Origin of the sequence: [Zimmermannella] faecalis ATCC 13722 (assembly GCF_000381765.1) — a bacterium.
GTDB classification, from domain to species: domain Bacteria; phylum Actinomycetota; class Actinomycetes; order Actinomycetales; family Microbacteriaceae; genus Gulosibacter; species Gulosibacter faecalis.
This window is the reverse complement of sequence record NZ_KB907076.1, coordinates 114,575-278,773: the sequence shown is the minus strand read 5'-3', so window position 1 is coordinate 278,773 and position 164,199 is coordinate 114,575. Positions and strand designations below refer to the sequence as shown.

General features: G+C 69.5%; 160 protein-coding genes and 7 tRNA genes (1 of these 167 running past the window's edge). 105 read left to right on the top strand and 62 right to left on the bottom strand.

Going from position 1 to position 164,199, the window contains the following annotated elements:
• The first annotated feature begins 407 nt into the window (after positions 1–407).
• The 5 genes from G328_RS16720 (at position 408) to G328_RS0105735 (ending at position 5,757) form a co-directional block, all read left to right on the top strand.
• Positions 408–989: an HNH endonuclease gene (locus G328_RS16720; RefSeq protein ID WP_019618392.1), complete on the top strand. Its 582-nt coding sequence runs from the start codon at positions 408–410 to the stop codon at positions 987–989.
• 54 nt (positions 990–1,043) lie between these two features.
• The gene (locus G328_RS0105750) at positions 1,044–1,844 is read left to right on the top strand and encodes a lytic transglycosylase domain-containing protein (RefSeq protein ID WP_019618391.1); all 801 of its coding nucleotides are present in this window, start codon (positions 1,044–1,046) and stop codon (positions 1,842–1,844) included.
• A 152-nt stretch (positions 1,845–1,996) separates the two neighbouring features.
• Entirely contained in the window at positions 1,997–3,358 is a 1,362-nt protein-coding gene (locus G328_RS0105745) for a gluconate:H+ symporter (RefSeq protein WP_019618390.1), read from the top strand.
• Between the two features lie 65 nt (positions 3,359–3,423).
• Complete coding sequence (locus tag G328_RS0105740; RefSeq protein WP_019618389.1) at positions 3,424–4,749, top strand: enolase C-terminal domain-like protein; 1,326 nt, start codon at positions 3,424–3,426, stop codon at positions 4,747–4,749.
• Between the two features lie 54 nt (positions 4,750–4,803).
• On the top strand, positions 4,804–5,757 hold the full coding sequence (locus tag G328_RS0105735) for an AEC family transporter (protein WP_110463787.1): 954 nt from the start codon (positions 4,804–4,806) through the stop codon (positions 5,755–5,757).
• 21 nt (positions 5,758–5,778) lie between these two features.
• Here G328_RS0105735 and G328_RS0105730 read toward each other — a convergent pair whose 3' ends face one another.
• Positions 5,779–6,783, bottom strand: coding sequence for a LacI family DNA-binding transcriptional regulator (locus G328_RS0105730; RefSeq protein ID WP_019618387.1), 1,005 nt, complete (start codon positions 6,781–6,783; stop codon positions 5,779–5,781).
• 247 nt (positions 6,784–7,030) lie between these two features.
• Here G328_RS0105730 and G328_RS0105725 point away from each other — a divergent pair, with 247 nt between their 5' ends.
• The 9 genes from G328_RS0105725 (at position 7,031) to G328_RS0105685 (ending at position 17,501) form a co-directional block, all read left to right on the top strand.
• Positions 7,031–8,566 carry a sugar ABC transporter ATP-binding protein gene (locus G328_RS0105725; RefSeq protein WP_019618386.1) on the top strand — a complete coding sequence of 512 codons (1,536 nt, stop codon included), beginning with the start codon at positions 7,031–7,033 and terminating at the stop codon, positions 8,564–8,566.
• Positions 8,563–9,612 carry an ABC transporter permease gene (locus G328_RS0105720; protein ID WP_019618385.1) on the top strand — a complete coding sequence of 350 codons (1,050 nt, stop codon included), beginning with the start codon at positions 8,563–8,565 and terminating at the stop codon, positions 9,610–9,612. Before G328_RS0105725 ends, G328_RS0105720 begins: the two co-directional genes overlap by 4 nt.
• The gene (locus G328_RS0105715; protein WP_019618384.1) at positions 9,609–10,655 is read left to right on the top strand and encodes an ABC transporter permease; all 1,047 of its coding nucleotides are present in this window, start codon (positions 9,609–9,611) and stop codon (positions 10,653–10,655) included. Before G328_RS0105720 ends, G328_RS0105715 begins: the two co-directional genes overlap by 4 nt.
• A gap of 103 nt (positions 10,656–10,758) precedes the next feature.
• Positions 10,759–11,799 (top strand): rhamnose ABC transporter substrate-binding protein, encoded by a 1,041-nt coding sequence (gene rhaS, locus G328_RS0105710; protein WP_019618383.1) that lies wholly within the window; start codon positions 10,759–10,761, stop codon positions 11,797–11,799.
• 51 nt (positions 11,800–11,850) lie between these two features.
• Positions 11,851–12,201 (top strand): L-rhamnose mutarotase, encoded by a 351-nt coding sequence (locus tag G328_RS0105705; RefSeq protein ID WP_019618382.1) that lies wholly within the window; start codon positions 11,851–11,853, stop codon positions 12,199–12,201.
• A gap of 2 nt (positions 12,202–12,203) precedes the next feature.
• Positions 12,204–13,373, top strand: coding sequence for an L-rhamnose isomerase (gene rhaI, locus G328_RS0105700; RefSeq protein WP_019618381.1), 1,170 nt, complete (start codon positions 12,204–12,206; stop codon positions 13,371–13,373).
• Between the two features lie 18 nt (positions 13,374–13,391).
• Entirely contained in the window at positions 13,392–15,437 is a 2,046-nt protein-coding gene (locus tag G328_RS0105695) for a bifunctional rhamnulose-1-phosphate aldolase/short-chain dehydrogenase (protein ID WP_019618380.1), read from the top strand.
• Between the two features lie 11 nt (positions 15,438–15,448).
• Positions 15,449–16,879 carry a rhamnulokinase gene (locus G328_RS0105690; protein WP_019618379.1) on the top strand — a complete coding sequence of 477 codons (1,431 nt, stop codon included), beginning with the start codon at positions 15,449–15,451 and terminating at the stop codon, positions 16,877–16,879.
• Between the two features lie 58 nt (positions 16,880–16,937).
• A complete protein-coding gene (locus G328_RS0105685) occupies positions 16,938–17,501 on the top strand; it encodes a DJ-1/PfpI family protein (protein WP_019618378.1) in 564 nt (187 codons plus the stop codon).
• A 194-nt stretch (positions 17,502–17,695) separates the two neighbouring features.
• On the opposite strand, the gene G328_RS0105680 is transcribed toward G328_RS0105685, so the two are convergent.
• The 3 genes from G328_RS0105680 to G328_RS0105670 form a co-directional block, all read right to left on the bottom strand.
• Entirely contained in the window at positions 17,696–18,199 is a 504-nt protein-coding gene (locus tag G328_RS0105680) for a nuclear transport factor 2 family protein (RefSeq protein WP_019618377.1), read from the bottom strand.
• A 15-nt stretch (positions 18,200–18,214) separates the two neighbouring features.
• Positions 18,215–19,009, bottom strand: a complete 795-nt coding sequence (locus tag G328_RS0105675; protein WP_019618376.1) for an SDR family oxidoreductase — start codon at positions 19,007–19,009, stop codon at positions 18,215–18,217.
• An 83-nt stretch (positions 19,010–19,092) separates the two neighbouring features.
• Positions 19,093–19,593 carry a VOC family protein gene (locus tag G328_RS0105670; RefSeq protein ID WP_019618375.1) on the bottom strand — a complete coding sequence of 167 codons (501 nt, stop codon included), beginning with the start codon at positions 19,591–19,593 and terminating at the stop codon, positions 19,093–19,095.
• Between the two features lie 50 nt (positions 19,594–19,643).
• On the opposite strand from G328_RS0105670, the gene G328_RS0105665 reads away from it, so the two are divergent.
• Complete coding sequence (locus tag G328_RS0105665) at positions 19,644–20,453, top strand: helix-turn-helix domain-containing protein (protein ID WP_019618374.1); 810 nt, start codon at positions 19,644–19,646, stop codon at positions 20,451–20,453.
• An 81-nt stretch (positions 20,454–20,534) separates the two neighbouring features.
• On the opposite strand, the gene G328_RS0105660 is transcribed toward G328_RS0105665, so the two are convergent.
• A complete protein-coding gene (locus tag G328_RS0105660; RefSeq protein ID WP_019618373.1) occupies positions 20,535–20,879 on the bottom strand; it encodes a carboxymuconolactone decarboxylase family protein in 345 nt (114 codons plus the stop codon).
• 188 nt (positions 20,880–21,067) lie between these two features.
• Here G328_RS0105660 and otnK point away from each other — a divergent pair, with 188 nt between their 5' ends.
• The 7 genes from otnK (at position 21,068) to G328_RS0105625 (ending at position 28,644) form a co-directional block, all read left to right on the top strand.
• Positions 21,068–22,354 (top strand): 3-oxo-tetronate kinase, encoded by a 1,287-nt coding sequence (otnK, locus tag G328_RS0105655; protein ID WP_019618372.1) that lies wholly within the window; start codon positions 21,068–21,070, stop codon positions 22,352–22,354.
• Positions 22,354–23,145, top strand: coding sequence for a 2-oxo-tetronate isomerase (gene otnI / locus G328_RS0105650; RefSeq protein WP_019618371.1), 792 nt, complete (start codon positions 22,354–22,356; stop codon positions 23,143–23,145). The genes otnK and otnI overlap by 1 nt, the downstream gene beginning before the upstream one ends.
• The gene (locus tag G328_RS0105645) at positions 23,142–23,915 is read left to right on the top strand and encodes a DeoR/GlpR family DNA-binding transcription regulator (protein WP_019618370.1); all 774 of its coding nucleotides are present in this window, start codon (positions 23,142–23,144) and stop codon (positions 23,913–23,915) included. The genes otnI and G328_RS0105645 overlap by 4 nt, the downstream gene beginning before the upstream one ends.
• A 65-nt stretch (positions 23,916–23,980) precedes the next feature.
• Entirely contained in the window at positions 23,981–24,946 is a 966-nt protein-coding gene (gene denD, locus G328_RS0105640) for a D-erythronate dehydrogenase (RefSeq protein ID WP_019618369.1), read from the top strand.
• A 22-nt stretch (positions 24,947–24,968) separates the two neighbouring features.
• Positions 24,969–26,429 (top strand): GntP family permease, encoded by a 1,461-nt coding sequence (locus G328_RS0105635; protein WP_019618368.1) that lies wholly within the window; start codon positions 24,969–24,971, stop codon positions 26,427–26,429.
• A gap of 30 nt (positions 26,430–26,459) precedes the next feature.
• Entirely contained in the window at positions 26,460–27,080 is a 621-nt protein-coding gene (locus G328_RS0105630) for a class II aldolase/adducin family protein (RefSeq protein ID WP_019618367.1), read from the top strand.
• A gap of 118 nt (positions 27,081–27,198) precedes the next feature.
• The gene (locus G328_RS0105625; RefSeq protein ID WP_083919560.1) at positions 27,199–28,644 is read left to right on the top strand and encodes an L-serine ammonia-lyase; all 1,446 of its coding nucleotides are present in this window, start codon (positions 27,199–27,201) and stop codon (positions 28,642–28,644) included.
• A 268-nt stretch (positions 28,645–28,912) separates the two neighbouring features.
• Here the strand turns inward: G328_RS0105625 and G328_RS0105620 are convergent.
• Positions 28,913–28,986, bottom strand: a tRNA-Gly gene (locus G328_RS0105620).
• A 145-nt stretch (positions 28,987–29,131) separates the two neighbouring features.
• On the opposite strand from G328_RS0105620, the gene G328_RS0105615 reads away from it, so the two are divergent.
• The 5 genes from G328_RS0105615 (at position 29,132) to G328_RS0105595 (ending at position 33,058) form a co-directional block, all read left to right on the top strand.
• Positions 29,132–29,638, top strand: a complete 507-nt coding sequence (locus G328_RS0105615) for a ferritin (protein WP_019618365.1) — start codon at positions 29,132–29,134, stop codon at positions 29,636–29,638.
• A gap of 98 nt (positions 29,639–29,736) precedes the next feature.
• Positions 29,737–30,342: a dCTP deaminase gene (dcd, locus tag G328_RS0105610; protein WP_019618364.1), complete on the top strand. Its 606-nt coding sequence runs from the start codon at positions 29,737–29,739 to the stop codon at positions 30,340–30,342.
• A complete protein-coding gene (locus G328_RS0105605; protein WP_019618363.1) occupies positions 30,320–31,444 on the top strand; it encodes a serine hydrolase domain-containing protein in 1,125 nt (374 codons plus the stop codon). The genes dcd and G328_RS0105605 overlap by 23 nt, the downstream gene beginning before the upstream one ends.
• A gap of 53 nt (positions 31,445–31,497) precedes the next feature.
• Positions 31,498–32,655, top strand: coding sequence for a VIT1/CCC1 transporter family protein (locus G328_RS0105600; protein ID WP_019618362.1), 1,158 nt, complete (start codon positions 31,498–31,500; stop codon positions 32,653–32,655).
• A 10-nt stretch (positions 32,656–32,665) separates the two neighbouring features.
• The gene (locus tag G328_RS0105595) at positions 32,666–33,058 is read left to right on the top strand and encodes an RNA-binding S4 domain-containing protein (RefSeq protein WP_019618361.1); all 393 of its coding nucleotides are present in this window, start codon (positions 32,666–32,668) and stop codon (positions 33,056–33,058) included.
• 11 nt (positions 33,059–33,069) lie between these two features.
• Here the strand turns inward: G328_RS0105595 and G328_RS14390 are convergent, their stop codons facing one another.
• The 3 genes from G328_RS14390 to G328_RS15765 are packed head-to-tail and all read right to left on the bottom strand — an operon-like array spanning position 33,070 to position 35,850.
• The gene (locus G328_RS14390; protein ID WP_019618360.1) at positions 33,070–33,804 is read right to left on the bottom strand and encodes a DUF4333 domain-containing protein; all 735 of its coding nucleotides are present in this window, start codon (positions 33,802–33,804) and stop codon (positions 33,070–33,072) included.
• Between the two features lie 19 nt (positions 33,805–33,823).
• Positions 33,824–34,765: a hypothetical protein gene (locus G328_RS0105585; RefSeq protein ID WP_019618359.1), complete on the bottom strand. Its 942-nt coding sequence runs from the start codon at positions 34,763–34,765 to the stop codon at positions 33,824–33,826.
• Positions 34,766–34,770: 5 nt separating this feature from the next.
• Positions 34,771–35,850 carry a trypsin-like serine peptidase gene (locus G328_RS15765; RefSeq protein WP_019618358.1) on the bottom strand — a complete coding sequence of 360 codons (1,080 nt, stop codon included), beginning with the start codon at positions 35,848–35,850 and terminating at the stop codon, positions 34,771–34,773.
• 134 nt (positions 35,851–35,984) lie between these two features.
• On the opposite strand from G328_RS15765, the gene G328_RS16715 reads away from it, so the two are divergent.
• From G328_RS16715 to G328_RS14380, 3 genes are read left to right on the top strand one after another with little or no spacing between them, the layout of a single operon-like run.
• Positions 35,985–37,019, top strand: coding sequence for an LLM class flavin-dependent oxidoreductase (locus tag G328_RS16715; protein WP_019618357.1), 1,035 nt, complete (start codon positions 35,985–35,987; stop codon positions 37,017–37,019).
• Entirely contained in the window at positions 37,016–38,614 is a 1,599-nt protein-coding gene (locus G328_RS0105570) for a DUF7059 domain-containing protein (RefSeq protein WP_019618356.1), read from the top strand. The genes G328_RS16715 and G328_RS0105570 overlap by 4 nt, the downstream gene beginning before the upstream one ends.
• Before the next feature lie 59 nt (positions 38,615–38,673).
• A complete protein-coding gene (locus tag G328_RS14380; RefSeq protein ID WP_019618355.1) occupies positions 38,674–39,294 on the top strand; it encodes a GNAT family N-acetyltransferase in 621 nt (206 codons plus the stop codon).
• Here G328_RS14380 and G328_RS0105560 read toward each other — a convergent pair.
• Genes G328_RS0105560 through G328_RS0105550 form a run of 3 tightly spaced genes read right to left on the bottom strand, consistent with a single transcriptional unit; the run spans position 39,230 to position 41,958 of the window.
• The gene (locus tag G328_RS0105560) at positions 39,230–40,687 is read right to left on the bottom strand and encodes an MFS transporter (protein WP_019618354.1); all 1,458 of its coding nucleotides are present in this window, start codon (positions 40,685–40,687) and stop codon (positions 39,230–39,232) included. The two genes, G328_RS14380 and G328_RS0105560, sit on opposite strands and share 65 nt — an antisense overlap.
• Before the next feature lie 10 nt (positions 40,688–40,697).
• Complete coding sequence (locus G328_RS0105555) at positions 40,698–41,543, bottom strand: M56 family metallopeptidase (RefSeq protein WP_019618353.1); 846 nt, start codon at positions 41,541–41,543, stop codon at positions 40,698–40,700.
• Positions 41,544–41,553: 10 nt separating this feature from the next.
• Entirely contained in the window at positions 41,554–41,958 is a 405-nt protein-coding gene (locus G328_RS0105550; RefSeq protein WP_019618352.1) for a BlaI/MecI/CopY family transcriptional regulator, read from the bottom strand.
• A gap of 227 nt (positions 41,959–42,185) precedes the next feature.
• Here G328_RS0105550 and dnaK point away from each other — a divergent pair, with 227 nt between their 5' ends.
• The 5 genes from dnaK to G328_RS14375 all read left to right on the top strand — a co-directional run bounded on the left by dnaK (position 42,186) and on the right by G328_RS14375 (position 47,380).
• The gene (dnaK, locus tag G328_RS0105545) at positions 42,186–44,057 is read left to right on the top strand and encodes a molecular chaperone DnaK (protein WP_019618351.1); all 1,872 of its coding nucleotides are present in this window, start codon (positions 42,186–42,188) and stop codon (positions 44,055–44,057) included.
• Between the two features lie 2 nt (positions 44,058–44,059).
• The gene (locus tag G328_RS0105540; protein WP_019618350.1) at positions 44,060–44,743 is read left to right on the top strand and encodes a nucleotide exchange factor GrpE; all 684 of its coding nucleotides are present in this window, start codon (positions 44,060–44,062) and stop codon (positions 44,741–44,743) included.
• 111 nt (positions 44,744–44,854) lie between these two features.
• Positions 44,855–45,844, top strand: coding sequence for a DnaJ C-terminal domain-containing protein (locus tag G328_RS0105535; protein WP_019618349.1), 990 nt, complete (start codon positions 44,855–44,857; stop codon positions 45,842–45,844).
• A gap of 60 nt (positions 45,845–45,904) precedes the next feature.
• Complete coding sequence (locus G328_RS0105530) at positions 45,905–46,360, top strand: heat shock protein transcriptional repressor HspR (RefSeq protein WP_019618348.1); 456 nt, start codon at positions 45,905–45,907, stop codon at positions 46,358–46,360.
• Positions 46,361–46,411: 51 nt separating this feature from the next.
• Positions 46,412–47,380 carry a M15 family metallopeptidase gene (locus G328_RS14375; RefSeq protein WP_019618347.1) on the top strand — a complete coding sequence of 323 codons (969 nt, stop codon included), beginning with the start codon at positions 46,412–46,414 and terminating at the stop codon, positions 47,378–47,380.
• Positions 47,381–47,448: 68 nt separating this feature from the next.
• Here the strand turns inward: G328_RS14375 and G328_RS0105520 are convergent, their stop codons facing one another.
• The 6 genes from G328_RS0105520 to G328_RS0105495 form a co-directional block, all read right to left on the bottom strand.
• Complete coding sequence (locus tag G328_RS0105520; RefSeq protein ID WP_019618346.1) at positions 47,449–48,126, bottom strand: DedA family protein; 678 nt, start codon at positions 48,124–48,126, stop codon at positions 47,449–47,451.
• A gap of 63 nt (positions 48,127–48,189) precedes the next feature.
• The gene (locus G328_RS0105515; RefSeq protein WP_019618345.1) at positions 48,190–50,145 is read right to left on the bottom strand and encodes a DUF2207 family protein; all 1,956 of its coding nucleotides are present in this window, start codon (positions 50,143–50,145) and stop codon (positions 48,190–48,192) included.
• Positions 50,146–50,182: 37 nt separating this feature from the next.
• Positions 50,183–50,935 (bottom strand): HAD hydrolase-like protein, encoded by a 753-nt coding sequence (locus tag G328_RS0105510; RefSeq protein WP_019618344.1) that lies wholly within the window; start codon positions 50,933–50,935, stop codon positions 50,183–50,185.
• Between the two features lie 14 nt (positions 50,936–50,949).
• Positions 50,950–52,068, bottom strand: coding sequence for a glycosyltransferase family 4 protein (locus tag G328_RS0105505; RefSeq protein ID WP_019618343.1), 1,119 nt, complete (start codon positions 52,066–52,068; stop codon positions 50,950–50,952).
• 23 nt (positions 52,069–52,091) lie between these two features.
• The gene (gene nucS, locus G328_RS0105500) at positions 52,092–52,787 is read right to left on the bottom strand and encodes an endonuclease NucS (RefSeq protein WP_026339677.1); all 696 of its coding nucleotides are present in this window, start codon (positions 52,785–52,787) and stop codon (positions 52,092–52,094) included.
• 9 nt (positions 52,788–52,796) lie between these two features.
• Entirely contained in the window at positions 52,797–54,119 is a 1,323-nt protein-coding gene (locus G328_RS0105495) for an MATE family efflux transporter (RefSeq protein ID WP_019618341.1), read from the bottom strand.
• A gap of 60 nt (positions 54,120–54,179) precedes the next feature.
• Between G328_RS0105495 and G328_RS0105490 the strand changes: the two genes are divergently transcribed.
• The 14 genes from G328_RS0105490 to G328_RS0105425 all read left to right on the top strand — a co-directional run bounded on the left by G328_RS0105490 (position 54,180) and on the right by G328_RS0105425 (position 71,875).
• On the top strand, positions 54,180–56,168 hold the full coding sequence (locus G328_RS0105490; RefSeq protein ID WP_019618340.1) for a M13 family metallopeptidase: 1,989 nt from the start codon (positions 54,180–54,182) through the stop codon (positions 56,166–56,168).
• A gap of 144 nt (positions 56,169–56,312) precedes the next feature.
• Positions 56,313–56,600: a hypothetical protein gene (locus tag G328_RS14370; protein ID WP_019618339.1), complete on the top strand. Its 288-nt coding sequence runs from the start codon at positions 56,313–56,315 to the stop codon at positions 56,598–56,600.
• 54 nt (positions 56,601–56,654) lie between these two features.
• The gene (locus tag G328_RS0105480; RefSeq protein WP_019618338.1) at positions 56,655–57,134 is read left to right on the top strand and encodes a phage holin family protein; all 480 of its coding nucleotides are present in this window, start codon (positions 56,655–56,657) and stop codon (positions 57,132–57,134) included.
• The gene (locus G328_RS0105475) at positions 57,127–57,375 is read left to right on the top strand and encodes a DUF3618 domain-containing protein (RefSeq protein ID WP_019618337.1); all 249 of its coding nucleotides are present in this window, start codon (positions 57,127–57,129) and stop codon (positions 57,373–57,375) included. Before G328_RS0105480 ends, G328_RS0105475 begins: the two co-directional genes overlap by 8 nt.
• Positions 57,376–57,405: 30 nt before the next feature.
• Positions 57,406–58,134, top strand: a complete 729-nt coding sequence (locus tag G328_RS0105470; protein WP_019618336.1) for a hypothetical protein — start codon at positions 57,406–57,408, stop codon at positions 58,132–58,134.
• Between the two features lie 12 nt (positions 58,135–58,146).
• On the top strand, positions 58,147–59,082 hold the full coding sequence (locus tag G328_RS14365) for a uroporphyrinogen-III synthase (RefSeq protein WP_019618335.1): 936 nt from the start codon (positions 58,147–58,149) through the stop codon (positions 59,080–59,082).
• Between the two features lie 91 nt (positions 59,083–59,173).
• On the top strand, positions 59,174–59,734 hold the full coding sequence (locus tag G328_RS0105460) for an acyl-CoA thioesterase (protein WP_019618334.1): 561 nt from the start codon (positions 59,174–59,176) through the stop codon (positions 59,732–59,734).
• Positions 59,735–59,887: 153 nt separating this feature from the next.
• Positions 59,888–61,789: an FAD-binding monooxygenase gene (locus G328_RS0105455; RefSeq protein ID WP_019618333.1), complete on the top strand. Its 1,902-nt coding sequence runs from the start codon at positions 59,888–59,890 to the stop codon at positions 61,787–61,789.
• A 10-nt stretch (positions 61,790–61,799) separates the two neighbouring features.
• On the top strand, positions 61,800–65,954 hold the full coding sequence (locus tag G328_RS15760) for an aldehyde dehydrogenase family protein (protein WP_019618332.1): 4,155 nt from the start codon (positions 61,800–61,802) through the stop codon (positions 65,952–65,954).
• On the top strand, positions 65,951–67,321 hold the full coding sequence (locus G328_RS0105445) for an FAD-binding oxidoreductase (RefSeq protein ID WP_019618331.1): 1,371 nt from the start codon (positions 65,951–65,953) through the stop codon (positions 67,319–67,321). Before G328_RS15760 ends, G328_RS0105445 begins: the two co-directional genes overlap by 4 nt.
• Positions 67,322–67,428: 107 nt before the next feature.
• Entirely contained in the window at positions 67,429–68,499 is a 1,071-nt protein-coding gene (locus tag G328_RS0105440; RefSeq protein WP_019618330.1) for a 2,3-butanediol dehydrogenase, read from the top strand.
• A gap of 71 nt (positions 68,500–68,570) precedes the next feature.
• Complete coding sequence (rocD, locus tag G328_RS0105435; RefSeq protein ID WP_019618329.1) at positions 68,571–69,830, top strand: ornithine--oxo-acid transaminase; 1,260 nt, start codon at positions 68,571–68,573, stop codon at positions 69,828–69,830.
• Positions 69,830–70,756, top strand: coding sequence for an alpha/beta fold hydrolase (locus tag G328_RS14355; RefSeq protein WP_019618328.1), 927 nt, complete (start codon positions 69,830–69,832; stop codon positions 70,754–70,756). Before rocD ends, G328_RS14355 begins: the two co-directional genes overlap by 1 nt.
• Before the next feature lie 69 nt (positions 70,757–70,825).
• Positions 70,826–71,875, top strand: a complete 1,050-nt coding sequence (locus G328_RS0105425; RefSeq protein ID WP_019618327.1) for a lipoate-protein ligase LplAB — start codon at positions 70,826–70,828, stop codon at positions 71,873–71,875.
• A 213-nt stretch (positions 71,876–72,088) separates the two neighbouring features.
• On the opposite strand, the gene G328_RS0105420 is transcribed toward G328_RS0105425, so the two are convergent.
• From G328_RS0105420 to G328_RS14350, 3 genes are all read right to left on the bottom strand, one after another.
• Complete coding sequence (locus G328_RS0105420; RefSeq protein WP_019618326.1) at positions 72,089–72,712, bottom strand: PepSY domain-containing protein; 624 nt, start codon at positions 72,710–72,712, stop codon at positions 72,089–72,091.
• A 35-nt stretch (positions 72,713–72,747) separates the two neighbouring features.
• Positions 72,748–73,032 carry a GNAT family N-acetyltransferase gene (locus G328_RS0105415; RefSeq protein WP_019618325.1) on the bottom strand — a complete coding sequence of 95 codons (285 nt, stop codon included), beginning with the start codon at positions 73,030–73,032 and terminating at the stop codon, positions 72,748–72,750.
• A gap of 64 nt (positions 73,033–73,096) precedes the next feature.
• Complete coding sequence (locus G328_RS14350) at positions 73,097–74,785, bottom strand: MDR family MFS transporter (protein WP_019618324.1); 1,689 nt, start codon at positions 74,783–74,785, stop codon at positions 73,097–73,099.
• 128 nt (positions 74,786–74,913) lie between these two features.
• Between G328_RS14350 and G328_RS0105405 the strand changes: the two genes are divergently transcribed.
• Positions 74,914–76,926: a zinc ribbon domain-containing protein gene (locus tag G328_RS0105405; protein WP_154651523.1), complete on the top strand. Its 2,013-nt coding sequence runs from the start codon at positions 74,914–74,916 to the stop codon at positions 76,924–76,926.
• A gap of 24 nt (positions 76,927–76,950) precedes the next feature.
• Here the strand turns inward: G328_RS0105405 and pgm are convergent, their stop codons facing one another.
• On the bottom strand, positions 76,951–78,576 hold the full coding sequence (gene pgm / locus G328_RS0105400; RefSeq protein WP_026339673.1) for a phosphoglucomutase (alpha-D-glucose-1,6-bisphosphate-dependent): 1,626 nt from the start codon (positions 78,574–78,576) through the stop codon (positions 76,951–76,953).
• A gap of 87 nt (positions 78,577–78,663) precedes the next feature.
• Here pgm and pheA point away from each other — a divergent pair, with 87 nt between their 5' ends.
• Complete coding sequence (gene pheA / locus G328_RS0105395) at positions 78,664–79,590, top strand: prephenate dehydratase (RefSeq protein WP_019618322.1); 927 nt, start codon at positions 78,664–78,666, stop codon at positions 79,588–79,590.
• 112 nt (positions 79,591–79,702) lie between these two features.
• Here pheA and G328_RS0105390 read toward each other — a convergent pair whose 3' ends face one another.
• Entirely contained in the window at positions 79,703–80,665 is a 963-nt protein-coding gene (locus G328_RS0105390) for a diacylglycerol/lipid kinase family protein (RefSeq protein WP_019618321.1), read from the bottom strand.
• Positions 80,666–80,715: 50 nt separating this feature from the next.
• Between G328_RS0105390 and serS the strand changes: the two genes are divergently transcribed.
• The 5 genes from serS to G328_RS0105365 all read left to right on the top strand — a co-directional run bounded on the left by serS (position 80,716) and on the right by G328_RS0105365 (position 84,395).
• Positions 80,716–81,978, top strand: a complete 1,263-nt coding sequence (gene serS / locus G328_RS0105385; protein WP_026339671.1) for a serine--tRNA ligase — start codon at positions 80,716–80,718, stop codon at positions 81,976–81,978.
• Positions 81,975–82,814: an HAD family hydrolase gene (locus tag G328_RS0105380; RefSeq protein ID WP_019618319.1), complete on the top strand. Its 840-nt coding sequence runs from the start codon at positions 81,975–81,977 to the stop codon at positions 82,812–82,814. The genes serS and G328_RS0105380 overlap by 4 nt, the downstream gene beginning before the upstream one ends.
• 25 nt (positions 82,815–82,839) lie before the next feature.
• Positions 82,840–82,924 (top strand) — tRNA-Ser (locus tag G328_RS0105375).
• Positions 82,925–83,065: 141 nt separating this feature from the next.
• Positions 83,066–84,247, top strand: a complete 1,182-nt coding sequence (locus G328_RS0105370; RefSeq protein ID WP_019618318.1) for an LCP family protein — start codon at positions 83,066–83,068, stop codon at positions 84,245–84,247.
• Positions 84,248–84,304: 57 nt separating this feature from the next.
• A tRNA-Ser gene (locus G328_RS0105365) sits at positions 84,305–84,395 on the top strand.
• A 251-nt stretch (positions 84,396–84,646) separates the two neighbouring features.
• Here the strand turns inward: G328_RS0105365 and G328_RS0105360 are convergent.
• Positions 84,647–85,282 (bottom strand): LysE/ArgO family amino acid transporter, encoded by a 636-nt coding sequence (locus G328_RS0105360; RefSeq protein WP_040904947.1) that lies wholly within the window; start codon positions 85,280–85,282, stop codon positions 84,647–84,649.
• Between the two features lie 74 nt (positions 85,283–85,356).
• On the opposite strand from G328_RS0105360, the gene G328_RS0105355 reads away from it, so the two are divergent.
• Positions 85,357–86,238, top strand: a complete 882-nt coding sequence (locus G328_RS0105355) for a LysR family transcriptional regulator ArgP (RefSeq protein ID WP_019618316.1) — start codon at positions 85,357–85,359, stop codon at positions 86,236–86,238.
• On the opposite strand, the gene G328_RS0105350 is transcribed toward G328_RS0105355, so the two are convergent.
• Positions 86,204–87,457: an MFS transporter gene (locus G328_RS0105350; protein WP_019618315.1), complete on the bottom strand. Its 1,254-nt coding sequence runs from the start codon at positions 87,455–87,457 to the stop codon at positions 86,204–86,206. The two genes, G328_RS0105355 and G328_RS0105350, sit on opposite strands and share 35 nt — an antisense overlap.
• Positions 87,458–87,549: 92 nt before the next feature.
• Here G328_RS0105350 and G328_RS0105345 point away from each other — a divergent pair.
• The 3 genes from G328_RS0105345 (at position 87,550) to G328_RS16460 (ending at position 88,282) form a co-directional block, all read left to right on the top strand.
• Positions 87,550–87,622 (top strand) — tRNA-Arg (locus G328_RS0105345).
• Positions 87,623–87,749: 127 nt separating this feature from the next.
• A complete protein-coding gene (locus tag G328_RS0105340; RefSeq protein ID WP_019618314.1) occupies positions 87,750–88,106 on the top strand; it encodes a DUF488 domain-containing protein in 357 nt (118 codons plus the stop codon).
• Positions 88,106–88,282: a hypothetical protein gene (locus tag G328_RS16460; RefSeq protein WP_019618313.1), complete on the top strand. Its 177-nt coding sequence runs from the start codon at positions 88,106–88,108 to the stop codon at positions 88,280–88,282. The genes G328_RS0105340 and G328_RS16460 overlap by 1 nt, the downstream gene beginning before the upstream one ends.
• Positions 88,283–88,426: 144 nt before the next feature.
• On the opposite strand, the gene G328_RS0105330 is transcribed toward G328_RS16460, so the two are convergent.
• Positions 88,427–88,870 carry a PaaI family thioesterase gene (locus tag G328_RS0105330; RefSeq protein ID WP_019618312.1) on the bottom strand — a complete coding sequence of 148 codons (444 nt, stop codon included), beginning with the start codon at positions 88,868–88,870 and terminating at the stop codon, positions 88,427–88,429.
• A gap of 139 nt (positions 88,871–89,009) precedes the next feature.
• Between G328_RS0105330 and G328_RS15755 the strand changes: the two genes are divergently transcribed.
• Together G328_RS15755 and G328_RS0105320 are read left to right on the top strand one after the other, a co-directional pair.
• Positions 89,010–89,621 (top strand): TetR/AcrR family transcriptional regulator, encoded by a 612-nt coding sequence (locus G328_RS15755; RefSeq protein WP_019618311.1) that lies wholly within the window; start codon positions 89,010–89,012, stop codon positions 89,619–89,621.
• Entirely contained in the window at positions 89,618–91,984 is a 2,367-nt protein-coding gene (locus G328_RS0105320) for a YhgE/Pip domain-containing protein (protein ID WP_019618310.1), read from the top strand. The genes G328_RS15755 and G328_RS0105320 overlap by 4 nt, the downstream gene beginning before the upstream one ends.
• Here the strand turns inward: G328_RS0105320 and G328_RS0105315 are convergent.
• From G328_RS0105315 to G328_RS0105300, 4 genes are all read right to left on the bottom strand, one after another.
• On the bottom strand, positions 91,915–92,616 hold the full coding sequence (locus G328_RS0105315; protein ID WP_019618309.1) for an SDR family oxidoreductase: 702 nt from the start codon (positions 92,614–92,616) through the stop codon (positions 91,915–91,917). The genes G328_RS0105320 and G328_RS0105315 overlap by 70 nt on opposite strands.
• Positions 92,617–92,640: 24 nt before the next feature.
• On the bottom strand, positions 92,641–92,976 hold the full coding sequence (locus tag G328_RS14340; RefSeq protein WP_019618308.1) for an ArsR/SmtB family transcription factor: 336 nt from the start codon (positions 92,974–92,976) through the stop codon (positions 92,641–92,643).
• The gene (locus G328_RS0105305; RefSeq protein WP_051082848.1) at positions 92,973–93,434 is read right to left on the bottom strand and encodes a MarR family winged helix-turn-helix transcriptional regulator; all 462 of its coding nucleotides are present in this window, start codon (positions 93,432–93,434) and stop codon (positions 92,973–92,975) included. The genes G328_RS14340 and G328_RS0105305 overlap by 4 nt, the downstream gene beginning before the upstream one ends.
• Before the next feature lie 74 nt (positions 93,435–93,508).
• Positions 93,509–94,276 (bottom strand): winged helix-turn-helix domain-containing protein, encoded by a 768-nt coding sequence (locus G328_RS0105300; RefSeq protein WP_019618306.1) that lies wholly within the window; start codon positions 94,274–94,276, stop codon positions 93,509–93,511.
• Positions 94,277–94,710: 434 nt separating this feature from the next.
• Here G328_RS0105300 and G328_RS0105295 point away from each other — a divergent pair, with 434 nt between their 5' ends.
• Entirely contained in the window at positions 94,711–95,220 is a 510-nt protein-coding gene (locus tag G328_RS0105295; protein WP_019618305.1) for a hypothetical protein, read from the top strand.
• A gap of 9 nt (positions 95,221–95,229) precedes the next feature.
• Here G328_RS0105295 and upp read toward each other — a convergent pair whose 3' ends face one another.
• A complete protein-coding gene (gene upp / locus G328_RS0105290; RefSeq protein WP_019618304.1) occupies positions 95,230–95,865 on the bottom strand; it encodes a uracil phosphoribosyltransferase in 636 nt (211 codons plus the stop codon).
• A 49-nt stretch (positions 95,866–95,914) separates the two neighbouring features.
• Between upp and G328_RS0105285 the strand changes: the two genes are divergently transcribed.
• Positions 95,915–96,373, top strand: a complete 459-nt coding sequence (locus tag G328_RS0105285) for a nucleoside deaminase (protein WP_019618303.1) — start codon at positions 95,915–95,917, stop codon at positions 96,371–96,373.
• Positions 96,374–96,390: 17 nt separating this feature from the next.
• Here G328_RS0105285 and G328_RS0105280 read toward each other — a convergent pair whose 3' ends face one another.
• Positions 96,391–96,678: a hypothetical protein gene (locus tag G328_RS0105280; RefSeq protein WP_019618302.1), complete on the bottom strand. Its 288-nt coding sequence runs from the start codon at positions 96,676–96,678 to the stop codon at positions 96,391–96,393.
• A gap of 60 nt (positions 96,679–96,738) precedes the next feature.
• On the opposite strand from G328_RS0105280, the gene proC reads away from it, so the two are divergent.
• Both proC and G328_RS0105270 read left to right on the top strand, forming a co-directional pair.
• A complete protein-coding gene (proC, locus tag G328_RS0105275) occupies positions 96,739–97,587 on the top strand; it encodes a pyrroline-5-carboxylate reductase (RefSeq protein WP_026339668.1) in 849 nt (282 codons plus the stop codon).
• Positions 97,587–99,044, top strand: coding sequence for a J domain-containing protein (locus G328_RS0105270; protein WP_019618300.1), 1,458 nt, complete (start codon positions 97,587–97,589; stop codon positions 99,042–99,044). Before proC ends, G328_RS0105270 begins: the two co-directional genes overlap by 1 nt.
• A 12-nt stretch (positions 99,045–99,056) precedes the next feature.
• Here G328_RS0105270 and mtnN read toward each other — a convergent pair whose 3' ends face one another.
• Genes mtnN through G328_RS0105250 form a run of 4 tightly spaced genes read right to left on the bottom strand, consistent with a single transcriptional unit; the run spans position 99,057 to position 102,314 of the window.
• Complete coding sequence (mtnN, locus tag G328_RS0105265; RefSeq protein ID WP_019618299.1) at positions 99,057–99,764, bottom strand: 5'-methylthioadenosine/S-adenosylhomocysteine nucleosidase; 708 nt, start codon at positions 99,762–99,764, stop codon at positions 99,057–99,059.
• On the bottom strand, positions 99,761–100,222 hold the full coding sequence (locus G328_RS0105260; RefSeq protein ID WP_019618298.1) for an S-ribosylhomocysteine lyase: 462 nt from the start codon (positions 100,220–100,222) through the stop codon (positions 99,761–99,763). Before G328_RS0105260 ends, mtnN begins: the two co-directional genes overlap by 4 nt.
• 60 nt (positions 100,223–100,282) lie before the next feature.
• On the bottom strand, positions 100,283–100,954 hold the full coding sequence (locus G328_RS0105255) for a potassium channel family protein (protein WP_019618297.1): 672 nt from the start codon (positions 100,952–100,954) through the stop codon (positions 100,283–100,285).
• Positions 100,947–102,314, bottom strand: a complete 1,368-nt coding sequence (locus tag G328_RS0105250; protein WP_019618296.1) for a TrkH family potassium uptake protein — start codon at positions 102,312–102,314, stop codon at positions 100,947–100,949. Before G328_RS0105250 ends, G328_RS0105255 begins: the two co-directional genes overlap by 8 nt.
• 240 nt (positions 102,315–102,554) lie before the next feature.
• Between G328_RS0105250 and G328_RS0105245 the strand changes: the two genes are divergently transcribed.
• From G328_RS0105245 to G328_RS0105210, 8 genes are all read left to right on the top strand, one after another.
• A complete protein-coding gene (locus G328_RS0105245; RefSeq protein ID WP_026339667.1) occupies positions 102,555–102,752 on the top strand; it encodes a helix-turn-helix domain-containing protein in 198 nt (65 codons plus the stop codon).
• A gap of 85 nt (positions 102,753–102,837) precedes the next feature.
• Positions 102,838–102,936, top strand: coding sequence for a 30S ribosomal protein bS22 (locus G328_RS16150; protein ID WP_005504750.1), 99 nt, complete (start codon positions 102,838–102,840; stop codon positions 102,934–102,936).
• A 171-nt stretch (positions 102,937–103,107) separates the two neighbouring features.
• On the top strand, positions 103,108–104,340 hold the full coding sequence (nhaA, locus tag G328_RS0105235; protein WP_019618294.1) for a Na+/H+ antiporter NhaA: 1,233 nt from the start codon (positions 103,108–103,110) through the stop codon (positions 104,338–104,340).
• A complete protein-coding gene (locus G328_RS0105230) occupies positions 104,337–104,570 on the top strand; it encodes a glutaredoxin family protein (protein WP_019618293.1) in 234 nt (77 codons plus the stop codon). Before nhaA ends, G328_RS0105230 begins: the two co-directional genes overlap by 4 nt.
• Positions 104,571–104,605: 35 nt before the next feature.
• Complete coding sequence (locus G328_RS0105225) at positions 104,606–105,052, top strand: Lrp/AsnC family transcriptional regulator (protein ID WP_019618292.1); 447 nt, start codon at positions 104,606–104,608, stop codon at positions 105,050–105,052.
• Positions 105,053–105,263: 211 nt separating this feature from the next.
• A complete protein-coding gene (locus G328_RS0105220; protein WP_019618291.1) occupies positions 105,264–106,334 on the top strand; it encodes a thiamine pyrophosphate-dependent enzyme in 1,071 nt (356 codons plus the stop codon).
• A complete protein-coding gene (locus G328_RS0105215) occupies positions 106,331–107,365 on the top strand; it encodes an alpha-ketoacid dehydrogenase subunit beta (RefSeq protein WP_019618290.1) in 1,035 nt (344 codons plus the stop codon). Before G328_RS0105220 ends, G328_RS0105215 begins: the two co-directional genes overlap by 4 nt.
• Before the next feature lie 2 nt (positions 107,366–107,367).
• Positions 107,368–108,771: a dihydrolipoamide acetyltransferase family protein gene (locus G328_RS0105210; RefSeq protein WP_019618289.1), complete on the top strand. Its 1,404-nt coding sequence runs from the start codon at positions 107,368–107,370 to the stop codon at positions 108,769–108,771.
• On the opposite strand, the gene G328_RS14335 is transcribed toward G328_RS0105210, so the two are convergent.
• Positions 108,768–109,844 (bottom strand): acyltransferase family protein, encoded by a 1,077-nt coding sequence (locus tag G328_RS14335; RefSeq protein WP_019618288.1) that lies wholly within the window; start codon positions 109,842–109,844, stop codon positions 108,768–108,770. The genes G328_RS0105210 and G328_RS14335 overlap by 4 nt on opposite strands.
• A gap of 114 nt (positions 109,845–109,958) precedes the next feature.
• Between G328_RS14335 and G328_RS0105200 the strand changes: the two genes are divergently transcribed.
• Both G328_RS0105200 and G328_RS14330 read left to right on the top strand, forming a co-directional pair.
• Positions 109,959–110,729: a DUF1345 domain-containing protein gene (locus G328_RS0105200; protein WP_019618287.1), complete on the top strand. Its 771-nt coding sequence runs from the start codon at positions 109,959–109,961 to the stop codon at positions 110,727–110,729.
• Between the two features lie 169 nt (positions 110,730–110,898).
• Positions 110,899–111,666 (top strand): aquaporin, encoded by a 768-nt coding sequence (locus G328_RS14330; RefSeq protein WP_019618286.1) that lies wholly within the window; start codon positions 110,899–110,901, stop codon positions 111,664–111,666.
• Here the strand turns inward: G328_RS14330 and aspS are convergent.
• A complete protein-coding gene (aspS, locus tag G328_RS0105190; protein ID WP_026339665.1) occupies positions 111,656–112,966 on the bottom strand; it encodes an aspartate--tRNA(Asn) ligase in 1,311 nt (436 codons plus the stop codon). The genes G328_RS14330 and aspS overlap by 11 nt on opposite strands.
• A 103-nt stretch (positions 112,967–113,069) precedes the next feature.
• Between aspS and G328_RS0105185 the strand changes: the two genes are divergently transcribed.
• The 5 genes from G328_RS0105185 (at position 113,070) to ccsB (ending at position 117,936) form a co-directional block, all read left to right on the top strand.
• The gene (locus tag G328_RS0105185) at positions 113,070–113,717 is read left to right on the top strand and encodes a histidine phosphatase family protein (RefSeq protein ID WP_019618284.1); all 648 of its coding nucleotides are present in this window, start codon (positions 113,070–113,072) and stop codon (positions 113,715–113,717) included.
• A complete protein-coding gene (locus tag G328_RS0105180) occupies positions 113,714–114,307 on the top strand; it encodes a TlpA family protein disulfide reductase (RefSeq protein ID WP_040904880.1) in 594 nt (197 codons plus the stop codon). Before G328_RS0105185 ends, G328_RS0105180 begins: the two co-directional genes overlap by 4 nt.
• Before the next feature lie 18 nt (positions 114,308–114,325).
• The gene (locus G328_RS0105175; RefSeq protein WP_019618282.1) at positions 114,326–115,123 is read left to right on the top strand and encodes a cytochrome c biogenesis CcdA family protein; all 798 of its coding nucleotides are present in this window, start codon (positions 114,326–114,328) and stop codon (positions 115,121–115,123) included.
• Complete coding sequence (gene resB / locus G328_RS0105170) at positions 115,107–116,801, top strand: cytochrome c biogenesis protein ResB (RefSeq protein ID WP_019618281.1); 1,695 nt, start codon at positions 115,107–115,109, stop codon at positions 116,799–116,801. The genes G328_RS0105175 and resB overlap by 17 nt, the downstream gene beginning before the upstream one ends.
• 64 nt (positions 116,802–116,865) lie before the next feature.
• Positions 116,866–117,936 (top strand): c-type cytochrome biogenesis protein CcsB, encoded by a 1,071-nt coding sequence (gene ccsB, locus G328_RS0105165; RefSeq protein WP_019618280.1) that lies wholly within the window; start codon positions 116,866–116,868, stop codon positions 117,934–117,936.
• 32 nt (positions 117,937–117,968) lie between these two features.
• On the opposite strand, the gene G328_RS0105160 is transcribed toward ccsB, so the two are convergent.
• Complete coding sequence (locus G328_RS0105160; RefSeq protein ID WP_019618279.1) at positions 117,969–119,000, bottom strand: o-succinylbenzoate synthase; 1,032 nt, start codon at positions 118,998–119,000, stop codon at positions 117,969–117,971.
• Positions 119,001–119,122: 122 nt separating this feature from the next.
• Here G328_RS0105160 and G328_RS0105155 point away from each other — a divergent pair, with 122 nt between their 5' ends.
• The 4 genes from G328_RS0105155 to G328_RS0105140 are packed head-to-tail and all read left to right on the top strand — an operon-like array spanning position 119,123 to position 122,734.
• Complete coding sequence (locus G328_RS0105155) at positions 119,123–119,560, top strand: hypothetical protein (RefSeq protein ID WP_019618278.1); 438 nt, start codon at positions 119,123–119,125, stop codon at positions 119,558–119,560.
• A 46-nt stretch (positions 119,561–119,606) separates the two neighbouring features.
• A complete protein-coding gene (locus G328_RS0105150) occupies positions 119,607–120,518 on the top strand; it encodes a 1,4-dihydroxy-2-naphthoyl-CoA synthase (RefSeq protein WP_019618277.1) in 912 nt (303 codons plus the stop codon).
• A 10-nt stretch (positions 120,519–120,528) separates the two neighbouring features.
• Positions 120,529–121,791, top strand: a complete 1,263-nt coding sequence (locus tag G328_RS14325; protein WP_019618276.1) for an AMP-binding protein — start codon at positions 120,529–120,531, stop codon at positions 121,789–121,791.
• Positions 121,769–122,734 carry a 1,4-dihydroxy-2-naphthoate polyprenyltransferase gene (locus tag G328_RS0105140; protein WP_019618275.1) on the top strand — a complete coding sequence of 322 codons (966 nt, stop codon included), beginning with the start codon at positions 121,769–121,771 and terminating at the stop codon, positions 122,732–122,734. The genes G328_RS14325 and G328_RS0105140 overlap by 23 nt, the downstream gene beginning before the upstream one ends.
• Here the strand turns inward: G328_RS0105140 and G328_RS0105135 are convergent.
• Positions 122,731–123,078, bottom strand: a complete 348-nt coding sequence (locus tag G328_RS0105135; protein ID WP_019618274.1) for a DUF4229 domain-containing protein — start codon at positions 123,076–123,078, stop codon at positions 122,731–122,733. The two genes, G328_RS0105140 and G328_RS0105135, sit on opposite strands and share 4 nt — an antisense overlap.
• Positions 123,079–123,143: 65 nt before the next feature.
• Between G328_RS0105135 and G328_RS15750 the strand changes: the two genes are divergently transcribed.
• From G328_RS15750 to G328_RS0105120, 3 genes are read left to right on the top strand one after another with little or no spacing between them, the layout of a single operon-like run.
• Positions 123,144–123,644: a PLDc N-terminal domain-containing protein gene (locus G328_RS15750; RefSeq protein ID WP_019618273.1), complete on the top strand. Its 501-nt coding sequence runs from the start codon at positions 123,144–123,146 to the stop codon at positions 123,642–123,644.
• Positions 123,641–125,524, top strand: a complete 1,884-nt coding sequence (gene menD / locus G328_RS14315) for a 2-succinyl-5-enolpyruvyl-6-hydroxy-3-cyclohexene-1-carboxylic-acid synthase (protein ID WP_019618272.1) — start codon at positions 123,641–123,643, stop codon at positions 125,522–125,524. Before G328_RS15750 ends, menD begins: the two co-directional genes overlap by 4 nt.
• Before the next feature lie 58 nt (positions 125,525–125,582).
• Complete coding sequence (locus G328_RS0105120; RefSeq protein WP_019618271.1) at positions 125,583–126,458, top strand: PPK2 family polyphosphate kinase; 876 nt, start codon at positions 125,583–125,585, stop codon at positions 126,456–126,458.
• Here the strand turns inward: G328_RS0105120 and G328_RS0105115 are convergent.
• A complete protein-coding gene (locus G328_RS0105115) occupies positions 126,455–127,756 on the bottom strand; it encodes an isochorismate synthase (RefSeq protein ID WP_026339664.1) in 1,302 nt (433 codons plus the stop codon). The genes G328_RS0105120 and G328_RS0105115 overlap by 4 nt on opposite strands.
• Before the next feature lie 127 nt (positions 127,757–127,883).
• Between G328_RS0105115 and G328_RS0105110 the strand changes: the two genes are divergently transcribed.
• From G328_RS0105110 to G328_RS0105100, 3 genes are read left to right on the top strand one after another with little or no spacing between them, the layout of a single operon-like run.
• Positions 127,884–128,591, top strand: coding sequence for a class I SAM-dependent methyltransferase (locus G328_RS0105110; protein ID WP_019618269.1), 708 nt, complete (start codon positions 127,884–127,886; stop codon positions 128,589–128,591).
• A 35-nt stretch (positions 128,592–128,626) separates the two neighbouring features.
• Positions 128,627–129,742, top strand: a complete 1,116-nt coding sequence (locus G328_RS0105105; protein WP_019618268.1) for a polyprenyl synthetase family protein — start codon at positions 128,627–128,629, stop codon at positions 129,740–129,742.
• 37 nt (positions 129,743–129,779) lie between these two features.
• Positions 129,780–131,141, top strand: coding sequence for an FAD-dependent oxidoreductase (locus G328_RS0105100; protein WP_019618267.1), 1,362 nt, complete (start codon positions 129,780–129,782; stop codon positions 131,139–131,141).
• 5 nt (positions 131,142–131,146) lie between these two features.
• On the opposite strand, the gene cls is transcribed toward G328_RS0105100, so the two are convergent.
• A complete protein-coding gene (cls, locus tag G328_RS0105095; RefSeq protein WP_019618266.1) occupies positions 131,147–132,697 on the bottom strand; it encodes a cardiolipin synthase in 1,551 nt (516 codons plus the stop codon).
• Between the two features lie 19 nt (positions 132,698–132,716).
• Positions 132,717–133,205: a YajQ family cyclic di-GMP-binding protein gene (locus G328_RS0105090; protein ID WP_026339662.1), complete on the bottom strand. Its 489-nt coding sequence runs from the start codon at positions 133,203–133,205 to the stop codon at positions 132,717–132,719.
• A gap of 90 nt (positions 133,206–133,295) precedes the next feature.
• Here G328_RS0105090 and zupT point away from each other — a divergent pair, with 90 nt between their 5' ends.
• Both zupT and G328_RS0105080 read left to right on the top strand, forming a co-directional pair.
• The gene (zupT, locus tag G328_RS0105085) at positions 133,296–134,084 is read left to right on the top strand and encodes a zinc transporter ZupT (RefSeq protein ID WP_019618264.1); all 789 of its coding nucleotides are present in this window, start codon (positions 133,296–133,298) and stop codon (positions 134,082–134,084) included.
• Positions 134,085–134,202: 118 nt separating this feature from the next.
• Positions 134,203–135,879, top strand: coding sequence for a DUF4261 domain-containing protein (locus G328_RS0105080; RefSeq protein ID WP_154651521.1), 1,677 nt, complete (start codon positions 134,203–134,205; stop codon positions 135,877–135,879).
• Positions 135,880–135,987: 108 nt separating this feature from the next.
• On the opposite strand, the gene G328_RS0105075 is transcribed toward G328_RS0105080, so the two are convergent.
• Positions 135,988–136,069, bottom strand: a tRNA-Tyr gene (locus tag G328_RS0105075).
• A gap of 83 nt (positions 136,070–136,152) precedes the next feature.
• Between G328_RS0105075 and G328_RS0105070 the strand changes: the two genes are divergently transcribed.
• The 4 genes from G328_RS0105070 (at position 136,153) to G328_RS0105055 (ending at position 139,048) form a co-directional block, all read left to right on the top strand.
• On the top strand, positions 136,153–137,001 hold the full coding sequence (locus G328_RS0105070) for an inositol monophosphatase family protein (protein WP_235619845.1): 849 nt from the start codon (positions 136,153–136,155) through the stop codon (positions 136,999–137,001).
• 274 nt (positions 137,002–137,275) lie between these two features.
• Positions 137,276–138,763, top strand: a complete 1,488-nt coding sequence (locus G328_RS15745) for a M23 family metallopeptidase (protein ID WP_019618261.1) — start codon at positions 137,276–137,278, stop codon at positions 138,761–138,763.
• A 104-nt stretch (positions 138,764–138,867) separates the two neighbouring features.
• Positions 138,868–138,942 (top strand) — tRNA-Thr (locus tag G328_RS0105060).
• 29 nt (positions 138,943–138,971) lie between these two features.
• Positions 138,972–139,048, top strand: a tRNA-Met gene (locus G328_RS0105055).
• Positions 139,049–139,105: 57 nt separating this feature from the next.
• Here G328_RS0105055 and G328_RS0105050 read toward each other — a convergent pair.
• The 3 genes from G328_RS0105050 to G328_RS0105040 form a co-directional block, all read right to left on the bottom strand.
• Positions 139,106–139,606, bottom strand: coding sequence for a DUF2087 domain-containing protein (locus tag G328_RS0105050; RefSeq protein WP_019618260.1), 501 nt, complete (start codon positions 139,604–139,606; stop codon positions 139,106–139,108).
• A 102-nt stretch (positions 139,607–139,708) separates the two neighbouring features.
• Positions 139,709–139,981, bottom strand: coding sequence for an HNH endonuclease signature motif containing protein (locus G328_RS16710; RefSeq protein ID WP_019618259.1), 273 nt, complete (start codon positions 139,979–139,981; stop codon positions 139,709–139,711).
• Positions 139,978–140,997, bottom strand: coding sequence for a DUF222 domain-containing protein (locus G328_RS0105040; protein WP_019618258.1), 1,020 nt, complete (start codon positions 140,995–140,997; stop codon positions 139,978–139,980). Before G328_RS0105040 ends, G328_RS16710 begins: the two co-directional genes overlap by 4 nt.
• Positions 140,998–141,221: 224 nt before the next feature.
• On the opposite strand from G328_RS0105040, the gene G328_RS15740 reads away from it, so the two are divergent.
• Positions 141,222–141,773: a hypothetical protein gene (locus G328_RS15740; RefSeq protein WP_019618257.1), complete on the top strand. Its 552-nt coding sequence runs from the start codon at positions 141,222–141,224 to the stop codon at positions 141,771–141,773.
• A 16-nt stretch (positions 141,774–141,789) separates the two neighbouring features.
• Here the strand turns inward: G328_RS15740 and G328_RS0105030 are convergent, their stop codons facing one another.
• The 6 genes from G328_RS0105030 to G328_RS0105005 all read right to left on the bottom strand — a co-directional run bounded on the left by G328_RS0105030 (position 141,790) and on the right by G328_RS0105005 (position 148,397).
• Positions 141,790–143,262, bottom strand: coding sequence for a hypothetical protein (locus G328_RS0105030; RefSeq protein ID WP_187325732.1), 1,473 nt, complete (start codon positions 143,260–143,262; stop codon positions 141,790–141,792).
• Between the two features lie 42 nt (positions 143,263–143,304).
• On the bottom strand, positions 143,305–144,099 hold the full coding sequence (locus G328_RS0105025) for a fructosamine kinase family protein (protein ID WP_019618255.1): 795 nt from the start codon (positions 144,097–144,099) through the stop codon (positions 143,305–143,307).
• Between the two features lie 13 nt (positions 144,100–144,112).
• The gene (locus tag G328_RS14300; protein ID WP_019618254.1) at positions 144,113–144,868 is read right to left on the bottom strand and encodes a PIG-L deacetylase family protein; all 756 of its coding nucleotides are present in this window, start codon (positions 144,866–144,868) and stop codon (positions 144,113–144,115) included.
• The gene (locus G328_RS14295) at positions 144,861–146,114 is read right to left on the bottom strand and encodes a glycosyltransferase (RefSeq protein ID WP_040904879.1); all 1,254 of its coding nucleotides are present in this window, start codon (positions 146,112–146,114) and stop codon (positions 144,861–144,863) included. The genes G328_RS14300 and G328_RS14295 overlap by 8 nt, the downstream gene beginning before the upstream one ends.
• Positions 146,115–146,187: 73 nt before the next feature.
• Positions 146,188–147,201, bottom strand: a complete 1,014-nt coding sequence (locus G328_RS0105010; RefSeq protein ID WP_019618252.1) for a sugar phosphate isomerase/epimerase family protein — start codon at positions 147,199–147,201, stop codon at positions 146,188–146,190.
• A 5-nt stretch (positions 147,202–147,206) separates the two neighbouring features.
• Positions 147,207–148,397 carry a Gfo/Idh/MocA family protein gene (locus G328_RS0105005; protein WP_019618251.1) on the bottom strand — a complete coding sequence of 397 codons (1,191 nt, stop codon included), beginning with the start codon at positions 148,395–148,397 and terminating at the stop codon, positions 147,207–147,209.
• 178 nt (positions 148,398–148,575) lie between these two features.
• On the opposite strand from G328_RS0105005, the gene G328_RS0105000 reads away from it, so the two are divergent.
• From G328_RS0105000 to G328_RS0104990, 3 genes are all read left to right on the top strand, one after another.
• Positions 148,576–148,881: a hypothetical protein gene (locus G328_RS0105000; protein ID WP_019618250.1), complete on the top strand. Its 306-nt coding sequence runs from the start codon at positions 148,576–148,578 to the stop codon at positions 148,879–148,881.
• Positions 148,882–149,141: 260 nt separating this feature from the next.
• Positions 149,142–149,618, top strand: a complete 477-nt coding sequence (locus tag G328_RS0104995; RefSeq protein WP_019618249.1) for an FBP domain-containing protein — start codon at positions 149,142–149,144, stop codon at positions 149,616–149,618.
• Positions 149,619–149,745: 127 nt separating this feature from the next.
• A complete protein-coding gene (locus tag G328_RS0104990; protein WP_019618248.1) occupies positions 149,746–150,786 on the top strand; it encodes an L-idonate 5-dehydrogenase in 1,041 nt (346 codons plus the stop codon).
• Here the strand turns inward: G328_RS0104990 and G328_RS0104985 are convergent.
• Together G328_RS0104985 and G328_RS0104980 are read right to left on the bottom strand one after the other, a co-directional pair.
• Positions 150,783–151,520, bottom strand: coding sequence for an IclR family transcriptional regulator (locus tag G328_RS0104985; protein ID WP_019618247.1), 738 nt, complete (start codon positions 151,518–151,520; stop codon positions 150,783–150,785). The two genes, G328_RS0104990 and G328_RS0104985, sit on opposite strands and share 4 nt — an antisense overlap.
• On the bottom strand, positions 151,513–152,268 hold the full coding sequence (locus G328_RS0104980; RefSeq protein WP_019618246.1) for an IclR family transcriptional regulator: 756 nt from the start codon (positions 152,266–152,268) through the stop codon (positions 151,513–151,515). The genes G328_RS0104985 and G328_RS0104980 overlap by 8 nt, the downstream gene beginning before the upstream one ends.
• A gap of 96 nt (positions 152,269–152,364) precedes the next feature.
• Here G328_RS0104980 and G328_RS0104975 point away from each other — a divergent pair, with 96 nt between their 5' ends.
• Positions 152,365–153,132 (top strand): SDR family NAD(P)-dependent oxidoreductase, encoded by a 768-nt coding sequence (locus G328_RS0104975; protein WP_040904877.1) that lies wholly within the window; start codon positions 152,365–152,367, stop codon positions 153,130–153,132.
• Here G328_RS0104975 and G328_RS0104970 read toward each other — a convergent pair.
• Both G328_RS0104970 and G328_RS0104965 read right to left on the bottom strand, forming a co-directional pair.
• Positions 153,068–153,424, bottom strand: coding sequence for a putative quinol monooxygenase (locus G328_RS0104970; protein WP_026339660.1), 357 nt, complete (start codon positions 153,422–153,424; stop codon positions 153,068–153,070). The two genes, G328_RS0104975 and G328_RS0104970, sit on opposite strands and share 65 nt — an antisense overlap.
• Positions 153,421–154,557: a mandelate racemase/muconate lactonizing enzyme family protein gene (locus tag G328_RS0104965; RefSeq protein ID WP_019618244.1), complete on the bottom strand. Its 1,137-nt coding sequence runs from the start codon at positions 154,555–154,557 to the stop codon at positions 153,421–153,423. The genes G328_RS0104970 and G328_RS0104965 overlap by 4 nt, the downstream gene beginning before the upstream one ends.
• A gap of 185 nt (positions 154,558–154,742) precedes the next feature.
• Between G328_RS0104965 and G328_RS0104960 the strand changes: the two genes are divergently transcribed.
• Together G328_RS0104960 and G328_RS0104955 are read left to right on the top strand one after the other, a co-directional pair.
• Complete coding sequence (locus tag G328_RS0104960; protein ID WP_019618243.1) at positions 154,743–155,540, top strand: SDR family oxidoreductase; 798 nt, start codon at positions 154,743–154,745, stop codon at positions 155,538–155,540.
• Between the two features lie 41 nt (positions 155,541–155,581).
• Positions 155,582–156,931, top strand: a complete 1,350-nt coding sequence (locus G328_RS0104955; RefSeq protein WP_019618242.1) for an MFS transporter — start codon at positions 155,582–155,584, stop codon at positions 156,929–156,931.
• Between the two features lie 60 nt (positions 156,932–156,991).
• Here G328_RS0104955 and G328_RS16610 read toward each other — a convergent pair whose 3' ends face one another.
• A complete protein-coding gene (locus tag G328_RS16610) occupies positions 156,992–157,528 on the bottom strand; it encodes a bile acid:sodium symporter family protein (protein ID WP_338063015.1) in 537 nt (178 codons plus the stop codon).
• Between G328_RS16610 and G328_RS16145 the strand changes: the two genes are divergently transcribed.
• On the top strand, positions 157,463–158,047 hold the full coding sequence (locus G328_RS16145) for an N-acyl homoserine lactonase family protein (protein WP_235619849.1): 585 nt from the start codon (positions 157,463–157,465) through the stop codon (positions 158,045–158,047). The two genes, G328_RS16610 and G328_RS16145, sit on opposite strands and share 66 nt — an antisense overlap.
• Positions 158,048–158,049: 2 nt before the next feature.
• Here the strand turns inward: G328_RS16145 and G328_RS0104940 are convergent, their stop codons facing one another.
• From G328_RS0104940 to G328_RS0104925, 4 genes are all read right to left on the bottom strand, one after another.
• Positions 158,050–159,546: a protein adenylyltransferase SelO gene (locus tag G328_RS0104940; protein WP_019618239.1), complete on the bottom strand. Its 1,497-nt coding sequence runs from the start codon at positions 159,544–159,546 to the stop codon at positions 158,050–158,052.
• A gap of 125 nt (positions 159,547–159,671) precedes the next feature.
• A complete protein-coding gene (locus tag G328_RS0104935) occupies positions 159,672–162,215 on the bottom strand; it encodes a glycoside hydrolase family 65 protein (protein WP_019618238.1) in 2,544 nt (847 codons plus the stop codon).
• A complete protein-coding gene (locus tag G328_RS0104930) occupies positions 162,212–162,976 on the bottom strand; it encodes an HAD-IA family hydrolase (RefSeq protein WP_019618237.1) in 765 nt (254 codons plus the stop codon). The genes G328_RS0104935 and G328_RS0104930 overlap by 4 nt, the downstream gene beginning before the upstream one ends.
• A gap of 93 nt (positions 162,977–163,069) precedes the next feature.
• Positions 163,070–164,199: the 3' portion of a beta-N-acetylhexosaminidase gene (locus G328_RS0104925; RefSeq protein WP_019618236.1), read on the bottom strand. It continues 703 nt past the right edge of the window; 1,130 of the gene's 1,833 nt are visible here — the last part of the coding sequence; its start codon lies beyond the right edge, outside the window — the gene reads right to left on this strand; its stop codon occupies positions 163,070–163,072.

The following is a 164,199-nucleotide window of genomic DNA, read 5'->3' as shown; positions in this document are numbered from 1 at the left end:
GCCGAAGCGTATGCCGGCCGGTACTTCGACATGACGGTGCTGCCAACGGGGCAGGTACGGATCAAGGGACTGTTGGACGCGGCGAGTGCCGCACCGATCCTCGCCGGGGTGAACGCATACGTGACAAACGAACTTCGAAAGTCGCGGGGCGCGAACAACCCCGACGGCAGCGTCACCGGCGTCGTCCGAGACGTCGACCGCGACCGCACGGAAGGCGAGGTCGAGAGCGAGGGCGAGGTTTCGCCGATCGTGGCGGAGACGCGCACGGTCCGGCAGTTGCGGGCAGACGCGTTCATCATGCTCTGCCAGCACGCGATCGGCTGCAACGAGCTCCCCGGCTGCTCGACGCAGGTGGTCGTGCGGATGCAGGACCGCGACCTCATCGACCGCGCCCGCGACGCGCGGGATTGCTCGATGACGTTGACGATGCCGAAGACTCAACCGATGAAGCGACCGGTCTCGACCCGCGCAGCGCGTTCACCAGCGCCGGGCTCGCGACGATCGACGGCCTGCCCGCGGCGATCAGCGCGAGCGCTGCCCGGCGGCTGTGCGCGAAGGCGGGGATCATCCCGGTCGTGCTCGGCGGCGCAGGCGAAGTACTCGATCTCGGGCGCGCATCCCGCCTCGCGACACCCGCCCAGCGCAAAGCCCTGATCGAGCGCGATGGCGGCTGCGCGTTCTGCGGGCTCGAGCCGTCGATGTGCGAGGTGCACCACGTCCGGTACTGGACCCGCGATGCGGGGCCAACGGATCTCTCGAACCTGATCCTGCTGTGCACGACCTGTCACCACCGCATCCATGACGACGAGTGGCAGATCCGCATCGTTCCGCCCGACACGGCCGACCCGTACCAAGGTCCGGCACGCCCGGCCCGGTTCAGCGTGCTCGACGAGGTGTGGTTCATCCCGCCCGCGAGCGTGTATCCCGACCGCACCCCGAGGCTCGGCGGGCGAAGAAGGTACGCACCGAAGGTGCGGCAGCGGTGCTGAGTCCGCGAGACGCCATCTCCGAGACACCATCGCCGAGTCGATACCCTCGAGCGCATGCGCATCCTCGCTGACCGAACCATGATCACGGTGCTGGTTGGCATCCTCGTCGGCGTGCTCGTGCTCACCGGCCTCACGACATGGGCCGTCTTCGCGACCCTCGACCAGCAACAGCAGCAGGTCACCGCACCCGAATACGACCCGAACGCGCAGCCACCCGCGCCGGCCGACGCGCCCGCGGCCGCGGCCGCGGCTGAGCCTGGCGAACAGGGCGCGAGCCAGCAGGGCATCGCGACCCTCGCCGACCCCGACTGGCTGCAGCGGGTATCCGCGGCGACGGGCATCCCCATCCGCGCCCTCGCCGCCTACGCGGGCGCCGACATCGCCGTGCTCGAGTCCACCGGATGCCGAGTCGGGTGGAACACGCTCGCCGGAATCGGCTACGTCGAGTCCCACCACGGCACGCTCCAGGGCGGCGGCATCGGCGACGACGGCACGGCACAGCCGCCGATCATCGGCATCCCGCTCGACGGAACCTCGACCCAGGCAATCCCCGACACCGACGGGGGAGCCCTCGACGGCGACGCCACCTGGGACCGCGCGGTCGGCCCAATGCAGTTCATCCCCTCCACCTGGCAGCTCTACGGCCAAGACGGCAGCGGCGACGGCATCGCCGACCCACAGAACATCGACGACGCCGCCCTCAGCGCCGCCACCTACCTGTGCCAGTCATCGGGCGGGCTCGAAGACGCCGACGCGTGGATCGCCGCCGTGCGCTCCTACAACGACACGAACGACTACCAGGTGCGCGTCGCCTCCGCCGCCCAGCAGTACGCCGACATCGCGGCAACTCAATGATGCGTTCGGGGTATCAATAGATGCGTTGAAAGTCTTGGACGGAAACGATCACGCGAACCTAGAGTTTGTCAGGTTCACGATCCCGGCAACGATTGCCGCCATCGTCGAACACAACAACTCAACACCATTACCCGCCTCGATGGAGATGCGATTTGCCTCTGATCATTGTTGGACTCGCCGTCCTGCTCCTTTTGCTCCTCATGATGAAGTTCAAGCTGAACGGATTCGTTGCCCTCATGATCGTGGCGGTACTCGTCGCGCTCTGGGGCGTCGCCACCGGCAACCTCACGGCTGACGGCGAACAACTCGGTCTCGGGGACATCCCCGGCCTGATCGAGGATGGGCTCGGTAGCCAGCTCGGCGGCACGGCCGTCGTCATCGGCCTCGGCGCAATGATCGGTCGCGTCATGGGTGACGCGGGCGCCGCACAGCGCATCGCGAAGGCGATCCTCAACGCCTTCGGCCCGAAGGGCGTGCAGTGGGCCATGGTCATCTCGTCGATGCTCATCGGCGTCACGATGTTCTACGAGGTGGCGTTCGTCATCGTCGTGCCGGTCGCGTTCACGCTCGCCCGCGCCACCAAGGTCAACCTGCTCTGGGTCGGCCTCCCCATGTCGATCTCGCTCTCGACGATGCACTCGTTCCTGCCCCCGCACCCCGGCCCCACCGCCGTCGCGGGCCTCTACGACGCCTCGGTCGGCCTCACGCTCGCGTACGGCCTGCTCATCGCGGTGCCCGCGGGCATCCTCGTCGCCATGCTCTGGCCGCGCCTCCCGTTCGTGCGCAAGATCAACCCGTCGATCCCCGAAGGCCTCGTCTCTGACAAGGAATTCACCGACGATGAGCTCCCCTCCCGCTGGGCGTCGTTCGCCGTCGCCCTGTTCCCGATCATCCTCATCGCCGGCTCCGAGGTCATCGTCATGACCGAGCCGAGCTCGGAAGCCCTCGTGAGCACCCTGAAGTTCGTCGGCTCAACCCCGATCGCGCTGCTCATCACGCTGCTCCTCGCCGTGATCGTGTTCGGCCCGGCCAACGGCCGCCCGCTCAAGGAGGTCGCGAAGTCGATGGGTGAGGCCGCGAAGGCCATGGCGATGATCCTCCTCGTCATCGGCGCCGGCGGCTCGTTCAAGGAGGTGCTCACCTCGGCGGGCATCGCCGACTACATCGCCGACACCGCCGGCGGCTGGGCGCTCAACCCGCTGATCCTCGCCTGGCTCATCGCGGCCATCCTCCGCATCGCGCTCGGCTCGGCGACCGTCGCCGTCTCGACCGCGGCCGGTATCGCGGCACCGCTCGTCGCCGTGAGCGGCGCCTCGCCCGAACTCATGGTGCTCGCAACCGCGTGCGGTTCGATCGCCTTCAGCCACGTCAACGACCCCGGCTTCTGGATGTTCAAGGAGTACTTCAACCTGAGCGTCGGCGAAGCCATCAAGGTGCGCACGACCTACACGACCACGCTCGCCGTGCTCGGCATCATCGGCGTGCTGCTCCTCAGCCTCTTCATCACCGCCTAACGACCGCCCTCGACACCGCCGCACCGCAACAGCGCGGGCAGGCCACACCCCGAAGGAGAATTCCCATGAGCAACGCAACTATCGCCAAGGTCGAGGTCGTGCCGGTCGCCGGCCACGACTCGATGCTCCTCAACCTCTCGGGCGCGCACGCCCCGTTCTTCACCCGCAACGTCGTGATCATCACCGACTCCGACGGCCGCGAGGGCCTCGGTGAGGTGCCGGGCGGCGAGCCGATCCGGTCGACGATCGAAGAGGCGTCGAGCCTGCTCACCGGCAAGCCCGTCGCCCGCTTCCGCAGCCTGCTGCGCGAGGTCGCCGCCACCTATGGCGACCGCGACAGTGGCGGCCGCGGCCTGCAGACCTTCGACCTGCGCACGACGGTGCACGCGGTCACCGGCATCGAGTCGGCGCTGCTCGACCTTCACTCGCAGGAGCTCGGCGTGCCGCTCGCCGAACTCCTCGGCGACGGCCAGCAGCGCGCGGCGGTGCCGATGCTCGGCTACCTGTTCTACGTCGCCGACCCCGACAAGACCGACCTGCCCTACCTGCGCGAGGGCGACTCGAGCGACGAGTGGTTCCGCCTGCGCCGCGAGGAGGCGATGGATCCCGACTCGATCGTCGCCCTCGCCCGCGCCGCGGCCGACCGCTACGGCTTCAAGGACTTCAAGCTCAAGGGCGGCGTGCTCACGGGCGACCAGGAGGCCGACGCGGTCACCGCGCTCAAGGAGGCATTCCCGGATGCGCGCATCACGCTCGACCCGAACGGCGGCTGGCTGCTCGACGACGCCGTGCGCCTCGCCGACCGCCTGCGCCCCGTGCTCGCCTACGCCGAAGACCCGGTCGGCGCCGAGGGCCGCTTCTCGGGCCGCGAGGTCATGGCGGAGTTCAAGCGCCGCACCGGCCTGCGCACCGCGACGAACATGATCGCAACCGACTGGCGCGAAATGTCGCACGCCGTGCGCACGAACGCGGTCGACATCCCCCTCGCCGACCCGCACTTCTGGACCATGTCGGGCTCGACCCGCGTCGCCCAGCTCTGCCACGACTTCGGCCTCACGTGGGGCTCGCACTCGAACAACCACTTCGACATCTCCCTCGCGATGTTCACGCAGGTCGGCGCCGCCGCACCCGGTGAGATCACGGCGCTCGACACCCACTGGATCTGGCAGGACGGCCAGCGCCTCACGAAGCAGCCGCTCGAGATCCGCGGCGGCGAGATCGCCGTGCCCGAGACCCCGGGCCTCGGCGTCGAGCTCGACCGCGACCGCCTCGCCGAAGCGCACGAGCTCTACGTGCAGCACGGCCTCGGCTCGCGCGACGACGCGATCGGCATGCAGTACCTCGTGGAGGACTGGTCGTTCGACCCGAAGCGCCCCTGCCTGGTTCGATAGCCCTGCCTCGTTCGGTAGCATCCGAACCACGATCGACCACGAAGGGAGCTGCGCTTGGAAGGCGTACTCATGGGCTTCGGGGTCGTACTCATCCTGATCATCGTGGGGCTCATCGCGCGGCTCGCCCTGCCGCGGCAGGTGAGCCGCACGATGCAGGATGGCCTCTCGCCGACGATCTACTACGTCACGAACCCCGTGCTCATGGTCGTGCTCCTCGCCGAGACCGACCTGCGGCAGGTCATTGGCATCTACGTGCCGATCGCCCTCGTGAGCGCCCTCGTCGCGGCCGCGGTGTACTTCCTCCTCTCTCGCTTCGTGCTGCGCCGACGCCTCATTGACGCCCTCCCGGCGTCGATGGCGTCGGCGTACGCGAACGCCGGCAACATCGGCCTCCCGATCGCCCTGTTTTCGGTGTCGAGCGCCGTGCCGGCGATCTCGGTGCTCGTGACGCAGCTGCTCGTCATCGCGCCGCTCTTCCTCACGCTGTTCGCCCTCGCGACGAGCCACGCGCAGCGGCGCGATGGCGAGGAGCGCGCATCCACCCCGAAGCTCATTCTCAAGTCGGTCGCGAACCCCGTCACGATCGCCGCCGTCATCGGCGCGGCGATCTCGCTCACCGGGTTCGAGGTGCCGGCCGTGCTCTGGGAGCCGCTCGACATGCTCGGCCACGCGTCGGTGCCGCTGCTGCTCATGGTGTTCGGCATGAGCCTCGTCGGGCAGACCCCGTTCCGCACGCGGGAGATTTTGCCGGATGTGCTCATCGGGCTCGTCGTGAAGCTCGCGCTGCTGCCGGTCATCGCGTGGCTGCTCGGCGCGTACGTGTTCGGCCTGGGTGGCACGGAGCTCTTCGGCGTCGTGATCATGGCGGCGCTGCCGACGGCGCAGAACGTGTTCCTGTTCTCGACGCAGTTCGGGCTGCCGACGCTCGCGGTGCGCGACATCACGTTCGCGTCGGCGCTGCTCGCGCTCCCGTCGATCCTCGTGATCGGGCTCGTACTCGCGCCGTAGCTGCCCTGAAAGCGGCCGTGACTACGCCGTGCCGCGCACGATGAGCTCGGGCTGAAACACGACCCGATCGTGCTCGCGCTCGGCGCCGTCGCCGGTCGTGAGGTCGACGAGCAGGTCGACGGCGGTCGCGCCAATTTCGGCGGCGGGCTGTCGCACCGACGTGAGGGGAATCACGGTGGATGCGGCGAAGTCGATGTCGTCGTAGCCGACGAGCGCGATGTCGTCGGGCACCCGCAGCTTGCCGATCATGACGAACGCCTGCAGCAGCCCCACGGCGAGCAGGTCGTTCGCCGCGAACACGCCGTCGGGCAGGTCGCCGGGGGAGCGGTCGCAGATGAGCCGCCCGACGTCGCGCCCCGCGTCGACCGTGAGGGCGGGCGTGCCGAGGAACTCGACGGATGCGCCCGGCACCTCGGCCGCGGCCCGCTGCGCTCCCTCGAGGCGGTCGGTCACCTGGCGAATCGAGAGCGGCCCGCCCGTGAACGCGATGCGTCGCCGCCCCGTGTCGAGCAGGTGCTTCGTCGCGAGATACCCGCCCGCGACATCGTCAACCGACACTGACGGGAACGACTTGTCGCGCGACTCACGGTCGACGAGCACGACGGGCGTGCCGTTGTCGCGCACCCGGTGGAGCCGGTCGAGCCCACCCTGCGTGGGGGTAATGAGCAGCCCGCGCACGCGCTGCTCTTCGAAGTGGTCAATGTGCCGACGCTCCCGGTAGAGCCGGTCGTCGCTGTTCGTCACCATGAGCCCGAGCCCGCGTTCCTCGCCGCGGATCTCGGCGCCGCGGGCGACCTCGGTGAAGAAGGGGTTGCGCAGGTCGAGCACGACGAGCCCGATCGTGTCACTGCGCCCGGCCCGCAGCTGGCGCGCGGCGTCGTTGCGCACGTAGCCGAGTCGCTCGATGTGCGCCTGCACCCGCTCGACGAGCTGCGGCGAGACGCGCTCGGGGTGGTTGAGCACGTTCGAGACGGTGCCCATGCTCACGCCCGCGGCGGTCGCGATGTCGCGCATGTTCACTCCCATAGCGGCCTCCTGCACACGCTTGCGGCTCACCCGTCACGGCGCGCCCGCATTCCGCGTTGAATGCAACCGTGAACGGCATTGAACCGAATCATAACGCGCAATTTGCGAATCGGAAATTCTGCGGATGCTTGACACTTCCTGACGGGTGCCATAGATTCTGAGCAACCCCTTGGAACGTTTCATAACGGCAGCGACGCCCGGAAGCGCATCCACCCCCGCCCCAGCCTCAATGACGAGAGGACGGAGTATGTCCCAGGCTCCAGTACTCGAACTGCGCGACGTGAAGAAGACCTTCGGGTCGGTCGTCGCGCTGCGTTCGGGCACGATTCAGGTCGACCACGGGTCGATCCACGCCCTCGTGGGCGAGAACGGCGCCGGCAAGTCGACGCTCGTGAAGATCATCGCCGGCCTCTACCAGCGCGACTCGGGCACGCTCCGACTCGACGGCGAGGACGTCGACTTCAGCTCGACGGCGCAGTCGAAAGACGCCGGCATCGCCGTGATCTACCAGGAACCGACGCTGTTCCCCGACCTCACGGTCACCGAGAACATCTTCATGGGCCGCCAGCCCACGGGCCGCTTCGGCCGCATCGACGCGAAGGCGATGCGCCGCGAGGTCGAGCGCCTGTTCACCCGCCTCGGCGTGAAGATCGACCCCGATCGCCCAGCCGAGGGCCTCTCGATCGCCGACCAACAGGTCATCGAGATCGCGAAGGCCGTGTCGCTCGACGCGCGCCTGCTGATCATGGACGAGCCGACCGCCGCCCTCTCGGGCGTCGAGGTCGAGCGCCTCTTCACGATCGCCCGCGCGCTGCGCGACGAGGGCCGCGGGCTCATCTTCATCTCTCACCGCTTCGAAGAGGTCTTCGCGCTCTGCGACCGCATCACGGTCATGCGCGACGGCGCCTACATCGAGACGGTCACGACCGCCGACGCGACCGTCGACCAGATCGTGAAGCGCATGGTCGGCCGCGACGTGACCGACCTGTTCCCGAAGCAGCCCGCCGAGATCGGCGACACGGTGCTCGAGGTGCGCGGGCTCACGCAGCCGGGCGTCTTCAACGACATCGACTTCGACGTGCGCCGCGGCGAGATCGTCGCGCTCGCCGGCCTTGTCGGCGCGGGCCGCAGCGAGGTCGTGCGCGCCGTGTTCGGCGTCGACGGCTACCAGAGCGGCAGCGTCCGCATCGACGGCAAGCCGCTCGCGAAGGGCCGCCCCGACGCGGCGATGCGCGCGGGCCTCGCGCTCGTGCCCGAAGACCGCCGCCACCAGGGCCTCGTCATCGAAGACACGGTGGGCCGCAACACGACCCTCGCCCTGCGCGGGCGACTCGCGAAGTGGGGCCTCATCACGACCGGCATCGAGAACCGCGCCGCCGAGATCTGGGCGAGCCGCCTCGAGGTGAAGACGAACGCGCTCGACACCGTCGCTGCGACCCTCTCGGGCGGCAACCAGCAGAAGGTCGTGCTCGCGAAGTGGCTCTCGCGCGGGCCGAAGGTGCTCATCATCGACGAGCCGACCCGCGGCATCGACGTCGGCACGAAGTCTGAGGTGCACCGCCTGCTCTCGGAGCTCGCGGGCCAGGGCATGGCCGTGCTCATGATCTCGTCTGAGCTCCCCGAGGTGCTCGGCATGGCCGACCGCGTGCTCGTCATGCGCGAGGGCCGCCTCACCGGCGAGCTGAGCCGGGCGGATGCGACGCAGGAGTCGATCATGCACCTCGCGACCCATGACTCCGACCACCACGACGCCGACACTCAAGATAAGGAGCCGGCCGCGTGAGCAATCTCCCCGGGCTGAAGCCCGTCACTACGAAGGCGATCCCCACCTCGCGGGTGACCCGCCGCCTGTCGGTCATGGGCCGCGTGCGCGAGGCGAGCATCCTGCTGGCCCTCGTGCTCGTCGTCGTCGCCGCGACCGCGAAGAACCCAAACTTCACGTTCTCGCACGACGGCTGGCGCGACCTGCTGCTCACCCCGTCGATCCTCATGCTCGTCGCGATCGGCCAGGCGATCGTGCTCGTCACCCGCAACGTCGACCTCTCGGTCGGCTCGGTCATGGGCCTGTCGGCCTACCTCACGGGCCGCCTGTTCATCGACCTCGAGGGCACCCCGATCATCGCGGTCGTGCTGCTCGTCGTCATCTTCGGCGGCCTGCTCGGGCTCATCAACGGCGCGCTCGTCGCGTTCGCGCGGGTGCCATCGATGGTCATCACGCTCGGCACGCTCTACGCGTACCGCGGCATCAACGTGCTCTGGACGGGCAGCGACCGCATCAACGCCTCGGATATGCCCCGCGAGTTCCTGGGGCTCGGCACCGGCCAGGTGCTCACGATTCCGATTCTCGCGATCGTCGCCTTCGTCGTGCTGTTCGTCGCGGCGTGGTTCATGAAGCACACCCGCGGCGGCCGCGAGTTCTACGCGATCGGCTCCGACCCCGCGGCGGCCGAGCTCTACGGCCTGAAGACGACGAAGCGCATCCTCACCGCGTTCGTCTGCTCGGGCGCGCTCGCGGGCCTCGCCGGCGTCTTCTACGCCGCCCGCTACGGCACCGTGAACTCGCAGGCCGGCGCGAGCTGGGAGCTCGACGCGGTCGGCGCGGCCGTCATCGGTGGCGTCGCGATCACGGGCGGCGTCGGCTCCCTGTGGGGCGCCGCGATCGGCGCAATGCTGCTCGCGACCATCAACCGCGCCCTGCCGGTGCTCGGCATTCCCGACTTCTGGCAGCGCTTCGTCGTCGGCCTGCTCATTCTTGGTGCGATCGTGCTCGACCGGGTCGTCGCCCTGCGCCAGAAACGGCGCCTCATCGAATCGAGGGATCAGTCATGACCGCACCGACTCGGCCCATCGCCTTCCACGGCCGTTCCGCCCTGCGCCGCGTGCTGCTCACGCGCGAGATGGCGATCGTGCTGCTGCTCATCGCCGTCGCCTGCGTCGCCGCAATCTCCATTCGCGGCTTCGCGCAGCCGATCACGCTCACGTACCTGCTCATGGACGTCGCGCCGATCCTCCTCATCGCGCTGCCGATGACGCTCGTGATGATCACGGGCGAAATCGACCTCTCGGTGGGGTCGATGGTCGGCCTCTCCTCGGTCGTCACGGGCGTGCTCGTGCAGGCCGGCGTCGGGTTCGGGCTCGCGGCGATCATCGCGCTCGCGGTCGGCGTGCTCGGCGGCGTCGTGAACGGGTTCCTCGTCACGGTCGTCGGCCTCCCGTCGCTCGCCGTCACGATCGGCACGATGGCGCTCTTCCGCGGCATCGCGGTCGGCCTGCTCGGCACCGCCGCCGTCACGAGCTTCCCGCAGGAGTGGACCGCCCTCGCGCAGGCGAAGATCTCGGGCACCCCGCTGCCGTACATCATGCTGCCGTTCGTGCTGCTGCTCGCCGTATTCGTCGTGCTCCTCCACTTCTCGACCTTCGGCCGCGGCATCTACGCCCTCGGCCTCAGCGCCGACGCGGCCCGGTTCTCGGGCGTGCGCGTCGAGCGCACGAAGTTCTGGCTGTTCATCTTCACGGGCGTCGTCGCGGCGTTCGCCGGCATCTTCTTCACGCTGCGCTACGGCTCGGCCCGCGGCGACAACGCGACCGGGCTCGAGCTGCAGGTGATCGCCGCGGTCGTGCTCGGCGGCGTCTCGGTGTTCGGCGGCCGCGGCAAGCTCTACGGCGTCGTCGCCGCGGCCCTGCTCATCGGCACGCTCTCGAGCGCGCTGCGCCTCGCGAACGTCACGAGCGACGTCATCAACATCATCACCGGCGTGCTGCTCGTCGCCTCGGTCGTCGTCGCGAGCGTCGTCGACTGGGTGCAGCTGCGCCGCAGCCGCTCGGTCGCGGCGCGCGCCGCCCGGGCCGCGACCCCCGCGATGTCTGGCTGATCGCGCGGCTCGACCCGTGTATCCGTACCCGAGCCCCAACCACAACCCCGACCCTCAACCCCCGACCCTCAACCCCACCCGAACCCACACGAAAGGCAAGACAATGAAGTTTGCTGGAAAGCGCCGCCTCGGCGCCCTCATCGCGGCCGCAGCGGCCGCCTCGATCGCCCTCGCGGGCTGCGCCGACACCGGCGGCACCACCGGTTCGTCTGACCCGGCCTCGGGCAGCGGCGACCTTTCGGTGACGTTCGTACCGAAGAACCTCGGAAACCCGTACTTCGACGCCTCGTCGACCGGTGGCAAGGCCGCCGTCGAGGAGTTCGGCGGCACCTTCAACGAGGTCGGCCCCGCCGAGGCGACCCCCGACGGCCAGGTCAGCTACATCAACACGCTCACGCAGCAGCAGGTCGGCTCGATCGTCATCTCGGCGAACGACCCCACCGCCATCTGCTCGGCCCTCAACGAGGCGAAGAGCGCCGGCGTCAAGGTCGTCACCTTCGACTCCGACACCGACCCCGAGTGCCGCGACATCTTCGTGAACCAGGCCGACGCCGAGGGCATCGCGAAGACGCAGATCGACCTCATCGCCGACCAGATCGGCGGCGAGGGCGAGATCGCGATCCTCTCGGCCTCGGCAAACGCGACGAACCAGAACGCCTGGATCGAGCTCATGGAGGCCTACCTCGAGTCGGACTACCCCGACATTGAGCTCGTCGAGGTCGTCTACGGCGACGACGACGACCAGACGTCGTTCGACAAGACCTCGTCGCTGCTGCAGACCTACCCGAACCTCAAGGGCATCGTCTCGCCGACGACGGTCGGTATCGCCGCCGCCGCGCGCTACGTCGACACCTCGGAGTACGCGGGCCAGGTCGCGATCACGGGCCTCGGCACGCCGAACCAGATGCGCGAGTACGTCGAGAGCGGCACCGTTGAGGCGTTCGCCCTCTGGAACCCCGAAGACCTCGGCTACCTCTCGGCGTTCGCCGCGCAGGCGCTCATCGACGGCACCATCACCGGCGCTGAGGGCGACACCTTCGAGGCCGGCCGCCTCGGCGAGTACACCGTCGGCCCCGACGGCACCGTGCTCCTCGGCGACCCCTACGTGTTCGACAAGGACAACATCGGCGACTTCGACTTCTAGTCGAACGCTCGCGGCCGGGTCGGTACCCGGATACGCAGAAAGGCAATACCCATGACTCGCGTGTGCTTCACCCTGCGTATCCGGCCCGACCGCCTCGACGAGTACCTGCGGCGCCACACCCCCGTGCGCGCCGAGATGCTCGAGGAGATCGCGCGCTCGGGCCGCCGCAACTACTCACTCTTTCTCGCGGGCGACGGCCTGCTCGTCGGCTACTACGAAACCGACGATGACGCCGCCGCCCGCGCCTACCTCGCCGCGAGCGAGGTCGCCACCGCCTGGGAGGTCGAGATGGCCGAATTCTTCGACGACGTCGACGGCCGCGCCGACCAGACCCCACCACTCACCGAAATCTTCAACCTCGGGGACCAACTGCAGGCCGCCCGCACGCAGACAGGAAGCTGACCATGACCCGCACCCTCACCCAGCAGCAGCTCGACACGCTCGGGCAGCTCGTGATCGAAATCCCCTCGTGGGCCTTCGGGAACTCGGGCACGCGCTTCAAGGTGTTCGGCACGCCGGGCACCCCGCGCGACCCCTTCGAGAAGCTCACCGACGCCGCCGAGGTGCATCGGTACACCGGCCTCGGGCAGGTCGTGGCGATCCACTACCCGTGGGATCGCGTCGACGACTACGCCGCCCTGCAGCGGCACGCCCGCGACCTCGGCGTCGAACTCGGCACCGTGAACTCGAACACGTTCCAAGACGACGACTTCAAGTTCGGCAGCCTCACGCACGAAGACGACGCGCTGCGCCAGAAGGCGATCGACCACCACTTCGAGTGCATCGACATCATGAACACGATCGGCTCGCGCGACCTGAAGATCTGGCTCGCCGACGGCTCGAACTACCCGGGCCAGGCCGACCTGCGCGGCCGCCAGGACCGCCTGCAGGACTCGCTGCAGCAGATCTACGACCGTCTCGACGACTCGCAGCGACTCGTGCTCGAGTACAAGTTCTTCGAGCCGGCGTTCTATCACACCGACGTTCCCGACTGGGGCACCGCCTACGCGCAGGTGTCGGCGCTCGGCGAGCGGGCAGTGGTCTGCCTCGACACGGGCCACCACGCGCCCGGCACGAACATCGAGTTCATCGTCATGCAGCTGCTGCGCCTCGGCAAGCTCGGCTCGTTCGACTTCAACTCCCGCTTCTACGCCGACGACGACCTCATCGTCGGCGCGGCCGACCCGTACCAGCTGTTCCGCATCCTCGTCGAGGTCATGCGCGGTGGCGGCTGGAACTCGCCCGACCTCGCGTTCATGCTCGACCAGTGCCACAACGTTGAAGACAAGATTCCGGGCCAGATTCGCTCGGTGCTCAACGTGCAAGAGATGGCGGCGCGCGCGCTGCTGCTCGACCGGGATGCGCTCGGCGCGGCCCAGCGCGCGGGCGACGTGCTCACCGCGAACGAGATCTTCATGGACGCCTACCAGACCGACGTGCGCGAGCAGCTCGCCGAATGGCGCGAGTCGCGCGGCCTCGCCGCGAACCCGATGCGGGCGTTCGCCGAGTCGGGCTACCTCTCCAAAATCGCTCAGGAACGCGTCGGCGGCCAGCAGGCCGGCTGGGGCGCGTAGAAAGCAGATGACCCTCGCATGACTACTCCCACGAACCCGGCCGCGGCCGACCTCATCGCCCGCTCGAGGCGGCTCGGGGCGGATGCACGCAACACGAACTTCGCCGGCGGCAACACCTCGGCGAAGGGCCGCGACACCGACCCCGTCACGGGCGACGAGGTCGACCTGCTCTGGGTGAAGGGCTCGGGCGGCGACCTCGGCACGCTCGAGGCCGCAGGCCTCGCCGTGCTCCGACTCGACCGCGTGCGCGGGCTGCGCGACGTGTATCCGGGGGTCGACCGCGAAGACGAGATGGTCGCCGCGTTCGACTACTGCCTGCACGGCCGCGGGGGAGCGGCGCCCTCGATCGACACCGCGATGCACGCGCTCGTCGACGCCGCGCATGTCGACCACCTGCACCCCGACTCGGGCATCGCGATCGCGACCGCCGCCGACGGCGAGGCGCTCACCGCGAAGATCTTCGGCGACCGCGTCGTGTGGGTGCCGTGGCGCCGCCCCGGGTTCCAGCTCGGGCTCGACATCGCGGCGATCAAGGAGGCGAACCCCGAGGCGATCGGCTGCATTCTCGGCGGGCACGGCATCACCGCGTGGGGCGACACCTCTGACGAGGCCGAGGAGCACTCTCTCTGGATCATCCGCACTGCCGAGGAGTACATCGCCGCGAACGGCGCGGCCGAACCCTTCGGCGCCGTCGTGCCCGGCTACGAGCCGCTGCCCGAGGGCGAGCGCCGTGCGCGCGCCGCCGCGCTCGCGGGCGTGATTCGCGGCATCGCCTCGGCCGACAAGCCCATGGTGGGCCACTACACCGACTCCGAGGAGGTGCTCGACTTCCTCCAGCGCGAGAAGCTCGCGCCCCTCGCCGAGCTCGGCACCAGCTGCCCCGACCACTTCCTGCGCACCAAGGTGAAGCCGCTCGTGCTCGACTTGCCGGCCACCGCATCCGTCGAGGAGCAGACCGCGCGCCTGCGCGAGCTGCACGAGGCCTACCGCGCCGACTACGCCGCCTACTACGAGCGCTACGCCGACGAGGCGTCGCCCGCGATGCGCGGGGCCGACCCGCTCATCGTGCTCGTGCCGGGCGTCGGCATGTTCTCGTACGGCGCCGACAAGCAGACGGCGCGCGTCGCGGGCGAGTTCTACGTCAACGCGATCAACGTGATGCGCGGCGCCGAGGCGCTGTCGACGTACCAGCCGATCGACGAGTCCGAGAAGTTCCGCATCGAGTACTGGGCGCTCGAAGAGGCGAAGCTGCAGCGGCGGCCGAAGCCGCGCTCGCACCAGGGGCGCATCGCGCTCGTGACCGGCGCCGCTTCGGGCATTGGCAAGGCGGTTGCGACCCGCCTCGCCCGCGAGGGCGCCTGCGTCGTGATCGCCGACCTCGACCTCGCGAAGGCGCAGGCCGCCGCGGCCGAGCTCGGCTCGACCGACGTCGCGGTCGGCGTCGCGGCCGACGTCTCGAACGAGGCAGCGGTGCAGGCGGCGGTCGACGCCGCAGTGCTCGCGTTCGGCGGGCTCGACCTCATCGTGAACAACGCGGGGCTCTCGCTCTCGAAGCCGCTGCTCGAAACGACCGAGCGCGACTGGGACCTCCAGCACAACGTCATGGCGAAGGGCTCATTCCTCGTCTCGAAGGCGGCCGCGCGCGTGCTCATAGACCAGGGCCTCGGCGGCGACATCGTCTACATCGCCTCGAAGAACTCGGTGTTCGCGGGCCCGAACAACATCGCCTACTCGGCGACGAAGGCCGACCAGGCGCACCAGGTGCGGCTGCTCGCGGTCGAGCTCGGCGAGCACGGCGTGCGCGTGAATGGCATCAACCCCGACGGCGTCGTGCGCGGCTCGGGCATCTTCGCGGGCGGCTGGGGCGCGCAGCGCGCCGCGACCTACGGCGTCGCCGAGGAAGACCTCGGGCAGTTCTACGCGAACCGCACGATCCTCAAGCGCGAGGTCGTGCCCGAGAACATCGCCGACGCCGTCTACGTGCTCACGGGCCCCGAGCTCTCGCGCACGACGGGCGTGCATCTGCCGGTCGACTCGGGCGTCGCCGCCGCGTTCCTGCGATAGGCCGTTTCGTGATGACGTCTGACGCCGTGCGGGTCGCCGCCGTCGACCTCGGGGCGACCTCGGGCCGGGTGATTCTCGGCGAGGTCGGCCAGGGCGAGGTGCGGATGCGGCAGGTCGCGCGGTTCCCGAACGGGCCCGTCGCGCTCGCCGACGGGCTGCACTGGAACGTCGTCGAGCTCTACCGCAGCGTGCTCGCCGGGCTCCGTGAGGTCGACGAGGTCGCCGCGATCGGCATCGACTCGTGGGCCGTCGACTACGCGCTGCTGCGGCGCGGCACGATGCTCGGGGTGCCGTTCCACTACCGCGACGAGCGGAACGCGCGGGCGGCCGAGGCGCTGCACGCGCGCATCCCGTTCGCCGAGCTCTACGCCAGAAACGGCCTGCAGTACCTGCCGTTCAACACCGTCTATCAGTTCGCGGCCGAGGTCGCGGCGGGCGGGGCGATCGAGGTCGCCGACCGGGCCCTGCTCATTCCCGACCTGCTCGCGTTCTGGCTCACGGGCGCCGAGGTCGCCGAGCGCACGAACGCCTCGACGACGGGGCTCCTCGGGCTCGGCGGCGAGTGGGATCTCGAGCTCGCGGGCCGCGTCGGTGTGCCGGCCGGGCTGCTGCCGCCCCTCGTCGACCCCGGCGACGAGATCGGCGTCGTGCGCGGCGAGGCCGCCTCGGCCACGGGGCTCGGCGGGGTGCCCGTGCTTGCCGTCGGGTCGCACGACACCGCGTCGGCCGTGGTCGGTGTGCCGATGACCGACCCCGACGTCGCGTTTATCAGCTGCGGCACGTGGGGGCTCGTCGGCGTCGAGCTCGCCGCGCCGCTCGTCACCGACTCCGCGCGCGAGGCGAACTTCACGAACGAGCGCGGGGTCGACGGGCGCACGCGGTTCCTCAAGAACGTCATGGGGCTCTGGGTGCTCTCCGAAACCGTGCGCGAGTGGGAGCGCGAGGGCGAACCCGTCGACCTCACGACCCTGCTTGCCGCGGCGCGCGACGTGACGGCGCCGCAACCCGTGTTCGACGTCGCCGACCCCGTGTTCGCGGCGCCCGGGGATATGGCGACGCGTATCCGCGCCTGGCTGTCGGAGCGCGCGATGCCCGTGCCTGCCACCCGGGCCGAGCTCGCGCGAAGCATCGTCGAGTCGCTCGCCGCCGCGTTCGCCGAGGCCGTGCGGTTGGCCGCCGAGGTGTCGGGCGTGCGGGTGCGCGCCGTGCACCTCGTCGGGGGCGGCTCGCTCAACGAACTGCTGTGCCAGCTCACCGCCGACCGGGCCGGGCTGCCGGTGATCGCGGGGCCGGTCGAGGCGACCGCGCTCGGCAACGTCGTCGTTCAGGCGCGCGCGCTCGGGGCCGTGTCGGGCTCACTCGAGTCGCTGCGGGCGCTCATCGCCGGGTCGGTCGAGCTGCGGCGGTACGAGCCGCGGGTGGGTGATTCGGCGGCCGTGTAGGTTGCGGGCGCATACTGGCAGGGCTGGGAACTCAGCACCGTCTAGTGAGGAGACTGCAATGTCGAAAGTCCTGATCATCGCCGGCGATTTTTCCGAGACCCTCGAAGTGTTCTACCCCTACGAGCGACTGCGTGAGGAGGGCTACGAGCCCGTCATCGCGTCGCTCGAGAAGAAGCGGCTGCAGTTCGTCGTGCACGACTTCGAGCCCGGCTACTTCTCGTTCACCGAGAAGCCCGGTCACGGTTGGGACGCCGACATCGCCGTCGCTGACGTCGACCCCGCCGACTACGTCGCGCTCGTGATCCCCGGTGGCCGTGCGCCCGAGTACCTGCGCAACAACGCCGACGTGCAGCGCATCGTCAAGCACTTCTTCGGCGAGGATGCGCCGGTCGCCTCGACCTGCCACGGACCGCTCATTCTCGCGAAGTCGGGCGTGCTCTCGGGCCGCACGTCGTCGGGATTCCCCGAGGTCGCGCCCGACATCGAGTCGGGCGGCGCGACGTATCAGGCCGGCGAGGCCGTCGTCGACGGCAACCTCGTCACGTCCCGCGCCTGGAACGACAACGGCCCCTGGTTCGGCGAGTTCATCAAGCTGCTGCGCGAAAAGGCCCCGCTCGCGTAGCGCGCCCGCCTTCCACGGGGCCCGCGCCTCCGCTGGCCCCGCCCCGCGCCTCCGCTGGCCCCGCCTATCCGGAGGCGTCCATCCCACCCGCACCCACTTCCGCGAACTGACGGCAATTTACGTGTTTCGACGCGGATTCCTTGCGAATTGCCGTCAGTTTGCGGGGGTTGGATGAGCGGTTGGGCGGGCGCGCGCTACGCCGTCGTGTACCAGCTCGAGGCGAGGGTGTAGCGGATGTTCTCAACGTCGGCCGCGTCGTAGGGCAGGTACTCGACGACGCGGTTCTTCAGCGCGAGCTCGCGACGGGCGATGCGCCAGCCTGCCCCGGTGCGCACGAGATCATCGACGTAGATGCCGCCGGCACGGATGTGCTTGAACACCTCGGGGTCGTCGGTCGTCTGCAGTGTGACCCAGAGCACCTCGGTGACGGTGTGCGCGGTGTCGCCGTCGATTTCGAAGCGGGTGTTGCCGTTGACGTGCTGCCCCGAGAGGCGGGTCGAGTCGTTCTGCCCGCTCAGCGCATCCTGCAGCGACTGGGGCGTGTAGTGGGTGTCGCGGTCGATGAGCACGATGTCGGCGTCGGGCGTGAACGCATCGGCAAGGATGCCCCACTCGCGCTGGTCGAGCGCGTGCGAGTAGGCGTTGATCGCGTCGAGAATTTCGGCGCGGTCGAGGAGATCCTGGGTGGTGAGCGTCATGGGAGTCCTATCTGCCTAGCCCCACTTAGTGGTGGAGCCGGCGTCGATCGTGAGGTTCGTGCCCGTGATGTAGCGGGCTTCGTCGCTTGCGAGGAAGAGCACGGCGTTCGCGACGTCGACGGGCTCGATCCAGGGCACGTCGAGCAGCTTGCCCGCACTGAATGCCTCGATGACATCGTCGGGGGTCGGATGCTCGAGGTCGGGGCGAAACCGGCGCAGGTTCGCGTCGTTCAAGACCAGGTCGGTGCCGACGGCGGTGGGATGCGTCGTGTTCACGCGGCCGCCGAACGGCCCTAGCTCGTGCGCCCACACCTTCGCGAGCCCCACGAGCGCCGTTTTCGCCGCCGTGTACGCGCTCGTGTTCGCGCCGCCGCGGATGCCCGCGGTCGACGACGCGAGCACGACGCTCGAGCCGCGCGGATTCTGCTTCAGCGCCGGGAACACCGCCTTCGCGGTGCGCCACACGCCCGACAGGTCGATGTCGATGACGGTGTTCCAGGTCGCCTCGTCGAGGTCTTCGGCGGGCGCCTCGGGCAGCAGCACGCCTGCGTTCGCGAACAGCACGTCGATACGGCCGAATCGCTCGAGCGTTGCCGAGACCGCCGCATCCAGCGACGCCTGGTCGCGCACGTCGGCGGTGAGCGGCAGCAGGTGGTCGAATGCTTCGGGTGGCGTCAGGTCGACGGCCGCGACCTCCGCGCCCTCCTCGATGAAGCGCGCCGCTGTGGCCGCGCCGATGCCCGCGCCGGCGCCCGTGATGAATGCGATCTTGCCCTCGAGCCGCCCGGGGCGCGCGTTGTCGTTACTCACGCATCCAGTTCACGCGCTCGCGCGGCCGCACTCAACTTCCGAGTCGCCGCGTGACGCGTGCGCGGGCCGCGGGCGCACGCGGGTTACCCCTGGCTCGCGAGCCACTCCTTGACCCGGGCGTCGGACTCGGCGTCGCTGAGGTCCTCGACCCGCGTCATCACCGACCAGCGGATCCCGAACGGGTCGCGGATGCTCGCAAACCGGTCGCCCGACACGAACTCGGCCACCGGCTCGCGCACCACCGCGCCCGCCGCGACTGCCCGCTCGACCACCGCATCCACGTCGGGGCAGTACAGCGCGAGCGAGAAGGCGACGTCGTCGCTGTCGAGGTTCGGCGCGACGAGGTGATAGTCGGGCACGGCCGCGCCGAGCTGCAGTCGACCGTTGCCGAAGTCGAGCTCGGCGTGCACGATCACATCGCCCGCCGCCGACGAGTTGATGCAGGTCGCCCCGAAGACGCGCTGGTAGAAGTCGAGGGCGTCGCCCGGCCGTTCGAGCGCGAGGAACGGAGTGATGCTTGAGTAGCCGTGGGGCCGTCCGTTGGTGGTGTGGGCGCCCGATGCGGGCTGTGCTGCGTTCGTCATGGGTGCGACATTAGGCGGGGTGGCTCACCCGCGGCTTGTACATTCGTGCCATGAGCGACGACGCGAATCGGGGCACGCTGTATCCGGCGTTACTGCCGGGAGATTTTCGCCGCGTTCCTGCTACCGGCGCCGCGGCCGAGCTTGTGACCTGGTGGTGGCTCACGCGCTGGGACCTCCCGGAGGGCGAGGTGTCGCGGCAGCGCGTCCTTGCGTATCCGACCACGAATCTCGTCGTCGAGGATGCGCTCGTCGGCTTCGCGGGACCGACCACCGAGGCGTCGCATCGCGATCTCACGGGCGCCGGGTGGGCGATCGGTGCGCGGCTGCGGCCCGCCGCCGTCCCCGCGTTCACTGCCGAGCCCGCGGCGCTTCGGGACCGCTATGTCGAGCTGACGGAGCCGGAGCTGCAGGCGGTGGTCGCGGGCCGGGTCGCGGCTGCGGGTGTCGAGGCGGGTGTCGAGGCGGTTGCCTCGTGGCTCGTCGCGCGTGTCGGGGAGGTGCCCGACGAGGCGCGCGTCGCGAACGCCGTCGCCGACCACTTCGAGTCGGCGCTACGCGTGGGCACGCTGGTCGACACTGCAGAGGCCCTCGTGATCTCGGTGCGCACGCTCCACCGCATCACGACGAAGTACATCGGGCTCACGCCGCACGCGATGTTGCGGCGGCGCCGGCTGCAGGATGCCGCGCACCTGCTGCGAACCGACCTCGCCGTGTCGGTCTCGACGGTCGCTGCAGAGTTCGGATTCGCGGACCAGGCGCACCTCGCCCACGAGTTCCGGCGCGTGCTCGGATACTCGCCGAGCGAGTATCGGCGGTCGCTCGCGCATCCGCCCGGCCTGCGCTCGCCTGGCCCGCGCTAACCCCACCCCTCTTCCGCGAACTGACGGCAATTTGCAGGGTTTCGGGGCGAAACCCTGCAAATTGCCGTCAGTTGGCGAAAGCTAGTGCGTGTGGCCGGCGTCGCCCGCGAGCTTGAACGCGAGGCGACCGTGCGCGTATCCGCCGCCCGCGCGGATCGCGGTCGCGACCCAGGCGGCCTCGGCAAGCTCGGCCTCGGAGGCCCCGGCCTTCACGGCGTTCTGCGAGTGGGCGTCGATGCAGTAGACGCACTGCGTCGTGATGCCGACCGCGAGGGCGATGAGCTCGCGGAACTTCAGCGGAATCTCGCGACCCTCCTTCGCGAAGACGGCGGCGTCGAACTCGCCAAACTTCTTGAGGATGTCGGGCGTGTGCTCCTTGTACACCTTCGTGTAGTCGCGGTCGTTGCGGTCAAAATACTCGGTCATGTTGTACCTCCTACTCGCAACGTAACGAGCGCGTCGGGGCGCGACTTCCCCGCGCGTAGCCCAGCGTCACATAGCCGGAGGGGTGACCGGAGCGCGTCCGAGTGCTATCTTGTGAATATATGTGAAATGGTGGTGCATTTTGATGTGCCCTGTGTCAATCAACCTGTGTCAATCAACGAGGAGGGCACGTGGCTCTACAGATCGGAGTCATCGCCGACGACTTCACCGGCGCGACCGACATTGCCGGTTTCCTGGTCGAGGGTGGTTTGCGCACCGCGCAGCTCAACGGCGTTCCCACCAACCCGCTCCCCGACGTCGACGCCATCGTGATCAGCCTGAAGAGTCGCTCGATCGCCCCGGCCGACGCGGTGGCGCAGTCACTCGCCGCACACCGGGCGCTCCACGACGCCGGCGCCGAGCGCATCATCTTCAAGTACTGCTCGACCTTCGACAGCACGCCCGAGGGCAACATCGGCCCCGTGACCGACGCCCTCATGCACGCGACCGGCGCCGACATCACGGTCGTCAGCCCGGCGCTGCCGGTGAACGGCCGCACCGTCTACAACGGCTACCTCTTCGTCAACGGCGTGCCGCTCGACGAGTCGGGCATGCGCAACCACCCCGTGACGCCGATGACCGACGCGAGCCTCGTGCGCCTCATGGAGGGGCAGTCGGAGGGCAAGGCGGCGGTGATCCCCGTCACGGTGATCGACCGCGGTGCCGACGCGATTCGCGCGGCCCTGGCGCAGCTGCGCGAGCAGGGCATCCGTTACGCCGTCACCGACACGCTCACGGCCGAGCACCTCACCGCGATTGGCGAGGCGACGAGCGAGCTGCCGCTCGTGACCGGCGGCTCGGGCATCGGCGGCGGCCTCGCACGGGTACTGACCGGCACGGATGCGGCGGGCACGAGCGCGGCGAACGACTGGGTTCCGCTCGAGGGCCGCGCCGTCGTGTTCTCGGGCTCGGCGAGCGAGATGACGAACAAGCAGGTGGCCGCGTACCGCGAGGTCGCGCCGTCGCTCGCCGTCGACGTCGACCGCCTGCTCACCGAGGCGGCCGCCGACGAGACGGCCTACCGCGACGAGGTACGCACCTGGGTGCTCGAGCAGCCGGCCAGCCCGGCGCCGCTCGTTTACGCGACGGCCGACCCCGACACCGTGCGCGGATTGCAGCAGCGCTACGGCGTGGACACGACCTCAGCAACCATCGAGGGGCTGTTCGCCTGGCTCGCGACCGAGCTGCGCGACGCCGGGGTGACGCGTTTCATCGTCGCCGGCGGCGAGACCTCGGGCATCGTCACGACCTCGCTCGGGGTCGAGGGCTTCCACATCGGCCCGCAGATCGCGCCGGGCGTGCCCTGGGTGCGCTCGCTCGACGGCACGCTCGACCTCGCGCTGAAGAGCGGCAACTTCGGCGACGTCGACTTCTTCTCGCGGGCGCAGGCCACCAAAACAGCAGAGGAGTCCCGCTAATGCCGAAGTTCGCCGCCAACCTCTCGATGATGTTCACCGAGCTCGACTTTCTCGACCGCTTCGCCGCTGCCGCCGAAGCAGGCTTCAAGGCCGTCGAGTACCTCTTCCCCTACGAGTGGCCGGCCGAACAGCTGCGCGCCCGCCTCGACGAGCACGGCCTCACCCAGGCGCTGTTCAACGTGTACGCCGGTGACTGGGATGCGGGGGAGCGGGGACTCGCGGCCCTGCCCGGGCGCGACGACGAGTTCCGCGCATCCATTACCCAGGCGCTCGAGTACGCCGAGGCGCTCGACTGCCCGAAGCTGCACCTGATGTCGGGCCGCGGCGTCGACGTCAACGATTCAGACATCCGGGCCCACTACGTCGAGAACGTGCGCTGGGCGGCCGAGCAGGCGGCGGCTGCGGGGCGCCTGCTCGTGCTCGAGCCGCTGAACGCCTACGACAACCCCGGCTACTACGTGCCGAGCGTCGCGCGCGCCGTCGAACTCATCGACGAGATCGACCGCGACAACGTGCGGCTGCAGTTCGACTTCTATCACGCGCAGCTCACCGACGGCGACATCACCAACCTCCTCGCCCGGGTCGCCGACCGCATCGGGCACGTGCAGCTCGCCTCGGTGCCCGCACGCAACGAGCCCGACCGTGGCGAACTCTGCTACCCGTTCGTGCTCGAGGCGCTCGACCGCACGGGCTACGACGGCTGGGTCGGCTGCGAGTACCGCCCCGCGGCGGGCACGACCGAGGGCCTCGGCTGGCTCGACGCCTACGAGAACTGGCAGGGCGAGCGATGATTCCGGTCGAACGACAGCGCACGATTATGCGGCTGCTCACCGAGCGGGGCAGCCTCACGATCGCCGAGCTCGTCGAGGCACTCGACGTCTCGCACATGACCGTGCGCCGCGACATCGCCGCGCTCGAGTCGGCCGGGCGCGTGAGCTCGGTGGCGCGGGGCGTGACCCTGCCGTCACGGCTCTCGCTCGACCTCGCGCACGCCGACAAGGCGGCGCTTCGCCCCGATGAGAAGGCCGCGATTGGCTCGATCGCCGCGACCCTCGTGGGGCCGGGCGACGTCATCTTCCTCGACGCGGGCACGACGACCCTCGAGATCGCGAGGGCGATCGCCACGCGCGACGGCCTCGTCGTGGTCACGAACGACCTCGTCATCGCCCAGTGGCTCGCCGAGCGTTCGACGAACGAGCTTCACCTCGCCGCGGGGCTGATCGACCGGGCCAACCTCTCGGCCGAGGGGCGGGCGACCGCGGATGCGATCCGCGAGTTCAACTTCGACGTCGCGTTCATCTCGACCCCGGCGTTCGACCTGCGCGGCAGCTCGGTGCACACCGAGGCGAAGAACGTCGTGAAGAACGCGGCGGCCGACAACGCCCGTCGCGTCTTCCTCGTCACCGACAGCACGAAGTACGGCCGCGTCATGCCGCTGAAGTCGATCGCCCTCGAGCGCTTTGACGGGGTCGTGACCGACGCCGAGTTGCCCGAGTCGGCTCACGACGCGCTCGTCGAGGCCGGCCTCGACGTGCTCCAGACCTCACCCACCAGCCGCTAGCGCATCCCGCGCGCCGGCGTATCCCGAATTACCCCGCATCAACCCCGCTGAAAGGCCAGCACAGAATGAAAATCATCGTTACCGGTGGCGCCGGATTCCTCGGCAGCCGCGTGATCCGCGAACTGCTTCGCCGGGCCGACGAGGGCTCGCTGCAGGTCGAATTCGACCGCATCGTGTCGCTCGACCTCGCGGAGTCGAAGATCGACGACGCCCGCGTCGAATCGGTCGTCGGTGACATCGGTGACGTCGACCTCCTGCGCGAAACGGTCGGTACCGACACCGCTGGAGTGTTCCACCTCGCCGCGATCCTCTCCGGCGGTTCCGAGGTCGACTTCGACCTCGCGATGCGCGTCAACGTCGATGCGACCCGCGCCCTGCTCGAGGCAGCACGCGCCGGCGGCACCTGCCCCCGCTTCGTCTTCACCTCGTCGCTCGCCGTGTTCGGCGGCGAGATGCCGGCCGTCGTGCCCGAGACCCTCGCGAGCATGCCCGAGTCGACGTACGGCTCGTTCAAGGCGATCGGCGAGCTGCTCGTGAACGAGTACTCGCGCAAGGGCTTCGTCGACGGCCGAGTCTTCCGCCTCCCGACGATCTCGGTTCGCCCCGGCAAGCCGAACTCTGCCGCATCCTCGTTTGCGAGCGGAATCCTGCGCGAACCGCTCAACGGCGAGGCCTCGGTGCTGCCGGTGCCGCAGGACACCCGCATGTGGCTCTCGTCGCCGAACTCCGCGGTCGCGAACCTCGTGCACGGCTTCGACCTCGCGGGCGAGCAGCTCGGCGCGTGGCGCACCGTGAACGTGCCCGGCATCAGCGTCACGGTCGCCGAAATGTTGGATGCGCTGCGCACCGTCGGGGGCGACGACGCCCGCGCGCTCGTCACCGAAGCGCACGACCCTGCGGTCATGGACATCGTCTGCTCGTGGCCCGGCGACTTCGACGTCGCACGACCGCTCGCCCTCGGGTTCATCAAGGACGAGCAGTTCACCGACGTCGTGCGGCAGTACCGCGACGAATTCGTGACCGGCAACTAGGCAGCAACGGAGCTTCCCCCACATGAACATTGCACTCGTTGACGCCCTCGGCGTCTCGCCTTCGGCCCTGCTCGCCGCCACCGAGGCGGAGGCGGCCGTGACGGTCGGCCCGTGGGCATTTGTCGGCCTGGCGGTCGCCATCGCCGTGCTCATTTTCCTCGTGCTGCGCACGAAGATTCACGCGCTGCTCGCCCTCGTGATCGCCGCCTCGATCGCCGGTCTCTCGGCGGGCATGTCGCCCGAAGACACGGTCGGGTCGATCTCCTCCGGCTTCGGCTCGACGCTCGCCACGATCGGTTTCGTGGTCGGGTTCGGCGTCATGATGGGCGCCATCCTCGAGGCGTCCGGCGCCGCCGAGAAGCTCGCGATCACGCTGCTGCGCTGGCTTGGCAAGCGCAAGGAAGAATGGGCGCTCGCGGTGGCCGGCTACATCGTGTCGATCCCGATCTTCGTCGACAGCGCGTTCGTCATCTTGAACCCGCTCGTGAAGGCGCTCTCGCGCAGCGCGGGCCGCTCGGTGCTCACGCTCGGCATCGCGCTCGCCGGTGGCCTCGTGCTCACCCACCACGCCGTGCCGCCGACGCCCGGCCCCCTGGGCGCGGCCGGCATCTTCGACGTGAACATCGGCGAGATGATCCTCTACGGCGTGATCCTCACGATCCCCGCGATCTTCACCGTGACCCTCTACGCGAAGTACATGGGCCCGAAGATCGAGAAGATGATTGAGGTCGACACCGGCTCGAAGCTCAGCGCGGCCGAGGCCGTCAGCGAGTTCAACAACCTGGCCGACGAGCGCGAGAAGGAACTTCCGTCGCTGTTCATGTCGATGCTGCCGATCCTGCTGCCCATCGTGCTCATCTTCGCGAACACCGGCATCAACGCGGTGGCGACCAGCGCGCCCGGCGTGCTGCCCGAGTGGCTCGTGGGCACCGCATCCTTCGTGGGCAACCCGGTCATCGCCGTTGGCCTCGGCGTCATTGCCGCGATCTACGGCCTCACCGTCGGGCAGCAGCGCCAGACCACCCTCGCGACCATGGAGAAGGGCATCGACCAGGCTGGCATCATCCTGCTCGTCACCGGTGCCGGTGGCGCGCTCGGCCAGGTGCTGCGCGACAGCGGCGTGGGCGACGCACTCGGCGAGTTCGTCTCGCAGCTGCCGCTGCCGGCGATCTTGATTCCGTTCGTCATCGCCTCGGCCGTGCGGCTCGTGCAGGGCAGCGGCACCGTCTCGATCATCACCTCGGCCTCGCTCTCGGCGCCGATTCTCGCGACGATGCCCGACGTGAACCTCGCGCTCGCTGCGCAGGCCGCGTGTCTTGGCGCGATGGTGTTCAGCTACTTCAACGACTCGCTCTTCTGGGTCGTCAACCGCATGCTCGGGGTCAAGGAGGTCAAGCACCAGCTGCTGACCTGGTCGGTGCCGACGACGATCGCCTGGGCGACCTGCCTCGTCGCGCTGCTCGTTGCTGACATCTTTGTGTAACCGCGCTCGCCGCAGATAAGGAAACTTCGATTGCGTAACTACGAAACTCGCCAGCAACTCGTGGAGTATGGCGCGAGCCTTTTTGGGCGCGGGTACTCCGTTGGCACCGCTGGCAACCTCAGCGTGCGAGTCGACGGGGGCCTGCTCATGACCCCGACCAACTCATCGCTCGGGCGCCTCAACGCCGGCGAGCTCTCGGAGCTCGATGGCGAGTTTCGGCATGTCGGCGGGGGCAAGCCGAGCAAGGAGGTGCCGATGCACCGTGCGATGTACGAGGCGCGGCCCGATGCGCGGGCGATCGTGCACCTCCACTCGACCTACGTGACGGCGCTGAGCTGCCTGTGGCGCGAGGGCGAGCCGCTCATCCCGCCGCTGACGCCGTACTTCGTGATGCGCGTCGGCCGCGACGTGCCCGTCGTGCCGTACTTCAAGCCCGGCACGACGGATGCGGTGGGCGAGATTCGCGAGGCGGCCACGCGCGCGCCGGCGGTGATTCTTGCCCACCATGGGTCGCTCGTGGCGGGTGCGACGCTCGCCGCGGCCGTCGCGGCCGCGGAAGAGCTTGAAGAGACGGCGCGGCTCGCGCTGCTGCTGCGCGATCGCGACCCGAACGTGCTCGGCCTCGATGACGTCGAGGCCCTGCTGCCGTAGCGAGCCGCCCCCACCTCTTCGCAAACTGACGGCAATTCACGTGCTTTTCGCTGAGAATCTTGCAAATTGCCGTCAGTGAGCGGGGAGGTTCGCCAGCGGCGCTAGATTGCCAACAGCGATGGATACGCCACCCAGTGTTGTGCAGGCGCCCGCGGGCAAGGATGCCGACCGGGCCACGTTTGTGAGCGTGTTTGACCTGTTCAAGATGGGCATCGGGCCCTCGAGCTCCCACACGGTTGGGCCGATGCGGGCTGCCGCAACGTTCGCGAGCGATTTGGCCGGTCGCGGCCTCGTGCCGACGACCGCGCGCCTCGACGTCGAGCTCTTCGGGTCGCTCGCCGCAACGGGAGCAGGCCACGGCACGTTCACGGCCGTGCTGCTCGGCCTCGAGGGGTACCAGCCCGACGAGATCCTCCCGAGCGAGGTTGAGCGGCGGCTCGTCGCGATCGGCGAGTCCGGTGCCGTCGACCTCGCGGGCGAGCGTCCCGTGCCGTGCCGCGTCGACGAGTTCGTGCTGCGCCCGCTCACGATCCTGCCGCGCCACGCGAACGCCATGACCCTCACCGCTCGTGATGCGACTGGCGCGGTGCTGCACTCGGCGACCTACTACTCGGTCGGCGGCGGGTTCGTCGTCGAAGAGGGTGCCGAGGCGGATACGCGGGCGCCGGTCGGCGTGCCGCATCCGTTCGCCTCGGCGCGGCAGTTGCTCGAACTGTGCGACCGTCACAACCTCACGATTGGCGACCTCGTGTTGCGCAACGAGCTCGCGCTGCGCGACCGCGGTGAGATTCGTCGGGACCTGTTGCACATTTGGCAGGTGATGCGCGAGTGTGCCGAGTCGGCGATTTGGCGTGAGGGCGTCCTGCCAGGCGGGCTCGGCGTGCCGCGGCGCGCGGGTGCGTGGGCGGCCCGGCTCGAGCGGGATGATCCGCACCGGGAGCCAGCGTTTTGGCAGGAACATGTCAACCTCGTCGCGCTCGCGGTGAACGAAGAGAACGCGAGCGGAGGCCGGGTGGTGACGGCGCCGACGAACGGGGCGGCCGGCATCATCCCCGCCGTGCTCTACTTCACGCTCGAGTACACGCCCGCCGGCATCGCCGCTGACGTCGACGACGATGCTCGTGCCGACATCGTCGAGCAGTTTCTGCTGACGGCAACCGCGGTCGGCAACCTCTACAAGGCCAACGCGTCGATCTCGGGCGCCGAAGTCGGCTGCCAGGGCGAGGTGGGGTCGGCATCGTCGATGGCGGCGGCTGGCCTTGCGGCGGTGCTCGGCGGCACGCCACGGCAGGTTGAGAACGCGGCCGAGATCGCGATGGAACACAATCTCGGACTCACCTGCGACCCCATCGCGGGACTCGTGCAGATTCCCTGCATCGAGCGCAACGCGATCGCCGCGGCGAAGGCCATCAACGCCGCGAAGATGGCGATGTGGGGCGACGGCACGCACCGCGTCTCGCTCGACGAGGTCATCGCGACGATGCGCGAGACCGGCGCCGACATGAGTCACAAGTACAAAGAGACGGCAATGGGCGGCCTCGCCGTCAACGTCGTCGAGTGCTGAGCTGCTGGCCGGCCTCGCGCCGGTCGCGGGCCGCCGCTCGTCTCGCACCCCACATCCCCCTCCCCGCACCACCATCGCGCCCAGACCCATCGCCAACTGACGGCAATTCGCAAGGTTTTCCGCCGAATCGTTGCGAATTGCCGTCAGTCGGCGGAAGAGGCGTCTGCGGTCTCGAGTTGGCTTGTACCTGGAGGTCCACTGAAGCCCCAAGTGGCTGCGGGGCTACTCGACCCCTCTGGAGAAAGTAGGGGTTGACCGGGGGTTTTCTTGGAGGGGCTGACGGGAATCGAACCCGCGCTGTCTGCTTGGGAAGCAGAAGTTCTACCATTGAACTACAGCCCCGCGGCGCCAAAACTGGCGCTCGAGCAACTCTAGCAAGCATCCGCCCGAGCGAAAACCGGACGGACTCACAAATTTGATTCATTCAAATTAGAGGCAAGGCTTAGCATTCTAGCGGATCCCGATTCGCGGTTCTATCGTTGCGGGTATGAAGATCGACCAGAAGTACGCAGACGCCATCAACGACCAGATCAGCCTCGAATACACGGCATCGCTCGTGTACCGCCAGCTCGCCGCTGACATGGAGGCCATCGACCTCACCGGTTTCGCCCAGTGGTTCTGGGCGCAGGCCGAGGAAGAGGTCGAGCACGCGCAGAAGTTCACGCAGTACCTGCTTGACCGCGACGCGCACCCCGTCATTCAGACCATCGAACTCAGCGGCAACACGGTCGACAACGCCCTCGACGCGTTCAAGGCGTCGCTCGCGCACGAAGAGAAGGTGTCGGAGTCGATCCGCAACCTCTACCGCGTCGCCGACGAGGTGGGCGACATCGACTCGCGCCCGATGCTCCACTGGTTCCTCGACGAGCAGATCGAGGAGGAGTCGACCGTGAGCGAGATCATCGGCCGCCTCGAGCTCCTCGACGGCGACGGCTCGGGCATCCTGAGCCTCGACAAGCAGCTCGGTTCGCGCCCAGTCGAGGCCGCCGAGTAACATCTTCGATCGGGCAGCCAACAGGCACGCCCGCTCAACGTCGCGTCGCCCCCGCAGCCCACCCCGCTGCGGGGGCGACGCCGCGCTACGCTTGCACCATGCTGCTCAGCGACCGCGACATTCGCGCCGGCGTCGACGCCGGCCGCATCGGCCTCGACCCGTGGGACCCGAACGCGGTCCAACCCTCGAGCGTCGACGTGCGCCTCGACCGCTACTTCCGGCTCTTCAACAACCACAACTATCCCTACATCGACCCCGCCGAGGAGCAGCCCGAGCTGACTCACCTCGTCGAGATCGAGCCCGACGCCGCGTTCATCCTGCACCCTGGCGAGTTCGTGCTCGCGTCGACCTTCGAGCAGGTCACGCTCGGCACCGACGTCGCCGCGCGCCTCGAGGGCAAGAGCTCGCTCGGCCGCCTCGGCCTGCTCACGCACTCGACCGCCGGCTTCATCGACCCGGGGTTCCAAGGTCACGTGACCCTCGAGCTGTCGAACGTCGCGACGCTGCCGATCAAGCTCTGGCCCGGCATGAAGATCGGCCAGCTCTGCTTCTTCCAGCTCTCGTCCCCCGCCGACTCCCCGTACGGCTCCGAGAAGTACCAGTCGCGCTACTTCGGCCAGCGCGGCCCGACCGCCTCGCGCTCGTTCCAGAACTTCTCGCGCGTCGACGTTTCGGTGACCGATGCGGGTTCCCGCGGCGACTAACGCGCCGGTAACCGAGCCCCAGTGGCTCGCCCCAGCGGTCGCGCTCGCGCGGCGGCGGGGCGGCCCGGCGCACCTGCTCGTGCGCCGAGGCGGCGAAACGGTGGCGGATGCTCGCCTCGGCGTCGGTCCGCACGCCGCGTTCTGGCCGTTCTCGGTGTCGAAGCTCTGGCTCGCGACCCTCATCTGGACGCTCCACGACGCGGGCGCGCTCGACGTCGACGCGCCGGTCGCCGACTACTGGCCCGACTTCGCGGCGAAGGCGCCGAACGCGCCCGAGAAGCGGGCGATCACGGTGCGTGACGTGCTCCAGCACCGCTCGGGACTGCCGCGCGTCGGCGGCACCTTCGTCGAGGTCGCGACGATGCCGAACTGGCGCGCGGCGACCGGCAACATCGCCCGCGCGGCCCCGAGCCGGATGCCCGCGGGCAACACCCAGCGCCGCCCCAGTTACGAGTGGCTCGCGTGGGGCTTCATCCTCGCCGAGGTCGCGTTCGGGGCAACGGGCATTCGCGACCTGCAGGCGCTGCTCGAGTCGCGCATCCTGACCCCGCTCGGGCTCGATGGCACCTACGCCAGGCTGCCCGCGAGCGAGCGGTGGCGCGCAGTGCCGTTCCGCGCAACCGACCCGACGATGCTCCCGACCCGCGCCGTGCTCGCGTCGCCGCGCGTGCGGCTGGCGACGATTCCGGCGGGCGGCGTGTGGACCGGCGCGAACGACCTCGCAACCCTGCTCGAGCAGTTCGCGCCGCGCCACCGCACCGACAACGCGCTCGGGCTGCGGCCCGCCACGATCGACGGCCTGCTCGCCCCGAGCAACGCGGGCGAGTTCGATCGCTACGCGGGCTCGAAGACGTGGTGGTCGAACGGGTTTCAGCTCGGGCATCCGGGCCCCGGCCTCATGCGTGCCTCGGCGTTCGGCCGGCGCTCGAGCCCGCGCGCCTACGGGCACAACGGCTCGAACACATCGATGGCCTGGCACGACCCCGACCGCGACCTCACGTTCGTCTACCTCAGCGGCATCCTCTCGCCGTTCCCCGCGAACCGGCGTTGGCTCATGCGCCTCGAAGACGCCGTGCTCGCGGGGCACGACCTCGACGCCTGACGTAAACTGGGCGCTTGGTTCGTCGCTCGTCGAGCGGCGACGTGAGGAGCATCGTGCCGCACCGCATCACCACTCGTCCCGACCCCACCCGCGCCGACATTCGCCGGTGGCGCCGCCACCTCGCGAACGAGCGCGCCGAGCAGGCCACGTACCGTGCCCTCGCGAGCAAGCGCCGCGGCGAGGAGCGACGCATCCTGTTGGCGATCGCCGCCGCCGAGGGCCGGCACGAGCAGCACTGGCTCGACAAGCTCGGCGACCACGCGGAGAAGCGCGTGCGCCCCGACTTCCAGACCCGCCTGCTCGCCCTGTTCGCCCGCAGCTTCGGCTCGGTGTTCACGCTCGCGCTCATGCAGAACGCCGAGGCGCGCTCGCCGTACGCCGACGACCCCGACGCGACCGACCAGATGGATGCCGACGAGGCCGTGCACGCCGAGGTCGTGCGCTCGCTCGCGACGCGCTCGCGGGCGCGGATGAGCGGCACGTTCCGCGCGGCGGTGTTCGGCGCGAACGACGGCCTCGTCTCGAACCTGGCGCTCGTGCTCGGCGTCGGAGCGACGGGCGTGCCCGCGGGCTACGTGCTCGCGACGGGCATCTCGGGCCTGCTCGCTGGCGCGCTGTCGATGGCGGCGGGCGAGTACGTCTCGGTGTCGAGCCAGCGCGAGCTGCTGCACGCCTCGACCCCGAACCCCGATACCGACCGCAAGATTCCGGCCCTCGACATGAACGAGAACGAGCTCGCGCTCGTCTACCGGGCACGGGGGATGAGCGCCGACGAGGCGCAGCGAAAGGCGACCGAGACGCTCATCGTGCACGGGCACGGGCCCACCGCGGCGACCGAACTGCCCGAGCCCGCCGAGCCTGCACTCGCCGAGCCCACCGCTGAGCCGGTCGAGCCCGACCCCGCGCCGACGGCCGACGAGTACGAGGAGATCGGCACGCCGATGCGCGCCGCACTCTCGAGCTTCCTCTTCTTCGCGGGCGGCGCCGTGATTCCCGTGCTGCCCTGGATCTTCGGCATGCACGGCACGCCCGCCGTGATTCTCGCGGCGGCCATCGTCGGCCTCGCGCTGCTCGTGACGGGCGGCGTTGTCGGCGTGCTCTCGGGCGCCGCTCCCTGGAAGCGCGCGCTGCGTCAGCTGCTCATCGGCTACGGCGCGGCGGCGGTCACCTACCTGCTCGGCCTCGCGTTTGGCGGGGTTGTGGGCGGATAAGCTGGCCGGCATGGATTCGGTGCGCATCGACGCGTGGGTGTGGGCCGCGAGGCTCGCGAAGACCCGCAGTCAGGCGACCGCGGCCTGCCGTGCCGGGCACGTGAAGCTCAACGGCACGGCGGCGAAGGCGGCCCAGCCCGTACGCGTCGGTGACGAGGTGCGGGTGCGCCTCCACGGCTTCGACCGCGTCTACCGCGTGACGGGGCTCGGGACGCGGCGGGGGAGTGCGGCCGACGCCGCCCGCTACTTCGACGACCTCACGCCGCCGTCGCCGGCGCGCGAGGAGCGCCCCGCGCCGATTCTGCGCGACCGCGGCGCGGGCCGCCCGACAAAGCGAGAGCGCCGGGAGCTCGACCGCCTGCGCGGCCGACTCCCCGGCGACGAGTTCGGCCCGCGCGGCTGAGTTCGCTGCCGCTATTCCGGCGCGCCGACGACGAGCTGGCCCGACTGCGAGCCCTGCGTGACCGTGACGGTCTGCGTGCCGCCCGCGTACTGGAACTCGCACTGGAACGAGTCGCCCTGTTCGACCTTGATCCAGTTCGGGCAGTCGACCGAGCGCAGGTCGCTCATGCCGTAGTCGGTGCGGAGTACGTTCGCCACCGCATCCTCGACCGCCTGGTTGTCGAACGAGTTGTAGTTCGTCGCGAGCATGTAGCCCGCGACCGCGCCGACGACGAGCATGATCGGCAGCGCGATGATGAGCCACGGCGTCGCTCGGCTGCCGCGCCGCGGCTTCGCGGGGCGCGAACCGGCCGAGTGCGGCGCCTGCTGCGGCGCGGGGCCGTAGGGCTGCTGGCCGGGCTGCTGACCCGGATGCGCCTGGCCGGGCTGGTGCGAGAACCGCGAGTTCGCGGCCGACGGGCCGAGCTGGCTCGAGAACGACGGCCCGTGCTGGTCGGGATGCTGCGCGATGCGGTCGGCGTGGAGCGACTGCTGCGCGTGCTGCGGGCGCTCGCGGTAGCCGGTCTCGGGCACGCCGTAGGGGCGCTGGGGTTGCTGGGCCTGCGGCTGCTGCTGCGGCTGCGGCGCCGACTGCGCGAGCGGCGGCAGCTTCGGGAACTCGGCCTGCGCCGGCTGCTCGCGGGGCGCATCCTGCTCGCTGGGTGTCTGCTGCTCGCGGGGCTGGTTCTCGTCGTGCGTCTCGTTCATGGTTCCTCGTTTCGCCCTGCTAGACCTCACCGAGCGCTTGCAGGAAGGCGTCGAGCTGCTGCTGTGTCGTGATGCGGTAGACGTCGTCGTCGGGAATGTCGTCGGGGGCCACCGGCTGCATCTCTGACGACGCCTGCTGCGAGGTGATCTCGTAGCCGATCTGGAGCGCGAGCTCGTTGCCGGCCGCGTCGGCGATCACGCCGTTGATCTCGACCTTGTTCACGAGGCCGTCGGCCGTCACCCAGAGGTGCATCGGAATCAGCGTGTCGTTCGTCTCGTCGCTCGAATACTGCTCGAAGCCGCTCGAGATCAGCCCGATCTCGACGAGCGACGCGTACGTCACGGCGGTCGTGAAGTGCTGGCTGCCGTCCTCGGCCCGCGACAGCTCGACGGGGAGCGTGTCGAGCTGCTCGCGCGACGCGTTCCACGCGTCGATGAGCGCGCAGGTGTACGACACGGCGAACAGCTGGCAGACGTTCTCGGGGGTGTTCCGCCGGTCGAGGTCGCCGAGCGGCACCTGCACCCAGCTGTTCCCGTCGCTCACGGTCGCCTTTACCGCGTCGCCGAGCAGGTAGTACGTCGACGGGTCGCCCTCGCGGTGCGACTGGTCGAACGAGTGGCCCTCGACGTTTGTGTGGAGCTGCGACACGTAGCTCTCGCCGTCGACCGAGGTCTCGTACTCCATGTGAATCGCCGTGTCGTTCGACTCGACGTGGTGGTAGCCGACGGCCTGGAACGACGGGAGCGCCGCGATGCCGCTCGTCGTGTCGAGGTTGAGCAGGGCGTCGCCCGCATCCTCGTGGTACGCGAGCTTGTCGTCGTGGTTCGCGACAGCCCAGGGATGCACCTCGCTGTTGATGCCGAAGCCCTGCAGGTTCGTGCAACCGGCGAGCAGCGCCACGGCGATGGCGCCGGCCGCTGCGGCCCGCGCCGAGCGGGCGAGTGTCGTTCGTCGGGTCATCGCGGCTATCCCTGATCGAGGTCGGTGTAGAGATCGAGCGCCGTCTGCCCGAGTACGGGCGTGTTCGCCGTGCCCCGCAGCTCGTCGACCGTCGAGGTCACGCCAACGACGTAGCCCGTGCCGGTCGCGGAGTCGTAGTCGGCGAGCCAGCCACCGCCCGACGACCCCTGCGTCATCGTGCAGTCGTGCGCGTATCCGCCCTGCCAGTTCGAGCTGAACTCGGTCGAGGCGCACATGTACTCCTCGGTGCCGTCGTACGGGTTCGCCGACGGATACCCGACCTGCGTGAGGTAGTCGACGGGGATGCCGAAGGCGATGCCCTGCGCGCCCGTGACCTCCTGAATCGTCTGGCCGTTCTGCTCCTCCATCTTGATGAAGGCGAAGTCGTAGTTCCAGCCCTCCTCAGAGGTGAGCCGGCCCTGGTCGTCGGTGATCGCGTTGTCGATGAACTCCTGCGGCACGACCATCTCGGTCGCGGCCCACGTGCCGTACGGCGCCTCGCGACCGTTATCGCGGTCGCCCGGAATGAAGTACACCGACTGCGCGAGCTTGCCCGAGCCGTCGGTCTCGGCGACGCAGTGCGCGGCCGTTGCGACGATGCTGCCCGACGTCGAGTTCACGACGGTCGCCGAGCAGACGTACGTGTCGCCGCCGTCGAACGTGAAGTAGAGCCGGCCGAACGTCGAGGCGCCGAGCCCGTTGCGGTCGAAGATCTCGGCCTGGGCCACCTCGCCGTAGCCCTGCGGGCTCTGGGGCATCGCCTCGGTGGCGGGCAGGTAGGCGCCCGTCGCCGAGTCGCCGGGCCCCGGCGGCAGACCGTTGTCGGGCGTCTGGAAGTCCATACCCTCGGCGTTGTCGCGGTTCTCGGGGTCGCTCCAGAACTCGTGCGACTCCTGCGGCGTCGCCTCGAACTCCTGGCGCAGGCCCGAGTCGTCGCTGTGCACCTCGGGGAGGAACGGCGAGTACCCGTTGCCCGAGGCCTCGGCGTCTACGTTCGTGACCGCGCATCCGGTCAACGCGGCGACGGCAAACGCGATCGCCGCGGCGAGCGCCGCGCGGCTGCGGAGTCGGCGGGATGCGCGCATGTGGGTCCCTTCTTGCGCGACCGGCTGGGCGGCCGCGGGTTGTTCCATTGTGCCCAAGTTGATCTTGCTCCGAAAACCGGGCGGCGCGCATCGTGCGCCGGAATGACCGATCACCCCCGCGCGTTGCAGCCGATATGACTGCGATCTCGGTGCTCGACCTCATTCCGCTCAACGCCACCCAGACGCTCGCCGAGGCGCTCGCCGACTCGCGCGCGCTCGTGCGGCGGGCGGATGCGCTCGGCTACTCGCGGTACTGGGTGGCTGAGCACCACAACTCGGGCGCGATCGCCTCGACGTCGCCGGCCGTCGCGCTCGCGCACCTCGGCGAGGGCACGAGCCGCATTCGCCTCGGCTCGGGCGGCGTCATGCTGCCGAACCACTCGCCGCTCGTGATCGCCGAGCAGTTCGCGCTGCTCGAGGGGATGTACCCGGGCCGCGTCGACATCGGCCTCGGGCGAGCGCCCGGCACCGACCCGATTACGGCGCGGGCGCTGCGCCGCGACATGTCGCGTGAGACGGTCGACCGGTACCCCTCCGACGTGCTCGAGCTCGCGGGCTACCTCGGCGACGTGCACGAAGAGATCGACGCCGAACTGTTCACGAAGCTGCGCGCGGCCGCCGACGTCGCGAACGTGCCCGACATCTGGCTGCTCGGCTCGAGCCTCTACTCGGCCGAGCTCGCGGGCATGCTCGGCATGGCGTACTCGTACGCGAACCACTTCGCGATGAACGGCAACGCCGTCGAGGCACTCGACCACTACCGCGAGCACTTCCGCCCTTCGGCGCGCCTCAGCGAGCCGAAGGCGATGGTGTCGGCGTCGGTGCTCGTCGCCGACTCGCTCGACGAGGCGCGCCGCCTCGACCTACCGACGCGCGTGTTCAAGTACCAGCTGTTCGCCGGCAACATCGGTCCGACCATGTCGCCCGACGACGCGGCGACGTTCTCGCAGCGTGTCGTAAACGCCGACATCTGGCACCGCGCGAGCGGCAGCCAGTACGTCGGCCCCGCCGACCTCGTCGCCGACGGCCTGCGCCGGCTCGTGCAGGTGACGGGTGCCGACGAGCTCATCGTGCAGCCGAACGGCTACGACCTGCCGACGCGCCAGCGGTCGGTCGACGACCTCGCGGCCGAGTTCGAGCTCCCCGCGGCTGCAACAATGAACGAGTGACTTCGCAGTTCGATAATCCCGCCGACGCCCCCGCGACCGACGACCAGGCGCGACTCGACCGCATCCGCGCCGCCCTCACCGACGCCGGCTACACGGTCGACGGCGTCGAGGCGCTGATCGGCCCCGACGCGGCCGCCGCCCTGCACCGCGACCTGCTCGTGCCCGCGAGCGTCGCGCTCGCCCGCGACGCCGACAAGAACCCGCCGCTCGCGGCGCTCGTGCGGCTGTTCCTGCTCGCCGAGCCGGTGCCCGCCGCCGACCTCCCGGCCGCCGACGACCTCGCCGCCGCGGGCATCCTCGAGGCGCCCGACGCCGCCGGCCGCGTTGCCTGCCGCTTCGACATTCGGCCCTACGCGGTCGCCTCGGGCGACGACACGGTCGACCTCTTCGTCGCGAGCGACCTCGGCGGCCTGCAGGTGCCGGCCGATCAGCCGCTGCGCCGCGACCACGTCGTCGGCATCGGCCCCGCCACGACGAACCTCGCGCAGCTCACGCCCCGCCAGCCGGTCGCCCGCGCGCTCGACCTCGGGGTGGGGATGGGCGTGCAGACAATGCACCTGCTGCAGCACGTCGACTTCGTGGTCGCCACCGACATCTCGGCGCGCGCGATCGAGTTCGCGCGCTTCAACCTGCTGCTCAACGCCCCGGCGCTCGGCCTCGACGCGGCCGACCTCGACGCGCGCGTCTCGCTGCGCGTCGGCGACCTGCTCGACCCCGTCGCGGGCGAGGAGTTCGACCTCGTCGTGACGAACCCGCCGTTCGTCATCACGCCCCGCCGCGACGGCGAGGGCGCGAGCGACCAGTACACGTATCGCGACGGAGGCCGCCCCGGTGACCGGCTCGTCGAGGAGCTGATCCGCGGCCTCGGCGCCCACCTCGCGCCGGGCGGCATCGCGGTCATGCTCGGCAACTGGGAGGTGCACGAGGGCGACGCGACCTGGCACACGCGCCTCGAGTCGTGGCCCGACGCCGCGACCGACCTCTGGGTGGTCGAGCGCGAGCGCGCCGAACCGATCGACTACGCCGACATGTGGCTGAAGGACGCCGCCGAGAACCGTGAGCTTGAGAGCTGGCGAGACCAGTTCGCCCGCTACCTCGACGACTTCGCGTCGCGCGCCGTCGAGTCGGTCGGGATGGGCCAGCTGCTGCTGCACCGCCCGGCCGAGGCCGCGGCCGGTCATGACGCGGTGCGCCGCTTCGAGGTGCTGCCGCACCAGCTCGAGCAGCCGCTCGGGGCGCGGATCCGCGACACCTTCGACGCCGACGACTGGCTGCGCGAGCGTGACGACGCCGACCTCGCCGACGAGACGTTCCTCGTCGCCCCCGACGTCACCGAGGAGCGCTGGACGCTGCCCGGTAACCCCGACCCGTCGGCGATTCTGCTGCGGCAGGGCGGCGGTTTCCGCCGCACGTTCCCCGAGTCGACCGAGCTCTCGTCGTTCGTGTCGGTCTGCGACGGCGACCTCACGGCGCGGCAGATTCTCGTCGCGATCGCGGCGCTGCTCGAGGTAGACGAGGCCGAGCTGCTCACGTCGGTGCTTGCCGACGTGCGCGAGCTCGTCGCGCTCGGATTCCTCGTGCCCGCCTGGACGTAAGTTCTCCCAGCGCGAACCGGGGGTGCCGCGCGGCCAGCGTGCTCGCTAGCCTTTTCCGCATGGCCGAAATCAACATCCGCCGTGCAACCGCCGCCGACCTCGACGACCTCGTGCGCATCCACAGCCGCGCCTGGCAGGAGACCTACGCCGGGAAGATCCGTCAGGAACGCATCGACGAGCTGAATCAACCGGGGGCGCGCGAGCGAACGTGGCTCGAGGCGTTCGCCGACGCCGAGGCCGACCCCGAGGTGCGGCCCGCGATCGGCTTTGTCGACGGCGAGCCCGCGGGACTCGCGCTCGCCCGCCCGAGCGTCGACGGCGACTCGCCGAACGCGACCGAGCTCAAGACGCTCTACACCCTCGCGCCCGCGTACGGCACGGGCCTCGGGCGCGCGCTCGTCGACGCCGTGCTCGGCGACCGCGCCGCCTGGCTCTGGATGCTCGACGGCAACGAGCGCGCCGAGCGGTTCTACGCGAAGCTCGGGTTCGCCCGGTTCGAGGAGCCCGTGTGGCGCTGGCCGAACGCGTCGAAGCCCGACGTGCGGCTCGTCCGCGGCGCGCAGGGCGACCGAGAGCCGAGCCTCGACGCGCTGCCGAGCCTCAGTGAGCCAACCCTCAGCGCTGTTCCGGTGTCGCGCCAAGCGCAGCCACTCGAGGCTTCGCCGGTACCGTCAGCATGATCGCGAGGCCGATCGCGAGCGTGAGCAGAATGCCCCACACGCCTGCCTTCGGCACCATGAGCCACGAGATGAACGCGAAGTAGAGCAGGTTTGCGATCCAGCCGGCGGCGCGGCTCGTCGTCGCGTAGAGCCCGAACACGGCGCCTTCGTGGCCCGAGGGCACCGAGCGCGACACGTACGTGCGTGACGCCGTCTGGATCGGGCCGACGAACAGGCAGAGCACGCCGGCGATCACCCAGAACCACACCTTCTCGTTCGGCGTCGCCATGAGCACTCCGCCCGCGATAAGCATGAGCGCGAGGGCTCCGACGATGATCGGCTTCGGGCCGAGGCGGTCGTCGAGCCGGCCGGCGACGAGCGTGCCGATGCCCGCGACGAGGTTCGCGAACACCGCGAAGTAGATGACCTCGCTGCCCGAAAAGCCGTACACCTGCGCCGCGAGCACGGCGCCCCACGCGAACACGGCGTTGAGCCCGTCGCGGAAGATCGCGCTCGAGAGCAGAAACTGCAGCAGCTTGCGGTCGGTGCGCCACAGGTGCACGATCGTGCGCCACAGCTCGGCGTACGCCTGCAGCAGCGACACCTTCGGCACGTCGCGGCGGTGCGCCGACTCGGGCACGCGCCGGAGGATCGGAATGAGGAACCCGATGAACCAGAGCGCCGCGACGACGATCGTGAGGCGGATGTTCAGGGCCTGGCCGTCGGTGCCGGCGGGGGTCGCGAAGATGCCCGCGCCCGGCGCATCCCCATTGAAGTCCTGAATGAACAGCACGAGCACGACGAGCAGCAGCACGATCGAGCCGATGTAGCCGAGGCCCCAGCCCGTGCCCGAGACGCGCCCGACGTTTTCGCGAGTCGCGACCTGCGAGAGCATCGCGTTGTAGCTCACTCCCGCGAGCTCAGAGAACACGATGCCGAGCGCGAGCAGCAGCGCCCCGAAGAACAGGAACTTGTGGTCGGGCAACACGAGGAACATCGCGAGCATCGCCGCGATCGTGATGCCCGAGAACACCGCGAGCAGCAGCTTGCGTCGCCCCGAGCCGTCGGTCGTGCGGCCGAGCGCCGGCGCGAGAATCGCGACGATGATCGCCGCCGCGAGGTCGAGCCCCGAGATCACCTGCTGCGAGCCGGCCTGGGCGGCGAGGTAGACCGGGTCGTTCGGGTCGGCGGCGCCCGCGGCGACCGCGGCCGGGTCGAGGAACAGGTCGGAGGCGAGGTAGGTCGCGAACACGAACGTCACGACGATCGCCTGGAACGCCGAGTTGCCGACGTCGTAGAGCTGCCACGCGAAGGCCTGTCGGCGCTGCTCGCGCGGGGTCAGCGTGGTGCCGTCGATCGTTTCGAGCGGGGCGGCGTCGGCCCGCTCGCCGGTGGGGGCGTCGTTGGTGCTCACGCCCCGAATCCTAGGCGTCGTCGGTGACGCCGAGGCGAATCGGCTCGGGCACGCGCTCGGCCGAGGGGCGCGGCCAGCGTCGGCGCGTGAGCCGCTCGGCCCGCACCTCGGCGATGGGGTCGTTCGTCGCCGCGGCCATGCGCACAAGCGCGTTCGCGAGGTTTGCGGCGCCGGCCTGCGTGCCCGCGGCGTCGTCGGCGGCGAGCTCGGTGAACAGCCGGGTCGCGCGCTGCAGCCCCGTACTCGCGGCGAGCCAGTGCGGCAGCGTGCGCGCGTTCGTCTCGGCGATGCGCACGAGCCAGCCGTGGCCCTGCTTAAGGTGCGCGTACTCGTGCGCGAGTACCGCCTGCAACTGCGGGCGGGTGAGGATCTCCTCGAGCCCGGTCGAATAGAAGATCTCGGCCTGGCCGTGGGTGGTCGTGCCGGGAACGGCGCACGCGAACGGCCGCGGGGTGTCGATGCGCACGAGCGTCACGCCGCGGCGGCGGTCGACCCCGACGGCGTGCGAGCGGAACTCGTCGATGAGCTCGCGCTCTCCCTCGAGCACCGGCTCGGCCTCGCGGGTGACGGTGAAGATCGTGCCGACCACGACGACGAGCGCGAGTACGGGCGTCGCGAACGACACGACGGCGTCGAACTCGGCGGTGACGACCGGATGCTCGGGCGGGTTGAGCGCGTCGCTCACCGCGAAGACGATGGCGCAGCCGGCGAGCAGGTTGCCGACCGCGAAGCTCGCGAACCAGAGCACAAGCGCGCGTACCGGATGCAGCACCTGCCACGTGCCGCGCGCGAGGAGCTTCGGTGCGACGATGAGCAGCACCGAGGCGAGCAGCAGGGCGACGAGGCCGGGGATCATGGCGGCCGCGCTAGCGGGTGGCAGCTCCGCCGCCGTCGAGCGCGCGACGTAGGAAGTCGAGGTCGTCGCCGTCGAGGTTGCCGGCGAACTGCATGAGCGCGACCTCGCGGTCGGCGACGCGGTCGAGCGCCGCGAGCATCTGCTTGCTCGCCTGCTCTTCTTGCGAGCGGGTGGCGCGGTAGCGCACCTTGCGGGGCGAGGTGGCCTCGCGCTGCACGGCGCCCTTCTTCTCGAGGCGGCCGAGCACCGTCACGAGCGTCGTGTACGCGGGCGTCGGGCCGTCGAGCGCGTCGTCGTGGTCGGCCTCGAAGCTCGTCTGAATGTCGCGGGCGGAAAGTGGCGCCTCGGCGTTCCAGAGCACGCGCATAATCTGCGTCTCGAGCTCGCCGCGTTCGCGAGTTCGTGTTCCGGGCATCCTGCAGCCCACCTCCTTGGCAACTACGTGTTGTCGTAATGATAGCCGCGGCCGCAGGCGGCGGTAAGGGGTCGGATGCGCGCCACAAGACTTGAGTCGGGTTCACTCAACTCTCAGCTTTCGCAACTTGACACGCTGCGGCTCAACATTAGACTTGAGCTAGATCGACTCAGGGTTCGAAGAGCCCGGTCGAGCAGAACTTTCCAACTCACAAGGAGCCAGAACATATGTCACGTGCAGTAGGTATCGACCTCGGTACGACCAACTCCGTCGTCGCGGTTCTCGAGGGTGGCGAGCCGAAGGTCATCGCCAACGCCGAGGGCCTGCGCACGACCCCCTCGGTTGTCGCGTTCGCGAAGGACGGCGACGTCCTCGTCGGCGAGACCGCGAAGCGCCAGGCGGTCACGAACGTCGACCACACCATCGCCTCGGTGAAGCGCCACATGGGCACCGACTGGACCAAGTCGGTCGAGGGCAAGACGTACACGCCGCAGGAAATCTCGGCGCGCATCCTCTCGAAGCTCAAGCGCGACGCCGAGACCTACCTCGGTGACTCGGTCACCGACGCCGTCATCACCGTGCCCGCGTACTTCAACGACGCCGAGCGCCAGGCCACGAAGGAGGCCGGCGAGATCGCGGGCCTCAACGTGCTGCGCATCATCAACGAGCCCACCGCCGCGGCCCTCGCGTACGGCCTCGACAAGGGCAAGGAAGACGAGCTCATTCTCGTCTTCGACCTCGGTGGCGGTACGTTCGACGTCTCGCTGCTCGAGGTGGGCAAGGACGACGACTTCTCGACGATTCAGGTGCGCGCCACGGCCGGTGACAACCGCCTCGGTGGCGACGACTGGGACGACCGCGTCGTGAAGTACCTCACCGAGGAGTTCAAGAAGCAGACCGGCGTCGACGTCTCGAACGACAAGATCGCGCTGCAGCGCCTCAAGGAGGCCGCCGAGCAGGCGAAGAAGGAGCTGTCGAACTCGAGCAACACGAGCATCCAGCTGCCCTACCTCTCGCTCACCGAGAACGGCCCCGCGAACCTGGACACGAGCCTCAGCCGCGCGAAGTTCCAGGACCTCACGAGCGACCTGCTCGAGCGCACGAAGAAGCCGTTCAACGACGTCATCGCCGAGGCCGGCGTGAAGGTCTCCGACATCGCCCACGTGGTGCTCGTCGGTGGCTCGACCCGTATGCCTGCCGTGAGCGACCTCGTGAAGCAGCTCACCGGTGGCAAGGAGCCGAACAAGGGCGTCAACCCCGACGAGGTCGTCGCCATGGGCGCGGCACTGCAGGCCGGCGTGCTGAAGGGCGAGCGCAAGGACGTGCTGCTCATCGACGTCACCCCGCTCAGCCTCGGTATCGAGACCAAGGGTGGCATCATGACGAAGCTCATCGAGCGCAACACCGCGATTCCGACGAAGCGCAGCGAGACCTTCACGACGGCCGAAGACAACCAGCCGTCGGTGCAGATCCAGGTGTTCCAGGGCGAGCGCGAGTTCACGCGCGACAACAAGCCGCTCGGCACCTTCGAGCTCACCGGCATTGCCCCCGCGCCCCGCGGTATTCCGCAGGTCGAGGTGACCTTCGACATCGACGCGAACGGCATCGTGCACGTTTCGGCGACCGACAAGGGCACCGGCAAGGAGCAGTCGATGACGATCACCGGCGGCTCGAGCCTGCCGAAGGAGGACATCGACCGCATGGTGCGCGAGGCGCAGGAGAACGAGGCCGAGGACAAGAAGCGTCGCGAGGCTGCCGAGCAGCGCAACGTCGCCGAGACCACGGCCTACCAGGTCGAGAAGGTCATCAAGGAGAACGACGAGAAGCTCCCCGCCGACGTGAAGAACGAGGTGCAGGCTGATGTCGACGCGCTGAAGACCGCGCTCGCGGGCGAAGACGACGAGGCCGTGAAGACCGCGTTCGAGAAGCTCAACGAGTCGCAGACGAAGCTCGGCCAGGCGCTCTACGCCACGCAGCAGGAGGCCGGCGAGGCTCCGCAGGCGCCCACCGAGGGCGAAGCGACCTCGAGCGACGACGAAGACATCGTTGACGCCGAGATCGTCGACGACGAAGACGACCGTAAGGACGAGGGCAAGTAACCATGGGCGACGAGAACCCGAACGACAACCAGAACGAGCGCGAGGAGCCGATCGTCAACGACAAGCGACGCATCGACCCCACCACCGGGAAGGTTCGTGGGCAGGGTTCGGCCGAGGAGACCGGCGAAGAGCTGCCCACGATCTCCGAAGAGGAGCTGAACACGCTGCTCGAGGAGGCGATGAGCGCATCCGCCGCGAGCGACTCGAAGCCCGCCGCCGACCAGGCTGATGATGCCGAGGTCGTGGCCGACGAGGAGGCCGTGCAGGATGACCCGCACGGCTACCTCGCCGACCTCAAGCGGGTGCAGGCCGAGTACGCGAACTTCCGGCGCCGCACCGAGCGCGAGAAGGAGGAGCTCGCCGCCCTCGCCACCGCGAAGGCCGCGAAGCAGCTGCTTCCCGTGCTCGACGACCTCGACCGGGCCGACGCCGCGGGCGACCTGCCCGAGGGCAGCCCGTTCCAGGTCATCGCGAGCAAGCTCCGCGCGAGCGTCGAACGCCTCGGCGTCGAGCGCTATGGCGAGAAGGGCGAGCCCTTCGACCCGCAGCGGCACGAAGCGATTGCGCAGCTGCCGAACCCCGAGGTGACCGAGGCGACCATCGCCGACGTCGTCGAGGTGGGGTACCGCATCGGCGACCGCGAGATTCGCGCCGCCAAGGTCGCGGTGTTCGTTCCCGGCGCCTAATTCGCACCGCAGTGCGGCCCCGGATGGGGGATGCGGCCGGTGCACCACCACCCGTATCCCCCATCCGCCCGGCGGTGAGCCCCAGGTTTCACCGCCCGAAAGGAGTAGTGCATGGCCAGCCAGGACTGGTTTGAAAAAGACTTCTATAAGACGCTCGGGGTCGACAGCGAGATCAGCGATGCCGAGCTGAAGAAGGCGTACCGCAAGCTCGCGCGCAAGTATCACCCCGACTCAAACCCGGGCGATAAGGCCGCCGAAGAGAAGTTCAAGGAAATCTCTGAGGCGTACGACGTGCTGAGCGACGCCACGACGCGCAAAGAATACGACCAGATTCGCGCGATGGGCTCGGGCGCGCGGTTCTCGGCGGGCCCCGGTGGCCCCGGCGGGCAGGCCGGCTTCGAAGACCTCTTCGGCGGGCTGTTCAACCAGGGCGGCGGCCAGTACTCGTACCGCCAGTCGCCCGGCGCGGGCGGCTATGAAGACCTCTTCAGCATGTTCGGCCAGGGTGCCGGCGGGTTCGGCGGCCGCGGCTTCGGCCAGGCCGGCCCGCAGCGCGGCGCCGACCAGCGCGCGCAGACGACCCTGAGCTTTATGACCGCGTTCCGCGGCGACACGATCGACCTGCAGGCCGGCGACGGCCGCGTCATTACGGTGCGGATTCCCGCCGGTGTGAAGGATGGGCAGAAGATTCGCCTGCGCGGCAAGGGCGCGGCGAGCCCGAACGGCGGCGAGCCCGGCGACCTCATTCTCGAGGTGTCAGTGCGCAGCCACCCCGTGTTCTCGCGCGACGGCGACAACATCGTCGTCACGGTGCCGGTGACGTTCGCCGAAGCCGTGAACGGCGCGAACATCGAGGTGCCGACCCCCGACGGCACGACCGTTCGGGTGAAGGTTCCGGCGCACTCGCAGTCGGGCAAGCGGCTGCGCGTGAAGGGCCGCGGCGTGCCGAAGAAGCACGGCGCCGGCGACTTGCTCGTGCGCATCGAGGTCGCCGTGCCGCAGAATCTCAATAGCGAGCAGCGCCGCGCGCTCGACGACTTTGTCGCGGCGAGTGGCCCCGAGAGCCCGCGCGACGACCTGCTGCGCGAGGCGCGCAGCTAAGCACGACTAATAACCACCACATCCAATACACGACACATCCAATAACAGAGGGAGGGGAAGATGATGCGCTCGACTGATCCGCACGACGTTGACGAAGACGCGCCCGTTTTCCCCATCGCCGTTGCCGCCGAGCTCGCGGGTATGCACCCGCAGACGCTCCGGCAGTATGACCGGCTCGGCCTCGTCGTGCCGGCCCGCACGGCGGGTCGCGTGCGCCGGTACTCGCTCGCCGATGTCGCGAAGCTCCGCGACATCGGCGCCCTGAGCGAGGCAGGCGTCGGCCTCGAAGGCATCTCGCACGTCGTGCGCCTGCGCGAGCAGGTGCAGGAGCTTAAGCGCCGCGTGCGCGAGCTTGAGAGCGAGGTGGAGTCGCACCGCCAGCGCTCCCGCGAGCGCGTGTTCGCGGCCGGCTACGGCGAGGTGATCGCGGTCGCCCGCGGCCAGCGCGTGCGCCGCAACGAAATCGTCGTGTGGCGGCCGAGCCCCGACGACGAGACCGGCGCGCCGCTCGACTGAAGCACCGCTTGGGCGTGCGAAACTACGTTCGTTCCCCCGAGAAAGTGACACATGACGTCGACACCGAGCACGCCGCCCGAACCTTCGGCCGAAGCCGCGACCGGCTCCCCGAACTTTACGAAGCGGCGCTGGGCGGTGGGCCTCGCTGGCGTCGCCGCGCTCGCGGTAGTGGGCCTCGGGTTCGCGGCCGTGACCGACTGGGGCGCCCCCGCGAACGTGCTCACCGTCGTCGAGCCCTCGGCGTCGACGACTGGCGCCGGGACTGGCACTGGTACTGACTCGAGCATCCCCGGCACCGACACCGCACCGACCGGCACGCAGGCCGCGCCGACCGGGACGCAGACGCCCGGCGGCCAGACGCCGGGCGCGACCGCGACGCCAGGCGCTGACGGGCGACCGGCAACCGCGCTCGACTACGACATCTCGTCGGGCGACAGCGTGACGGTGCTCGTGAACAAGCACTACTCGCTCGAACCCGTCGACTACGCGCCGAAGCCGCTCGTGAAGATCACCGATCTCGGGCTGCCGTCAATGAACGATCACTCGCTGCGCAAAGACGCCGCGCTCGCGTTCGAGGACATGTACGAGGCCGCCGAGAAGGCCGGCCACACGCTCGACATGACGAGCGGCTACCGCGACTACGACCTGCAGACGGAGCTCTACGACGGCTACGTCGACGACATGGGGCAGAAGGCCGCCGACCTCACGAGCGCCCGCCCCGGATCGAGCGAGCACCAGACGGGCCTCGCCGCCGACATCTCGGCGCCGGGGGAGTCCGACTGCATCCTCACCGAGTGCTTCGCCGAAACCGACGCGAGCGCGTGGCTCGTGAAGCACTCGTGGGAGTACGGCTACATTCTGCGCTACCCCGACGGCGAGACCGCGACGACCGGGTACGAGTTCGAGCCGTGGCACTACCGCTTCATTGGCGTCGAAGCGGCGAAGGCGTACCACGAGTCGGGCGCCGCGAACTACGAGGACTTCCTCGGCGTCGAGCCCGCGCCCGGCTACGAAGACTAGGCGGCACCCCACCTCCGCCGACTGACGGCAATTTGCGGCATTTTCAGCGAAAATGCCGCAAATTGCCGTCAGTTCGCGATGGAGTCTGCGGGGATCTCGGCGCGTTCGCGGCGCTCGCGGCGGCTGCGAAGGAACGCGCCGATGACGACGGGCAGCACCGACACGAGCACGATGACGATCGCGAGCACGTCGATGTTGTTCTTCACGAACGGGATGCCGCCGAGCAGCACGCCGACGAGCGTCAGGCTTCCCACCCAAGTGACGGCGCCGAGCACGTTCCACATGACGAAGCGGCGATACGCGAGGGCCGCGGTGCCGGCCGCGAGGGGTACGTACGTGCGTACGATCGGCACGAACCGGCCAAGCACGAGCGCGAACGGCCCGTACTTCGCGAAGAACTGCTCGGCGGTCTCGAGCCGCTCGGTCGTGAGCAGCCGCGCATCCGTCTTGAACAGCCGTCGCCCGAACCGGCTCCCGAGCCAGTAGCCCACCTGGTCGCCCGCGATCGCCGCGGCGAGCGCGACCACCGCGACCACCCACGGGTTGAGGTGCAGCTGTGGCGAGAGGATCGCCGCGGTGACGAGCAGCGAGTCACCCGGCAGGAACGGGAACAGCACCCCCGACTCGATAAAGATGATGACGGCGACGCCGGCGAGTACCCACGGGCCGAGCGCCGGCAGCAGGGTCTCGGGGTCGAGCACGTCGCGGAGCCCCGTTGCGACGGGAGCGGCAGAAAGAGCGAGCATTCCACCGAGGGTACCCGTGCCCGAAAGCTGACGCCCGAGCCGTGTCGGCCGGTTGCCTGACGCCTACCGCCCGCCGACCGAGCCGCCGCCGAAGCCGCCGCCGGCCGAACCGCCGCCCGAGAACGAGCTCGACGAGCCGGAGTAGCCCGACCCCGAGCTCGGCGACGTGTAGGTGGGGTTCACGATGCCGATCTGCTGATTCGCCCAGACGATGCCGGCGGCGCGTCCGCTCACGTACGAGGGCTGCGCCTGCGCCTCCTGGTACTTCGTCTCGATGAGCTCGGCCCACTCGTCGGACATGCCGAACAGCACAGCGTAGGGGAGGAGCCGCTCGTAGACGTGAATCACCTCGATGGGGTTGGGGCCCGCGCCCGTCACGCGCTCGGCCGTCTCGGGGCCCTGCAGCGCACGCAGGCGATCCTCCTCGGCGAGTTCGAGGTACTGGCGTAGGCCGTGAAGCTCGGTGAGCGCCACGCGGCCCTCGTGCGTGAGCTGGCGCTCGTTCGTCGCCAGCACCCCGAACAGCGTGATGAGCCCGACGATCCCGAAGAGCCCCGACACCATCGGCACGAACATGAGGTCTTCGGCGACGTGACCGCACTGAATCACGAGGAGCACGACCGCGGCGACGAACAGCGCGAGTGCGAGCGCGGTGATGCGCTTGCGCAGCCGAACCGCGGACGACACCTCGGCGAGCTTCGCGTTGTGCACGCCCTTCACCGCCGAATTCGCGAACTTGCGCCACGAATCCGCGAGCTTCTTGCTGTTCGGCGCGAGCAGCGTCGACTCGCCCTCTTGATTCATCCGCAGCACCTGGTTCCGGAACTTGCGCGTCTGCGACGGCAGTTCCTCGGGCTCATTCGCGAACCGCACCCGCACGAGCGGCTTGCCGCGCCGCTCCGCCTCTTCTTCGAGCGTGACGCCGCCGCGCACGGCCGTGTCGAGCACCTGGGCACTGAACGCGGGGCGGTCCTTCGGCTCGCGGCCCGCCTGCAGCAGTACGGCCGCACGAATCGGCGAGATGTCGGTCGAGTACCGGGTCACGATCGGGGTGAGCGGCTTCGGCTTGCGCGACCGCTGCAGCGCGATGAAGGCGGCGATGGCGACGAAGAACAGCAGCACGACGGCACCGAAGTTGAGCTGCTGCGTGGTGCTGAGCTTCTCGAACCAGTTCGGCAGCTGCACCGAGTCGCCCGACATGCGCAGGTCGAGGGTGACGTCGTTCGTGCCAAGCTCGATCGGCGCGATGGTGATGACCGTCGTGCTCGCATCGAGCGGCTCGGACGGCGTGAAGTCGTCAGTGCCCGGTTCATATTCGTCGCCGGGCACGACGTCGAACGCGCACGGGACGTCGCTGAAGGCCTGCCCGACGAAGCAGTTCGCGTCGAGCCCCTCGTAGCCGGGCTCGTCGCTCCACGACGGTAGCTCCTGCACCGCATCCCAGAGTGTCGTGTCGATGCGCACCTGCGCCGAGAACGAGTCGATCGCCTGCTGCCGGTACGGCGGCGTGAGGTTCGGCGCGTACATCGCCTCGGGGTTCGTGTAGTCGCGCTCGGTGAGCGTGTTCACGAGGGAGTACTTGATGACGTACGTCGTCGAGCCCTGCACGTAGTTGTCGTCGCCGACGAGAATGACGTAGTCGTTCGCGCCCCACTCCTGCTCGGTCTCGTACGGCACGGGGTTGCCGTCGGGGTCGGTGACCGACACGTCTTCGATGCGCATCGTTGACTCGCCCATTTCGACCGGAATCGCGCGCACAATGCCGCGGTTCTGGTCGAAGTCGGGGAACTCTGCGGTGATCGTCTCGGTGAAGTCCGAGCGCACGACCTGCCCGCCGAACAGCCCCTCGTCGACCGAAACGTCGATCTCGGTGCGCCAGCTCGAGAAGTTGAAGTTCTCGACGTCTGCGCGGGCCTGCCCCGAGGGTGCGAACACGAGGAGCAGCACGGCGACGAGAGCGGCGGCGAGCGCACCGGCCGAGAAACGGATGGCGGGTCGCGAGCGGAGGCGAGGCGTCATGCCTCCACCCTCTCAGAACGGCAGGCGTCGCCCCAACCTACGAGCGATGGATGCCGAGCACCTCGCGAAGCTCATCCGGCGTCGTCGCGACGGCGACCGAGTCGGCCTCCTCACCAAGTCGGCCGTAGCCCCACGTGATGTACGTGCAGGGCACGCCATGCGCGAGCGAGCCCTGCACGTCGTAGAAGCGGTCGCCGATCATGAGCACGTTCGAGAGGTCGTGGCCCGCGCCGCGCAGGCGGTGGAGCGCCTCGGCGACGACGTCGGCCTTCTCTGACCGCGATTCGTCGTCGGTCGCGCCCGTAATGAACTCGAACTGCTCGGCGAGCCCGTACGACTCGAGCACGCGCGCCGCGGCCGACTCGGGCTTGCTCGTCGCGGTCGACTGCGGGATGCCCCCGGCGTGCAGGTCGCGAATGATCGCGCCGACGCCGGGGAATTCGGGCGAGGCGAGCAGCCCCGATTCGTTGTAGATCTCGCGGTAGGTCTGCAGGGCGTGCGTGAGCTCAATCGCGTCGTCGAGGCCCTCGGCGCGGAACGTGTCGATGATCGGCGGCCCGACGTAGCTGCGCAGCGTCTCGTCGCTCGGAATGTCGAGGCCGAGCACGTCGTACGTGCGCCGCATCGCGTCGACGATGCCCTCCGCCGAGTCACTGATCGTGCCGTCGAGGTCCCAGAGCACGGCGGTGTAGGGCGCAGTGCCGGTGCCGTGCGGCAGTTGCACCTGCCGCGGCGGCAGGGATGCGGCGGGCTGGACGAGACGCGCTTCGGCGGATTGTTCGGGGCTCACCCGGCCCAGCGTACTCAGTGTCCGCTGGGTGAGTGGTTGCTGAGCGACCGCGCGACCTCGAGGAGTCGGTGAGCCGAGGCCTTCCACGTGAACCGCGCGATGTGGGCGATGCCGGCGTCCGAGACCTGCGCGCGCGCCTGCGGTGTACTCACCGACTGCACCGCGGTCGCGAACTCGCGGGGGTCCTGCGCCGTGAAGTAGCGCGCGCCGTCGCCGGCGACCTCGTGGAAGATCTCGAGGTCGCTCACGACCGCGGGCACGCCGAGCGCGAGCGCCTCGGCGATCGGCAGCCCGTAGCCCTCGTCGAGCGAGGCGGTGACGAGCAGCGCGTCGTCGGCGAGCAGGGCGGCGTATTCGTCGTCGCTCACGCCGCCGTGCAGCACGACCTCGGCGCCCGGCGCGAGGTCGGTCGCGTCGATGAGCGCCTCGAGCTCGGCGCGACGCTTGGGCGCTATGCGGCTGAGCAGGTGCAGCGCGCGGCCCGGCAGGTGCGCCATGCCGTGAATCAGCGTCTCGACGTTCTTGTAGGGCATGAACGAACCCATGTAGACGAGGTTCCGGCCGGTGCCCGCCGCCGGGTCGGCGCCGTCGGGGAGCCGCTCACGCAGGTCGTTCGGGGCGTTTGGGATCACGTGCACCGGGCGCTTCGTGAGGCGATGCCCGAGAATCTCGCGGCGCGACGTCTCTGACACCGTGACCACCGCATCCGCCCCGTTCAGCGCCGCGCGCTGCGGCCAGTACGTGAGGTGGTACGCGCGCCAGCCGATGCGCACGAGCGGCGAAAGGTTCGTCGGCGGGCGACGGTGGCGGTAGTAGATGAGGTCGTGCAGCGACACGATCGCCTTGAACTTGCGGCCCGCGGTGCCGATCGTCTGCAGCGGCGAGAACAACACGTCGGGGCGGTACTTGTTCAGCTTCAGCGCCGCGATCGGTTCGAGCGCCGACTCGTTCGAGTGAAACAGCAGCCAGGATGCGCCGGCGGGCAGGTGCTCGAGCTGCCGCTCGTCGTGAATGAGGAACGTCACCTCGTCGGGCGCGAGCGCGTGCACCGCGCTGCCGAGCTGGGCCGTGTATCGGCTGATCCCGTCGTGAAAATCAGTGCGAATGTACCGGGCGTCGAAGAAGAACCGCATTGTGTTCAGACTAGCCGGGGCACTCAAAAGAGCCGGGGCACGCCCGACTCGACCCCGCGCATCTCGTCGTAGTCGAGCACGACGCAGCGAATCCCGCGGTCTTCAGCGAGCGTGCGCGCCTGCGGCTTGATTTCCTGCGCCGCGAACACGCCGGTAACCGGGGCGAGCAGCGGGTCGCGGTTCATGAGCTCGAGGTAGCGGGTGAGCTGCTCGACGCCGTCGATCTCGCCGCGGCGCTTGATCTCGACCGCGACCGAGGCCCCCTCGGGGTCGCGGGCGAGGATGTCGACGGGGCCGATCGGCGTCATGTACTCGCGGCGCACGAGCTGGTGGCCGTCGCCGAGGCGCTCGATCTGCGCGGCGAGGAGCTCCTGCAGGTGCGCCTCAACGCCGTCCTTCGTGAGCCCCGGGTCGACGCCGAGGTGGTGGTCGGAGTCGCTGATGAGGTCGTAGATCTGCACGCGAAGCTTGTCGCCCGACTTCTTGTGGGTGACCTCCCAGATCTCCTCGATGCCGGCGTCGAGCTGATCGTCGTCGGGCTCGAGCGTGCGGAAGACCGCGGGCGGGCTCATCCAGTTGAGCGGCTTGTACGAGCCGCCGTCGCTGTGCACGAGGAGCGACCCGTCGGCCTTGTGAATCAGCAGCCGGGTGGCCTCGGGGAGGTGGGAAGTGAGGCGGCCGACGTAGTCGACCGAGCAACGAGCAATGACCAAACGCACCCCGCAAGGCTACCGGGAGGCGCCGACGACCATCCACCGATCGTTCGCGACCCGCACGCCGAGCGTCACGCCGCGCGAGAGCATGAACCCGCCGCCGAACGCGGCCCAGAGCCAGACGAGCCCCGTCTCGGCGGGCGCGGCGGCGAGCACCGCCCACGCGAGCGCGCAGAACACGGCGAGGTTGATGAGGCCGGTCCAGGCGAGGTACGCAATGTCGCCGGCGCCGATGAGGATGCCGTCGAGCGAGAACACGTAGCCGCACACCGGCAGCGTGATCGCCATCGTCACGAGCGCGCCCGGCAGCAGCTCGAGCACGCGGGCATCGGTCGTGAACACGTGCCCGAGCACGCCCGACGTCGCGGCGATGACGACCCCAAGCGCGACCCCGAGACCGACGCCCCACCAGGCGAGCAGCGTCGTCATGCGCCGCACCGCCGCCCGGTCGCCCACGCCGAGATCGTGGCCGACCATCGCCTGCGCCGCGATTGCGAGCGCGTCGAGCACGAAGACGAGCACGTTGTAGACGGTGTACGTCACCTGCAGCGTCGCGAGCTCGCTCACGCCGAGCTGCCCGCTGGCCCACACGAGCACGATGAGCGCGATGCGCAGCGTCACGGTGCGCAGCATCATGAGGGCGGATGTGGTGATGGCCTGGCGGGGGTCGCCGATGCCCGGCCGCAGCGTGACGCTGTGCGCGCGGGCCGCCCGCGCGGCGATGAGGAGGTAGACGAGCGCCATGCCCCACTCGGTGACGACCGTGCCGAGCGCAGACCCCGCGATGCCGAGCCCGAGCCCGTAGATGAACACGGCGTTGAGCACGACGTTCGCACCGGCGCCCGCGACGGCGACGACGAGCGGCGTGCGCGTATCCTGCAGCCCGCGCAGCAGACCGGTCGCGGCGAGCGTGAGGAGCATCGCGGGCAGGCCCCACAGTGAGATCGTGAGGTAGCTCATGGCGGCGCTGCCGACGATCTCGTCCCGCGTGAACCCCGCGACGATGGGCGCCGAGAGCGGCAGCCCCACGAGCAACAGCACGACGCCGCACGCGAGCCCGAGCCACATGCCGTCGATACCCGCGCGAATCGCGCCCGGGCGGTCGCCGGCGCCGAGCCGCCGCGCGACGATCGGCGTTGTCGTGTAGGCGAGGAACACCATGAGCCCGACGAGCGTCGACACGACCGTCGATCCCACCGCGAGGCCCGCGAGCACGGGCTCGCCGAGGTGCCCGACCATCGCGGTATCGGTCGCGACAAACAGGGGCTGGGCGACCAGCGCGCCGAGCGCGGGAACCGCGAGCCGCAGGATGCGCCGGGTGAGGTGCTGCGTTGCCATCGAGTCCATCCTAGGAACACGCGCAAACTCGCGCGCGGCGGCTGCCCTAGGCTGGGGCGCATGACCGCTGACAATGCACCGGAGCCCACGAAGCAGCTGCCCTCGGGCATCGAGACCGAATGGTTCGACAGCGAAGTTCGCCTGCAGGACGACCTCTTTCGCCACGTGAACGGCCGCTGGCTGCGCGAGACTGAGATTCCCGCCGACAAGAGCGGCTACGGCTCGTTCCACCAGCTCGCCGACGCCGCCGAGCAGAACGTGCGCGCGATTCTCGAAGACAACGCGGCGGCCGAGCCCGGCTCGCCGCTGCGCAAGGCCGCCGACGCCTACGCGGCGTTCATGAACGAGCAGCTGCTCACCGAGCTCGGCGCCGAGCCGATCGCCAACGACATCACGCGTGCGCTCGCGGTGGCGTCGGTCGACGAGTTCCTCGCGGAGCTCGGCGCCCAGCAGCACCTCGGCGTCTCGGGCTTCACCGGCATGTACGTAATCGGTGACATCGGGAACCCCGACACGAACATCCTCTACGCCGAGCAGGGCGGCCTCGGGCTGCCCGACGAGTCGTACTACCGCGACGACCAGTACGCCGAGATTCGCGAGGCGTACCTCGCGCACATCGACCGCATGCTCCGCCTCGTCGAGGTGCCGAACCCCGAGGGGCGCGCACAGCGCGTGTTCGACCTCGAGACCGAGATCGCGAAGCACCACTGGGACGTCGTGCGCACGCGCGAGGTCGACCAGACGTACAACCCGACGACGCTCGACGAGTTCCTCGCGAAGTTCGAGGGGCTCGACATGCGGGCCTGGCACCGCGAGCTGCAGCTGCCTGACGGCGCGATGGACAACTTCGTTGTGCACGAGCCGAGCTTCTTCGAGGGCGTCGCGACCCTGCTCACCGCCGACCGCCTCGACGCGTGGCGCGACTGGCTCGTGTGGCGCATCACCCTCGCATACTCGGCGGTGCTCTCGCCCGAGATCTCGCAAGCGAACTTCGACTTCTACGGCACGACGCTCCAGGGCGTGCCGCAGCAGCGCGACCGCTGGAAGCGCGGCATCGGCCACGTCGAGGGCCTGCTCGGCGAGGTGATCGGCGAGGAGTACGTGCGCCGGCACTTCAAGCCCACCGCGAAGACGAAGATGGATGCGCTCGTCGCCGACCTGCTCGCCGCCTACCGCGACTCGATCACCGAGCTCGACTGGATGAGCGACGAGACGAAGCGCAAGGCTCTCGACAAGCTCGAGCGGTTCACGCCGAAGATCGGCTACCCCGTGAAGTGGCTCGACTACTCGAAGCTCGAGGTGTCGCCGACCGACCTCATCGGCAACGTGCGCCGCTCGTCGATCGTCGAGAGCGAGCGCGAGCTCGCGCGCATCGGCCAGCCGGTCGACCGCGACCTCTGGCTCATGACGCCGCAGACCGTGAACGCGTACTACCTGCCGCCGCAGAACGAGATCGTGTTCCCGGCCGCGATTCTGCAGCTGCCGTTCTTCGACGAAGACCGGGATGCGGCGGCGAACTACGGCGCGATCGGGGCAGTGATCGGCCACGAGATTGGCCACGGCTTCGACGACCAGGGCTCGAAGTACGACGGCGACGGCCGCCTCATCGACTGGTGGACGGAAGCCGACCGCGAGGCGTTCGAGCGCCACACGGCGTCGCTCATCGACCAGTACTCGGCGCTCTCGCCCGCCTCGCTCGACGACGACGAGAAGGTGAACGGCGAGCTCACGATCGGCGAGAACATCGGCGACCTCGGCGGCCTCGGCATCGCCTGGAAGGCGTACCTGCGCCACCTCGACGGCGCCGAGTCGCCCGTCATCGACGGCCTCACGGGCGCGCAGCGATTCTTCCTCTCGTGGGCACAGGCGTGGCGCGAGAAGCGCCGGCCCGAGTACATGAAGATGCTGCTCGCGGTCGACCCGCACTCGCCGGCCGAGTTCCGCTGCAACCAGATCGTGCGAAACCTCGCCCCGTTCTACGAGGCATTCCACGTCACGCCTGACGACGAGCTCTGGCTCGACGAGGCCGAGCGCGTCGAGATCTGGTAGCGCGCATCCGCCCCACCGCTCCGCGCATTTCTCACGAAATCGATACCTCGGCCGACTAGCCTTGGCAGCCGGAGTACCCACGGAATTTAAACCGCATCCATACCGCGCGCACCTCAGCGCGCGGCTCAAAAAGAAGGACGCAGTATGAAGACAGCAACGAAACTTGCCCTCCTCGCCGGCATCGCGGCCGGGTACGTGCTCGGCTCGCGCGCGGGTCGCGAACGCTACGAGCAGATCGCGGAGCGCGCCGAGTCGGTCTGGAACTCGAAGGCGGTCGTGAAGCAGCGCGAGAACGTCGAAGACCTCGTCGACGCCTACGTGCCGAGCTTCGTGACGAGCACGGCCAAGGGCCTCGGCCAGATCGCCGGCGGCGTCGGCAACCTCGTGTTCGGCGACGGCTCGAAGCCGAAGGCGAAGCGCCAGTCGCGCTAGCCGACCCGGCCGCATCCGCGCCCGATTCTCATCACCGCACCCGAGGGAGCACCAGTGACTAGTTACGACAAGCCCGACGAGTCGACGACGCGCGGCCCGTTCCCGAACGCCGAAGCGCCCATGCGATTCGGCAAGTTCAACCCGAAATCGAAGCGTTCGCTCGCGAAGCTCGCCGGCGAGGTGCCGAAGCTGAGCATCGCGCTCGCGAAGGCCGAGGCCGACCAGGCAAAGACCGAGCTCAAGGCGAAGGCGATCAAGGGCGGCACGGGCGCGGGCCTGTTCGCCGTCGTCGCGTTCTTCGCCGTGACGCTCTGGGCCGTGCTCATCACGGCCGCGATTCTCGGGCTCAACACCGTGTTTGCGCCCTGGCTGTCGGCGCTCATCGTCGCGGGCGCGCTGCTCGTCATCATGATCATCGCGAGCCTCGTCGCGATCATGCTGTTCAAGCGCATGGGCGGCGTCATGCCGAGCAAGACCATCAACTCGGTTAAGCAAGACCTCAACGCTCTGAAGGGAATGGGCAAGTATGAGTAACGACGTCACCGGCCGCAGCCGCGAAGAACTCCGCCGCGAGCTCGCCGAGACGCTCAACGCGCTCGAGTACAAGCTCGACGTGCCGGCGCGCTTCGGGGAGTGGGCCGACGACCGCAAGGCCCAGTTCCTGCGCGCGAAAGACGAGAACCCGGGGCGCGTTGCCGCGATTCTCGGCGGCGCGGCCGCCGGAGTGGCCGGCATCATCGCGGGCGTCATCGTGCTCGCGAACCGCAAGCGCTAGCGCGCAACTCACCCCTTCGAAGGAGTCCCGATGACCCAGGCCCCAGGCGAGGCCCCCGAGCTGGGCGCTGACGCCGAGCTCGTCGACGACGCACCCGTCACCTACTCGGTGTTCGCGACGTTCGGCGTGAACACCGACAGCGACTACGCGGAGGTCGCGGCGGCCGACGAGGCCGTTTCGGCCCTGAAGCAGTTCGAGGCGCTCCTCGAGGAGTTCCGCGAGGAGGGCGTCGAGGTGCGCGGCATCTACGACCTCACGCTCGGCAGCTTTGTCGACCCGGCCGTGTGCCTGTGGCTGCGCGGCCCCGTCGCCGACGACCTGCAGTGGGCGTACCGCCAGTTGCTGCGCGTGTTCAGCCGCTACTTCGCGACCGCGCCGGTATCGGCCGACCTCACGGTGGAGCTCACGGAGCTCGAGCCCGAGGCCGGCGCCTGGATCAGTTTTGTCGACGCGTTCGGCACCCCCGCCGAGCAGGGCGGGCGGCACGCCGAACCGCACATCCAGCCGATCGCCGAGGGGGACCTCGACGACGAGGCTGACGACGAGGGCTTCGGCGACGAGGATGCGGCGGCCGACGTGAGCCTGCACGCGCGGGTCGGCGTCGGCATCGACGCGTACACGGTCGTGGCCGAGGCCGACGAGCCGCAGTGGCTGCTCGGCGACCCGACGGAGCCGTTCGGCGAGGGCATCGCTGTTGCCGGCACCCCGCTCACCGGGCGCTGGATCAACTCATCTGAGGTGTTTGAAGTTTTGCGATGACGGAGCCGATGCATGACTAACCGAGGGACCCTCGGGCCGCTTCGCGGCTGGAAGATTCTCGTGCCGCGGGGCGGTACGTTCGGGCACGACGTCGCCGAGGCGGTGCGCGCTCGGGGCGCTTTCCCGATTACCGCGCCGCTCATTAACTTCGCGAGCCCGGCGCCCGACGACTCGCCCCGGCTCATGGATGCGCTCGTGCGGCTCGAGCGCGGCGAGTACGACTGGCTCGTGGTGACGAGCGCGACGGCCGTCGACGTCATGCACTCGCTGCAGGCGCGGGTGCCCGAGTCGACGCGCATCGCGGCGGCCGGCGAGACGACGGCGACGGCACTTTCGGCCGGTGGTTTTCGGGTCGACTTCGTGCCGACGCACGACAATTCGGCGAAGGGCCTGCTCGTCGAGTGGCGCGAGAGCGGTCGGCGCATGCCCAAGATCAACGTGCTCTGGCTCCACTCCGAGCACTCGAAGCCGTCGTTCGCGAACGGGCTGAAGCGTCGCGGCCACAACGTCGACTCGGTCATCGCGTACCGCAGCGTCGGTGTGCCCGCGGCCGAGTCGATCCAGTACGACATTCGCAACGGGCGCATCCGCGGCGTGCTCATCACGTCGGGCTCGGTTGCCGAGCAGGTGCGCAAGCAGTTCTCGCCGATTCCCGACGAGCTGTTGCTCGCGGCGATCGGCCCGCGCACGGCGAAGGATGCGCGCGCGCTCGGCCTGCGCATCGACGTGATCGCGCGGCAGCGGTCGGTGGCGTCGCTGCTCGACGGCATGGAGTGGTACGTCTGCGGCGAGCCGCTCGCCGAGACGAGCGCGCTCGACCTGCGCGAGCTCATGCGCCTCGAGCGCGAGGAGCTCGAGGGCGAGGTGCCGCCGGAGGACGTGCCGGCGGTCGACGAGGAGCGCCCGGAGACGGGCATCATCAAGCTCCCGCCGAACGCCGACCGCTAGGGCGGCGCGGGCCCGGCGCGGGCGCGAGGGGGTCTGTATGGTCCCCACAATCGGGATTCGGCGCGGGTGGGGCGCGGCCTAGGCTCGCCGCGTGAAATTTTTCTGGCGCATGCTCCGCGTGTGGTTGCAGGCAAAGACAGCCCGCCCTCGCGATGTTCGTGACATCTCGCGCATCCAAATGACGGTGCGCCCCATCGACCTTGACGTGCAAATGCACATGAACAATGGCACCTACCTGACGATTCAGGACCTCGGGCGCCTCGACTTCATGCTGCGCACGGGGCTGTGGAAGCGCATCCGGGCCCTCGGCTGGAACGCGGTCGTCGCGCGCCAGACCATCACCTACCGCAAGTCGCTCGCGCTCGGCGACAAGTACGAGCTCAACACGCGCTACCTCGGCATGGATGACCGCAACTTCTACATCGAGCACCGCTTCGTGAAGGACGGCGAGATCTACGCGCAGTCGTTCGTGCTCGGCCGCTTCACCGGCCCGAACGGCGCGATTGGCCACGAGCAGGTGCTCGAGCAGCTGCACGAGGCCGCCGATGTGCCCGCGATCATGCCCGACTGGGTGCTCGAGTGGGGCGAGGCCGCGCGCGTGCCCTCGACCCGCTCCGCGTATCCGAGCGAGTGGGAGCCCGCCGTGGATTGAGCCTGCCGGGGGACTGAGTGGGTGTCGATCCGCTCGGAGGAAGATGGGGGTGACCGAACCCCCATTCTTGTGCGACAATCGAACGACACGTTCAAATAGAGAACACACATCGACTCACGCTGCGGTGAGTCGAACCTTCGAGGAGATCGACCAATGCAGTTCCATCACCACGGTTACGTTTCGGGCGAACCGCTCGTCAAAGACGCGGCGGGCTACGGAATCGACCGACCCACCGAACTTCCCGACGAGGTCGACGTGCTCATCGTCGGCTCGGGCCCCGCGGGCATGCTCGCGGCAGCACAGCTGTCGCAGTTCCCCTCGGTGCGCACCCACCTCATCGAGCGCCGACCGGGCCGGCTCGAGCTCGGCCAGGCCGACGGCATTCAGGCCCGCTCGGTCGAGTCGTTCCAGGCCTTCGGCTTCGCCGAGCGCATCATCGCCGAGGCGTACCGCATCACCGAGATGACCTCGTGGACCCCCGACCCGAGCGACCCGTCGAAGATCATTCGCACGGGCCGCACCCTCGACGACCCCGACGGGGCGATCTCGGAGTTTCCGCACCTCATCGTGAACCAGGCGCGCGTGCTCGACTACTTCGCCGAGGCCGCCCGACGCGGCCCCGGCCGCATCACGCCCGACTACGGCTGGGAGTTCGAGACCCTCACGGTCGGCGACGACACCGTCGAGGAGTACCCCGTCGAGGTGCGCCTCGTTCGCACCGATGGCGACGACGCCGGCCAGCAGCGCACCGTGCGCGCGAAGTACGTCATCGGCTGCGACGGCGCCCACAGCCGCGTGCGCAAGTCGATCGGCCGCGTGCCCCGCGGCGACAAGGCGAACCACGCCTGGGGCGTCATGGACGTCGTCGTGAAAACCGACTTCCCCGACTGGCGCCTCAAGGCGACGATCCACTCCGAGCGCGGCTCGATTCTGCACATCCCGCGCGAGGGCGGCCACCTCTGCCGCATCTACGTCGACCTCGGCGAAGTGCCGATCGACGACAACCACGCCGTGCGCAACACGCCCGTCGAAGAGGTCATTCGCCGCGCGAACGAGATCTACGCGCCCTACTCGATCGACGTCAAGAACGTCGCGTGGAGCTCGGTGTACGAGGTCGGCCACCGCGTGACCGACAAGTTCGACGAGGTCGACGACGGCGACGAGGCCGTGCGCAACCCGCACGTGTTCATCTGCGGCGACGCCTGCCACACGCACTCGGCGAAGGCCGGTCAGGGCATGAACGTGTCGATGCAGGACGGCTGGAACATCTCGTGGAAGCTTGGGCACGTGCTCGAGGGCCGCGCCGACGCCTCGCTGCTGCACACCTACTCCGACGAGCGCCAGGAGATCGCGCAGAACCTCATCGACTTCGACCGCGAGTGGTCGTCGCTCATGGCGCGCCGCCCCGAGGAGTTCGAGTATCCGGGCCAGCTCGAGGAGTTCTACGAGAAGACCTTCGAGTTCCCGGCGGGCTTCATGACCCAGTACCAGGCCGGGTCGCCGCTGTGCGGCGGCGCCGATCACCAGGAGCTCGCGACCGGCTTCCCCGTCGGCAAGCGGTTCCGTTCGGGCCGGGTTGTGCGCCGCGGCGACAACAACCCCGTGCACCTCGGCCACCTCCACGAGGCCGACGGCCGGTGGCGCATCTACGTCTTCGCCGACGCCGCGCGGCCGGGCGAGGACTCGCCGGCGCAGCGCCTCGGCGAGTGGCTCACGAACGACCCCGCCTCGCCGGTCGTGAAGTACACGCCCGCGGGTGGCGATGACGACGCGTACTTCGACACGAAGGTGATCTACCAGCAGGACTACAGCGAGGTGGAGTTCGCCGACGTGCCGGCCGTGTTCTTCCCCGAGGTTGGGCCGTGGAAGCTGAACAACTGGGAGAAGGTGTTCGCCGCCGGCCGTGGCACCGACATCTTCGAGGAGCGTGGCGTCAGCCGCGACGGCGCGATCGTCGTCGTGCGCCCCGACCAGTACGTCGCCCAGGTGCTGCCGCTCGACGCGACCGCCGAATTGGCCGCGTTCTTCGACGGAATTCTGCGTCAGCCGAAGTAAGCTCGCCTGCATGGCACGATTCCTTCCCCCCGATGGCGCGGGGGACGCACGGGGCCCGGCCCGCGAGGAACTCTCGCAGGCACGGGCCCGACGTGTTGAGCGGGCCGACCTCGTGCGCGACGTGATGAACCGCAAGCGGCGTGAGGACGGCGACGACTCGCACGGTCCCGTCGATCAGCCGGCCGAGCCCATCGTGCTCGAGCCGCAGCCCGCCCCCGACCCACCCCGCGAGCAGCAACGCCGCCAGGAGGTGGCGCCCGCCGCGAACGCGCCAATCGACGCCGCGGTGCCGCCCGCGCTCGAGGTGCTCGGCCGCTGGTGGCACGACGACCAGCGCCGCGCCGACGAGCAGGCGGCCCGGCTCGAGGCAGAACCGAACCCCCGCCGCCGCGCGAAGCTCGACGACCGCGGCGACCTCGAGCGGGCACTGGATGCGGCGGGCGGCGCGACGTTCCTGCGCGAGCTCATCGACGACGTGCTACGCCCCGACGACCTGCTCGCCTCGGGCTTTGGCCTCCACGACCTCGCCGACCGCATCCCCGACACGCTTACCCCGGCCACGCGCCGGAGGTTCCGCCTCGGCGCCTTCGCGGGCCCGGGCATCCCGTTCATCGCCGTGCCGGCCGTGCGCCGCGCGACGCGAGGTTTCTTCGGCACCGCCGTGACCGAGGCCGGGCCCGAACCGCTCACGAAGTCGATCGACGCGGTGCGCGAGGCGGGCGCCGAGGCGCGCGTGCGGCCCCTCACCGACCCCGTGCTCGGCGACCGCGGCGCCGAGGCCGCGCGCGCCCGCGTGCGCACGCTGCTCGCGCATCCGCACGTCGCCGAGGTCGAGCTCGACTGGAACACGCTCGAGCCGCGCCCCTGCGACTGGGACTTCTCGGGCACCGCCGAGCGCGCCGCGGGCCAGCTCGCGGGGCTGCTCGCGGTTGCCCGCGAACAGCCGCATCGGCCCGTGCTTATGCTGCGGGCGACGAACTCGCGCAACGTCGAGCTCGCGGTCGACACGATGATCCGCGCGCTCGGGAGCGACCTCGGCCGTGGCGCCCGCGCCGGCGTCTCGCTGCCGGTCGACCTGCCCGACTCGGCGACGCTGCTGCGGCGGCTCGCGGGGGCGGCGCACCTGCTGCGCGAAGAGGGTGCGGCGCCGCTCAAGGTCGGCCTGCACCGCATGTCCGACCGCCTGCGCGAGCGCGCCGACGCGCTGCGCAACGGCTGGAAGGTCGCCGCCTACCTCACCGACGACGACGTCGACGCGAACATGGTTCGGCTCATCGACGCGGTGCTCGCCCCCGAACACCGCGGCGTGCTCGAGCTCGAGCTCGACTCGACCGTGCCGTTCGACGCGGCCATCGCCGCGGCGCTCGCGCCCGTGCGGCAGAGCCTCACGCGAGTTGTGGTCGTCGTGAACCAGGGCACCGACGAGCGCACGCTCGCCCGGCTACGTGAGCTCGGCGTCGAGCCGCGCCAGCGCATCGCGCAGCTGCCCGACGGCGCTGGCTGGCGCCCCGCCGCGAGCTACCTGCGCGGCATCGTGACCGACGCCGCGCGCCGCCACCTTGAGGCGCAGGAGCCGACGAGCGCCGACGGGCTCGGCCCGCAGCAGGAGCGCCTGCTCAGCGCGATCGCCCGCATGCAGCAGATTCCTGCCGGCCAGCTGCGCCGGCAGGAGCGCATCGCGCCCGAGGATGCGCCGGGCGTCACCGCCGCGATCAAGCTCGAGCTGTTCCCCGAGGGTCTCTTCGAAGACGAGCCCGAGCCCGAGCACCTTGCGGTGCGGCGCTACGAGACCGGCGAGCTGCTCACCGACGATCTTGAGGCGCTAACGGCCGAGACGACCGTGCTCGGCGACCGCAGCCGCCTCGCCGACCTTACTGCGGCCGACCGCGAAGGGGCAGACGACGACCGCGACGCGACCGAAACTGGCGTCGTCACGGCCGACGACGAGGCCGCCCTCGCGAACCCGGCCGAAACGGGCGCGACGCCGAACCTCACCGAGGTCGTGCTCGGGCTGCGCGGCGGGCGCATTCTGCGCAACACGTTCCGCAACGACCCGCTCAGCGACGCGACCCTCGCGGGCGTGCGCGACTGGGCGAACCACATCCAGCATCGCGCGCAGCGCAGCGAGCTCGGCATCGACGAGGCGGCGGAGCACCAGCTGCACACGACCGAGCAGGTGCAGGAACTGCTCGACCGGGCGCACGCCGCGGGCGACAGCTGGCGGCAGACGAGCGGATGGGAGCGCGCGGCGAAGCTCGAACAGATCGCGAAGGCGCTCGACGCGAACCGCGCCCGCCTGATCGAGGTCGCGATGGCCGAGACGGGGCTCGCGTTCGATGAGATCGACCGCGACGTGAGCCACGCAATCGACCTCGCAAACTACGACGCGCACCTCGCGCGCCAGCTCGACCGGATGCAGGGGGCCGAGTTCGTGCCCGTCGCGGTGAGCGTCGGCGTACCCGGCTGGATCATGCCGGTCACCTCGATCGTCTCGATCGTTGTCGCGGCGCTCGCGGCCGGCTCGGCCATGATTCTCAAGCCCTCGCCCCGCACCGAGCGCACCGCGGCGATCGTCGCGCGCGTCATCTGGGCGACCGAGCTCGCCGACGGCCTGCTGCAGGTCGCGGGCAACGACTACACCCAGCTCACCGACGAGCAGCTCGGCCGCGAGCTCATCGTCGACCCGCGGGTCGAGCGCGTGCTCATGCAGGGCACGTACGCGACCGCGAGCCACTTCCTCGAGTGGCGCCCCGAGCTGCCGCTCATCGGCGCATCGGGCGGCAAGAGCTCGGTCATCGTCACCGCCGCGGCCGACTACGACCTCGCGGCGCGCGAGATCGCCCGCAGCGTCGTCGACGCGGCCGGGCAGAACCCGCTGCGGCCGTCGACCGCGATCCTCGTCGGCCCGGCCGCGCTGCGCAGCCGCTTCGCCGAGCAGCTCGCCGACGCCGTCGCGTCGACGCGGGTCGGGTATCCGAGCGACCCCTCGGTGCACGCCGGCCCGCTCGTCACGAAGGCGACGGGCAAGGCGTACGAGATGCTCACGCACCTCGGCGAGGGCGAGCGCTGGCTCGTCGAGCCGCGTCGCCTCGACGATACCGGCCGGCTCTGGACGCCCGGCGTGCGCGCCGGCGTGAAGACCGGCTCGCCGATTCTCACGAACGACGCCGCCGTGCCCGTCATCAACATCGTGCACGTCGACACCCTCGACACCGCCATCGAGCTGCAGAACTCGCTCGACTACGGCCTCGGCGCGGGGCTGTTCTCGCTCGACCGCACCGAGATCGCCCACTGGGTGCAGCAGGTCGAGGCGGGCAACCTCTTCGTCAACCGCGACGTCATCGACAACCGCGTGCAGCGCCAGCCGTACGGCGGCTGGAAGCGCTCGATGATCGGCACGAAGCTGAAGTCGGGCGGCCCGAACACGCTGCTTCATCTCGGCAGCTGGCGACCGGCCGAGCCCGCGCAGTCGCACACGCTGCACCTGCGGGGCCTCGAGGAGTCGACCGCGCGCCTCATCGAGGCGCTCCAGCCGGGCCTCGCGTTCGAGGAATTCGAGCGCGTGCGCCGCACGGCCCTGAGCTGCCAGATCGCCTGGAACGAGGAGTACGGCGAGGTCGTCGACGTGACGAACCTGCCGATCGAACGCAACCTGCTGCGCTACCGGCCGGCGCCCTGCCTCATCCGCGCCTCGTCTGACGCGACGACGCTCGAGCTCGCGCAGGTGCTCGTCGCCGCGTCGGCGGCCCGTGCGAAGATTCGCGTCTCGACCGCGAACGAGCTCTCGCCCGGCCTGCTGCGCGAGCTGCAGGGTCGGGGCGCCGAGGTGCGGGTCGAGTCTGACGAGGAGTTCCTCGAGCGGATGCGCACAGAGGGCCTGCTCGAGGCGCCGCGGCTGCGGCTGCTCGGCGGCTCCCGCAGCGAGCTGTTCGCGAACCTCTCGAACTCGGTCGACATCGCGGTGTTCTCTGACCACGTGACCCTCGCCGGACGCCTCGAGATGCTCCCGTTCCTGCGCGAGCAGGCGATCTCGATCACGGCGCACCGCTTCGGGTACCAGGACGGCCGCGTGCAGAACCTGTTCCCGCACGAGCTCGTCGTCGACCACGCGGCGAGCCTGTTCTCGGGCGACGCGCGCCTGCACCGCCCCCAGGTCGACGAATGACCTCCGAGGTGCTCGAGCGGCTGCGCGAGCGCCTCGGCGACCGGGTGACGACCGACCCCGAGGTGCTCGAGACGCTGCGCACCGACCGCTCCGGCACGCTCGCGGCGGGCATCCCGCTCGCGCTCGTCGACGCCCGCTCGATCGACGACGTGCGCGAAACCTGCCGCATCGCGAGCGCGACCGGCACCCCGATCGTGCCCCGCGGCGCGGGCTCGGGCCTCGCGGGCGCCGCGGCGGCGGGGGTGGGCGAGATCGTGCTCTCGACCGCATCCATGCGCCGCATCCTCGAAGTTCGCGCCGACGACCAGCTCTGCGTCGTCGAGCCCGGCATCCTCAACGGCGAGCTGAACGCCGAGCTCGCGCGGCACGGCCTGTGGTGGCCGCCCGACCCCGCGTCGAAGGACTTCTCGAGCGTCGGCGGCAACATCGCGATGAACGCGGGCGGCCTGCTCTGCGCGAAGTACGGCGTGACGCGCGAGGCGGTGCTCGCGCTCAAGGTTGTGCTCGCGTCGGGCGAGCTCATCGAGGTCGGCCACCGCACTGTGAAGGGCGTCACCGGTTACGACCTCTGCGCGCTCATGATCGGCAGCGAGGGCACCCTCGGCGTCATCGTAGAGGCGACGCTGAAGCTCCGCCCGGCGGTTACCGGCGAGGTGCCGACGATCGGGGCGTACTTCGCGACCGTGCGCGACGCGGCCGCCGCCTCGGCCGCCGTCACCGCTGCGTGCATCCGCCCCGCGATCATGGAGCTGCTCGACCGCAACATGCTCATCGCCGTGAGTGAGGCGACCGGCGTCGACCTCGCCTCGAACGGCGCGAACTACCTGCTCGTGCAGACCGACGGGGCGGATGCGCGGGGCGAGGCCGAGCGCATCCTCGACCTCGTGCGCCCGCTCGCGACCGTTGCCGAGCTCACCCTCGACCCCGAGTCGGCGGCGACGCTCGTCGACGTGCGCCGGCGCGGATTCCCCGCGCTCGAGGCCCGCGGGGCGGTGCTCGTCGAGGACTGCGCCGTGCCGCGCTCGCGGATGCCCGAGATGTTCGAGCGGGTCGAGCAGATCGCGGCGAAGTACGACGTGTTCATCGCTTGCCCGTCACACGCCGGCGACGGCAACCTGCACCCGACGTTCGTGTTCGACGGCACCACCGACGCCGTGCCCGACGAGATCTGGGCGGCGGCCGGAGAGATCTTCGAGGCCGCCCTCGAGCTCGGCGGCACCCTCTCGGGCGAGCACGGCATCGGCCTGCTCAAGCGCCGCTGGCTCGGCGACGAACTCGGCGACGTGCAACTCGAGCTGCAGCGGCAGATCAAGCGCGTCTTCGACCCACAGGGCATCCTCAACCCTGGCAAGATGTTCCCGCAGTAGCCGTCCGCGAACCTCAGCCAAGATTCCGGTTCACCGGCCGATACTGGAGCTGTCCGGGAAGTGGCGTCCACCACGGGGCGTCCAGACGGACCAACCAGGAGGATGAAATGAAGGCAGCTCGGTACTACGGCAATCACGACATTCGCATCGAAGACATCGAGGAGCCCCGTGTCGAACCCGGCACGGTCGGCATTGACGTCGCCTACTGCGGTATCTGTGGCACCGACCTCCACGAGTTCCTTGACGGCCCGATCTTCTGCCCGCCGCAGGGTCACCCGCACCCGATCTCGGGCGAGGAGTCGCCGATCACGCTCGGCCACGAGATGTCGGGCGTTGTCTACGAGGTCGGCGAGGGCGTCAGCGGCGTCGAGGTCGGCGATCACGTCGTCGTCGAGCCGTACATCATCGCCGACGACGTCGACACGGGCCCGAGCAGCCGCGACTACCACCTGTCGCCGAACATGAACTTCATCGGCCTCGCCGGCCGCGGCGGCGGTCTCGCCGAGAAGATCGTCGTGCGCGAGCGCTGGGTGCACAAGATCTCGAAGGAGATTCCGCTCGACGAGGCCGCGCTCATCGAGCCGCTCTCGGTCGCGAAGCACGCGGTCGACCGCTCGGGCGCCGTCGCGGGCCAGACCGCGATCGTTGGCGGCGCGGGCCCCATCGGACTGCTCACGGCGACCGTGCTCAAGGCGATCGGCGTCACCGTCTACGTCTCGGAGCTCAGCGAGCTGCGCCGCCAGAAGGCGCTCGAGGCCGGCGTCGTCGACGAGGCCTTCGACCCGCGCGAGGTCGACGTGGCCGAAGAGGTGCGCAAGCGCACCGGCGGCAAGGGCGCCGACGTCGCGTTCGAGGCGACGAGCGTGCAGGTCGTGCTCGACACCCTCATGGATGCGCTGCGGCCGACGGGCGTGCTGCTCGTCGTCTCGATCTGGGGCCACAAGGCCGACTTCGACATGCACAAGCTCGTGATGAAGGAGATCGACCTGCGCGGCTCGATCGCCTACGTCAACAACCACCCCGACACGATCAAGCTCGTCGAGGAGGGCAAGGTGAATCTCAAGCCGTTCATTACAGGCAAGATCGCGCTCGACGACCTCATTGAGAAGGGCTTCGACACGCTCATCAACCACAACGAGACGGCCGTGAAGATTCTCGTCTCGAAGGACGGCAACTAGGCCCTGACCGCCTCGCGCCGGGCGCCTCGTACTCACGAGCCGCCCGGCGCGTGCGCGCTAGTCTTGCAGTCATGACAGATGAGCGGGGACGACTGACCGAACGCGACCAGCAGGAAATCGCGAAGGTCGAGCGATTCACGGCAAACAACTACGCGCCACTCCCGATCGTGCTCTCCTCGGGTGAGGGCGCGTGGGTGACCGACATCAACGGCAAGCGCTACCTCGACTGCCTCTCGGCCTTCTCGGCCACGACGTTCGGGCACGCGTATCCGAAGTTCCTCGCGGCCGCGCGCGACCAGATGGGCACGATCTCGCTCGCCTCGCGGGCCGTGTTCGTCGAGGGGCTCGGCGACTTCGCCGAGGCGCTCAGCGCCCTGTCGGGTAAAGACCGCGCGCTGCTCATGAACACCGGCGCCGAAGCGAACGAGACCGCCGTGAAGGTCGCCCGCAAGTGGGGCGCGAAGGTGAAGGGCGTCGAGAACGGCCGCCAGAAGATCATCGCAATGGAGGGCAACTTCCACGGCCGCACGATCTCGATGGTGTCGCTCAGCGACGACCCCGTCGCGCGCGCCGACTACGGCCCGTACACCCCCGGCTTCGAGCTCGTGCCGTTCAACGACGCGCAGGCCGTTGCCGACGCAATCGACGACGACACCGTCGCGGTCATGCTCGAGCCCATTCAGGGTGAGGTCGGCATCATCGTGCCCGACGAAGGCTACCTCGCCGAGGTGCGCCGCATCACCCGCGAACGCAACGTGCTGCTCATCTTCGACGAGGTGCAGACGGGCCTCGGCCGCACCGGCACGACTTTCCGCTTCGAGGCCGAGGGCGTCGAGCCCGACCTCGTGACGATCGCGAAGGCGCTCGGCGGGGGCATCCTCCCCGTCTCGGCCGTGCTCGGCAACGACGACGTGCTCGACGTGCTCGCCCCCGGCACCCACGGCTCGACCTTCGGCGGCAACCCGATGGCCGTCGCGATCGCCCACGCGGTCGTCGACGAGCTCGCGTCGGGCACCTGGCAGCGGAACAACCAGGAACTGCATCCCGTGCTCTTCGACGCGCTCGAGGCGCTCGTCGGCCGTGGCGTCACCGAGGTGCGCGGAGTGGGCCTGTGGGCCGGCGTCGACATCGACCCCGCGATCGGCACGGCGCACGACGTGTGCCTCGACCTGCTCGACCACGGCATTCTCGCGAAGGATACGCACGGCGTCACGGTGCGCCTCGCGCCGCCGATCATCTCGAGCCACGAGGAGATCGAGCTGCTCGCGCGCGAGTTCGCCGCCGTCATCGACGCTCGCTGGGAGGCGGCGCAGGCGGGAGTGCAGGGCTGATGGCCGTCGCCGACCGCTTCTACACGCCCGGCGTCGACACCACGAACGACGGGTTTGAGGTCGACTACCGCGAGCACCTGCTCGACGTGCGCGGCGTGATGGTGCACATGTACGAGTGGCGGCCCGAGGGCGAGCCGACCGCGGTCGTGCACATCTCGCACGGCGCCGGCGAGCACGCGCGCCGCTACCAGCGCCTCGCGCGCGACCTCAACGCGGCCGGCTACGCCGTCGTCGCGAACGACCACATCGGTCACGGCCGCACGGGCGTGAACCACAACGGCATCGGCGAGATGGGCGACCACGGGATGCGCGACTCGATTCGTGTCGTGCGTCGCGTGATCGACTGGACCCGCGAGCAGTATCCCGACCTGCCGTTCGTCGAGTTCGGCCACTCGTGGGGCTCGCTCATGGGGCAACAGATTCACGCGCTGTCGCCGACGATCTTCGACGTCGTCATCTGGTCGGGCACGACGCTGCTCGTTCCCGGCATCGCGAACACCGGCAACTTTAACGAGCGTTGGGACGGCGACGGCCACGGCATGAGCTGGCTCACGCGCGATACCGCCGAGATCAAGTGGATGATCGACGACCGCTACGGCTTCGACATCGGGCAGAGCGACATGCTCGACCTGCCGCAGGTGCTCGGCGCGTTCTCGGTGCCGCCGCTGCTGCTCACGGGCCGCGCGGCGCGCGTGCCGATGTACATCGTTGGTGGCGGCGAAGACCCGGTCTCAAACAGCGGCCGCGGCGCGCAGGCGCTCGCCTGGTACTACCGGCACCTCTCGCGCATGCACGACGTCACGCTGCGAATCTACGAGGGCGCGCGGCACGAGGTGTTCAACGAGCTCAACCGGGCGGACGCGACCCGCGAGCTCATCGACTGGCTCGACTGGCACCTCGTCGCGCCCGCGGAGCTCGGCAGCTAACCGCATCCACTCACTCGATTCGCGTCTCAGTAGCGCGACTCAGCACCAACCGAAGGAGGGCCCGCAGCAATGCACGGCGAATACAAGGTTCCCGGCGGCAAGCTCGTCGTCATCGACTTCGACGCGGTTGACGGCCGCCTCGCGAACGTGCGGCTCGCGGGCGACTTCTTTCTCGAGCCCGACGAGGCCCTCGAGGCGGTCAATGCCGCGCTGACCGGGCTTTCGCTCGACGCGACGAGCGACGAGATCGCCGCCGAGGTGCGCGCGGCGCTGCCGCGGGATGCGGTGCTGCTCGGCTTCTCGCCCGAGGCGGTCGCCGTCGTCGTGCGTCGCGCCGTGCTTGGCGCGCGCGACTGGCGCGAGTACGACTGGCAGATCGTGCAGCATCCGCCCCTGCCGCCGATGACGCAGGTGGCGCTCGACCAGGTGCTTACCGAGGAAGTCGGCGCGGGCCGGCGCCAGCCGACGCTGCGGTTCTGGGAGTGGGACCAGTCGGCGGTCGTGCTCGGCTCATTCCAGTCGGTGAAGAACGAGGTCGACCGCGGGAACGCCGCTCAGCACGGCGTCGAGATCGTGCGCCGCATTTCGGGCGGCGGCGCGATGTTCATGGAGGCCGGCGCGATCATTACGTACTCGCTCTACGTGCCCGCCGAACTCGTCGCCGGCATGAGCTTCGCCGAGTCGTACAGTTTCCTCGACGCGTGGGTGCTCGAGGCGCTGAACGGCATCGGCATCGAGGCGACCTATGAGCCGCTTAACGACATCGCCTCGCCGCAGGGCAAGATCGGCGGCGCCGCGCAGAAGCGCCTGAGCTCGGGTGCCGTGCTCCACCACGCGACCCTGTCGTACGACATCGACGCCGAGAAGATGGTGCAGGTGCTGCGCATCGGCCGCGAGAAGATGAGCGACAAGGGCACGAAGTCGGCGAAGAAGCGGGTGTCGCCGCTGAAGTCGCAGACCGGCATGCCGCGCGCCGACATCATCGGGCACCTGCGCGACACGTTCGTGCAGCTGCACGGCGGCACGGCGGGTGAGCTGCGCCCCGAGGAACTCGAGGCCGCCGAGGAGCTCGTGCGCACGAAGTTCTCGACGAAGGCCTGGCTCAACCGCGTGCCGTAGCCCCGCGCCAGCCAGGATGTGTTTCCCAGAGCCTGATCGGGTTTCCCGAGTGCTGCCGCCGGCATCCTCCTACAACGCTGACTGACGGCAAATTGCGGCATTTTCGTTGAAAATGCCGCAATTTGCCGTCAGTCAGCGGAGGTGGGGTGGATGGATGGGGTGCCGAAGGGGGGGCGGCGGAGGGGACCGCGGCGGCGGGGGAGGGCCCGCCCGTTAGTTGTCTTCGCGGACCTCGCCGGTGACGGCGTCGACGTCGAGGTCGGGGAGGTTGTCTTCGTCGAAGTCGACGTTCCACTCGAGCGCGCCGTCGTCGTCATCGAGGTCGACCTCGTCGACCGTGCCCGACTGGTACTCCTGGGCAAGCGCAATGGCCTGCGCGAGCGTCACCTTCACCTCGCCGAGGCGGGCGTTCTCGTCATCGTCATCGTCGCGGTCTTCTTCGGTGATGCGCGCCGTGAGGTCGGCCGACACCTCGACCTCGTACTTCACGCCCTCGAGCACGACGTCGATGTCGTAGCGGTCGCGCGAGTCGTCGTCGAGGTCGAGCGACACGGCGGTCGCGCCCGCGCCGACCTCGGCCTCAGCGGCCTCGATCGCGCCCGAGTAGTCGAGCCCTTCGGCGCTGCCGGTCGACGACTGTGTCTCGGCGGGCTGGGCCTCAGTCGACTGCGTCTCGGCAGCCTGGGTTTCGGCGGCCTGGGTCTCAGCCACCTGCGTCTCGACGGCGCCGCCCTCGGCGGCGGGGTCGGAGCCTCCCGCGGCGCAGGCCGCGAGCGTGCCGAGCAGCACAGGGGTGGCGAGCAGGGTCAGGGCGGTGCGGGTCGTCTTCGTGTTCATGCCTCCAACCGTAGGGAGGCGGCATGGCAGCCGGGTTAGCGCTGTGTGAGAGCGCTGTAATCCTCGTGCCGCGCGAGCCACGCCTGCACGTAGCTGCAGGATGCGATGACGCGCTTCGTGCTCGAGTCGCGCACGTCGTCGAGCGCGAACTTCACGAGCTTCGAGGCGATGCCGCCACCGCGGTGCTCGGGGTCGACGACGGTCGAGTCGAAGTCGAGCGCGTCGGCGGTCTGGGTGTAGTGGGCGGCCCCCGCGAGCTCGCCGTCCTGGTAGTAGGCGTAGCGCTGTGCCTCGGGTTCGTGGGCAATCGTGTCGGTCATGCCGTCACGCTAGACCTCGAACCCGGAGGCGGGCTGGCACTCGCGGCACCGACGCCGCGCGCGCCTACGATGCGGCCGAGTCGCTCTTGCCGAGGTCGCCGCGCTGGTGCAGCTCCTGCAGCGCCGACGCGGTGCGGAACCGCGTGTTCGGCAGCGCGAGCGAGAGCACGAGGGCGGCCGCGACCATGACGAGCGCGAGCCAGTAGCCGAACACGAGCGAGTTGTTGAACGCGTCGATGAACGGGGCGACGAGTCGGTCGTCGGCGCCGATGAGGAAGCTCGTGTCGCCGTTCATCGCCGCCGCGGCCTGCTGCGAGGGACCCTCGAGAAGCTCGACGATGCGGGCATTCGCGGTGTCTGGCGTCTTCCCGTGCTCGGCCAGCGCATCCGCCACCGGGCCGGCGTGCTGCGGCGAGCGAAGCGCCGCCGGAATCGTCTGCGTGAGCGTGCCGAACAGCAGCGAGAACGTTATGCCGGTGCCGAGCGTGCCGCCGATCGAGCGGAAGAACGACGACGCGCTCGTCGCGACGCCCATCTCGCTCGCGTCGACCGAGTTCTGCAGCACGAGCGTGAGCCCCTGCAGGAGCCCGCCGAGGGATGCGCCAAACAGCACCATGGGCAGGTAGAGCTTCCAGAGCGGATCGTTGTAGTGCAGCGTGCCGAGCACGGCGAACGCAACGGTGAGCAGCACGAGGCAGGCGACGACGACCCACTTCGCCCGGTTGAGCCGCGCGTACACGAACCCGATGACCGACGACGTGATGAGCTGCGAGCCGATGAGTGGCAGTTGCGCGAGCCCCGCGTTCGTCGGGCTGAGCTCCATGACGACCTGGATGTAGAGCGGCAGCGTCGTCATGACACTGAACATCGCGAACCCGACGAGCACGCTGAGCAGCACCGAGATCGTGAACGCGCGCGAGGCGAACAGGCGCAGCGGAATGAGGGCGTCGCGGCCCATGTGCCGCTCGACGAACACGAACGCGACGAACGCGACGGCGACGATCGCGTAGCACGAGATCGACGCGACCGACGCCCATCCCCAGTACGCGCCCTGCTCGGCGACGAGGATGAGCGGTACGACGATGAGCGCCACGAGCGTCGCGCCGCCGTAGTCGATGCGGGGCGCCGCGCGCTTGCGGGGGAGGTGCAGAAACCGCGAGACGAGCACGAACGCGATCGAGATGAGCGGCACGTTGATGAGGAACACCCAGCGCCAGCCGGGAATCCAGAGCAGCTCGGTCATGCCGGCGAACAGGCCGCCGATGAGCGGCCCCGCGACCGACGCGACGCCGAACGCCGCCATGAACAGGCCCTGGTACCGGGCGCGCTCCTTCGGCGCGAACATGTCGGCGAGAATCGCGAGCGGCAGCGACATGAGCCCGCCCGCGCCGAGGCCCTGCACGGCGCGGAACGCCGCGAGCTGAATCATGTCTTGCGAGAACGACGACAGCACCGAGCCCGTCGCGAAGATCACGATCGCCGCGAGCATGAGCGGGCGGCGCCCGAGCACGTCCGAGAGCTTGCCGTAGATCGGCGTCGAGACGGTCGACGCGATGAGGAACGCCGTCGTCACCCACGCCTGCAGCGAGAGGCCGCCGAGCTCATCCGCGATCGTGCGCATCGCGGTGCCGACGATCGTCTGGTTGAGCGCCGAGAGGAACATCGACACGACGATGCTCATGAGCACGAGGTGGATGCTCCGCTTGGTGAGGATCTGCGAGGTCGGTGGCTGGTGGGCGGGATTCGTGGTCACACCCCGGCCCTCCTCTCCTCGCGTCATCGACGACGCGCTGCATCCATTAGGTGTGGAATTGTACGCCGCCCGCACGACATTGCGGGCTTTCGCCCGCTCGCACGGTAAATTTGGCGCAGGGAGGCGACATGAGCAACATGACCTGCTCCGTGTGTGGAGCCAGCGTCAATCCGGGGCAGCGGTTCTGCGGTGAGTGCGGCAGCCGAGTGGGCAGCCAGCAGGCGGCGTCGCAGCGAGGCGACGCGGCAGACCGCAACTCGGTAATGCACCGCCCGGGCGGCGGTGCGCCCGACCCGTTCGCGGTCGGTGCGGCCGACGACACGTACGGCGATGGCGACGACGACTTCTTCAGCCAGTACCGGCCGAAGTCGGCGGCCGGAGTCGAGCCCTCGGCCGATGCGGGCGAGCTGCCCACGCGTCGGTCGCGTCGGCGCTTCAACCCGAACGTGTTCTCGACCGGGCCCATCGAAGATGTGCGCCCGTCTGAGACCGGCCAGGTGCCGCCGCTGTTCGCGAACCGGGTCGATGAGTCGACCGCGACCCCCGCGCCCGCGCCGAAGCAGGCCGAGCCGCAGCAGTCGGCCCCGCCCGCGGCACCGTTCAACGAGGCCGGCGAGCCCGTCGAGCCGCGCACCCGGCAGATGTCGCTCGACGAGATTCAGCAGGCGATGTCGAGCGGGCGCGAGGCCCAGCAGCAGGAGTCGCAGGCGCAGCAGGATGAGGCGCAGCGGCAGGCGGATGCGCAGGCCGAGGAAGAGCGTGCGCGCGCCGCGGCGACGTGGCAGATCGACCCCGAGCGCCGCCGTGTTGCCGACGAAGCGACGTTCACGCAGCTCATCGAGGGCCTGCCCGACGACCCGGCCGACCGCCCCATCGAGTCGCCGCGATACGTGCAGGAGGATGCACGGGCCGACGAGGGCGCGGCGCAGCCGCGCTCCGAGTTCGCCCCGCCGCGCGATGAGCAGCCCGAGTTCGCGCCGCTGCCGGAACCCGAGGTCGACGAGGCCGCACGGGCCGAGCAGGAGCGCGCGAACGCCTTCTTCGCGGAGCAGCCGCAGCCGCAGGCCGAGCCTGAGCGCATCGAGCCGGTCGAGGCCGAAGAACCGACCGAGGTCACCGAGCCCGACAACACCGCGATGCCGGCCCTCCCGCCGCTCGCGGCGCAGCAGGCGCCCGAACCGTCCGCACCGCCGCAGCAACCCGAGCCCAGCCAGCAGGCCCAGCCTCGCCAGCAGGCCGAAGACCCCGCCGACCGCGAGCTCACCTTCGACAACCTCATGGGCGAGTTCGACGCGCCCAACCAGCAGGCACGGAACGAACAGGAGTCGCCCGCGTCGCACCGCGACTGGCGCGCATCCGACCGCCGCGCGGCCGAACGCGCCGCAACCGTCGGCGCCGGCGCGAGCGTGCCGCCGCCGCCGAGCTCGGGCCAGGGTGGCTCGGGCCAGACAGGTTCAGGCCAGGGCGGCTCGGGAGGCGACGAGCCGCCGCGCTACTCGGCCGACGAGGTGCAGCGACGCCGCAAGGGCGTCATGACGATCCTGCTCGCGGCCGCCGCCGCGGTCGTGCTCGTGCTCGGCGCGCTCGGCATCAACGCCCTGTTTGGCGGCAACGACGAGGCGCCCGTCGCCGACGGCGAAACGCAGGGGCAGGAGACGACGCCGGCCGAATCGACCGGGGCCCCGAGCATCGGGGGCGACCTCGGTGGCGGCGGCACCGACGAGACCGAGACGGCCGAGCCGACCGTCGAGGCGTTCGACCCCGTCACGTTCCAGTCGGGGTCGGGGAACATCCGCTGCCAGATCACGACCGAAACGGGCGTCGCCTGCCAGCTCACGGCGACCAACTTCGCCGCCCCCGCCGAGATGTGCCAGAACGGCCTCTACTCGGGAGCGTCGGTCGGGGTCACCACCGACGGCGTGACGTATCCGTGCCTCACCGGCGGCTTCGGCGGCGGTCAGGCGCTCGAGTACGACACCCCGATCACGGCCGGCCCGTACACCTGCTCGATCAACTACTCGACCGGTGTCTCGTGCGACAACGGCGACGGCGACGGGTTCTCACTCGAGTACAGCGCCGGCATCAACGTGACGGGCGACGTCGCCGACCCGGCGCAACCCGAGGTGGCGCCGGTCGGCTAGCTCAGCCCACCGGCGCCCACGGCGCTACGCCATCGCGGCGTCGACGATGCGCTTCGCCTCGGCCTGCACCTGGGCGAGGTGGTCGGCGCCCTTGAACGACTCCGCGTAGATCTTGTAGACGTTCTCGGTGCCGCTCGGGCGCGCCGCGAACCAGGCGTTCTCGGTCGTCACCTTGAGGCCACCGATGGCCGCCCCGTTGCCGGGCGCCTCGGTGAGCTTCGCCGTGATCGGCTCGCCCGCGAGCTCGGTCGCGGCCACCGCATCCCCCGAAAGCTGCTTCAGCGTCGCCTTCTGCTCGGGCGTCGCCGGCGCGTCGACGCGCTGGTAGGCCGGGTCGCCGTACTTCGCGGTGAGGTCGCGGTACAGCTGCGACGGGGTGCGGCCCGTGACCGCGATGATCTCGGCCGCGAGCAGCGCGAGCAGAATGCCGTCCTTGTCGGTTGTCCACGTGCTGCCGTCGCGCGTGAGGAACGACGCACCGGCCGACTCTTCGCCACCGAACAGCACCGTGCCGTCGCTGAGGCCCGGCACAAACCACTTGAACCCGACCGGCACCTCGGTGAGGCGGGCGCCGAGGCCGGCCACGACGCGGTCGATCATCGAGCTCGAGACGAGCGTCTTGCCGATCGCGGCGTCGCTCGGCCAGTGCGGGCGGTGGCCCACGAGGTACTCGATCGCCACCGCGAGGTAGTGGTTCGGGTTCATGAGCCCGTGGTCGGGCGTCACGATGCCATGGCGGTCGGCATCGGCGTCATTGCCCGTGAGCACGTCGTAGTCGTCACGGTGCGCGAGCACCGACGCCATCGCACTCGGCGACGACGGATCCATGCGAATCTTGCCGTCCCAGTCGAGCGTCATGAACGGCCAGCGCGGGTCGACGTTCGGGTTCACCACCGTGAGGTCGATGCCGTACGTCTCGGCGATCGCCTGCCAGTACTCGACGCTCGAGCCGCCGAGCGGGTCAGCGCCGATGCGCACGCCCGAGCGCTGGATCGCCTCGAAGTCGATCACCTTCGCGAGGTCGTTCACGTACTCGGTGCGGAAGTCGTAGCGGCCGATCTTGCCGTCAGAGTTCACGCGCTGCACGCCCGCGTTGCCCTGCGCGATGAGCTCGTTCGCGCGGTCTTCGATCCACTTCGTCGCGTCGGTGTCGGCCGGGCCGCCGTGCGGCGGGTTGTACTTGAAGCCGCCGTCCTGCGGAGGGTTGTGGCTCGGCGTGATGATGATGCCGTCGGCGAGCGCGTCGGCGTGCGCCGGGTCGGCGTTGTACGCGACGATCGCGCGCGACAGCGCCGGCGTCGGCACCCACGAGTCGTTCGAGTCGGCGAGCACCGCCACCTCGTTCGCCGCGAGCACGTCGAGCGCCGTCTCCTCAGCGGGGCGGCTCAGCGCGTGCGTGTCGCGCCCGATGAACAGCGGGCCGGTGATGCCCTGTCCCGCGCGGTACTCGACGATCGCCTGCGTGATCGCGAGAATGTGCGTCTCATTAAACGCATTGTTCAGGCTCGAACCGCGGTGGCCCGACGTGCCGAACGCGACGCGCTGCGCCGCATCCGAAATGTCGGGAACCCCGCGATAGTAGGCGCCGATGAGGTCGTCGACGTCGATGAGGTCTTCGGGGAGGGCTACTGTGCCTGCGCGCTCATGCATGTTGCTATCTTGGCAGGCCTCGACGGCGATCGCGTGAAAAATTCGCGCGCGGCACGCGAACCAGGCGCGAGGCAATAGGCTCGTGGCATGAGCGATGCCGAGACGATTTCGTACCTGGGGCCCGCGGGCACCTTCACCGAGATGGCACTCCGCCTCGCCCCCGAGGCCGCCGGCAAGACCTGGAAGCCCGTGTCGAACGTGCTCGAGGCACTCATGGATGTGCAGACCGGCACGTCGGTCGCGGCGATGATCGCCGTCGAGAACTCGATCGAGGGCGGCGTGACCGCCTCGCAGGATGCGCTCGCGACGATCGACGGGCTCCGCATCGCCGGCGAGTACGTCGTGCCCGTGCGCTTCGCCCTCGCCGTGCGGCAGGGCACGAAGCTGGAGGAAGTGCGGAACGTTGCCGCGCATCCGGTCGCCTACGGCCAGTGCCGACGCTGGCTGCACCGCGTGCTGCCCGGCCACGGCCACGTCGCGGCCGCGAGCAACATCGCGAGCGCCGAGATCATGCTCGATCGCCCCGACCTTGTCGATGCCGCGATCACGCCCGTGAACATCGAGGAGCGGTTCGACCTCGAGGTGCTCGCACAGGACATCCAAGACAACGACTCGGCGCGCACCCGCTTCGCGCTCGTCACGACCCGCACCGACGTGCCGCCGCGCACCGGCCGAGACAAGACCTCGGTCATCGTCGAGCTACCCGAAGAGCGCCCGGGCGGGCTCATGACGATGCTCGAGCAGTTCGCGACCCGCGGCATCAACCTCTCGATGATCACGTCGCGGCCGATCCCCGAGCAGCCGGGGCGCTACCGCTTCGTCGTCGATCTCGACGGCCACCTGCACGACGCCCGCGTCGAGGATGCGCTGCTCGGCCTGCGCCGCTACAGCCCGTCGGTGAAGTTCCTCGGGTCGTACCCGCGCGCATCCGCGTCGCCCGTCGCCGAAGACCCCGCCGCGAGCGACGAAAACTACGCCGCCGCGCGTTCCTGGCTCGACTCGCTCGAGCGCTAAGTTGCGGCGCGGTGCCGAGTGGCGCCGACAGCGACAACTGGCGCGGTGGTAACGGCGCCACTTGTCGCTGGCAGTGCCGATTGTCGTTGCGGGCGCCCGCGCCGGCGCAGCCCTACGCCGCGCCGGTCGCCGGAACGCGCGCGACGAGCGCGCCCGGGAGCGTGTGCGCCCGCAGCGCGACGATCTTGCCGGCGGTGTCGCCGTCGAGCTCGAAGTCTTGCGGCGCCGAGTCGATGCGCAGACGAATCTCCTTCGCCTGGAAGTAGTTGAGCGCGTGGAGGCCGTGCGGCCGCACACCGGGAAGGTTGCGGGCGACGACACCGGCCGCGACCATCGCCCAGCCGAGGGGCCCTCGCGGCCGCATGATCACCATGTCGATGAGACCGTCGGCGATGTCGGCATCGGGCAGCAGGTTGAGGCCGCCGGGGAGGCTCCCCGAGTTGCCGATCATGATGCTCGACGCGCGGGTGCCCCACGTGCGCCCGCCCGCGAGCTTGTAGCGCGCGCTGAAGGCGCCCGAGCCGAGCAGCCACTTCGCGATGCCGCCGCCGTAGGCGAGCCAGCCGATCTTCGCCTTGAGGTCTTCGTCGGTGTGCTCGATCATGCCGGCATCGATGCCGAGCCCTGCGATCACGCCGAACCGCAGCCGCTCGCGCGAGCCGTCGGGGCGGTCGACCTCGACTTCGCCGAGGTCGATGCGCCGGTCGCGGCCGCCGAACGCGACCTCGAGCGCATCCTCAACCTCAAACACTCGGATGCGGTTGTCGGCGAGCCCGAGGTTGCGCGCGAGCAGGTTGCCGGTGCCGGCGGGGATGATGCCGAGCGGCACGTCGGTGCCCGCGAGCGTGTCGGCGACGAGCCGCACGGTGCCGTCGCCACCTGCGGCGACGATGAGTGCGAACCCCTCGTCGAGCGCCTCTTGCGCCTGTTCGGCGCCGGGCGACTCCGCCGTGGTTTCGAACACGCGGGTCTCGCCGTAGCCGTGCGCCTTCTCGAGTGCGGGTAGCAGCTGCCGAAGCTGGGGAATGTCGATCTTCACGGGATTCGCGATGATCGCGGCGCGGGGCATGCTCATACCTGTAAGCCTAGGCGGCGCGCGTATCCCGAGGTCGATAGCATGGCAGCGTGATCGATGTTCAGCTTCTGAGAGACACCCCCGATGTGGTCAAGCGTTCGCAGCGGGCGCGCGGTAATGACCCGGCGACGGTCGACGCGGCGCTCGCGGCCGACTCGGCCCGCCGCGAGGCACTGCAGCGCTACGAGACGCTGCGGGCCGAGCAGAACTCGCGCTCGAAGGAGATCGGCAAGGCATCGAAGGATGACCGCCCAGCGCTGCTCGCCGCGGTGCAGGAACTCTCGGCCCAGGTGAAGGATGCGCAGGCTCGCGCGAACGAGGCCGACGCGGCATTCGACGAGGCCGTGTCGAAGATCGAGAACGTTGTGCTCGACGACGTGCCGGCGGGTGGCGAAGACGACTTCACGGTGCTGCGCACCGAGGGCGTGAAGCCCGAGTTCGACTTCACCCCGCGCGACCACCTCGAGCTCGGCGAGCTGCTCGGCGCGATCGACATGCCGCGCGGCGCGAAGGTGTCGGGCGCGCGGTTTAGCTACCTGCGCGGCATCGGCGCCCGGCTCGAGCTCGCGGTCATGCAGCTCGGCCTGAACAAGGCGCTCGAGAACGGTTTCACGATGGTGACGCCGCCGACGCTCGTGAAGCCCGAGATCATGCGCGGCACGGGGTTCCTTGGCGAGCACGCCGACGAGATCTATTACCTTCCGGCCGACGACCTCTATCTCACGGGCACGAGCGAGGTCGCGCTCGCGGGCTATCACGCCGACGAGATCATCGACGTCGACGAGCCGCTGCGCTACGTCGGCTGGTCGACCTGCTACCGCCGCGAGGCGGGCTCGGCGGGCAAGGATACGCGGGGCATTATTCGCGTCCACCAGTTCAACAAGGCCGAGATGTTCGTGTTCACGCGCCCCGAAGAGGCGCAGGCGGAGCACGAGCGGATGCTCGGCTGGCAGGAAGAGATGATGCGCGCGCTCGGCCTCCACTACCGCGTGATCGACACCGCGGCGGGCGACCTCGGCTCGTCGGCCGCGCGCAAGTACGACGTTGAGGCGTGGGTGCCGACGCAGGATGCGTACCGCGAGCTCACGTCGACCTCGAACTGCACGACGTACCAGGCGCGCCGCCTCAGCATCCGCGCGCGGGGCGAGGATGGCAAGACGCGCCCGGTCGCGACGCTGAACGGCACGATCGCGACGACGCGTTGGCTCGTCGCGATTCTCGAGACGCACCAGCGGGCGGATGGCTCGGTGACGGTTCCCGAGGCGCTGCGGCCGTACCTCGGCGGGCTCGAGGTGTTGGAGCCGATCGCATGACCGATCGCCTCCTCGTCGCCCTCGACATCGACGGCACGATTCTCGACGTCGATGGCGAGATTCCGCAGTCGACCCGCGACGAGGTCGCGCGTCTGCGGGAGCAGGGCCACGAGGTGATGCTCGCGACGGGGCGCTCGGCGGCCGACATGCTGCCGGTGCGCGAGCGGCTCGGTCTCGACTCGCGGTACCTCGTCTCGGCGAACGGCGCGATGGTGCTCGCCCGTGACGAGGAGGCGACGCCGCCGACGAACGCCGACTACTCGCCCAAGTGGATCGAAACGTTCGACCCGACCGATGCGCTCATCCGCCTCCGCCCCGTGCTGCAGAACGCGCGGTTCGCGGTCGAGGGGCCCGACGGGGTCTACCGCTACTCGGGGAGTTTTCCCGACGGCAGCTTCGAGGCGCAGGGCCGCGAGGTGCGGTTCGAAGACCTGCTCGGGGAGCCCGTCACGCGCCTCGTCGTCGTCTCGCCCGACCACTCGGTCGAGGAGTTCGTCGCGCAGGTGCGCGGGTCGGGGCTGCACCAGGTGACGTACTCGGTCGGCTGGTCGGCGTGGCTCGACATCGCGCCCGAGGGCGTGAATAAGGCGACGGCACTCGAGAAGGTGCGCGCTTCGCTGGGTATCGCCCGTGAGAATGTCGTCGTCGCGGGCGACGGGTTCAACGACATTCAGATGCTCGAGTGGGCGCGCGATGGTGGGGGACGCAGCTTCGCGATGGGCAACGCCCCGCAGCAGGTGATTGACGCGTCGAGCGACCTCACAAGCGACTTTTACCATGACGGACTCGCGAAGGCGCTCGCGAAGGTCGGCTACGATATTTCGCAGCCCGGCTGATTCGTTATCGAATCGTTGCCGGCAAGGAGGGCTGTCCGAGCGGCCTAAGGAGCTGGTCTTGAAAACCAGTGGGCAGCAATGTCCCGTGGGTTCGAATCCCACGCCCTCCGCGCAATCCCACCCCGCCACCTTGGAGTCCGTGCTTGCCTAACCACTCAACGCACCGCACTATTGCGCCCAGCGGGACGCAAGCGCGGCACGGCCGACTCGCCGTCACCACGTCGTGGGGATCGGTCGGTAAGGGTATTGGCATGGCCGCCGTCGTGCTGCTCGTCTCGATGCTCACGTTCGGCACGATCGTGTACTGGAACCTGCTCGGCAACGTGAGCACGTTCGAGCTCGAAGACAACTCCGACCCCGAGCTCGACACGTTCGAGGGCGGCGTGAACATCCTCATCGTCGGCAGTGATACGCGTGTCGGCCAGGGCGAGGAGTTCGGCGAGGGCACGGCCGAGGCAGAGGGCACGCTCAACGACGTGAACATGCTCTTCCACCTCTCGGAGGATCACTCGCACGCGTCACTCGTGTCGATTCCGCGCGACACGATCGTGGATACGCCGCAGTGCACGAACGACGAGGGCCAGCAGGTCTCGGAGGGCTACGGCGTCATGATGAACTCGATTCTCGAAGACGGCGGCATGGGCTGCATCGTCTCGACGGTCGAGGAGATGAGCGGGCTCGACATTCAGTTCGCGGCGATGATCACGTTCCGTGGCGTCATCGAGATGTCGAACGCGGTCGGCGGCGTCGACGTGTGCGTCGAGCAACCCATCGAAGACTCCTACGTCGGGCTCAGCCTCGACGCCGGCACCCACTCGCTGCAGGGGGAGGATGCGCTGAAGTTCCTCCGTACCCGGCACGGCGTCGGCGATGGTTCCGACCTTTCGCGCATCACGAACCAGCAGGTGTTCCTCTCGGCGCTGTTCCGCACCGTGAAGAGCAACGAGACGCTGACGAACCCGACGAAGCTCTACGGCATTGCGCGCGCGGCGACGCAGAACATGACGCTCTCGAGCAACATGAACAGCGTCGACACCCTCGTGAGCCTCGCGACCGCGCTCGCGAGCGTGCCGAACGAGGCGATGGGCTTCGTGCGGCTCCCCGTCGCCGACTCGACCTGGTCTCCGGGACGCGTCGAGCCGACCGCCGACGCCGACGTCATGTGGCAGCTGCTGCAAGACGACCAACCGCTCATCCAAGCGGCCGACCCGGATGCGGCCGACGGCGGCTCCGGAGCGACCGACGACTCCGGCACGACGTCGCCCGACGCGACGACGCCCGGCGCAACCGACGATGGCTCAGGCGCGACCGATGATGGCACCGGTGCGACCGACGACGGCACCGGGTCAACGGATGCGCCCGTCACGACCCCGACCTTCGACGGGCAGACCGCCGACCAGCAGACCTGCTCGAACACCGACACACTGTTCTAGCGGTGCCTCATGCCGGTTCTGGCGGGGCCTCGCTGATCGTGTATCCTTGGTCAGTCTGGACACGTCGCATAGTCAGGCCGAGTGCACCACCCTGCTAAGGTGGAGTCCCTCAATAGGGGGACCGAGGGTTCAAATCCCTCCGTGTCCGCGTATGGCGCCCCTCCGGGGCGCCTGACGTTTTCCCTGGTGGAGTGGACTTTTGCAACGCAACGCTGGCGCGTCGCGGGGTTCAAATCCCTCCGTGTCCGCGTGCCGCGGCCATGCCCGCACCGCGCGCATCCGCCCTAGGCATCCGCACCACCTCCGCTGACTGACGGCAATTCGCAACGATTCCGTTGAAATTGCCGCAAATTGCCGTCAGTTGGCGTGGATGGTGGCCGGGTGTCGCTGCCGAAACCACTAGTGCCCGGCCGTCGGGTCGGCGAAGGCGAGGGATGCGGCGATCGCGAGCATCGTCGCGGCGATCACGAGGTCGAGCACGCGCCACGCGCTCGGCTTGCGGAAGATCGGTCGCAGCCAGCGCGCCCCGTACCCGAGCGCAAAGAACCACACGAGGCTCGCTGACGCGGCGCCGAGCCCGAATATCCACCGGTCGGCGTGGTACGAGTTCGCGACCGACCCCATGAGCACCACCGTGTCGAGGTAGACGTGCGGGTTGAGCCAGGTGATGGCGGCGATTGCGAGCATCGTCGAGCGCAGCGAGGGTGCGGATGCGCCAGCATCGTCGGGAATCAGCGCCTCGGGCTTCATCGCGCGCCGCACCGCGAAGAGCGCGTACGCCACGAGGAACGCGACGCCCGCCCAGCGCACGACCGACATGAGCCACGGCACGAGCTCGAGCAGCTGTCCGAGCCCGAAGATGCCCGCCGAGATCAGCGTCGCGTCGGACACCGCGCAGAACAGCACGATTGGCAGCACGTGTTCGCGGCGAATGCCCTGCCGCAGCACGAACGCGTTCTGCACGCCGATCGCGATGATGAGCGAGAGACTGAAGCCGAAGCCGGCGAGCGCGACGCCGAACGATCCCTGATTCATGAGCACGCACTTCAGCCTAAAAACGCCCGCGCCTAAGTCATAATCAGAATTCTTTCGTAGCCTTAGCAGCACTTATGGAACTCGATCCCGCCCGCCTCCAGGCCCTCGCCGCCGTCGTCGACCTCGGCTCGTTTGATGCGGCCGCCGAGCGCCTCCACGTCACAGCGTCGGCCGTGAGTCAGCGCATCCGCGCCCTCGAGCAGGCCGCCGGCCGCGTACTGCTCGTGCGGGCGAGGCCCGTGCGCCCCACCGAGCACGGGCTCACGCTGCTGCGGCTCGCGCGGCAGCTCGCGACGCTCGTCGATGACGCCGAGGCCGAGCTGCGCGACGAGGGCGGCGCATCCCTCCCCATCGCGGTGAACTCCGACTCGCTCGTCACGTGGGTGCTCCCGGCGCTCGGGCCGCTCGCGCCCGACGTGCGCTTCGACTTTCACCGCGGCGATCAGTCGCAGACCGTCGAGCTGCTGCGGGCGGGAACGGTCATCGCGGCGATCAGCTCTGACTCGACCCCGGTGCAGGGCTGCACGCTGCGCCCGCTCGGCGCGATGCGGTACCTGCCGGTCGCGTCGCCCGACTTCGCCGCGCACTGGTTCGCCAAGGACCCGGTCGCGGCACTCGCGGAGGCGCCACTCGTGCAGTACGACGAAGACGACGGGCTCCAGCACGACCTGCTGCGCCGACTCGGAATCGACGCGCGCCCGCCCCGGCATCGCGTGCCGGGGTCGGGGGAGTTCGTCGTCGCGGTCGAGCAGGGATACGGCTGGGGCATGGTGCCCGAGCTGCAGCTCAGCGGCGGGGTCGCGCCGTTCCTCGACACCGCGATCGACGTGCCGCTCTACTGGCACAGCTGGGCGCTCGGCACGCGGGCGCTCGAGCGCGCCTCCGAGGCGCTGTTCGAGGCGGCCGCTCGGCACCTCTATCTCACGCCGACGCCCGGGGCTTCGCCGGCAGCGTGAACAGCGCGATCAGCAGGCCGAGGGCGAACAGCCCCGCGACCGACCAGACGAGCGCATCCCAGCCCCAGTGCTGAAACACGAACCCGCCGGCGAACCCGAACACGCTCGACCCCACGTAGTAGAGAAAGTTATAGAGCGCCGTCGACTGCGCGCGCCCCTGCTTCGGCCAGGCCCCGGCCCAGCCCGACGCGGTCGAGTGTGAGCCGAAGAACGTCGCGGTCATGAGCACGAGGCCGCCGATGATCGCGACGAGGTGGGGGATGAGCATGAGCAGCAGCGACGCGATCGCGAGCACGTCGCACACCACCATGACGCGCTTGCGGCCGTACTTGCCCGCGAGGCGCCCGGCGATCGGCGACGACACCGAGCCCGCGAGGTAGGCGACGAACACGAGCGACGTGAGCCACACGGGGAGCAGGTAGGGCGGGGCGCTGAGCGTGAACCCGAGGTAGTTGTAGATCGCGACGAACCCGCCCATGAGCAGGAACGGCTGCACGAAGATCGCGAGCAGCACGGGGTCGTGCAGGTGCCGCCATGAGTTGCGCGTGGTCGTCACGATTGACTCGCGGATGCTCGCCTCGCGGCCGATCGGCAGGAACCCGCTCGGTCGCGGCGCGAGCACGATGAACAGCACGGATGCGATGGCTGAGATGATCGCGACCGTGAGGACGCCGAGCTGCCACGAGCCGGTGACCTCGGTGAGTGGGCCCGAGACGATGCGGCCCGTGAGGCCACCGATCGTGTTCCCCGCGATAAACGTGCCGACGGCGGCCGCTGAGTCGGCCTTGTGCACTTCTTCGTTGAGGTACGCCATCGCGACCGCTGGCACGCCGCCGAGCGCGCATCCCTCGAAGAACCGCACGAGAATTGCGAGCTCGAACGTCGGCATCGCGAGCGTGACGAACGCGAGCACGGTCGCCGCGACGATCGCGATCGACATCGCGCGCTTGCGGCCGATGCGGTCGGCGACGAGCGACCACGGAATCACCGCCGCCGCGAGCCCGAGCGTTCCCGCCGAGATCATGAGCGACGAGGATGCGGTGCTCACGCCGAACGACGTCGCGATCTGCGGAAGCACGGCCTGCGGCGCGTAGAGCTGTGCGAACGTGGCGACGCCGGCGATGAACATCGCGAGCTGAATCAGCGTGTATCCGCCGCTGCCGCGCCGGTGACCGATCCACGTCGAGCCCGTCGCTGAGAACCCGGCAGATGTTGTCACGCCCTCAAAGTTACCCCTCGGCGAGGGCGTGCCGTGCTGAGTTGAACGGCGCGCGATCTTGAGCTAAGCTAGCTCAGTCGCCACGGCGACGTGCGCCTGTAGCTCAATGGATAGAGCATCTGACTACGGATCAGAAGGTTGGGGGTTCGAGTCCCTCCAGGCGCGCAGATCCCTTCGGGATCAATTTTCTGTGTGGAGACAGAACTGAACGGCCCGCTCCGGCGGGTCGTTTCTGGTTTTCCTGCGGCGCGTAGAATTCGGGGTACCTGTCAGCGTTGTCGGGAGGTTGGCAATGTCGAAGTCCACGATCAAGCTCAAGCGCATCTACGACGACCCCGCGAAGGCCGACGGCTACCGCGTGCTCGTCGACCGGCTCTGGCCGCGGGGTGAGAAGAAGGCCGACGCGAAGCTCGACGAATGGCTGAAAGACGTCGCCCCGAGCCCCGACCTCCGCACCTGGTGGAACCACGACCCCGACCGCCTCGACGAGTTTGCCGAGCGCTACCGGGCCGAGCTCGACGACAACGACGCGGTCGACCAACTCCGCGAGATCGTCGATGAGCATCCGACCACCACGCTGCTCTACGCCGCGCGCGACGAGAAGATCAACCATGCCGTCGTGCTGCGCGACTACCTCAAGGGCGACTGATGCCCGACCGCTCGCTTCCCGACTCTGACGAGACCATCGGCGGCGACCCCGTCTGCTGGGCACACCTGCTGTGCCTCGACTGCGGCGCGATGCTGCAGAACCGTCGCGACGCCTGCTGGCGCTGCGGCAAGTCGCCCGAGCAGGTGCCCGTCGAAACGCACGACGAGCGCGAGTGAACGTCAGCCGTCTAATTAGTGGCGCTCGCAACGACAACTGGCGCCGTCCTGACGGCGCCAATTGTCGTTAGCGGCGCCAGTGGCGCGCTGAGTGACTCCAACACCAGCGACACAGCAAGACCACGGCGAGAGCGGATACGCGCCTCAGCAGGTCGCAAACACGGCGCAGGTGCTGGTCGCGGTCGCGAGCAGGCGGCCGTCGGCATCCCGCAGGTCGGCCTCGGCGAATGCGGCGCGCGAGCCCGACTTCGTGACCCAGCCGTGCACGACGACCTCGCCGGTCTCGGCGGTGATCGTGCGCAGGTAGTTCACCTTGATCTCGAGGGTCGTGTAGGCCTGGCCCGGCCGGAGTGACGTGTGCACCGCGCAGCCGCATGCCGAGTCGAGCAGCGTCGCCGCGAAGCCGCCGTGCACGGTGCCGATCGGGTTGTAGTGCGAGGCGTCGGGCACGCCGCCGAACTCAACATCGCCCTCGGAATACGAGCGGATGCGCATACCGAAGTGCTGCGCGATCGGCGCGAAGTCGTCGCCCTTGCGGGAGAGGTGTTCGACCTGCTCGAGCCCGGTCATCTCGGAAAATTCGGTCATCGGAGTCTCCTGATCGCGTCAAGCCTGGGCTGCGTCGTTGCTGAGCCGTGTCATCACACGCTGCCAGGGTACCGAACCCGCCCGATGAACCGAGCAAACACCCCTTGCGCCTCTCTCTTACGGATGTAAACTAGTGCGAGTGAACTCGGCACCACTTCTCGACCCACGCGCGGCCCGCTCCCGCGACGCGCTGCTCGCGGCACTCTGGACTTCGTTCCAGGAGGGCCGCACGGCGCCCACGATCACCGACATCGTCAAGGTCGCGGGCGTGAGCCGCCCGACCTTCTACCAGCACTTCGCCGACGTGCCCGACCTGATCCGCGCCGCCGCCCTCGAGCGACTGCGTGAGCTGTTCGCGCACGCGCCGCAGCTGAGCGACGAGCTCACCGGCACCCGCTTCATGCACGCGCGGCTCGCCTCGCTGCTCGGCGAGCTGCAGCACGACCGGGCGGTCTACCTCCCGGTGCTGCACGGCCCAGCCGCCGTGCCGGTGTTCGCCGACATCGTGCGGTATCTCGCCGACGCGTTCGTCGGCGAATCGCCGATCCGTACGGCCCTGCGCGCGGGCGTCGACGAGCCAGAGGCCCGCGCCCGCGCCGAGTTCCTCGCGGCGGGCGTCACCTGGCGCGTCATCACGTGGCTCGCGGGCGACCAGACCGGCGATAACGAACTTGAGCCGACCGTGCGTCGGCTCACCGCAAACATCATCGACGCCTCGGGTGCCGGGGCAGGAACACCTGATCTCGTATGACCACACAAGCGAACGACACCGCCAAGCACGCGAAGTCGAAGACTCGCGCGAACCGCATCCGCGGCCTCATCATTCTGCTCGGCCTCGCGACCGTGCCGATGATCTACTCAGGCCTGCTCACGAGCTCGTTCAGCGATCCGCAGGGCAATCTGCACAACATCCCCGCGGCCGTCGTGAACGAAGACGAGCCGGCGAGCGCGAACGACACCACGGTCAACATCGGCGCCGAGCTCACCGACCGGCTCGTCGATAGCGACGACGAGTCGAACTTCACGTGGCAGGAAATGCCGGCCGACGAGGCGCAGGCCGCGCTCGTCGAGGGCGACGTGCTCGCCGTGCTCACGATTCCCGAGGACTTCTCGAGCAACACGACGTCGGTCGCGGGCGACGACCCGCAGCAGGCGAAGCTGCGCATTCAAACGAACGACGCGACGAGCATGTTCGCCGGCACGATCGCGAACCAGATCGGCACCGTCGTCGCCGACGAGCTCAAGGCAGAGGTCTCCGACGAGTACCTCCAGAACATCTACGCGGGCTTCACCAACGTGCACGACCAGCTTTCGGAGGCGAGCGACGGCTCGAGCCAGGTGACCGACGGCCTCGCCGACGCGGGCTCGGGCGCGAACGACCTCGAGGTTGGACTCGAGACGCTCGTGAGCGGCACGGGCGAGCTTGCCGCCGCGACCGACGAGCTCGCGACCGGCGCATCCACCGCGCAGACCGGTGCGAACACGCTCGCGAACGGCGCCTCGCAGCTCGACACGGGCGCGGGCACGCTCGCCGATGGCGCGGCGACGGTGAACAACGGGATGCAGCAGCTCGCGTCGGGCGCGAACGACGCGAACGACGGCGCGCAGCAGCTCGCCGACGGCACCGCGAGCCTCGAGACGGGTGCGGGCGACCTCGCCGACGGTGCCGAACAGGTGGCGGCTGGTACGCAGCAGCTCGCCGATGCCGTGAATGCCGCCGCCGACGCGGTCGAGGCGGTGCGCGACTCGGTCGAGGCGGTCACGAATAACGAAGCGATCACCGACGACGCTGAGGCGGTCGTGACGGGCCTCGGCGACCTGCGCGACAACTGGGCGACGCTCACCGACGAAGAGCGCCTCGCGGCCCTCGAGACCATCGCGGGCAACGCCGAGAACGTGCACGGCGGGGTATCGGATGCGGTGAGCGGCCTCGAAGGCATCGACCTCAGCGCGCTCGAGGGGCTCGGCAGCGGCAGCGACCTCGTCACGCAGGTGAACGCGCTGAACACCGGCGCGCAGCAGGTTGCGACCGGCGCCGGCGATCTCGAGTCGGGCGCCGCGACGGCGGCCGACGGGGCCGCGACGCTCGCGGCGGGCACCGCCGACCTCGCCTCGGGCGCCGACGATCTCGCCGACGGCACGCAAGACCTTGCGAGCGGCGCCGCGACCCTCGCCGAGAAGACGGGCGAGCTCGCCACGGGTGCGGGCGACCTCGCGGCGGGCGCCGCGACCCTCGCCGACGGTGCCGGGCAGATCGCCTCGGGTGCGTCGGAGCTCGACGAGGGCGCCCAGCAGGCCGCTTCGGGATCCACCTCGCTCAGCGACGGCCTCGCGCAGCTCTACGACGGCAGCGACGAGCTCACGAGCGGCCTCGAATCGGGCACCGACGAGGTGCCGAGCTACACCGACGCCGAGTCTGAGCGGCTCGCGGCCGTCGCGGGCGAGCCCGTGACGCTTGACGCGACCCGCGAGCACGCGGTCGAACACAATGCCGAGGGCATGGCGCCGTACTTCATGTCGCTCGCGCTCTGGGTTGGCGGCATGGCGTACTTCATGATGAAAGACCCGCTCGCCCGGGCCTGCGGCACCGGCTCGCTCCTGCTCGACGCGCTTCGGAGCGTCGTGCCGGGCGCCATCATGGGCCTCGTGCAGAGTACGCTCATGCTGCTTGTGCTGCACTTCTGGGTCGGCGTGAACTACGCCCTCGCGGGCCCGCTCATCGCGCTCGTCTTCTTCGCGAGCATCACGTTCGTCGTCATCAACCAGGCGCTTGTCGCCCTGCTCGGCCCTCCCGGCCGCTACCTCGCGCTCGTGATGATCGTGCTGCAGCTCTCGGCCGCAGGCGCGACGTATCCGGTGCAGACCACGCCGCAGCTGTTCCAGACGCTCCACCCGTGGTTGCCGATCTCGCACACCGTCGAGGCGTTCCGCGCGCTCATCGCGGGCAGCACGATCCGAGTGGATACGGCGGTCTGGTACCTCGCGATCTGGCTCGTTGGTGCGCTCGTGCTGCTCGTCGCCGCGGTGGCGGTGCAACGTCGGCGTCAGCCGGCGGAGCGCGGGCGAATCGAGAGGTCGGTCACGAGCGCGTCGGCGGGCGCGGCGACCGCGTAGCGCACGGCACCGGCGACCGACTCGGGCCGCAGGTACCGCTCGGGGGCGTACGGGTTCCCGAGGCCGGCCTGCAGCTCGACCTGCATCGGCGTATCCACCTGCCCGGGCATGATCGTCGTGACGCGCACCCCGGCGCCCGACTCCTCGAGCCGCAGCGAGTCGGCGAGGCCCTTGAGCGCGTGCTTCGTCGCGGTGTACACCGACATCTGCTGGGCGGGCCGCACCGAAACCCCCGAGCCGAGGAACACGACCGTGCCCTGGGATGCGCGCAGGAGCGGCAGCGCGAGGCGGGTGAGCAGCGCCGGCGCGATGACGTTTGTGTCGAACTGGCGGTGCCACTCGTCGGCGTCGGCCTCGTCGAAGGCGCCCGGCGTGCCGACCGCGGCCGAGTGCACGAGGGCGTCGAGCCGGGGGAGCGAGGCGACGAGTTCGGCGACGGCCCCGCCCGGCGCGAATGCCGCGGAGTCGCGCAGGTCGACCGCGAGGCGCGTCTCCGCCTCGACGCCCGCGAGTCGCGCCTCATCGCGCCCGAGGGCGACGATGCGGTGGGTCGTCGCGAGCTCGCGCACGATCGCGGTGCCGATGCCGCTCGTCGCGCCGGTCACGAGGGCGATGGGCTGGTTGTTCGGCATGGTGCCTCCTGGTTGTCGAGGTGCCTAGCTCGGGTCGAGCCGCCGCAGCAGCCCGCGGTACGCGTCGGCGTCGGCGCGGTAGAGGTTCCAGTTGCCCGAGCGCGTGACGTCGATGAGCCCCGCCTCGAGCAGCTGCTTGAGGTGGTGCGAGACGGTCGCCTGAGAGAGGTCGAGCTCGTCGACGAGCTCGGTCACGGTCGTGGGTCGCGGCTCGTGCGCCGCGAGCAGCGAGAGGATGCGCAGCCGGGTCGGGTCGGCGATCGCCCCGAGCGTCGCGGCGAGGGTGCGGGCGGCGGCCCGGCCGAGGGGCTCGCCCTCGCCGCCCGGCCACGCCGTGGGTTCGAATGCGCGGGGGCTCATTCGGGCGCGCACTCACGCAGCTTCGTGCAGATCGCCCGCAGCTGCCCAAGTTCTTCGGCGGTGAGCACGCTGCCCACGCGCGAGTTGATGTTCTCGGTGTGCACGACGGCGGCGGCGCGGAACGCGTGCACGCCCTCGGGCGTGAGCTCGACGACGGTGCCGCGGGCGTCGAGCTCGTCCTCGAGCTTCACCATGAAGCCGCGGGCGACGAGCCGGTCGACGAGCCGCGACACCGACGACTGCGTGATGAGCACCGACGAGTTGAGTTCGCGTAGGCGGATGCGGTGCTCGGGCGCGCGGTACGTGTTGAAGAGCACGTCGTACTCGTTCATCGACATTCCGACGTCGGTGAACTCGCGCCGCAGGTCGCGCATGATCGACACCTGCGCGCGGAAGAGTGCCTCCCACGCGTCGCTCGGCTTCACCGACGGGGTTGCTCGAGGGGTTGGCTGATTCACGCGACCGAGTCTATGCGTGTGCGTGCAAAATCACCGGCACGTCGACCGGCAAACCGGTCGGTGCGTGGCGCGGCCTAGAGGCGGTCGGGCGACGGCGCGAGCGAGTGGAGGATGCGCACGTCGGCGTGCCGGTCGAAGCGGTAGCCGATGCCGCGCACGGTGCGCACGACGTCGGCGTACTCGCCAAGTCGCTGGCGCAGGCGGCGAACGTGCACGTCGATCGTGCGCTCGTGCGGGCGCTCCTCGTGCGATTCGCGCCAGAGCACGTCGATGATCTCTTCGCGGCCGACGGTGCGGCCCTCGCGCAGCACGAGCGCCTGCAGCAGCTCGAACTCCTTGTACGTGAACTCGACGTTCTCACCGTGCACGAGCACGCGCTTGCGGGAGGTGTCGATGACGACCTTCGCCTCGGCGCGCTTCGCCTCTTCGGCACGCTCCTCTTCCTGCCGGGCGGCGCGCTGCTCGCGCACGGCGCCAGGCTCCTGCAGGGCGAGGCGAACGAGGTCGATGTTCGAGCCGGGGGCGCCGGCGGGAGCGAACGCGACCGAGGCGTAGCTGCCGGCCGAGGGGGCGCGCTCGGCGAGCACGCCACGCAGGGCGGTGACGAGCTCGGTGAGGGTGACGCCGTCAGCGGCCGCGGTCTCGGCGTCGAGGCCGACGTAGAGGGCGAAGCCGCGGGTCTCGGGAGCGGGAGCGACGGGCTGCACGGTGCTCGGCGCCTCGGTGGTTGAGGGGCGAGCGGCGGGATACGCGGCCGGCACGGCCTTGAGGTCGGCCGCGGGGGCTGCGGGGGTGTGCGCGTGCGTGTGGTTCGGTCGCGAGAAGTGGGCGATGTTCGACATGAAAGTGGTCCTTTGGCAAATGCGGTCAGTGCGAGCTAGACGGCGCCCGAGATTCGGGCTGGATGCGCGGAATTGCGCGGGAGGATGCGGTTAGCGGCACATTCGACAGCACGCCACGCAGCCGGCCATCATGCCGGAGCGACCTGCCACCCGAGGGGCGGACACAGGGCGGACGTCATTTGCAGTCATGTCATTAAGTTTGTTTGCGCGTTCAAGCAAAGTCAAGGGCTCGGCGGCAAACGGATCGACCCAGGCCAAGAAAGATCCGTCGAAAGTCGTAGCTGGCACCGCTGGCGCGCGGGTGTGCGCGGTCGGGGTGCGACTCCGGGGTGAATCTTTGTCACGTGCCACTCGGGTCGAGGTCAGATTCGTATACTCAAGCCAGATTGCGGGAAATCCTGGGGGACCGGCAAATTCCTACACGAAGGTGAGTTATGCACGAGGTTGCGAGCGGCCGCGCCGTGGCTGACGCTGTACAAATTGTGAGTGCCGCCCGCGCCGAGATCGTGGGGCAGCTCGACCTCATTCGTGGTGACCTCGAGGGGATTCCCCGCAGCGGCTTCGATTCGCCGACGGCGGTGGAGTTTCAGGCGCTCACGACGAGCTGGACCGAGCTCGCCGCCTCACTCGCCGCATCCCTCGCCGACCTGAAAGAGCGGATGCTGCCCTTCGCGCCCGCCGACGCGCGCCGCCCGCTCGCCCCGGCGATCGCCGACACCGACGATGTCGACCTCGCCGCAACCTTCACCCGGCTCGAGGTGGCGTTGGCGCCGCTTGCCGGGCAGTGGCCCGCCGAGGTGCGCGAGGCGCTCGCCGAGGCGAGCGCGCAGTGGCACCGCGACCTCAAGGGCATCGGCTACGTGCACGAGCAGATCGACTACCTCGTGCACGACGTCGGCTCGGACGTCGAGCCGCTGTCGCCGCCCGCGGGCGCGGCCCGGTAGGTCTCGCGCCTAGTCGACGACGCCGTAGAGGCGGTCGCCCGCGTCGCCGAGGCCCGGCACGATGAAGCCGTGCTCGTTGAGCCCCTCGTCGAGCGCCGCGACGACCACGCGCACGTTCGCATCCGCGAAGTCTTCACGCATCTTCTCGACACCCTCGGGGGCGGCGACGAGGCAGATCGCCGTGACGTCGGTCGCGCCGGCCTCGAGCAGGAACTGCACGGTCGCGGCGAGCGAGCCACCGGTCGCGAGCATCGGGTCGAGCACGTAGCACTGGCGGTCGGCGAGGTCTTCGGGCAGCCGCTTCGCGTAGGTCTCGGGCTCGAGGGTCTCTTCGTTCCGGCGCATGCCGATGAACCCGACCTCGCAGTACGGCATGAGCTTGAGGAACCCGTCGAGCATGCCGAGGCCCGCGCGAATAATCGGCACGGCGAGCGGCAGCGGCTCGGTCACCTTTGACCCGGTCGCGCCCGCAACCGGGGTGTCGTACTCGACGGGCTCGACGCGGAGCCCGCGCGTCGCCTCGTAGCTCAGCAGATTCACGAGCTCGGCGACGAGTTCGCGAAACGCTGGCGACGGCGTGCGCTTGTCGCGCAGCAGCGTCATTTTGTGGTCGATCAGCGGGTGGTTCGCGACGTGCAACTCCATGCCGCTAGCGTAGCGAGCGAAACGTCGACGCTGTGCTGGGAGGTGCCGGATGCGCGTGCCCGAGGAGTACGAGCGGGCGATGCGAATCGCGCTGGTCGAGGCGCACGCGGCGCGCGAGACCGGCGACGTGCCGATCGGAGCCGTCGTGCTCGACGCGACCGGGCGTATCCGCGGTCGTGGCCGAAACCGCCGCGAGGCGGAGCACGACCCGACCGGTCACGCCGAGATCGTCGCGCTGCGGCAGGCGGCCCGCGAACTCGGAACGTCGCGGCTCGACGGAGCGACCCTCGTGACGACGCTCGAGCCGTGCGTCATGTGCGCGGGCGCCGCGCTCACGGCGCGGGTCGCGCGCGTCGTGTTCGGGGCGTGGGATGCGAAGGCGGGGGCCGCGGGGTCGGTCTACGACCTGCTGCGCGACGGTCGGCTGCCGATTCGCACCGAGGTGGTCGGGAGCGTGCTCGAGGCCGAGTGTGCGGCCCCGCTCACGGACTTCTTCGCCGACCGGTAGGGCTGCCTGGGCGAGCGTTAGTCCCAGCCGCGAATGACGACGTTCTCGGTCGGCACCTCTTCGGCGCGGCGCTCGGTGACGTCGGGCTCGAGGAACACGTGCTCGACGGTCGGCAGCGCGAGCTTGATGTCGGCGCGCAGCTGCGCGAACAGCGGCGGCAGGGCGCCGAGGTCGGTGAGGTTCGCGAGGCAGAACTGCACCCCGACGACTCGCTCTTCGGCGTCGATGGCGACCTTGAGCACTTCGTTCACGTAGGTGCTTTGCAGCAGCTGCAGGCGAACAGTCTCTTCGGCGTTCGACGTCATTATCGGCATCTCCTCGAATATGCGACCAAGCGGTTTGCGACCAGAATAGACTCATCAACTGTGACTGACTCCTTGCCAACGCTGCCAACGCTCGCAATCCTCGGTGCCGGCAACATGACCGGTGCGGTGCTCGACGGACTCCTCGCCTCGGATGCGCTCACCGAGCTGCCCGTGCGGGTCACGACGCGCTCGCAGGCGTCGGCCGACCGGTTCGACGACGACCGCATCGTGGCGACGGCGGTCGAGACCGACGCCGAGGCGAGCCGCAACGCCGTGCGCGGAGCGGGCATCGTGCTGCTCGGCGTGAAGCCTCACATGATCGCCGACCTGCTCGACGAGGTCGGCGACGCGATCGCACCCGGCACCGTTGTCATCTCGGTCGCGGCCGGCATCACGATCGCCGCGATGGAGGCGAAGCTCGCCGAGGGCGTGCGCGTCGTGCGCGCGATGCCGAACACGCCGGCCGCGATTGGCATCGGCGCGACCGGCATCGCCGCGGGCACTGCAGCCGACGACGAGGCCATGGGCTTCGCGCGGGCGATCTTCGAGGCCGTCGGTATCGTCGCCGAGGTCGACGAGGCGCAGATCGCCGACGTCGCCGCGGTGTCGGGCTCGGGGCCCGCGTACGTCTTCTATCTCATCGAGCAGATGATCGCGGCGGCGATCCGCATCGGCATGCCCGAGGATCAGGCGCACGAGTTTGTCGTGCAGACGTTCCGTGGCGCGATCGGCCTCGTGCACGCGAACCCCGACGTCGAGCCATCCGAGCTCCGCCGCCGGGTGACGAGCCCGAAGGGCACGACCGAGCGCGCGATTCAGGTGCTCGAGGCCGCCGACCTCGGCGTCACGTTCGAGCAGGCGATGCGCTCGAACGTTCGCCGCAGCGAAGAACTTGCCGCGGGCTCCTGATGAGCCCGAAGTTTCCCGAAAACCTCTACGACGTTCTCGGCGTCGAGCCCGACGCGACCGACGCCGAGCTGCGCCGTGCCGGCCGACAGCGGCAGCGCGAGACCCACCCCGACCTTGGGGGCGAGGCGCAGCAGTTCACGCGCGTGCGCCTCGCGGTCGAGGTGCTCACGAACCCGCGCCGCCGCGCCGAACACGACTCGTGGCTCTCGGCGCTCACCGGCGTCGCACCCGTGCGCCGCGACTACGGCGTGCGCCTGCGCCAGCAGCAGCGCGCGAGCCGGGCACGCCCCGCGCCGCCGCGGCCCGCGACGCACAGCACCGCCGCCGGCACCGACAAGGTGCCCACGTTCGACCGGCTGCCGAAGCCGAAGGTCGACGCCCGGCGCATGGGCTGGTATCGCACGAACTGGCACCCGCACCCCGAGGTGTGGCCGCCCGAGCGGCCCGTCGTGCGCGGGCCCGACCTGCGCGAGCTCCTCACGGTCGTGCCGTTCCTGCTCTGCGCGATCGGCGTCTGCCTCGCGCAGACGCTGCTCGATCTCGCCGTGCCGTGGTGGCTCTCGAGCTACGCGCTCCTCGCGCTCGCGGTCGTGTGGATCGTGCTGCGCTGGCTCGGCGCCCGGCTGCAGCTCGCGCGCATTCTGTTCTGGGTGAACATCGCCGGCATCGCGCTCGACGCGGCCGGCGCGTTCCTGCTCGCAATGTTCCGCATCTTCGAGGGGCAGACCGAGCGCGTGCCGCTCTACGTGAGCCACGGCGCGCTCTCGCTCGTCGGCGTCGGCCTCGCGCTGCTCGCGTGGTGGGGCCTCGAGCGGCGGGCGCAGCGCATGGTGCGCGAACGGATGCTCTGCGACATCGCGAACGAGTCGGCCCCGGCGGTCGACTCGACCACGCGCCAGTGGGGCACGCCCGGCGACGCGGCCCTGCGCCACTCGCTGCCCGGCATGAACCCCGTGCGCCGGCAGTACGCCGAGCAGCTGATCGGGCCGACGCTCACTGCCCTCGAGCGGATGCCCGGGGTGCGCATCGTGCACAGCCTGCGGCTTCCCGACGGCGACGAGGGCGTTTCGACGATCTCGCACGCCGTGCTCTGCGGCCGCCGACTCGCACTCATCGACGACCGGCTCTGGCACCCCGGCACCTACTCGATCGACACGCGCGGCCACGTCGTGCGCGGCGGCGAGGCGGGCACCGTACCGGTGCAGGAGTTCCCGCACCGCGTCGCCCGATTCAGTGAGACCTTCGCCGAGGTCGCGCAGGTGCGCGGCTGGCTCGCGGTCGCGCCCGACGGTCCCGGCGACTTCGCCGTCGACAACTCGCGCACGTGGCAGCACGTGCGCCTCGCGACCGCCGACTCGCTGCTGCGCGAGGTCGGCGAGTGGCTCTCGGCCGAGGGCGAGCAGGTCGACCGCCTGCTGCTGCGCGACCTGCTCGAGCTGCGCGTCGAGCCGAGCTAGCCGAACTCCCAGTTAGTCGAGCGCACCGAGCAGCGCCACCACCGCATCCCGGCTCGCGGCCGCCGCGACGTCGACGCCGACGTGGAAATCGGCGCCCGCCTCGGGCCCGCAGAGGTCGGAGATGCCGCGCACCGAGGCGAACTCGACCCCGAGCGAGTGGGCGACCTGCGCGATCGCGCACGTCTCCATGTCGGTGCCGACCGCGTCGGGGAACGCCTCGCGCATGTCGGCGACGTTGCGGGCGGTCACGAACGTGTCGCCCGAGAGGATGCGCCCCACGTGCCAGCGCGTGCCGGTCTCGGCCCGCTCGGGCGCGGCGGCGAGGGCGCGCGCCGCCTCGAGCGCCCGCTCGCTCACGGGGAAGCGCACGGGCTGGCGCGGCACCTGGCCGCGCTCGTACCCGAACTCGGTCGCGTCGGCCGTGCCGTAGGTCGCCGAATCGGCGACCGCGACCTCGGCGACGCGGGTCGCCGCCGCGAGCCCGCCGCAGGTGCCGGCCGAAATCGCGAGCCGCGGCGTCCACGTCGTGAGCGCCCAGGCCGCGACCGAGGCCGCCGCCGCGAGACCGATGTCGGTCGTCGCGACCACCGCATCCTGCCCCTCAAGCTGGCCCGTCCAGGCGCGCGTCGCCGCGAACGGCGTCGGCACCTCGCGGGCGTCGGCGAGCACCTCGACGAACGGCGCCGCCTCTTCGGGCATTGCCGCGAAGACGACGATCATCGGGCGTCGTCGTCGGTCACGACGAGCCACTCGTCGCGGGCCTCGAGGAACTCGCGCACGGCCGCTTGCGCGTCGGCGAGCGAGTGATTCGCGCCCCAGCCGCACTGCACCTCGTTTGCCGCGGGCACCTCGGTCGCGGCGAGGATGTCCTCGAACGTGCGCTGCAGCAGCGGCAGAAACTCGTCGGTCTCGCCCCCAAGCATGAGTGCGTAAAAGCCGGTCTGGCAGCCCATCGGCGAGAAGTCGATGAGCTGCTCCGTGTGATTACGCATGAGCTCGGCCGTGAGGTGCTCGATCGAGTGCACCGCGGGCATCTCGAGGTGGCCGACGTTCGGCTGCGCGAAGCGCACGTCGTACTTCACGAGCGTGTCGCCGCCCGGCAGCTCCTTGCGGTCGGCGATGCGCACGTACGGCGCCCGCACGGCGCGGTGGTCAAGATTGAACGACTCGACATTCATAGGCATGGCCCCGAGCCTAGTTGCCGAAGGGCCGGGGCCGCCCAGAACCGTGATTCCGGGTCAGCTCTGCAGGCTCGAGAACCGCTCGACGTCTTCGGGCACGCCCGCGACGATGATCACGTCGTGGTCAGAGATGCGGGTCGCGGGCTCGGCATACGTGAACTCCTCGCCGGGCGACTTCACGCCGACGACCGTCACGCGGTACTTCGAGCGGATGTCCGACTCGGCGAGCGTCATGCCACGGATCGGCTTCGGCGGGTACATCTTCGAGAGCACGAAGCCGTCGTCGAACTCGATGAAGTCGAGCATCCGGCCGTTGAGCAGGTGCGCCGCGCGCTCGCCCGCCTCGGCCTCGGGGAACACGACGTGGTGCGCGCCGATGCGGCGCAGGATGCGCCCGTGCGTCGTCGACATCGCCTTCGCCCAAATCTGGGGGATCTTCAGGTCGACGAGGTTCGCGGTGACGAGCACGCTCGCCTCGATCGACGTGCCGACGGCGACGACCGCGATCGAAAACTCCTGCGCGCCGATCTGCTTGAGCGCGTCGATGTTGCGGGCGTCGAGCTGCACGGCGTGTGTCACGCGCTCGGCCCACTTCTGCACGAGCGTCGCGTCGGTGTCGACCGCGAGCACCTCGCGCCCGAGCCGCTGCAGCTGGCCCGCGGTCGCGGCGCCAAACCGGCCGAGGCCGATCAGCAGCACCGGCGCGTTCGGGGAAATTGCCTCACCCAACGATGATCCTCTCTTCGGGAAGCGTGTATAGCTGCCGTCGGTCGCTCGAGGCGACCGCGGCGGCGAAGGTCACGGTGCCGACCCGACCCAACCACATCGTCGCGGTGAGCAGGTAGACGCCGGCATCGGGCAGGGATTGCGTGAGCCCCGTCGAGAGGCCGCACGTCGCGAACGCCGAGATGGTGTCGAACAGGGCGTACTTGAACTCGGTGCCCGTGAGGTGCATGAGCGTGATCGACGCGACCGCGACGATCGTCGCGCCCCAGAGCGCGACGGCGACGCCGAGGCGCAGCACGTCGTTCGGAATCCGGCGGTTGAACGCCTGAATGTCCTTCACACCCTTCGCCTCGGCGACCGCCGCGAGAAACAGCACCGCGATCGTCGTCACCTTGATGCCGCCCGCGGTCGAGGCCGAGCCGCCGCCGACGAACATGAGCATGCTCATGACGGTGAGCGTCGAGTCGTTCATCGACGCGATATCGACGGTCGAGAAGCCGCCCGAGCGCGTCATCGCCGACGTGAACCCGGCGGTGAACGGCGCGAACCACGACTCCTGCCCGGCGAGCGTCTTCGTGTTGTCGAACTCGAGCAGGTAGATCGCGGCCCAGCCGAGGAAGAAGAGAATCACCGTCGTGCTCAGCGTGAGCTTCACGTGCACGCTGAGGCGCTGGCGGGTGCGCACCCAGCGGGTGAGCGCGAAGATCACCGGGAACCCAATCGAGCCGATGAACACGGCCGTCATGAGACAGATGAGCATCCAGAGGTTGTGGTCGAACGGCGCGAGCCCCTCGGCGTTCGGTGTGAAGCCCGTGTTCGTGAACGCGCTCGCGGCGTAATAGAAGGAGTCGCGCAGCGTGACCCACCAGTCGCCGTAGCCCGGCTCAAGCAGCAGCACGGGCCAGATGAGCAGCGCGATGACGGTCTCGATGATGACGAGCGAGACGGCGACCGTGACGAGCACGCCGCGAATGTCGCCGAGGCGCACCGCCTGCGACTCCGAGACGGGGCCTGAATGGATGCGCAGCGAATTGCCGTCGGACGCTGCCATGAGCTTCTGCCGCAGCCCGAGCTTGCGGGTGACCGCAGTGCCGAGAATCGACGCGAGCGTGAGCACGCCGATCGCGCCCACCTGCAGGCCAATAAAGATGACCGCGTCACCGAACGCCGACCAGTGCGTCGCCATGTCGACCACCGCGAGCCCCGTGACGCAGATCGTCGACACCGCCGTGAACAGGGCCTGCGGGAACGGCGTGGCCTGCCCATCCGCCGCCGAAATCGGGAGCATGAGTAGGAACGCGAAGAAGAAAATGATGCCGGTAAAGACCAGCACGGCGAAGCGACTCGGAGAGTGCGTGCTCATGCTGGTGGCCCACTCTCGAGCGCGCACCAGCGGTGAGCGTCGATGCTCTGACCGACTCGGCATGACAGCGATCGTACTCGCGTGCGAGAAGCTCGCAACACGGCGGACCCAGGGGGGGGTGAAGAGCGGGGCTCTATATACCCGAGGCTTGAAGATTCTGGGAGCAACACTCTAGTGTTAAGCCAGCACTCTGTTCACAAGCGTCACATGCGGCACTATCGCCACTTCCAGGGGGAATACATGGATTCGGAACTGTCTGACGTCCGCTTCCTCACGGTCGCCGAGGTCGCGGAGCTGATGCGCGTCTCCAAGATGACCATCTACCGCATGGTGCACGCGGGTGACCTGCCCGCCGTGAAGTTTGGGCGCTCGTATCGCGTGCCGGAGTCAGCAGTGCAGGACGCCATCGCTGGGATTCGCAGCGAAGAGCGCGCCTGACGCCCCCTCGGGTGTAAAATCGGCGGATGTGCCTGCGCGCGCACGTAGGCGCCCGCGCGCATCCCGCAAGATCTAAGGAATAACTATGGGTTCAGTGATTAAGAAGCGCCGCAAGCGCATGTCGAAGAAGAAGCACCGCAAGCTGCTTCGCAAGACTCGTCACCAGCGTCGCAACAAGAAGTAGCCGCTGTGAGTGAGGGGCGCCGGTTCTTGCCGGCGCCCCTCACTCGTTTCCTTCGCGCTCGCTCGGCCCCGCGTATCCGCCGCCTGCTCGAGCGCGTACACTGGGTCGCGGTGTGCTGGGAAGTCTGGTCAGCGGTGACTCGTTCGTTTTCCCAACCCGCCGGAGGCCCGCATGGCACGTCGACCCGATGACACCTTCTCGCTGAAAGAGCGACTCAACTCGCGCAAGGTTGGCGGCACGCTGCTGCTCGTCGCCGCGGTGCTCGCGATCATTATTGCAAACTCGCCGCTCGCGCCGTTCTATGAGTCGGTGCGCGACTTCGACCTGCCGATTCCCGCGCTCGGCATCGAGCACATGTCGATCGGGCACTGGGCGAGCGACGGCGTGCTCGCGATCTTCTTCTTCGTTGTCGGTATCGAGCTCAAGCGCGAGTTCGTGACGGGCGCGCTGCGCGACCCGAAGACCGCTGCGCTGCCGATTGCCGCGGCCGTCGGCGGCATGGCCGTGCCGGCGATCACGTACGCGATCGTCGTCGGCACGAGCGGCATCGACGGCATGCAGGGATGGGCGATTCCGGTCGCGACCGACATCGCGTTCGCGCTCGGGCTGCTCGCGGTCGTCGGCAAGGGCCTGCCGAGCGCGTTCCGAACCTTCTTGCTCACGCTCGCGGTCATGGACGACCTGCTCGGCATCGTCGTCATCGCGATCTTCTACACCGCCGCGCTGAACTTCCTCGCGCTCGCGGGCTCGCTCGTCGTGATCGGGCTGTACGCGCTGCTCGTGAACCGCGGCATCAACAAGATCTGGCTGCTGATTCCGCTCGCGCTCGTCGCGTGGTGGCTCATGCTGCTCTCGGGTGTGCACGCGACGATCGCCGCCGTGCTGCTCGGCCTCGTCGTGCCCGCGCTACCTCGACGCGGCGACAAGATCTCGCTCGCGGAAGACTTCGAGCACGACTGGAACGCGATCTCGCAGGGCGTCGCGCTGCCCGTGTTCGCCTTCTTCGCCGCCGGCGTGCCGTTCGCGCCGGGGGCGGGCAGCTTCACCGACGCGATCGCGCATCCTGTTTTCCTCGGCGCCTTCCTCGGCCTGCTCATCGGCAAGCCCATCGGTATCTTCCTCACCGTGCTCGTGCTGCACCGCCTGCCGATGTTCCGGCTCGAGCGGCAGCTCAACATGGCCGACATCGCCGCGCTCGGCGGCCTCGCGGGCATCGGGTTTACGGTGTCGCTGCTCATCGGCGAGCTCGCGTTCCGCAGTGACGAAACCTTCCTCGAGTACGCGCACCTCGGCGTGCTGTTCGGTTCGCTCGCCGCGGCCGTCGTCGCGGTGGGCACGCTGCGGGTGCGGGCCCGCGCGCACCGAAACGACGCCGTCGACACGACCCACATGGAGCTCCCGTGATCGTCGACCTCTACGAGAAGCCCGGCTGTCACCTCTGCGAGGACGCGGCCGCGATTGTCGTGCCCGAAGCGGCGGCCGCGGGCGCCGAGCTGCGGCGGCACAACATCCTCGATGACCCCGACCTGCAGCGCCGATATGGCGAGTTGATTCCGGTCGTCGTCATCGACGGTGAGCAGCACGCGACCTGGTTCGTCGACCGCGACCGGCTTCGGGGCGCGCTCGCGGGCTGACGCCAGCTGCGTGGCGGCTCTGGGATACTCGAACGATGCGAGACGAGATCGATCGGGCGATTGTGCGGGCGCTGCGGCGCGACGCGCGGCTGTCGATTCGCGCGCTCGCCGAAGAGGTGCACGTGTCGCGGTCGTCGGCGCACGAGCGCGTACGGCGCCTCGTCGAGCGGGGCGTCATTCAGGGGTTCTCGGCGCAGATCGATGTCGCGGCCGCGGGCTTCCCCGTGCGGGCGCTGCTCGTGGTCGACACGGGCGCGACGGCGGCCGGTGCCGACCTCGCCGACCGCCTGCTCGAGGTGCCGTTCGTCACGCGAGTGCACACGATCGCGGGTGACGTCGACTACGTCGTCGAGATTGCGGCGCCGACGCACGACGAACTGAGCAACACGGTGTTGAAGCGCGTGCTCCGGATGCCCGGGGTCGCGTCGGTGCGCACGCATCTCATCATCGACGACCGCTCCCGCGACCCCCTCGGCGACTAGACCCCCCCCAGTTCGGTGGTCGAATGTTGCTGTTTTGAAGCTTCAAAACAGCAACTTCAGTCCACTGAACTGAAGGCTTCGGGGCGGACGGATGGGCGGATAGGCGGGGTTCGGCCGGACGGACGGCGAAAGGTGTCGGACGAATGGGCAGGGTGACCGCACCTGGCCGCAAGCGCTCGAACGCGGGCGCGACCCGGCGCATCCTGGAGGCATGCGTGACAACGATGTCAACTCGCTGCTGCCGAGCGAAACCCCAATCGAGCTGCTGACTTCCGCGGGCGAACCCGTCGAGCACGACCTCGCGATGCCCGACCGCGAAACCCTCGTCGAGGCGTACCGGAAGATGGTGATTGCCCGCCGCTGGGAGGCGCAGGTGACCGCCCTCACCCGCCAGGGCCGCCTCGCGACGTACCCCTCGGCCTACGGGCAGGAGGCCGGCGAAGTCGGGTCGGTGCTCGGCCTCGCCGACAACGACTGGCTGTTCCCGACGTACCGCGAATCGTCGGCGCTGCTCACCCGCGGGATGCACCCGCGCGACATTCTCGCGTTCTTCCGCGGCGACTGGCACGTCGCCTACGACCCGTACGAGTGGCACGCCTCGTCGCTCTCGACACCGCTCGCGACCCAGGCGCTCCACGCCGTCGGCTTCGCGCACGGCGAGCGGCTGCAGGGCCGCGACACCGTCACGCTCGCGTACCTCGGCGACGGCTCGACGAGCGAGGGCGACACGCACGAGGCGATGAACTTCGCCGCGACGTGGCAGACCTCGACCGTCTTTTTCGTGCAGAACAACCAGTACGCGATCTCGGTGCCGCTGCACCACCAGACGCGCTCGCGCTCGATCGCCGACCGCGGCGTCGGCCTCGGCATGCCGGGCGTGCGCGTCGACGGCAACGACGTCGCCGCTGTCATCGCGGTCGTGCGCGAGGCCGCCGCCCGCGCCCGTGCGGGGGAGGGGCCGACCGTCATCGAGGCCGTCACGTACCGCCTCGAGGCGCACACGAACTCCGACGACCCCACCCGGTACCGCGACGCGAGCGAGGCCGACGCGTGGCGCGAAAAGGATGCGATCGCTCGCCTCGAGCGCTACCTCGCGGCGACCGGCGAGGTGCCGGACGTGCCCGAGGCCGAGGAGGTCGCGCAGCTCACGCGCGACGTCATGAACGACGACGTCACGGTCGACCCGCTCGAGCTGTTCGAGCACGTTTACGCCGAGCCGCGCGCGTCGCTGCGCGAACAGCGCGACGCGCTCGCGGCCGAGCTCGCCACGAGGGAGGCATGAGCATGATCGACACCGCCACCAACGAGACCGCGGCCGTCGCCGCGACCCGCGAGCCCCGCGTCGAGACGCTGAGCATCGCGGCGGCGCTCAACGCCGCGCTTGACGACGCGCTCGCGGCCGACGACCGCGTCGTCATCTACGGCGAGGACGTCGGGCCGCTCGGCGGCGTGTTCCGCGTGACGAGCGGGCTCAGCGACAAGTGGGGCCCGGCGCGCGTGTGGGATTCGCCGCTCGCCGAGTCGGGCATCGTCGGCACCGCGATCGGCATGGCGATGGCGGGGATACGCCCAGTCGTCGAGATGCAGTTCGACGCCTTCAGCTATCCCGCCCTCGAGCAGGTGTTCTCGCACGTCGCGAAGATGCGCAACCGTACGCGCGGCCGCGTCGAGCTCCCGCTCGTCATTCGCATCCCCTACGGCGGTGGCATCGGCGGCGTCGAGCACCACTCCGACTCGTCGGAGGCGTATTGGGCGCACACCCCGGGGCTCACGGTCGTGTCACCCGCGAACGCGCACGACGCCTACCACCAGCTGCGGCACGCGATCGACTCGCAAGACCCCGTGATCGTGTTCGAGCCGAAGCGCCGCTACTGGCAGCGCGGCGAGGTGCGTCGCGATGAGGCCGGGGTCGACTGGAACCGCGCCCGGGTGCTCCGCGAGGGCAGCGACGTCGTGCTGCTCGGCTACGGCCCAACCGTCGAGGTCGCGCTGCGCGCCGCCGAACTCGGGGCTGAGGAGGGCCTCGACATCGAGGTGATCGACCTGCGCTCGCTCTCGCCGTTTGACGACGAGACGGTCTCGGCGTCGGTGCGCAAGTGCTCCCGCGCCGCGGTGATTCACGAGGCCGCCAAGTTCGGCGGCTATGGCGCGGAGGTCGCGGCCCGGGTCATGCAGCGCAGTTTCCACTGGCTCGACGCGCCCGTGCTGCGCATCGCGGGCTTCGACATCCCGTACCCCTCGCCGAAGCTCGAGGAGTACTACCTGCCCACGGCCGAGCGCGTGCTCGCCGCACTCGACACCTGGGAGTGGTGACCATGACCCGCGAATTCATTCTGCCCGACCTCGGCGAGGGCCTCGTCGAGGCGACGATCGTCGACTGGAAGGTCGCAGTCGGCGACGAGGTGACGATCGACCAAATCGTCGTCGAGGTCGAATCGGCGAAGTCGATCGTCGAGCTCCCCGTGCCCTACGCCGGCACGGTCTCGGCGCTCGGCGGCGAGGTCGGCGACACCCTCAACGCGGGCGATGTGCTGCTGACGGTGGGCGCTGCGGCCGAAGCCGTTACCGATGCTCCGGCCCCGGCGACTCCCGAACTGGATGCGCGGCAGCCAGCCCCGGCCGAGCGCGCCGACGGGACGGCGGTCGAGTCGACCTCGGGCGCCGTGCTCGTCGGCTACGGCACGAACGACGCCGAGGCACGGCTGCGCCGACCCGAGGGCGGGCGCTTCAAGCGGCGCAGCACGTGCGCCACCCCGGCCGGCCTCGCGAAAGATGCCGCCGCGCACCGCTCCGCCGACCCCTCGAAGCTGCACCTCGACGCGACGCGCAACTCGCCCGTCATGTCGCCGCTCGTGCGGCGCGAGGCGAAAGACGCGGGCTTCGACGCCCGCCACCTCAGCGGGAGCGGCCCGAACGGGCTCGTGCTGCGCGGCGACGTGCGCGACGCGATCGCGAAGCTCCGCGAAGAGGTGCCCGCGACCGCAGACTTCGCGGCGGACGACACTGCCACCGCCCCAGGCGACCCCGATGAGTTCGCCCACCGGCGCATCCCGCTCACCGGCATGCGCGCCGTGACCGCGAAGCACATGGCCGCCTCGCACGCCGAGGTGCCGAAGGCGACGATCTGGCTCGACGTCGACGTGACCCCGCTCGCCGAGCTGCGGGCCCGCCTGCAGCGCGCGACGGGCGAGAAGTTCAGCTTCACGACGCTCATCGGCCGCCTCGTCGTCAAGGGGCTCAAGCGCTACCCCCGCCTCAACTCGACCTTCGACGGCGACGCCGTCGTCGAGCACGGCCGAATCAACCTCGGGCTCGCGGCGCAGACGCCGCGCGGGCTCGCGGTGCCGGTCGTGCACCACACCGAGTCGATGGACCTCCCCGAGCTGCGCGACGCGATCGCGAAGGTCGTCACGGCCGCGGGCGAGGGGAAGTTCCCGCCCGAGCAGCTGCGCGGCGGCACGTTCACCCTGAACAACTACGGCGGCTTCGGTGTCGATGGCGCGACGCCGATCATCAACCTGCCCGAGGCGGCGATGCTCGGCATCGGGCGCATCAAGGAGCGGCCGTGGGCCGTCGAAGGCGAGCTCACGGTGCGCAAGGTCGCGACGTTCAGCTTCGTGTTCGATCACCGCGTGTGCGACGGGCAGGAGGCGAGCGACTTCCTCACCTTCGTCACCGACCGCATCGAGAACCCCGAGCTGCAGCTGCTCGACCGCTAACGGGCGGCGAGGGCTGGCGCCGGCTCGCGTCGGCGCGCATCGGGTGTCTCCCGCGTCGCCCGGCGCGGGAGGTGTCGCAGCCGCAGCGCCGGCTCCTCAATGAGCTTCCACGAGCCGAACGCGAGCGGCAGCGTCACCCCGAACGCGATGAGCGCCGTGACCCACGGCCCGAGCCACGCGAGCCCGCAGAGCACGACGAGCTGCTGCATCGGGAACGCCCAGATGTAGATGCCGTACGAGAGGTCGAGCCCGCCGGGCGCGCGCAGCGGCAGCACGGCGCCGAGCCAGAGCGCGAGCAGCGCAATCGGCAGCGGCAGTAGGTACGAGCCCCAGCCGACCGTGGCAAGTGCCGTGAGCGCCGCGACGGCGAAGAACGGCACCCACGGCTCGACCGTGACCAGGTCGCGGAACGCGTAGACGAGCATCCCCGCCGTAAAGTACCCGGCGAGTTCGAACGCCTTGAGGTAGAGCGTCGTCGTGACGCCGAGTGGCCCCTCGGCGAGGGGGAGCGCGACGGTCGCGGCAACGAACAGCACGGGCGCGACGATGCGCAGGTGCCGGCGAGCCCACGGCACGAGAAAAATGAGCGCGACGGCGAGGTAGGCGAGGCCCTCGTACATGAGGGTCCACAGCGCGCCGTTCCAGGTGTTCGGGAACGGCACGTCGGTGAGCGTGCCCGAGATTCCCGTCTGGTTCATGCGCAGCCAGAAGTTGTCGGTGACGTAGCCGAGTGCGCTGCCGAAGTTGTAGCCGTGCCCCTCGAGCATCGCCGCGAGCGGTGCGAGCCCGAAGGCGGTGACGACGAGCACGCACCAGAACGCGGGCAGGATGCGCAGGGCGCGGCGCCAGAGGAAGGCCGGCAGGCGCGTGCGCACGCCCGAGGCGGTGATGAGGTACCCGCTCAGCACAAAGAAGCCGCCGACGGCCCAGTCGCCGATCGCGCGCAGCGGGTGGTCGGCGTCGTAGCCCCCGAGGAAATGGGTGTGCGAAATGATGACGCTCACCGCGAGCGTCAGCCGAATCACATCGAGCCCGTTGTCGCGGCCCGAAAGCTGCTCCCCGAGAGATTTCATCCGCGCGACAGTACCGACCGCGACTCCGTGCCCCGTGTGCATCCCCTGAATGTGCCCAAGAATGGAGCAAGCACAGCAATGCCCAGGTCGAAGCGATTCGCTAGGCTCGCGGAGATGACGACACAGGATGCGCTTCCCGGCGGCAGCGAGCGGGCGACCGCGCCGCGGTGGCTCGCGCGCGAAGACCGCCGGCAGTGGATCGTCGGGGTCATCGCGATTTCGGTGCTCGTGCCCGCGATCTACTTTGGGCTCCGCGACGTCGACGAGGCGACATCGGCGAGCGATGCGTTCCGCCGCACCGCGGTTCCGCTCGTCATCGCCTACGGCATGATGCAGCTCATCAACGTCGTCATCTACGTGCCGCTCACGCTGTTCGCGTTCCGCGGGCTCGAGGGCGACGACCTCGCGGCGGTCGCGCGCTTCTCATCGCCGCGCAACGCCGAGGAAGAGCGCCGCCTGCGGCGCTACGGGGTCGATGAGGTGTCGACCGCGGTCGGCGCCGGCTTTATCTCGCTCGCCTGCGTCGTCGTGTTCGTGCTCGTGCCGAGCGTGCGCGAGGAGCCGCTCGTGACCTACGGCGCGCTCGCGGCGATGGTGGGCTCGTGGATCATGATCGTCATGGCGTTCGCCGTGCGCTACATGCGTGACTGGGCGACGCTCGCGCTCGAGTCGGACGCACTCGACGACTGGATCGAGCCGCCCGTGTTTCTCGACTTCGTGTTGCTGTCGGTGCAGGTGTCGACGGGCTACAACCTCGCGCCACGCCTGCTCGTGCGCCGTGCCGGCCGCCGCAACGCCCTCACCCACAACGTGCTCGCCTACGTGTTCAACACCGTCATCATCGCGCTCGTGATTTCGGTGGCGCTGCCCGCCGTGCTCAGCTAGTTGCAGCGGGAGTCGCAGCGCTTCACTCGTGACTTAGGACACCCTCACTGGCGAAATAGTTCGCAACGTGCTAGCGCTCGCGTGGCTGCTTGATTAGTGTCGGGTTCGGACATTACTCACCGGGGCTCGTACCGTGCCATCGCGCCCACCGGCACGAAAGCAGAACGCCATGACCCCACCCACACCAGTCGCCACTCTCGTCGCCGAGGCGGCGGGCACCTTCCTCCTCGTGCTCGGCGTGATCGGCACGGCGCTATTCGCCGCGAACTTCGGTGCGAGCCCCGAGGGCACCTCGCTCGGCGTCGGCTTCGTCGGCGTCGCGCTCGCGGTCGGCCTTGCCGTCATCGCCGGCGCGTACGCGTTCGGCCCGATCTCGGGCGGGCACTTCAACCCCGCGGTGACGGTTGGCCTCGCCGCGGCCGGCCGGTTCCCCTGGTCGGGCGTCGTCGGCTACGTCGCGGCGCAGATCGTCGGCGGCGCACTCGCGACGTCGGTGCTCGTCGCGATTGGCTTCTTCGGCCCCGAGGGATGGCTCGCCGCGGCCCAGCAGGGCGGGTTCGCCTCGAACGGGTACGACGCGCTCTCGCCGGGCGGCTTCGGCCTCGGCGCCGTCATCATCGTCGAGACGGTCTTCACGGCGCTGTTCGTCTACGTGATTCTCGGTGTCACCCACGCCACGCGTGGCACGAAGTTCGCGGGGCTCGCGCTGACGCTGATTCACCTCGCGACGATCCCCGTCTCGAACACCTCGGTGAACCCGGCGCGCTCGATCGCGACGGCGGTGTTCGGTGGTGCCGAGCCGCTCGCGCAGCTCTGGGTGTTCCTCGTGTTCCCCACGCTCGGCGCGCTCATCGCCGGCCTCACGTACCGGCCGCTGTTCGACCGGGCACGTGCGACCGTCGCGACGGCGGCGCCGAGCGTTGAGGCTACGGCGTGAGGCGGTTCGGGCCGCGGAACAGGTAGGTGACCTCGCGCAGGTTCGGCTGGTGCAGCATGAGCATCAGCATGCGGGCGAGGCCCATGCCGAAGCCGCCGTGTGGGGGAGCGCCGTACCGGAAGAAGTCGAGGTAGAACGAGAGCTCTTCGGGCTCGAGGCCCTTCTCGACGATCTGACGCTCGAGCACGTCGAGGCGGTGCTCACGCTGCGCGCCGGTCGAGATCTCAACGCCGTTCCAGACGAGGTCGTACGACTTCGTGAGCGACGCATCCTCGTCGTGGCGCATGTGGTAAAACGGCCGGATCGACGCGGGGTAGTCGGTGAGGAACACGAACTCGCTGCCGTGCTCTTCGAGTGCCCAGCGGCCGATCTCGCGCTCGCCCTCAGGGTCCATGTCGAGGTCGTCGCGCTCGAACTTGTGGCCGCGCGACTGCACGATCTCGCGGGCCTCGAGCAGCGGGATGCGCGGGAAGGCCGCCTCGGGCACCTTCACCTCAACACCGAAGTGCTCCTTGATCGCCTCGCCGTGGCGCTCGGCGACGGCGGCGAGGGCGACGCGCATGAGCTCTTCCTGCATGTCCATGACGTCGGCGTGCGAGTCGATCCACGAGATCTCGGCGTCGACGCCGGTGAACTCGGTCGCGTGGCGCGACGTGAACGACGGGTCAGCGCGGAACACGGGGCCGATCTCGAAGATCTTGCCGAAGCCCGACGACTGCGCCATCTGCTTGAAGAACTGCGGCGACTGCGCGAGGTACGCGGGGCGGTCGAAGTAGTCGACCTTGAAGAGCTCGGCGTTCGACTCCGACGGCGTCGCCATCAGCTTCGGTGTGAACACCTCGATGTAGTCGCGCTCGTACCAGTAGTCGCGCATCGCGTGCGTGAACGTCGTCTGCGCGCGGAAGAGGGTGTTGTTGCGGGGCGTGCGCAGGTCGAGGAACCGCCAGTCGAGGCGCTTGTCGATCGACGAGTCGTCGGCGATCGGCGTCTCGGGGTCGGCTGCCGACTCCACCGTGATCTCGCCGACCTTCACCTCGAGGCCGCCGAGCTTCACGCGCTCGTCGTGCTTGAGGTCGCCCGTGATCGTGAGCATCGTGCCCTGGGCGAGGCTCGAAATCGTGTCGCTGATCGCCTCGCGCCCCTCACTACGGGGGTTCACGAGCTGCAGGGCGCCGGTCTCGTCGCGAAGCACGACGAACTGCACCTTCTTCTGATCGCGGACGGTGTCTACCCAGCCCTGAACCTTGACGGGTCCATCCTCGAGCGCGGCAAGTGCGGAAATCACGGTTCGTTGAGTCACCCCGCCATCCTAGTCGCCCGGGGCGAAACCACGCTCCCTCTTGGCGATGACGCAGCCGCACCTCTTGGCGATGACGCAGCCGCACCTCGATAGGCTTGACCCCATGCAAGGGCAGCGGATCCACCTGGTGCGGCACGGCGAAGTCGAGAACCCCGAGGGTATTCTGTACGGACGCCTGCCGAACTACGGCCTGAGCGAGCGCGGCCACCGCATGGCGCAGCTCGCGGCCGACGACCTCGCCGCCCGCGGCGTGCCCGCCGGTCGCCTCGTCGTCTCGCCGCTGCAGCGCACGCGCGAGTCGGCCGCGCCGATCGCAAAGGCGTTCGGCCTCGAGCCCGTGATCGACGACCGCGTGATCGAGCCCTGGAACGAGTTCGAGGGCGAGCGCCTCGGCGGCCGCAACGGCGCGTGGCGCGAGCCGCGGCACTGGAAGCACCTGCTGCAGCCCTGGCGCCCGAGCTGGGGCGAGCCATACCGTGAAATCGTGGCCAGGATGCGCGCGGCGCTGCTCGAGCAGGCGGCGGCCTCGGAGGGCGCCGATGTTATCGTGGTGTCGCATCAATTGCCGATCTGGATGGTGCATCGGGCACTGACCCACCAGCCCCTCCCGCACAACCCGGCCAAGCGCCGGTGCGCGCTGTCGAGCATCACCGTGCTCGAATACCACCCGGCAACCGGCTTCCGCGAAGCCGACTATCACGAACCCGCCGCGGCCGAACTCGCCGCGGCTATTGACCAGGGAGCTGTGTGAAAACACGCAAGCGTGCGGTGGCGATCACCGCGCTCGGCCTCGCGGCCGCCCTCACCCTCAGCGGCTGCGCGAACGATGAGTTCGCCCAGCAGTACGCGGCCGACGCCGATCAGGGCTACGTCTCGGGCGATGGCTCGTGGGAGGTTTTCCCAGCCGACCAGCGCGACGCACCCGTCGAGTTCTCGGGCCCGACCGAGTCGGGCGACACCTTCTCGAGCAGCGACTACGAGGGTGACGTCATCGTCGTGAACTTCTGGTACGCGGCGTGCCCGCCCTGCCGCATCGAGGCCGAAGACCTCCAGGCGACGAGCGCCGAGTACGCCGACGACGGCGTGCAGTTCGTCGGCGTCAACGTCTATGACCAGGCGGCGACCGCACAGTCGTTCGCCGACGAGTTCGGCATCACCTACCCGAGCATCCTCGACGTCGAGGGCGCCGAGGTGCGCCTCGCGTTCGCCGACAACGTGTCGCCGCAGGCGATCCCCTCCACCCTCGTGCTCGACCGCACGGGCGCCGTCGCCGCCGTCATTCGCGGCGTCGCCGACCCGTCGGTGCTCAGCTCGATGATCGACGACGCGCTCGCCGAATAGCCCCAGCGCAGCGTTCTCGTGTCCCCCGGCGAAGTCATCATCAGCGGCCAGCTCCTCGCGGCCCTGCCGATCGCGCTGCTCGCGGGCCTCATCTCGTTCGCATCGCCGTGCGTGCTCCCGGTGATTCCCGGCTATATCGGCCTGCTCGGCGCCGTGAGCGACACCCGCAAGAGCGACAAGAGTGCCGCGGATGCGCGCGGCCAGCAGGCAGCGACGCGCACGGCGGTCGTGACCCGCCCCGCCCGCTCGCGCGTCGCCCTCGGCGCGACGCTGTTCGTGCTCGGGTTCTCGGTGATCTACGTCATCTCGGGCGCGTTCTTCGGCCAGCTCGGCGTGTGGTTCCTGCGCTACCAAGACCCGATCATGCGCGTGCTCGGCATCGTCGTGCTGCTCATGGGCCTCGTGTTCCTCGGCGTGTCGGGACCGTGGCAGCGCACCGTGAAGTTCAACCGCGCCCCGGCGGGCCTCGTCGGCGCGCCCCTGCTCGGCGCGATCTTCGCCATCGGCTGGGCGCCCTGCATCGGCCCGACCCTCGTCGCGATCCAGACGCTCTCGTTCGACTCCGCCTCGGCGGGCCGCGGGGCGCTGCTCGCGTTCGTTTACTGCCTCGGCCTCGGCATCCCGTTCGTGCTTGCCGCCGTGTTCTGGAGCTCGGCCACCGGCTGGATCGGCTGGCTCAAGCGGCACCTGCGCACGATCAACATCGTCGGCGCGAGCCTCATCATCCTCATCGGCCTGCTCATGATTCTGGGCGTGTGGCAGATGTTCGTCTCCTACATCGGATCTATTCTTCCCGGATATGTCGCGCCCCTCTGATCACTACGACGCCGGCAAGCCGGGCTTCGAAGCAAGCACCCGCACCGCCCCCCGAGGCTCGAAGCCCCGGGGCGCCGCCGCGCGCATCCTCGCCCCGCTGCGCGCCATCTGGACCTGGCTCACGAGCATGCGCACGGCGATCATCCTCCTGCTGCTGCTCGCGATCGCTGCGGTGCCCGGCTCGCTCGTGCCGCAGACCTCGAGCGACCCGAACGGCGTCACGCAGTACTTCACCGACCACCCCGACACGGCGCCCGTGCTCGAGCAGTGGGGCATGTTCGACGTCTATTCGTCGTGGTGGTTCTCGGCGATCTACCTGCTGCTGTTCGTGTCGCTCGTCGGGTGCATCCTGCCCCGCACCGCCCACCACCTGCGGGCGCTGCGCTCGAAGCCGCCGCGCACCCCGGCTCGCCTCGAGCGCCTCGACGCGTACGCGACCGTGCGGCTCGACGAGCGGTGGCTCGGCCGCGAGGGCGAGATCGTCGACCTCGCCCGCAAGCAGCTGCGCTCGCGGCGGTACCGCACCGAGCTCTTCGAGACGCCCGAGCGCGGCAAGCGCGCCGCGACGATCTCGGTGTCGGCCGAGCGCGGCTACCTGCGCGAGACCGGCAACCTCATCTTCCACACGGCGATGCTCGGCGTGATCATCGCGGTCGGCGTGCTCTCGGGCTTCAACTGGCACGGCCAGCGGGTGCTCGTCGAGGGGCAGACCTACGTGAACGGCCTCGTGAGCTACTCGTCGTTCACGCCCGGCCGGTTCTTCACGCCGTCGCAGATTCCGGGCTTCTCGCTCGGCCTCGACAAGCTCGACGTCACTTACGAGACCGAGAACGAGAACGCGATCGGCATTCCGATCGACTACACGGCGCACGTCACCGTGCAGCATCCGGGCGAGGAGGCGTACACCGACACGGTGCGCGTGAACGACCCGCTGCGCATGGACGGCACCGACACCTACCTGCTCGCGAACGGCTACGCGCCCACGATCACGGTGCGCGACCCCGACGGCAACGAGGTGTTCCACGACTCGGTCGTGTTCATCCCGCAGGATACGCAGCTCACGTCGACCGGCGTGGTGAAGGTTCCCGACGGGCTCGCCGAGCAGGTCGGCTTCGTCGGCTTCTTCTATCCGACGGCGCAGCAGCTCGACTCGGGCGCGTACACGTCGGTGCACCAGGACCTGCTCGACCCCATGCTCACGCTCAACGTGTACACGGGCGACCTCGGGCTCGACGACGGGATTCCGACGTCGGTGTACCGCCTCGACACCGAGAACATGACCCAGGTCGCGGGCCGCGGCACCGACGTGGAGGGCGTGACGCTGCGCCCCGGCGAGACGGTCGAGCTGCCGAACGGCCTCGGGAGCATCACGATGGACGCCGAGGTGCCCCGCTACGCCTCGTTCGACGTGCACCGCGACTACACGCGCGTGCCGGTCGCCGTGTGCGTGTTCCTCGCGATCGCGGGCCTCATCGCGTCGCTGCTCGTGCCCCGCCGCCGAGCGTGGGTGAAGGTGCAGCGCTCGGGCGACGGCCTGCTCGTCGAGTTCGCCGGCCTCGCGCGCGGCGAAGACCCGCAGCTCGCGCGGGCGATCAACGAACTCGTGGACGCCTGCACGCAACAACTCGTATCCTTGAAGAACCCTGCCGCGGCCGATTCAGCGCGCGACAAGTCGTGAACCGGGCGGCCACGTTAACGCCCAGAAAGACGGGCGGGACACCCCGCCCTGAGTAGCTCACCCAATGATCGAATCGCTCATCACCTGGTCTGACACCGCCTACTACGTGACGATCTGCGTCTACGCCGTGGCGTTCATTCTGTTCGCGCTCGACCTCGCGAACCGCGGGTCGGCCGAGGCGAAGAAGGCCGCCGCGGCCCGCAGCGCGGGCTCCGCGGTCGGCGCGACCGCCCGCGAGCTCGTCGGCGCGAACGTCGGCCAGGCCGCCGCCGACTCGGGCATCGTCACGTCGAAGGCCGCCGACGCGTCGGCCGACAGCGGCGTGAAGTCGACCTCGACGAAGTCCGACGGCGCGACGTGGCGCGACCGCCGCGCCACCCGGATGCTGCCGGTCGCGATGGTCGCGACGCTCATCGGCTTCGCGGCGCACTTCACGTCGGCGCTCACGCTCGGCCTCGCGGCCGGGCGTGTGCCGTGGTCGAACATGTACGAGTTCACGCTCACGGCGACGATGCTCATCGTGCTCGTGTTCCTCGTGTCGCAGTTCTGGCAAGACCTGCGGTTCCTCGGCACGTTCGTCACCGGCATGGTGACGCTGTTCCTCGGCATCGCGACGGTCGGTTTCCGCGTCGAGGTCATGCCGCTGCAGCCCGCGCTGCAGTCGGGCTGGCTCGTCGTGCACGTCTTCATCGCGTCGCTCGCCACCGGGTTCCTCGCCCTCGGCTTCGCGCTCTCGGTGCTGCAGCTGCTGCAGCAGCGACGCGAGGCGCGCATCCGCGCGGGGCTCGGCAGCTCGCGCCGCGGCCCGATGTCGGCCCTGCCCGGTTCGGAGCGCCTCGAAGACCTCTCGTTCCGCGTGAACGTCGTCGGGTTCATCTTCTGGACCTTCACGCTCGTCGCAGGCGCCATCTGGGCCGAGGCGGCGTGGGGCCGCTACTGGGGCTGGGACACCAAGGAGGTGTGGACCTTCATCATCTGGGTGGTCTACGCCGGCTACCTGCACGCCCGCGGCACGAAGGGCTGGCGCGGTTCGCCGTCGGCGTGGCTGTCGATCACCGGCTTCGCCGCGGTCATGTTCAACTTCGGCATCGTCAACGTCTTCTTCAAGGGCCTGCACGCCTACTCGGGCCTGTAGCCCGCCCGCTCGGCAACCAGCCAGCCAGCCAGTTAGCCAGCTAGCACCGCGTGGCAGGCGCGGATGCGCGCGTGCCACCAGGCGACCCGGTCGGGCGTGGCCGCGTGCTCGCGCAGCGCCGCCGCGTCGGGCACGACCGGCGCGAGCGAGATGCGCCCGCCGACGGGGCGACGCGGCTCCGAGACTTCGTCGGCGAACAACGACACGGTGCCGAGCCCCGCGGCGAACACCGGCAGCCCCGCCTTCGCGAGACCGGCGGCGAGCTGCGCGCCCATGACGATGCCGACCGACGTGTCGAGCGCGCTCGACACGGTCGCGGTGAGTCCCGACTCGCGCACGATCGCGGTCGCGCGGCGCACCCCGCCGAGCGGCTGCGCCTTCACGACGAGGTGGTCGACGGTGCCCGAGCGCGCGACCGCGAGCGGGTCGTCGGCCTTGCGCACGAGTTCGTCGGCGGCGAGGCGGATGCCCGCGGCGGGTCGGCCGGCGAGCTCGCGGCGTAGCGCGGCGAGTTCCGTGACCGTGCCGACCGGCTGCTCGGCGTACTCGAACTCGAAGCCGGCGTCGGCGAAGGCGGTGAGGGCCCGGGCGGCCTCGGCTACCGACCAGCCGGCGTTCGCGTCGATTCGCAGGCGCGCATCCGGCGCCGCGGCCCGCACCGCCTCGAGCCGCGCGAGGTCGTCGGCGAGCCGCTGCCCGCGCTCGGCGACCTTCACCTTCACGACCTCGCACCCGTCGTAGCGGGCGAGCACCGCTGGCACGGCCGCTGCCTCGACGGCGGGCACCGTCGCGTTCACCGGCACCGTCCCGGCCGCGAAGCGGTCGAGGTCGGGCGCGAACGCGTACTCGAGCGCGGCCGCGAGCCAGTTCGCCGCCTCGGCGGTCTCGTACTCAAAAAACGGCGAGAACTCGCTCCACACCGGCACGCCATCGACGGTCTGATCGCCCTCGATGAGCGCGGCCTCGCGATGGGTGACGCCGCGGAACCGGGTGTTGAGCGGTAGCGATACGACGTGCGTGCGGGCGAGCAGGTCGTCGATGGGGACGAGGGCGGCAGCGGTCATACGCTCATCTTCGCGCGCGCACCGCGTCGGCGCATCCCGTGACGAGTGCGCACTACACTTGGGTTTCGTTACACGAGACAAACTCGGCAAGTTCACCAACCCGCGGTACCGAACGGATTCCCATGGCCATCGAGCAGAGCGTCGCGAGCAAGCCCCGCCGCGTGCGCGACCCCGAGTACCGGCACGCGACCGTCGTGCCGCTGCCGTGGGTCGACCAGATGCTCAATCCACTCGGCTGGCGCGTCGGCCACTGGGCGATGTTCGGCGCGGTGCTCACGCTCGCGGCCGACGTCATCGCCGGCCTGTACCTGTTCAACTTCTTCGGCATCGGCCGCCAGTTCGAGCTGCAGATGTGGATTCTCATCGCCGGCACGCTCGGCTTCGCGTCGATCACCGCGGCGCTCTACGCGATCTTCTTCAAGTCGGGCCGCGGCACCGGCATCTTCGCGTTCATTTGCAGCTTCATCGTCGGCGCGGCCCCCGCGTGGCTCGTGCTCAACACGATCCTGCAGTTCATCCTGAACGGCGGCACGCTGCCCGACGCCCCCATCGACTGGTAGGCGCCCGGCTACAAGTGGGTCCCGCCCGACGACTACGGTTGAGGGCATGACGACCGAGCAAGTTTCCGACGTGTTCGACCCCGAGCGCTGGCGCGCCGTCGAGGGATTCGAGTTCACCGACATCACGTACCACCTCGACACGACGGGCCGCATCGCGCGCGTCGCGTTTGACCGTCCGGAGGTGCGCAACGCGTTCCGCCCGAAGACCGTCGACGAGCTCTACACCGCCCTCGACGACGCCCGGCAGAACCCGAAGGTCGGCGTTGTGCTGCTCACCGGCAACGGCCCGAGCCCGAAGGACGGCGGCCACGCCTTCTGCTCGGGAGGCGACCAGCGCATCCGCGGCCGCGACGGCTACCGCTACGCCGAGGGCGAGACGGCCGACACGGTCGACCAGGCGAAGGCCGGGCGGCTCCACATTCTCGAGGTGCAGCGGCTCATTCGGTTCATGCCGAAGGTCGTGATCTCGGTCGTGAACGGCTGGGCGGCCGGCGGTGGGCACTCGCTCTACGTCGTCACCGACCTCACGATCGCCTCGCGCGAGCACGGCAAGTTCAAGCAGACGGATGCGAACGTCGGGTCGTTCGATGCGGGGTACGGCTCTGCGTACTTCGCGAAGCAGGTGGGGCAGAAGTTCGCCCGCGAGGCGTTCTTCCTCGCAGAGGAGTACGACGCCCAGCGCGCCTACGAGGTCGGCGCCGTGAACCGCGTCGTGCCGCACGCGGAGCTCGAGGTCGAGGCGCTCAAGATGGCCGAGACGATTCTCACGAAGTCGCCGACCGCGATTCGCATGCTGAAGTTCGCGATGAACCTGCAAGACGACGGCCTCGCCGGCCAGCAGCTGTTCGCGGGCGAGGCGACGCGCCTCGGCTACATGACCGATGAGGCGGTCGAGGGGCGCGACGCGTTCCTCGAGAAACGCGACCCCGACTGGGGCCCGTTCCCCTGGTACTACTAGGGCGGCGAGCGTGACTCGTCCGCTGCGCGAGGTCGCCGTCGCCGACCCGCTCGAGTTCTTCGCCGAGCTCCGCGAGGCGCTCGCGGGGCAGGGCCCGGCGCTCCTCCCTCGCCCCGCGGGCGAAGACGCGGCGACGCCGGAGCTCGCCGGCGCGCGCGTGCCCGACAGGGTCGCGCTCGTGATTGAGACGAGCGGCTCGACCGCAAAGCCGAAGCGCGTCATGCTCACGGGTGCGGGCCTGCGCACCGCCGCGGCCGCGACGCACGAGCGGCTCGGCGAGCTCGGCGGCGACGCGGATGCGCGCCCCCAGTGGCTCCTGTGCCTGCCCGGGCACTACATCGCCGGCGCGCAGGTGCTGGTGCGCTCGCTCGTCGCGGGCACGACGCCGGTCGTCGCGAGCCCGGGCGCCTTCACGCCCGAGGGCTTCGTCGCCGACGCCAGCAGGCTCACGGGGGAGCGGCGCTACGTGTCGCTCGTGCCCGCGCAGCTGCGCCGGCTCGTCGACGCGGCCGATGCCGGTGCAACGCCCGACCTCGACGCGACGATGGCCCGCTTCGACGCGATCCTCGTCGGCGGCCAGGCGACGCCCCGCGACCTGCTCGCCCGCGCCCGCGAGCTCGGCTGGAACGCCGTGACGACGTACGGCTCGAGCGAGACGAGCGGCGGCGCCGCGTACAACGCGCGCCCGCTGCCGGGGGTGCGGATGCGCGCCGTCGACGGCGAGCTCTGGGTCGCGTCGCCCTCGCTCGCGGTCGGCTACCTCGACGACCCGACCCGCACCGGCGCCGCGTTCGTCACCGACGAGGCGGGGGAGCGCTGGTACCGAACGGGCGACGCCGGCACGGTCGACGAGACGGGCACCGTCGCGGTGACGGGCCGCTTCGACAGCGTGATCATCTCGGGCGGGCTCAAGGTGAACCTCGACGAGGTGACGCTTGCCGCGGCCTCAACCGGGGCGTTCACCGACGTCGTCGCGGTGCCAGTTGCGAGCCGCGAGTGGGGCGAGGCGGTCGCGCTCGTCGCGGCCGACCCCGAAGTCGCGGCACCGACGGTCGACGCCGCGACCCGCGACGCGACGCTGGTGGCGGCCGAACCCTGGCCGCGCATCCTCGCCGCCCTCGAACCGCTCGGCCGGGCCGCGCGGCCCGCGCTGCTCGTGCGCGTGCCCGAGCTCCCGCGCCTCGCGAGCGGCAAGCCCGACCGCGCGGCCGTGCGAGCGCTCGCCGACGGCCTCGCCGTACAATCGCAAGGTGGCAAAGCAGAAGCGCAGTAACCCGACCCAGAAGCCCCGCACGAAGGCGAACTCCCGCCCGGTGACGGCGAAAGACTGGATCGAGGGCGCGCGCCTGCGCACCCTGCCCCTCGCGTTCGCGCCCGTCGTGCTCGGCTTCGCCTCAGCGGTCACCGTGACGCCTGGTGAGTTCCACTGGGTGCGCGGGCTCGCGGCGCTCGCGGTCGCCGTGTGCCTGCAGATCGGTGTGAACTTCGCGAACGACTACTCCGACGGCGTGCGCGGCACCGACGACGTGCGCGTCGGCCCCGCCCGGCTTACGGGCGGCGGCCTCGTCGAGCCGAAGCGTGTGCGCGGCGTCGCCTTCTTCTTCTTCGGGCTCGCGGCGGTCGCGGGCCTGTTCCTCGTCGTGCGCACCGAGCAGTGGTGGCTGCTCGCGGTGGGCGCGCTCGCGATCATCGCAGCCTGGTTCTACACGGGCGGCAAGCGGCCCTACGGATACGCGGGGCTCGGCGAGCTGTTCGTGTTCATCTTCTTCGGGCTGGTCGCGGTCGCCGGAACCGCCTACACGCAGCTGCTGTTCGTGCCCTCGAACGCGTGGGTGCTCGGCGTCGCCGCGGGCCTGTTCGCCTGCGCAGTGCTCATGGTGAACAACCTGCGCGACCTCGACCAAGACCGTGCGGCGGGCAAGCGCACCCTCGCGGTGCGCATCGGTCGCCGCGCGGGCAAGATCGGGTTCGGGCTATTCGCGCTGCTGCCGTTCGTCGCGACCGTGATGTTCCTGCTCGTGTATCCGCTCACGGGCTTCGCCCTGTTCGCGCTGCTCATCATCGGCCCGGCCGTCGTCATCACGTCGACCACCGACGCGCCCCGCGACCTCATTCTCGCGCTGAAGCTCACCTCGATCGGCTCGCTCGTGTGGGCGATCATCATGGCGGCCGGCATGATCATCCCGAACATCACGCCCGCCGTCACGCCGTTCTAGCGATCGGACTCCGGCGCAGCCTCGGCTTCCGGCTCGTCGTCCTCGGCCGCTTCCTCGTCGGCCGGCGCATCCTCCGCCTCGTCGAGCAGCGCATCCTCTTCTTCGGCGTCGCGACCCTTCGGGGCGCGGCCCTCGCGCGCGGCCATGATCGAGCCGCCGATCTCGAGCCGCTCGTCGCGCAGAAAGATGATCGAGACCGTGAAACCGACGATCGAGCCGACGACGACGGCGATGATCCAGTTGTAGGGGAGGTTCGGCAACAGCAGCATCACGAGTACGAACGGCACCGCGAATGCGAGCAGCCGTACGACCGTGTAGATAATCCAGGCGCGCGAGGTCTTCATCGGCACCAGTCTACGAACGTCGGTGCAGACGCAACGTCAAGGCCGCGACGGTAGACTCCCGGGGTATGGGCCGTTGGATCATTCTCGCTATTGTCGTCGCCGTCGCGCTGACGGTGTACGCGATCGTTGACTGCGCGATGTCTGACGCCAACCGCACGCGAATCTTCCGCAAGCCCGTCTGGCTCGTGGTCGTGCTGCTGCTTCCGGTCATCGGCCCGCTGCTGTGGATCTTCATGGGTAAGGGGCCCGTGCCGAGCGAGGCGAGCGCGCCCGATAACGACACCGACTACCTGCGCAGCATCGGCAACGACCGCGAACACGACGCCCGCATCGCCGAGCTCGAAGAAGAGATGCGCAAGCTCGACGACGAGATCGCGCAGGCCCGCCGCACGAGCATGGACCAGCACCCCTCGAACCACACTGGCGCCGTGCCGACGCTCGATGCGACCTCGCCCGACGTCGACCCCGACGCGACCGACCTTGGAGCGGGCGATCTCGGCGAGCCGAATCTCGATGACACCAAGGGCAAGGGCCCCGACCAGGATTCCGAAGGCACGCGCTCGTGAGCGCGGCACTCGCGGCGGCCAGCGAACTCCTCGTTGCTGCGGTGAACGTTGGCGTGCGCGACATCGTCGTCTGCCCGGGCTCGCGCTCGCAGGCGCTCGCGCTCGTCGCCGCCGAACTCGAGCGGGTGCGAGCGATTCGGCTGCACGTGCGGGTGGATGAGCGTAGCGCGGCCTTCTTCGGGCTCGGCCTCGCGCGCGAGTCGGGCCGCCCGGTGCCCGTCATCACGACGTCGGGCACGGCGGTCGCGAACCTCCACCCCGCGATGCTCGAGGCGCACCACGCGGGTGTGCCGCTCATCGCGCTCACGGCCGATCGGCCGCGCGAGCTCATCGGCACCGGCGCGAACCAGACGACGGTGCAGAGCGGCATCTTCGGCCCGCTCATCAACACGACGACCCTCGCGGCACCCGAGGGCGGCGAACTCGACCTCGCGCTCGCGGCGGGTGCCGGCAAGGAGCTCGCGACGGCGCGCTCGGCCTGGCACCTCAACGTCGCCTACCGCGAGCCGCTCTCTGGCCCCGTGCCCGATCTTTCCGACCGCGTCGAGCCGATCGTCGACGAGGTTCCCGAGGAACTCGTCGCGGCCGAGGCGCTCTGGCCCGGCGCCGACGGCGACCGCCGGCTCGACGGCCACGGCGTGAGCCCCGAGCTCGCCGCCCAGATCGAGGCAACCCTGCAGCAGGCGCCGCCGCCGCGACAGCGCGCCTCGGCGCACGAGGGCGAGGCGCACCTCGACACCGAGCGCCTCGACCCGGCCGACTGGCCCCTCGGCATCGTCATCGCTGGCGACGGCGCCGGCCCCGCGGCCGAAAGGGTCGCCCGCCAGGGCGGCTGGCCGCTCATCGCCGAGGTCTCGAGCGGCGCGCGCTTCGGCCGCAACGTCGTCGTCGCCTACCGTGAGCTGCTCGGCGCCGAGAGCCCCGTGCCGGGCCTGCGCGACGGGCTCGAGCTCGCGATCGTCTTCGGGCATCCCACCCTGAGCCGCGAGGTGAACGCGCTGCTGAAGCGTCCCGGCCTGCGCGTGATCGTGGTCGACCGCCTCGGCGTGCCACAGTTCAAGCCCACCCCGACGGCCGAACACGTCGACGGCGTGAAGGTGCTCGCGTTCGGGTCGACCCGACTCGGCGCGAGCGACGAGATGTTCCAGCTGCGTCGCGAGGCCGACCGCATGCTGAACGGTTGGCTCGACGCGTCGCGCGCCATCGTCGCCGAGCGGGGCTCCGACGCGGCCGCCCCCGACGTCGAGGCGTCGCGCAGCCGCGACTTCCGCGAGCGGGCGCGCTTCGGCCAACAAGAGCTCGCGGTATCGCGCGAGCCGGTGACGCGGCCGATGCTCGTCGACGCGGTCTGGCGTCACACGTGGCCGCACGACCGGCTCGTCGTCGCCGCATCCCGCCTCATTCGCGACCTCGACGCCCGCGCCCCCGGTAAGCGCCTGCGGGTGCACGCGAACCGCGGCCTCGCCGGCATCGACGGCACGATCGCGACCGCGCTCGGCGTCGCCGACGCGAGCCAGCACGGCGACGACCTCACGGCCCGCGCGGGCCTCACCCGGGTGCTGCTCGGCGACCTCGCGTTTGCGCACGACGCCTCTTCGCTGCTCGTCATGCAGGGTGGGGAGGATGCGCCGCGGCTGCAGATCATCGTCGGCAACGACCACGGCGGCACGATCTTCGACGGGCTCGAGGTCGCCGCGACCGCCGACCCGGGCGCGTTCGACCGCGTCATGCGCACGGGCCGCGAACTGAACATCGAGGCGCTCGCCGACGCGTACGGCTGGGGCTACCGGCGCGCCGCGACCCGGTCGCAGCTCGAGGAGGCGCTCACCGACCAGACGTCGCCGCGCATGATCATCGAGGTGCCGCTCGACGCCGAGTAGGCGTGTACGACGTAGGCGCGTACGGCGGCCGCCAGGCGGGCGTGGGTAGGCTCTCGCCATGGCTGACATCACCGATTACATCGATCTCGAAGATGCCCTCACGGCGCGCGTCACCGACGACAGCTTCGCGCTGACCGACCTCGCCCCGAACGACACCCCGGGCTTCACCGCCGAAAAGAACGAGAAGAAGATCGGCGAGGAGCTCCTCACCGTGCGCGACAAAGAGCTCGCCGACCTGCAGGAGCGCATGTACGCGAAGGCGCGGGTCGACGACCCCGAGGCGCCGAGCGTGCTCTTCGTGCTGCAGGGCATGGATACGGCGGGCAAGGGCGGCATTATTCGGCACGTGTTCGGGTCGGTCGACCCGCAGGGCCTGCAGCTCGCGTCGTTCAAGCGCCCGACCGACGAAGAACTCGCGCACGACTTCCTCTGGCGCATCCGCAAGCGCGTGCCCGACCCCGGCTTCATCGGGGTGTTCGACCGCTCGCACTACGAGGACGTGCTCGTGCAGCGCGTTCGTGAGCTTGCGCCAGCCGATGAGATCGAGCGTCGCTACGGCGCGATCGTCGACTTCGAGCGGGAGCTCGTCGAGAACGGCACCCGCGTCGTGAAGGTGTTCCTGCACATCTCGAAGGACGAGCAGGAGGAACGGCTGCGCGAGCGCATCGAGCGCGACGACAAACACTGGAAGTACAACACCGGCGACATCGACGAGCGCGAGCTCTGGGACGACTATCAGCGCGCCTACGAGATCGCGATTCAGCGCACTGCAACCCCCGAGGCGCCCTGGTGGGTCGTGCCCGCCGACCGCAAGTGGTTCTCGCGGCTGTTCGTGAAGGGCCTGCTGCTCAACACGCTGCGCGGCCTCGACCTCGAGTGGCCGAAGGCCGACTTCGACCCCGAGACCGAGCTTGAGCGCCTGAAGAACAGCTAACTCCCGGTCAGCGCCTCGACGATCGGCCGCAGCTTCGGCAGTGTCTCGGCAAACTCCTCGTCGGGGTCGCTCGAGGCGACGATCCCGCCGCCCGCGAACGCGGTGACGCGGCCGTCGCCGAACTCGGCGCCGCGCAGCGCGACGACCCATTCGCCGTCGCCCGCAGCCGAGAGCCAGCCCGCGGGGCCGGCGTACCGCATCCGGTCGAAGGGCTCGAGGCGTTCGATGAGCTCGAGTGCTTCGGCGCGCGGGGTACCGCCGACCGCGGCGGTCGGGTGCAGCGCCGCGACGAGGTCGAGCACGCTCGCGTCGCGCGGCAGCGTGCCCCGCAGATCGCTCGCGAGGTGCCACACGTTCGGCAGCTCGAGCAGAAACGGTTCGGGGGAGGCGGTGAGGCCCGCCTCGGGCTCGTCGTGGCGGTCGAGCGAGCCGAGCGAGCGCAACGCCGACTCGATCGCGTACCGGTGCTCTTCGCGGTTCTTGCTCGACGCGGCGAGCGCTTCGGCGGCCGCCCGGTCGGCGTCGGGGTCTGCCGAGCGCGGGGTCGTGCCGGCGAGCACGCGCGCCGTGACGGCGCCGTCGATCACCCGCACGAGCATCTCGGGGCTCGCGCCGAGCAGGCCGTCGACCGCGTAGGTCCAAGTCTCGGGATACGCGCGCGTGAGCCGGTCGAGCACGGCGCGCAGGTCGGTGGCCGGGTCGAGGTCGCCGACGAGGTCGCGCGAGACGACGACCTTCGAGAGCTCGCCCGCCTCGATGCGCGCGACCGCCTCGGCGACCGCGGCGCGGTGGCGCTCGCGCGTCATCTCGCCCTCGCGGAACTCGACGGGGGAGACCTCGCCGATCGGCGCCAGCACGGGCAGCTGTGCCGTACCAGTGTCGCCGAGCGCCTCATCGTTGAGATCGTCATCGTGCGCGAGCGTCACCCGCGTCACGAACGACACGTCGCCGCGCCGGCCGATGACGAGCTCGGGAACCCGCAACACACTCTCGGCGGCGCTCGACGCCGCGAACGCGAACGCGCCGAACGCGACGAGTCCGGTGCCCGGCACCTGCACGTCGTCGGACACCTCCGCGGCGTCGACGAGCGCGGCCCACGCGTCGCGCGCATCCGCCACCCGCCGCTCGCCCGAGAACGACTGACGCCACACCTCGCCGCGGCCGACGAGGCCGTCGCCGCGCCGCAGCCAGGCCGAAAGCTCCCGGCGCTGCGCCGGGCCGGGGTTCGCCGCGAGCCGCAGCAGCGCGCCCGGGTCGGCGATGCGCCGCGTGCGCACGCGCAGCCGAGGAGCAGTCATCACCCCAGAAGGGTATCGCGCGGCCGTGCCCGTCGTTGACCGGGCCACGCTCCTGACCTGGTCTCGCTCCTGGCCCGGCCTCGCTCTTGGCCGTGCCCCGCTCCTGGCGGTGACCTAGACTGTTCGGGTGACTCAACCCGACCTCGCGAAGCGACCCGACGACGTCTCGTCGATGTTCGACCGCGTCTCCCGCGGGTACGACCTGACGAACGACGTGCTCTCGCTCGGCGTCACCCCGTACTGGCGCATGCGCACGCGGCGCGCGATCGACCCGCAACCCGGCACGCGCATCCTCGATGTGGCTTGCGGTACGGGCACCGTCACGCGAATTCTCGCCGACGAGGGCGCCGAGGTGACGGGCCTCGACTTCTCGCACGGCATGATCGGCGAGGCGATCGAGCGCCACGGCGACCACCCGAACATCACGTTCCAGCAGGGCGACGCGACGCAGCTGCCCTTCGACGACAACACGTTCGACGTCACGACCGTGAGCTTCGGCATTCGCAACGTGCAGGAGCCGAAGCGCGCGCTCGCCGAAATGCTCCGCGTGACGAAACCGGGCGGCCGCATCGTCGTCTGCGAGTTCTCGCACCCCACGAACGGGCTCGTCGGCTGGGGCTACGACACGTACATGAACGTCGCGATGCCCACCGTCGTGCGCCTCGTGTCGAGCGACCCCGAGGCCTACCGCTACCTGTTCAAGTCGATTCAGGCATGGCCCGACCAGCGCACGTTCGCCGGCTGGCTGCGCGAGGTCGGCTACACCGACGTGGCGCACCGCAACCTCACGTACGGCATCGTCGCGCTGCACCGCGGAACCAAACCCCTCGGCTAACCCGCCGCATCCACTCGCTAGCTCCAGGAGACTACGTGACCGCCTCGACTTCGGCGCGCCGCCCCGCACACGGCGCGATCGGCGCTGGGTTCGCGAAGCAGCTGTTCGGCAAGCCCGCCGAACGCAAGCTCAAGGCGACCCTCGACGAGGGTCTCGAGCGCGTCGAGGGCGTGCTGCGCGAGCAGGTGCGCTACGCCGACCAGGTCGCCGAGACCACCACGACCTACCTCATGAGCGCGGGCGGCAAGCGCCTTCGCCCCATGCTCGTGCTGCTCGCGGCGCAGCTCGGCGACGAGCCCGTCAGCCAGCAGCTTGACGAGGCGGCCGCCGCCGTCGAGATCACCCACCTCGCGTCGCTCTACCACGACGACGTCATGGACGAGGCGACCCTGCGCCGCGGCGTCACCGCCGCGCACCTGCGCTGGAGCAACTCGACCGCGATTCTCGCCGGCGACCTGCTGTTCGCCCGCGCGTCGCAGATCTTCTCGCACCTTGGCGCCGAGGCGATTCGCCTGCAGGCAACCGTGTTCGAGCGGCTCGTGCTCGGGCAGATGCACGAGACGATCGGGCCCGCCGAGGGCGCCGACCGCATCGAGCACTACCTGCGCGTGCTCGCCGACAAGACCGGTTCGCTCATCGGCGCCGCGAGCGAGTACGGCGTGCTGCTGTCGGGCGCGCCCCTCGAGTTCCGCTCCGCGATGCGCGACTACGGCGAGGCCGTCGGTGTTGCGTTCCAGATCGTCGACGACGTCATCGACCTCTCGCCCGCCGCCGAGACGACCGGCAAGCGCGCCGGTACCGACCTCCGCGCCGGCGTCGAGACGCTCCCGGTGCTGCTGCTCGAACGCCGCGCCGCGGCGGGGGATGCGGCGGCCGCCGACCTGCTCGAGCGCATCCGCACCCGCGTGTTCGGCAGCGAGCCCGGCAGCGCCGACCAGAGCCTCGCGCGGCCCGGCGCCGTCACGACCGACGCGGCCGAGGTCGACGCGATCATCGCCGAACTGCGCGACCACGACGTCACCCGCGAGACCGTCGAGTCGGCTCACGAGTACGTGCGCCGCGCGACCGACGCGCTCGAGGTGTTGCCCTCGGGTGTCGTCAAGGAAGCGCTGCGAGAGTTCGCACAGCGTCTCGTCGACCGAGAGTTTTAGCGGCGACCGCCGCGTCCCCACTTCAGAAGGAGAGTTCATGTCGCGACTTCGCGTAGCCGTCATCGGCGCAGGCCCCGCAGGTATTTATGCCTCGGACATCCTCACGAAAGAAGCCGAAGGCGCCTATGAAGTCTCGATCGACCTCTTCGAGCGCCTCCCCGCGCCCTACGGGCTCGTGCGGTATGGCGTTGCGCCCGACCACCCCCGCATCAAGGGCGTCGTGAACGCGCTGCGCGACGTGCTCGACTCGGGCCGCATTCGCGTGTTCGGCAACGTGAACTTCGGCACCGACCTCACGCTAGACGACCTGCGCGAGCGCTACCACCTCGTCATCTTCGCGACCGGCGCGTTCTACGACGCCGACCTCGACATCCCCGGCATTGACGCCGAGGGCTCGTTCGGTGCCGCCGACTTCGTGAACTGGTACGACGGCTACCCCGAGGCACCCCGCGAGTGGCCGCTCGACGCGAGCTCGGTCGCGGTGATCGGCAACGGCAACGTCGCGCTCGACGTCGCGCGCGTGCTCGCGAAGCACGCCGACGACATGCTGCCGACCGAGATCCCCGCGAACGTCTACGAGGGGTTGAAGGGCACGCAGGTTACCGACGTCCACGTCTTCGGCCGTCGCGGCCCGCTGCAGGTGAAGTTCACGCCCCTCGAGCTGCGGGAGCTCGGCGAGGTGCCGGGCGTCGACATCGTCGTCGCCGAAGAGGACTTCGACCGCGACCCCGAAGCCGACGAGGCCGCAAAGAAGAACAAGCAGATTCTCGTGATCAGCCGCATCCTCGGCAAGTGGCGCGACGCGCAGGTCACGAACGAGGCGCCCCGGCGCATCCACCTGCACTTCTACGCGCGCCCCGACGAGGTCGTCACCGAGAACGGCCGTGTTTCGGCGCTGCGCGTCGTGCGCACCGAGCCGACCGCTGACGGCGGCGTGCGCGACACCGACGAAACCCGCGACATCCCCGTCGGCCAGGTGTACCGCGCCGTCGGCTACTTCGGCTCGCCCCTCGACGACGTGCCCTTCGACGAGCAGCGCGGCGTCGTGCCGAACGACGCCGGCGCCGTCATCGACGGCAACCACGAGCGCGTGCCGGGCCTCTTCGCGACCGGCTGGATCAAGCGCGGCCCCGTCGGCCTCATCGGCGCGACTAAGTCGGATGCGCGCGAGACGGTCGAGCAGATTCTCGGCGACCCCTCGGGCTGGTGGCAGCCCACCGTGCTCGACGACGACGAGATCGTCGCGCTGCTCGAGGAGCGCCAGGTGCGCTTCACGAACCTCGACGGCTGGCACCGACTCGACGCGCACGAGCAGTCGCTCGGCGAGCCCGAGGGGCGCGAGCGCGTGAAGGTCGTCTGCCGCGACGACATGCTCCGCATCTCGCGCGACGAGGCGTAGCTCCGCTACTGCACGACTGAGGTGAGGCGGGCGACGTTGTCGGCCGCCTCGCGGTACCAGGGGCGCTGCCGCCACTCTTCGAGCGTGAGCTCCTTCGACGACGCGCGGTACGACTCCTCGACCTCGTGCATCCGTGCCGCGAATGCGCGCCCGTAGATGAGCAGCATGAGCTCGGCGTTGAGGGTGAACGAGCGCATGTCGAGGTTGCTCGACCCGACGAACGACACCTCGTCGTCGACCGTCATGTGCTTCGCGTGCAGGATGTACGGCTCGTTGTAGCGGTGGATGCGCACCCCAGCGCGCAGCAGCTGGTCGTAGAACGACTGCTGGGCGTGCTGAATGAAGAACTGATCACCCTTCGCCGACACGTAGAGCTCGACCTCGACGCCGCGCTGCGCCGCGGTCGTGATCGCGTAGAGCATCGAGTCGTCGGGCGCGAAGTACGGGGTGGCGATGACGACGCGCTTGCGCGCGAGGTAGAGCAGCTGCACGAAGATGCGGAGGTTGTTCTCGTTCTCATAGCCGGGGCCTGACGGCACGAGCTGGCAGTCGTACGCGCCCTCGTTGTCGCCGTGAAGCCGGTCGCGCGCGAGGTCGTCGATGAAGTCCTGCTGCGTCGGGTCGACAGCGTCTTCGAGCAGGTCGTTTGTGATGAGGTACCAGTCGTTGCGGAACACCGAGTCGAGCGCGATCGCCATCGGGCCCTGCACGCGCAGCATGACGTCTTGCCAGAGCTTCTTCTCGCCCGGCTTGCCGCGCTTGTGATAGTCGCGGGCGATGACGTTCTGCGAGCCGACCCAGCCGATTCGCCCGTCGATGACGAGCAGCTTGCGGTGGTTGCGCAGGTCGAACCGCTGCCAGCCGCCCTTCCAGGGCAGCACGGGGTAGAGGTGGTGGTAGTCGACGCCGATCTCCCGCAGGCGGGAGCGCAGCTTGCGGTAGCCGCTGTAGCGCACGGTGCCGATTTGGTCGAAGAGCACGCGCACCGTCACGCCGCGGTCGCGGGCCCGCTCGATAGCGTCGAAGAACGGCTCGGTGACGTCGTCGTAGCCCATCGTGTAGAAGAGCACGTGCACGTACTGTTCGGCGCGGTCGATTTCGTGCGCGAGTTCGCGGATCGTCGCGTCGTACTCGGTGTGAATCTGGATGCGGTTGCCGGGCAGGTGCGGAATCGCGGTGAGTTCGCGGGCGAGGCGGGCGACCTGCCGAAACCGGTTCGGCATCGTGGTCGTGACGCGGTCGTCGAAGCCCTGCGTCGTATCCCGAATCAGGTCGTCGAACTCGGCCTGCTTACGGCGCTGGGAGCGGGGCAGGTGGTTGCTGCCGAACATCGCGAACAGCAGCAGCCCGACGTAGGGGATGAGCGTGACGGTGAGCAGCCAGGCGACGGCGGTCGTCGGGCGGCGGTTCTTGCCGACCGTGAACAGCATGATCAGGACGATCGCGAAGTTCGTGATGCCCACGAGGGTGATCCACCACGTGCTGTCGCCGAAGCCCCAATAGCCCAGGGGGCCGAGCCAGATGCCGCCGCTGTCGGCCGCCTCGGTCGTGATCATGCGAGCGGTGTCCCGCGCGCTAGCGCAGGTTGACGAACTGCAGGTCGAGGTCGACGTCGGCGCCGCGGAGCAGTTGCATCGTCGCCTGCAGGTCGTCGCGGCTCTTCGAGCTCACGCGCAGCTCGTCGCCCTGAATCTGCGACTTCACCGACTTCGGTGCCTCGTCGCGAATGAGCTTCGACAGCTTCTTCGCGTTGGCCTGGTCGATGCCCTCCTTGAGGGTCGCTTCGAGGCGGTACTCCTTGCCCGAAAGGAAGGGTTCGCCGGTGTCGAGCGACTTCAGCGAGATGCCGCGCTTGATTAGCTTCGACTGCAGCACGTCGAGCACCGCGAGCACGCGATCTTCGCTGACCGCCTTCATGAGGAACTTCGTATCGGTGAGGTCGATCGACGCGCCCGCGTCACGGAAGTCATACCGCTGCGAGATCTCCTTGCTCGCCTGGTTGACCGCGTTCGCGGCCTCCATGTGATCGACCTTGCTCACAACATCAAAGGAGGAATCAGCCATGCTGCCATCGTACGTTGCCGCGAGTGTGCGGGTTGTGGTGCGGGGCCTATCGTTAGGTGCAGTTCTGCGATCGATTCCGAAGGTGGTTGGATGCACGAGGTGCTGGTGGCGTTCGCGCTGACGTTGGGTGCGGGCCTCGCCACGTCGATCGGCGGTGTCCTCGGGGTATTCGGCAAGGCTGGCAGCACGAAGACGCTGTCGCTCGGGCTCGGCTTTTCGGCGGGCGTGATGATCTACGTCTCCTTGTTCGAGATTCTGCCGAAAGGTCGCGACGCACTGGCCGGGGTGCACGGCGAAGTGCCCGGCAACTGGCTCATGGTGCTTGGCTTCTTCAGCGGCATCGCGGCGATCGCGATCATCGACCACCTCGTGCCCTCAGCGGTGAACCCGCACGAGCCGGGCACGATCGGCGACAAGCATCGCAAGCACGCGCTCATGCGCACCGGCCTTATGACCGCGGTGGCCCTGGGGATCCACAATTTCCCCGAGGGGTTCGCGACGTTCATGGCGGGCTTGCAGTCGCCCGAGATTGCGATTTCGGTCGCGGTGGCGATCGCCCTGCACAACATCCCCGAGGGCCTCGCGGTCGCCGTGCCGGTGTACCAGGCGACGGGTTCGCGAGCCAAGGCGCTCACCTGGTCGTCGGTGTCGGGCCTGGCCGAGCCGGCCGGCGCGCTCATCGGCTACCTGGTGCTGTTCCCCTTTATGTCGGACACGCTGCTCGGTCTCGTCTTCGCGGCCATCGCCGGCATCATGGTGTTTATCTCGCTCGACGAGTTGTTGCCGAGCGCGGAGGAGTACGGCGAGCACCACCTCGCGATCTACGGCGTGATCGCCGGCATGGCGGTCATGGCCGTCAGTCTCGTCTTACTGTTGTAGCCGCCCTGCCGAGCATCCCTCGGGATATGTAGGCGGTGTCACGCTCCCGGTGCTCGCGTCGGGGCCGGTGAGTTCGTAGCGTGGAGGCACCGTTTCCTCCTCGAAAGTGAGTTCCCCCGTGTCGGTAGCCAGCTTCTTGACCTTCACCGAGCGCCCGGCGACGCTCGATGCCGATGCGATCGTGGAGCGACTCTGTGCCCAGTGGAACTTTTCGCGCGACGCCGTGGTGTTCCCGCCTGCCGAACAGCTGCAGGATTTCGACGTGCGGTTCTTGCTCGGCACCTACCTGGTCGGGCTGCGCGCCCACGAAGTCGAAGGTGGACTGCAGCTTTCCGAGGCAGACCTCATGGCGCGACCGTTCTGGCCGCAGGATGCGCCGATTCCGCAGGCCGAACACATCATCACGGTAGTCGTACAGAACCTGCAGCCCGACCCAGAGGAGTCGGAGCGCGACCAGCAGCAGGGGCAGGTGACGCTGCTCGGCATGGTCACGTCGACGCTGGTAGAACTGCACCCTGAAACGGCGTTCGTCGGTATCAACGGCGGCAACAGTCTGATTCACCCGAGCTGGCTCTCCCGGCTGAGCGAGAACCCGGGCAAGTGGTCGTTTGAACTCGCCGTGCAGATCATCCTGGGCGAGGGGGAGGCCGGCATCGATGGCTTCACGCGCGGCATGTATCTCTACGCGCTCCCCGAGATCGAGCTGCGCGGCGGCCGGTTTGATGCGCGCACGACCTCGGCAGTCGTGTTCAACATTGGTATGTGGCTGCTGCAGCACGGCGCCGAGCTCGAGGCCGGGCAGCTGGTGCCGCTCGCGCTCAATGATGCCCCGCCGGTGCGCGTTGCCGAGCTGTCGAGCACTGACGACGGCAAGCGCAAGCTGAAGCTGCGGGTCGAGGCGGTGCCGGCCAGTGATGCGGCCGCGGCCGCTGCATCCGCACCTGCTGCATCCGCACCTGCCGCATCCGACCCCGGCGCCGATCAGCCCAGCGACACCAATGACGCGAACGACCCCGGCATTGTCGCGATGGTGATGCGTCGCACGTCGGCGTCGCCGATTTCGGTGGATGCGCTGATCGGCCAGCTCGAGCGTGACTGGCCCGAGCTCGAGGGGCAGGTCAAGACGTTGAGCGATGAGGACGGCACGATTCTGCTGCAGGTGGGCAACCGCATGGTTGCGCTCGCGAACACCGCGTCGCCCCAGAATCTGCCGCTTGGGGAACTCGTCGAAGCGAGCCACCTTTGGCAGCCCAATCTCGCTGTGCCGCACGACGTCGACCAACAGATCTATGTCGCCGCGATTCGCTCGGGGGAGTCGGAACCGAGCGAGCGGCAGGCTATGGTCGCGCACTCGGTGCTCGTGACGCGTGTCGTCGCATCACTGCTCGGCGTCGACTCCGACTGCCGCGCGGTGCTGGTGCGCTCAGCCGGCCACGTCATCGCACCGTACGTGTTCCGCGACTATGCAAAGCGCATCCTTCCCGAGCCACCGACCCTGCTGTGGGTGTCGTTGAACATCGAGGGCGATGACGCTGACGGATCCGGTGCGTTCGGCTTCACCGGCGGCCTGGATGCGTTCGGTCACCGCGAGATTGAAGTGCAGCCGGGTTCGGGCATGCCCGCCACCACTGTTCGCGACGTACTCGTGAACACGGCGTCGTACGTGGTCGCCTCGGGAACCGATCTCGAGTCGGGCGACACCCTCGGCGACGAGCACAATGCCAAGCTGGTAGCGCAGGTGACGGCGTCATCGTTCGGTGAGGGCGATGAAGTTACGGCGTTGACGACGCCGTAGTCGCGTCGGGAGGTGCCCGGTTTGGGTGCCCGGCCACACGAAAACAGCCCCTAGCTTACTGAGATTTCAGCTTGCTAGGGGCTGTGTTCCGCATGGTGGTGCGGAATGTGGCTAGTGAGGGATTCGAACCCCCGAAGGCTGAGCCGTCTGATTTACAGTCAGATCCCTTTGGCCGCTCGGGCAACTAGCCGGGTTGTGCGCGTGAGCGTACCGGACGAGTTTACACACAATCGCGGCTTCCGCGCACGCCGTTCTGACTGCTACGTTCGCGACGTGACCGATTCGAGCATCCGCGCGCAGCTTCCCGAACTTCTCGCCCTTGCCACCGAGGTCGCCACTGAGGCGGCCGCGCTCGTTGAGCGCCGACGCCGCGACGGCATCTCGGTCGCCGACACGAAGTCGTCGAGCGTCGACGTCGTGACCGAGGTCGACCGTGAGAGCGAGCGGTTCATTCGCGCCCGCCTCGCCGAGGCACGACCCGACGACGGATTCTTCGGCGAAGAGACGGGCGCGGCCGAATCGCGCTCGGGCCTCACGTGGGTCGTCGACCCGATCGACGGCACGGTCAACTATCTCTACGGACTACAGAACTACTCGGTGTCGATCGCAGGGGTGCTCGGCGACCCGGGCGTCGAGCCGACGGAGTTCGAGATCCTGGTCGGCGCGGTCGTGAGCCCGGAGCTTGGCGACACGTTCACGGCGATCGCGGGCGGCGGCGCCTGGCTCAACGGCGAGCCGCTCGTGCTGGGTGCTGGCCCGGCCGACCTCGAGCGCACGCTCGTCGCCACCGGCTTCTCGTACCGCGCCGAGCGCCGCGTCATGCAGGCCCGCACGTTCGAGCGCGTGATCGGCGAGGTGCGTGACCTGCGTCGCCTCGGCGTCGCGTCGCTCGACCTCTGCAATGTTGCCGCCGGCCGCGTCGACGCGTACTACGAGTTCGGCATCAATCCGTGGGACTTCGCTGGCGGCGCCCTCGTTGCGCGCGAGGCTGGCGCCGAGGTGACCGGCCTGCGCGCCGACGAACGCGAGGGGCGTCGCGGGCTGGTGGCGGCGCATCCCGCCGTTGCCGCGCAGCTGCGGGAACTGCTCGCTGAGGCGACAGATCCCGGGCTGCTCGCGTAGCGGGGCGGCTGCTCTCGGGCACGGATGCGCGGGACACGCCCACGTGTCGGGCTTGGTTCACGGCGCATCTGGGGCTAGGCTAGACCCTGGTTTTGGGCGCGATCTCGCGCGTGGAGTCCTCGATCGTTATCTTCAGATCACACTCCAAGACCCGCCCTGATCAGGGACTTTTACCAAATCGTGACTTTCCCTTGTCCTTTTCGTGACTTTATCGTTATGCTTGGCTGGTCCGATTCGCTCGGAACCGATTTCCCCCACTTGGAGCAGCTACGCAATGACCGACGCCCTCGACTCGAAGCCGTCAGCCCCCGCGCTGACGCGACGAGAGCTTCGCGAGCGTGAGCGTGCTGCCGAGCGTGCCGCACTGTTGGCGCAGCGCGCCGCGGCCGAAGCTCCCGCTGTTGAGGCTGAGGCTCCCGAGGTCGTCGCCGAGGTCGAGAAGCCCGCTGAAGCGCAGCCGCTGACCCGCCGCGAGATTCGCGAGCGTGAGCGCGCCGCAGCTCGCGAGGCACAGCTCGCCGCCGCAACGCAGAAGGCCGCCGAGGTCGCCGCGAAGCCGGCACCCGTGCTCGTTGCCGTCACCGACGCACCCGCGCCGACGGTTGCTGCCGCGCCTGTTGCCGTTGAAGCAGACACGGTCGAGATCGTCGAGGCCGAGTCGGCCGACGAGCACGTCACCAACTTCGAGCCCGAGGTCGTCGAGACGCTCAACCCGTCGACCGGGCTCATCACCATCGCGCCGGTTATCTCGCTTGAAGAGGTGCGCACCTCGCGCGCCGAGTTCAACGACAACCCGGTGCCCGCGGCTCCCGCCGACGAGCCGGAGATTCCCGCCGCCTTCCTGCGCGTATCCGACGACGCGAACGCGACGGTGCTGCCGTTCCGCACTCGCGTCAGCGGCGCGGGCCGCCTTGGCGGTTCGATGGTCGCGCTGAGCTTCCTCGCCGGCACGGTCGTGCTCGGCACGGGTTCGGCCGCCGCGATCGGCGCGCTCAACTCGCAGGGCGACGAGTCGGCGCAGGCCGCCGACACGAGCGCTGCAGAGGCTGACGTTGCCGCGCAGACCCTCTCGGTCGACGCGCAGGCGCACGAGCACAGCACGACTCGCGTTGAGGATGCGACGGCGGTTACCTCGATCGGCACCGCCGCGGCCGCGAACCTCGCGAACGGCGTGAAGCTGCCCGACAGCTCGACCTACACGAACGACATCACGGCGAACGTGCAGTGGCCCTTCCCGATGGGCGTGCAGCTCACCGACGGTTACGGCCCGCGCAACGGCCCCGCTGGTACCTCCGCGTTCCACGGTGGCCAGGACCTCACGCCCGGCGAGGGCACCCCGATCGGTTCGATCGCGGATGGTGTGGTCAAGCGCGTTGATGACACCGGTTCGTCGTCGCTCGGCTACTTCATCGAGGTCGAGCACGTCATTGAGGGCCAGCACGTCACGTCGCTCTACGCGCACCTTGACCCGTCGACCATCGTGGTCGAAGAGGGCCAGGAAGTGCAGGTCGGTGACGAGCTCGCTGGCGTCGGCAACACCGGTATCTCGACCGGCCCGCACCTGCACCTCGAGGTGCACGTGAACGGTCAGTACGTGAACCCCGTGACGTTCCTCGAGAAGGTCAACGTCGAGGGCGTGAAGACCGAGATGCCGACCGAGCTCACCGCGAACGTCGGCCTCGGCGCCGACGAGAAGCTCGACGACGCCGCCAGCACGGCGCTCATTGACGAGCTCTTCGTGAGCAAGATCGACGCCGAGTAAGCGTCGAAACAGACTGAAAATTGAATAGCCGCGGGAGTTGCGGCAGGGATCCTCTCCTGTGCTAAGCTCCTCTGGTGCCCAAGCGAGAAGTCGCCTGTGGTTCCGCCCCGATAGCTCAGTGGTAGAGCACTTCCATGGTAAGGAAGGGGTCGCCAGTTCAATCCTGGCTCGGGGCTCCATCAGTTGCTAGACCGGCAGCTGAGCCCGTGGCAGGGTAGCTCAGTTGGTGAGAGCGCACGACTCATAATCGTGAGGTCGCGGGTTCGAGCCCCGCTCCTGCTACCACGCTTCACCCCTGATCAGCACGCATTTTTGGATGCGGTTGGTCGGGGGTGTTTCTCGTTATACCTCACGAACGCGGCGGTACTCGGCGCCATCCGGTCGGCGCTCGAGCAGCTCGAAATCGACCAGGTAGCGACGCAATACGGCGACATCGTCGTGGAACTTTGCGAGCCGGTCGTTCAGCTCGGATTCGGTGAGGGTCTCATCGACGCCGATCGCGCGATCACGCACCCAACGTAAGAGTTCTTCGCGTTCGGCCGGCGCAGACGGATACGTGACGATGCGGTCGTTCACGAGAAACCGAGCGATGCCGGTGCGTGCCGGGCGCGCACCCTCTGCGAGCAGCCGCGGAAACACGTCGGGAGTGAGCGCGAGCACGCCGTCGTCGGTCAGAGCAGCAATTCCCGAGTTCGTGATGGCGGTCACGACGTGTCGCCGACGCGACGGCGAGAGCTCGAGCGCTTCGGGGTCCACCGATTCGCCCGCAAGCAGCCGTCCGGCCACGTGCCGAGTCTGTTCGTTCACAAACAGTGCGATGACGTTGCGCCACTCCGCAGCCATAACTCATCCTCCCCGCCTCATTGCATGCCGCATCGTTGCTCCGACCAACGGTAGTGATCGGAACAACGGCGGGCCAACTCGGCGGGGCCGAACCCCACGCAGCTAGAACGGCGGCGGTTCTTCGAGCGGCGCGAACTGTGGACCGGGCGGCTCGGGAACCATGGTGATGACCTGCCCAAGCGGCGATTTCCACACGAGCACCCCGCCCCCGAGATGCTCGACCGACCAGCCTTTGTGATGTTTCTGCCCGTGATGCACGTCGCAGAGCTGCTCGAGGTTGTTCTCGCGCGTCTTGCCGCCGTGCTCCCAGGCCGTCGCGTGGTCGGTGTCGCACGCTCGTGCCGGCCGTCGGCAGCCGGGGAAGCGGCACGTCATGTCTCGAGCTCGGCATCGGCGGCCCACTCGCGCGCCTCCTCGGCGCTGAGCGGCTGCACGCCGTTGAGCATCGGGACCCCACCCTGCGCGCCGCATCCGCCCGCTCGCGAGAATGCGCCGCCGAGCTCGGGGTCGCGCAGCGCGAGCACGGGCACGACGAGGCTCACGGTGGCCGTCACCCGAGCGGCACCGGCCGACGGACTGTCCAGGATCGCCTGCGGAGTCCCGGTAAGCAGGAGATCGGTAAACACGTCGGTGCGCAGCTGCGCGATCGTGCGCGGATCCGCCTCTGCCTCCTGCTCACCGTCACCCTGCTCGCCAGCAACCGCGTGCCCACCGATGCGCAGCGCCCGCGCATCCTGCGTGAGCACGGCGTCGATGGCCGCGGCCGCGGCTGAGGGAAGGTAGGCCGTGAGGTACGACATGCCGAAGTCGGCCGGTTCAACCGTGACGCGCCGCCGCTCGAACTCGCGGCGGTACGCCTCTTCGTGCGCCTCGCGCATGAGCTTCGCCGCGGTCGCCTTCGCGAACAGTTCGGTCGAGTGCACCGTGTGCGAGCGAGCATGCCGCAGCACGAGGCGGCCGTACTCGTCGTACTGCTTGGGATCGAGCGGTGTGTGGTGCGCGAGGAGGGCGCGCGTGTGCCAGGCCTGCACCTCACCCTCGGCGAGCGAGTCGAGCCAGTCGGGGAACTTCGTGACGAGGTCGTGGGCGCTGTGGGCGCGGTTCACGATCGTGACGTCAGACAGCTGCTTCGACGCCGCATATTCGCCCGCCATCGACCGCAGGTGCCGCGCGAACTCGCGCTGCCGGTCGCTCGCCGAAATCGAGGGTGCACAGTCGCGCGCCGTGCGCTGCTCGGCCGCGAGGTAGAGCGCCGCATACATCCGAATCTTCGAGGCCGAGATGCGCGCCTCGGCGAGCGTCGCCTCAATGTGCGCGCAAAGAATCTGCGCGAGGGCGGCGTCGAGCTCGTCGTCGTGCGGCGTCGCGTTGACTGCGGTGGATGCGCTCATCGGCCCGGCTCCTTTCTCGCGCGTGCTTGCTCGATGAATTCATCACACCACGAGCCTCCGACATGGAAACGTGCACGCCGATCGCGGCGGCCACAACCACCCCGCGATCCGTACAACCACGCGGAACTCGCGCATCCGTCGGGGAACTTTCGCGCCCCCGCGCGCATCAAACCAGCAACGGATTCCAACGGCGGAATCCCTCCCCACGGAATCAGGTGAGCACCATGTTCGAATGGGCTTGGGACCAAAACGGTGACGGCTACGCAGAGAGCTTGCTCTACGACGACGACGGTGACGGCGTGGCCGACTACTCCCTCAACGACTTCGACGCCGACGGCTACTTCGAGACGATCGGCATCGACACGAGCGGCGACGGCATCGCCGACTTCTACCGATACGACGCCGACGCCGATGGCTACTTCGAGTCGTACGCCTACGACAGCGACCAGAACGGAATCAGCGACGTGTACGTCGACAGCAACGGCGACGGCATCGTCGACGTCGCGTTCAGCGACACGAACGGCGATGGCCTGCTCGACACGGCCTATCTCGACACCGACCTCGACGGAGTCTTCGACGCCACGCTGATCGACACGAACAGCGACGGGGTGATCGACTCAAGCCCCGACGTCACCCCGACGACGAGCGGAAGTGTCGGGGCCGACTCAGCAAGCCAGACAGCCCTGCCCTGGGACCTCTTCAACATGCTCCAGGAGTCGCAGCAGCGAATCTTCTACAACATCCTCGACATCCCCTACACGGTCGAGTACTACTAACCGGCCCGACAGCCCCCTACTGATACGTCACGAGCGAGGGCTGCGGCTCGACCGCGAGCGTCTCGGCCGGCGTGAACGTCGGGGTGTCTTCGTCGATGAAGTTCTTCCACCCGAGCAGTATGCCGTCGGGCAGGTCGGCGACGAGCGCGTTCCACGTCTCGAACTTCAGCGGGGGAGTGCCGTGGCCGTCAACGTGCACGACGAGCCGCAACTCGTCGTGGCTCGTGTCGATCTCGTCGCGATCTTCGAGCATGTCGCCGCGGAACTGATGCAGCACGACCGCCTTCTGCGGCAGCTGGTGCTCGGCGGTGAGGTCGGCGAGCCAGTCGAGCGTCGCGTTCACCTCGTCGGCGCTCACGCTGCCGATCTGCACCATGTGCTGCTCGCCGGGCGCGAGCCGCCATTCGGGGTCGAGCGCGAGGCCGACATTCGGCTCGCGCAGCAGCTCCTCGTACAGTTTCGCCTGGTCGAGGAACGAGGTGTGGCCCGGCTGCAGGTCGAGCACGACGTAGATGCCCTCCTCGGCGGCGCGGTCAATCCACGGGCGCAGCGACTCGACGTCGCTCTCTGACGAGTAGTCGCCATCATCGCCCGCCGACGCACTCGCGACGGTCGCGCTGATCTCGAATGTCGGCACCACCTGCGTGTCGGTGAGCGCCTGATACTCGGCGGCCCGCTCCTTCACGTCCCGCACTGCCCAGTCGAGGTCGTGCTCGCCAAGCACCCCGAGCGCGCCATCGCCGGGATGCCCGTAGTCGGCGACCAGGATGCGGTCGTCGAGCGGCAGCATGCCCCCGCCGGGGACTTCGGTCGCGGTCGCGGCGGTCGCGAATCGTGCCGCGAACGTCTCCGTCTCGCCGAACTCCGCCCCGATCGCGAGCACGGTCGCGTCGGCGTGGTCGCGCGCGATCGCGACGGTCTCGCTCGACGTGCGCGGGTCGCCGGCCGGCAGCACCTCGACGCTGCCGCCCACCGCCTCGACCGACGCCTTCGGCGCGACGGCCGCAGCTGGCGCGTCCTCATCCGTGAAGAGCACTGCGGATACGCTCGGCTCGCCGCGCTCGACGTCGGGCAGGTCGGTGGTCGCGGGGTCGGCGTCGCCGTTGATCGACACCTGCTCGAACTCGCCGGCGCCTTCTGGCGAGTCGTCGCTCGCGTGCACCACGACGCGAACGCCGAGCCGCTCGAGCTCGGCGGGAAGCCCGGCCCCGTCGACGAGCAGCGGCGCACCCGCCGCGACCGCATCGTCGGCGAGCTGCGCCTCGTAGCCGGCCGTCGCGACGAACACGAGGCCGCTCGACTCGAACAGCTGCTCGCTCGCGGCGATGGATGCGGCGCTCGCGTCCTCGGCGTCGAGCACGGTCGGCGGAGCGGCCTCGGCACGGGGCGTGATGCGCAGGTCGTCGGCGCTACAGCCAACGAGCCCCACGAACGGAAGCGCGATCGCCGCGATGACGGCGGTCACACGAGTGTGCGTACGGCGAGACATCGAATCCTCCAAACCGGCGGGCGAGCCCCGGCGCCGGCGAGTCTAGTCGTAGCGCTTCGCGAGCCGCAGGGCCTCGCCGACGTAGCCGCCGCCGAAGATATGCGCGTGCATGATCACAATGCCGAGCCGGTGCAGATCGATGCGCTCCGCCCAGCCATCGGCGAGGGGCGACGCGGCGTCGTAGCCGCGGTAGACCTCGTCGAGGTGCGAGAACCCGAACACGGCAAGCGTGCCGAGGTCGGTCTCGGCGTGCCCGCCCTGCGCGAAGGGATCGATGAGCGTCGCGCCGGTCGGCCCGGCGTCGTAGAGCACGTTGCCCGACCACATGTCGCCGTGGCAGCGGGCGACGTCAAACCCCGCGTCGCGCACGAGCGACGGCTGCGGCACATCGAACTCGCCGGCGCAGAGCCGCTCCGCGAGTTGGTCGAACACCGCGAACTCGTCGGCGTCGATCGCGCCGCGGTCGCGCAGCCGCTCGGCAAACACGCGGATGCGCAGCTCGCCGTAGAACGCGCCCCACGACTCGGGCGCCCGGTCGCGATCGCGCACGATCGGGGTGCGCGACTGCCCGAACGCGTCGCCGCCCTCCCAGCCCGGCGCCGCGCATCCCCACCACTCGGCGCCCGCCGCGTGCGTCTGAGCGAGGGCCGCACCGAACCTGCGCGCCCGGTCGACCGTCGGTGGTGCCGACTCGACGTAGTCGAGTACGAGCCGATGCTCGTCAACCGACCGGATGCGCGCGACGGCAGCGCCGCCGTGCGGCTCGGCCTCGGCGAGCCAGCGCAGGCCGGCGGCCTCGCCGAGGAGGTTTCCGCTCGTTTTCGTGAAGGTGCGCATCGTCCTGGCCTCCTCAGTCGACGAGCCGCAAACCGATATCGGTCGTCACGGCCTGCCGCTGCCCGCCCGAGTGCACGAGGCTCTCGCCGTCGACCGCGACCGTGAGCTGCGTGCGGTGGCTGCGCAGGGCCGCGAGCACCGCATGCCGGTGCCGCGACAGCTGGTACCAGGTCGTGCCGGGCACGTCGGGCTGCTCGATGAGCTCCGCGAAGGGGACGCCCGCCTCGCGCGCGCAGGCGAGCGCGGCCTCGCGCGCCCGCACGTGGTCGGGATGCCCGTAGCCGCCCGCGTCGTCGTAGCTGATGATGAGGTCGGGCGCCTCGAGGGCGAGCGCGGCCGCGAGATCGGCCACGACCTCGGCGAGGGGTGCGGCGGTGAGCGAGCGGTCGTCGGTGGTGTCGGCGGGTCCGGCGACGCCGGGGCGCACCCACCGCATGCCGGAGTCGCGGTAGGCGCGCGCATCCGCCCCCGCCCCGCGCGCCGGCGGCGTGCCGAGCCAGTAGTGGGCGTCGATGCCGAGCGCCGCGACCGAGCCGCGCACCTCGCGCTCCCGCACGGCGGCGAGCTCGGCCTCAGACGTGTCAGAAGGGAGCACGCCGGCGACGATCTCGCCGGCCTCGCCGCGCGAGCAGGTCACGAGCGCGACGCGGGCGCCGTTCTCGTGCAACTCCCGCAGAAGCGCGCCGCCCGCGAGCACCTCGTCGTCGGGATGCGCGTGCACGACGAGCGCGCGGCGGACGCCCGCGAGTGGCCCCGCGACGTTAGGCATGCGCCGTCACCTCGGTGCGGGTTCGGTCGGCGCAGTTGATGAGGCCGCAGTAGACGTCGAGGAGCGCGGCCGCGGAGGCCTCCCACGTCATGTCACGGGCGTGGGCGAGGGCTGCGCCCGCGAGCCGTTCGCGCAGCGCCGCGTCGCCGAGCACGCGCTCGATCGCGCGGGCCCAGTCGGCCGGTTCGCGGGTGTCGACGAGCAGGCCGGTGCGGTCGTGGAGCACCGATTCCTGCAGCCCGCCCGAGCGGTACGCGATGACGGGGAGCCCGCAGGCCGCCGCCTCGAGCGCGACGAGCCCAAACGTCTCGGAGTGCGAGGGCATGAGCACGAGGTCGCCGCGCCGCATCTCGGCGGCGAAGCCGGCGCGCGAGAGGGCGCCGCTGAAGCGCACCCAGTCGCCAAGCCCGTGCCGTGAGACTGCCTCGTGCAGTGAGCGCTCGTACGCGACCGAGTCGGGTGGCGGCGTGCCGACCACGACGAGCTCGGGGCGCAGCGCCTCGGGAATCTCGGCGAGGGCGTCGATCGCGAGGTCGACCCCCTTGAGCGGATGCAGGCGGCCGGCGACGATGACGCGCGGGCGGTCGCGGTGCTCGCGCTGCGCGGTCTCGGGGAAGAAGAGGTCGGTGTCGACGCCGGGCGGCACGATGTCGACCCGGGCGGGGTCGGCGCCGAGGCGCTCGATCGCGGTCTCCCGCTCTGCCTCGCTGATGACGACGAGGGTGCACGACTCCTTCGCGAGCCGAGCCTCGCCGGCGAGCCGGCCGGGCGACTCCGCCCGTTCGCCCGCCGAAAGCGGAAGCGCGCTGTCGGCCGCGATCGAGTGGAAGCTCTGCACGAACGGAATGCCGAGATCGCGTGCGACCGGGAGCGCCGCGATGCCCGAGAACCAGTGCTCGCCGTGGATGAGATCGACCGGCAGTTCGCGGAGCAGCTCGACCAGCGCATCCCGAAACTCGTCAATGAGCGCCTCGTGCTCGCCCTTCTCGATCGTGCGGGCTGGCCCGACGTCGAGCGCGTGCAGCCGAAGGTTCGGCGCGAGTTCGGCGACGGCGGGCCAGTCGGGGCTCTGGCGGCGCGTGATGAGCTCGACCCGGTGCCCGGCGCGGGCGAGCACCTCGGCCTGTGCGCGCACGACGACATTCATGCCGCCGGCGTCTTTCGTGCCGGGCTCGTCGGTGGGGGAGGTGTGGAGCACGACGAACGCGATCCGCAGCGGCGCCACCGAGGTTGCGTCAGAAGTCATGCTGCGACGCTACCGCGACGAACGGGCCCCGGAGTGCGCCGCGCGCGAACACCGGGGCCCGTTCGTCATGGTTCTACTTCGCGAGCTCTGCCTCGAGCGCCGCGTCGGCCGCCTTCAGCACGTCAGCGGCAACCTCGATGCCCTCGATGCGGCCGAGCTCGACGTCCTCGTGCTCGATGTTCACGAGCATGTCGGGGTCGACCTCGTGCAGCGCGCGAAGGAACTCGGTCCAGTACGCGACGTCGTGGCCCTTGCCGAGGGCGACGAAGTCCCACGCCGACTCCTTCGGCCACTCGTTCGCCCACTCGTCGCCGCCGAGGTTCGTACGGGGCTCCGCCGGGTCGAGGCGGCGGAAGCTGTTGTCGAGCACGCCGTTCAGCTGCGCCCACTCGGGGTTGACGCGCACATCCTTCGCCGCCGCGTGGAACACGAGTTCGCCAAGGTGGCGCACGACCGCGACCGGGTCCATCTGCTGCCAGAACAGGTGCGAGGCGTCGAGTTCGACGCCGACGTTCGTCGCGCCCGTGAGGTCGATGAGCTGGTGCACGCTCGCGCAGTTGAAGACGACGTTCTGCGGGTGCAGCTCGAGGGCGACCTTCACGTCGCTGTCGCGCGCGAGCCGGTCGGTCTCGCGCCAGAACTTCGCGACGATGTCCCACTGGTAGTCGAGCACTCCGAGCGCCGCCGAGTTCCAGGCGTTGACGACCCAGTTCACACGGCTCGAGCCGGGCTCGCCACCCGGCAGGCCCGACATCGTCACGACGCGGTGCTGGCCGAGGCGCTCGGCGAGGCGGATGCTGCGGCGAATGTCTTCGGCGTGCTTGTCACCGATCTCGCGGTTCGGGTGCAGCGGGTTGCCGTTGCAGTTGAGGCCCGCGATCTCGACGCCCGTGCCCTCGAACAGGCCGAGGAAGTCGTCGCGCGCGGTGTCACTCACGAGGATGTCGTCGAACGTCGGCACGTGCACGGCGGGCAGGAACCCGCCCGTGTTCAGCTCGATGCCGGTGAGCCCGAGGTCGGCGATGACCTTGATCGCCTCGGGCAGCGGGCGGTCGTGGAGGATCGCGTTGTAGAGACCGAGTCGCATCGTCGTTACTCTCCGATCTCGACGGTCGCGCCGCCGGCCTTCGCCGAGCGGGCCGCCGCGTCGAGCAGCAGCATGTTGTGCAGGGCGTCGTGGAAGTCGGCGTTGCGGGGCAGCGACTCCGACTCGGGGATGCCCGCGACCTCTTCGAGGAACGCGCGTGCCTGGAACACGAACGACTCGTTGTGGCCGATACCGTTGCCGGGCGCATCCATCGCTACGCCGCCGCGGTAGTAGGGGTGCTCGGGGCCGATGAACACGGTGCGGTAGCCTGCGGTGGCTGGGTCGTCGCCGTGCAGGTAGACCTGCACCTCGCCGGTGCGGCGGAAGTCGAAGGTTGCGGCGCCCTTGTCGCCGAATACCTCGACGACGAGCGTGTTCGGGTGACCCGCGGCGACGCGCGACACCTGCAGCGTCGCGGTGGCGCCGTTCGCGAAGGTGCCCGAAAAGGCGGCGACGTCGTCGTTCTCGACGGGCTCGTACTCGTCGCTCACCTCGACGTGCTCGTGCCCGACAACCGCGCCGAGGGGGAGCGGACGCTCGGCGATCGTGGTGCTGAGGATGCCGCCGCGCACGTCGACGAACTCGCTGTTCGCGGCGAACTCGGCGAGGTAGGCGAGGTGGCTGCCGACGTCGGCGAGCGCGCCCGAGCCCGCAGGGCCCTTGTAGCGCCAGCTCATGGGCGCCTTCGGGTCGCAGGCGTAGTCCGTCCAGTAGTAGCCGCTCACGTTGAGCACGTTGCCGAGCGTGCCGTCAGCGACGAGCTTGTTGAGGAACGCGAAGCCGGGGCTGCGGTGGTTCGTGAAGCCGATGCGGGCGATGGTCTTCGCGTTGTCGGCGGCCGCGATCATCGCGCGGGCGTCGTCGATCGAGTCACTGAGGGGCTTTTCGCAGAGCACGTGCTTGCCCGCGGCGAGGAGTGCCTCGACAATCTCGCGGTGCAGGAAGTTCGCGACGACGACGCTCACCACGTCGATGTCGTCGGCCTCGACGATCGCCTGCCACGAGGTGTCGAATCGTTCGTAGCCGAACCGCTTCGCGGTCGCCTCGGCGAGCTGCGCGTTTACGTCGGCGATCGACACGAGACGAATCTCGGGGAGCGTGCTGTCGTAGACCGCCGAGGCGCTGCGGTAGGCCGCGGCGTGCGACTTGCCCGCCATACCTGCGCCGATGACGGCGACGCCGATGCTCTTGGTCATGTGAGTCCTCCCGGACATTGACGGCCCGGCTCTTCACTGCGCCGGTGCGGTGGTGAGACTCCAAGGCGAAATCCCTCGACAATGCTGTCATTGTGCATATGTCATGTCAAACGGTTTCGTGCTCGATTTGGCGAGTGAATCTGTGAAGGCACTGAGGCCGCGGGTATTGGCTGGTCGCATGATCATCAACGCAGCTGATTCCGGATTCACCCTTCACGAGCCCGACGACTTTTCCCGCTTTCACATCGACGCTGGCGGCCGCACGCTCGCGCAGCTCACCGACCTCGCGACCGACCACGTCTCAGTGATTCCCGTCGTCGACGCCGAATACCTCTGGGTGTCGGTCGCGTTCCTGCGCGGCGACGAGGCGAGCGCCGAGCGCAACGAGAAGATCGACCACCTCGTGAGCTTCGCGAAGGAGCGTGGCTGGTACGACGAACAGGCGGATGCGGTGCGCGCGCACGTCGAAGGGGTTAGCGGCTAGAGGCCTCGCGACGAGTGGCATGCCCGTGGCACATCGGGCCCCGGGTGTAGGATGCTCGGGTGAAGTTTTCGATGTCGCAGCACGTGCGTGCGGGTGGAGGTTCCGGCGACCGAGTCGCCGACCGTAGGTAGCCCCGCTCTCGCGGCCCCGCGTATCCACGCGTGCGGGCCGTGCGCTGCTGTGCGCCCGCGAAGTCGGGCGCAGAATCACCACGACATCAGATCAGGGCGTTTCGATCGCCCGAACGTAAGGACTTCATCATGCTTCCGATTTCGGAAAAGCATATTCGCACCCACTTCCTCAACGCGTCGAAGAAGGAGCGCACCGAGCTCACGCTGCCCGAGAACTTCGATGACCTCGACTGGGAGGCGCTCGACATTCTCGGCTGGCGCGACCCCCGCATCGCCCGCCGCGCCTACGCATTCGTGCCCGTCGACGGCGAGATCGTCGGCGTGCTGTTCCAGCAGCAGCCCCCGCTGCCGAAGCCGCAGCTGTGTGGCTGGTGCCACGACGTGCGGATGCCGAACGACGTCGTGTTCTCGAACGCGAAACGCTCGGGGTCGTCGGGCCGCAACGGGAACACCGTCGCCGTGTATGTGTGCAAGAACTTCGAGTGCTCGTTCAACGTGCGCAACGATCCGCCCCTGCCGTACGACGGGTTCGACGCGGATGCGGCGCGTACGGCTCGCATCGAGGGTCTGCGCGAGCGTGCGGCGCAGTTCGTGCGCGGGTTGTAAGGGCCACCGCGCCGGGGGTAGCTGGCTGGGGGTGGCTGGCGGGGAGCCGACCAGGGTGGCACCATCGGTCTATTGTCGTAGAGTGGGCACAATGTTTGCTAGGTGAGAAGAATGCGACGGGGCAGTGATGGTGAACCAAGCGGTAATCGCGTACGGAGCGGGCGACCTTCGGGTCGAGAGCCACGAGACTCGGGAGCTCGCGCCAGACGCGGTTCGCGTTGACGTCGTCTACGGCGGCATCTGCGGCTCCGACCTCCACTACGCGAATCACGGCGCGAACGGCGACTACCGAATTCAGGAGCCGCTCGTGCTCGGCCATGAAATCGTTGGCTACGTCGGCGCGGTCGGCGAGGCTGTTGGTCCCGAGGTGTCGGTGGGGTCGCCGGTCGCGGTGCATCCGGCGACCCCCTCGCCGGGCCCCGACGCGGCTCGGGTCACCGGGCTGCACCTCACCCCGGGCGGCGCGTACCTCGGCAGCGCCGCCACGGTGCCGCACACGCAGGGCGGATTCCAGGGTTCGCTCGTCGTGCGCCCAGATCAACTGCGAGTGATCCCCGAAGGGTTGCCGCTGCGGCGGGCCGTGCTCGCCGAGCCGCTCGCGATCGCTCTGCACGGCGTCGACCGCGTGCGCGACCGGATCGCCGGGGCTCGCGTGCTCGTCTCCGGCGCTGGCCCGATCGGCGCGCTCGTGATTGCTTCGCTCCGCGAGCGCGGGGCGACCCACATCACCGCGGCCGACATCCAGGAGTTCCCACTCGGGGTCGCGGCCAAGGTCGGCGCCGACGCCACGGTGAACCTTTCGCATTCGCGTGTTGGTGACGGCGAGTTCGACCTCGTCTTCGAGTGCTCCGGCGTGGCACCGTCGTTCGCCGCCGCGCTCGACTCGGTGAGGCCAGGCGGCGCGATCGTGCAGGTGGGAATCCTGCCGGCGCGCGATGTGCCGACGGCGGTGTGGAAGCTGCAGAGCCGCGAGATCGCGCTGTTCGGGTCGCAGCGATTCGACAACGAGCTGGGCGAGGCGCTCGACGTGCTCGCGCGCCGGCCTGAACTCGACGCGGTCGTGACCGCTGAGTATCCAATCGCCGATGCGCTCGAGGCGTTCGCCGAGGCGGCCGATTCTTCGCGGAGCAGCAAGGTGATTCTTCGCCTTGCGGATGCGCGCGTTTAGTCGGCGTCGCTCGCGGCGACCTCGGCCTGCAGAATCGCGGCGAGCTCGTGCTCGTGGCCAACGATGTCGTCGGTGAGCCCGGAGATTGAGACGCAGCCGAGCGTCCGGTCGCTCCGGGAGAAGGCCGGCACGCCGACGGCCGCCTGGCCGAGATTCACGTCTTCGTTCGAGAGCACCCAGCCGAGCTCGCGAATTTCCTCAGCGTCGGCGAGGAGATCGGCTGGCGTCGTGATCGACCGATCGGTCGAGGTCGCGAAGTCGCAGGACTCCAGATACCCCGCGCGCTCGTCGTCGCTCGCGTAGGCGAACAACAGCCGCCCCGCGGCGCCGATATTGAAGGAGAACAGGCGCCCCGGTCGAAGCGAGAGCAGCACGAGACTCTTCACCGGCGACCACGCGATGCAGGCGGCGCCCTTCGCGGTCGGCAGCGAGAGGAAGCTCGTCTGGCCCGTGCGGGTCGAAACCGTTTCGAGGCGGTCGATGACGTGTTGCCACTCGGGGAACGACCGGTGCGCTGCATCCGCGAGGTGGAGCCATCTCGCCGAAAGGCGCACGATGCCGGCGTCATCGACGCGAACGAGGCCGATTGCGGCGAGGCCGTCGACGAGGCGGTACACGCTCGAGCGGGGGAGGCCGATCTCGGCGGTGATCACCGAGTGGCTCGCCGACTCGATCTCCGACAGCAGGGTGATGATCTGATTCGCGTTGTCGAGCAGTTTGATCGTGCTAGCCACGGTGTGCCTCCCAGCCGAGGAGCGTACTTGCCTCGTGGGCGCGTGAGGTCACGAGCTCCACGAGCTCATCGTTCTCTATTACCTGATCGCGCAGTCCGCCACAGCTGATCGCGGCGGCGACGCGGCCGAGGTGATCAAACACGGGTGCCCCCACGGATGCTACGCCGCGCGTGACGTCGCCGTCTGACAGCACGTATCCCTCCGACGCGTAGTGGGCGAGGCGTTGTTTCAGCGTGCTCCGAGCCGAGGCGTTCAGGCCGAGGCGCGCGATCATCGCGTCGGCGTCTTTTTGAGGCATGCCCGCGAGGATCGCCGTCGGCGCGGCCCCCACCGAGAGGGGGAGCGAGCCTCCCACGACAAGGTCGAGCAGTCGCACGCCGTGGCCGGCATGGCGCTCGATGCAGACGGCGGTCGTGCCGGACGGGAGACACAGGTGCGAGGTGAGCATCGTGCGGTCGCGGATTTCCACGAGCAGCGGTGAAATGAGCGCGCGAATGTCGAGCGAGTCGATGAACGCCGAGCCGGCGGCGAGCGCGCGGAGGCCGAGCCGGTAGAGGCCCCGTGAACTCCCGTGCATGACCCAATCGAGCTGGAGCATGCTGCGCAGGAGCCGATACGTCGTGCTGATGGTCTCGCCGATCTCGGCTGAGATCTCGCTCGCGGCCCGTTCGCCCGATTCGAGGGCAACCAATACCGCGTTCGCTTTGTCGAGGATCTCGAGATGCTGCGGTGCGGGTTCGACGGCCATACCAAATCATTGCACGGCCATACGGGGCGACGTAGCATTGTTTGCGCTAGTCGGACACTCTGTCTAGTAAGCGCAAATAAGAATCAAGGGTGATGTATGCGTCAGCAATCGGAATCGGTAGTGGCAATCTCCGGCGGAGCGAGCGGGATCGGGCTGGCCACCGCGCAGCTGCTTGCGAGCCAGGGGGCCCGTATCGCGGTGCTCGACCTCGACCTGGAGCGGTCGGAGGCCGCGATCGAGACGCTCGAGGGTGACGGCCACCTCGCGCTCGTCGCCGACGTCACGTCGGCCGACTCGGTCGACGTGGCCTTTGGGGAGATCGCGAGCAGGTACGGGCGATTGGACGGGGTGCTCGCCGCCGCGGGCATCGTCGACCCGGCCCCCTCGGCCACCGCGTCAGACGAGAGCCTGAGTCGGCTGATTGAGATTCACCTGCTCGGCAGCATCCGGATGTGCCGGGCCGCGTATCCGCTCCTTACGGAGTCTGACCACGGCGCTATCGTGCTCATGTCCTCAATGGGCGCACGGCTCGGCGTGGCCGAGCGGCTCGGCTACAACGCGGCGAAGGCAGGCATTGAAGGAGTCGTGCGCACGCTCGCGGTCGAGTGGGTGCCCGAAGGAATTCGCACGAACGCGGTCGCGCCCGGCTGGATCAAGACGCCGGCGATCGCGGGGCTCATTGCCTCGGGCTACCTCGACCCGACGCCGGTCGAGAACCGCACGCCTCTCGGGCGGTTCGGTGACCCCGAAGAAATCGCCGAGGTGATCGCGTTCTTGCTGTCGCCCGCCGCCTCCTACATCACGGGGCAGTCGATTGCGGTTGACGGGGGAATGACGGTGCACTTCCCGCACCCGAAGCAGTAGGGCTCGCGACGGCCGTGCACGGCACGACGCTCCGCTGCGCGACGCGCGGGGCGATCGTGCCGAGCACGATGTCGACGAAGTGTGAGGTGGTTCGGTGGGTGGCGAGATCGGCCTCGGAGCGCCAGCCCTCGATGAGCAGAATGCGGTCGGGTTCGTCGTGTGGCAGCAGGACGTGGAAGTACTCGCACCCGTCCTCTGCCTCGGTGGCGATTCGCGCGGGTTCAAGCAGGCGAAGCACGTCTTCGCGATCGCCCGGCGCGCAGTCGTATGTCGCGAACGTGGTGATCGTCATTCCGCGCTCCGCTCGAGCTTGCGCACGGCCCAGTCGTTGACGCGCTCGAGGTCGAGCTCGAACGCGAGGCCAGGCTCCGTCGGGCGCGCGAGCTCGCCGTCGCGGATGTGCGGGTACACCGATCCGGTCGTGAGTCGGTACGAGGGCTCAAAGGGGCGGTCATCGGCGAACGCCTCGACGTAGGGCATCGCGTCGCTCGCAAAGCTGAAGTGCTGGTGCACGTAGGGGTGTGCGTGGCCCGACGTTGGGATGCCGGCCTGTCGCGCGGCGCCGATAACGTCGAGGGTCGGCTGGATTCCGCCAAGGGTCGTCGCGTCGACCCGGAGCACGTCGACCGCGCGCTCGGTGACGAGCTGGAGGAGCGCCTCGGGGTCGGTTGCGTCGTCGCCAGAGCCGATCGGGACGTTCGACGACTCGGTGAGCGGTCGCAGAAGGTCGAAGCGGTGGTGGGGGAAGGGGTCTTCGAGCCAGGCGATGTCGAACTCCTCGAGGGCCCGCACCATGCGCTGCGCGTCGCGGAGCGAGTGCCAGGAGCCGTTCACGTCGACGACGAGCGCAAGCTCTGACGCGTCGCGGCGCTCGCGGATGAGGTCGAGGCGCGTGAGGAGCTGCCGCGGGTCGCGATAGCCGGCCGCCTCGAGTTTGATCGCCCGGTAGCCCTCGTCGGCCCGGGCGAGCAGGCGGTCGGCGAATGCGCGGTCGGTCTCGTTCGGGAGCTCGTACCCCTCGACGAGCAGCACCGGTGCGCTCGAGGGGCCGCCGCCGAGGAGGCGCCAGAGCGGGGCGCCGAGGTGCTTGCCGCGGATATCCCACATCGCGAGATCGACGAGCGAACGCGCCTGCGCGAGGAGCCCCGTCTGGTCGAGGAACGAGTGCATGCCCCGCGAGCGCGTGTGGAGGGCGTCGACGTCGAGCGCGTCAAAGCCCAGCACCGAGTCGGCGAGCATGTCGTGCACGATCACGTCGAGCGGAGCGCCGCGGTTGAGGCCGACTGCGGCGCCCGTGAGCCCGGATTCGGTGGTGATCTGCACGACCGTGCAATCGCGGTGGGTGATCGTATTCCACTTGAACTTGATCGGGTTTTCGAGCGGTACGCGGCTTCGCCAGGCGGTGACGTTAATGGCCTTGGTCATGATCCACTCCTTTGTGTCGTCATGGGGTTTGTGCCGTCATGGGGCGGGTGTCGTCGGCGGGCGACTCGCCCGCCCGGACTTCGTGAAAATTATCACCTATTGCGGCAAGTGTCCATTGTGTGCAACTATGCATCCGGACGAGGGAGACGCACGGCTCCCCGACGACTCGCCAAAGGAGGCATCGCATGAAGCTCGATTCGCATCAGCGTGAACTTGGAAACGTTGCAGGCCGCACGGCACTCATTACCGGAGCATCGAGCGGGATCGGCGCCGCGATTGCGACGACGCTGCTCAAGGGCGGCGCGAAGGTGCACGCCGTCGCTCGCCGCGAGGCCGAACTCGCGGAGGTCGGCGGAGACTACCTCGAGCAGGGCCAGTTCGTGCCGCACGTGCTCGACGTTGCCGATCGCGACGCCGTTCAGGCGCTCCTCGACGACCTCGAGCAGCACGACCCCATCGACACGCTCGTGGTGGCGGCCGGCCGCAACATCAACCCGCGCACGTTCGGTGACGTCGAGTTCGACGCGTGGGACGACCTCATCGACGTCAACCTCAATGGCGCGTTCTACTTCCTGCGCGGCGCGCTGCCCCAACTGCGCGAGTCGGCGGGCGATGTGGTGCTCATCTCGAGCGTCGCGGCCCTGTGGCCCGATCACTCCGGCGCCGCCTACCAGGCGTCGAAGGCCGGCATGATCGGCCTCGCCCGCGGCGCCGCCCGCGACGAGCACGCGAACGGCGTGCGCATCACGACCATCCTCCCCGGCGTCGTGAACACTCCCATCCTCGACCGCCGCCCGAGCCCGCCGCCGCAGGAACTGCGTCGCTGGTTCATTCAGCCCGACGACGTCGCGCAGGCGACGCTCGCCGCCATCACGATTCCGGGCCGCACCACGGTCTCCGAGATCACCCTCGCCGCCACCCGACTGCAGTCCATCGGTAACACCCAACAGGCGACGCCGACCCTGCCCGAGGGCCTCGACTAACCCCACCTCCACCCTGATTGTCGACCTCAAAGGAGAGGTTCATGGCCAACACCATCACCACGAGCGAGGGCGTTGCCCCGCAGAGTCGCGCCTCGATTATGCGCGCGACCCTGGCGGGCACGCTCGGCACGACGCTCGAGTACTACGACTACGTCATCTACGGCCTCGCAACGGCCCTGATCTTCAACCAGCTGTTCTACTCAGATCTGCCACCTGAAGTCGGGTTTATCGCCGGCTTTGCGACCTACGCGGTCGGCTTCGTCGTGCGCCCGATTGGCGGACTCCTGCTCGGCGCGATCGGCGACCGCATCGGCCGCAAGATCATCATGGTGCTCACGATCGTGCTGATGGGCTTCGCGACGTTCGCGATCGGCCTGCTGCCGACCTACGAACAGATCGGTGTCGCCGCGCCACTGCTGCTCGTCCTCTGCCGAATGATTCAGGGCTTCGCCACCGGCGCGGAGCTCGCGAGCGCGTCGTCGCTCATGGTCGAGTCGGCGCCACAGAAGCACCGCGGATTCGTGGGATCGTTCGTGTCGTTCGGCACCAACGGCGGCTCGCTGCTCGCGACCGTGGTGTGGCTGCTCATCAACCTGATGCCCGAAGAGCAGCTCATGTCGTGGGGTTGGCGCCTGCCGTTCCTCGGTTCGATCTTCGTGACGCTGATCGGGCTGTGGATTCGCAAGGGCGTCAAGGAGAGCCACGTCTTTGAGTCGGTCGCAGAACGGCAGCGCAGCCGCTCGATGGGGGAGGTCTACAAGAACTTCTTCAAGAGCGGGTGGCGATCGTTCCTCGTCTGCTTCAGCCTCCGCATCGGCGAGGGCGGCACGAGCGCGATTTACCAGGTGTTCCTGGTCGGATATGTCGCCTCACTCCCGGGGCAGGGCCAGACCACCGGTGCGACCGCACTGTTGATCGCCTCGCTCGTCGGCGTCGTCTCGATTCCGATCATCGGCACGCTCACCGACCGGTTCGGGCGCCGGCGAGTGTTCCTGATTCTTGCGGGCGTGCAGGTGCTCTTCGCGTTCCCCGGCCTCATGCTCATCTCGACGGGGGAGACCTGGGCGATCTTCGCGGCCTTCGTGCTCGCATCGGGCATTTGCGTGCAGGGCATGTACGCCACCGAATCCGCCTACATGGTCGAGATGTTCGGGCTTCGCCACCGCCTCACCGGCGTCACGGCTTCGAAGGAGCTCGGCGGGCTCGTGGGTGCCGGGTTCGGGCCGCTCATCGTGGCCGCGCTCGCTGCCGCGACCGGGCACTGGTGGGTCATCGCCGCCTACGTCGCGCTGCTCGCGCTCATCGGCTTTATCGGTGCGCTCGTCTCGCCCGAGGTTGCTGGCCGAGACCTGACGCTCGACGAGGATGCGATGGGCCCGCGCAAGGGCTGATCCAACAAACACGTGTGGGCGGGCTCGAATTCGGGCCCGCCCACACGTGTTTTGGTTCGCTTACGCCTCTTCGTCGACCGTCACCCGCGCATCCTGCCGCGCCGAGCGCCAGCGGAAGAACAGCGCGAGCAGACCGCCCGAGATGTTGTGCCACACGCTGAACACGGCCGCGGGCAGCGCCGCGACGGGGCTGAAGTACTGCGTCGCGAGCGTTGCCGCGAGGCCCGAGTTCTGCATGCCGACCTCGACGGCGGTCGTGCGGGCGACGCGCTCGGGGTACTTGAACGCGCGCGACGCGAAGTAGCCGAGCAGGTAGCCGAGGCCGTTGTGGAGGATTACGACGAGGAGCACGAGCAGGCCCGCCTCGACGATCTTCGACGCCGAGCCCGACACGACGGCGACGACGACGTACGCGATGCCGAGCACGCTCACCCAGGGCAGCACGGGGAGGATCGCGTCGATCCACTTGCGCAGCAGCCAGCGAATCACGAGGCCGGCGACGATCGGGGAAAACGAGAGTTTCTCGGCACAATTGCCGACAGCATCCGTGCGCTCGGACGAGCACCGGAAGCAGTAACCGACGTTGTGCTTTCGCACCTGCACTACGACCACACTGGGCAACTGCGCGATTTCCCAAATAGCCGAATCTGGGTTCAGCAGAAAGAATGGGACTTCTGGCACGGTCCCATGGCGCGGCGCAAGATGTACTCCCACATTATTGAGCCGAAGGACATCGCCTACCTTGACGAGCGACTCGAGGGTGGCGACGTGCAGCTCATTGACGGTGACGTCGAAATCGCACCGGGGGTGACGACACGCTTGCTCGGCGGGCATACCCCTGGGCTGCAAATCCTGGAATGCAGCCTCGGCGACCGTGCTGTGGTGTTGGCCTCCGACGCGAGCCACTACTTCGCGAACTATGAAGAGGACGAGCCGTACGCCATCGTCGATCACGTACCGTCGGTGCTGAGCGCGTTCGACCGAATCCGCGAGCTCGTGGCGGAAGAGGGAGTCTTCGTGCCCGGGCATGATCCTTTGGTTCGTGAGCGATTCACTGGCCGGGTCAACGGCGACGAAAACCTCATTCTGCTCGCGACGCAACCGGTGATCGCATAGCCCTACGTGCCGCAGTAGGTGACGTAGGGGCCGAACGACTCGGGTGCGCCGGTCGCGTAGCGCTCGCGGCCGGCCACCTGGGCGAACGGATCGGTCACGGCCTCGAGCAGGGCACCGACGGGGGCGAGGTCGCCGCCGTTCGCTGCCTCGAGCGCCTCTTCGACGAGGTGATTGCGCGGCACCACGACGGGATTCGTGCGACGAATCGTTGCGGCGTCGGGCTCGTACGCGCGCCACCGGTCGAGCCAGCCCGCGAGGTCGCTCGCGTCGAGCCCGAGGCCCGACACCGCGGCGTCGTCACCGTCGGCCGCGCCCGCGAGGCCGCGGAAGAAGCGCGTGAAGTCGCCGTGCGCATCCCGCAGCAGCGCGAGCGCCGCGTTCCCTAGCGCGTCGACCTGCGCGTCGCCGACCGTCGCCGGCAGGCCGAGCTTGTCGCGCATCCCCGCTGTCCAGGCCGCACGGTACTGCGGGGCGAACTCGCGCAGCGCCGCCTCGGCCGTGGCGATGCCCTCGGCCTGGTCGTCGGCTAACAGCGGGAGCAGTGCCTCGCCGAGCCGCGCGAGGTTCCACTCGGCGATCGCCGGCTGGTTCTCGTACGAGTAGCGGCCGTCCTGATCGATCGAACTGAACCACGTCGCGGGGTCGTAGGCGTCGAGGAACGCGCACGGCCCGTAGTCGATGGTCTCGCCCGAGATCGTCATGTTGTCGGTGTTCATGACGCCGTGAATGAAGCCGAGCAGCATCCACCGCGCGACGAGCCGGGCCTGGGCCGCGATCACCGAGCGGTAGAGCTCGAGCACCGGATGCGCCGACTCGCGAGCCTCGGGCACGTGCCGGTCGATCGCGTGGTCGGCGAGCGCGCGCAGCACGCCCGGGTCGTCAAGCGAGCGGGCGTACTGGAAACTGCCGACGCGCAGGTGGCTGCTCGCGACGCGCACGTGAATCGCACCCTGCTCGGGGAAGTCGCGCTGCACGATGCGGCCCGTCTTCACGACCGCGAGCCCACGAGTCGTCGGTACGCCGAGCGCCGCCATCGCCTCGCTCACGATGAACTCGCGCAGCATCGGCCCGAGCACCGCCTGACCATCGCCAGCGCGCGCGTACGGCGTGCGGCCCGAGCCCTTGAGGTGCAGGTCGCGCAGCTCACCCGAGGGGGACTCGAGCTCGCCGAGCAGGAGCGCGCGACCGTCGCCGAGGCGGGGCGAGTACCAGCCGAACTGGTGACCCGAATAGATCTGCGCGACCGGCGTCGCGCCCTCGGGAAGCAGGGCGCCCGTGAGGAAGCGCACGCCGTCGTCACTGCGCAGCCATTCGGCGTCGAGCCCGAGCTCGCCCGCGAGCGTCTCGTTGAGCAGCAGGAGCTCGGCGCGCGGCGACTCCTCGGCCTGCCACGGCGTCGCGAGCGCCGGGAGGGCGTCGGCGAACCGCGACCGCAGCGCGATGCCGGCGACACCGGCCTTGTCGGTCGGCTCGGCTACCGGGGAGCGGTCATTGCGCATCGAATCGTCCTCACGTCGGGAATGCCCGCCAGGCTACGCGCCCGACGTGAGCGTCCGGCGAGCGAAGTCGCGAACGTGACGCTATTCGACGCGGCGTTACTTGGGGCCTTGCCCCGACGCCGCTGTTAGCCCGCTTCGGTCGGCGACGGCAGGTACTTGCCCGACGGCGCCGGTACCGACGCCGTGAGCAGCGTGCCATCCGAGCGGTGCCAGCCCGCGATCGTGTGCATCCCGAGCTCGCGATCGACCCGCGGGCCCTGCCCCTGCAGCGGCACCGTGACCGGGTCGCCCGCGAGCACGATCAGCTCTTCGTGCCGCACGCTGAGCCGCGCCTCGGTACCCTCCTCAATCTCGAAGCGAATCGACTCGGGGCGCAGCTCGACGCGCACGAGCGCGCCGTGCAGCCGCAGCTTGAAGTCGATGCCCTCCCAGTCGTCGGGCAGGCGCGGGTCGAAATTGACGTCGCCGCCGTGGTCGCGCATCCCGGCAAAGCCGCACACGGCGCCGAGCCAGAGCCCGCCCGATGCCGCGACGTGCACGCCGACGTCGGTGTTGTCGTGCAGGTTCGCGAGATCGACGAACGCGGTGTCGCGAAAGTACTTCTTCGCGAGCTCGAGGTGCCCGACCTCGGCCGCGATGATCGACTGCACGGCGGCCGACAGGCTCGAGTCGGCGGTCGTGAGCACGTCGTAGTACTCGAAGTCGTTGAGCTTCTCTTCGGCGGTGAACCGGTCGCCGCGCAGGAACAGCGCAAGCACGACGTCGGCCTGCTTAATCACCTGGAACCGGTAGATGACGAGCGGGTGAAAGTGCAGCAGCAGCGGCCGCTGCGACTTCGGAGTGTTCTCGAGATCCCACATCTCCTTGTCGAGGAACGACGCGTCCTGCGGATGCACGCCGACCTGCTCGTCGTGGGGGATATACATGCGTCGTGCCGCGCGCCGCCAGTTATCGACCTCGTCGAGGGTGACGCCGAGCCGGTCGATCGTGCGGGCATAGTCGCGGGGATGCGAGTCGCGCAGCAGCTCGATCGTCTCGGCGGCGACCCGCAGGTTCTCTTGCGCCATGACGTTCGTGAAGAGGTTGTCGTTCACGACGGTCGTGTACTCGTCGGGCCCCGTGACGCCGTGAATGTGGAACGTCTCGGTCGCGTTGCTGCGCCAAAATCCCAGGTCGTACCACATACGCGCGGTCTCGACGAAGACGTCGACCGCGCCGCCGAGCAGGAACTCGACGTCGCCCGTCGCGGCGAGGTACTGCGACAGCGCGTGGGCGATGTCGGCATCGATGTGATACTGCGCCGTGCCCGCCGCGTAGTACGCGCTCGACTCCTGGCCGTTGATCGTGCGCCACGGGAAGAGGGCACCGCGCTCGTTGAGTTCGACCGCGCGGTCGCGGGCGTGGTCGAGCATCCGCACCCGATACCGCAGCGCGTTTCGCGCCATCGTCGGCTGGGTGTAGGTCAAGAAGGGGAGCACGAAGATCTCGGTGTCCCAGAAGTAGTGGCCGCCGTAGCCCGAGCCCGAGACGCCCTTCGCCGCGACGCCGAGCCCGTCGGCGCGGGCGGCCGCCTGCGCGACCTGAAAGAGGTCCCACCGCATCGCCTGCTGCAGGTCGGGATGCCCGTGGAGCGTGACGTCGGACTTGTTCCAGTACTCGGCGAGCCACTCGCGCTGCTGCTCGCGAAGCGCATCCACCCCGAACTCAAGGGCGCGCGTGAGCGTGCGCTCGCAGCGGTCGGCGAGCTCGCGGGCGGGCGCGACCCCGGCCGTGTGATACGCCACGTACTTCGTGAGCCGAATGCGGTCGCCGTGCTTGCCGTTGATGCGGAAGACGCGCTTCGCGAGGTCAGGCTGCAGTTCGGTCGAGGCGCGGTACTCGCCGTCGGCGTCGCCGTTGATGTCGATGCGGTGGTCGATCGCGCACGCGAGCGACATCTTCGAGCGGGCCGTGCGGTAGCCGAGCGAGAGCCGCTCGCCAGACTCGCGCTGCAGCATCGGCTCGAGTACGCGGCCGCGCAGCTCTTCGGCGTTGCGCGGGTCGAAGGCCTCGGGGGTCGTGTCGGCGGGGGCCTTGTCGCGGTACTCGTCGACGCCGTCCTGCCGGTTGAGCAGCTGGCTCGAGATGACGATCGAGGCGTCGGCGTCGAGCAGCTCGACCTCGTAATCGATCACCGAGAGGTGGCGCTCGCTGAACGACACCATGCGGCTCGAACGGATGCGCACCCGCTTGCCGCCCGGCGTGCGCCAGATGAGGTCGCGGGTGAGCACGCCCTCGCGAAAGTCGAGGCGCCGCTCGTACGCGAGCAGCTCGGCCGTCGAGAGAATGAGCGGCTCGTCGTCGACGTAGAGGCGAATCACCTTCGCGTCGGGCGCGTTGAGGATCGTCTGCCCAACCTTCGCGAAGCCGAACGCCTCTTCGGCGTGGTGAATCGGCCACGTCTCGTGAAACCCGTTGATGTACGTGCCGTGCTCGCCGGCCTCGCGGCCCTCTTCGATGTTGCCGCGCATGCCGAGGTACCCGTTGCCGACCGCGAAGAGGGTCTCGGTGTGGCCGAGCGTTGCGGCGTTGAAGCGGGTCTCGACGAGCGCCCATGGGTCGACGGGGTAGCAGGTGCGGTCGAGCACGCCGCGGGCCGGCTGCGGTTCGGCGTCGGCGAGGTTCGTCATGCGCCAGTGCCCTTCCCGGTTGGCGTGAGCAGCGGAATCAGGTCGGCGAGGTCGTCGACCACGAGGGTTGCGCCGTTCGCCCGGAGCGCGTCGTGCCCGGCGCCCCGGTCGACGCCGATGACGGCGCCGAAGCCGCCGGCCGCGCCCGAGGCGACGCCCGATTCGGCGTCTTCGACGACGGCGCACTCGGCGGCCGGTACGTCGAGTTCGCGGGCGGCCTGCAGGTACGTGTCGGGCGCGGGTTTGCCGGGCAGGCCGAGCTCGGCCGCGTGCACGCCGTCGATGATGGTCGTGAACCGGCGCCCGAGGCCCGCCGCCTCGAGCACGGTGCGGCCGTTGCGCGAGCTCGTGACGACGGCGGTGCGGATGCTCGTCGCGGCGATCGCGCGCAGGAACTCGAGCGAGCCGGGGTAGGCGGCGATGCCGTCGGCCGCGAGCAGGCGCGCGAACTCGGCGTTCTTGCGGTTGCCGAGCCCGCCGACGGTCTCGGCGTCGGGGGTGTCGTCGGGCGAGCCCTCGGGCAGCTCGATGCCGCGCGACGCGAGGGTGTCGCGAACGCCGTCGAAGCGGGGCTTGCCGTCGAGGTGCTCGAAGTAGTCGCGCTCCGTGTACGGGGCGACGCCGTGCTTCGCGAACTCGGCGGTGAACAGCGACGACCACGCGCGGCGGTGAATCTCGGCCGTCGGGGTGATCACCCCGTCGAGGTCGAGCAAAAAGGCGCGGATGCCGTCGAGTCGCTGGGTGCTCGCTGCAGCAGTCATGTGGCCAATTGTGCGCCACCTTCGGCTTGGCGTCGGCTGCACCGCCCGGTGGGTGGCGATTTCTTCACCCCATGCCGCGGCACATTTGCGGGCTCAGCGCCGCCGGGCGCGACCCACCGCGATGAGCGCGATGACGAACGCTGCCGCCGCGAGTATCCCCGCCCCGATGAACAGCCAGGCGGGTGGGCTCTCGGCGTCGGCAGGGGCAGGTTGCGCCGGCGTCGCGACGGGCGACGGCTGCGGCTCGAGCGTCTCGAAGTCGGGCTCCTGCGGCGGTCGCACGGCGGGTGCCTCGCCGATGGCGGCGAGCTGCGTCTCGAACTCGGCGAAGGTGAGGCCGGTCGACGGGTCGGCGAGCTTCACCGCCATCGCCGCGACAGGGGCGCGCACGCGGTCGACGAGTTCGCTGGCCTCGAACGCGTCGGGAATGTCGCTCCAGATCGCAAACATCGCCCCGCTTGACTCGTCGATGAGGTCGGGCTGCCCGCCGACCGACGGATACACGGTCGCATTCCACGAGCCGAGAATCGCCTCGCCGGTGGGGTAGGCATAGCCGACCCGCTCGCCGAGCACGAAATAGAGGTACTCGTCGTTGACGTTAATAAGGCGGTACCCCTGCGCCGCGAACTCGCTCGCGGGCACGGCGCCGGGCGGGCGCTGCGTCCAATACGCGACCTCGACCGACTCGTCGAGCTCGACCACCGAGCCGCGCAGCATCCCGTCGCTCCACACCCGGGGCTGGTAGCCCGCGTCGGCGAGCAGCGCGGCCGTGTCGTTCACGAAGTCGGTGAGCGCGTCGTACGCCGTCGCCTCGGGGCCGTGCTCGGCCTGGGCCGCGGCGGTGAGCGTCGCGACCTCCGACGCGTTGTCGAATGCGACAAACTCGTCGGCGCCGAGGTTCCACGGCACGGGCCCCGGCATGTCGGGCTGCGCGAAGAGCTCGGCGTACTCGCCGATGAGGTCGTGCGCGAAGTCGACGCCCGCCTCGGTCGTTACGTCGAGGGCGCCGAACACCTCGCCACCCGCGGCGTCGCGCAGCCGCAGGTCGGGATACGACTCGAGCGCGTGATCGAGGTGGCCGGGCATGTCGAGCGACGGCACGACCCGAATATGGAGGTCGTTCGCGAACGCGATGAACTCGCGGATCTCGGCCTGGGTGTGCGCGTCGGGCGAGGCGATGTCGGGATGCGTCGTCGACTCGATCGCGAAGCCCTCGTTCTCAG

Coding starts and splice junctions, on each gene's coding strand:
- G328_RS0105750 (WP_019618391.1), top strand. CDS start 1,044: ATGCGCATCCTCGCTGACCGAACCATGATCACGGTGCTGGTTGGCATC.
- G328_RS0105740 (WP_019618389.1), top strand. CDS start 3,424: ATGAGCAACGCAACTATCGCCAAGGTCGAGGTCGTGCCGGTCGCCGGC.
- G328_RS0105730 (WP_019618387.1), bottom strand. CDS start 6,783: ATGGGAGTGAACATGCGCGACATCGCGACCGCCGCGGGCGTGAGCATG.
- G328_RS0105725 (WP_019618386.1), top strand. CDS start 7,031: ATGTCCCAGGCTCCAGTACTCGAACTGCGCGACGTGAAGAAGACCTTC.
- G328_RS0105715 (WP_019618384.1), top strand. CDS start 9,609: ATGACCGCACCGACTCGGCCCATCGCCTTCCACGGCCGTTCCGCCCTG.
- rhaS (WP_019618383.1), top strand. CDS start 10,759: ATGAAGTTTGCTGGAAAGCGCCGCCTCGGCGCCCTCATCGCGGCCGCA.
- G328_RS0105705 (WP_019618382.1), top strand. CDS start 11,851: ATGACTCGCGTGTGCTTCACCCTGCGTATCCGGCCCGACCGCCTCGAC.
- rhaI (WP_019618381.1), top strand. CDS start 12,204: ATGACCCGCACCCTCACCCAGCAGCAGCTCGACACGCTCGGGCAGCTC.
- G328_RS0105695 (WP_019618380.1), top strand. CDS start 13,392: ATGACTACTCCCACGAACCCGGCCGCGGCCGACCTCATCGCCCGCTCG.
- G328_RS0105690 (WP_019618379.1), top strand. CDS start 15,449: ATGACGTCTGACGCCGTGCGGGTCGCCGCCGTCGACCTCGGGGCGACC.
- G328_RS0105685 (WP_019618378.1), top strand. CDS start 16,938: ATGTCGAAAGTCCTGATCATCGCCGGCGATTTTTCCGAGACCCTCGAA.
- G328_RS0105680 (WP_019618377.1), bottom strand. CDS start 18,199: ATGACGCTCACCACCCAGGATCTCCTCGACCGCGCCGAAATTCTCGAC.
- G328_RS0105670 (WP_019618375.1), bottom strand. CDS start 19,593: ATGACGAACGCAGCACAGCCCGCATCGGGCGCCCACACCACCAACGGA.
- G328_RS0105665 (WP_019618374.1), top strand. CDS start 19,644: ATGAGCGACGACGCGAATCGGGGCACGCTGTATCCGGCGTTACTGCCG.
- G328_RS0105660 (WP_019618373.1), bottom strand. CDS start 20,879: ATGACCGAGTATTTTGACCGCAACGACCGCGACTACACGAAGGTGTAC.
- otnI (WP_019618371.1), top strand. CDS start 22,354: ATGCCGAAGTTCGCCGCCAACCTCTCGATGATGTTCACCGAGCTCGAC.
- G328_RS0105645 (WP_019618370.1), top strand. CDS start 23,142: ATGATTCCGGTCGAACGACAGCGCACGATTATGCGGCTGCTCACCGAG.
- denD (WP_019618369.1), top strand. CDS start 23,981: ATGAAAATCATCGTTACCGGTGGCGCCGGATTCCTCGGCAGCCGCGTG.
- G328_RS0105635 (WP_019618368.1), top strand. CDS start 24,969: ATGAACATTGCACTCGTTGACGCCCTCGGCGTCTCGCCTTCGGCCCTG.
- G328_RS0105625 (WP_083919560.1), top strand. CDS start 27,199: ATGGATACGCCACCCAGTGTTGTGCAGGCGCCCGCGGGCAAGGATGCC.
- G328_RS0105615 (WP_019618365.1), top strand. CDS start 29,132: ATGAAGATCGACCAGAAGTACGCAGACGCCATCAACGACCAGATCAGC.
- dcd (WP_019618364.1), top strand. CDS start 29,737: ATGCTGCTCAGCGACCGCGACATTCGCGCCGGCGTCGACGCCGGCCGC.
- G328_RS0105605 (WP_019618363.1), top strand. CDS start 30,320: ATGCGGGTTCCCGCGGCGACTAACGCGCCGGTAACCGAGCCCCAGTGG.
- G328_RS0105595 (WP_019618361.1), top strand. CDS start 32,666: ATGGATTCGGTGCGCATCGACGCGTGGGTGTGGGCCGCGAGGCTCGCG.
- G328_RS14390 (WP_019618360.1), bottom strand. CDS start 33,804: ATGAACGAGACGCACGACGAGAACCAGCCCCGCGAGCAGCAGACACCC.
- G328_RS0105585 (WP_019618359.1), bottom strand. CDS start 34,765: ATGACCCGACGAACGACACTCGCCCGCTCGGCGCGGGCCGCAGCGGCC.
- G328_RS15765 (WP_019618358.1), bottom strand. CDS start 35,850: ATGCGCGCATCCCGCCGACTCCGCAGCCGCGCGGCGCTCGCCGCGGCG.
- G328_RS16715 (WP_019618357.1), top strand. CDS start 35,985: ATGACTGCGATCTCGGTGCTCGACCTCATTCCGCTCAACGCCACCCAG.
- G328_RS14380 (WP_019618355.1), top strand. CDS start 38,674: ATGGCCGAAATCAACATCCGCCGTGCAACCGCCGCCGACCTCGACGAC.
- G328_RS0105555 (WP_019618353.1), bottom strand. CDS start 41,543: ATGATCCCCGGCCTCGTCGCCCTGCTGCTCGCCTCGGTGCTGCTCATC.
- G328_RS0105550 (WP_019618352.1), bottom strand. CDS start 41,958: ATGCCCGGAACACGAACTCGCGAACGCGGCGAGCTCGAGACGCAGATT.
- dnaK (WP_019618351.1), top strand. CDS start 42,186: ATGTCACGTGCAGTAGGTATCGACCTCGGTACGACCAACTCCGTCGTC.
- G328_RS0105540 (WP_019618350.1), top strand. CDS start 44,060: ATGGGCGACGAGAACCCGAACGACAACCAGAACGAGCGCGAGGAGCCG.
- G328_RS0105535 (WP_019618349.1), top strand. CDS start 44,855: ATGGCCAGCCAGGACTGGTTTGAAAAAGACTTCTATAAGACGCTCGGG.
- G328_RS0105530 (WP_019618348.1), top strand. CDS start 45,905: ATGATGCGCTCGACTGATCCGCACGACGTTGACGAAGACGCGCCCGTT.
- G328_RS14375 (WP_019618347.1), top strand. CDS start 46,412: ATGACGTCGACACCGAGCACGCCGCCCGAACCTTCGGCCGAAGCCGCG.
- G328_RS0105520 (WP_019618346.1), bottom strand. CDS start 48,126: ATGCTCGCTCTTTCTGCCGCTCCCGTCGCAACGGGGCTCCGCGACGTG.
- G328_RS0105515 (WP_019618345.1), bottom strand. CDS start 50,145: ATGACGCCTCGCCTCCGCTCGCGACCCGCCATCCGTTTCTCGGCCGGT.
- G328_RS0105505 (WP_019618343.1), bottom strand. CDS start 52,068: ATGCGGTTCTTCTTCGACGCCCGGTACATTCGCACTGATTTTCACGAC.
- G328_RS0105495 (WP_019618341.1), bottom strand. CDS start 54,119: ATGGCAACGCAGCACCTCACCCGGCGCATCCTGCGGCTCGCGGTTCCC.
- G328_RS0105490 (WP_019618340.1), top strand. CDS start 54,180: ATGACCGCTGACAATGCACCGGAGCCCACGAAGCAGCTGCCCTCGGGC.
- G328_RS14370 (WP_019618339.1), top strand. CDS start 56,313: ATGAAGACAGCAACGAAACTTGCCCTCCTCGCCGGCATCGCGGCCGGG.
- G328_RS0105475 (WP_019618337.1), top strand. CDS start 57,127: ATGAGTAACGACGTCACCGGCCGCAGCCGCGAAGAACTCCGCCGCGAG.
- G328_RS0105470 (WP_019618336.1), top strand. CDS start 57,406: ATGACCCAGGCCCCAGGCGAGGCCCCCGAGCTGGGCGCTGACGCCGAG.
- G328_RS14365 (WP_019618335.1), top strand. CDS start 58,147: ATGACTAACCGAGGGACCCTCGGGCCGCTTCGCGGCTGGAAGATTCTC.
- G328_RS0105455 (WP_019618333.1), top strand. CDS start 59,888: ATGCAGTTCCATCACCACGGTTACGTTTCGGGCGAACCGCTCGTCAAA.
- G328_RS15760 (WP_019618332.1), top strand. CDS start 61,800: ATGGCACGATTCCTTCCCCCCGATGGCGCGGGGGACGCACGGGGCCCG.
- G328_RS0105445 (WP_019618331.1), top strand. CDS start 65,951: ATGACCTCCGAGGTGCTCGAGCGGCTGCGCGAGCGCCTCGGCGACCGG.
- G328_RS0105440 (WP_019618330.1), top strand. CDS start 67,429: ATGAAGGCAGCTCGGTACTACGGCAATCACGACATTCGCATCGAAGAC.
- rocD (WP_019618329.1), top strand. CDS start 68,571: ATGACAGATGAGCGGGGACGACTGACCGAACGCGACCAGCAGGAAATC.
- G328_RS14355 (WP_019618328.1), top strand. CDS start 69,830: ATGGCCGTCGCCGACCGCTTCTACACGCCCGGCGTCGACACCACGAAC.
- G328_RS0105425 (WP_019618327.1), top strand. CDS start 70,826: ATGCACGGCGAATACAAGGTTCCCGGCGGCAAGCTCGTCGTCATCGAC.
- G328_RS0105420 (WP_019618326.1), bottom strand. CDS start 72,712: ATGAACACGAAGACGACCCGCACCGCCCTGACCCTGCTCGCCACCCCT.
- G328_RS0105415 (WP_019618325.1), bottom strand. CDS start 73,032: ATGACCGACACGATTGCCCACGAACCCGAGGCACAGCGCTACGCCTAC.
- G328_RS0105405 (WP_154651523.1), top strand. CDS start 74,914: ATGAGCAACATGACCTGCTCCGTGTGTGGAGCCAGCGTCAATCCGGGG.
- pgm (WP_026339673.1), bottom strand. CDS start 78,576: ATGCATGAGCGCGCAGGCACAGTAGCCCTCCCCGAAGACCTCATCGAC.
- pheA (WP_019618322.1), top strand. CDS start 78,664: ATGAGCGATGCCGAGACGATTTCGTACCTGGGGCCCGCGGGCACCTTC.
- G328_RS0105390 (WP_019618321.1), bottom strand. CDS start 80,665: ATGAGCATGCCCCGCGCCGCGATCATCGCGAATCCCGTGAAGATCGAC.
- G328_RS0105380 (WP_019618319.1), top strand. CDS start 81,975: ATGACCGATCGCCTCCTCGTCGCCCTCGACATCGACGGCACGATTCTC.
- G328_RS0105370 (WP_019618318.1), top strand. CDS start 83,066: ATGGCCGCCGTCGTGCTGCTCGTCTCGATGCTCACGTTCGGCACGATC.
- G328_RS0105360 (WP_040904947.1), bottom strand. CDS start 85,282: ATGAATCAGGGATCGTTCGGCGTCGCGCTCGCCGGCTTCGGCTTCAGT.
- G328_RS0105355 (WP_019618316.1), top strand. CDS start 85,357: ATGGAACTCGATCCCGCCCGCCTCCAGGCCCTCGCCGCCGTCGTCGAC.
- G328_RS0105340 (WP_019618314.1), top strand. CDS start 87,750: ATGTCGAAGTCCACGATCAAGCTCAAGCGCATCTACGACGACCCCGCG.
- G328_RS16460 (WP_019618313.1), top strand. CDS start 88,106: ATGCCCGACCGCTCGCTTCCCGACTCTGACGAGACCATCGGCGGCGAC.
- G328_RS0105330 (WP_019618312.1), bottom strand. CDS start 88,870: ATGACCGAATTTTCCGAGATGACCGGGCTCGAGCAGGTCGAACACCTC.
- G328_RS0105320 (WP_019618310.1), top strand. CDS start 89,618: ATGACCACACAAGCGAACGACACCGCCAAGCACGCGAAGTCGAAGACT.
- G328_RS0105315 (WP_019618309.1), bottom strand. CDS start 92,616: ATGCCGAACAACCAGCCCATCGCCCTCGTGACCGGCGCGACGAGCGGC.
- G328_RS14340 (WP_019618308.1), bottom strand. CDS start 92,976: ATGAGCCCCCGCGCATTCGAACCCACGGCGTGGCCGGGCGGCGAGGGC.
- G328_RS0105300 (WP_019618306.1), bottom strand. CDS start 94,276: ATGTCGAACATCGCCCACTTCTCGCGACCGAACCACACGCACGCGCAC.
- G328_RS0105295 (WP_019618305.1), top strand. CDS start 94,711: ATGCACGAGGTTGCGAGCGGCCGCGCCGTGGCTGACGCTGTACAAATT.
- upp (WP_019618304.1), bottom strand. CDS start 95,865: ATGGAGTTGCACGTCGCGAACCACCCGCTGATCGACCACAAAATGACG.
- G328_RS0105285 (WP_019618303.1), top strand. CDS start 95,915: ATGCGCGTGCCCGAGGAGTACGAGCGGGCGATGCGAATCGCGCTGGTC.
- G328_RS0105280 (WP_019618302.1), bottom strand. CDS start 96,678: ATGACGTCGAACGCCGAAGAGACTGTTCGCCTGCAGCTGCTGCAAAGC.
- G328_RS0105270 (WP_019618300.1), top strand. CDS start 97,587: ATGAGCCCGAAGTTTCCCGAAAACCTCTACGACGTTCTCGGCGTCGAG.
- mtnN (WP_019618299.1), bottom strand. CDS start 99,764: ATGATCGTCGTCTTCGCGGCAATGCCCGAAGAGGCGGCGCCGTTCGTC.
- G328_RS0105260 (WP_019618298.1), bottom strand. CDS start 100,222: ATGAATGTCGAGTCGTTCAATCTTGACCACCGCGCCGTGCGGGCGCCG.
- G328_RS0105250 (WP_019618296.1), bottom strand. CDS start 102,314: ATGAGCACGCACTCTCCGAGTCGCTTCGCCGTGCTGGTCTTTACCGGC.
- G328_RS0105245 (WP_026339667.1), top strand. CDS start 102,555: ATGGATTCGGAACTGTCTGACGTCCGCTTCCTCACGGTCGCCGAGGTC.
- G328_RS16150 (WP_005504750.1), top strand. CDS start 102,838: ATGGGTTCAGTGATTAAGAAGCGCCGCAAGCGCATGTCGAAGAAGAAG.
- nhaA (WP_019618294.1), top strand. CDS start 103,108: ATGGCACGTCGACCCGATGACACCTTCTCGCTGAAAGAGCGACTCAAC.
- G328_RS0105225 (WP_019618292.1), top strand. CDS start 104,606: ATGCGAGACGAGATCGATCGGGCGATTGTGCGGGCGCTGCGGCGCGAC.
- G328_RS0105220 (WP_019618291.1), top strand. CDS start 105,264: ATGCGTGACAACGATGTCAACTCGCTGCTGCCGAGCGAAACCCCAATC.
- G328_RS0105215 (WP_019618290.1), top strand. CDS start 106,331: ATGAGCATGATCGACACCGCCACCAACGAGACCGCGGCCGTCGCCGCG.
- G328_RS0105210 (WP_019618289.1), top strand. CDS start 107,368: ATGACCCGCGAATTCATTCTGCCCGACCTCGGCGAGGGCCTCGTCGAG.
- G328_RS14335 (WP_019618288.1), bottom strand. CDS start 109,844: ATGAAATCTCTCGGGGAGCAGCTTTCGGGCCGCGACAACGGGCTCGAT.
- G328_RS0105200 (WP_019618287.1), top strand. CDS start 109,959: ATGACGACACAGGATGCGCTTCCCGGCGGCAGCGAGCGGGCGACCGCG.
- G328_RS14330 (WP_019618286.1), top strand. CDS start 110,899: ATGACCCCACCCACACCAGTCGCCACTCTCGTCGCCGAGGCGGCGGGC.
- G328_RS0105185 (WP_019618284.1), top strand. CDS start 113,070: ATGCAAGGGCAGCGGATCCACCTGGTGCGGCACGGCGAAGTCGAGAAC.
- resB (WP_019618281.1), top strand. CDS start 115,107: ATGTCGCGCCCCTCTGATCACTACGACGCCGGCAAGCCGGGCTTCGAA.
- ccsB (WP_019618280.1), top strand. CDS start 116,866: ATGATCGAATCGCTCATCACCTGGTCTGACACCGCCTACTACGTGACG.
- G328_RS0105160 (WP_019618279.1), bottom strand. CDS start 119,000: ATGACCGCTGCCGCCCTCGTCCCCATCGACGACCTGCTCGCCCGCACG.
- G328_RS0105155 (WP_019618278.1), top strand. CDS start 119,123: ATGGCCATCGAGCAGAGCGTCGCGAGCAAGCCCCGCCGCGTGCGCGAC.
- G328_RS0105150 (WP_019618277.1), top strand. CDS start 119,607: ATGACGACCGAGCAAGTTTCCGACGTGTTCGACCCCGAGCGCTGGCGC.
- G328_RS0105135 (WP_019618274.1), bottom strand. CDS start 123,078: ATGAAGACCTCGCGCGCCTGGATTATCTACACGGTCGTACGGCTGCTC.
- G328_RS15750 (WP_019618273.1), top strand. CDS start 123,144: ATGGGCCGTTGGATCATTCTCGCTATTGTCGTCGCCGTCGCGCTGACG.
- G328_RS0105120 (WP_019618271.1), top strand. CDS start 125,583: ATGGCTGACATCACCGATTACATCGATCTCGAAGATGCCCTCACGGCG.
- G328_RS0105115 (WP_026339664.1), bottom strand. CDS start 127,756: ATGACTGCTCCTCGGCTGCGCGTGCGCACGCGGCGCATCGCCGACCCG.
- G328_RS0105100 (WP_019618267.1), top strand. CDS start 129,780: ATGTCGCGACTTCGCGTAGCCGTCATCGGCGCAGGCCCCGCAGGTATT.
- cls (WP_019618266.1), bottom strand. CDS start 132,697: ATGATCACGACCGAGGCGGCCGACAGCGGCGGCATCTGGCTCGGCCCC.
- G328_RS0105090 (WP_026339662.1), bottom strand. CDS start 133,205: ATGGCTGATTCCTCCTTTGATGTTGTGAGCAAGGTCGATCACATGGAG.
- zupT (WP_019618264.1), top strand. CDS start 133,296: ATGCACGAGGTGCTGGTGGCGTTCGCGCTGACGTTGGGTGCGGGCCTC.
- G328_RS15745 (WP_019618261.1), top strand. CDS start 137,276: ATGACCGACGCCCTCGACTCGAAGCCGTCAGCCCCCGCGCTGACGCGA.
- G328_RS0105050 (WP_019618260.1), bottom strand. CDS start 139,606: ATGGCTGCGGAGTGGCGCAACGTCATCGCACTGTTTGTGAACGAACAG.
- G328_RS16710 (WP_019618259.1), bottom strand. CDS start 139,981: ATGACGTGCCGCTTCCCCGGCTGCCGACGGCCGGCACGAGCGTGCGAC.
- G328_RS0105040 (WP_019618258.1), bottom strand. CDS start 140,997: ATGAGCGCATCCACCGCAGTCAACGCGACGCCGCACGACGACGAGCTC.
- G328_RS15740 (WP_019618257.1), top strand. CDS start 141,222: ATGTTCGAATGGGCTTGGGACCAAAACGGTGACGGCTACGCAGAGAGC.
- G328_RS0105030 (WP_187325732.1), bottom strand. CDS start 143,262: ATGTCTCGCCGTACGCACACTCGTGTGACCGCCGTCATCGCGGCGATC.
- G328_RS0105025 (WP_019618255.1), bottom strand. CDS start 144,099: ATGCGCACCTTCACGAAAACGAGCGGAAACCTCCTCGGCGAGGCCGCC.
- G328_RS14300 (WP_019618254.1), bottom strand. CDS start 144,868: ATGCCTAACGTCGCGGGGCCACTCGCGGGCGTCCGCCGCGCGCTCGTC.
- G328_RS14295 (WP_040904879.1), bottom strand. CDS start 146,114: ATGACTTCTGACGCAACCTCGGTGGCGCCGCTGCGGATCGCGTTCGTC.
- G328_RS0105010 (WP_019618252.1), bottom strand. CDS start 147,201: ATGCGACTCGGTCTCTACAACGCGATCCTCCACGACCGCCCGCTGCCC.
- G328_RS0105005 (WP_019618251.1), bottom strand. CDS start 148,397: ATGACCAAGAGCATCGGCGTCGCCGTCATCGGCGCAGGTATGGCGGGC.
- G328_RS0105000 (WP_019618250.1), top strand. CDS start 148,576: ATGATCATCAACGCAGCTGATTCCGGATTCACCCTTCACGAGCCCGAC.
- G328_RS0104995 (WP_019618249.1), top strand. CDS start 149,142: ATGCTTCCGATTTCGGAAAAGCATATTCGCACCCACTTCCTCAACGCG.
- G328_RS0104990 (WP_019618248.1), top strand. CDS start 149,746: ATGGTGAACCAAGCGGTAATCGCGTACGGAGCGGGCGACCTTCGGGTC.
- G328_RS0104980 (WP_019618246.1), bottom strand. CDS start 152,268: ATGGCCGTCGAACCCGCACCGCAGCATCTCGAGATCCTCGACAAAGCG.
- G328_RS0104975 (WP_040904877.1), top strand. CDS start 152,365: ATGCGTCAGCAATCGGAATCGGTAGTGGCAATCTCCGGCGGAGCGAGC.
- G328_RS0104970 (WP_026339660.1), bottom strand. CDS start 153,424: ATGACGATCACCACGTTCGCGACATACGACTGCGCGCCGGGCGATCGC.
- G328_RS0104965 (WP_019618244.1), bottom strand. CDS start 154,557: ATGACCAAGGCCATTAACGTCACCGCCTGGCGAAGCCGCGTACCGCTC.
- G328_RS0104960 (WP_019618243.1), top strand. CDS start 154,743: ATGAAGCTCGATTCGCATCAGCGTGAACTTGGAAACGTTGCAGGCCGC.
- G328_RS0104955 (WP_019618242.1), top strand. CDS start 155,582: ATGGCCAACACCATCACCACGAGCGAGGGCGTTGCCCCGCAGAGTCGC.
- G328_RS0104940 (WP_019618239.1), bottom strand. CDS start 159,546: ATGCGCAATGACCGCTCCCCGGTAGCCGAGCCGACCGACAAGGCCGGT.
- G328_RS0104935 (WP_019618238.1), bottom strand. CDS start 162,215: ATGACGAACCTCGCCGACGCCGAACCGCAGCCGGCCCGCGGCGTGCTC.
- G328_RS0104930 (WP_019618237.1), bottom strand. CDS start 162,976: ATGACTGCTGCAGCGAGCACCCAGCGACTCGACGGCATCCGCGCCTTT.